This is a genomic window from Bacillus altitudinis 41KF2b, from assembly GCF_000691145.1.
GTDB lineage: Bacteria > Bacillota > Bacilli > Bacillales > Bacillaceae > Bacillus > Bacillus altitudinis.
In genome coordinates, this window is sequence record NZ_ASJC01000003.1 from 228650 (window position 1) to 414784 (window position 186135).

At 41.4% G+C, this 186135-nt stretch carries 188 protein-coding genes, 1 riboswitch and 3 other annotated features (1 of these 192 running past the window's edge); of the genes, 60 read left to right on the forward strand and 128 right to left on the reverse strand.

Translation table 11 applies throughout. The annotated features are described in order from the left end of the window. The 19 genes from thrS to BA79_RS07515 all read right to left on the reverse strand — a co-directional run. Nucleotides 1–1139, reverse strand: partial view of a threonine--tRNA ligase gene (gene thrS, locus BA79_RS07425; protein WP_007501674.1) — the 5' portion only. The gene continues 802 nt to the left of window position 1, outside the view; 1139 of the gene's 1941 nt are visible here — the first part of the coding sequence; it begins with the start codon at nt 1137–1139; the stop codon falls past the left edge of the window. 45 nt (nt 1140–1184) lie between these two features. Further along, nucleotides 1185–1432, reverse strand: a binding site (T-box leader). A gap of 43 nt (nt 1433–1475) precedes the next feature. Further along, nucleotides 1476–2345 (reverse strand): putative sporulation protein YtxC, encoded by an 870-nt coding sequence (ytxC, locus tag BA79_RS07430; protein ID WP_008346029.1) that lies wholly within the window; start codon nt 2343–2345, stop codon nt 1476–1478. Between the two features lie 60 nt (nt 2346–2405). Then, entirely contained in the window at nt 2406–3044 is a 639-nt protein-coding gene (locus BA79_RS07435) for a TVP38/TMEM64 family protein (RefSeq protein ID WP_008346032.1), read from the reverse strand. A gap of 32 nt (nt 3045–3076) precedes the next feature. Then, on the reverse strand, nt 3077–4006 hold the full coding sequence (gene dnaI, locus BA79_RS07440; RefSeq protein ID WP_008346034.1) for a primosomal protein DnaI: 930 nt from the start codon (nt 4004–4006) through the stop codon (nt 3077–3079). Between the two features lie 17 nt (nt 4007–4023). Beyond that, nucleotides 4024–5445 (reverse strand): replicative helicase loading/DNA remodeling protein DnaB, encoded by a 1422-nt coding sequence (dnaB, locus tag BA79_RS07445; protein WP_035701964.1) that lies wholly within the window; start codon nt 5443–5445, stop codon nt 4024–4026. 99 nt (nt 5446–5544) lie between these two features. After that, on the reverse strand, nt 5545–6003 hold the full coding sequence (gene nrdR, locus BA79_RS07450; protein WP_003216720.1) for a transcriptional regulator NrdR: 459 nt from the start codon (nt 6001–6003) through the stop codon (nt 5545–5547). 4 nt (nt 6004–6007) lie between these two features. After that, nucleotides 6008–6394, reverse strand: coding sequence for a hypothetical protein (locus BA79_RS07455; RefSeq protein ID WP_008346039.1), 387 nt, complete (start codon nt 6392–6394; stop codon nt 6008–6010). A 185-nt stretch (nt 6395–6579) separates the two neighbouring features. Continuing rightward, entirely contained in the window at nt 6580–6960 is a 381-nt protein-coding gene (gene speD / locus BA79_RS07460; protein ID WP_003216492.1) for an adenosylmethionine decarboxylase, read from the reverse strand. Nucleotides 6961–7195: 235 nt separating this feature from the next. Next, nucleotides 7196–8218 carry a glyceraldehyde-3-phosphate dehydrogenase gene (locus BA79_RS07465; protein ID WP_008346043.1) on the reverse strand — a complete coding sequence of 341 codons (1023 nt, stop codon included), beginning with the start codon at nt 8216–8218 and terminating at the stop codon, nt 7196–7198. A 172-nt stretch (nt 8219–8390) separates the two neighbouring features. After that, on the reverse strand, nt 8391–8996 hold the full coding sequence (gene coaE / locus BA79_RS07470) for a dephospho-CoA kinase (RefSeq protein ID WP_035701967.1): 606 nt from the start codon (nt 8994–8996) through the stop codon (nt 8391–8393). 13 nt (nt 8997–9009) lie between these two features. Next, nucleotides 9010–9642 carry a sporulation membrane protein YtaF gene (gene ytaF, locus BA79_RS07475; RefSeq protein WP_007501684.1) on the reverse strand — a complete coding sequence of 211 codons (633 nt, stop codon included), beginning with the start codon at nt 9640–9642 and terminating at the stop codon, nt 9010–9012. Between the two features lie 174 nt (nt 9643–9816). After that, nucleotides 9817–10650 carry a DNA-formamidopyrimidine glycosylase gene (gene mutM / locus BA79_RS07480; RefSeq protein ID WP_035701969.1) on the reverse strand — a complete coding sequence of 278 codons (834 nt, stop codon included), beginning with the start codon at nt 10648–10650 and terminating at the stop codon, nt 9817–9819. A 25-nt stretch (nt 10651–10675) separates the two neighbouring features. Continuing rightward, nucleotides 10676–13315 (reverse strand): DNA polymerase I, encoded by a 2640-nt coding sequence (gene polA, locus BA79_RS07485; protein ID WP_035701972.1) that lies wholly within the window; start codon nt 13313–13315, stop codon nt 10676–10678. Nucleotides 13316–13569: 254 nt separating this feature from the next. Continuing rightward, entirely contained in the window at nt 13570–15312 is a 1743-nt protein-coding gene (gene pnpS / locus BA79_RS07490; RefSeq protein ID WP_035701975.1) for a two-component system histidine kinase PnpS, read from the reverse strand. After that, nucleotides 15305–16033, reverse strand: coding sequence for a response regulator transcription factor (locus BA79_RS07495; RefSeq protein WP_007501691.1), 729 nt, complete (start codon nt 16031–16033; stop codon nt 15305–15307). The genes pnpS and BA79_RS07495 overlap by 8 nt, the downstream gene beginning before the upstream one ends. A 187-nt stretch (nt 16034–16220) precedes the next feature. Then, nucleotides 16221–17159, reverse strand: coding sequence for a malate dehydrogenase (gene mdh / locus BA79_RS07500; RefSeq protein WP_007501693.1), 939 nt, complete (start codon nt 17157–17159; stop codon nt 16221–16223). A 34-nt stretch (nt 17160–17193) separates the two neighbouring features. Then, nucleotides 17194–18465, reverse strand: coding sequence for an NADP-dependent isocitrate dehydrogenase (gene icd, locus BA79_RS07505; RefSeq protein WP_008346060.1), 1272 nt, complete (start codon nt 18463–18465; stop codon nt 17194–17196). 146 nt (nt 18466–18611) lie between these two features. Next, nucleotides 18612–19730 carry a citrate synthase gene (gene citZ / locus BA79_RS07510; RefSeq protein ID WP_008346063.1) on the reverse strand — a complete coding sequence of 373 codons (1119 nt, stop codon included), beginning with the start codon at nt 19728–19730 and terminating at the stop codon, nt 18612–18614. Between the two features lie 375 nt (nt 19731–20105). After that, a complete protein-coding gene (locus tag BA79_RS07515) occupies nt 20106–20570 on the reverse strand; it encodes a DUF441 domain-containing protein (protein ID WP_017367832.1) in 465 nt (154 codons plus the stop codon). 100 nt (nt 20571–20670) lie between these two features. On the opposite strand from BA79_RS07515, the gene ytvI reads away from it, so the two are divergent. Next, complete coding sequence (ytvI, locus tag BA79_RS07520; RefSeq protein WP_008346068.1) at nt 20671–21789, forward strand: sporulation integral membrane protein YtvI; 1119 nt, start codon at nt 20671–20673, stop codon at nt 21787–21789. A gap of 24 nt (nt 21790–21813) precedes the next feature. Here the strand turns inward: ytvI and BA79_RS07525 are convergent, their stop codons facing one another. The 7 genes from BA79_RS07525 to dnaE form a co-directional block, all read right to left on the reverse strand. Then, nucleotides 21814–22203, reverse strand: coding sequence for an FxsA family protein (locus BA79_RS07525; RefSeq protein ID WP_007501703.1), 390 nt, complete (start codon nt 22201–22203; stop codon nt 21814–21816). A gap of 100 nt (nt 22204–22303) precedes the next feature. Next, entirely contained in the window at nt 22304–24064 is a 1761-nt protein-coding gene (gene pyk, locus BA79_RS07530) for a pyruvate kinase (protein ID WP_035701978.1), read from the reverse strand. A gap of 27 nt (nt 24065–24091) precedes the next feature. Beyond that, nucleotides 24092–25051, reverse strand: coding sequence for a 6-phosphofructokinase (gene pfkA / locus BA79_RS07535; protein WP_017358271.1), 960 nt, complete (start codon nt 25049–25051; stop codon nt 24092–24094). Nucleotides 25052–25390: 339 nt separating this feature from the next. After that, nucleotides 25391–26368, reverse strand: coding sequence for an acetyl-CoA carboxylase carboxyl transferase subunit alpha (accA, locus tag BA79_RS07540; protein ID WP_017358272.1), 978 nt, complete (start codon nt 26366–26368; stop codon nt 25391–25393). After that, nucleotides 26353–27228 (reverse strand): acetyl-CoA carboxylase, carboxyltransferase subunit beta, encoded by an 876-nt coding sequence (accD, locus tag BA79_RS07545; RefSeq protein WP_008346077.1) that lies wholly within the window; start codon nt 27226–27228, stop codon nt 26353–26355. The genes accA and accD overlap by 16 nt, the downstream gene beginning before the upstream one ends. A gap of 305 nt (nt 27229–27533) precedes the next feature. Then, on the reverse strand, nt 27534–28766 hold the full coding sequence (ystJ, locus tag BA79_RS07550) for an NADP-dependent malic enzyme (protein ID WP_007501712.1): 1233 nt from the start codon (nt 28764–28766) through the stop codon (nt 27534–27536). Nucleotides 28767–28907: 141 nt separating this feature from the next. Beyond that, nucleotides 28908–32243, reverse strand: coding sequence for a DNA polymerase III subunit alpha (gene dnaE / locus BA79_RS07555; protein ID WP_035701982.1), 3336 nt, complete (start codon nt 32241–32243; stop codon nt 28908–28910). Between the two features lie 137 nt (nt 32244–32380). On the opposite strand from dnaE, the gene ytrH reads away from it, so the two are divergent. The 3 genes from ytrH (at nt 32381) to BA79_RS07570 (ending at nt 33517) form a co-directional block, all read left to right on the forward strand. Next, a complete protein-coding gene (gene ytrH / locus BA79_RS07560) occupies nt 32381–32722 on the forward strand; it encodes a sporulation membrane protein YtrH (RefSeq protein ID WP_007501717.1) in 342 nt (113 codons plus the stop codon). Further along, nucleotides 32719–33222: a sporulation membrane protein YtrI gene (gene ytrI / locus BA79_RS07565; protein ID WP_007501718.1), complete on the forward strand. Its 504-nt coding sequence runs from the start codon at nt 32719–32721 to the stop codon at nt 33220–33222. Before ytrH ends, ytrI begins: the two co-directional genes overlap by 4 nt. A 109-nt stretch (nt 33223–33331) precedes the next feature. After that, nucleotides 33332–33517: a YtzJ family protein gene (locus BA79_RS07570; protein ID WP_008346082.1), complete on the forward strand. Its 186-nt coding sequence runs from the start codon at nt 33332–33334 to the stop codon at nt 33515–33517. Between the two features lie 49 nt (nt 33518–33566). Here BA79_RS07570 and BA79_RS07575 read toward each other — a convergent pair whose 3' ends face one another. Next, on the reverse strand, nt 33567–34508 hold the full coding sequence (locus BA79_RS07575; RefSeq protein ID WP_035701985.1) for a DHH family phosphoesterase: 942 nt from the start codon (nt 34506–34508) through the stop codon (nt 33567–33569). A gap of 147 nt (nt 34509–34655) precedes the next feature. On the opposite strand from BA79_RS07575, the gene BA79_RS07580 reads away from it, so the two are divergent. Further along, entirely contained in the window at nt 34656–34958 is a 303-nt protein-coding gene (locus tag BA79_RS07580; RefSeq protein ID WP_008343164.1) for a YtpI family protein, read from the forward strand. Between the two features lie 200 nt (nt 34959–35158). On the opposite strand, the gene BA79_RS07585 is transcribed toward BA79_RS07580, so the two are convergent. The 14 genes from BA79_RS07585 to sppA form a co-directional block, all read right to left on the reverse strand. After that, nucleotides 35159–36481, reverse strand: coding sequence for a CBS domain-containing protein (locus BA79_RS07585; protein ID WP_017358275.1), 1323 nt, complete (start codon nt 36479–36481; stop codon nt 35159–35161). Between the two features lie 144 nt (nt 36482–36625). Next, nucleotides 36626–37309 carry a metal-dependent hydrolase gene (locus BA79_RS07590; RefSeq protein WP_017358276.1) on the reverse strand — a complete coding sequence of 228 codons (684 nt, stop codon included), beginning with the start codon at nt 37307–37309 and terminating at the stop codon, nt 36626–36628. A 66-nt stretch (nt 37310–37375) separates the two neighbouring features. Further along, complete coding sequence (locus BA79_RS07595; RefSeq protein WP_008343153.1) at nt 37376–38131, reverse strand: SDR family oxidoreductase; 756 nt, start codon at nt 38129–38131, stop codon at nt 37376–37378. A 95-nt stretch (nt 38132–38226) separates the two neighbouring features. Next, complete coding sequence (locus BA79_RS07600; protein WP_035701988.1) at nt 38227–39132, reverse strand: phosphotransferase; 906 nt, start codon at nt 39130–39132, stop codon at nt 38227–38229. Between the two features lie 118 nt (nt 39133–39250). Then, a complete protein-coding gene (gene argH / locus BA79_RS07605) occupies nt 39251–40624 on the reverse strand; it encodes an argininosuccinate lyase (protein WP_008343150.1) in 1374 nt (457 codons plus the stop codon). Continuing rightward, nucleotides 40621–41832, reverse strand: coding sequence for an argininosuccinate synthase (locus BA79_RS07610; RefSeq protein WP_008343148.1), 1212 nt, complete (start codon nt 41830–41832; stop codon nt 40621–40623). The genes argH and BA79_RS07610 overlap by 4 nt, the downstream gene beginning before the upstream one ends. Nucleotides 41833–42005: 173 nt before the next feature. Beyond that, nucleotides 42006–42521 carry a MogA/MoaB family molybdenum cofactor biosynthesis protein gene (locus tag BA79_RS07615; RefSeq protein ID WP_035701991.1) on the reverse strand — a complete coding sequence of 172 codons (516 nt, stop codon included), beginning with the start codon at nt 42519–42521 and terminating at the stop codon, nt 42006–42008. Nucleotides 42522–42620: 99 nt separating this feature from the next. Beyond that, nucleotides 42621–43805: an acetate kinase gene (locus BA79_RS07620; protein ID WP_007501728.1), complete on the reverse strand. Its 1185-nt coding sequence runs from the start codon at nt 43803–43805 to the stop codon at nt 42621–42623. A gap of 229 nt (nt 43806–44034) precedes the next feature. Continuing rightward, a complete protein-coding gene (locus BA79_RS07625) occupies nt 44035–45009 on the reverse strand; it encodes a class I SAM-dependent methyltransferase (protein WP_035701994.1) in 975 nt (324 codons plus the stop codon). An 88-nt stretch (nt 45010–45097) separates the two neighbouring features. Beyond that, a complete protein-coding gene (tpx, locus tag BA79_RS07630; RefSeq protein WP_007501731.1) occupies nt 45098–45598 on the reverse strand; it encodes a thiol peroxidase in 501 nt (166 codons plus the stop codon). Nucleotides 45599–45710: 112 nt separating this feature from the next. Further along, entirely contained in the window at nt 45711–46163 is a 453-nt protein-coding gene (gene ytfJ / locus BA79_RS07635; protein WP_007501733.1) for a GerW family sporulation protein, read from the reverse strand. A gap of 14 nt (nt 46164–46177) precedes the next feature. Continuing rightward, the gene (locus tag BA79_RS07640; protein ID WP_008343138.1) at nt 46178–46885 is read right to left on the reverse strand and encodes a DUF2953 domain-containing protein; all 708 of its coding nucleotides are present in this window, start codon (nt 46883–46885) and stop codon (nt 46178–46180) included. A 100-nt stretch (nt 46886–46985) separates the two neighbouring features. After that, the gene (locus tag BA79_RS07645; RefSeq protein WP_007501737.1) at nt 46986–47510 is read right to left on the reverse strand and encodes an RDD family protein; all 525 of its coding nucleotides are present in this window, start codon (nt 47508–47510) and stop codon (nt 46986–46988) included. A 14-nt stretch (nt 47511–47524) separates the two neighbouring features. After that, a complete protein-coding gene (gene sppA, locus BA79_RS07650; RefSeq protein ID WP_008343134.1) occupies nt 47525–48526 on the reverse strand; it encodes a signal peptide peptidase SppA in 1002 nt (333 codons plus the stop codon). 447 nt (nt 48527–48973) lie between these two features. On the opposite strand from sppA, the gene BA79_RS07655 reads away from it, so the two are divergent. The 8 genes from BA79_RS07655 (at nt 48974) to BA79_RS07690 (ending at nt 57345) form a co-directional block, all read left to right on the forward strand. After that, nucleotides 48974–49777, forward strand: a complete 804-nt coding sequence (locus BA79_RS07655) for an NAD kinase (RefSeq protein WP_035701998.1) — start codon at nt 48974–48976, stop codon at nt 49775–49777. A 116-nt stretch (nt 49778–49893) separates the two neighbouring features. After that, nucleotides 49894–51336, forward strand: a complete 1443-nt coding sequence (locus BA79_RS07660) for a DEAD/DEAH box helicase (RefSeq protein ID WP_017358282.1) — start codon at nt 49894–49896, stop codon at nt 51334–51336. A gap of 189 nt (nt 51337–51525) precedes the next feature. Continuing rightward, complete coding sequence (desA, locus tag BA79_RS07665; RefSeq protein ID WP_035702000.1) at nt 51526–52581, forward strand: Delta(5) desaturase DesA; 1056 nt, start codon at nt 51526–51528, stop codon at nt 52579–52581. A 114-nt stretch (nt 52582–52695) separates the two neighbouring features. Further along, nucleotides 52696–53832 carry a sensor histidine kinase gene (locus tag BA79_RS07670; RefSeq protein WP_035702002.1) on the forward strand — a complete coding sequence of 379 codons (1137 nt, stop codon included), beginning with the start codon at nt 52696–52698 and terminating at the stop codon, nt 53830–53832. Then, nucleotides 53829–54428, forward strand: a complete 600-nt coding sequence (locus BA79_RS07675; protein WP_035702005.1) for a response regulator transcription factor — start codon at nt 53829–53831, stop codon at nt 54426–54428. The genes BA79_RS07670 and BA79_RS07675 overlap by 4 nt, the downstream gene beginning before the upstream one ends. Before the next feature lie 190 nt (nt 54429–54618). Further along, nucleotides 54619–55542, forward strand: a complete 924-nt coding sequence (locus BA79_RS07680) for an iron-hydroxamate ABC transporter substrate-binding protein (protein ID WP_035702008.1) — start codon at nt 54619–54621, stop codon at nt 55540–55542. Nucleotides 55543–55651: 109 nt separating this feature from the next. After that, nucleotides 55652–56341, forward strand: a complete 690-nt coding sequence (locus tag BA79_RS07685; protein WP_017367847.1) for a response regulator transcription factor — start codon at nt 55652–55654, stop codon at nt 56339–56341. Continuing rightward, nucleotides 56341–57345, forward strand: coding sequence for a sensor histidine kinase (locus BA79_RS07690; RefSeq protein ID WP_035702011.1), 1005 nt, complete (start codon nt 56341–56343; stop codon nt 57343–57345). Before BA79_RS07685 ends, BA79_RS07690 begins: the two co-directional genes overlap by 1 nt. Nucleotides 57346–57419: 74 nt before the next feature. On the opposite strand, the gene BA79_RS07695 is transcribed toward BA79_RS07690, so the two are convergent. Together BA79_RS07695 and BA79_RS07700 are read right to left on the reverse strand one after the other, a co-directional pair. After that, a complete protein-coding gene (locus BA79_RS07695; protein WP_017358289.1) occupies nt 57420–58664 on the reverse strand; it encodes an FtsW/RodA/SpoVE family cell cycle protein in 1245 nt (414 codons plus the stop codon). Further along, nucleotides 58655–58999, reverse strand: a complete 345-nt coding sequence (locus BA79_RS07700; protein WP_007501757.1) for a PadR family transcriptional regulator — start codon at nt 58997–58999, stop codon at nt 58655–58657. The genes BA79_RS07695 and BA79_RS07700 overlap by 10 nt, the downstream gene beginning before the upstream one ends. A 298-nt stretch (nt 59000–59297) precedes the next feature. On the opposite strand from BA79_RS07700, the gene BA79_RS07705 reads away from it, so the two are divergent. Beyond that, the gene (locus BA79_RS07705) at nt 59298–60059 is read left to right on the forward strand and encodes an ABC transporter ATP-binding protein (RefSeq protein ID WP_007501759.1); all 762 of its coding nucleotides are present in this window, start codon (nt 59298–59300) and stop codon (nt 60057–60059) included. Next, nucleotides 60049–61986, forward strand: coding sequence for an ABC transporter permease (locus BA79_RS07710; protein ID WP_035702015.1), 1938 nt, complete (start codon nt 60049–60051; stop codon nt 61984–61986). Before BA79_RS07705 ends, BA79_RS07710 begins: the two co-directional genes overlap by 11 nt. A gap of 39 nt (nt 61987–62025) precedes the next feature. Here the strand turns inward: BA79_RS07710 and BA79_RS07715 are convergent, their stop codons facing one another. Together BA79_RS07715 and BA79_RS07720 are read right to left on the reverse strand one after the other, a co-directional pair. Then, a complete protein-coding gene (locus tag BA79_RS07715; protein ID WP_035702018.1) occupies nt 62026–63378 on the reverse strand; it encodes an amidohydrolase family protein in 1353 nt (450 codons plus the stop codon). 105 nt (nt 63379–63483) lie between these two features. Next, nucleotides 63484–64071, reverse strand: coding sequence for an NAD(P)H-dependent oxidoreductase (locus tag BA79_RS07720; protein ID WP_008343104.1), 588 nt, complete (start codon nt 64069–64071; stop codon nt 63484–63486). A 116-nt stretch (nt 64072–64187) separates the two neighbouring features. On the opposite strand from BA79_RS07720, the gene BA79_RS07725 reads away from it, so the two are divergent. Further along, nucleotides 64188–64622 carry a MarR family winged helix-turn-helix transcriptional regulator gene (locus BA79_RS07725; RefSeq protein ID WP_248596531.1) on the forward strand — a complete coding sequence of 145 codons (435 nt, stop codon included), beginning with the start codon at nt 64188–64190 and terminating at the stop codon, nt 64620–64622. A gap of 445 nt (nt 64623–65067) precedes the next feature. Here BA79_RS07725 and BA79_RS07735 read toward each other — a convergent pair whose 3' ends face one another. The 5 genes from BA79_RS07735 to BA79_RS07755 all read right to left on the reverse strand — a co-directional run bounded on the left by BA79_RS07735 (nt 65068) and on the right by BA79_RS07755 (nt 70274). Further along, a complete protein-coding gene (locus BA79_RS07735; RefSeq protein WP_035702024.1) occupies nt 65068–65682 on the reverse strand; it encodes a LysE/ArgO family amino acid transporter in 615 nt (204 codons plus the stop codon). A 136-nt stretch (nt 65683–65818) separates the two neighbouring features. Then, the gene (mbcS, locus tag BA79_RS07740) at nt 65819–67399 is read right to left on the reverse strand and encodes an acyl-CoA synthetase MbcS (RefSeq protein ID WP_008343095.1); all 1581 of its coding nucleotides are present in this window, start codon (nt 67397–67399) and stop codon (nt 65819–65821) included. A 220-nt stretch (nt 67400–67619) separates the two neighbouring features. Beyond that, nucleotides 67620–67832 (reverse strand): alpha/beta-type small acid-soluble spore protein, encoded by a 213-nt coding sequence (locus tag BA79_RS07745; protein WP_003216385.1) that lies wholly within the window; start codon nt 67830–67832, stop codon nt 67620–67622. An 89-nt stretch (nt 67833–67921) separates the two neighbouring features. Then, nucleotides 67922–69127 carry a tRNA uracil 4-sulfurtransferase ThiI gene (thiI, locus tag BA79_RS07750; RefSeq protein ID WP_007501769.1) on the reverse strand — a complete coding sequence of 402 codons (1206 nt, stop codon included), beginning with the start codon at nt 69125–69127 and terminating at the stop codon, nt 67922–67924. A 4-nt stretch (nt 69128–69131) separates the two neighbouring features. Continuing rightward, nucleotides 69132–70274: a cysteine desulfurase family protein gene (locus BA79_RS07755; protein ID WP_035702028.1), complete on the reverse strand. Its 1143-nt coding sequence runs from the start codon at nt 70272–70274 to the stop codon at nt 69132–69134. A gap of 202 nt (nt 70275–70476) precedes the next feature. Between BA79_RS07755 and brnQ (BA79_RS07760) the strand changes: the two genes are divergently transcribed. After that, complete coding sequence (gene brnQ, locus BA79_RS07760; protein ID WP_035702031.1) at nt 70477–71820, forward strand: branched-chain amino acid transport system II carrier protein; 1344 nt, start codon at nt 70477–70479, stop codon at nt 71818–71820. Nucleotides 71821–72034: 214 nt separating this feature from the next. Then, nucleotides 72035–73378 (forward strand): branched-chain amino acid transport system II carrier protein, encoded by a 1344-nt coding sequence (brnQ, locus tag BA79_RS07765; RefSeq protein WP_035702034.1) that lies wholly within the window; start codon nt 72035–72037, stop codon nt 73376–73378. Between the two features lie 40 nt (nt 73379–73418). Here the strand turns inward: brnQ (BA79_RS07765) and ezrA are convergent, their stop codons facing one another. Further along, a complete protein-coding gene (gene ezrA, locus BA79_RS07770; protein ID WP_007501773.1) occupies nt 73419–75122 on the reverse strand; it encodes a septation ring formation regulator EzrA in 1704 nt (567 codons plus the stop codon). Between the two features lie 336 nt (nt 75123–75458). Between ezrA and hisJ the strand changes: the two genes are divergently transcribed. Beyond that, a complete protein-coding gene (hisJ, locus tag BA79_RS07775) occupies nt 75459–76274 on the forward strand; it encodes a histidinol-phosphatase HisJ (protein WP_035702037.1) in 816 nt (271 codons plus the stop codon). On the opposite strand, the gene refZ is transcribed toward hisJ, so the two are convergent. Continuing rightward, a complete protein-coding gene (gene refZ / locus BA79_RS07780) occupies nt 76244–76909 on the reverse strand; it encodes a forespore capture DNA-binding protein RefZ (protein ID WP_017358301.1) in 666 nt (221 codons plus the stop codon). The genes hisJ and refZ overlap by 31 nt on opposite strands. A 126-nt stretch (nt 76910–77035) precedes the next feature. On the opposite strand from refZ, the gene BA79_RS07785 reads away from it, so the two are divergent. The 3 genes from BA79_RS07785 (at nt 77036) to BA79_RS07795 (ending at nt 79246) form a co-directional block, all read left to right on the forward strand. Further along, nucleotides 77036–77536 (forward strand): GAF domain-containing protein, encoded by a 501-nt coding sequence (locus BA79_RS07785; RefSeq protein ID WP_008343079.1) that lies wholly within the window; start codon nt 77036–77038, stop codon nt 77534–77536. A 310-nt stretch (nt 77537–77846) separates the two neighbouring features. Then, nucleotides 77847–78449 (forward strand): 30S ribosomal protein S4, encoded by a 603-nt coding sequence (gene rpsD / locus BA79_RS07790; protein WP_007501777.1) that lies wholly within the window; start codon nt 77847–77849, stop codon nt 78447–78449. 236 nt (nt 78450–78685) lie between these two features. After that, nucleotides 78686–79246: a hypothetical protein gene (locus BA79_RS07795; RefSeq protein ID WP_035702040.1), complete on the forward strand. Its 561-nt coding sequence runs from the start codon at nt 78686–78688 to the stop codon at nt 79244–79246. Between the two features lie 8 nt (nt 79247–79254). On the opposite strand, the gene BA79_RS07800 is transcribed toward BA79_RS07795, so the two are convergent. The 3 genes from BA79_RS07800 to BA79_RS07810 form a co-directional block, all read right to left on the reverse strand. Beyond that, nucleotides 79255–79854: a cysteine hydrolase family protein gene (locus BA79_RS07800; protein WP_135226564.1), complete on the reverse strand. Its 600-nt coding sequence runs from the start codon at nt 79852–79854 to the stop codon at nt 79255–79257. 49 nt (nt 79855–79903) lie between these two features. Beyond that, on the reverse strand, nt 79904–80116 hold the full coding sequence (locus BA79_RS07805; protein ID WP_035702043.1) for a hypothetical protein: 213 nt from the start codon (nt 80114–80116) through the stop codon (nt 79904–79906). 95 nt (nt 80117–80211) lie between these two features. Then, the gene (locus BA79_RS07810) at nt 80212–80790 is read right to left on the reverse strand and encodes an esterase/lipase family protein (protein WP_373368006.1); all 579 of its coding nucleotides are present in this window, start codon (nt 80788–80790) and stop codon (nt 80212–80214) included. A 272-nt stretch (nt 80791–81062) separates the two neighbouring features. On the opposite strand from BA79_RS07810, the gene BA79_RS07815 reads away from it, so the two are divergent. Beyond that, nucleotides 81063–81404 (forward strand): antibiotic biosynthesis monooxygenase family protein, encoded by a 342-nt coding sequence (locus tag BA79_RS07815; RefSeq protein WP_035702046.1) that lies wholly within the window; start codon nt 81063–81065, stop codon nt 81402–81404. A 128-nt stretch (nt 81405–81532) separates the two neighbouring features. On the opposite strand, the gene tyrS is transcribed toward BA79_RS07815, so the two are convergent. Both tyrS and acsA read right to left on the reverse strand, forming a co-directional pair. Next, nucleotides 81533–82801 (reverse strand): tyrosine--tRNA ligase, encoded by a 1269-nt coding sequence (tyrS, locus tag BA79_RS07820; RefSeq protein ID WP_035702047.1) that lies wholly within the window; start codon nt 82799–82801, stop codon nt 81533–81535. Nucleotides 82802–82854: 53 nt separating this feature from the next. Continuing rightward, nucleotides 82855–83090 (reverse strand) — a binding site (T-box leader). 59 nt (nt 83091–83149) lie between these two features. Beyond that, nucleotides 83150–84874, reverse strand: coding sequence for an acetate--CoA ligase (acsA, locus tag BA79_RS07825; RefSeq protein ID WP_017367863.1), 1725 nt, complete (start codon nt 84872–84874; stop codon nt 83150–83152). A gap of 155 nt (nt 84875–85029) precedes the next feature. Here acsA and BA79_RS07830 point away from each other — a divergent pair, with 155 nt between their 5' ends. From BA79_RS07830 to BA79_RS07840, 3 genes are read left to right on the forward strand one after another with little or no spacing between them, the layout of a single operon-like run. Beyond that, entirely contained in the window at nt 85030–85662 is a 633-nt protein-coding gene (locus BA79_RS07830; protein ID WP_008343062.1) for a GNAT family N-acetyltransferase, read from the forward strand. 38 nt (nt 85663–85700) lie between these two features. Further along, nucleotides 85701–86342, forward strand: a complete 642-nt coding sequence (locus tag BA79_RS07835) for a CBS and ACT domain-containing protein (RefSeq protein WP_035702050.1) — start codon at nt 85701–85703, stop codon at nt 86340–86342. Beyond that, on the forward strand, nt 86339–87499 hold the full coding sequence (locus BA79_RS07840; protein ID WP_035702053.1) for an acetoin utilization protein AcuC: 1161 nt from the start codon (nt 86339–86341) through the stop codon (nt 87497–87499). Before BA79_RS07835 ends, BA79_RS07840 begins: the two co-directional genes overlap by 4 nt. Nucleotides 87500–87542: 43 nt before the next feature. On the opposite strand, the gene ccpA is transcribed toward BA79_RS07840, so the two are convergent. The 11 genes from ccpA to BA79_RS07895 form a co-directional block, all read right to left on the reverse strand. Further along, the gene (gene ccpA / locus BA79_RS07845) at nt 87543–88544 is read right to left on the reverse strand and encodes a catabolite control protein A (RefSeq protein WP_035702055.1); all 1002 of its coding nucleotides are present in this window, start codon (nt 88542–88544) and stop codon (nt 87543–87545) included. 450 nt (nt 88545–88994) lie between these two features. Beyond that, a complete protein-coding gene (locus BA79_RS07850; protein ID WP_017358315.1) occupies nt 88995–90071 on the reverse strand; it encodes a bifunctional 3-deoxy-7-phosphoheptulonate synthase/chorismate mutase in 1077 nt (358 codons plus the stop codon). A 214-nt stretch (nt 90072–90285) separates the two neighbouring features. Then, on the reverse strand, nt 90286–90609 hold the full coding sequence (gene ytxJ, locus BA79_RS07855; protein WP_007501805.1) for a bacillithiol system redox-active protein YtxJ: 324 nt from the start codon (nt 90607–90609) through the stop codon (nt 90286–90288). Nucleotides 90610–90639: 30 nt separating this feature from the next. Continuing rightward, nucleotides 90640–91110, reverse strand: coding sequence for a YtxH domain-containing protein (locus tag BA79_RS07860; protein ID WP_007501807.1), 471 nt, complete (start codon nt 91108–91110; stop codon nt 90640–90642). A gap of 29 nt (nt 91111–91139) precedes the next feature. Continuing rightward, nucleotides 91140–91556 (reverse strand): DUF948 domain-containing protein, encoded by a 417-nt coding sequence (locus tag BA79_RS07865; protein ID WP_017367864.1) that lies wholly within the window; start codon nt 91554–91556, stop codon nt 91140–91142. 223 nt (nt 91557–91779) lie between these two features. After that, nucleotides 91780–93078, reverse strand: a complete 1299-nt coding sequence (murC, locus tag BA79_RS07870; protein ID WP_008343047.1) for a UDP-N-acetylmuramate--L-alanine ligase — start codon at nt 93076–93078, stop codon at nt 91780–91782. Nucleotides 93079–93385: 307 nt separating this feature from the next. Next, on the reverse strand, nt 93386–96142 hold the full coding sequence (locus tag BA79_RS07875) for a DNA translocase FtsK (RefSeq protein ID WP_051626184.1): 2757 nt from the start codon (nt 96140–96142) through the stop codon (nt 93386–93388). 196 nt (nt 96143–96338) lie between these two features. Next, nucleotides 96339–96944 (reverse strand): YtpR family tRNA-binding protein, encoded by a 606-nt coding sequence (gene ytpR, locus BA79_RS07880; RefSeq protein ID WP_035702057.1) that lies wholly within the window; start codon nt 96942–96944, stop codon nt 96339–96341. A gap of 16 nt (nt 96945–96960) precedes the next feature. Further along, nucleotides 96961–97773, reverse strand: a complete 813-nt coding sequence (locus BA79_RS07885; RefSeq protein ID WP_008343044.1) for a DUF1444 domain-containing protein — start codon at nt 97771–97773, stop codon at nt 96961–96963. A gap of 18 nt (nt 97774–97791) precedes the next feature. After that, entirely contained in the window at nt 97792–98112 is a 321-nt protein-coding gene (locus tag BA79_RS07890) for a thioredoxin family protein (protein WP_003217665.1), read from the reverse strand. Beyond that, a complete protein-coding gene (locus BA79_RS07895; RefSeq protein WP_017367866.1) occupies nt 98099–99127 on the reverse strand; it encodes a PTS sugar transporter subunit IIC in 1029 nt (342 codons plus the stop codon). Before BA79_RS07895 ends, BA79_RS07890 begins: the two co-directional genes overlap by 14 nt. Nucleotides 99128–99327: 200 nt before the next feature. Between BA79_RS07895 and BA79_RS07900 the strand changes: the two genes are divergently transcribed. Beyond that, complete coding sequence (locus BA79_RS07900) at nt 99328–99774, forward strand: YtoQ family protein (protein ID WP_007501817.1); 447 nt, start codon at nt 99328–99330, stop codon at nt 99772–99774. Nucleotides 99775–99818: 44 nt separating this feature from the next. Here the strand turns inward: BA79_RS07900 and BA79_RS07905 are convergent, their stop codons facing one another. After that, nucleotides 99819–100892, reverse strand: coding sequence for a M42 family metallopeptidase (locus BA79_RS07905; protein ID WP_008343043.1), 1074 nt, complete (start codon nt 100890–100892; stop codon nt 99819–99821). Between the two features lie 199 nt (nt 100893–101091). Between BA79_RS07905 and BA79_RS07910 the strand changes: the two genes are divergently transcribed. Continuing rightward, a complete protein-coding gene (locus tag BA79_RS07910; RefSeq protein ID WP_003217759.1) occupies nt 101092–101406 on the forward strand; it encodes a PepSY domain-containing protein in 315 nt (104 codons plus the stop codon). 40 nt (nt 101407–101446) lie between these two features. Here the strand turns inward: BA79_RS07910 and BA79_RS07915 are convergent, their stop codons facing one another. From BA79_RS07915 to trmB, 3 genes are all read right to left on the reverse strand, one after another. Further along, the gene (locus BA79_RS07915) at nt 101447–103144 is read right to left on the reverse strand and encodes an NAD-dependent malic enzyme (RefSeq protein ID WP_035391093.1); all 1698 of its coding nucleotides are present in this window, start codon (nt 103142–103144) and stop codon (nt 101447–101449) included. A gap of 73 nt (nt 103145–103217) precedes the next feature. After that, a complete protein-coding gene (locus BA79_RS07920; RefSeq protein WP_035702058.1) occupies nt 103218–104066 on the reverse strand; it encodes a YtnP family quorum-quenching lactonase in 849 nt (282 codons plus the stop codon). Nucleotides 104067–104182: 116 nt separating this feature from the next. Further along, a complete protein-coding gene (trmB, locus tag BA79_RS07925; RefSeq protein ID WP_025207815.1) occupies nt 104183–104824 on the reverse strand; it encodes a tRNA (guanosine(46)-N7)-methyltransferase TrmB in 642 nt (213 codons plus the stop codon). A 189-nt stretch (nt 104825–105013) separates the two neighbouring features. Between trmB and BA79_RS07930 the strand changes: the two genes are divergently transcribed. Beyond that, on the forward strand, nt 105014–105289 hold the full coding sequence (locus tag BA79_RS07930) for a YtzH-like family protein (RefSeq protein WP_017358323.1): 276 nt from the start codon (nt 105014–105016) through the stop codon (nt 105287–105289). Here the strand turns inward: BA79_RS07930 and BA79_RS07935 are convergent. The 4 genes from BA79_RS07935 to thpR all read right to left on the reverse strand — a co-directional run bounded on the left by BA79_RS07935 (nt 105286) and on the right by thpR (nt 108860). Beyond that, on the reverse strand, nt 105286–106086 hold the full coding sequence (locus BA79_RS07935; protein WP_025207816.1) for a phosphotransferase family protein: 801 nt from the start codon (nt 106084–106086) through the stop codon (nt 105286–105288). The genes BA79_RS07930 and BA79_RS07935 overlap by 4 nt on opposite strands. Before the next feature lie 284 nt (nt 106087–106370). Continuing rightward, entirely contained in the window at nt 106371–107300 is a 930-nt protein-coding gene (locus BA79_RS07940; protein WP_035702060.1) for a YegS/Rv2252/BmrU family lipid kinase, read from the reverse strand. Between the two features lie 47 nt (nt 107301–107347). Then, entirely contained in the window at nt 107348–108283 is a 936-nt protein-coding gene (locus BA79_RS07945; RefSeq protein ID WP_017367870.1) for a hypothetical protein, read from the reverse strand. A gap of 25 nt (nt 108284–108308) precedes the next feature. After that, on the reverse strand, nt 108309–108860 hold the full coding sequence (gene thpR, locus BA79_RS07950) for an RNA 2',3'-cyclic phosphodiesterase (RefSeq protein ID WP_035702194.1): 552 nt from the start codon (nt 108858–108860) through the stop codon (nt 108309–108311). 93 nt (nt 108861–108953) lie between these two features. Between thpR and cysK the strand changes: the two genes are divergently transcribed. Beyond that, nucleotides 108954–109883, forward strand: coding sequence for a cysteine synthase A (gene cysK / locus BA79_RS07955; protein WP_035702063.1), 930 nt, complete (start codon nt 108954–108956; stop codon nt 109881–109883). Nucleotides 109884–110100: 217 nt separating this feature from the next. On the opposite strand, the gene BA79_RS07960 is transcribed toward cysK, so the two are convergent. Beyond that, on the reverse strand, nt 110101–110718 hold the full coding sequence (locus BA79_RS07960) for a Type 1 glutamine amidotransferase-like domain-containing protein (protein WP_035702066.1): 618 nt from the start codon (nt 110716–110718) through the stop codon (nt 110101–110103). A gap of 27 nt (nt 110719–110745) precedes the next feature. Then, nucleotides 110746–112146 (reverse strand): dipeptidase PepV, encoded by a 1401-nt coding sequence (pepV, locus tag BA79_RS07965; protein ID WP_035702069.1) that lies wholly within the window; start codon nt 112144–112146, stop codon nt 110746–110748. A gap of 94 nt (nt 112147–112240) precedes the next feature. On the opposite strand from pepV, the gene BA79_RS07970 reads away from it, so the two are divergent. After that, nucleotides 112241–113539, forward strand: coding sequence for an NCS2 family permease (locus BA79_RS07970; RefSeq protein ID WP_035702071.1), 1299 nt, complete (start codon nt 112241–112243; stop codon nt 113537–113539). 369 nt (nt 113540–113908) lie between these two features. Further along, nucleotides 113909–114130 (forward strand): DeoR family transcriptional regulator, encoded by a 222-nt coding sequence (locus BA79_RS07975; protein WP_008356419.1) that lies wholly within the window; start codon nt 113909–113911, stop codon nt 114128–114130. A gap of 67 nt (nt 114131–114197) precedes the next feature. Here BA79_RS07975 and BA79_RS07980 read toward each other — a convergent pair whose 3' ends face one another. Together BA79_RS07980 and BA79_RS07985 are read right to left on the reverse strand one after the other, a co-directional pair. After that, nucleotides 114198–114914, reverse strand: coding sequence for a pseudouridine synthase (locus BA79_RS07980; protein ID WP_025207823.1), 717 nt, complete (start codon nt 114912–114914; stop codon nt 114198–114200). A gap of 16 nt (nt 114915–114930) precedes the next feature. Then, complete coding sequence (locus BA79_RS07985; protein WP_019743707.1) at nt 114931–116553, reverse strand: putative polysaccharide biosynthesis protein; 1623 nt, start codon at nt 116551–116553, stop codon at nt 114931–114933. 175 nt (nt 116554–116728) lie between these two features. Between BA79_RS07985 and BA79_RS07990 the strand changes: the two genes are divergently transcribed. The 4 genes from BA79_RS07990 to BA79_RS08005 all read left to right on the forward strand — a co-directional run bounded on the left by BA79_RS07990 (nt 116729) and on the right by BA79_RS08005 (nt 120525). Beyond that, nucleotides 116729–118000, forward strand: coding sequence for a BaiN/RdsA family NAD(P)/FAD-dependent oxidoreductase (locus tag BA79_RS07990; RefSeq protein ID WP_035702074.1), 1272 nt, complete (start codon nt 116729–116731; stop codon nt 117998–118000). Then, complete coding sequence (locus BA79_RS07995; protein ID WP_008343027.1) at nt 117997–118194, forward strand: hypothetical protein; 198 nt, start codon at nt 117997–117999, stop codon at nt 118192–118194. The genes BA79_RS07990 and BA79_RS07995 overlap by 4 nt, the downstream gene beginning before the upstream one ends. Before the next feature lie 140 nt (nt 118195–118334). After that, nucleotides 118335–119867 carry a glycine betaine transporter OpuD gene (gene opuD, locus BA79_RS08000; RefSeq protein ID WP_035702077.1) on the forward strand — a complete coding sequence of 511 codons (1533 nt, stop codon included), beginning with the start codon at nt 118335–118337 and terminating at the stop codon, nt 119865–119867. Nucleotides 119868–120000: 133 nt separating this feature from the next. After that, nucleotides 120001–120525: a CbrC family protein gene (locus BA79_RS08005; protein ID WP_035702081.1), complete on the forward strand. Its 525-nt coding sequence runs from the start codon at nt 120001–120003 to the stop codon at nt 120523–120525. 31 nt (nt 120526–120556) lie between these two features. Here the strand turns inward: BA79_RS08005 and BA79_RS08010 are convergent, their stop codons facing one another. From BA79_RS08010 to BA79_RS08040, 7 genes are all read right to left on the reverse strand, one after another. Then, entirely contained in the window at nt 120557–120739 is a 183-nt protein-coding gene (locus tag BA79_RS08010; RefSeq protein WP_003217582.1) for a sporulation protein Cse60, read from the reverse strand. 101 nt (nt 120740–120840) lie between these two features. Then, complete coding sequence (locus BA79_RS08015) at nt 120841–121152, reverse strand: rhodanese-like domain-containing protein (protein WP_008343023.1); 312 nt, start codon at nt 121150–121152, stop codon at nt 120841–120843. Between the two features lie 54 nt (nt 121153–121206). After that, complete coding sequence (locus BA79_RS08020; RefSeq protein ID WP_035702083.1) at nt 121207–121890, reverse strand: YesL family protein; 684 nt, start codon at nt 121888–121890, stop codon at nt 121207–121209. A 24-nt stretch (nt 121891–121914) separates the two neighbouring features. Beyond that, the gene (locus BA79_RS08025) at nt 121915–123204 is read right to left on the reverse strand and encodes a Gfo/Idh/MocA family protein (RefSeq protein WP_035702086.1); all 1290 of its coding nucleotides are present in this window, start codon (nt 123202–123204) and stop codon (nt 121915–121917) included. Nucleotides 123205–123222: 18 nt separating this feature from the next. Further along, nucleotides 123223–123747: a hypothetical protein gene (locus BA79_RS08030; RefSeq protein WP_025207829.1), complete on the reverse strand. Its 525-nt coding sequence runs from the start codon at nt 123745–123747 to the stop codon at nt 123223–123225. Beyond that, a complete protein-coding gene (locus BA79_RS08035; protein WP_035702088.1) occupies nt 123744–124856 on the reverse strand; it encodes a glycoside hydrolase family 88/105 protein in 1113 nt (370 codons plus the stop codon). The genes BA79_RS08030 and BA79_RS08035 overlap by 4 nt, the downstream gene beginning before the upstream one ends. Nucleotides 124857–124874: 18 nt before the next feature. Next, complete coding sequence (locus BA79_RS08040; protein ID WP_008343019.1) at nt 124875–125840, reverse strand: ABC transporter permease; 966 nt, start codon at nt 125838–125840, stop codon at nt 124875–124877. Nucleotides 125841–126071: 231 nt separating this feature from the next. On the opposite strand from BA79_RS08040, the gene BA79_RS08045 reads away from it, so the two are divergent. Then, a complete protein-coding gene (locus BA79_RS08045; protein WP_008343018.1) occupies nt 126072–128372 on the forward strand; it encodes a helix-turn-helix domain-containing protein in 2301 nt (766 codons plus the stop codon). 35 nt (nt 128373–128407) lie between these two features. Here the strand turns inward: BA79_RS08045 and BA79_RS08050 are convergent, their stop codons facing one another. Further along, nucleotides 128408–128779, reverse strand: a complete 372-nt coding sequence (locus BA79_RS08050; protein ID WP_008343017.1) for a winged helix-turn-helix transcriptional regulator — start codon at nt 128777–128779, stop codon at nt 128408–128410. A gap of 154 nt (nt 128780–128933) precedes the next feature. Here BA79_RS08050 and BA79_RS08055 point away from each other — a divergent pair, with 154 nt between their 5' ends. Further along, nucleotides 128934–130121, forward strand: coding sequence for an MFS transporter (locus BA79_RS08055; protein ID WP_035702090.1), 1188 nt, complete (start codon nt 128934–128936; stop codon nt 130119–130121). Nucleotides 130122–130134: 13 nt separating this feature from the next. After that, nucleotides 130135–130974: an aldo/keto reductase gene (locus tag BA79_RS08060; protein ID WP_035702093.1), complete on the forward strand. Its 840-nt coding sequence runs from the start codon at nt 130135–130137 to the stop codon at nt 130972–130974. Between the two features lie 44 nt (nt 130975–131018). Here BA79_RS08060 and BA79_RS08065 read toward each other — a convergent pair whose 3' ends face one another. The 6 genes from BA79_RS08065 to BA79_RS08090 all read right to left on the reverse strand — a co-directional run bounded on the left by BA79_RS08065 (nt 131019) and on the right by BA79_RS08090 (nt 138626). Next, nucleotides 131019–132518, reverse strand: coding sequence for an extracellular solute-binding protein (locus BA79_RS08065; RefSeq protein WP_008343015.1), 1500 nt, complete (start codon nt 132516–132518; stop codon nt 131019–131021). Between the two features lie 25 nt (nt 132519–132543). Then, complete coding sequence (locus BA79_RS08070) at nt 132544–133404, reverse strand: carbohydrate ABC transporter permease (protein ID WP_098680761.1); 861 nt, start codon at nt 133402–133404, stop codon at nt 132544–132546. A gap of 218 nt (nt 133405–133622) precedes the next feature. Next, complete coding sequence (locus BA79_RS08075) at nt 133623–134375, reverse strand: NAD-dependent epimerase/dehydratase family protein (RefSeq protein ID WP_035702096.1); 753 nt, start codon at nt 134373–134375, stop codon at nt 133623–133625. Nucleotides 134376–134427: 52 nt separating this feature from the next. After that, nucleotides 134428–135330, reverse strand: a complete 903-nt coding sequence (locus tag BA79_RS08080) for a dienelactone hydrolase family protein (RefSeq protein ID WP_035702098.1) — start codon at nt 135328–135330, stop codon at nt 134428–134430. 130 nt (nt 135331–135460) lie between these two features. After that, entirely contained in the window at nt 135461–137875 is a 2415-nt protein-coding gene (leuS, locus tag BA79_RS08085) for a leucine--tRNA ligase (protein ID WP_035702100.1), read from the reverse strand. A 97-nt stretch (nt 137876–137972) separates the two neighbouring features. Further along, nucleotides 137973–138194, reverse strand: a binding site (T-box leader). A gap of 102 nt (nt 138195–138296) precedes the next feature. Continuing rightward, entirely contained in the window at nt 138297–138626 is a 330-nt protein-coding gene (locus BA79_RS08090) for a DUF4257 domain-containing protein (protein WP_008343006.1), read from the reverse strand. A gap of 425 nt (nt 138627–139051) precedes the next feature. On the opposite strand from BA79_RS08090, the gene ytvA reads away from it, so the two are divergent. After that, nucleotides 139052–139855, forward strand: a complete 804-nt coding sequence (ytvA, locus tag BA79_RS08095) for a YtvA family blue-light photoreceptor (RefSeq protein ID WP_007501884.1) — start codon at nt 139052–139054, stop codon at nt 139853–139855. Nucleotides 139856–139939: 84 nt separating this feature from the next. Continuing rightward, nucleotides 139940–140638 carry a sunset domain-containing protein gene (locus BA79_RS08100; RefSeq protein WP_035702104.1) on the forward strand — a complete coding sequence of 233 codons (699 nt, stop codon included), beginning with the start codon at nt 139940–139942 and terminating at the stop codon, nt 140636–140638. A 60-nt stretch (nt 140639–140698) separates the two neighbouring features. On the opposite strand, the gene BA79_RS08105 is transcribed toward BA79_RS08100, so the two are convergent. From BA79_RS08105 to BA79_RS08140, 8 genes are all read right to left on the reverse strand, one after another. Beyond that, nucleotides 140699–142009, reverse strand: a complete 1311-nt coding sequence (locus BA79_RS08105) for an ABC transporter permease (protein ID WP_024719310.1) — start codon at nt 142007–142009, stop codon at nt 140699–140701. Next, entirely contained in the window at nt 141999–142697 is a 699-nt protein-coding gene (locus tag BA79_RS08110; RefSeq protein WP_007501890.1) for an ABC transporter ATP-binding protein, read from the reverse strand. Before BA79_RS08110 ends, BA79_RS08105 begins: the two co-directional genes overlap by 11 nt. Nucleotides 142698–142718: 21 nt before the next feature. Then, on the reverse strand, nt 142719–143714 hold the full coding sequence (locus BA79_RS08115; protein ID WP_017358352.1) for an ABC-2 transporter permease: 996 nt from the start codon (nt 143712–143714) through the stop codon (nt 142719–142721). Continuing rightward, nucleotides 143708–144586: an ATP-binding cassette domain-containing protein gene (locus tag BA79_RS08120; RefSeq protein WP_007501894.1), complete on the reverse strand. Its 879-nt coding sequence runs from the start codon at nt 144584–144586 to the stop codon at nt 143708–143710. The genes BA79_RS08115 and BA79_RS08120 overlap by 7 nt, the downstream gene beginning before the upstream one ends. Beyond that, nucleotides 144579–144971 carry a GntR family transcriptional regulator gene (locus BA79_RS08125; RefSeq protein WP_017358353.1) on the reverse strand — a complete coding sequence of 131 codons (393 nt, stop codon included), beginning with the start codon at nt 144969–144971 and terminating at the stop codon, nt 144579–144581. Before BA79_RS08125 ends, BA79_RS08120 begins: the two co-directional genes overlap by 8 nt. A gap of 17 nt (nt 144972–144988) precedes the next feature. Further along, the gene (locus BA79_RS08130; RefSeq protein ID WP_008342991.1) at nt 144989–145168 is read right to left on the reverse strand and encodes a hypothetical protein; all 180 of its coding nucleotides are present in this window, start codon (nt 145166–145168) and stop codon (nt 144989–144991) included. Nucleotides 145169–145435: 267 nt separating this feature from the next. Then, the gene (locus BA79_RS08135; protein ID WP_035702107.1) at nt 145436–145768 is read right to left on the reverse strand and encodes a hypothetical protein; all 333 of its coding nucleotides are present in this window, start codon (nt 145766–145768) and stop codon (nt 145436–145438) included. A gap of 149 nt (nt 145769–145917) precedes the next feature. Continuing rightward, nucleotides 145918–146193 carry a YtzC family protein gene (locus tag BA79_RS08140; RefSeq protein ID WP_008342989.1) on the reverse strand — a complete coding sequence of 92 codons (276 nt, stop codon included), beginning with the start codon at nt 146191–146193 and terminating at the stop codon, nt 145918–145920. A 152-nt stretch (nt 146194–146345) separates the two neighbouring features. On the opposite strand from BA79_RS08140, the gene mnmL reads away from it, so the two are divergent. Next, complete coding sequence (gene mnmL, locus BA79_RS08145) at nt 146346–147311, forward strand: tRNA modification radical SAM protein MnmL/YtqA (protein ID WP_017358356.1); 966 nt, start codon at nt 146346–146348, stop codon at nt 147309–147311. Beyond that, nucleotides 147308–147886, forward strand: coding sequence for a tRNA 5-(aminomethyl)-2-thiouridylate-methyltransferase MnmM (gene mnmM / locus BA79_RS08150; protein ID WP_035702110.1), 579 nt, complete (start codon nt 147308–147310; stop codon nt 147884–147886). Before mnmL ends, mnmM begins: the two co-directional genes overlap by 4 nt. Before the next feature lie 19 nt (nt 147887–147905). On the opposite strand, the gene BA79_RS08155 is transcribed toward mnmM, so the two are convergent. From BA79_RS08155 to BA79_RS08165, 3 genes are all read right to left on the reverse strand, one after another. Beyond that, a complete protein-coding gene (locus BA79_RS08155; RefSeq protein ID WP_035702113.1) occupies nt 147906–148682 on the reverse strand; it encodes a sporulation protein in 777 nt (258 codons plus the stop codon). Nucleotides 148683–148947: 265 nt separating this feature from the next. Then, on the reverse strand, nt 148948–150027 hold the full coding sequence (locus tag BA79_RS08160; protein WP_035702116.1) for a tetraprenyl-beta-curcumene synthase family protein: 1080 nt from the start codon (nt 150025–150027) through the stop codon (nt 148948–148950). A 29-nt stretch (nt 150028–150056) separates the two neighbouring features. After that, entirely contained in the window at nt 150057–150836 is a 780-nt protein-coding gene (locus BA79_RS08165) for an alpha/beta hydrolase (protein ID WP_007501904.1), read from the reverse strand. Between the two features lie 45 nt (nt 150837–150881). Here BA79_RS08165 and BA79_RS08170 point away from each other — a divergent pair, with 45 nt between their 5' ends. Then, nucleotides 150882–151397, forward strand: coding sequence for a gamma carbonic anhydrase (locus BA79_RS08170; protein ID WP_008342977.1), 516 nt, complete (start codon nt 150882–150884; stop codon nt 151395–151397). Nucleotides 151398–151538: 141 nt separating this feature from the next. Here the strand turns inward: BA79_RS08170 and asnB are convergent, their stop codons facing one another. After that, on the reverse strand, nt 151539–153437 hold the full coding sequence (asnB, locus tag BA79_RS08175) for an asparagine synthase (glutamine-hydrolyzing) (RefSeq protein WP_017358361.1): 1899 nt from the start codon (nt 153435–153437) through the stop codon (nt 151539–151541). Between the two features lie 148 nt (nt 153438–153585). Beyond that, complete coding sequence (gene metK / locus BA79_RS08180) at nt 153586–154788, reverse strand: methionine adenosyltransferase (RefSeq protein WP_007501907.1); 1203 nt, start codon at nt 154786–154788, stop codon at nt 153586–153588. 195 nt (nt 154789–154983) lie between these two features. Continuing rightward, nucleotides 154984–155117, reverse strand: a riboswitch (SAM riboswitch). A gap of 227 nt (nt 155118–155344) precedes the next feature. Here metK and pckA point away from each other — a divergent pair. Continuing rightward, complete coding sequence (pckA, locus tag BA79_RS08185) at nt 155345–156931, forward strand: phosphoenolpyruvate carboxykinase (ATP) (protein WP_019743681.1); 1587 nt, start codon at nt 155345–155347, stop codon at nt 156929–156931. A 40-nt stretch (nt 156932–156971) separates the two neighbouring features. On the opposite strand, the gene BA79_RS08190 is transcribed toward pckA, so the two are convergent. Genes BA79_RS08190 through BA79_RS08215 form a run of 6 tightly spaced genes read right to left on the reverse strand, consistent with a single transcriptional unit; the run spans nt 156972 to nt 162108 of the window. Further along, entirely contained in the window at nt 156972–157214 is a 243-nt protein-coding gene (locus BA79_RS08190; RefSeq protein WP_017358362.1) for a DUF2584 domain-containing protein, read from the reverse strand. A gap of 39 nt (nt 157215–157253) precedes the next feature. Beyond that, a complete protein-coding gene (locus BA79_RS08195) occupies nt 157254–158048 on the reverse strand; it encodes an alpha/beta hydrolase family protein (RefSeq protein ID WP_035702120.1) in 795 nt (264 codons plus the stop codon). A 26-nt stretch (nt 158049–158074) separates the two neighbouring features. Next, on the reverse strand, nt 158075–159556 hold the full coding sequence (locus BA79_RS08200) for a phytoene desaturase family protein (protein ID WP_035702122.1): 1482 nt from the start codon (nt 159554–159556) through the stop codon (nt 158075–158077). Beyond that, complete coding sequence (locus tag BA79_RS08205) at nt 159553–160680, reverse strand: glycosyltransferase family 2 protein (RefSeq protein WP_035702124.1); 1128 nt, start codon at nt 160678–160680, stop codon at nt 159553–159555. Before BA79_RS08205 ends, BA79_RS08200 begins: the two co-directional genes overlap by 4 nt. Then, nucleotides 160665–161411 (reverse strand): lysophospholipid acyltransferase family protein, encoded by a 747-nt coding sequence (locus tag BA79_RS08210; protein WP_035702126.1) that lies wholly within the window; start codon nt 161409–161411, stop codon nt 160665–160667. The genes BA79_RS08205 and BA79_RS08210 overlap by 16 nt, the downstream gene beginning before the upstream one ends. Beyond that, nucleotides 161380–162108: a carotenoid biosynthesis protein gene (locus BA79_RS08215; RefSeq protein ID WP_017358367.1), complete on the reverse strand. Its 729-nt coding sequence runs from the start codon at nt 162106–162108 to the stop codon at nt 161380–161382. Before BA79_RS08215 ends, BA79_RS08210 begins: the two co-directional genes overlap by 32 nt. Before the next feature lie 174 nt (nt 162109–162282). Here BA79_RS08215 and BA79_RS08220 point away from each other — a divergent pair, with 174 nt between their 5' ends. The 3 genes from BA79_RS08220 to BA79_RS08230 are packed head-to-tail and all read left to right on the forward strand — an operon-like array spanning nt 162283 to nt 164851. Next, nucleotides 162283–163284 carry an ABC transporter substrate-binding protein gene (locus BA79_RS08220; RefSeq protein ID WP_035702129.1) on the forward strand — a complete coding sequence of 334 codons (1002 nt, stop codon included), beginning with the start codon at nt 162283–162285 and terminating at the stop codon, nt 163282–163284. 15 nt (nt 163285–163299) lie between these two features. Continuing rightward, nucleotides 163300–164070: an ABC transporter ATP-binding protein gene (locus tag BA79_RS08225; protein WP_035702132.1), complete on the forward strand. Its 771-nt coding sequence runs from the start codon at nt 163300–163302 to the stop codon at nt 164068–164070. A 34-nt stretch (nt 164071–164104) separates the two neighbouring features. Further along, nucleotides 164105–164851, forward strand: coding sequence for an ABC transporter permease (locus tag BA79_RS08230; RefSeq protein WP_370529235.1), 747 nt, complete (start codon nt 164105–164107; stop codon nt 164849–164851). Nucleotides 164852–164881: 30 nt separating this feature from the next. Here BA79_RS08230 and ytkD read toward each other — a convergent pair whose 3' ends face one another. Next, nucleotides 164882–165358: an RNA deprotection pyrophosphohydrolase gene (gene ytkD, locus BA79_RS08235; protein ID WP_008342951.1), complete on the reverse strand. Its 477-nt coding sequence runs from the start codon at nt 165356–165358 to the stop codon at nt 164882–164884. Nucleotides 165359–165604: 246 nt separating this feature from the next. Between ytkD and BA79_RS08240 the strand changes: the two genes are divergently transcribed. Continuing rightward, a complete protein-coding gene (locus BA79_RS08240) occupies nt 165605–166258 on the forward strand; it encodes a TerD family protein (protein WP_035702135.1) in 654 nt (217 codons plus the stop codon). Between the two features lie 22 nt (nt 166259–166280). Beyond that, nucleotides 166281–167063, forward strand: a complete 783-nt coding sequence (locus tag BA79_RS08245; protein ID WP_008342947.1) for an AIM24 family protein — start codon at nt 166281–166283, stop codon at nt 167061–167063. A 231-nt stretch (nt 167064–167294) separates the two neighbouring features. Here the strand turns inward: BA79_RS08245 and BA79_RS08250 are convergent, their stop codons facing one another. The 4 genes from BA79_RS08250 to BA79_RS08265 form a co-directional block, all read right to left on the reverse strand. Beyond that, nucleotides 167295–167603, reverse strand: a complete 309-nt coding sequence (locus tag BA79_RS08250) for a hypothetical protein (protein WP_035702138.1) — start codon at nt 167601–167603, stop codon at nt 167295–167297. A 43-nt stretch (nt 167604–167646) separates the two neighbouring features. Further along, nucleotides 167647–168051, reverse strand: a complete 405-nt coding sequence (locus BA79_RS08255) for a phage holin family protein (protein WP_035702140.1) — start codon at nt 168049–168051, stop codon at nt 167647–167649. 157 nt (nt 168052–168208) lie between these two features. Continuing rightward, nucleotides 168209–168400 (reverse strand): hypothetical protein, encoded by a 192-nt coding sequence (locus BA79_RS08260; RefSeq protein ID WP_008342942.1) that lies wholly within the window; start codon nt 168398–168400, stop codon nt 168209–168211. 124 nt (nt 168401–168524) lie between these two features. Then, nucleotides 168525–168962, reverse strand: coding sequence for a Dps family protein (locus BA79_RS08265; protein ID WP_007501934.1), 438 nt, complete (start codon nt 168960–168962; stop codon nt 168525–168527). A 131-nt stretch (nt 168963–169093) separates the two neighbouring features. On the opposite strand from BA79_RS08265, the gene ytzI reads away from it, so the two are divergent. Continuing rightward, nucleotides 169094–169240, forward strand: coding sequence for a YtzI protein (gene ytzI / locus BA79_RS08270; protein ID WP_017358370.1), 147 nt, complete (start codon nt 169094–169096; stop codon nt 169238–169240). 8 nt (nt 169241–169248) lie between these two features. Here the strand turns inward: ytzI and BA79_RS08275 are convergent, their stop codons facing one another. After that, on the reverse strand, nt 169249–169686 hold the full coding sequence (locus BA79_RS08275) for a FixH family protein (RefSeq protein WP_017358371.1): 438 nt from the start codon (nt 169684–169686) through the stop codon (nt 169249–169251). Between the two features lie 122 nt (nt 169687–169808). Next, nucleotides 169809–170282 (reverse strand): S-ribosylhomocysteine lyase, encoded by a 474-nt coding sequence (locus BA79_RS08280; RefSeq protein WP_008342935.1) that lies wholly within the window; start codon nt 170280–170282, stop codon nt 169809–169811. Between the two features lie 128 nt (nt 170283–170410). Between BA79_RS08280 and yidD the strand changes: the two genes are divergently transcribed. Continuing rightward, on the forward strand, nt 170411–170635 hold the full coding sequence (gene yidD, locus BA79_RS08285) for a membrane protein insertion efficiency factor YidD (protein WP_008342933.1): 225 nt from the start codon (nt 170411–170413) through the stop codon (nt 170633–170635). 1 nt (nt 170636) lies between these two features. On the opposite strand, the gene BA79_RS08290 is transcribed toward yidD, so the two are convergent. After that, nucleotides 170637–171203: a beta-class carbonic anhydrase gene (locus tag BA79_RS08290; protein WP_035702198.1), complete on the reverse strand. Its 567-nt coding sequence runs from the start codon at nt 171201–171203 to the stop codon at nt 170637–170639. Between the two features lie 213 nt (nt 171204–171416). Here BA79_RS08290 and BA79_RS08295 point away from each other — a divergent pair, with 213 nt between their 5' ends. Then, a complete protein-coding gene (locus BA79_RS08295; RefSeq protein ID WP_025207846.1) occupies nt 171417–172409 on the forward strand; it encodes a metal ABC transporter solute-binding protein, Zn/Mn family in 993 nt (330 codons plus the stop codon). 77 nt (nt 172410–172486) lie between these two features. Here BA79_RS08295 and BA79_RS08300 read toward each other — a convergent pair whose 3' ends face one another. Further along, nucleotides 172487–172729 carry a type B 50S ribosomal protein L31 gene (locus BA79_RS08300; protein ID WP_017358374.1) on the reverse strand — a complete coding sequence of 81 codons (243 nt, stop codon included), beginning with the start codon at nt 172727–172729 and terminating at the stop codon, nt 172487–172489. A 175-nt stretch (nt 172730–172904) separates the two neighbouring features. Between BA79_RS08300 and BA79_RS08305 the strand changes: the two genes are divergently transcribed. The 4 genes from BA79_RS08305 (at nt 172905) to BA79_RS08315 (ending at nt 175749) form a co-directional block, all read left to right on the forward strand. Then, nucleotides 172905–174236 (forward strand): cytochrome ubiquinol oxidase subunit I, encoded by a 1332-nt coding sequence (locus BA79_RS08305; RefSeq protein WP_035702143.1) that lies wholly within the window; start codon nt 172905–172907, stop codon nt 174234–174236. A gap of 22 nt (nt 174237–174258) precedes the next feature. Then, nucleotides 174259–175305, forward strand: coding sequence for a cytochrome d ubiquinol oxidase subunit II (locus BA79_RS08310; RefSeq protein ID WP_169476099.1), 1047 nt, complete (start codon nt 174259–174261; stop codon nt 175303–175305). A gap of 68 nt (nt 175306–175373) precedes the next feature. After that, a complete protein-coding gene (locus BA79_RS19015) occupies nt 175374–175532 on the forward strand; it encodes a DUF1540 domain-containing protein (RefSeq protein ID WP_008360682.1) in 159 nt (52 codons plus the stop codon). Nucleotides 175533–175557: 25 nt separating this feature from the next. Then, entirely contained in the window at nt 175558–175749 is a 192-nt protein-coding gene (locus BA79_RS08315) for a hypothetical protein (protein WP_017358376.1), read from the forward strand. Between the two features lie 105 nt (nt 175750–175854). Here BA79_RS08315 and menC read toward each other — a convergent pair whose 3' ends face one another. The 6 genes from menC to BA79_RS08345 all read right to left on the reverse strand — a co-directional run bounded on the left by menC (nt 175855) and on the right by BA79_RS08345 (nt 183298). Further along, nucleotides 175855–176979 carry an o-succinylbenzoate synthase gene (gene menC, locus BA79_RS08320; protein ID WP_035702147.1) on the reverse strand — a complete coding sequence of 375 codons (1125 nt, stop codon included), beginning with the start codon at nt 176977–176979 and terminating at the stop codon, nt 175855–175857. Further along, a complete protein-coding gene (locus BA79_RS08325) occupies nt 176966–178426 on the reverse strand; it encodes an o-succinylbenzoate--CoA ligase (RefSeq protein WP_035702150.1) in 1461 nt (486 codons plus the stop codon). Before BA79_RS08325 ends, menC begins: the two co-directional genes overlap by 14 nt. Nucleotides 178427–178496: 70 nt before the next feature. Continuing rightward, nucleotides 178497–179315: a 1,4-dihydroxy-2-naphthoyl-CoA synthase gene (gene menB / locus BA79_RS08330; RefSeq protein ID WP_008342913.1), complete on the reverse strand. Its 819-nt coding sequence runs from the start codon at nt 179313–179315 to the stop codon at nt 178497–178499. 14 nt (nt 179316–179329) lie between these two features. Beyond that, nucleotides 179330–180160, reverse strand: a complete 831-nt coding sequence (gene menH / locus BA79_RS08335; RefSeq protein ID WP_035702153.1) for a 2-succinyl-6-hydroxy-2,4-cyclohexadiene-1-carboxylate synthase — start codon at nt 180158–180160, stop codon at nt 179330–179332. Beyond that, entirely contained in the window at nt 180145–181887 is a 1743-nt protein-coding gene (menD, locus tag BA79_RS08340; protein ID WP_035702155.1) for a 2-succinyl-5-enolpyruvyl-6-hydroxy-3-cyclohexene-1-carboxylic-acid synthase, read from the reverse strand. The genes menH and menD overlap by 16 nt, the downstream gene beginning before the upstream one ends. After that, the gene (locus BA79_RS08345) at nt 181880–183298 is read right to left on the reverse strand and encodes an isochorismate synthase (protein WP_017358381.1); all 1419 of its coding nucleotides are present in this window, start codon (nt 183296–183298) and stop codon (nt 181880–181882) included. Before BA79_RS08345 ends, menD begins: the two co-directional genes overlap by 8 nt. 383 nt (nt 183299–183681) lie before the next feature. On the opposite strand from BA79_RS08345, the gene BA79_RS08350 reads away from it, so the two are divergent. From BA79_RS08350 to BA79_RS08360, 3 genes are all read left to right on the forward strand, one after another. Next, nucleotides 183682–184620 (forward strand): 1,4-dihydroxy-2-naphthoate polyprenyltransferase, encoded by a 939-nt coding sequence (locus BA79_RS08350; protein WP_017358382.1) that lies wholly within the window; start codon nt 183682–183684, stop codon nt 184618–184620. Between the two features lie 117 nt (nt 184621–184737). Then, a complete protein-coding gene (locus BA79_RS08355; protein ID WP_035702158.1) occupies nt 184738–185472 on the forward strand; it encodes a TraR/DksA C4-type zinc finger protein in 735 nt (244 codons plus the stop codon). Between the two features lie 88 nt (nt 185473–185560). Further along, nucleotides 185561–186037, forward strand: coding sequence for a TspO/MBR family protein (locus tag BA79_RS08360; protein WP_035702161.1), 477 nt, complete (start codon nt 185561–185563; stop codon nt 186035–186037). Nucleotides 186038–186135 lie beyond the last annotated feature (98 nt).

The following is a 186135-nucleotide window of genomic DNA, read 5'->3' on the forward strand; positions in this document are numbered from 1 at the left end:
AGGCCGGATAAAGCGCCTGACATTTCATAGCGGTGCATTGTTCCAAGCTCTGCAATCCGAATTGGCAGTTCACGATAGCTATGAGGTTCATTTTTATAAATCATCATATGGTGCGGGCAGTTCATTGGACGAAGGACAAGATCTTCGTTGTCCATTTCCATGACCGGGAACATATCTTCTTGATAATGCGCCCAGTGGCCTGATGTTTTATACAATTCCACACTCGCAAGAACGGGTGTATACACATGCTCATAACCAAGGCGTACTTCTTTATCAACAATATAACGCTCAATGACGCGGCGGATTGTTGCCCCTTTTGGCAGCCAGAGCGGAAGACCTTGGCCCACCTTTTGAGAGTTCGCAAACAGTTTCAATTCTTTTCCTAGTTTACGGTGATCGCGCTCTTTTGCTTCTTCAAGCAGACGTAAATGCTCGTTTAATTCTTCTTTACTGAAGAAAGCTGTTCCGTAAATACGCTGAAGCATTTGGTTGTTACTGTCGCCTCTCCAGTAAGCACCTGCAAGGCTTAACAGCTTGAATTCTTTGATTTTCCCTGTAGACGGCAAGTGAATGCCGCGGCATAGATCGAAGAATTCACCCTGCTCATAAATTGTGACAGCTTCGCCTTCCGGGATTGCCTCTAACAACTCGAGCTTCAATTCATCGCCAATTGCTTCAAAGCGTGCTTTCGCTTCTTCTCTTGAAACTTCAATGCGCTCAATCGGCAAATTGCTGTTAATGATTTTTTTCATTTCTTTTTCAATCTTTGGTAAATCTTCAGGTGTAATCGCTACATCGATGTCGACATCATAGTAAAAGCCATTTTCGATGACAGGGCCTACGCCAAACTGGACGTGATGCTCTTTTCCATAAATGCGTTTGATTGCCTGTGCTAGTAAATGCGCTGTGCTGTGGCGCATAATATCGAGCGCTTCTTCACTCTTATCTGTGATGATCTCGATTGTTCCACTTTCTAACAGCGGCGTACGCAGATCTATTTCTTTGCCGTTCAATTTACCGGCAAGCGCTTTTTTCTTTAGGCCTGGGCTGATTGATGCCGCGATGTCTTCTGTTGTAGCTGTTTTGTCAAACTCCTTGACTGCTCCATCGGGAAATGTAAGTTGAATTTGTTCTGACATCTCTAGTCACTCCTTTTTTTGGCAATATAAAAACCCCGCCCCCTGGAAAGGGACGAGGTTGAATAAACGGAATCGTGGTTCCACCCTTTTTCCCGTATTTGCAGCTTGCTTTGTCAAAAGCAAATACGGCTTGTGGTTCAATAACGGGAATTCCCGTCAGCTATTACTAAACAGTTCACAGCTGATGTTCAAAGGTGGTAAAGCAAATGGTCCTCTGCTAGGAAGCTTTCAGCCGCGGCTTCCCTCTCTTTAAGCGGGTGTTCATTTGTTCATGTCCTTATCAATACGGTCTCTGTATGAAGTTACACCGTATTATAAAACGTTTTTTCGTGAAAATCAAGAAAGCTTTTCACTTTTCTTTTCCAAATGGCTAGGAACAAATTGTACATGCTGTTCTTGAAACGAATGAGGCGGGAATACCTCGACTCTTTCTTGAAAAATATTTTGAATGGTTTGCACCATCGAGTGACCTGTATCATCTGTAAATAGGTCAATTTTTTGTGGCGCAATGGATACTAGCGGTGCAATCAACTGCGAATCAATATACATTGGATGCTCTCTTACAAACTGTCTGTCTATGTATTGTTTTTGATCACGCTCAGAAGCGTACCGAAATTCCCAAATCATCAGGCGGTCCTGATGCACAACATGTACTTTTTCAAGCTTAGGTTCTCTTGACATCACATAGTCTCGAAGGGATTGAATAAAGTTTTGATATTCTTGTTCCATTTTATATTCTTCGATGGATACTTCAACATAGTTCTTCAGCCTTCTGTCATACGCTGAGAGCCTAAATGTCATAAATGAACCAATGGAAAAAACACCTTTCTGTAAAGAAATCGTCTCAAGCTCTTTTTTTAACAGATCCTCCCTCGGCGGGTCTTGATGAATTCCAGGGATATCATCTAGATCCCCTTTCATGATGCTATGGGCGATTGAAAGAATTTGGTGCTGCTCTTCTGGATCTTTAAATAAGTATGTGTTTTCAAGGATGCTGCGCATGCGTTCATTTTCTTTGCATTCCAAAAAAAAGTGAATCAGCAATGTCCGCACAATGTGCTCTATGGCTTCTCCTGATTTCTTCGCTTCTATGAGAAGCCGGTCTTTCCCTTGTTGAATCGAAATGTGATGCCGACTGTCCAAGTGTTCAGCAAGATGTAAAAAAGCGGCGGTATCATATTCATCTTCAAAGATTATTTCAAGCATGTTTGTCCCCCCTAACGACATCTGTTACATATATATGGGGGGAACATAAAAAATAGACGCCTAAAATAAATCAGGCATCTTTCTTTTTAAAATCAGTGGCACTGAGATAAAGATCAAATAAATCAAACAAACAATCGCTAAGGCGGCATAATTTCCGCTCACAAAGCTTGATCCAAGGACATTTAACGCCACAGTACCAGGTATTAATCCTAAAAAAGTCGCTGCCGCAAATGCACGGTAATTCGCACGTGAAGCTGCTGCGGCATAACTGACAAAATCAAAGTGAATGGGTGCAATGCGTAATAAGAGGATATAAAGAAATCCATGTTCTTGAATACGGGACGTCACCGCTTTTAGCTTCCGATTGCTTGATTCAGTTTCTTGCTTGTTTGAACGGAAGGTTGAGGCAAGCAGGAAAGATCCTGTTGCACCTGCTGTCGCACCAGCTAAGGCATAAATGGTCCCAAGGACACTGCCGAATGCCAAACCCGCTGCTAGCGAAAAGACGGTGAGAGGGACAAGCACAAATGGACGAAAAAGTGATAAGAAAAGAAAGACAAAGGGAGCCAGCATCCCAAATTGAAGAATCCAATTCTTCACATCTTTCGGCGACAGTTGAAGATGCTGTTTGTTGAGCCACCATAGCACAGCAGCTAGAATGCCAATCACGAGAAAAAGCAGCCATTTTCTTTTGTTCATCTCATCCGCTCCCCTTCACGTGACCTATCTTTTTATAAATGACGGCGATTTTCCCCTTCAAGCAGAACTGGTTCAGCTAGGTAGAGAATACGTTCCATTAATCGAGCTGCCTTCACCTCTTCTTTTTCCCCGCGCTGTGAGTACGTAAAGTGATGCTTTAACTCATTCGGTGAGAAATTAGAAGAGAAAAAAGTCGGCAGCTGCTCTGCCATGCGGTATTGCAAGATTGTTCCTAAAAGTTCATCTCGTACCCAGCTTGTCATCGACTCTGCTCCAATATCATCAAGCATTAAAATTGGTGTTGATTTGACCATATTCAGCTTCTCTTCGAGTGTATGATCGGCTAATGAATTTTTTAATTCTCTCACAAATTCAGGCACGTATACAAGGAGAGATGGATACTCTTTTACCGCTAGCTGCTGCGCAATTGCTGCCAGAATAAATGTTTTTCCGACCCCAAACTTTCCATGTAAATAGAGGCCTTTGCCCTTACCTGTTTCATCATAACTTTGCAGGAATTGACCTACTTTTTGAATGACTTCTTGTCTTCCAACCACATTTAAATCAGCAAACGTCGCTTGAAGAACATTCTGCGGAATGTACATGCTTTTCATGAGTTCTTGCTGTTTTTTCTGTCTATCAAGCCGCAGTTTGACAGGACAAGGGGAATATTCAATATCAATGCTCTGACCTTTGATCACAAGCTTCGGGTGATACCCGTCTAAAATGACATTTACATTCTCTTCCTCTAAGCAGTAAGAACAGCCCTTTGATTGTTGTACATATTCAAAGAGCCTGTTCAAGCTGCGATTGATCATGTCTTCTTGGATGTCCTCTTGATGCTCCTTTAAGAAAGCTTTTACATCTTCATCAGCTAGGACACTTTCTTTAATCTGATTGTATCTCACGCGAAAATCTACCCGCCCTTTTAGCTGATCAAATGAACGACCGATCGGTTTCATCTCCATCTCACCTCACATTAATGTGCATTGTACTTTTTCATATTATTAAACTGATCTAACAATTTTTCTTTTTCTCGTTCGAGGTCCTCTGTAGACAAGTTATCTGTCTGTTCTTTTGGCTGTTCTTTCGTTTCAGCTTCTTTCATCCAGTCAGGCAGCTTCTCCTCGCGGATCACTTTTCCTGATCCATATGATTGACGCTTATTTTTTTGCTGCGCCCATTCTGTCATTTGCCTATTCTCTTCTTTGGCAATTTTCATAGCAGCTGCCACGGTTTTAATTTTCTTTCGCACCCAGTGGGCGGCAATTTTCTGCATATATGTTTTGGACAGCTTCATATCCGTTTTTAGCAGTGTATAGTAGATCAAGACATTCATGACCCCAGGCTCTAGCTGCTGCTCAAGCATAATATCTTCAACAATTCTTAAGTCTGCATACGTCGGCTCAATGCCATCTGCCATATCTTTTAGAAGCTCTCTAGGCGAAATATGATCAAGCTTTTCAATCAATTTCGCATCAGGCGCATCTGCACCTGGCTGTTGCGTGGCATCGTGACGTAAATGCCTTGGCTGTTTTTGATCAATCAGCTTCGGCTGTTCGCCTCTGTATTCAATTTGATACCAGTCTCTCGCTGCTTTTCGCAGATCCTCAGTTGATATCATCTGATCTGAGCCACAGGCACCTGCGACAATATTTTGCATTTGCAGCGGGGTGATGCCATAGACGACCGCTAACTTCTTAATTGTCTCTTTCACTTGCTTTGTCAAAGCTTTTCTCGGAATCATCATGTCCGACATGCCTGCTAACAGGAGATCAAAATCAAAAGATTCATCTGAAAGCGGTGCAGGCTGACTTGAGCCAACTGTCACATATTCGTAGCCCTCGTCAAGCGATGACGCCTGATTAATTTCCTCTGTCATCTTGCGCTCTCCTGGCTGCAAGACGTGAAACACTTCTTCAAACGATCGGGAGATGTTCTTTGCATCAGCAGGAACTCCTGGATAAGAAAAATAATCACGAAGCTGCATATATTTTGCTTTCTCTACCCGATGATACAAAAGGACATTCAGCATACCGTCTTGGAAAAATTCATCCGGTCTCAGCGGCGGCACGAGCTCATATGTAAACAGTCTGCCTTCTTCCGTTTCCTGTTCATATGTGCGGAGTAATCCGATCGCTTCAAGCTTTAAGCGCTCCTCAAAAATATCATTTAAATTCGTTTGCAGCATCACCATCAGCTGACGGTGAGGTGCGGGTTTCCCCCACATTCGATTTTGTTCCAGCTCTCCCCACAGCGTCATGTATAAACTGAAAGCGGACATGCCAATAAGCGGCTGATATAAAAGAGTAATAAGCTGTCTATCGATGTCACCGAGCAATGAAGCGCTTTTGACGACATACGGATCGACGGCTAGCACTTCCTTCCAATGCTCTGTCATATGCTGATCCTCCCTTAATACGGTTGTCTTCATTGTACACTCTTTTTGCGTTTTACGCTTTACGCAGGAAAAAGAGCATGAAGAATCTTCAGCTCTTTTTTAGCGTTCTTTCTTTAATAAATCTTTTAATTCATCAATAAATACATTGATATCTTTAAATTGACGGTATACCGAAGCAAACCTGACGTAAGACACTTCATCAATTTTCGCCAGCTCGTCCATCACCATTTCCCCTACAAGCTCGCTTTTCACCTCTGACATGCCTTGGTTACGCAATTCCTTCTCGATGTTAAAGCAGACATCCTCAAGCTGTTTTAAAGCGACAGGACGTTTTTCACACGCTTTGATGAGGCCTCTCAGCATCTTTTCCCGGCTGAATTCTTCTCGAATTCCTTCTTTTTTCACCACAATCAATGGCAATTCTTCTAATTTTTCAAACGTCGTGAAGCGATATTGACAGCTTTCACACTCTCTTCTCCGACGAATGGATTTTCCTTCATCTACTGGTCTTGAATCAAGCACCCTTGTGCCAAGGTGCTGACATGTGGGACATTTCATTTCATCAGCTCCGATCTCTTCTTGGAAGTTGTTTGTCTAGTTCTTTATAAAGGGACAAAACAGCCTTTTGACTGTAGCCAAAGTCTGTTGGCAGTGCTGTTTCTGTTGTCACATTAAAATCGACAGCTGTTTCAAAAGGACGAATTGAAATGACAGTCGCCACGAGAAAAGCTTTTTTCGGCGTTCGTATGTTTGCGCTGATTTCACCTCGTTCTGCTGAAACAGATGTCACTTGATAGGAATCGTTTCTTGAAAGAACAGCTTCTACCGCTTGAAAAGCTTGAGTTTGTGTCGATTTGTAGTAATGGCTTTTCAGCTCTGACACTGGATGATGGTCAGATGTTTCTGTATGATTTGAAATGAATCGTTTGAGCTTTTGTCCTAAAGTCATACACGTATCCCCTTTGTCATAAACCCTCTTCTTTATTTTATAAAAAAAACCTTTGTTTTCCTAGAACAAAAGTATAGACAGGTTGGATCATGCTGGATGCCCGTGTATGGAACAAATATAAAAAGGAGCATAACACAAAGGCATTTAATGCTTTTGGCCAGCTCCCATTGCAATCTTTTTTATGTTTACAGTGCTTTGGCTTGCGCCTGTTTCACTTGTACAGGTCCCATGCCTCGAGGAATTTCGATGTTTTCTCTTGTTTCAGCACCTAGTTCATCTCCGATATGATCTGCTGCAATATTCGGATCTAGATCGCCGCAAGTATAAACATCTATGCTCGCATAACCATGTTCAGGAAAGCTGTGAATTGTCAGATGAGATTCAGAAATAATGACAACTCCACTTACTCCTTGAGGTGCAAATTTGTGAAAAGCAACCTCTCTTACTTCAGCTCCTGATTTCAAAGCTGCATTTACAAACGTTTTTTCAATAAAATCCATGTCGTTCAGTTTATCACAGTCGCATCCCCATAACTCGGAGATAACGTGACGTCCGATTGTTTCCATCATGGACCCCCCTTAAACAAGAATGAAAGAGTGAAGTTCTAAGCAGCCGGACCGGACATATACCACGGGGGAAAGTTAGTCCAAAGAGGTCCTAACCCTTTAAGTATACCCGAATGAGTCTGCGAACAAGAAGTTCACGAAAAATAGTATACTTTGTTTAGACCCATTTTGCAAGCTGTGTTTTTAGTGGGATTTTCTCTCATTTCTTGAAAAGGGACGTTCAGTCTTCTTCATTTCAAACAGCTGAAAGCTCTTTCATCTGGGAACCAACAAACTTTACAAGATCAACCACTCTGCAAGAATAGCCCCATTCATTGTCATACCATGCAAGAACTTTTACTTTTCTGCCTTCCATCACCATCGTTGTAAGTCCATCAACGACAGCAGAATAAGGGTTTGTGTTAAAGTCTGTGGAGACAAGTGGTTCATCGGTGTAATCTAATATGCCAGCAAGAGATGTTTTTGAAGCCGTTGCAAAGGCAGCATTGACCTCTTCTGCTGTGACATCTTTTTTCAAGTCGACCACAAGATCAACCATCGACACATTTGAAACCGGTACGCGAAGTGCAAGTCCATGTAATTTCCCTTTCATGTGCGGCAGCACTAAAGAAAGCGCTTTAGCGGCACCCGTCGTCGTTGGAATGATGGACTGGGCACATGCTCTTGCCCGGCGCAAATCCTTGTGGGGGTTGTCGATATTTTTTTGATCATTTGTATAAGCATGAACCGTTGTCATTAAGCCGTTGTCGATGCCAAATTCATCATCTAACAGCTTGACAACTGGCGCTAAACAGTTTGTTGTACAAGATGCGTTTGAAATAACGACGTGCTTTTCAGGATCAAGATCATCCTCATTGACACCCATTACAATTGTAACGTCTTCATTTTTACCTGGAGCTGTAAGTACGACCTTTTTCGCTCCGGCATCTATATGGCCCATCGCTTGATCTTTTGAATTAAATTTCCCTGTTGCTTCGATCACGATATCAATCCCAAGCTCTCCCCATGGAAGCTGCTTTGGGTCTCTATTATTAAGCAAAAGCACTCTTTTTCCATTGACAATCAACGCGTCATCTTCTGCTGTCACATCGCATTCGTAACGTCCATGATTTGTGTCATATTTAATTAAATGTGCTAGCGTTTCGGCAGGATAGCTTGCGTTCACCGCTACAATTTGAATTTGATCATCAAGCATTGCTTTTCTGAAGACCATGCGTCCAATTCTGCCAAACCCATTGATCGCTGCTTTTACCTTCATGAACAGGTCACTCCTCTATTATGTGTTATACTCAATAAATTTATTTATGAAATTAGTATATCACATTAGAATGTAATTGCCAGTATATAAACGTATATTTTCAAAAAAGGGCTGTTCTTTGCAATGAAATTGACGAAAAAAGCATAAAAAAAGAAGAGTACTGTATGTACTCTTACTTATCTGTATGTTCCCATTCGTTTAATATGTTCTCTAATTGCTTTCTAATAAAAGCAAGATCTTTTGTGTTTTCTATCACACGGTCTGCTTTTTGGCATTTCTCCTCAAGAGGCTGCTGGGAGTGAATGCGATTCAGCGCTTCTTCCTCGCTCAGGTCGTTTCGATTCATGAGCCGCGACAGCTGCAAATCAGGCGTCGTGTACACAACGATGATACGGTCGACTAGCCCTTCCAGCTTGCTCTCAAATAGGAGCGGAATATCAAGCACAACAAAAGTTTCTTGGTTGCTGACCCCTTCATCACGCTGCTTGAGCATTTCCTTTCTGACTTCAGGATGAACGATGGCATTGAGCTTTTTTCTTTTCTCTTCATCAGAAAAAATGATCGCTCCAAGCTGCTGCCGGTTCAGTTCACCATTTGGCAGAAGAACCTCTTCACCAAAAGTTTGAACGATTTGATGAAGGGCAGGCGCTCCTTTAGAAACCGCTTCTTTTGCAATGATATCTGCATCCACCACCCGAATGCCTTTCTCTTTTATCATCTGCGAGACTGTGCTTTTTCCGCTAGCAATCCCGCCTGTTAATCCAATGACGAGCGTCAATTCGTTTCCTCCTTTACAGCTTCCACACCCCAATTAAAATGAGCAGCAGCCCTGGTAAGCATGCGAGTTTATCGATCCAGCGCCAATTGGCCAAATAATGACCTGCACGCAGTCCGATGCATACAAAAAGAGAACTCATCACAGCGACCGTGATGCTCATGACAATTGGAGAAAAACCAAGAATCGCTGCACCAATCCCTGCACCAAATGCATCGATGGATAAAGCAATTCCAAGAAGCACCGCTTCCATTCCATTAATGGTGCCAGAGCGGTCAATATCTGCACTTGTAGGCTTTCGCAAAATATGAATGACAAGCCCAAGAGACTGCACTTCTACATTGAGAAGTGTTTTTTCATGAAGGAGCAAATCACGCTCTTTCGCTGGTTTATAAAATTGATACAGAACCCAAAGTCCGATAGCAATTAAAATGCCTCCACCCAGTTTATCTGTCACTGAGACAGGGAGGAATGTCGTGAGCAGGCTGCCAATCAGCATGGAAATGAGCAACACAATTCCTGAACAGCAAGCAATAATAACGATGGCTTTAAATGGAATCCTCATCTTGCGAAGACCATACGTAAAACCTACAGAAAAGCTGTCAATGCTGACGGCAATAGCTAAAAACAGAAGCGAAAACGAAATCATACCTGTACTCTTCCTTTCTGTTCATGCAACGATGATCAAGAGTCTCTAGGCGTCCTTAGACTCTTCTTCACTATATGAAGAGCAGGTGGGCTGTGTGTCAGTCTACACCTTGCTGAAAAAAGAATGTTTTTTATCGTATGCATGGCAAAAAGGAAGCATGCTGACGGCTTACTTTTATGAAGGGCGTTTTTGGCAGGTCACACAAAAATGAGTGCCGCGCCCTCCAACCACTGTTTTTTCTATGATACTTCCGCACGTCTGGCAAGGTTCTCCCCGCCGGTCATATACAAGAAGCTGTAATTGAAAAGTCCCAATATCACCTTGTGAATTGATGTAGGAACGAATGGTGCTACCTCCTGCATCAACAGCCACTTGAAGCGTATCAATAATATGTTTGTGGAGCACCTTGCAAGATGCAAGACTTAGCTGATTCGCTTTTGTTTCTGGATGAATGCCTGATTTAAACAGCACTTCATCTACATAAATATTACCAAGGCCAACCACAATCTTTTGATCAAGTAAAGCCGTTTTGATCACGCGGGAGGTTTTCTTTAATTGCTCCCATAAATATTCTGGTGTAAATGAGTCTGAAAAAGGTTCATACCCCAGCTGTGATAGCGGAAGTTCTTTTTCTTCTTCGCCTGGCTGAAATAGATGCATCGTCCCAAATTTACGGACATCATGGTACCGAAGTTCGGTACCATCTGTGAACGTAAAGACGACGTGTACATGTTTATCATAAGGCTCACCAGTTTCATGTACACGGTATTTCCCTTCCATTCTTAAATGGGAGACCATCACATAGTGGTCTAAATGAAAGAGTAGAAACTTCCCTCTTCTTTCAATGGTTTGAATGGTTTCTCCTACCATCCTTCTAGCGAACTCTTCCGGTTCCCCAGGACGTTTGATGATATTTGGCCATTTGATATCGACCGTTTCAATCGTTTTTCCTTTGACTAACCGCTGAAGAGTGCGCCGGACGGTCTCAACCTCTGGTAATTCCGGCATGCTCCTCGCTCCTTTTTCTCTCTCTTTATTTTGCGTCGTACCAAGATGGACCTGAAGCGAAATCGACTTTTAGCGGCACATCGAGCTGAAGTGCATTTTCCATGACTTCAGGGACGATTTTTTCTAATATGGCGATTTCTTCTTTTGGCGCTTCAAAGATCAATTCATCGTGCACTTGCAATAACAGATTTGTCTGCAGGTTCTCTTCTTTTAACTTTCGTGCCATATCAATCATCGCTTTTTTGATGATATCGGCGGCACTGCCTTGGATCGGTGTGTTCATTGCCGTTCTTTCCGCAAAGCTTTTCACATTAAAATTGCGACTTGTAATATCTGGAATATATCGTCTACGTTTAAGAAGCGTGGTCACATACCCTTTTTGTTTTGCTTCCTGCACGATGTCCTCCATATAGGTTTTCACGCCTTTAAAGCTTGTTAAATAACGTTCAATGAAGGCCGCTGCTTCTTTTCTTGTGATCCCAAGGTTTTGAGACAGTCCATAATCACTAATTCCATACACGATTCCGAAGTTGACAGCTTTGGCCTGTCTTCTCATAGAGGAAGTCACTTCTTCTTCTGACACATGGAACACATCCATGGCTGTTTTCGTGTGAATATCCATATCTTGCGTAAAGGCTTCAATCAAGTTCTCATCTTGAGAAATGTGCGCGAGTACACGCAGCTCAATTTGAGAATAATCAGCCGCAAACATGAGCCAGCCTTCTTTTGACGGGACGAACGCTTGACGAATCTTTCGGCCTTCTTCTAAACGAATCGGGATGTTTTGAAGGTTTGGATCTGTTGAGCTTAGTCTTCCTGTTTGTGTAAGTGCCTGATTAAATCTTGTGTGCACTTTATGCGTATCTTTGCGCGTCACTTTCATTAAGCCTTCCACATAAGTGGATTGCAGCTTTCCTATTTGACGGTAATGCAGAATGGACCGAATAATTTCGTGCTTGTCTTCAAGCTTTTCAAGGACATCCGCAGACGTAGAGTAGCCTGTTTTGGTCTTTTTGATAATGGGCAGTCCTAATTTTTCAAATAAAATCACACCAAGTTGCTTCGGTGAATTGATGTTAAATGTTTCTCCTGCTAACCGATGAATGGTTTCTTCATATTCCTTCAGCTTCTTCGTGAGTTCTTCACCCATTTTCTGAAGGCGTTCAACATCCACTTTTACCCCAAGAGATTCCATTTCACCTAAGATGAGGGCAAGTGGCAACTCTAAATCTTCATACAGCTCATGCTGATCATTTTTTTCTAACGCTTCAAGGGTCAAATCATGCAGCGCTGAGATCGCTGCTGCTTTTCTTCCAAGATGGTCTTTTAGCTCTTCTTCAGGTGGAATTGCCTGTTTCGCTCCTTTTCCGTATACTTTTTCATCGGAAAGGGCTATGTTCAGGCCATATTCCTTCGCCACACTTGCAACGTCCTCATAGGATTTCTGCGGATTGACCACATAGGAAGCGAGCAGGACATCGTTATCGACACCTTTAAGATCAACATCATGCCATCTGAGCGCAACAACCGCTCTTTTGGAATCAAAGACCCATTTCTTCTTCGTTTCATCCTGTACCCATTGTTTAAACGCTTCAGATTGCAGAGCATCTTCTTTTGTCATAAAAAATGCACCATTCTCATTATGGATCGCAAACCCTATCAAATCGGCTTCGTGATAATTGTCTCCTAGCTGTTCTACCACAAGTGCAGCGTGATCTGTCAGCATGTCCTCCGTGACATCTGTCATTTTCTTCACGTCTAGTTCGTCTATTTCTACTGGTTCATCTGATTCTGGCGCTTCTCCTAAACGCTCTAGCAGTGTTTGAAAGCCCAGTTCTTTATAAAGCGAGATGACCTGCTCCATGTGAGGACCTTCATAGGCGAGCTCTTTGCTTGATACATCTATTGGTGCTTCTACGAGAATCGTCGCCAGCTTTTTACTCATCACCGCTTGTTCTTTATATTCTTCAAGCTTTTCTTTTAGCTTTTTCCCGCTGACTTCGTCAATATGATCAAGCAGATTTTCAACCGTTTCAAACTGCTTTAGTAATTTGATCGCTGTTTTTTCACCGACACCAGGCACGCCCGGGATATTGTCTGATGAGTCTCCCATCAGCCCTTTCATGTCGATGATTTGATCTGGCCTGAGTCCGTATTTCTCTTCAATATGTGCCGGTGTGTAATATTCTACTTCTGTGATCCCTTTTTTCGTAATGGCTACTGTTGTATGGTCTGTTGAAAGCTGCGTTAAGTCTTTATCTCCTGAGAAGATTTTGACCTCAAAGCCGTCCTTTTCTGCCTCTACAGCCAGTGTGCCGATAATGTCATCTGCCTCGTATTGCGGAAGCTCGTACCTTTTCACTTGATAAGCATCTAATAGCTCACGGATGAACGGCATTTGTTCTGATAGTTCTGGCGGAGTTTTTTGTCTTCCGCCTTTATATTCCTTAAAGGTCTCGTGACGGAAGGTGGTTTTACCCGCATCAAATGCTACGAGCATATGAGTCGGCTTCTCGTCTTCCAGCATCTTCATTAAGATCATCGCAAAGCCATAAATGGCATTTGTATGTACGCCTTTATCATTTGATAATAGCGGTAAAGCAAAAAAAGCTCGATAAGCGAGACTGTTTCCATCCACAAGTACTAATTTCTTTTGATCTGTCATCTTTTAATCCTCCATCGACTGAGCCGGCTCAGCCGTCTCTTTCGCACATTGTATGTTCATTTTATCAAAGTTTATTTTGAAAAGAAAATAGACGAGCCTGCATAAAAAAGGGACGAAAACAACAAGTGTTTTCGTCCTTCCAAAATTGGCTCCTTGGATGAAGGGGTTCCTATTCATCCTACCAATGATTGATTAACAAAACATGAATTCATTGTAAAGATCATGTAAATTTTAACGCCACTTTCCATTCTTCTCTATTTTGACTTTAAACTCACGGTAAACGTCGTTCCTTTGCCTTGTTTGCTATGAACAGAAATCGTTCCTTCATGTGCTTCGACAAGGTGTTTGACAATGGCAAGACCAAGCCCTGTACCGCCTGAGTTTCTACTTCTATCTTTATCAATTCGATAAAATCTCTCGAATATTCTTGGAATTTCACTCTTTTTCATACCGATCCCTGTATCTGTTACATCAAATTCATAGCTGTCTTTCCTCTGTCTTGCTGTGATCGTGACACTTCCTCCCTCTGGTGTATAGGTGAGGGCATTATTGATCAGGTTGAGGAAAATTTGTTTTAATCTCAGCGGATCTGCCATGACATAGACCGGCTCTTTCGGGACACGCACTTGTAGGTCAATGCCTTTTTCAGCAGCCTTTTGTTTTAGCAGCACTTCAATCTCTTGAATGATTTCTGTCGCATTGGCTTCTTGAATATTCAGCTTAAAATGCTGCTGTTCAATTTTCGAGAGATCAAGTAAGTCTTGGATGAGCGTTTCTAAACGAATACTCTCTTTTAGGATGATGGACAAAAATTGTGTCAGCGCTTCTTTGTCGTCAATGGCACCATCCAGAAGTGTTTCAGAAAAGCCTTTAATTGACGTGATCGGTGTCTTTAATTCGTGTGACACGTTAGCGACAAAGTCTTTTCGCATCTGTTCTAGCTGCTTTGTTTCTGTCACATCATGAAAGACAAGAACAATTCCTTTCCATTCATCGTCTGTACTTAAGATCGGAACACCATCGACTTGAAAATAACGGCGCTCGATGTCAACAGCGAGACGTAAAAACTTTCGGACCTTGGTTTCTGTCATGAAAATTTCGTCTATTAACTCAATAATCTCTTCATGGGTAAAGGCTTCATGATACAGCTTGTGCATGTAAATATGTTTTTGCACTTTGAATTGCTTGCGGAATGTTCGATTGACTAAGTGAATATAGCCCATTTTATCAATCAAAATAATCCCCGCTCCAATGTTTTCAATGACTGTTTGCAGACGATCTCGCTGCATTTCGCCAGCGCTTGTCATGTCTTGAAGACTTTCTGCCAGACGCTTCATTGATGTATTGAGTTCACTTGTTTCAATGATCAGCTCTTCATAGTTATTTGTATCATAGTTCCCTCGTTCAAGCTGTTTGGCCACCTTTGTGGCATAATCAATCGGCTTTACATACTTCATCGACATGCGATAGCCAAAGAAGACGATGATAATGATGGCTGAACCAAGACAAAAGGCTAATGCAAGCCAGAGCTGACCATCAATCTCATTCAAAGGCTGGAATGAAGCATGAAGAAATAAATATCCCGCCGGTTCGTTTTGTTTCATCATTGGAACTGCATAATGAAACAGCGCATCTTTCTCATCCTCAATGAACATTCCTTTTGTTTGGAGCTGCTCATTTTCCAGCGTGTTTAAAATGACGGCTCTTTGTTCTGCTTGACCCGTTGTATGTATGATATTCCCCTTCACGTCCACAATCGACGCATTCATATCGAGATGCTGCTTTGCTTGATTGAGAATCTTCTTGTTTTGCTCCGCGTTCAAATCTTCAACATTCATTGAAGAAAGGAGAAAACTCGATTCCTTTTCCATTCGTTCGGTTAATTTTGTTTCATAGAAAATATGAAACATATGATCCAAGAAAAGACCAAGCGCAACAAACACAATAAACAGGAGAAAAATGAGCCCAGAAAAAAGGCGGGTTCTCACTTTACTCATTTGGCTTTGGCTCCTCCAATTTGTAGCCTAAGCCTCGAATGGTTTTAATATATGTTGGTTTTTTCGTGTTCTTTTCAATTTTGTCCCGCAAGTGGCTGATATGCACATCCACAATACGAGTATCACCTGCAAAGTCATAATTCCAAACCGCACTTAACAATAGATCACGCGTAAGAACACGGCCTTTATGCTTAGCCAAATAAAGAAGCAGTTCAAATTCCTTTGGCGTGAGCTCTAGACGTTCTTCTTGGAAATAGACTTCGTAATGTTCAGGTAAAATGCGCAGGTCTCCAATTTTGATTTGGTCTGCAATGATCTCTTCCTTCTCTTCTTGCACGGGAGCCGGCTGAGATTGCTGTGCTCTTCTCAAAATGGCTTTTACCCGAGCACCCACTTCTCTAGGACTGAAAGGTTTTGTCATGTAATCATCGGCTCCAAGTTCAAGACCGAGCACCTTATCAAATTCATCGTCCTTTGCTGTCAGCATTAAAATAGGGAACATCATTTTTTGAATTCTCAGTTGTTTGCACACTTCAATGCCGTCCATTTTCGGAAGCATTAAATCAAGCACAATCAGATCAGGCTGTTCACTTGCTGCTTTTTCAAGCGCTTCTTCTCCGTCTCTTGCTGTGACGACATCGTAGCCCGCCCTTTCAAGGTTATAGCTTAGAAGTGTTACAATTGATTCTTCATCATCCACAACTAATATTTTTTTATTCATGTTGTGCCTCCAATTAGTGATTTCCCCTGCATCCGGTTTTTTGTATCTTATGTGAAAAGCGAGAAGTCATGCTTTCTCTTTCATTTTAACGAAAGCTTAACAAGAGAACAATTTAAAATTTCGACAAGATTGGTTTTGTAAACAAAAAGAAGACTCCTCATACGAGAAGCCTTCTTTTTTATTCATATTAAGACAATACTTTCATGACGTTCTTTACAGATTCAACAGAACGGTCAAGCTGACTTCTTTCTTCTTCTGTCAGCTCAAGCTCGATGATCTGCTCAAGGCCGTTTCCACCTACGATTGTTGGAACGCCAAGGTAAATGCCTTCGTAGCCATATTCACCTTCAAGGTATGCAATCGTCGGCATGACGCGGCGTTGATCTTTTAAGATCGCCTCAACCATTTCAACGAGTGAAGCAGCAGGTGCATAATACGCACTACCGTTACCTAATAGGTTAACGATTTCACCGCCGCCTTTTCTTGTTCTTTCAACAATTGCATCAATTCGCTCTTTAGGAATTAATGTTTCCAGCGGGATACCGCCTGCATAAGAGTAACGTACAAGAGGAACCATGTCGTCCCCATGTCCGCCAAGAACAAAGCCCGTCACATCTTTCACAGATAGGTTTAATTCTTGAGCAACGAACGTACGGAAACGTGCTGTATCAAGAATTCCTGATTGTCCGATGACTTTTTCTTTTGGTAATCCTGATTCTTTATAAACTGCATATGTCATTGCATCAACAGGGTTTGTTAACACAACAATGATCGCTTCTGGAGAATATTTAACGATTTCACGTGTCACACTGCGCATGATTTTTTCATTTGTTGACACGAGGTCGTCACGGCTCATTCCCGGCTTTCTTGCAATTCCTGCCGTAATGACCACGACATCAGAACCGGCTGTATCTTCGTAGTTAGAAGTTCCTGTAATATTCGCATCGAAGCCTTGAACAGGGCTTGCTTCCAGCATGTCAAGTGCTTTCCCTTTTGTCGGGTTCTCAAGCTGAGGGATATCCACTAATACGACATCCGCTAATTCTTTTTGAGCTGTTAGAAATGCTGTAGTTGCTCCAGTAAAGCCTGCTCCGATGACAGATACTTTTTTACGCTTGTTTGCCATTTCCTTTTTCCCCTTTAACTTTAAAGTTTAAGAATCAAGACAAGTTTTTGATGAGCTCGTCAGCAAACTCAGAACATTTCACTTCTGTTGCACCGTCCATTAATCTAGCAAAATCGTACGTGACGACTTTAGATGCAATTGTTTTTTCAACAGATTGAATCACTAGATCAGCAGCTTCTTGCCATCCAAGGTGCTCAAGTAAAAGCACGCCTGATAGAAGAACAGAAGATGGATTCACTTTATCAAGACCAGCATATTTCGGTGCTGTTCCGTGAGTCGCTTCAAAAATAGCGTGTCCTGTTTCGTAGTTGATGTTTGCACCAGGTGCGATACCAATTCCACCAACTTGTGCTGCAAGTGCGTCAGAGATGTAGTCTCCGTTTAAGTTCATTGTTGCGACAACATCGAACTCAGCTGGACGAGTTAAAATTTGTTGAAGGAAAATATCTGCAATGCTGTCTTTGACAATGATTTTGCCAGCAGCTTCTGCTTCACTTTGCGCTTTGTTTGCCGCATCTTTTCCATCTTGTTCTACAATACGATCATATTGTGCCCATGTAAAGACTTTGTCGCCGAACTCTTTTTCAGCCACTTCGTAGCCCCAGTTTTTGAAGGCTCCTTCTGTAAATTTCATGATGTTTCCTTTGTGAACAAGTGTCACAGATTTACGGCCTTGGTCAATCGCATATTGGATCGCTGCTCTGACAAGACGAGATGTTCCTTCTTCAGAAACTGGTTTGATTCCGATACCTGATGTTTCTGGGAAACGGATTTTATTCACACCTAATTCGTTTTTCAAGAAGTCGATTAACTTCTTCACTTCGTCTGATCCTTTTGCATACTCGATTCCTGCATAGATATCTTCAGTGTTTTCACGGAAGATGACCATGTCTGTGTCTTCTGGACGTTTCACAGGAGATGGTACGCCTTGGAACCAGCGAACTGGACGTAAGCATGTGAATAAATCAAGCTCTTGTCTTAGTGCCACGTTCAATGAACGGATTCCTCCGCCAATTGGTGTTGTCAGTGGTCCTTTGATCGCGATTAAATATTCACGAATGTCTTCAAGTGTTTGCTCTGGAAGCCACTCGCCCGTTTTATTGTAAGCTTTTTCACCTGCATATACTTCTTTCCAAGTGATTTGCTTTTCACCTTTATATGCTTTTTCTACAGCTGCTTCAAGAACTCTTGATGCTGCTTTCCAAATGTCAGGACCGATTCCGTCCCCTTCGATAAACGGGATAATTGGATTATTTGGTACATTCAATACGCCGCCAGTAACTGTAATTTTTTCGCCTTGTGACAATGATATTACCTCCCAGGTTATGTAGTGAATATTTGAAACTTCCAAGCTTGATGTCTGCAAGCCAAGAAGTTTTTCACGTGATTCGTTTTTTGTTGATATGGAGGCTGATTGGTTTAGATGGATCAGCCTCCGCTATTCTATAAACATTAGTCTCTTTCACTGATCGGAACAAACGTTTGAAGATCAGGTCCAATATAGTCAGCTCTTGGACGGATCAGACGGTTGTTGTCATATTGCTCTAAAATGTGAGCAATCCATCCAGAGAATCGGCTGATCACGAAAATTGGTGTAAACAAGTCATGATCAATCCCAAGACTGTGATAGACAGAAGCAGAATAAAAATCAACATTTGGTGGAAGATTTTTCTCTGATGTCACGATTTCCTCTGCGCGTACAGACATTTCATACCATTTTGGCTCGCCTGTCAGATTTGTTAAGCGCTGGCTCATTTCTTTTAAATGTTTTGCACGCGGGTCACCCTGGCGGTAAACGCGGTGGCCAAAGCCCATAATTTTCTCTTTCTTCTCTAGCTTACCATGAATATAGGAATCTACGTTTTCAACTTCGCCAATTTCTGACAGCATCTTCATTACGCCTTCATTTGCGCCGCCATGAAGTGGTCCTTTCAATGCGCCGATAGCTGCTGTTACACCAGAGTAGATATCTGATAGTGTAGCAACACATACACGTGCTGTAAATGTCGATGCGTTTAATTCGTGATCCGCATGTAGAATGAGCGCTTTATCAATCGCTTCAATTTCTACTGGTGAAGGCTCTTCGCCGTTTAGCATATATAAGAAGTTTGCAGCATAGCTGTATTCTTCTTTTGGCTGTACAGGCTCAAGTCCCTTTCGAATACGTGAGAATGCAGCGACAAGTCCAGAAATTTTCGCTTGTAAGCGAATGGCTTTTCTGTAATTCGCTTCTTTGTCCATAATCTCTGATTCGTCATCAAGTAAACCTAATAAGGATACCGCTGTACGAATCGCAGACATTGGATGAACCCCATCCAGCGAATAAGATTTAAAGTGCTCAATGATCTCTTGCGGAATATGAGCATTTTCATTGAGCTGCTGCTTTAACTCGCTTAGCTCCTGCTCATTCGGCAGCTTTAAGTGCCATAACAGGTAGACAATTTCTTCGAAAGTCGCTTTTTCAGTTAAATCATCGATATTGTACCCTACATAAGTAAGAGTATCATCAATAATTGAGCTTACGGATGAAGTTGTTGCCACGATACCTTCAAGACCTCTTGTTGCTGTCATGTTCAATCTCCCCTTTTTAAAAAGATTCCCCTTCGTTGCAAAATTCTCGCTTTTTGAAAGCGCTATCCAACCAAAATAGGCTGGCAGGTTTAGAAAAGAAAATGCTTACATTTACCTATACGGTTAGAGCGCTTTTAGCCTCATATCTCGTGTTTGATCAATGAGTTCAAAATTAAGCCTATTCCCATTATAAACAATAATCAGACATTTGTTAAATGTTTAACTATAATTTTTTTTGATATTTTTTTTTCCAGCCTTCCGGTTCGGGCATGGAATAAAGGGATTTTGCTTCTTTTAATATATTTAATTATGTTTTTTTGCAAAAGCTCACGTCAGAAAAAATATCAAAAGAAAGTGGCATGAGCCACTCTCTTTTTAACCGCTGAAAAATTTCACTGCTTGCATCGCTAAATAGGCAATTCCAGCACCAATCAGCGGGCCAACAGCCACACCTTTGAATAAGCTGACTGCCAAAATCGTACCGAATACAAGTGCTGCGGTGATATGCGGATCGTTTTCGAGTAGCACAATGCCGTTTTTTGCAATTAATGCTACTAATATACCCGCTCCGAGTGCAATCCAAGCATAAGAGGATTTCATTGCTTCTCCAAGCTGTTTAAATCCAATGTCCCCTGTTGCGATCGGTACAAGCACTGCGATCGTGATGACCGTCACACCCCAATTGATACCTTTTGATTGCAGAACCGGGAAAATTTTTTGATCTAATCCAATGAGTTTAATCGCAATCAGCACAGAAACCGCTAAAATTAACGAATTGTTCTTCGCTATGAGTGCAATGACGAGTAAAAGAATTAAAAATAAATTGGCTTGAGTGAACATACGCCGCTCCTTTCTTTCTTTTTATTGCGACCTTTTCATATTACTAATCTTTTTGAATAAAATGAAGTATCGGACATGCTTGTTTTTTGGAGGGGATTGTGTGAATCACACGTATGTGGCCATTTTTTTGCGAAGTTTGATGATTTTCAGCATCGCCGTTTGTGCGGTTGTTTTTTTATATCAGTCTTTTCCGTTTTTATATCCATTTTGGATTGCATTTGCCGTGTCGTGTTTGATTCATCCAGCCGTATGTAAAATCGAAAACATGACCGGGATGCCAAGAGGTTTTGTTGTCATCATTGTGCTATTACTCTTTTTAGTGGTAGCAGCCGGATTCATGACACTTTTAGTAGCGGAAATCATTTCAGGAAGTGCTTATTTAGCAAAGGTACTTCCAGGTCATCTTGACCAAATGATTGGGATCGTGGAACGTTTTTTCACAGATCAGATTTTGCCTTTATATCATGATTTGACTGCTCAATTTAATACTCTTCAAGCAGGTCAAAAGGAATCGATTTTAGGACAAATCCAAGCACTTGGTGACGAAGCAGCGGCAAAAATCGGGACTTTCCTTTCAAAAACTCTTGAATTCATTCCAGCTTTTTTAGGTCTTTTGCCTGATGCAGCAGCGACGCTTTTATTTTCCGCACTAGCGACTTTTTTTATCACAAAAGATTGGTTTACGTTAAAAAAATATGGTTCTCGTATCTTTCCCGCCAAATGGATGCTTCATACACGTGCCATTTTATCTGAAATCAAAAAAGCCATTTCTGGCTTTATGAAAGCCCAGCTTCTCCTTGTTGCCATGACCATTGGTATCGTGCTGATTGGACTTTTCATCTTAAAGGTCGAGCATGCGATTGTGATCGCTCTATGTATTGGTCTAGTTGATTTACTTCCTTACATCGGCAGTGGCACGGTTTTTCTTCCGTGGATCATTTACTCCGCCATGACAGGAAATCTTTCACTCGCCATTGGACTGGGCATTTTGTATATTGTGGTGCTCATTCAAAGACAAATATCAGAGCCAAAAGTCTTAAGTAAATCAATCGGTCTTAATCCTTTAGCAACACTCGTGGCACTGTTTGTCGGGTTAAAATGCTTTGGTTTTCTTGGACTTGCACTCGGTCCCGCTTCTCTTGTCGTTTGGCAGGCGTTTCGTAATGCAGGGGTTTTCAGAGACCTTTATCAGTACATTCGGTATGGTGCGCAAAAGTAAAAGAGACCTGATGCGAAGGTCTCTTTAGCGTATAATCGTATAGCGTTTGCGATTGGACATGTTTCTAAGCCAGCGCTCAAAGAGCGGTTTGATCCGTTTTCTTGTCATGGGAATGAGCAGAACAGCCCCAATCAGATCAGAAAGGAATCCAGGTATGAGCAGCAGCAAACCACCGATCAGAATGCAGAAGCCATCGACAATGGTGGCCCCTGGCATTTTGCCATATTGTAAATCTCGCTGCACTTTCTGAAATGCTTCTATTCCTTGTTTTCTTGCAAAGTAAGCACCTAGTGCACTTGTCAGCACAATGACTAGCATCGTTGGTAAAATACCAATGATGTTACTTGAGATTAAAAATAAACTAATTTCAACTGCTGGGAACAGAATCAATAATAGTAGAAAATATTTTTTCAAGCCATATCACCTCATGGGGTCTCTTTCATCGAAAGCTGTTTACTTTTTTTAGTGTAACATAAAAAAAGAGAGGAGTCAGATAACTCCCCTCGTGTGTGATTTAAAGGACGCTTGCACGGCCTTTGTAGATCGCTCCGCGTGCTGGATCTACTGTAATCTCTTCGCCTTCTTTTAGAAGTGTTGTGGCACTGTCGAGACCAACAATGACTGGAATGCCAAGACTGAGCCCAACGACTGCTGCATGGCTTGTTAAACCGCCTTCTTCCGTGATAAGGGCAGACGCTTTTTCTAAAGCACCCATCATATCACGATCTGTGCAGTTTGCGACAAGAATCGCACCATCGTACATTTTTTCCTCTGCTTCTTTTCCGCTCTGTGCAATAACAACCGGTCCAAATGCAGATTTGCGGCCAATTCCTTGACCCTTCGCAATGATGTCACCGACAACATACACTTTCATTAAGTTGGTTGTACCTGTTTCACCAACTGGCACACCAGCTGTAATCACGATTAAATCACCATGTCTTACATAGCCTGTTTCAATTGACTTTTCTACTGCATTCTCAAGCATTTCATCAGTAGATGTCGTTTTTGAACCGCTCTTTGCAAATACACCGAATACGAGTGAAAGTTTTCTTGCCACTGATTCGTTTGCTGTGACTGCTACGATTGGTGCTTTTGGTCTATATTTTGAAATCATTCTTGCAGTATGACCACTCTCAGTAGGTGTCACAATCGCTGCCACATCAAGCTTCATAGCTGTGTGCGCAACAGATTGACCGATCGCATCTGTAATGCTGACCTCTACTTCTTCGCTTCTGCGAGAAAGGATTGCTTTATAGTTAAGTGCTTCCTCTGAACGTGAGGCAATGTTGTGCATTGTTTGCACAGCTTCAACTGGATATGTTCCTGCTGCTGTTTCACCAGATAGCATGATCGCATCTGTACCGTCAAAAATAGCATTTGCCACATCACTTGCTTCTGCACGAGTTGGACGCGGGTTACGCTGCATGCTATCCAGCATTTGAGTTGCTGTGATGACAGGCTTGCCTAAACGGTTGCATTTTTTGATCAGCATTTTTTGAACAAGCGGTACTTCTTCTGCCGGAATCTCAACACCAAGATCTCCACGAGCGACCATCAATCCATCTGATACCTCAAGGATTTCATCGATGTTATCAACGCCCTCTTGGTTTTCAATCTTAGGAATAATTTGAATGTCAGCTGCGTTGTTCTTTTCAAGCAGCTCACGAATTTCAAGAACATCAGAAGCTCGTCTTACAAAAGAAGCTGCGATGAAATCGACACCTTGTTCAATTCCGAACAGAATATCATTGGCATCCTTTTCTGTAATACCCGGCAAGTTCACACTCACACCCGGTACGTTGACACCTTTTTTGTTTTTCAGTGTACCTGTATTCATCACTTTTGTGACGATTTCTTTTCGGTCCATATTTAATTCTTTTACTTCTAGACCAATCAGACCATCATCTAATAAGATGGTTGAGCCCACTCCTACATCATGAATTAAATCTTCGTACGTCACACTGATTTTTTCAGTGTTTCCCACAATGTCTTCCATACTCACGATAAGATCAGCACCAGCAACTAACTCAATTGAGCCGTTTTCAACTGTGCGTGTACGGATCTCTGGACCTTTTGTATCAAGAAGGATCGCAATGTCCTTGCCTAAAGTTTTACCTGCTTTGCGAATGTTTTCAATACGTGCACCATGCTCTTCAAAATCTCCATGAGAGAAGTTTAGTCTGGCTACATTCATTCCTGCTTCAATCAATTCAGTCAGCTTTTCAATGCTTTCACTTGCTGGACCGATTGTACAAACGATTTTTGTCTTTCTCATTACTGTTCCTCCTAAGGTCTTCTCGTTTTATATAGAGAGCTCTTGTGAAAGTCGGTACATATTTTGATCGACTGTATGCTTTTTATCTAAGATGTCTAAAATATCGTGATGAACGAGTTCGTTGCTTTGAATGCCTACACAGCGTCCGCCTCTTCCTTCAAGAAGAAGTTCTACTGCATACGCTCCTAAGCGACTTGCGAGCACTCGGTCAAACGCACTTGGAGAACCTCCACGCTGAATATGTCCTAAGACAGATACACGCGTTTCAAGGCTTGTCTCCTCTTCAATTCTCTTACCAAATTCGACACCGCTGCCTACGCCTTCTGCGACGATGATGATACTGTGTTTCTTGCCGCGCTCATGTCCTCTTCTCAATCTGGCAATAATTTCGTCCATGTCATAGTCTGCTTCAGGAATCAAAATCGATTCAGCTCCGCCTGCAAGACCTGACCAAAGGGCAATATCCCCTGCATGTCTTCCCATTACTTCCACTACGTATGTACGTTCATGAGATGTGGCTGTATCACGAATTTTATCAATGGCATCAATGACTGTATTTAGTGCTGTATCAAAGCCAATAGTGAAATCAGTACCAGGAATGTCATTGTCAATCGTGCCAGGGACACCTACACATGGAAAACCGAGCTCTGTTAATTTCTTCGCTCCCATGAATGAGCCATCTCCACCGATGACAACAAGTCCTTCAATACCGAATTTTTTTAAGTTCTCAATCCCTTTTTCACGACCTTCAACTGTCTTGAATTCAGGACATCTTGCCGTGTAAAGTTTTGTTCCTCCACGATGAATGATATCGCCTACTGAACCTATTTCGAGTTTCTCAATTTTACCGTTAATTAGACCTGAATATCCATTATAAATACCGTAAACTTCTACATTATGGTAAATTGCTTTCCTTACAACTGCGCGCACAGCTGCATTCATTCCTGGGGAATCCCCACCGCTCGTTAAAACTCCTATACGCTTCATCTTTTTCACCTCAGAGACCATATATGAATTAAACATACCATTTCCACTGCTTGAAAACAATCATGAGCAAAACCGGATGTTTTCAATACGAATTTCTAAAACCGTACTTATTATACAATTAAATAAAATGTTTTTAAACAAAAGTTAAGAAAGTCATGAAAGCACTTTGTTCAAAAAACAGTTGATTCAAGTGCTCTAAACCTTGTCAAATCAACGTTTTCAGACGTTTCAAATTTTATGAAAACAAAAGAAAATTATTTTCAAATAGCGCTTACATCAGATCGTTTTGATGAAAAAAGACGAAAAAAATAAACGCCAGCCAAAAGGCTGTACGTTTATTTAGTTTACCCCAATATATTGATTTTCAATCGATACTTTGCCGATTGCTTTGTATTTTTGATATCTTTGTTCGACTAATTCTTCAGGCGATTGTTTGAGCAAAGATGTAAGTGACTGTTTTAATGTTTTTTCAATGTAGGCTGCTTGTTGTTTCACGTCTCGGTGTGCTCCACCTTGCACTTCTTTAATAACATCATCTATAATATCTAATTCTTTTAGGTCTGGAGCGGTAATTTTCATTGATTCTGCAGCTTTTTTTGCAAGTGATGAGTCCTTCCAGAGCAGTGCTGCTGCACCTTCAGGTGAAATCACTGAATATGTTGAGTTCTCTAGCATAAATAGGTGGTTTCCTACGCCTAAGCCTAGTGCTCCGCCACTTCCGCCTTCTCCAATGACAATACAGACAACCGGTACACGAAGTCCTGCCATTTCGAAAAGGTTTTTCGCAATTGCTTCACTTTGCCCGCGTTCTTCAGCTGCTTTACCAGGATAAGCTCCTTTTGTATCAATAAAGCAAATGATTGGACGATTAAATTTATCTGCTTGTTTCATCAAGCGCAATGCTTTACGGTAACCTTCTGGATGCGGCATCCCGAAATTACGGCGCAAGTTTTCTTTTGTGTCTTTTCCGCGCTGATGACCAATGACTGTGACAGGAAGTCCTTTAAACGTGGCAATTCCTCCAACGATGGCTTCATCGTCGCCATAAAAACGGTCACCGTGACATTCGAAAAAGTGATCAAACAGCTCTTGAATGTAATCGAGAGTTGTTGGGCGCATCGCATGACGAGCAATTTGTACTCTGTCCCACGGCTTTAAATTTGTATAAATGTCTGTTTCAAGCTTACTCAGACGCGTTTCAAGGCGCTCAATTTCCGCACTTAAATCCATCTCTGAGTTTTGTGTGAACTTTTTCAATTCATCAATTTTCGCTCGAAGTTCAATGACAGGTTTTTCAAATTCTAGTTCTCCAGCCACTCTCGTTCACCTCCTGTGCTGTGTAATGCTAAGATTTGGCCTAATGTTTCTTTCATTTCTGCACGGTGAATCACAGCATCTAGCTGACCATGCTTCATTAAAAATTCAGCCGTTTGGAAGTCCTCTGGTAGGTCTTCACGAATGGTTTGTTCAATGATTCTGCGACCAGCAAAACCAATTAATGCACCAGGCTCTGCAAAGTTGTAATCACCGAGAGACGCAAAACTAGCTGATACACCGCCAGTTGTCGGATTGGTCATCACAGAGATAATCAGACCTTGATCCTCGCTGAACAGCTTTAATGCTGAACTTGTTTTTGCCATCTGCATTAGACTAAGAATCCCCTCTTGCATTCTTGCTCCTCCAGATGCAGTGAAGATGATAAATGGCACCTTGTCCGCTTTTGCTTTCTCAATAGCTAATGTAATCTTTTCACCAACAACTGAGCCCATGCTGCCCATACGGAACGTGGCATCCATGACAGCAATGACAGCACTTTGACCTTTAATTTCACCTTTTCCTGTTACGATGGCTTCATTCAAAGATGTTTTTTCTCTGTCTTTCTGAAGCTTTTCTTCGTAGCCTGGGAAACCGAGCGGGTTCTCAGAAATGAGGTGACCATTAAATTCTTCAAATGTGCCTTCGTCTACAAGGCTTTCAATACGTTGTTTTGCATTCATTTGCAAATGTCTGCCGCAATTCATGCAAACACGTAAATTTTTATCTAGTTCTTTGGTGAGCATTATTTTTTTACATTGCGGACATTTGGTCATGATGCCTTCAGGCACATCTTGACTTGCCTGTTCAGAGGGTACAGATGCATATTTTTTCTTTTTACTGAAAATATTCTTGATTGACAAATGACTACCTCCCTTTTTGAAGGGTTTTTTCTTTACACGCACATCCACTATTATAGGACATGTCATAACTGTACCGAAACTATTGTACTTTTTTTGTCAAACGCTGTCATCCTTCATTCAATTTTTTCAGTGGGGAATTGATGAGAAATGAGTATAGGTTTGGGGCGCTGAGTAGTTGGTATATGTGAATTGTGAACGTCTACAAAAAAATCTCATTTAGGATGAAAAAAATTTCGTGAAAGAGAGGAAATGGTGCACGTTTTTCCTCCAAATTCAGAAAAAACGTGCACACTTTTCCAATTCGATTACTCGCCGATAATCGTTAATTTTCTTGTTTTTTCTGCAACAGCTTCTGGGTCTACTTTGATTCTTGAAACGCCCGTTTCCATTGCTGCTTTTGCCACTGCTTTGGCTACCGCTGGCGCTACTCGTGCATCAAATGGTGCAGGGATAACGTATTCCGCTGACAATTCTTCATCTGATACAAGGGAAGCAATCGCTTCAACAGCTGCAATTTTCATTTCTTCGTTAATGTGTGTCGCACGTACATCAAGCGCCCCGCGGAAAATACCAGGGAATGCAAGGACGTTGTTCACTTGGTTCGGGAAGTCAGAACGGCCAGTTCCTACAACACTTGCACCTGCTGCATGTGCATCTTCTGGCATGATCTCTGGGTTTGGATTCGCCATTGCGAAGATGACAGGATCTTTTGCCATTTTCCCAACCATTTCTTTAGTTAAAGCACCTGCTACTGAAACGCCGATAAAGACATCTGCGCCTTCAATCACTTCTTCTAAAGAACCTTCTTTACGATCTTGGTTCGTGAATTTAGCTACTTCATTTTTCACTGCATTCATACCATTCGGACGGCCTTCATAAATAGCGCCTTTTGTATCACACATGATGATATCACGTACACCGAAATGATAAAGAAGTTTGATAATCGCAATTCCTGCTGCTCCAGCGCCGTTTGCAACCACTTTAATTGAAGACATTGATTTTCCAGATAGCTTCAGTGCATTCACAAGTCCTGCCACTGTTACAATTGCTGTCCCGTGCTGATCATCGTGGAAAACAGGAATGTTTGTCTCTTTTTTCAAACGCTCTTCAATGATAAAGCAGTTTGGTGCTGCAATATCTTCAAGGTTCACGCCGCCAAATGTCGGCTCAAGAAGCTTCACTGTTTCAACGATTTTGTCTACATCGTTTGTTGCAAGTGCGATTGGGAATGCATCAACACCTGCAAAGCTTTTGAATAAGACAGCTTTTCCTTCCATTACTGGAAGAGATGCTTCTGCCCCAATGTTTCCAAGCCCTAACACAGCACTTCCGTCTGTGACAACAGCGACCATATTGCCTTTCATTGTATAATCATACACTTTGCTTGTGTCGTCATAAATATCTTTACATGGCTCTGCCACACCTGGTGAGTAAGCCAAGCTCAAGTCTTTCGCATTTTTCACTTGTACCTTTGATTTTGATTCGAGTTTGCCTTGATTCTCTTTGTGCATATGTAATGCTTCTTCTCTTAATGACATGTGATGAACACTCCTTCAAGTGGAAAATGATTTAATGAATTGCTAAGTTGATAAGCACATACTTGGCAGTTTAAATACACAGAATCTTTAAAATGATAACACAATAGGTGAAATTGTAAAACATATTCAGACGATTTGTCATCATTTAATCACAACGTTTTGTTCACCGAGCAGCTCTTTTAACTGGAAAATGACCGCATGATCTGCATGAACTTTGTATGCATCTGGAAGTCTCATCGTCTTTTTTTGCTTTTCATAATACAAATAGACATCTGCTTCTCCCCTGTGCATGGAGATCACTCGTTTCACTTGTTCTAGCAGCTCCTGCGTATGGTTCTCTTCTTTGACTCGAATGTAGACAGATTCTTTTCTTTTAGAGCCCATCTCTTCCAGTAGAACAGCTTCTTGTACGATGATTTGACTGCTCTCATTTCTGACATCTATTCTGCCTTCAACATAAAGCATTGCGCCCTCCTCAAGTAAGGGGGACAGCTTTCTAAATTGCTCTGGAAAGACGACACCTTCCATTTCTCCCGTTTCATCCCCGAATGTGACAAATGCCATCGATTGTCCATTTTTTGTCCGAATCGATTTCAACTTTGTCAAAAGACCACCCATTGAGATCTTTCGCTTTATATAGGAAGAAAGTCTGATGATTTCCACTGCACCATTCTCTCTCAAACGATCTCGATACGCTTGTACAGGGTGATTTGATAAATATAACCCGAGTGCCTCTTTTTCAAATTGCAGGAGATCAACAAGCGGCAGTTCGTCTATCTCCGCATATTTTGGCTTAATGGAGAACGTTGTATCCCCAAGAAAGTCCAATTGATCCTCAGGTGTTAAAAATGACACATGGTCTAACGCAATATCTATCGATGCTAATAACGAAGCACGATTTGGATGAAGCTCATCCATTGCCCCTGAGAAAATGAGGGCTTCAATCGTTTTTCGGTTGACACTCTTTGTTGATACCCTTGCGCAAAAATCAAATAAATCTTCAAATGGCTTTTCCTGTCTTGCTCTGTATATATCCTTTACAGCTGACACTCCGACATTTTTGATCGCTCTTAAGCTGTAGCGGATCTCCCCTTTTTCAACCGTGAATGGAAATTCGCTCTTATTAATAGAAGGCTTCAACACCGATATCCCTTTTTCCTTTGCCTCATAGAAATATTGAGCCACTTTGTCTTCATTTCCAATCACACTCGTTAAAAGACCGCACATAAAATATAACGGATAATGCGCTTTTAAATAAGCAAGCTGAAAGCCGATCATGCTATATGCAACAGCATGGCTTCTATTAAAACCATAGTTTGCAAATTTGACGATTAGGTCATAAACGTCATTTGCAATGTTAACAGGATACTCCTTTTTTAGGCATCCTTCAACAAAATGGCTTCGCTCTTCATCAAGCACCTTTTTATCCTTCTTTGAAACGGCTCTTCTTAGTAAATCAGCCTCGCCCAGCTTAAAGCCTGCCATCTTTGCTGCAATCAGCATGATTTGCTCCTGATAGACGATGACCCCATATGTATCCTTTAAGATGTCATACAAATCTGGATGCGGGTAGGAGACTTTCACTCTGCCATGCTTTCGGTCGATAAAGAGCGGGATATTCTCCATCGGCCCCGGGCGGTATAAGGCATTGACAGCCACGATATCTTCTAGACTAGAAGGTTTCAGTCGTCTCAGCACCTGACGCATACCTTGTGACTCCAGCTGGAAAATCCCCGTTGTATCTCCCGCTGATAACAAATCAAACGTTTTCTGATCTTCATATGAAATGTCACTAAAGTTAATGTGGACGTTTTCCTGTCTTTCAATCTGGTTTTTAATGGATTCAATTAATGTTAAGTTTCTCAAACCTAAAAAATCCATTTTTAAAAGACCGAGATCTTCTAAATAATTCATCGCATATTGCGTCAAATACACTCCATCATGGCCTTCTTGAATAGGCACGACTTGTGTGAGCGGCTCCTCACTTAGAACAACGCCGGCTGCATGTGTTGACGTATGTCTTGGTAATCCTTCTACCTTTAAAGCGGTTTGAAACACTCTTTGCAGCTCTTCAGATTGCTGGAGCAGTGTTTTTAATTCTGAGGAGACTGTCACCGCTTCTTTCAGTGTCGTCCCTGGCTTTGATGGGATGAGCTTTGCAAGGCGGTCTGCTGCTTTTGAATCAATTCCCATCACACGTCCGACATCTCTTAAAGCTGCCTTTGCGGCAAGTGTTCCAAACGTGACAATTTGCGCCACATGCATATCCCCATATTTGTCTTTTACATATGAAATGATTTCATCTCTTCTCGTGTCAGGGAAATCGATATCTATATCCGGCATGCTGATTCGTTCAGGATTTAAAAAACGCTCAAATAAAAGCCCGTGACGAATCGGATCGACATCTGTAATAAACAGAACATACGCAACTAAAGAGCCTGCTGCTGATCCCCGGCCAGGACCTGTGACAATGCCATGATCATGAGCATACTTCATAAAATCCCACACAATGAGGAAATAATCACTGAAATTCATTTTTTGAATGATGCTCAGCTCATACTCAAGCCTTTTGATATATGTGTCATTTGAAGCAATCTGTCTTCGTTTCATGCCTTCTTGGCACACTCTTCGTAAAAACTGATCAGCTGTTGATTGATCAGGCGTCGGATAAGTTGGCAGTTTCGTCTGACCAAGATTTAAATCGACCTCACAGCGGTTTGCAATCTCAACCGTTCTTGCCAGCAATTCTGGATCATCACCAAACCACTTCATCATTTCTTCGGTCGATCTGAAATGCTTGTCTCCTTGGTCTTCCTCTATTTCTGATAACTGCTGGCCTGCTTTAATGGCCTTTAAACATGTATATGCGGTTTTGTCCTCTTGATGGATATAGTGGACGTCACCTGTTGCCACAAGCGGGATGTTCGCCCTTTTTGAGAGTTCCCGCAGCTTATGAGACAGCTCTTCGTCCTGCTGAAACGGCTGAACGGCTAAATACACATGTTCCTCACCAAAAAGATCTTTTAAATGGCTCGCTGCATCCCTTGCTTCATCTAGCTGATCATGTTGCAGCAGCGTTTCAATATAGCCGGATACGCCTGGTGTGATGGCAATAAGGCCATGATGATAGGCTTTCAGCCATTTCTCTTTCAGGCCGGTTTTTGACTTTGATTTCAAGACACTGCTAATTTTGATCAAGTTTTGATAGCCTTCATTGTTTTTGGCAAGGAGGATCAAAGGATAAGCCTCTGTCTCTTGTTCATCTATGAAGACAGAAGCTGTTAAACCGATAATCGGCTTGATGCCATGTGTTTTACATTCCTTATAAAATTCAACCGTTCCATACATCACATGGTCATCCGTAAGAGCGAGCGCTTGATAGCCAAGTTCTTTCGCCTTTAATACGAGCTCCTTGACCTTCGCTGCACTGCTCAACAAGCTGTATCCACTGTGGACCTGAAGATGAACATAGGACATGCTTAATCCACTCCTTTCGTCTAAATTCATTCTTTCATTATAAAACGCGATGCGGTGAGAAACAAATGTTCTTTCTTTTCCGCTCGTTCATACTTGTCCAGCACACGCCATATATTGAATAGAGTGAGGTGGGAAAAATGGATGTGAAGGAAGCCTTTATTCCAAACTTTATTAGCTGTTATTTTATCGCACTGGGGGTTATTTTGGGCGGTGCCATTATCGGCGGGGTAGGTGCATATTTATCTGGTCAGCCACCGCTATCAATTATTTCAAGTCTTGCCAACCGCTTAAAAATTTGGGCACTTGTTGCGGCAATCGGTGGAACTTTTGATGCGGTCTATAGTTTTGAAAGAGGGATTTTCGAAGGGAACACACGTGATATTTTCAAGCAGATCTTGTTAATTATCTCTGCTATGGGCGGTGCGCAAACGGGGTATCTCCTGATTACGTGGCTCACTCAGGAGCATGTGTCATCATGAGGGTGCCTGAGCTGTATAAACGTCCAGGCTGGCAGCGTTTTTTTGCTGGGATGATGTTCGGCGCAATTATCAGCTGGCTGATTTTTCTCTTTACGTATGGCACCTTTCAAGAGAAGCAAGTGACACTGCTCAGAAGCCAGCAGCACCATATGGACAGTCTGAAAGAACAAATCACACTCTATCGGGAAGATTTGCATAAATTAAATGAAGACAATAAGCAGCGTCTGCTTATTCAGAGCGTAGACGTTCACCTCGTCAACCGTGAGCAGTACAAAATCCCGGAGCCAGATACCTTGAAATTTGAAGATCAGGTGAAAGAGGATATCTCAGAGGTGATCACAAAGGATATTGAAAGTGTCTATAAAACAAAAGAGCTCTTAAAACGGACCGTGGAAAATAAAGAATATACGATTAGAGAAAAGGCATACCGCGCCAAAGTCACTGAGCTGACCATTTATACAAAGCTATCGCTTGAAGTGCGTATTTCCTTTGCTGAATAATAGATGATGTGGAATTTTTATGAATTTCTGCACTCAATGATCGCTTTTCACTTGTTATTTTTATACACTAAAAGAAGAACGAGATGATTATAAGAAAGAGGTGAGAACAATGGAGGTTTACAGCTATCGTCAAATGGCACGAGACAAAGCAAGCCGGATTAAAGACGGCATGTGTGCTTATGCTGAGACAGAAATGATGGCCCATTTAATTAAAAAAGAATTAAAGCATCAAAATCTCCAAGCCTATGAAGATTCAACTGACATCGGCTGCTGGTTTATCCCTGTATCCAAGTAACCCTTTTCTCAAAGCTCAAAAAAGAGAGGGGGGACTTGAAGCCCCTCTCTCACGATGATGATTTACATACTTCTTCTAAATCACGCAAAATCTCATCTGCAACTGCCCAATCATATATGGACGCACCGGCTGCAAGCGGGTGACCTCCGCCATGATATTTTTTAGCAATGGTGTTAATGACGACGCCTTTTGAGCGGAATCTCACACGAATCTGATCGTTCTCTTCCACAAAAAAGACCCATGCCTTAATCCCTGCAATATTTCCAAGTGTTCCAACAAGCTGTGAGGCTTGCTGCGCTGTTGTTTGGAATGACTCCAAAATGTCACGTTTAATAAAAACAGAAGCTACGCCATTCTCTGATAAGGAGATATGTTGAAAAATATAGCCATTTAATTTCACGACATTCAAATCTGTCTCATACAATTGATTGAAAAGGTCTGATGATGAAAACGGATATTCGATGAGTTCACCCGCATATTTGAGTGTCTTTTTCGTTGTGTTTGGGAAAAGGAAACGGCCTGTGTCTCCTACAATGCCGGCATAAATGAGTTCTGCCGCCTTTGTATTCAGCTGATATCCTTCTTCTTTCCCCTCTAAATACAGCTCATAAATCATTTCACTAACAGAGCTTGCTTCTGTATCAACCCAAAGCAAATCACCATACGGATCTTCATTCGGATGATGATCAATTTTCATCAGCTTATCGCCCATTGAATAACGCTGATCATCAATTCTTGCTTGATTCGCAGTGTCACAGACAATGACAAGGGCACCTTTGTACACTTCATCTGGCACCTCATCTAATTCATATAAAAATGAAAGGGATGGCTCAGGGGTTCCTGTCGCATAAATATTTTTTTCTGGATAGGTGGCACGCAAGATTTCCGTAAGGCCGCACTGCGATCCATATGCGTCTGGATCAGGTCTTACATGTCTATGAATGATGATGTTGTCATATAATGATATGGTTCTAATCAGTTCTTTTTTCATAAATACTCCTTCTTATGCGATACTCTTTTTATTATTAAATCATAATCTACCCAGACAGAAAAGTGAGGAATAGACAATTTATTCTAGTAAGCAAGCCTATTTACGTTTAAAATAGGGTTGTAACCACTTACAATGGAGGCTTGGCACATGCTTGTTTTGATTGTGTTTATTATTTGTTCTGCCATGTTTTATTTATACTACAAAGCAAAGAATGTCCGTACGAACCGGCCGGTCGAAAAGAAATTCTGGTCTGCCAAATCAAGTATGGCACTTGGCTGCTTTGTCCTGCTCTTCGGTGTGAATCAATTATTTTTAAACCGCTCGTCACTCGCATTTGTCATTGGGTTTGTTTTTGTTGCAGTTGGTATCGGCAGTACATGGGCCGGATATAAAGCCTATAAGCACTATCTTCCGCTCTTTTTAAAGGAAGGCGAAAAAGACCACGCATAATAGAGAAAGGGCTAAAATGAACTTGATTTTAGCCCTTTCTCTTCTTTTCACCGTGTTAGAAAACCTTTGCAGTCTAGGAAGGACAGCTACTTTTACGGAGCAAATTTGTCATTCGTGAGCATCAGCACGCAGGACTGATAAAGAATACGAGGGTTTGTTACACGCTGAAAGGGCGCATTCATGCCGCCCTTTTTTGCCATTTATCCTCTCTCCATCAGCTGCACCATCAACATCGCTTTGCCTACAATATTTGACTGATGGTAAACTTCCACTTCCAGCTTTCCAAACTTGCGCCCAACTTCTAAAATATTCGGTTTGATCTGTATCGTGGATTCCATTTGAACTGGTTTTAAGAAATAGACAGAAAGACTTTCTACAATTAGTTCGCCTTTTTTATGAGACTTTAAGAAGCGGTTGGCTGATTCGATTAAAATTTGTGTAAACACACCATACGAAATATTACCGAGTTGATTTGTCATTTGTGGTGAGACTTCATATTGGTACACCGCATCTGTTTTTGGTTTTTCTGTCTCAGTCTCCTTAAATCCTCGTGACACGACATCATCCAGCTTTTCACCGACCTGCGGCTGCTTTTGAATCATTTGCAGCGCCTTCAGCACGTCCTGACGACTAATCATCCCAATCAGCTTCGCATGATCATTTACAACTGGCAGCACCTCAATACCTTCCCACACCATCATTTGTGCAGCTGAAGCGACAGATGTTTTGCCAATAACGGTCAACGGATTTTTTGTCATCACCTTTTCAATCGGTGTAGAACGGTCATGGCCGGCAATATCCTTTGAGGTCAAAATGCCGTGAATTTTCATTTGATCGTCTGCTACCGGGAACCGGCCGTGCCCGGTTTCATAATTCTTTTCATACCATTTCTCAAGTTTGTCTTCTGGCGATAAATAGACGGTCCGTTCTATCGGCGTTAAAATATCCTCCACAAGCACAATTTCTTTTTTAATCAACTGGTCATAAATGGCCCGGTTAATGAGAGCCGCTACGGTAAATGTATCGTAGCTTGTTGATAAAATGGGCAGCTCAAGCTCATCTGCGAGCTGAATAATTTCATCATCTGTTGAGAATCCGCCCGTGACCAACACAGCCGCTCCCGCCTCTAATGCTTGCCGGTGAGCATTGATTCGGTTTCCGACGATTAACAGGTTGCCTGCTGCTGTGTATCGCATCATCGCATCCAGTTCCATTGCACCGATGACAAATTTATTTAACGTTTTATGTAAGCCGGCTCGTCCGCCAAGCACCTGACCATCAATGACATTGACTACTTCCGCATATGTCAGCTTTTCAATATTTTCTTTTTTCTTCTGTTCAATTCGAATGGTACCGACTCGTTCAATGGTGCTCACGAACCCTTTATTTTCAGCATCCTTAATAGCCCGGTAAGCCGTGCCTTCACTGACTTTCATTTCTTTCGCTATACGCCGGACAGAAATTTTCTCTCCGACATCCAATGAATCAATATACGATAAAATTTGCTCATGCTTTGTCGCCAATCCCGTTCACCCTTTTTGTTTTCAGCGTTTTCATCTATATTTCATTATAAAGGCAGGAGGCTTTTAATAGCAATTTGTCTTTTACACGAGCACGATACAGGCAAATAAAAAAAGCCGGTTGGATGCCGGCTTTTCTTCCTATTATTAAATATCGATGGATTCTCCGCTGTTTAATACGTGACCCACGCCGCCATGCAAGCTGTCTGCAAAGGCATGAGGATCTTGCTCAATCGGCGGGAATGTACTGTAATGAATCGGTACGACTTGTTTCGCACGAAGCCACTCTGCTGCGATTCTCGCATCGTCTGGTCCCATCGTGAAGTTATCACCTATTGGCAGGAAGGCGAGCTCAATATGATTCAGCTCCCCAATGAGTTTCATATCCGAGAAGAGAGCCGTGTCTCCAGCATGATAAATTGTTTTGCCTTCAGCAGTAAATAAAATACCGGATGGCATCCCTGTATACGTAATCGTTTTGGATTCTTCATCAATGACCGCTGAGCCATGGAACGCTTGCGTCAGCTTGACTTTACCAAATTCAAATTCACGTCCGCCGCCAATAGAAAGCGGGTGTGTTTTCACCCCTTGCCAGCCTAAATAAGTGGCAAGTTCGAATGGCGCAATCACGAGTGCGTCATTGTTTTTAGCGATTTCAACCGTGTCTCCGACGTGATCTCCATGCCCGTGCGTGAGCAAAATCACATCTGCTTTCACATCTTGCGGTTTGATATCCGTGTGCTTATTTCCATTTAAAAATGGATCAATCCAAATATGGTATCCGTTTGTTTCAATGTGTACGACTGAATGTCCATGATATGTAGCTTTCATGTAAATATATCCACCTTTCGAATTTGATCTCATTTTGTCTATTCCCTCTATAAAAAGCTGAAAAACTTAGTGCCTGTGAATCACATTAAGACCACCTGTTGCTTCAATGACGGTTCCTGTAATGAGGTCTGAACGGTCATCACATAGAAATGAAATGATACGACCGATATCCTCACCTGTCCCAGACCGACCAATCGGTGTTTCATCGTCTTTTATCTGACGTGCTTCCTCTATCGTTGATTCTTTCATGTCTCCAACGATTTTGCCTGGACACACCATATTAGCGGTGATGCCGTTTTCGGCTTCTTCAATCGCAATGGTTTTCGTCAATGACGCAAGGCCCACTTTTGCCGCTCCGAAGGCTGATCTATGCATCCATCCTGGCGCATGGTCTGCACCTTGGAAGCCATATGTGATAATCCGGCCAAAGCCTTGTTTTCTCATCATAGGGATCACCATTCGGAACAAATGGAACACTGCGGATAGGTTGCCTTCCATCATTTGATACCATTCGTCTTCAGAGTAATCCGCGAGTTTTTTTCGTTCAAAAATATAAGGTCCAGCATTATTGATCAAGGCATCAATCCGCCCAAATCGCTCTGCTGCCAGCTCGACCATGTTTTTTAAATCTTCTTTGTTTGTCACATCGCCTTGGACAAATTGAAGCTTTTCTTCGTATTCTTGCAGTTCTTCTTTCATCTGCCGGACAGCTTCATCATCACTTCGATAATTCACTGTCACAGAATACCCCATATTCAGTAAAGACTCGGTGACTTTCCTGCCAAGTCCTTTAGAACCCGCTGTTATTAATGCGTGTCGCACACAATCTCCTCCTAAAGCAAAGGTTGCAAGTTCATGTGTTTCTTTTGTTATCTTTACTTTACTATAAACCGGCTCCCTTCGCACTTTTGAACCCTTTAACAATGAGGGGAAAACCGTATAGGGTGATTCATCCACTTTTTCATATCCCATGAACCATGGATATCGAGAAGCAGCGAAACAAACCGATAGCATTCTCTCACCTCATGAAGCTGGCGAGGAAGCGGGCAAATCTCTTCATATCCTAATTGAACCGCTTGTGCAGCTTCTTTCGTCAAAAGGTATTCGAGTGCAATCAAATCAAACGCAGCTGGTCCAAATACGACATATTCCGTATCAACTAGACTCGCCACTTGATCATCGTCTTCAATATATTGCGATGGGTCTAAATCAATTAAAATGAGACTGGCTGAATCAGGAGGACTTAGCGTTTCAAGCTTTTGCTGCACCTTTTCTGCATAATCCTGATATTCAGGCTGATCAGCGTAATAGCGGCTGATAAGTTTGGAAACTGCCTTTTTTAACAGCGCATGGAATTCTCTCAAATGTCTCTTTTCTCCCACGTATACTGGTCCGAAAAAGGTTGTTTGATATGAATGAAGATGCGCTAGTTTCCTCCCGTAATCCCTATAGAATTGTGCTGAACGGCCCTCAAAAGATGTTAAAGGGATTCCTTCTACTTTTTCCATGACATAAAAGTGTTTCCCCGCCTTCTTCACTTTACGAACAACTTTCGGAATATGAAAGGAATTCGTATGAGCCAGCTTTTCATTGATTTCATCAAGATGCTCTTGTACAGTACGGGCATCTACTCCATAAATCATGTTGGTCCCATACACAAATTCACTTTCTTCTCTTGCAGTTTTTGGAGATTTCACTACATATTCCGTTTGGTCTTGTAAGGAAATCAGCCACACATCATTAGCCCTGCCGTCGTATGGTTCTCCTAACGTTTTCACTGATACGATAGGCTGATCAAACAAAGCCTGCAGCGTTTTCTTCATGAACTGTTGTCACTCCTTATTCAGCTTGACACTGGTATGCTTTCATTTTCTCCAGTGAAGATCAATCTCCTTTTTCCCATGAAAAAAACCATCCGTATAAACGAATGGTTTTGGCGAATTATGCTAGGCAGGCTTTTGCTTTTTCTAAAGCGAGCTGAATTTGTTTAAATCCAGTTCCACCTGCACTTGTTCTTTTTTCAACAGCAACATACGGATCAAGAACAGTGTAAATGTCTTGTTCAAAGAGGCCGCTTGCTTCTGTAAATGTTTCAAATGGAAGGTCACTTAAGTAGATGCCTTTTTGAATGCATGTATACACAAGCTTTCCAACGATTTCGTGTGCTTCACGGAATGGCATGCCTTTTTTCGCAAGGTAGTCTGCCACTTCGGTCGCATTTGAGAAATCTTCTTTTGTTGCTTTTTTCATGACATCTTCGTTCACTGTCATTGTTTGAATCATGCCTGTGAAGATTTGCAGGCTGCCAGCGATCGTTTTCACCGTATCAAACATGCCTTCTTTATCTTCTTGCAAATCTTTGTTATACGTAAGCGGCAAGCCTTTCATAATCGTGAGCAGCCCCATCAGGTTGCCATATACCCGCCCTGTTTTTCCGCGGATCAATTCAGCCATATCCGGGTTTTTCTTTTGCGGCATCATGCTGCTGCCTGTTGCGTACGTGTCATCGAGCTCAATGAATTTGAATTCTTGAGAACACCATAAAATGATTTCCTCACAAAGACGTGAGAGATGCATCATCACAAGGCTGCTATTGGACAAGAACTCTAAAATGAAATCACGATCACTCACGCCATCAAGGCTGTTCTCGTAAATATGGTCAAAGCCAAGAAGCTCTGCTGTATATTCACGATCAATTGGGAATGTCGTTCCTGCTAACGCCCCGCATCCAAGTGGTGACACATTAATCCGCTTCAATGAATCTTGAAAACGCGCTTTGTCCCGCTCAAGCATCCAAAAGTAGGCAAGCATATGATGGGCAAAGGAAATAGGCTGTGCACGCTGTAAGTGCGTATATCCTGGAAAAATTGTTTCAACGTGCTGTTCAGCTTTTTCTACAAGCACTGTTTGAAAAGAAGAGATCAGCTCAATGATATGCTCTACTTGGTTATTCAAATATAAATGCATATCGGTTGCGACCTGATCATTCCGGCTTCTCGCTGTGTGCAATTTGCCGCCAAGCGGACCAATCTCATCAATGAGCATTTTTTCAAGGTTTAAATGAATGTCCTCATAATCTACTGAGAAATCGAGTTCATCCGCCTCTGCCTTTTTCATGAGCGTATTCAGTCCGTCTTTGATTGCAGCGGCCTCCTCATCGCCGATGATACCGCATTTATTCAGCATACTTGCATGGGCAAGGGAGCCGGTCAGATCTTCTTTGACTAATTGTTTGTCGAAATGAATGGATGCACCAAACTCATCGACCCATTTTTCTGGTGTTTTTTGAAATCGGCCTCCCCAAAGCTTTTTCATGCTTTAACCTGCTCCTTTTTATTCACGATGCTGTTTACTTTTGTTGGTAAACCCCAAAGGTTAATAAATCCTACAGCTGCATCATGATCGAATTCATCTGCTTTTGTGTAAGTTGCTAGATTTTCATCATAAAGTGAATATGGTGATTTACGTCCTTCTACAATGGCATGACCTTTAAATAGTTTCACACGTACAACACCTGTTACGTTCTTTTGCGTTTCTTGTAAGAATGCATCTAGCGCTGATTTAAGTGGTGAGAACCATAAGCCGTTGTATATTAATTCAGCCATTTTTTGTTCAACGATTGGCTTAAAGTGTGCTACTTCTTTAACAAGCGTTAAGTCTTCAAGTTCTTTGTGTGCTTTTAATAGGGTAACTGCACCTGGGCACTCATATACTTCACGAGATTTGATTCCAACAAGACGGTTTTCAACATGATCGATTCTGCCTACACCATGCTGGCCAGCAACTTCATTTAAATGAAGGATCAGATCAGATAATGAATACTGGATTCCGTCAATCGCTGTTGGTTTTCCTTTTTCAAACGTGATTTCAATGATTTCAGGTGTGTCAGGTGTTTTTTCAAGTGGATTTGTCAGATCATAAGCACCTTCTGGCGGCGCTGCCCAAGGATCTTCTAAAATACCACATTCGTTACTTCTGCCCCAAAGGTTTTGGTCGATTGAATATGGGCTATCTAAGTTAATCGGAATTGGAATACCGTGCTTTTGTGCATAATCGATTTCTTCATCACGAGACCATTTCCATTCACGCACTGGTGCAAGAACTTCTAGGTCTGGATTCAATGCTTTGATTGATACTTCAAAACGAACTTGGTCGTTTCCTTTCCCTGTACATCCGTGTGCAACGGCTACGGCATTTTCTTTCTCTGCGACTTCCACTAATTTTTTGGCAATGAGCGGACGAGATAGTGCAGACACGAGTGGGTATTTTCCTTCATACATCGTGTGTGCTTGCAGTGCAGCAAGTGCAAATTCTTCAGCAAACTCTTCTTTTGCGTCGATCATGTAAGATTGAACAGCTCCGACTTGAAGTGCTTTTTGTTGAACGAATGCTAAATCTTTTCCTTCACCTACGTCCAGGCAGCAAGCAACAACTTCGTAACCTTGCTCCTGTAACCATTTAACTGCAACAGAGGTATCAAGACCTCCGGAATATGCTAATACGACTTTTTTATTTTGTGACATGTTTGAAAAGCTCCTCTCGCTTGTTTTGATTCTGTGAATGTTTTTTGCATAAAAATAAGTTTTAATTTATAAACATGCATTTAGTATGTATACACTGTAACAAGGAAAAATTGTTTTTTCAACCCCTTTATGAAAAAAACTCTGCCAAATTTTCTTGGCAGAGTCATTTTGGGCTATTTTTGATCTTTTTCAAGCTCTCGCAAGACATGAGGAAGCTCTGGAATAATGAGTTTGGTCATGGCTAACCGAACTGCTCCGGTAGAGCCTGGTGTGGCAAAAACGGCTTTTTGGTTAATCACCCCTGCCGACGCTCTAGATAAGATAGCGGCTGATCCAATATCTTCTGTATAGCTCAGCATGCGAAAAATTTCTCCAAAGCCCGGCAGCTCTTTTGAGAAAAGAGGGGTAATGGATTCAATCGTGACGTCCCTTGCTGCAATACCAGTTCCCCCGTTTAACAAGACAGCATCAATCTTCGCTTCACTTGTTCCTTCTAAAACGGCGTCTTGAATCGCTCCAATGTGATCTTTCACAATATCGTATGCAAGAATAAGATGCCCTTGTTCTTTGAGCAAATCAATCATCAGACGGCCGCTTTTATCTGTTTCTTTTGTCCTTGTATCACTGACGGTAATGACTTTTACATGAAGCCTCGTTCTCGCTTCGCGTTTATGTTCTTGGGCGCTCATCTCTTCACACCGCTCCTTTCATATTGCCTCACATTATAGCATGCTGATTTCAATAGAAAAAAGCCCTTTTCCGCTGAGGAAAAGAGCTTTAAAAGGATGTTACGCTAAACGCATAACGTCTCTTGCAATCATGACTTCTTCGTTCGTTGGAATCACGATGACTTTTACAGGAGAGTGAGGGTAGCTGATGAATGCTTCTTCGCCTCTCATGTTGTTAAGAGATGGATCCCAGTATACGCCCATGAATTCTAGACCACGAAGTACACGTGCTCTCACTTCTGAGCTGTTTTCACCGATTCCAGCTGTGAAGATGATGGCATCTACACCATTCATTCTCGCTGCATAAGAACCGATGTATTTATGAATACGGCTTGCAAAAATATCTAGTGCTACTTCTGCACGGTCGTTTCCTTCTTCTGTCGCTTCTTCGATATCACGAAGATCACTTGAAAGACCAGACACACCTAAAAGACCACTCTTCTTATTCAAAGTAGAAAGTACTTCTTCCGCTGTATGTCCTGTTTTCTCCATAATAAATGGAATAAGGGCAGGGTCAATGTTACCTGAACGTGTTCCCATTGCAACACCCGCAAGTGGTGTGAAGCCCATTGACGTATCGATTGATTTTCCGCCTTCAACTGCTGCGATACTTGCACCATTTCCAAGGTGGCAAGAAATCAAACGAAGCTCTTCAAGAGGACGGCCTAATAGCTCTGCTGCACGCTCTGTTACGAACTTATGGCTTGTCCCGTGGAATCCGTATTTACGAATACCAAAGTTTTTGTAGTAGTCGTACGGAAGGCTGTATAGGTAAGACTGCTCTGGCATTGTTTGGTGGAACGCTGTATCGAACACAGCAATCGCTGGTACGTCAGGCAGAATTTGTTTAAATGCTTTGATTCCTACAACGTTTGCAGGGTTGTGAAGTGGTGCAAGCTCTGAAAGCTGATCAATGTCATTAATGACTTCATCTGTTAATACAACAGAATCGCTGAATTTTTCTCCGCCGTGAACGACGCGGTGTCCTACGCCATCAATTTCATTAAAGTCTTTGATGATGTTAAATTCAATTAGTTTTTCAAGCAGCATTTTAACCGCTACTGCATGATCTGGAATATCTGTGACTTCTGTTTTCTTTTCTCCATCTACAGAAATCGTGAAGATACTGTTGTCCATTCCGATTCTTTCAACAAGACCTTTTGTTAAAACGGTTTCTTCTGGCATGTCGAACAATTGGAATTTAAGAGATGAGCTTCCTGCGTTGATTGCAATAATTTTGGACATTACTGTCGCTCCTTTTACTCAGTTGTTATATAAGGTTTCACGTTTTTTCGGTGCTATATTCAACCTGTTTGAACGGGTCTTTTATAGTTTAACGATAAGTCCGAAAAATATCTGACTTTTTCATTTAAACATTGAAAACTTTGCATTTCAAGTACACCTTCGAACTGTTACCGCTTACATCAATAAGTCGTTATTTTCTGAATAATAAAATAGCCAGACATCACTCTGGCTATTCTTTCGTTTCTTTTTCTTCTATAAACCATTGGTCTAATTTTCTCATGACGCCAACCATTGCTTCCTTCTGTGAGAAAGATGGCAGATTGGCAAATAGCATACGTTTCGGTGCTTCGAGCCCCTCTTTTTTCTTTTGCATCACAAATAAGCTTTTGGCATGCTTTTTGTCTTTGAACATAGAGACTGGCAGCTGAATTAACGCATTCATATATGCATGTTCTTTGATGAAATCCTTTAATTGTACGCTTTCTTTTCCTTCAAACAAATCGTTTGGAATGATGAAGAATAAGAAGCCTCCTTCTTTCGTGTAACGAAGACTTTGCTCAATGAATAAATAATGCGCAAAGGAATGACCTTCTTTTGCCTTTAATTCATAGTCTTTAGCGCGCTCATCATTTGGATAATACCCGACAGGAAGACTGCATACAGCAACATCTGCAGGTGAGATAAGAAGCGGCTCAAGGCTGTCCTGGTGGAAAAGCTCTACTTCTTTTTCTTCTAAGTTCGCTTGTGCCCACGCAATTTTAATGAGCACGTCATCAATTTCAGAGGCATAACCGCGTGTTGTTTCTGCTGTTACATTGTTGAGGACCGCAAGCAGTAAATTCCCTGTTCCTGCTGCTGGATCAAAGACAACCAGCTCTTTTTGTCCTTCTAAAAATTTATTGACCAAATAGCTGACAAACAGACCAATTGTATCAGGTGTCATCTGCCGGTTTGGATGTGAAATATCTTTTTGTCCTTTCAGTACGGCGAGCTGAAACGCTTTACGAATCTGCTCATGATCATAAGAGGCGAAATCTGCTTTCTCTATTAAATCTTTTAGTAAACCGTTTCGATCATTTGACTGGAAAAAGGCTTCTCCTGCTTCTGCCAATGCTTCAATATAGGAAATGTTCTGTTCCTTTTTTAAACGAATTGAAGCTGTATCGAGCAGCTCAAAAATCGTACTCACTTGATCTTTCTGCAATGCTTTTCTCTCCTCGCTTTGTTAAAAGCTATATGTTCTCATTGAAAAGAGCCCCAGTATGAAGCCGGAGCTCTTGTCGATGCTGCTTTTATAACAGTGATTTCGCAGCCTCAATGGCTTTTTCATAATTTGGATGATTGGTTGCTTCGCTTACATACTCAGTGTAAACCACTTTTCCGCTTGGGTCTAATACGAAGACCGCACGCGCCAATAAACGCAATTCTTTCATATATAAACCAAACGCTTCACCAAATGACATATCTCTATGATCAGATAATGTTTCGACATTTTCAATTCCGTTTGCTCCGCACCAGCGTGCTTGTGCAAATGGTAGGTCTGCACTAATGGTATAAATATTGACCGGACCTAAGCCGGCTGCCTCTTCATTGAAACGTCTTGTTTGTGCGTCACACACACCTGTATCAATAGAAGGAATCACTGAGATAATCGTCACTTTTCCTGTTAAATCAGAAAGTGAAACTTCCCCTAGTGAGTTCGTTAATACCGTGAAATCTGGAGCCTGCTCGCCTACTTTCACTTCATTTCCTACAAGCGTTACTGGGCTCCCTTTAAATGTGATCGATGCCAAAACAATTCCTCCCTTATCAAATGTATGGTTCTATCATAGTAGAGAAAGCAAAAAACTGCAAAGCCTAATCGTCCATTTTGAAAAAAAAGTTAACTGCAGGGCAGCTAACTTTTTAAAGGTCTATGTCATCTAGTTTTCGTTCTTTGTGACGATGCTCCCGTTCATCCTTCTTAAACATGTGCTGAAGACGTTCAATTGCTTGAGGAGCAGAATCCAATATTTTATCGAGCAGATGTGTGTGTTCATCCAAATGAAGCATTCTAACGCCATTTGTTCCCACAATTAAAAAGGCGATTGGTGTAATCGATACTCCCCCGCCGCTTCCGCCTCCAAATGGGAGTCTCGGTTCTTTTCGTTCTTGTTCATCAGACCGTTTTTCTTTCTTTTGGTTACCGTTGAATTCACTGCCGCCGGCTGCAAATCCAAAACCAACCTTTGACACAGTGAGAATGACACTGCCGTCAGGGGTTTCGACTGGATCGCCGATGATCGTGTTCACATCAATCATTTCTTTTAAGTTTTCCATCGCTGTCTTCATCAGACCTTGGATTGGATGATCTGCCATTTTCGGGTTCCTCCTTAAACAGATGATTCATTCTTCGTTGCTTGAAGAGAGGCATTTTTTCTCGCCTTTCTCCCTTTTAACCAATGGACAAGTAATCGAATGGCTGCAAGCATAGCATGTCCAATCCGAAAATAAGCTATACATGCAAAGTGTGTCTGTGATACATTGTGCTGAAAAGCGGGAATCACTTCATAGACGGGTTTGTGCTTAAAGGTGAGATGCTCCTGCATAAAGGCAAGAAGTGCTCCTTTGACTGACCACACACCGCCGGCTGCTACACCTGTTAAAGCTGCGTCATGAAAACCAATCCATGTGGACCAGTGAAATGAGACGATTTTTATATGAATGAAGAACTTTCGCATGATCCGGTTTAGATCGACAATCTCTTTTGTAATACGCTCCATTTGATGAAGGATTTCTTTCACATCACGTTTTCCCACTTTTTTATGCATGGTTTCTTTTTCTTGATTAGGCGTTTTGGTGCTGGCCATTTTCTTTTCACGAATATCAATCGTTTGATCTTCCGTATTCACTTTCACCATCGGAATGTCTTTCTTCAGTCTGACGATTCCATATAAGGTGATGATCTTCACCGCAATATGGTCATTGTCATTTGCATGTGAATAGTCCAGTGAAATGGTCACTTTCATAAAGATCAATAAGATCACAAGGAACAAAAAAGCTGCGATCCAAACGTACAGCACTGTGCTCACTTCCTCCATAACAAATGATGCTTCCTCTACGATTATGGCTCTCCTTCTGGATTTTATACCCAATCACCCAAAAAAGAGTTTGACCGGTACCCGGCCAAACTCTCTTTGGTTATGCGTTTGATTCTGTTTTTTCATATAAATGTTCATGAACAACCACCGTATCTGCAAAGTAGTCATGAACCCCTTGCTTTTTCGGCGTGAACCCAACCACAGCATAGAGAACAAAAAGCGTATTAATATATCGCCCCACAATTTCTCTAAAGAAAATGACATCCCATGACAGCTTCTTCTCCGGCTGAAGTGAGACGACTTTGATTCCAAACACCATCTTTCCAAGTGTTTGTTGGAAAATCTTCGTCATGATCGCAAAATAAAGCAGAAAGACAATTGTGGTTGTGACGGAAAATGGGGAAAACCAGCCTCCCCCTTTTGACCAGCCAAAGAGACTAAAGATTGGAGAAACCGTCAAATGGTTAACACCCCATACGACGAGCCAATCTAGGATAAATGCCCAAAATCTAATCCAGAAACCTGCAAAGGCCTGCGCTTCAATTGAAGTGCGCTTCGCAAGAGTCGGCCTTGATTCTCCCTCTTGGCTGCGACTTTCCGTTACTTCATCGAATGTAGAATCCATCTATGATCCCTCCTTTATTTTGAATAGAGATACATCGGTTTAGACCCATTTGAGCCAGCCAGTGTTTCTTTTAAGTTCAGAAAATCAATTTCGCTTTTAAAGAGCTTGCTTGCACTCATATTGAAAAGAGAGTTCCAGCCAAAGCTTTGTGAATAGCTGATAACCTTTGCTCCTTTTAGGCCTTTTTCATTTTTCTTCATTGCTTTTAGTGCATCTTCATAGTACCCAAGCTCATCCACTAATCCGTTCGATTTCGCCTGTGTTCCGTCATAGACCCGGCCGTCAGCAATTTTCTTGACGTCCTGCTTAGACATGCCGCGTCCTTCAGAAATGACTTTCACAAAGCCTTCATAAGAGTTGTCAACCATGCTTTGCATGATAGCACGCTCATCTTTTGTCATATCACGATTTGGAGACATGATGTCTTTGAATTTTCCACTTTTAATGGTTTCATATTTGATGCCTAAATTATCTGCCAGCTTTGCATAATTCAAACTTTGCATGATGACCCCTAGAGAGCCTGTTAACGTTTCAGGTGAAGCAAAGATTTTTTTCGCTGGAGTGGATACATAATAGCCGCCAGAAGCCGCCATTGAACCCATGGAAACATAAATTGGCTTCTTCGCTTTCTTTACTTCTTCTAATTTTTTATGTATTTCAGCACTTTCATAGACACCGCCGCCAGGAGAGTTGACACGCAGCAAGACACCTTTCACAGACGCATCGTCTTTTGCTTTATCTAATTCTTTTAAGAACGCACGATGATCATATGCTTCCCCGCCTAAAAGGCTGGATGCACCACCGTTATCTTGAATCGTACCATTAATCTCAAGTACAGCAATTTTACTCGCTCCGCTGCCATCCTCTAGTACCTTTTCTTCGATTTCGTCCCCGAATTGATAGCTCATCTTATTATCATTGAAGCTTTCATACAAGGCCGTCGTGATACTAATCACAATCGAAAAGCCAAAAACACCAAGTGCAATGATTAAGGCTACCCATCTTTTCGCATTCATTTCTTTCTCCTCCTTTTTGTCTCACTTCGTTCATACGAATACACACATGAAATGTTTCACAGGAACTGTGGTTTTTTTACATTTCATTTCAACATATGATAGCACCGATGTGAAATGACGATCAACTTTACATCTTCTATCATTTGCTCATCATGACGAAAAATTGGTTATTTTATCCTCTCCCTATATCTAATAGCTCAGACCATCTTCACAACGAAACGCCCAGACCTCTCTTTCTTCCAAAATGAGCTATTAAATTATGCTCAAAGTCAGCGTCGTCTAATCACTTACAATGACTCATTTCTTAAATGGAAGCCTCTATCATGATGAAGCGTCTTTCTAATATTTTTACTTTCATATGAAAAAAGTGTAAAATGTGAACAAGGGTTTTTATGTAAGCCCTTTACTACTCGAAATCTATTTTTGACAACAAAGGGGAGAACGTCAATGACAGACAATCGTCGCAATGTATTTTTCTTTTACAAAAAAGATCATGAATTGGATGGACACATTTCTTCTCTGGAGAAGCTCGCTACCGATCAAGGCTTTCACGTCGTAAAGCGTGCAGAAGATGCCCATATCATTGCTTCAATTGGTGGAGATGGTACATTTCTTCAAGCGGTTCGCAAAACGAACTTCCGGGATGACTGCTTGTATGTAGGGGTATCAAAAACAGAGAATTCGCACCTATACTGCGATTTTTCGTTAGAACATTTTGATCAAATGATTGATGCCATGAATACTGAACAAATTGAAGTGAGAAAATATCCGATCATCGATGTAAGCGTTGACAGTATAAACCAGTTCCATTGCTTAAACGAACTGTCGATCCGCTCTAGCATCATTAAAACATTTGTCATCGATGTGTATATAGATGATTTCCATTTTGAAACCTTTAGAGGCGACGGGATGATTATTTCCACTCCGACCGGTTCAACGGCCTACAATAAATCTGTAAACGGCGCCGTGGTGGATCCGATGCTTCCGTGTATGCAAGTAACCGAGCTGGCATCGCTGAATAACAACTCATACCGTACACTTGGAGCTCCTTTCATTTTAAGCAGTGACCGCAAGCTGACACTAAAGGTTGTTCAGGACGGTAACGACCACCCAATTATCGGTCTTGATAACGAAGCGTTAGGTACAAAACATGTCAAACAAATTGACATTGGCCTTTCTGGTAAAGTGATCAAAACAGTCAAATTAAAAGATAATTCCTATTGGGAAAAAGTGAAACGCAGATTCCTTTAATTATTGAAAAGCTCCTTTATGGGGCTTTTTTTCATGCCTTTTCATTCAAGGTCATGGTGTCTTTGAAAAGATATGGTATGATGTCACAAGTATACATGTACGAAAAGGAGAACACGATGCCATTACAACATTTTGATCAATATCCATTAAGCGATGAATTGAAACAAGCGCTAGAAGCGCTTCATTTCCATACACCTACACCCGTCCAGCACGAGACATTATCCGTTGCTTTTTCAAAGCAGGACCTCATTGTCAAATCTCAGACAGGCAGTGGCAAAACAGCAGCCTACGGTCTGCCAATTTGTGAAATGGTGGATTGGGCTGAGAATAAACCTCAAGCCCTCATCCTCGTCCCAACAAGAGAACTTGCCATGCAGGTCAAACAGGATCTGACCAGCCTCGGACGATTTAAACGAATCAAAGCGGCCGCCATTTATGGAAAAGCTCCATTTCAAGCACAAAAAATAGAGCTTGCACAAAAGAACCACATTGTGTGCGGAACGCCAGGACGAATATTGGATCACCTCGAAAAAGGGACACTTTCTTTAGACAATCTGTCATTTTTCGTGTTAGATGAAGCAGACGAAATGCTGAACATGGGATTTATTGATCAAGTCTCTTCTATTATTCAGCATCTGCCGCCAAAGCGGATGTCGATGTTATTTTCAGCGACGATGTCTGATGAAATGAAGGATTTGAGTGAGCAGTTTTTACAATCGCCAAAAGTGATAGAGATTGCTCGGGAGGAAACGACGAAGCAGCAAATCACCCACACGTTGATTGAAACCGAGGAAGAAGGCAAGTATTCATTACTTCAACGAACGATTGTCATTGAAAATCCAGATAGCTGTATCATTTTTTGCAATACGCAGGAGCGAGTGAATGAGCTGACGATGAAGCTGGATGAGTGGGATGTTCCTTGCGATAAGATTCATGGCGGGATGAGGCAGGAAGACCGCTTTGCTGTCATGGATGAATTCAAAAACGGAGAATTCCGTTATTTGATCGCAACAGATATTGCAGCCCGAGGAATTGATGTCAGTGATATGACACATGTCATTCATTACGACTTGCCATATGAAAAAGAACGCTATATTCACCGGACCGGAAGAACTGGCAGAGCGGGTAAAAGCGGAAAAACGATTGCGTTTATGACAAGGCACGGGCAGCCGCTTATTGAAGAATTAAAAGAGGAAGCTGGTATTCATTTTCAAATTCAGCCTTACCCTACAAAAGAAGAAGCAGAACAGCATGTGGCAAGCTTTGAAGAAAAAATTGAAACACCGATTCAAAAGGAAAATAAGCAGGCCGGCATAGAAAAAGATATTATGAAGCTATATTTTAACGGCGGGAAGAAAAAGAAACTCCGGGCAGTTGATTTCGTTGGAACGATCGCCAAAATAGACGGCGTTGCGTTTGATGACATTGGGATTATTACCATTCAGGAAACGAAAACATATGTAGATATCTTAAATGGCAAAGGCCCTCTTGTGCTAAATGCCATGCGCCACACAACGATTAAAGGCAAGCAGTTAAAAGTACATGAAGCACGTGCATAAAAAGTGAAGGCTAAGCGCCTTTACTTTTTTTATTTAAAATAAAATAAGCTTACAACCCTTGAACCATCAGCCTTTCCCGCGTCCAACATGACAAATGTCATATTGAATACATGATGGGTGCTACTATGAGCATGACACCTTTCCTTCTATACTTTGAAGTAGAAAGAAACGGAAAGGACTTGAACGTTCATGACGACTTCAACAAACACACAGCAGCAAGCCACTTTAAGAAAACAAGTTGGCCAATTCTCTGGTGCTAATTCAAAAAAAAGTATCATTCAACTCTTTAATACATTCATTCCATTTTTGGGGCTTTGGTTTCTTGCCTATTATAGCCTGAACATCTCCTACCTTTTAACCCTCTTCTTTGCGGTTATTTCAGCTGGTTTTTTAGTACGTGTCTTTATTATTTTTCACGACTGCTGCCATCAATCCTTTTTTAAACAAAAGCCGCTGAATCACCTGTTCGGTTTTGTAACGGGCGTACTCACCCTTTTCCCTTATCTTCAATGGCAAAGAGATCATTCAATTCACCATGCCACAAGCAGTAATCTAGACAAACGAGGTACTGGCGACATTTGGCTCCTGACAGTCAAAGAATATCAAGAAGCATCAGCTTGGACGAAATTTCGCTACAGATTTTACCGTAATCCTTTTGTGATGTTTATTTTAGGACCGATCTTTGTTTTTCTCTTAAAAAACCGTTTCAACGTCAAAAATGCTCGTAAAAAAGAGCGCTGGAACACGTATTTCACAAACGTGAGCATCATTGCGCTAGCAACTGCAACGTGTCTTCTTTTTGGCTGGCAGGAGTTCCTGCTTGTCCAAGGTCCAATCTTCCTGATCTCAGGATCAATCGGCGTATGGTTGTTTTATGTGCAGCATACATTTGAAGATTCTTACTTTGAAGCAGATGAACATTGGAATTATGTGCAGGCAGCTGTAGAAGGCAGTTCTTTTTACAAATTGCCAAAGCTTCTTCAATGGTTAACAGGCAATATTGGTTACCACCATGTCCATCATTTAAGCCCGAGGGTACCGAATTATCATTTAGAACATGCCCATGAGCACAGTGAGCCGCTTCAAAATGTTCCAACCATCACGTTAAAAACAAGTATCGAATCAATGAAATTTAGACTTTGGGATGAAGAAACGAAAGCATTCGTTACCTTTAAAGAAGCACGGCAATCTAAGAAGATGCCCGCACCTGTCATTAAAGGAGACATTCTGAAGAAGAATGCATAATTGGCGCAAGCTCTTTCTTACTCTAGAAGGAGCTTGTTGCCATTTACAGGATGCAACCGTAAGTTGAATTTGATAAAGTAAGGAAAGAACGCAAACGGAAAAGGTGGCACACGGATGAAAAAACAGTTTAAAATTCAAAAATTGCATGGGATTTCCCCCTATATATGGGCCATTTTTTTCATCCTGCCCTTCTATTTTATCTTAAAGACGCCTACGACTTTAGGTATTGTCATTGGCATTATTTTGAACGTGGTTTTTTTCGGAGTGTATCGTTTTGCCTTTGTCGCAAAAGGCTGGTCTTTATATGTCTTCGGTCTTTTATTGATTGCGATTTCTACAGGCTATGTGATGCTCTACAGCTATATTTATTTCGCTTTTTGCATCGCCTATTTCAATGGGCACATTAAAAGAAAAGTCCCTTTTTATATCTTATACTATATTCATCTAGGGAGCGCCGCCGTAGCAGTGAACTTTAGCTTGATTTTAAAAAAGGGATGGTTTCTCACACAAATTCCTTTTGTTGTGATCACACTCATTAGTGCCATTCTGCTCCCTCTTAGCATTCGAAGCCGTAAAGAACGTGAACGCCTTGAAGAGAAATTAGAAAATGCTAATGAACGGATCGCCGATCTTGTCAAACTTGAAGAAAGACAGCGCATTGCTCGTGACCTGCATGATACACTTGGACAAAAACTCTCTCTTATTGGTTTAAAGAGTGACCTTGCCCGTAAGCTCGTGTATAAAGATCCTGAACAGGCTCGTGCAGAACTAAAGAGTGTTCAGCAGACAGCTAGAACGTCTCTAAATGAAGTGCGGAAAATTGTTTCTTCCATGAAAGGTATTCGGATCAAAGATGAGATATTGAACATCAAGCAAATCCTTGAAGCCGCCGATATTGACATGATTTATGATGAAAAGGAAGCGCCGAAACAAATCTCTCTTCTGAACGAAAACATTGTGAGCATGTGCATCAAAGAAGCCGTAACGAATGTCGTCAAACACAGCGATGCCACTGTCTGTCAAATCACCATTCATCAAAAGTCAAAGGAAGTTGTCATTACAGTTGAGGATAACGGCACATTTAAAGGCGGTGATCCATCCTCTCAAACAAAGGGACATGGCCTTTTAGGGATTAGAGAAAGATTGGAATTTGCAAATGGACGCCTGCACATTGAAACAAAAGACGGGACGAAGCTGATCATGAGTATTCCAAATGATTCAGCAGCGAAAGATAAGGAGGAAATAAAATGATTAACATCTTTATCGCAGAGGATCAGCAAATGCTGCTTGGTGCTCTTGGGTCGCTTCTTGATTTAGAAGACGATATGACGGTTGTTGGAAAAGGCACAAACGGCCAGGACGCCATTGATTTTGCTCAAAAACATCCGGTCGACATTTGTTTAATGGATATCGAAATGCCAGGAAAATCTGGGCTCGATGCCGCTGAAGAACTCAAAAAGTCTGATGTGAAGATCATCATTTTAACAACCTTTGCCCGTTCTGGCTATTTTCAAAGAGCACTGAAAGCTGGCGTTAGCGGCTACATGCTGAAAGACAGCCCAAGCGAAGATTTGGCAAGTGCCATCCGCAGCGTGATGAAAGGGAAAAAGGTGTACGCCCCTGAATTAATGGAAGACTTGTATAGCGACGAAAATCCTTTAACTGAACGAGAAAAGTCTGTTCTAGAACTCGTCGCAGACGGAAAAAACACAAAAGAAATCGCCAAGGAACTCAGCATTAAAAGCGGCACTGTGCGAAACTACATCTCCATTATTTTAGATAAACTAGAAGTCAAAAACCGAATTGAAGCCATCACTCGTTCCAAAGAAAAAGGCTGGTTTAAATAAGAAAAAAGATCAGGTCAGACACTGCCTTGATCTTTTTTTCTTTTTATCAGAATTCCTCTATCCACTGCTAAAATATCATTGACAACAAACCTCACTTCTATGGTATGATATCTTAGTGATAATAATTATCATTATCACTCATACAACCAAATACACGGCTGATGTGCCGATTTCAAAGGAGTCTACATTCATGAAGAAAATATTGTTCCCTCTGATGCTCATCTTCGTACTTGCGTTGAGCGCATGTGGCAATAGCAGCAACTCTTCCTCAAATAAAGGAAAAAATCAATCAACGTCATCAGACACGATTACATATCAATCTGAAAATGGACCTGTGAAGCTGCCAGCAAATCCAAAACGTGTTGTTGTTCTCGCCTCTTATACAGGAAATGTCTTGTCACTTGGTGTGAACCTTGTGGGTGTTGACTCTTGGTCAAAAAAGAATCCACGTTTCCAAAAGAAATTAAAAAATGTGGAAGAAGTATCCGATGAAAATGTAGAAAAAATCATGAAGTTAAAGCCTGATGTCATCATCGGTTTAAGCGGTGCAAAAAATGTAGAAAAACTGAAAAAAATCGCCCCTACCGTTTTATTCACGTATAACAAAGTCGATTACCTTCAGCAGCATATTGAAATTGGAAAAGTCTTAAACAAAGAAAAAGAAGCAGAAGCATGGGTCAAGGATTTCAAACAGCGCGCAGCTGAAGCTGGCAAAGAAATCAAAGCAAAAATCGGTGAAGATGCAACCGTATCTGTCTTTGAAAGCGGCACAAAAGATCTTTACGTCTTTGGAGATGCATGGGGACGCGGAACAGAAATCCTCTACCAAGCAATGAAACTAAAAATGCCGGAAAAAGTAAAAGAAAAAGCATTAAAAGCTGGTTATTATGCGGTATCACAAGAGGTCATCCCTGAATTTGCCGGAGACTATATGATCATTAGCAAAAACAGCGAAATGGACAATTCCTATCAAAACAGTGAAATCTATAAGTCCATTCCTGCTGTGAAAAAACATCGTGTGTATGAAGCAAATGCGGAAGAGTTTTACTTTAATGACCCGCTCACACTTGAATATCAATTATCATTCTTTAAAAAGCACTTTTTAGGTAAATAAACCGAAGCAAGGGATCTCTTCCCTTGCTTTTTTACTGTCTGCTTCTAGCGGGAGTGCCTGTTTTCCGCTACAATGATGTACAAGTAATTCAAAAAGTGTGGTGCTCGTTTTGTTTAAAATTTTGCTGATTGAGGATGATACAACCCTCTTCCAAGAAATCAAAGAACGTTTAGTCAACTGGTCTTATGATGTGTATGGGATCAACAATTTTCAACAGGTCATGCAGGAGTTCACTTCCATCCAGCCTGATTTAGTCATTATTGATATTCAGCTACCAAAGTACGATGGCTTTCATTGGTGCCGGATGATTCGGCATCATTCTAATGTGCCCATCATCTTTCTTTCCTCTCGTGATCATCCTGCTGATATGGTCATGTCGATGCAGCTTGGAGCTGATGATTTTGTACAAAAGCCCTTTCACTTTGACGTTCTCATCGCCAAAGTAAGTGCTGTTCTTCGCCGAGTCCATGATTATAATGCGGAACCAGCCAACTTAAAAGTCTGGTGCGGCGCTACCCTTGATCTCGAAAATAATACAGTGACAAATGAAAACGGTGAGATTGAATTAACAAAAAATGAGTTTTTTATTCTCAAAGAATTGATTCAGCATAAAAATCATATCGTCAAAAGGGAATCTCTCATCCAAGCATTATGGGAGGATGAACGATTCGTGAGTGACAATACACTCACTGTAAACGTCAACCGCCTTAGAAAAAAACTAGACGAAATCTCCCTTGGCACCTTCATTGAAACAAAGGTGGGTCAAGGTTATCTTGCAAAAGAAAAGGATGATCAATAATGCTGCAAGCATTTCTAAAAGAACGAAGAAGCTGGATCTTGTTCTTTCTTAGTTTGCAGCTTCTCATTCTCTTTGTTGCTTATTTGGATACAACGATTCCACTCGCTTCTCTTTTTTATATCGTGCTTTTGTCTACATTACTCTTCATTGTCTTTCTTTTTTTTCGTTACCGGAAAGAAACTGCTTATTATGAACAACTGAAAGAATGGGACGAAAATATAGACCATCAAATGCGTCTCAAACCCTCTTCCCCTTTTGAACAAATTGTACAGGAGGCAGCGTCAGAGCAAATCGACCGATACCGCCAGATGACGGCTAAACAAAAGACTGCGCTGGAAGAAGAAAAAGATGAACTGCTCTCATGGATACATGAGGTGAAAACGCCGCTCACGGCGATGCACTTAATGATTGACCGCATAACAGAACAGCCGCTCAAATCAAATATGACCTATGAATGGCTTAGAATACATTTACTCCTTGATGCACAGCTGCATCAGAGCAGGATCCAACATATTGAAAATGATTTATTTATTGAAAAACTGGATCTCCAAAACATGCTAACGAAAGAAATCAAAGCGCTCCAATCGTGGTGTATGCAAAAAGGAATTGGCTTTGACCTTTTATTAGAAGAGCGAGATGTATTAAGTGATACAAAATGGTTATCCTTTATGATCAGACAAGTGCTGACAAACGCCGTCAAGTACAGCCAATCATCTGACATTATCATCGAAAGCAAACAAATGAACGAACAAGTGGTGCTCACCATCACAGATCAAGGCAGAGGAATTGACCCAAGAGACGTGTCCCGTATTTTTGAAAAAGGCTTTACCTCCACAAGACATCACAATGACACGGCCTCCACAGGCATGGGGCTCTATTTAACAAAAAAGGGAGCTGACGCTCTTCATATCACGATCAAGGTCAACTCCACATTAGATCAAGGGACAACTTTCACCTTTATTTTTCCGAAAAAGAATGATTTTGTGCATATTGCGAGCATGTGAACATGCAGTTCAAGAAACCCAATCTCTTCATCCAACGATGCATTGAAGAGATTGGGTGATTTTATACAGCCATATCACGCTACTTCACGGCACATTTCTCCTAGCTGTTTCCTTCTATAAATACTCATTAGCAGCCCGACTGACATCATTTCTAGAAGAATATGAGATCCCCCATAGCTCATAAAAGGCATGGAAACTCCTGATATAGGCAATAATCCAAAGTTTGTGAAAATACTTAAGATAAATTTTGCTGCAAATGTGGTTGCCAAACCAATCATTAATATTTTGCCATAAGCAGATTGAACTCGTTTCGCTGTATGAACTACTCTATAAATCAAAGTCACAAACAAAATAAAAACGGCCAATCCTGCGAACCATCCGAATGAATAAATGATATACGTCAACATCCAATCAGTGTGAACATCATACAATGCGTACGGATTTATTTGAAAACCATTTGAGCTAAATTCATGAAGTGAATATTGGTAAAAGTGGGCCATATCAGCTTGATAAAGAGAAAATAATTGAACAATGAGATAGACAATACCTGCTGCTGTGAATGGAATAAGCTGTCTCATCCTTGCATGAGATACATACATCATCGTTATGCATATGACCACAAAGGTGATGGTTGCAGAAAGAGATCCGACTATATGTAATAAAATAATGGGTAAAGTGACAATCGCTAACCCTAGCCAGGACTTGAAACCATTCTTCCAATTCCAAGATTGATAAATGCCAGCTAACGAAATAATCATCAGAAATGGGAAAATTTCAGTCAGATTGATCGATCCATTATTTAAGCTTAAAAAGAGAATACCGTTCACTCTTGTCCCAATCATCATTGTAACAATTAGCATTCCAATCGTTCCTATATATAAATGCCATGAATAGGGTAAAAAGCGCCGATAATCAAAAGCAAACAGCCCAAGCATCAACGCAAGACCAAATACATAGTAAATGAGACTTTTATAAAAGATATTCGTGTCTTGAAAATGAAGTAAATGAGAATGAAACTGAAAATAATACATTACAAACAACCCAAATAAACAAGTAGCTAATACAAGAAGTATCGTTTTAAAGTCCACTTGAGTTTTGTGTGTTTCATGGAGCTGCATTCCGAGTATGGCTGCATCTCCAATTTGATCGAGCGCTTGATCTACCGCCTCTTCTTCTGACATGCCCGCACTGACCGCTTCCTCTTTCAGTGTGTATAAATGGTCACGAAGCTCAAGCTTTATACTTGCATGTACGTCTTTATTTTTGATTCGTTTACACACATTTTTGATATATTGTTCAAATTTTTTCTCTAATCCCATACGACTTTCTCCCCGTTCAAAACGCCATCTACTGCATCTTTGAAGACATTCCATTCTTCTTTCTTTTCCTTCATAAACGCTTTGCCTTGTTCATTAATCCGATAATACTTCCTTTTTCGATTGCCATTCCCTTCACCCCAGTAAGACACAATGAATCCCTTCCCCTCCAAAGTGTGCAAAATAGGATAAATCGTTCCTTCTTTAAAGCTAAAAATTCCTTCGGATTTCGACTCCAATTGCTTAATCATTTCATAACCATACATTGGCTTTTCATTTAGTAAGCTTAAAATAAGGGTAGCTGTACTCCCCTTTAGAAGCTCTTTACTCACTTTCATCCATGGTCACCCCTAATACATAGATTTAATATGCATATATTTGATATGCATATCTTACATGAAATCAAATACTCTGTAAAGGTTCATCAGAAAAAAACAAGAAATTTGATACATCATAGCGAAAAACAGATAAAATAATTGAATAACAATCTGAATTCTACATAAGGCTTTGACATATGAAACAAGCATGTGACAACAATGTCACATGCTCGTCTGTTTTGTTCGCCAAATCGCAGGAAGTCTGATCGGCTTCTTTTTATACTAGAGATATCAATTAAATAAAAAAGGGGTTCGACAGATGAACATTTTAGAAGCTCGCAAGTTATATAAAAGCTATGGAAATAAATTCAATAAACAAGAGGTGCTGAAAGGCATTGATTTGACGATAGAAGCTGGAGAATTTGTCAGCATCATGGGGCCATCAGGCTCGGGGAAAACGACCCTTTTGAACGTATTGTCATCGATTGATCATGTGTCCAGCGGATCGATTCGGATTGCAGATGCAGAAATGACGCAAATGAAAGATCAGCAGCTCGCTGAATTTAGAAAGAAACAGCTTGGCTTTGTTTTTCAGGATTACAACTTACTTGATACACTCACGGTTAAAGAGAACATCCTCTTGCCATTATCCATCTCCAAAACGCCTAAAAAAGAAGCTTTTGAACGCTTTCAACAGCTTGCAGAGGATATGGGGATTTATGAACTAAGAGACAAATATCCAAATGAACTATCTGGTGGACAAAAGCAACGGACATCTGCGGTGCGTGCCTTTATTCATGAACCAAGCCTTATTTTTGCTGATGAACCAACTGGAGCACTTGATTCCAAATCTGCTTCTGACTTACTGAACAAGCTGCAAGAATTCAATCACAAGCGCAAAGCAACCATTGTCATGGTGACGCATGACCCTGTTGCAGCCAGTTATTCAAGACGAGTGATTTTTATCAAAGATGGACAGATCTATACACAATTGAATAAAGGCGCATTAGAGAGAAAGATGTTTTTCGAGGATATTATGAAAACGCAAGGTGTTTTAGGCGGTGTGAAGCATGAACATTAATCAGCTCGTCTTCCGCAATCTGAAGAAAAACTTAAAAAATTACTATTTATACGTGTTTGCACTTGTATTTAGTGTGGCGCTCTATTTTTCCTTTGTCACCTTGCAGTACTCACCAGCACTTGATGATGTAAAGGGGTCCATTAAGGGCGGTGCATCGATTAAAGCCGCTTCAGTACTACTCATTGCCATTGTTGGAATCTTCCTGTTATATGCGAACAGCATTTTTATTAAACGAAGAGGGAGAGAAATAGGTCTCCTGCAGCTCATTGGCATGACGAAACAAAAAATTGCCAAACTACTCAATGCAGAAAACTTTATCCTATACGTGGTCTCCATGGCTATTGGTATCATAGCTGGATTTATCGGTTCAAAACTCATGCTGATGGTGCTATTTAAAGTAACCGGCGTGAACGCCATCGCCAACCTGCATTTTTCAGGCATGGCCCTTTTGCAGACACTGATCGTCTTTTTCGTCATCTATGGATTAATTATGTTAAGAAATCGATGGTTTATTAATAGACAGACGATTTTATCTTTATTTAGAACCACGTCTTCTACAGAACAGCGTGTGAAAAAAATCTCTGTGTTTGAAATCATCATTGGGGTTCTAGGCATTGCATTCATTAGCTCAGGCTATTATATTTCTTCTCAGCTTTTTACCGGCACATATACGTCCATGCTTGCGTTACTTTTAGCGATGATTTATATTCTAGCCTCTGTCATTATCGGTACCTTTCTTTTCTATAAAGGCTCTGTTTCATTCATTGCCAATATCGTACGTAAACGAAAAAATGGCTATCTCGCCATTCATGAAGTCCTGTCTCTGTCATCTATTATGTTCCGGTTAAAATCAAACGCACTGCTTTTAACGATTATTACAACGGTATCTGCGCTTGCCATCGGGTTGTTATCTTTAAGCTATATTTCCTATTACTCAGCAGAAAAAACCGCTGAACAACAGATCCCATCCCATTTCGTTATGGGTTCTAAGAATGATGCCGATACCTTCACTCGTGCACTTTCTGACAAACATATTGCGTATGAAACAAAGCAGTTCAAGGTCATTCAAGCGAAGTTTGACGCAAAAAAGATCATGGATTCAGAGATTAAAAATATGAATAATGATCCAGGTGTCTTAACTCTACCTGTGATCAGTGAAAAAAACGCACCAAATATTCATGTGAAAAGCAACGAAGTCATCTTAAGCGGCTACAGTGATTTATTGAAGAAATTCATGCCGATTCAAAGTTCAGGTGATGTGAAACTACTTATTAAGAAACCCCTTGATTTAAAGGTCATTGATATGAAGAAAGATTACCTCATTTCTTACAACTTCACGTTTGGTGGTCTACCTGTTGCTGTCATCAGTCAAAGTGTCTTTGAGCAGCTTGACCAGCAGAAAGATCCTAAACTTCAGATTGAGAATAATCAATATCACGCAGTCAATATAAAAGATGATCAAAACCTTGAACAAGCGAATGATGTGTTTACCTCTTTAAAACTAGGTGACAACAGCATGTCTCAATTGGCTACCACTCAGCAACAAAAACAAACCATCGGACTGATGATGTTTATAGTCGGATTTTTAGGTCTCAGCTTCCTTGTCACATCAGGCTGTATTTTATACTTTAAGCAGATGAATGAAAGTGAAGAAGAACAAAGCTCTTACACGATCTTGCGTAAGCTTGGTTTTACTGAGAAGGATCTATTAAAAGGTATTCGGCTCAAACAGCTATTTAACTTTGGGATTCCGCTCGTTGTCGGGTTGCTTCACAGCTACTTTGCAGTACAGTCAGGCTGGTTTTTATTCGGCGGCGAACTGTGGACACCAATGCTCATCGTCATGTCGATTTATACGGTGCTATATTCTATCTTCGGATTCCTATCTGTCCAGTATTACAAAAAAGTCATTAAAGAATCCTTGTAATCTCATCCCCATAGGCAGCTGCCTATGGGGATTGTTTGTTTATGATGGCGTTGATTCAAACTTGTGTGATAAGATATGGTCTCTTGCCGCATAAGCTTTTTGTTTGATCTCTTCTAAGTTCACTCCAACTAGCTTCCCATTTTGTTTCACTGCTTTTCCAGCCACATAGACAGAATCAACATTTGAAGGGTGTGCCGTTTGCACAACTGCCCCAGCTGGATCTGTCATCGGAAGAAGATTCATGCTTGTCCGATCGATCAAGATAAAATCAGCTTCTTTTCTAGGTGTGAGCGAGCCGATTTTGTCATCAAGCTTCAAGGCACGAGCCCCGTTTATTGTGGCTGCTTCAAGCATTTGCTGTGCAGACAATCCAAGTTCAGGCCCTGGCATCGTCCCTTCCATCAATAAAGATTGATTTTGAATCGCCCGCTCCGCCTGTAGTCCGAATTTCATTTGGGTAAATAAATCTCCGCCTGTCGCTGTCACCACATCTACACCAAGCGTTGGCAGAACGCCATTTTCAATGGCGAGCCCTGTGACAGGATATCCGTGTCCCATCATCATTTCAATCTCAGGTGTAATCGAGATGGAGCTTCCGCTGTCAGCTAACATCTTCATTTGATCTGCATCAATTGCATTGATATGCACCATATTCAAATCAGGCCCGAGCAGCCCTGCTTGATGAAGCCGCTCAATCGATCGATCCGCCGCTCCCCAATTTCCAAAGCCAATGTGCATACTGCATAATGCATCTAGTGATCTCGCTGTTTCAATTTCAAAGACGGTCGTCTCCCATGAAGAAAATTCAGGTCCACGAATGGCAAGTCCCATCGTCAACAGCTGATCCGATGATTGAAAATGTTTTTGTTTCACGCGGGCTGCGTCTTCCATATTCGTGAGCGTACTCTCTCTGTCCCAATACGCTGCATCTCCAGAGGTACCAAAACCAAAGACCGCTCGAATACCCGCATCTTTTAAACCTCCAATGAGTTCTTCTGTATGATCCATAGAATTGATCATCGTCCAGTCGAAAAACGTGGTCACTCCTGCATCTAATGCCTCTAATGCGCCTAAATAATTAGCAATTCGATCATCTGATGGACGTCTCATCGCCCCATAGTTGCCATAATAAATTTTGCTCAAATACGTTTGCAAAGACCAATCTGTTCCGATTCCCCGTATGACAGACTGCCACACATGACGATGGGTATCCACAAGCCCTGGCATGATGACCATGTCAGACGCATCCACAACATCGGCACCACTTGCTTCAATAGAAGGTCCGACTTCTACAATATGTGCCCCTTCAATTAATAGATCTCCCTTCTCCAGAAAACCTACAGATGGATCAAGTGTGATAAGAGCCGCATCTTTAAACAATGTTTTCTTCATCCATATCCCCCTTTTCAAATAAAGAGAATGAGTCACTCACTCTCTCTGTCATTTTAAGACATAACAGGTTCAAATTAGAAGAAAAGTGACTCAAGGAATATGGTTTTATGAGCTGATATTCCGAAAATAATTGTATATTCGTTTTAATTTCACGTCATGCTTCCCTTTCGGACTTTCCATCATGCCAAATTCAAAGAACTTCACCGGTTTAATCCCGACATATTGTAAAAGAGCTCGTTTCATTAAGATTTTGTGGGCATTTTGCAAAAAGAAGAAAGGATAGTGGGTCGGTCCTTGCATTGTCGAAACACATACAGCCCTCTTTCCTTTTAACAAGCCTTCTGGAAGCAGCCCGCCTGTTTGACGATAAGCAAAATTCGCTGCAAACATTCGATCAATAAAGCCAAGCAGCATGGCTGGCGGCCGCCCCCACCAAATCGGATAAACAAACACGATGTTGTCTGCCCATTTGATTTTCTCTTGATATTCTTGAATCTCAGGGTCCTTATGCATATCACGTCTTTTTTTCTCTTCATTAAAAATAAGTACAGGATCAAATTTGTCTTGGTATAAATCGATGATTCTCACTTCTTGAACGTTTGGATTTTCTTCACTGCCCTTTAGGATTTCTTTAAAAAAAGCACCATTTAAACTATTGTGATGAGGGTGAGTATAAATAATGAGTACATTCATGGCTCGGCTCCTTTAGTTATCATTTGATAACCAAAAGCATACACCTCTCTTTTTTAGTTGTCAAATGATAATTGTTTTTTGATAATAAATTTGGTATGGTACGTAGGAGGTGAAACATGATGAAAAACCCACATTTTTTCAAAGAGTTTGTCACATTTGCTTCTACTTTTTCTGAGCTGAAGCACGCCCTGACGAGCAAAGTCAAACCAGCTAACCTAACAACCTTACAATACTTAATACTAGAGCAACTAGCTGTCAGCGAGCGACTTACGCCAAGTGAAATTGCCGACTGTCAGCACATGTCTCTTCCGAATGTCAGCAGAGAACTGAAAAAACTGCACGAGAAACAATTCATTGATAGAGAAGAAGACCGTGATGACAAACGAAAACATGTCATTATGCTGTCTAAAAAAGGCCGTGCGTGTATGGACAAAGCATTTCAACAAATTGAATCCATGCTCATGGACAGCCTTTCTTCCTCTGACCGAAATCAAATGGATGATATCGTACAAGCTCTCCGTCTATTAAATCAAACCATCTTCAAAAAATGATCGAATGAAAAAAGCATGAGCGTATCGCTCATGCAAATGATTTTTGAACACATTAGTAAAGAGATGCTAAAAGATACGTGATGAAACCTACTATCTTTTATTCGTATTCTTATATAAATTCCACAGCAAAACTGGTACACCAAACGTCAATGTATCCAAGACAGCAAGCACTGCCCCTTTACGCTGTTCTTTATGAGCCATTTTGAAAACCTCCACATCCAATAAAATACATTTATTATAGTGTAGCATAGATCCTATTTTGATCATTTCCTCCAGGTAATTGAATCGTCAGCATGTCTGATAAAAATGAACAGGATGTAACTGAAGCTTCTCCCGAAATAGTAGTCAACAAAAAAGCGCCAGATGTTTTCCATCCAACGCTTTTTCCCATGACATGTTCAGCGCTCATTTTCATGCATCACGTCTCTTTTGCTCTATGTATCCTTTATCCAATAAGCTGATAGGCGATATATAATGCAACCAGCCAGATCATGACGGCTGATGCTTTATTGATACGGTTCATCCACTTGCCGTTTGTATCTAGCTTTCCTAACATTTTCCCGAGAAGGGCAAGACCCATAAACCATAACCACGAGACGATGATACAGGCTGCGGTAAATGCCACCTTTTCCGCCCCATGATATTGAAGAGAGTTCGTTCCTATTACTCCTATCGTATCGAGAATCGCGTGAGGATTTAATAGGGAAACGGAACAGGCAAATACGATTTGTTTTCTCACAGGCATCAAGTCCATCTTTTCTTGATTACCTGTTGCGGAGCTCGTGTTCCAAACTGACCACCCCATATAAAGTAAAAAGAAAAATCCAATGATAAAAAGAGCTATTTGCAAGATCGGAATGGTGAGTACAACAACCGAAACCCCAATGACAGCTAAAGTAATTAAAAGTGTGTCGCAGAGAGCAGCTGTAATGACCACAGGCAGTACGCGATATAATCGAGGCTGAAGGGCTCCTTGCTGAAATACAAATACATTTTGTGCGCCCAAAGGTAAAATAAGACCAAAAGCAAGCACAATCCCATGAATTATCGCAATCGACATTTTCAGAACATTCTCCTTTTCAAGTCATCCTTACACATTTTAACATAAAACATCATGAACGAATTTTACATATTTGATTTGTCCAATAAAAAAAGCGCTGGATGATTTTCCATCCAGACGCTTATTGTTTCTACTGTTATGATGATTTTCGTGCAAGCTCTCTTTCTCTCAGCTCGACACGTCGAATTTTCGCTGACGGAGTTTTTGGTAGCTCGTCAATGAATTCGATTTCTCTTGGATATTTGTACGGTGCTGTTGTATTTTTCACGTGTGTTTGCAGTTCTTTAATCAGCTCATCGCTTTGTGTAGATGCATCACGCAGGACGACATATGCTTTCACGATTGATCCTCTGATTTCATCTGGACTTGCCACGACCGCACATTCTTTCACTGCTGGGTGTTTAATCAGTGCATCTTCAACTTCAAATGGACCAATTGTATAACCTGAGCTGACAATGATGTCATCCCTGCGGCTTTCAAACCAAAAATACCCGTCTTCATCTTTTTTCGCACGGTCACCGGTGATAAAGTAATCCCCGCGGCGCTGCGCCTTTGTACGCTCTGCATCTTTATAGTATTCCTTGAATAAAGCCGGCGTTTCAAGATGAACGGCAATGTCACCTATTTCTCCTGGAGCACAGATCTGGCCATTCTCATCAATGATCTCTACTTCATTGCCAGGTGTTGGTTTGCCCATGCTGCCTGGCTTGATGTCCATTCCTTTCAGCACCCCGACTAGCAGCGTGCTTTCTGTTTGCCCGTAACCATCTCGCACTTCGATATCGAAATGTTTTTTGAACGTATCGATAACTTCACGGTTAAGCGGCTCTCCCGCAGAAACAGCACTATGCAATTTCGGCAGCTCGTACTGACTGAGGTCATCTACTTTTGCCATAAACCGATATTCCGTTGGTGTACAACATAAAACATTGATTTCATTTTTTTGAAGCAGCTCTAAGTACGTATCCGGATTAAACTTTCCTCCATAAACAAAACCTTCTGCTCCACTTCCTAAAACAGATAAGAGAGGACTCCACACCCATTTTTGCCAGCCTGGTCCTGCTGTTGCCCATACTTTATCCCCTTCATTAATGGAGAGCCATGCTTTGGCCGCAGTACGTAAATGTGCATACGCCCAGCCGTGTGTATGAACAACCCCTTTTGGGTTACCTGTTGTGCCTGATGTATAAGATAGAAACGCCATGTCCGTACGTGTTGTGTCTGCCAATTTCAACTCGCTTGACTGCTCTTCCTTTTGCGCAACAATGTTTGTCCAGCCATGATCATTCTCACCAATCGAGAATGTTTTGAAATCTTTTGGCTGGTTGGTTCCTTCAAACGATTGAATGAATGATGCGTAAACAATCGCTCCTTTTGCTTCTGCATGCTCAATTCGGTAATCTATATCTTTAGCGCGAAGCATTTCTGAACAAGGAATTACAACCATTCCTGTTTTTAAAATGGCTAAATAAATGCTGTATGCCTCTAGCATACGAGGCACCATCACAATGATTTTATCGCCTTTTTTAAAGCCTGCATTTAATAGAACATGACCAATTTTATTCGCCTCTTCTACTAATGCTGCATATGTCACATGCGCTTCATGGCCATTCCCGTCCTGCCAGTGCAGGGCGATTTTCTCCTGGTCATGACTGAACGCTTCAATCTCACTGACTAAGTTATATTGTTCTGGTGCAATTAAGTCTTCTCTTTTCATGGTACAGCTCCTTTTAGCCTCTTTCTATGAAACGAATCATGTTTCAATTTACCTATTCTAACACTCATAACTGAAAAATGCTTGAATTAGGACCTACTCCTAGTATTATGCCATAATTTTTTCATTTCGTCTTCTTTTTTAAAAATATTCTAACAATTTATGTACAAAAAAAGAGCGGGAATAAACCCGCTCATAAGCCATAGCTTTTTAATTGTGTGTCTTAGAAAGATCCTCCACCCATATGTTGTTGAGCGTAAGATACAAGACGCTTAGTGATTTCTCCACCAACTGATCCGTTAGCGCGAGCTGTTGTTTCTGGTCCAAGGTTTACGCCAAATTCTGAAGCGATTTCGTACTTCATTTGGTCGATCGCTTGTGCAGCGCCTGGAACGACTAATTGATTAGAACTGCTTTGTCTGTTTTGTTGAGCCATGTGTTCTCACCTCCTTGTGAATATAGAATGTGTAGAAACACATGACTTCATGCGATTGATTTTATGGTAATTATTATGAAATTTTTTATTTAGAATAAATCAGCGAATTTGTCAGCTGCTTTCTTTTCATTTGTGACAACGATTGTTTCGATCTGCTCCACTGCCTCATCAAGCATTGGCTCGAATTCAGCAAAGCTTTCGTAGCGTTCTACTTTTTCAAGTTTTGGTTTTGTTTTTGGAGATGGCGGCGTAAAGATCGTGCAGCAATCCTCAAATGGCTGAATGCTTGTCTCATATGTGCCAATTCGTCTCGCTTCTTCGATAATGTCATTCTTATCCACGGCAATCAGCGGGCGAATGATCGGTGTGTTTGTGACATGATTAATGGCATACATGCTTTCAAGTGTCTGACTTGCCACTTGACCAAGGCTTTCACCTGTAATAATGGCAAGCGCATCACGCTTGGCTCTTATTTTATCTGCAATTTTGAGCATCATTCTTCTCGTTGAAGTCATCGTATAGTTTTCTGGTACTTGTTTGTGAATGAGCTCTTGGATTTTCGTAAAAGGAACGATGTGAAGCTTGACTTCGCCTCCATAAGCAGCTAAGCATTCCGCTAGATCAATGACCTTTTGCTTAGCACGTTCACTTGTATAAGGTGGGCTAAAGAAATGAACAGCTTCAATTTGAATGCCTCGTTTCATTGCCTGATAGCCGGCCACTGGGCTGTCAAAGCCGCCAGAGAGCATCAGCATCGCTCTTCCGCTTGAACCAACTGGCAGTCCGCCTGCACCTTTTACATCTTTAAATGTAATGTACGTCGCGTGTTCTCTTATTTCAATTCGCAAGTGAACATCTGGCTGTTTCACATTAACGGTTAAGTTGTCTGTATTCCTTAAAACATGTCCACCAATTTCTCGGTTCATTTCATTTGAATCAAGCTCAAATTGTTTATAAGAGCGTTTCGTTGAGACCTTAAATGTATTTCCTTGTTCATACACTTCCTGAACCGCTGAGAGTGCCGCTTCTTTGATGGCATCAAGATTTGTCTCACATTTTACAGCCAGGCTAAAGCTTTGAATGCCAAATACACCTTTAAGCTGTTCTGAAATCGGTTCAGGGTCTTCTCCGTTTAGCATGATCGTAATGCGGTCTCTATCAGATGCATACTTTAATGCTTCAAAGTCTTTTAATACAAACCGGATATGCTGTCTTAGTTTTTCGATAAATTTCTTTCTATTTTTCCCTTTTGTTGAAATCTCACCAAAACGGACTAAAATATGGTCATACTTCATGTTGTTATCTCATTCCTTTTAATTTTTTCACACTTTGTGCGATCGATGTGATGATTTGCGGCGCTAGCTCTGGTCCTTGTCCATATGTCAAACTGATTCTCATGCTGCTTTTGGCTGCTTCTTCTGATTTCCCCATCGCCAGCAGGACACGGCTTGGTTCCTTTTTCTTAGCAGAACAAGCAGACGTTGTCGAAACGTAAATGCCTTCTTTTTCGAGCATATGCAGAAGGACTTCGATTTGAATACCTGGCACTGAAAAATTCACAATGTGCGGTGCGCTATGCGTCAGCGGTGTGTTTATGACGACGCCTTCTATCTTTCCAAGCTGCTGCTCTAGCTCCGTTTTTAAAGCGATCATCTCGTCATGATGCTTGTTTAAATGTTCAAATGATTGCTTGATGGCTTTTGCTAAGCTGACAGCTCCAGCAGGATTCTCAGTCCCTGAGCGAAGGCCAAGTTCTTGCTCTCCTCCTGTGATAAAAGGCGCAAGCACGATCTCTTTCTTTAAAAAGAGGGCACCTGTTCCCTTCAAGCCGTGAATCTTGTGGCCTGACATCGTTAAAAGATCAATATCCATCTCTTTAGGCAGCGGAACCTTGCCAATTCCTTGTACGCCGTCGACATGAAAAATCGCCTCTTTGGCATACGTCCGAATGATGCTTGCCGCTTCCTCTATCGGCTGAATCGCGCCTGTTTCATTGTTTACATGCATGAGACTGACAAGCACTGTATCAGGGCGAAGCACTTCTTTTAAATGCGTCATATCTGCACGGCCATGCTCATTTACTTGAATATAGGAAATATCAAAGCCAAATAATGTTTTCAGCTGTTCAAACGATTCGATGACAGATGGATGCTCAATCGCTGTTGTGACAATATGTCTGCCTCGGTTCATCTTGGCAAGAGCAGCCCCTTTGATGGCTATGTTATTTGCTTCTGTTGCACCTGAAGTAAAAATAATCTCATATTGTGTAAAGCCTGTATAGTGAAGGATTTGTTTTCGCGTTTCACTTAATAGACGGCTCGCATCAATTCCAAGTTGATGCAGCGAAGACGGATTCCCAAAAAAACGCTCACTCACTTGCTGATGTACTTGTAAAACCTCTGGATAAGGCTTTGTTGTGGCACTATTATCAAGATAAATCATATCTTAAACTCCTTACAAAAAAACTTTAAAAATAAATGCATTTATATGTTACCATAATGAAGTCAGACAGAGAATTTTCTGAAAATGGCAGTTGACAACTTTTCATTTTCACTATATCATCCATAGTGCAATTGTCATATAAACACCTAAATTGTCAGAATATTTAAATTTGACACAATACACTGATTGAGGAGGGACTATTTTGAAAAATAGTTTAAGTATAAAAGAAACATTGGCTATTGGACTAATGCTTTTTGCATTATTCTTTGGCGCAGGAAATATGATTTTCCCGCCTGTTCTTGGACAATATGCTGGTGAAAACGTATGGCTTGCCATCGGCGGATTCCTACTTACAGGCGTAGGTCTTCCACTATTAGGGGTTATTGCTGTCGCCCTTACAGGTACCGGTGCCAAAGGTCTTGCCGATAAAGCACACCCTAAATTCGGGACTATATTCACCGTGATTTTGTATTTATCCATTGGACCATTTTTCGCCATTCCGCGAACTGGTACGGTTTCGTATGAGATAGGATTAGCTCCATTTCTCTCAGGTGCCCAATCCACTTCATGGGTACCACTATTCATCTTTACCGTAGTGTTTTTCACTATTTCATACTTGCTTGCGTTAAATCCTTCAAAGCTGGTTGATCGTATTGGTAAAATTTTGACACCGATCTTATTAACTGTTATTACTATTATTGTCATTAAAGCCATTGCTACGCCAATGGGAATGATCGGTGCTCCAGATAAAACATATGAGGCAAATCCGCTTTTCACTGGGTTTTTAGAAGGCTATAAAACAATGGATGCACTTGCTTCTATCGTATTTGGAATCGTCGTAGTGACAGCTGTTAAGGACAGAGGCATCACAGAGCGAAAATCTCTTGCAGCAGCTTGTATTAAGGCAGGACTCGTAGCAGCTGTTGGACTGGCACTCGTGTACATTTCACTCGCTTATGTGGGTGCTTCAAGCCCTAATGCCACGGGAATGGTTGGAGCAAATGAAGGAGGAAAACTACTTTCACTTTCTGCCAACTTTTTATTCGGTTCTGCTGGTAACATTGTTCTTGGCGCAGCCATTTTATTCGCTTGTTTAACGACTAGTGTTGGACTTATTTCATCTTGTGGAGAATATTTTTCAAAGCTCTTCCCAGCACTTTCTTATCGTACCGTCATTCTAATTGTTTCTTTGTTTAGCACATTCGTTGCAAACCTCGGACTCGCACAAATCATTTCTCTGTCGGTGCCTGTACTCGTAGCGATCTATCCACTGGCCATTGTCATTATTTTATTATCGTTCCTTGACCGCTGGATTAACGGCAGAAGAATCATTTATATTACTTCTCTCATCTTTACTGGTTTCTTTGCCATCATTGATGGATTATTAGCTGCCGAAGTGAATCTAGGCGGATTGCCTGGCATCTTGAAATCAATTGTTCCGTTTTACGATTTAGGCATTGGCTGGATCATACCAGCTATTATCGGTGCTTTGATTGGTGTACTTATTTCCATGTTTACCAGCCCACCAAAGCAACTTGCCTCATAATCATCGCAAATCAAAACATCCCCTTCCAAAGAAGAAGGGGATGTTTTTTTATTGTTCTTCATATACTAAAATAGAAAAATTCATGACTTTTGTACGAAAACACATGTTGACATCAGGCGTACATCCTTTATAATTAGTGATTGTTAATGATGAACGGTTACCTAGCAACTAATTAACAGAATATTTCAACATAATAATGGAGGCTTTAAATGCAATGAAGGCAACTTTGTCGACGAAAGATACGGTTATCATAGGTTTTATGCTGTTTGCTCTATTCTTCGGCGCCGGTAATATGATTTATCCACCAGAGCTTGGGCAATATGCTGGGCAAAATGTGTGGAAAGCAATGGGCGGATTTTTATTAACAGGTGTCGGTTTACCTCTTCTAGGGATTATTGCAATCGCTTTGACAGGTCGAGATGCGAAAGGATTAGCTGATAAAGCTCACCCAGCTTTTGGAACAGCGTTTACCGTTATTTTATATTTATCTATCGGGCCACTTTTCGCTATTCCTCGTACAGGAACGGTTTCATATGAAATTGGTGCACTACCCTTTTTAGCTGGTGTACCAGCTTGGCTCTCACTTTTTTTATTTACACTGGCCTTTTTTGGTATTACCTATTATCTTGCGCTAAATCCAACGAAAATTGTGGATCGTGTAGGGAAAGTGTTAACACCGATTAAATTTACGATCATTTTGATTATTATCGTCAAAGCCATTTTGACACCGATGGGCGTCATTGGCACACCTGATGTGTCCTATAGCAATGGATCATTTTTCAAAGGGTTTTTAGAAGGCTATAAAACCATGGACGCTCTTGCATCTATTGTGTTTGGGGTTGTTGTCATCAACGCCATTAAAGGACGTGGTGTAACAAGTAAAAAGGCACTCACTTCTGCTTGTATCAAAGCAGGTCTAATTGCAGCTTGCGGATTAACATTTGTTTATCTATCACTTGCTTATTTAGGTGCTTCAAGTACACACGCCATTGGTTTTGTTGGAGATGGTAGTAAAATCTTGGCTCAGTCTTCACAATTTCTTTTTGGCAGTTTAGGTAATATTGTGTTAGGCGCGGCGATTACGGTTGCCTGTTTAACTACAAGTATCGGTCTCGTGACATCGTGCGGAGAGTATTTCTCAAATTTATTACCTAAACTTTCTTATAAAATGGTCGTTACACTCGTCACATTATTCAGTTTTATCATTTCAAATTTTGGACTTGCTCATATTATCGCTTTTTCAGTACCTGTGTTAACTGCGATTTACCCGTTAGCAATTGTGATTATCGTTTTATCACTTGCTGACAAATGGCTTGGTCATAGAAGACCTGTGTATGTCCTTACTTTGATTTTAACTGGCTGCGTCAGTCTGTTTGACGGCTTAGCAGCGGCGAAACTGCCGATTGGTCCTGTGAAAGATCTCTTTCAAACGATCTTGCCGCTATATGACCTTGGCATTGGCTGGATTATGCCTGCCATACTCGGAGTCGTGATTGGATTTGTCATCTCTCTTTTCACTTCTTCTGCTTCAGAAGAACGCCAAAAACAAGTTTCATAACATGGAAAAAGCTGAAGTCCATTTTAGGACTTCAGCTTTTTTATTGATGCTGATATTCTTTTTCTTGCTGAGTTAAAAGCTTCTGGACGGCTCCAGGTGATGCTTTTTCGACAGCTGCTGCTGCCACTTCAAATGAATCGTTATAATCATAGGCATAAAATCTTCGTTCTGCCTCTTTTAATTGCTCTGAAAGAATGTGGTTTTGACTTCTAAACCGGTTGCCATATTGTATAATCCGTTCAATTTGATCCACTTTACGAAGCATGTCATGTGTTTCATCAACCACATGTCTGACTGTTTCAGAGGCTTCTTTTAATTGCTGGTTCACTGCTGGCATATTCAGCGGCAAATTCTCTAGCTGCTCCTGCACTTGCTGAATCATCTCCTGCGCTTTTTCAGCACGATCTTTGATGTCAGCAGGTACACCTGGAATGTTGCTTTTGTGCAGCTGGCGCACTGTATCTGTCAACATGGTTTTAAGTTCAGCCAATGTTTCTCTTGCCTGTAATTCTTCTTTTCGTAACGATTGAAGGTGATCTTTAAACGCTTCATGAAGTGTTTTGGCATCCTCAATAAAGGTCTCAAGCTGATTGATTTCATCCATTAATAATGTGTATGCGACATGGTCACGATCAAGCTTCTCTCGTATTTGCTTCATAAGCTTTTCAATTTCTTCTAATCGTTTTTCGAATGCTTTCTGCTGATCCAGCTCTCCTGCTGTCAGCTTGTAGCTTTCTTTCACAAGAGCCGTTTCTGCCTTTGTCTGCGTGTGGTCTTGTTCAAGTTTTTCAAATGCTTCGGTCAGCTCAGGCATTTTGCTCTTGATTTCCTGACCTGCTTCTACTTCTGCTTCTAGCTGATCATACAGCGTCTGAATCGCATCATCAATCATTTGCAGAATGCTTGATGCTTCATCTAAGTTGAGTTCATCAATCAGCAGCTTCTCCGCACGGGTCAGCTGTTTATTCAAGTTCTCCAGCTCTTTTGTGATCTGGATGTGCTCTAGCTTGTAGCCTTTGTCTGTCATTTCTTTATAACCGTCTTTCAGTTTCGTCAGCTGACCTGGCACAGTTTGTTTACAATCTGCGATGAGCTTCGGTACATCATTGATATATAATTGCAGCTGATCGAGTCTGCGGTCTTGCTCAAGCAAAATTTTCCTTGCTGTCATGTAGTTTCCGTTTTCTGTCTCTTCTTCATACTGCTTGATCCCTTCCCAGGCCTCATCTAAGTCCTGCTCCATTTTGTCATAAAGGGTGCCGTATAAATGGCTGTAAGCAAGTAGATTTTTTCGTACCGTTTGATATTGCTCTTTGACCTTCTCGATGTCTTTTCGGTTTTGCTCTTCACTTGTGACAAGGTCTGCAATCTCTTTTAAAATGTCTTCGATGTTTGAATCAGCAGCGGTGAGCAGATCTCCTATATGTGCAAGAACTTGCTTTGCTTTGGAGAATCGATATTTATCAGAATACTCCTCTGCATCATATAATAGCTCCTCTACCTTTGGAAGATGGGCTGTGACGATATCGTCCCACTCTGCACGCCATCTTTCAAAAAACTGCTCTGTTTCTCCGGTCATTTTTAAATGTTTGATTTTTGAAATTTCTTCTACAATTGATCTGTTTAAAATTTCGATTTTCCATGCTTCCAATCGGTCAATCTCTTTATATATATTTTTTCTGAGGAAATAACCGACTGAAAACAAAGCAAGCAAAATGACAATTAAACCGATGATAAACTCCATAATGAGCCCCCTTGTTGTGATCTAAGTGATGTCAGGGTAGTGTCCCGAGTAGACCTGAGAACCCTTTCGTGTCCGCTTTGCATTTGTTTTTTATAAGCAGGATTGTATTTTTGCCAATACGATCCATTCACGGTTTTATGTATGTTTTTTCAAGAAAGTCATTCAGGCTTTCTATCATTTGATCACATGTATTGATGTGACCTGTTTTTATGTATGCGGAAGCTGTCGTTTTCATTGTTATTATGATACCATGTAACCAGCATTTTTGGTCATGATTTTTCATTATTTTCGCTGATAAACATGACGTTTTTCAAAATATCGACAAGAGGTGACGACATGTTGAAACAAGATGCACATTTACATACGCCATTTTGCCCGCACGGTACGCTTGATCCTTTTCATTCTTATATTGAAAAAGCAATGAAAAAGGGATTTGATTCCATCACCTTTACCGAGCATGCCCCGCTGCCTCCTTCGTTTCGAGATCCAACGCCTGAGCAGGATAGTGCCATGAAGCTTCAAGACCTTGAAGCGTATTTGACGAAGCTGGATCAGCTGAAACAGGAATACAAAGGACAGTTAATAGTAAAAACTGGGCTTGAGGTCGACTATATCAAAGAGTATGAAGAGGAAACAAGTGCCTTTTTAGACTGCTACGGCCCTGAACTAGACGATAGCATTTTATCTGTTCACTTTCTTCCTGCTGGCAATGATTATATTTGTCTTGATTTTGATGAGCACGCCTTCAAGCAGCTGATCAGTATCTATGGCAGCACCGAACACGTCTATCAAAGCTACTATGACCAAATTCATTCTTCTATTCTATCATCTTTAGGTCCATATAAGCCAAAGAGAATCGGTCATATCACCCTTGTCCAGAAATTCAAACAACTTTTCCCATACGAAATGTCGCCAAAACTATGTCAAAGGGTGACCCTTTGTCTTGAAGAAACGGCAAAAAAAGGCATGTCCTTAGATTTTAATACATCAGGTCTTCGTAAAACATATGCCAGAAGTATCTATTTAGATCAATGGATGATCGATCTTGCAAAACAGAAAAAAATTCCGCTCATATTCGGGTCTGATGCCCATCAAGCGGAAGATCTCGGGTATGCGTATGATCAATTTGAAGACATCATGAGTTTCAGGTGAGGATCAAGTGCGGGTTCATTTGGTTCTAACAGATGATGAAGCGACCGGCTCAGTTCCTTATAGTACGTTTGATAAAAGTAAGGCTCGCTTGGGTTGATATAAAGCACCTCTGTTAAATATTGCGGCTGCAGATATGGCATCATCAGAAGTGATTTTAGCTGGATCATAAATGATGAGAGTGACAGCTGCTTACAAATCACATGGGTGCTTTTTCCTTTTTCAATGATGAGCTGAAACAAGTATTTTTCCTTTGTTAAATAGGTGGACATGATTTCCCTGATCAGCGTTGAATCAATGGTCACTTCTCGATAAACGAAACGGGTTAATTGACGATTTTCATGCTGATAAGATAAAATATCAAAAACCACATGAAGTAAACATTCTTTTGCATGACGGGTTTCCATGTGCTGGATGTGCGATTCAATCATCTGAATGTACCCTTCATAAAAATCGGATACGAGCTGCTCGAGCAGCCCTCCTTTTCCTTGAAAGTAATAAGATATATGGGCAACGTTGACGTTTGCTTCCTTCGCAATCTCACGGACAGAGGTTCCAGAAAATCCTTTTTGGTTAAAAAGTCTGATGGCAGCTTCAATAATACGGTCTTTTGTTTGCACGGTTGTTGATGTTTTCATCCGCTCACCCCTCTTCATGTGTACATACTTCAAGGTGAAGGCGGAAGTTCCTTTAATCATTGCTCGACAAATCCCACATGCGAAGCGCAAGTTATGTATTTTTGAGATAGAAAGTAGGAGATTTTCATGTTTCATGTCGAAAAACAGTCTGGCGATCCATCGAAAGACTATCAATTACTCATCAAGCAAGTAGAAGCGATTACGGATGGTGAACCTGATCTCATTGCCAACCTAGCCAATGCTGCGGCGCTGCTTTATCACTCGCTTCCTGAAGTCAATTGGGCTGGATTTTATTTAGCAAAAGACGGAGAGCTTGTGCTTGGTCCATTCAACGGACTGCCCGCATGTGTACGCATTCCTTCTGGAAAAGGGGTTTGCGGTACAGCATTTGCGACAGGTGATGTACAGCGTATCGCTGATGTGCATGCATTCCCTGGTCATATTGCATGTGATGCAGCATCGCAATCTGAAATTGTGATCCCACTTAAAGTAAATGGACAAATCATTGGGGTACTCGATATTGACAGTCCAGTGAAAGATCGTTTCAATGCAATAGATGAAACGTACTTAGTTCAATTTACAGAGGTTGTCCAAAATGCGTTATCAGCATCTACTGATGTGTCATGATACTTGAAAAGCAGACAATGCGTCTGCTTTTTTGTTTTGCTTTCTTCCCGAATGAATGCCGACCACGTTTGACCTTCTCCTCTTTAAATAGGTTGACTTCTCCTATCTGGCGTCATATAATAGAGTTTGTGTGAAATATGGCAGCCTTTTTGTTCGGCTTTTTTGTATCATTTTGTTCCTTCTATATGGAGGTGCATCTTGTAACTCCCTGCTGCTGGAGCGAGGATGCATGAAAACATAATGACGGAAAAGACAAAGAACAGACGGTTTTTATTTTTCACAAATAAAAACAATAAGGAGGAGTCACATTATGGCTCGCTATACAGGTCCAAGTTGGAAGATTTCCCGCCGTTTAGGCATTTCATTAAGCGGAACAGGTAAGGAACTTGAAAAACGCCCTTACGCTCCAGGCCCACATGGTCCAGGACAACGCAAAAAACTATCTGAATACGGTTTACAATTACAAGAGAAGCAAAAGCTTCGTCACATGTACGGTGTCAACGAACGTCAATTCCGTACTCTTTTTGACAGAGCTGCTAAACTTCCTGGTAAACAAGGTGAAAACTTCATGATCCTTCTTGAAACTCGCCTTGACAACCTAGTATACCGTCTTGGCCTTGCTCGTACGCGCCGCCAAGCTCGTCAGCTAGTAAACCATGGTCACATCCTTGTTGATGGAAGCCGTGTAGACATCCCATCTTTCTCTGTGAAACCAGGTCAAACGATTGCTCTTCGTGAGAAATCTCAAAACCTTGCAGTTGTGAAAGAATCAGTTGAAGTGAACAACTTCGTACCTGAATACCTTACTTTCGATGCTGAAAAGCTTGAAGGAACTTTCACTCGTCTTCCAGAGCGTTCTGAATTAGCGCCTGAAATCAGCGAACAACTAATCGTTGAGTTCTACTCTCGTTAATTTCATGACTCTCTCAGAGAGTGATCAAACAAACCCTAGAGACCTTGATTGTTCAAGGATTTCTAGGGTTTTTTGTTTGGTCTTTTGTACGATACTCTCTAGCTACAAATTTACACACAAGAAAATTAGAACACCGATTACTCTTTACTCTTTTTCGTTTTCCTCTTACAATTACATTTACTGGATAACTCACAACTTAAAACAATAATGTAAAGAACGTTAAGGAGGAAAGCAATTTGTCGATTATTTCATTTATGTTAGCACTTATGCTCATTTCAATTGTTATCTATGCGATTTTGAGAAAGACAAAAGTTGTCGATGAAGCGCCTGGAGCTATCGCTGAAATTCTCCTCATTTTACTCATCTTTTTTTCGATTAGTTTTGTCATCATCATTCCAAGTTCTGTACTTTATGTTGTTTCATTAGGAGTGAATTTTCTTTTTGGAGAATATATTACCTATGCATCATTTCTTTCATTATTGACCTTCTGTCTATTCGTCAGTGGGATTGTTCTTTTTTGGTCGATCTTTTTAGTATTCATTGGTAAAGGAATTTCCTCTTTGCTAAGATTTCCTCAATGGTTCACGTTTATCTTTGAATTTTTACTCTCATGGATCGTTGTGCATTTCTCAATTAAGTTTGTCCTTAATATGAACATAGTCAATGTCTCCATTTGGGAGCACGGCACACTCATTTTATCTTTCTTTGTCAGCTTCTTATTTATTGGAATTGATCTCATCTACTCAAGTATTGAACAACGAAAACAGCCGCTGGATGAACAAGCAAAAAGCTCCTAGAGATGATTCTAGGAGCTTTTGCTTGCCCAATTTGTGATCAGCTGCTCAGTTGTCAGGATAGTCGCAAATTCGTCATGCAGTGTTGCAAGTGAAAGGCGATGGATCGTTTCTGGATCATAGTATGTACCGGTTTGATCTGCGAGTCCAAAGGCGGCTGTTGCATCCGACATGAGGTATGTCTCAAAGCCTAGGTTTCCACTCATTCTTGTTGTGGTAGATACGCAGTGCGGTGTTGTAAGTCCAGCAATCACAACAGTGTCGATCTCGTTTGATCTTAGTTGTTCCTCTAAGTTTGTACCTATAAAGCTACTGTTGACTTTCTTTTGTATGACCGTTTCTTCATCTAGCGGTTTGGCGATCTCTTTGAAGGAGTGCCCTTCATTTGCTGGATGAAATAAGGAGTGCGGCTGATCCGATGTATGCTGAATATGAATGACTGTCCAGCCTTTTTCTCTCCAAAACGTCAATAGACGACTGATATTCTTCTCTGCATCTAGGTTATTCCGTTCTCCCCATTTTTCGTGCTCGAATGCTTTCTGTACATCAACCATAATCAAAGCCTTTTGATGTTGTTGCACAAATCCCCACCTCCAAAGAATCTGAATCATTACTTGTAGTGTAAGGAATGGTGGTTGATTTGTACATGTTTTTATTTGGCTATGTACGATGTTTTGTCTGTTTTTGCAGTAAAAAGACAAACCACACACTGGCTATTAAGTAATAGATACCAATGATGGATGTACAATTAGATATGACTTCTGCCCATTGCACTGATTTGACGATTGCCATCCAGATCATATAGATAATCAGAAATGAACATGGGAAATAGAGAAAGTAGCCTAAGAAATATTGTTTGAGTTTTTGCGTCATCTTTTATCCTCCTAAAAACCTTCTGCAACACCTAGTAGACCCTATATAACCATGACATCAAAAAAGACAGCACAAATCGCTGTCTTTTTCATTTTTTAATTCGTATTCTGTCCTCCGCCATTCAATCCTTCTTTCACATAGCCCTTGACTTGGCTTGAGGTTAATAGACCGATATGTCCAACGCCGTGGATGAGGACGTTTCTCGCGCCAATTAAGCGTGAGAGGCTGTTGACGACAATGAGATCGGCTGAGCTATAGACAGATGTGTAAAGAATTTTTTGATTTGGATCGGTGCCTGGTAATGCTCTGAGTGATACGAGTCCATTCGCTCCACCAAGTGTGACGACGTTTTCAATTTTATCTCCGCCGTCTAGGTTTTTAATATAGTATAACGTGTTCGCACCACCCATACTATGAGCCACAATATCTACTTTTTTGGCGCCCGTTTTGGCTAGTACATCTTTGACGAATCTAGAGAGCCTCGGGCCATTGTTCAGGTTATTACCTGTTTTGTCTATGAAATCGATTGCAAAAAGTTGGTTTTGATCCCATCCCTGTGATACCAAGTATCGTTTGATCGAAGCAAAGTTATAAGACGCACCGCCCATACCATGCACCATCACAACCGGATTATGCGCAGCCGCTTTGGCTTCTTTCGGCTGGATGAAGGCCATTGAACCTAGCACTAAGGCAAGGGCAACAAGAATTTGCAAACTCTTTTTCTTAAATCGAATCACTTTCATTCCCCCTTATTCATCTTATTCGACTCTATTTTATACAAGAAAAATATGTCAGAAAAGTGAACAAGGTAATGTTTTATGAGATGATTTTACAGCACAATACCTAATGAAAAAGCACCATGGTCTTTTTGAAATTAAAACAAAAAGACTACGAGCCTCTCTATCTTTCATATATAATGTGAATAGACAAAAGGAGGTTCTACTAGATGCTATTTACTCAAACACCTGCACCACCTTACTATGCAGTCATTTTCACATCAAAACGAACGAAGGTTGAGCAGAAAGAATACGCTGCTGCTGCTCAAAAAATGGAACAATTAGCGAAAGAACTAGACGGGTTTCTTGGAATAGAAAGTGCACGAGATGAACATGGTGTTGGAATCACTGTCTCTTACTGGGATTCATTAGCAGCCATCAAAGAATGGAAAGCACATACAGCACATCAGCGTGTTCAAAAAAAAGGAAAAAAAGATTGGTATGAATCCTATACAACCCGAATTTGTAAGGTAGAACATGCTTATACAAACGAAGATTCACTTCTTGAATAAGAAACAGACAAATGAGAGAAAACCGCTCTGTAAAAGCTTAATTCCTACTTCTGAATAAAAAAGAAAAACACCTCAATGTATATGAACATTTGAGGTGCTTTTCATGGTACTTACTGTTTCATAAGGATTTATTTATACGTTACAAGGAAGTATTTCTTTTTCCCTCTTCTTAAGACGGTAAATTGGTTTTCAATTCGGTCTTCAGCTGAAAGGACATAGTCTTTGTCGGTTTGTCTCTCTCCGTTGATGTAGACGGCACCGTTTGTAATATCTTCACGTGCTTGACGTTTTGATGGAGACAGTTTTGATTCGACAAGAACATCAACAAGTGTTAATTCTTCTGCACTGTCTTTCTCCATTGATGGCACATCTTTAAAGCCTACTTTCACTTCTTCTGCTGTAAGAAATTTGATCTCGCCTTTAAATAGCGCATTTGAGATGTTGACAGCCTGTTCTAGTGATTCACGGCCATGCACAAGTGTTGTGACTTCTTCTGCCAAACGGCGCTGTGCTTCACGTTTTTCAGGGGCTGTTTGCACTTTTTCTTCATACGATGCGATCTCTTCTTTTGATAAGAACGTAAAGTATTTTAAGTATTTCACGACATCACGGTCATCTGTGTTAATCCAGAATTGGTAGAATTCATATGGTGATGTTTTTTCTTTATCTAACCAGATGGCACCGCCTTCTGTTTTCCCAAACTTCGTGCCGTCTGCTTTTGTGACAAGCGGCATGGTGAGACCGAATGCTTTAGCCCCTTCTGCTTCTGACTTACGGATCAACTCAAGTCCAGATGTGATATTTCCCCACTGGTCACTTCCGCCGATTTGCAGCTTACAGTTTTCATTTCTGTAAAGGTTCAAAAAGTCTAATGATTGCAGAATCACGTAGCTGAATTCTGTGTACGAAATCCCTGTTTCAATACGGGAGCTGACGATATCTTTTGCGAGCATGAAGTTGACACCGAAGTTCTTTCCAATATCACGAAGGAACGTGATGACATTCATTTGACTGATCCAGTCATAGTTATTGACGATAACAGCTGGGTTGTCACCTGCTTCAAAATCAAGGAATTGAGAGAGCTGTCCTTTGATTTTCTCTGACCACTGTTCGACGATTTCTGCTGGGTTTAGTGAACGTTCTGCTTTTTTGAAACTTGGGTCACCAATCAGTCCAGTTGCGCCGCCAACAAGTGCAATCGGATGATGACCTGCTTCTTGGAATCTGCGCAATGTTAAAATTGGGAGTAAGTGACCAATGTGCAAGCTGTCAGCTGTTGGATCAAAGCCGGAGTATAGCTTGATTTTTTCTTCTGCTAATAATTTTGTTAAACCTTCTTCATCTGTTTGCTGCTGAATTAATCCTCTGAACGATAAATCTTCCATCAATTGACTCATATCCAAATCTCCTTTTTTTACAATTCAACATAAAAAACGCCCCTTCGAATGAACGAAGGGACGATATATATCGCGGTACCACCCTGCTTAAAAGACAAAACAACACGTCTTTTCACTTACACTGATAACGGACAGATCCGTTCTTTCACTAATCAGATAGCATATGCTCCTTTTCGTAAAAGCGGTTCGTGAGGGTAATTCGAATATCTCTTTGTACTGACTCGCACCAGCCGTCAGCTCTCTTGGACAGGGAAAGATGATTCTACTGAATCTCAGTCAAAACCTTTTCATATTCAACTAAAGTCATTTTTAACATACTTTTGATATCAAGTCAACTGACGGAAGTGATTAATCTTCCATTGTCGAGAGATCGCCAGCAGGTAAATTCAGTTCCCACGCTTTTAGCACACGTCTCATAATTTTACCGCTGCGTGTTTTTGGCAGTTTGTCTTTAAACTCAATTTCTCTCGGTGCTGCATGTGCAGCGAGTCCTTTTTTCACAAACGTACGAATCTCTTCTTTTAGCTCATCTGTCGGTTCGTATCCGCTTCTAAGCGCTATAAATGCTTTAATAATTTCACCGCGCACAGGATCTGGTTTTCCGATGACACCAGCCTCTGCAATGGCCGGATGTTCCACCAGTTTACTTTCTACCTCAAATGGACCGACCCGCTCTCCTGACGTCATAATGACATCGTCGACACGTCCCTGGAACCAGAAGTATCCGTCTTCATCCATATAAGCTGAATCTCCTGAAACATACCAATCTCCCGGCATAAAGTAAGATTCATATTTTTCAGGATTGTTCCAGATCGTATGCATCATAGACGGCCAACCTTTTTTGATGGCAAGGTTCCCCATCCGGTATGGCGGAAGTTCATTTCCGGCATTATCTACAATCGCAGCTTCAACGCCTGGAATTGGTTTCCCCATTGACCCTGGTTTGATATCCATGCATGGATAGTTACAAATCAGCTGTGCACCTGTTTCTGTCATCCACCAAGTATCATGAATTCGTTTACCGAATACAGCGTCTCCCCAGCGGATCACTTCTGGATTAAGTGGCTCTCCTACACTTAACACATGACGGAGTGAGCTGAGATCATATTTTTGAATGAGATCGTCTCCTGCTCCCATCAACATTCTGAAGGCTGTCGGTGCACTGTACCAAACGGTCACACCAAGCGATTCAATGGTTTCGTACCACGTATCAGGGTTGAACCTGCCGCCTAAAATGACATTCGTCGCTCCATTCAGCCACGGAGAAAAAATACCGTACACCGTCCCTGTTACCCAGCCTGGATCAGCTGTACACCAGTAGACATCTTCTTCTTTCAAATCAAGTACCCATTTACCCGTCTGGCCTTGCTGCACCATTGCCCCATGAACATGGAGCACACCTTTTGGCGTACCAGTGGACCCTGACGTGTAATGAAGCAGGTATCCATCTTTTTCATCCATCCACTCAATTTCAAGTTCCTTCGCTGCCTGCTCAAATGCTTCTTCAAAGTGAATTGTCCGCACACCATCTGCATCCTCTTTTTCACCACCGACAATGATGACGGATTCAAGCTTTGGAAGTTCTGCAAACGGAATCCGCTCAAGCAGATCAGGCGTTGTCACAATCACTTTTGCCTCACTATTTTCTAAACGATCTTTGACGGCACCTTCCATAAATGCCTCAAATAACGGACCGACGATCGCACCAATTTTGACAGCACCAAGCAGTAGAAAATAGAGCTCAGGTGATCTTGGCATAAAGATAAACACGCGATCCCCTTTTTGCACATGTGCCTGTTCTCTTAATAGATTTCCTGCTTTGTTTGTCTTGATTTTCATATCCCTGAACGTATACTTTTCATCCCGCTGTGAATCTTTGTAGTGAAGCGCCACCTTGTTTTTACGAAACGAGTCCGCATGTCTGTCAATCGCTTCATAAGCTGCATTTACTTTTCCTGTTTCATACCAAGAGAAATTTTTTCTCGCTTCCTCCCATGAAAATTCTTTGTATGCTTGCTCATAATCATTTAAATGATAGTCCCCTTTTACTGATGGTAGCGTTTCCACTTTCATCAAACAGTCCCCCTTTGCATACGTTTACAATGACCATTATAGTATAGATGACTTTTTTTCTCAATTTTTAAAAAACTTCTGATGAAACCGTTTTAATTATTGTCAGATTTAAGATAAAATAGAGACGACTCACTAGAATTTGAGGCGGTGGATACGTGGAGCATCCTAAAACTTATTATTCAAAAACAATTACGAGAGAAACAGGCACCATCCTGATTGAAGGACCGGTACCTGCATCAGAGCTTGCGAACTATACGTTTCATGAAGGACTAACGGCATTTCGCACGCCTGAGGAACAGAAACAAGCACTTGTTGAAATAGCAGATCTTCCTGAAGGACGTATTATCATTGCTAGGGTGGATGAGCTTGTCGTAGGCTATGTCACGTATTTGTACCCTGATCCGCTTGAACGCTGGTCAGAAGGCAACATGGACAATTTAATTGAGCTCGGTGCCATTGAAGTCGCTCCTCCATTCAGAGGCTGTTCACTTGGCAAGCATTTACTGGATGTGAGCATGATGGATGAGCAAATGGAGAATTACATTATCATTACAACTGAATATTACTGGCATTGGGATTTAAAGGGGACAAAGAAAAACGTGTGGGAGTACCGCAAAATGATGGAGAAAATGATGAACGCAGGCGGTCTTGTCTGGTTTGCAACAGACGAGCCAGAGATCAGCTCACATCCAGCCAATTGTTTAATGGCACGGATCGGAAAAAATGTAAGTCCTGATTCGATCGAGCGTTTCGATCGTCTTCGCTTCCATCAGCGCTTTATGTATTAACGTTCAATTCGTTTTTTTGGCAAAGGGGATTGGTAAACATGATGATTGAACAAATTATGGAGCGTGATGTGATCACGCTTCGCAAAACCGATACGATTGAAGAGGCCATTCAAAAAATGAGTGCACATCACATTCGGCATATTCCCATCGTATCTGAGCAGGGATCTGTCATTGGGATGGTGACAGATCGGGATATTAAAAATGCCAGTCCAAGTATTTTTGAAACAGAGAAAAGGCAGCTTTTTATTCAGCGGCCGGTTGAAGACATCATGGTGCTAGAGACGATTACCGCTCATCCGCTTGATTTCGTTGAGGAGATTTCAAGTGTCTTTTTTGAACACGGAATTGGCTGTCTTCCCGTTGTGAGACGCGGCAAGCTTGTAGGGATCATCACAAAAACAGATTTACTTCGTACGTTTGTAAGACTAACAGGTGCAGATCAGCCTGGATCACATTTAGAGGTTGAAGTAGCGCAAGTGACAGAGGGTCTTGCAGACATTACGGCCATTTTAAAAGAGCAGCATATTCAAATGCTGAGTGTACTCGTGTACCCACATGCCAATGAATCCTCTAAAGTGCTCGTCTTCCGCCTTCAAACGATGCATGCTGATCATGTGACGAAGCTAATTCGTGCAAAAGGCTATAAGGTGCTATGGCCTATGGAGCAGACGATCAAATGAAGGAAGCGACCTTTGTTTTTTCACCATCTTTTCAAACGTACCAGTTTCACCAAGATCATCCCTTCAATCAGCTTCGCGTCTACTTAACTTATGATCTTCTTCAAAAAATGAAGGCGTTAACGGATGATGAGATTGTCGCACCTCGTATGGCGACGCTGGAGGAGTTAAAGCTTGTCCATACAGCAGACTACATTCAAGCAGTACAGCGGGCAAGTGAAGGAAAACTGTCCACCGCAGAGGGGGAACGTTATGGTCTTGGCACTGAGGACACCCCGATGTTTGCAGGGATGCACGAGGCAGCTTCTCTCCTAGTTGGCGGGACATTAACAGCGGTTGATCAAGTGATGCTTGGACATTCGCAGCATGCGCTCAATCTTGGCGGCGGGCTTCATCATGGATTTAAAGGACGTGCCTCTGGCTTTTGTATTTATAATGACAGCTCGGTGGCCATTCAGTATATTCAAAAGACATATGGCGCTAGAATTTTATATATTGATACAGATGCTCATCATGGCGATGGTGTACAATTTAGCTTCTATGATGATCCAGAGGTATGTACTGTTTCCATTCATGAAACAGGGCGCTATTTGTTCCCTGGAACTGGACAAGTACAGGAAAGGGGTCATGATAAAGGCTATGGCTATGCATATAATATCCCGCTTGACGCATTTACAGAAGACGAATCATTTTTAGAAGCCTATCGAACAGCAGTGACAGAGATTGCTGCTTTTTTTAAACCAGATGTCATTTTGACGCAAAATGGAGCAGATGCCCACTATTATGACCCTTTGACACATTTATCTGCTACCATGAAAATATATGAGGAAATTCCTAGAATTGCCCATGAGCTGGCGCATCAATATTGTGATGGAAAATGGATCGCTGTGGGCGGAGGCGGCTATGATATTTGGCGTGTCGTCCCAAGAGCATGGAGCCGCATTTGGCTTGAGATGAAAGGCATTACACCACCAGATGCGCTTCCTCTGGAATGGATTCGGGCATGGGAAAAACAATCGCCTGTTCCGCTTCCATCCACATGGCTAGATCCTGACGATTTATATCCACCGATTCCAAGAAGAGCAGAAATTACAGAAAAAAATGCACAAACGGTAGAAAAAGCACTCATGCCTGTTCGACGAGAAAAGAAAAAGGCATAAAAAAAAGCAGGCGTCCACTGATCAAGTGAGCCTGCTTTCTTTTTTATTTCGTCGATTGTCTTTCTTCGATTCTATGTGGCAATTCAACAATTTGATCTTCTACTTGTTCTTTGTTCATGAGCTTTGTCAAAAGTCTCATCGCAACAGCGCCAATATCGTAAGTCGGCTGAACAACTGTTGTCAATTGAGGGCGCACCATGAGGGATAGTCTTGTGTTATCAAAGCCAATCACTTCTAAATCTTCAGGAATTGATACGCCTCTGTCCTGCGCTCCATGAATGACACCTAGCGCCATTTCGTCAGTCGCTGCAATCACAGCCGTCGGCTTGTCAGATTGATCAAGCAGATTAGCCAGCGCTTCAATACCAGAGTCATATGAGTAGTCTCCTTCAGCAACAAGCGCTTCGTCAAATACGATACCAGCTTCTTCAAGCGCACGCTTATAACCAGCAAGCTTTCTCATAGAGTTAATTGGTTCTGACATTGGTCCAGATACAAACGCAATTCGTTTATGTCCTTTTTCAACTAATAGCTGAACTGAATCATAAATGGCTTGTTCATAGTTAATGTTGACTGATGGTGTTTGTGCCTGCTCTTCAACAGATGCTGCAAGTACAATTGGTACAGGAGAGCGCTTAAATTCTTCCACATGCACATCTGTAATGTTTCCGCCCATAAAAACGATTCCATCTACTTGTTTGCCAAGCATTGTGTTTAACAAATGAAGTTCTTTATCAGTATTTTGGTCTGAGTTGCTCAAAATAATGTTGTACTTGTACATCGTCGCAATATCTTCAATTCCTCGTGCAAGCTCTGAATAGAAGATACTTGAAATATCAGGGATGATGACCCCAACTGTTGTGGTCTTTTTACTTGCAAGGCCTCGTGCGACTGCGTTCGGACGGTAGCCGAGACGATCAATTGCTTCAAGCACCTTTTTTCTTGTTGTTGGTTTTACGTTTGGATTACCATTAACAACGCGTGATACCGTTGCCATACTTACGTTTGCTTCTCTTGCTACATCATATATTGTAACATTATTCACATAAATCACTCCTTCAAATACACTTCATATCTATAGCATTCACCAATTGGATAGAGACATGTCAGATACGAGGAAAATAATATCCTATTTGTCATTAAAACGATGAAAAGAGACACATAATTTTTCAATCTACATCAAAATGACCTTCTTTTATGAAATTATACACGTTTTTTCATCATATGAAAACGTTCCCTTTCTTTTTATAACTAAATTAAACAAACTTTAATGAGCTTGTTACCTGTAAATTGAATCATATTTCACCAAAAGTCGTCGTGAACGTCAGCTATGACAATGATCTTAGCAGATTCTATCAAATTTTAAAAATGAAAACATTGTGAACAAGCGTGTTTTAAGCTTGCAATGTGTTTTCTTCCTTTCATTGCCAGTCTTATCGTATTTTTTCATGAAAAAAACCGCCGGGCTGTCATCCGGCGGCTTTTCTATTTATGATTATGCGTGAATGTTGACAAGTGGTCTTAACGCATCTAACCATTTTTCGAATTGTGGAATGTCCATTTGCTGCGCTGAATCAGATAGGGCAACAGATGGGTCTGGATGCACTTCTGCCATCACACCGTCTGCTCCAATCGCAAGAGCTGCTTTAGCCGTTGGAAGAAGTAGATCTCTACGTCCTGTTGAGTGTGTCACGTCAACAAAGACTGGTAAATGTGTCTCTTGTTTCAAGATTGGCACAGCCGAGATATCTAGTGTATTTCTTGTGGCTGTTTCGTAAGTGCGGATGCCTCGCTCGCAAAGGATGATTTGGTCATTTCCTTGTGCGATGATGTATTCAGCTGCATTGATGAATTCTGAAATCGTTGCTGCTAGACCGCGTTTTAAAAGAACTGGTTTGTTCACAGATCCAGCTTCTTTTAAAAGCTCGAAGTTTTGCATGTTACGTGCTCCAATTTGGATGACATCGATATGCTCAATCGCTTCTTCAATATGAGCAGGGTTCACGATTTCACTAATAACAGCAAGACCGTATTCATCCGCTACACGCTTTAGAATCTTTAGACCGTCTACGCCAAGTCCTTGGAAGTCGTATGGACTTGTGCGAGGCTTAAATGCGCCGCCACGAAGAAGTTTTAGTCCCTGCTGTTTCGCTGCTGCCGCTACTTCTGCAACTTGCTCGTAGCTTTCAACGGCACATGGTCCAACGATGAAACGTTGTTTTCCGTCACCGATCGCTTCTCCATTGATATTTACAATTGTATTTTCAGGTTTTTTCTTACGAGAAACAAGAAGTGCTTTGCTGTGGTCATCTTCTTGAAGCTCTAAGCCTGCTTTGAAAATTTCTTTGAAAATATGTTGAATCGTTGAATTTTCAAATGGGCCATCATTTTCTTCAAGAATTTGATTTAGCATTGTGCGCTCTCTGACAGGGTCATAACGGTTGACACCTTGCGCTTCTTTTGCCTTTCCAATTTCTTTTACAATGTTTCCTCTTTCATTGATCAGTTTTAAGATTTGAAGATTTAGTTCATCTGCTTGCTGTCTCAATTGTTCCAATTCATTGTTGCTCATTTTTGTCATCCTTTCCTCTGCCCGCTCTCGCTTTTTATTTTTGATCTCTTATAATAGGGTTTATTATAAACAAAGATTTCGGAATTGTCACGAAAAAATTCTTTATTACCCAAACGCTTTTAAGCGATAAAGTATTATGTGTAAGATTATAGCATACTTTTGATACAAGTAAACCTTTTTTATAAAAAAAACGTCAGCAATCGCTGACGTTTTTCTACATGTTATGTTCAAGCGCTTCTTTTGTAATGCTTGAGTGAGAAGCATGCCACTTTACTTTGCCACCGCTAAAGATGAGTGCCTGCGGGCTTTCGTGCTTGATCCCTGACTTTTCAGTCACATAGGATGAAAGCTCTCTTGTGTTTTGAATTTGCAAGAAATAAGCAGGAACATCCTCATGTTCTGACGCAAACGCTTCAAACTCTTGAAAAGCAGCTTGGCTGATTGGACATGTCAAACTGTGCTTAAAAAAGACAAAGGTTCCGTCTTGATTCGTTAGTTGATCAAACTGTTCTTCTGTTTCTATGAGTTGTTTAGACATGATGTGCTCCTTCCTAACTTAAGCAGCGAGTTAGCCTTTCGTAGATTGTTCTACTTTTTCTTTGACATCTTTGATGCCGTCTTCAATGTCTGCTTTTGCTTCTTGTGCTCTTACTTTTGCTTCATCTGCTACATCTGAAGCTTCATTTGCAATATTTGCTGCAGCATCTTCTGCTTCGCTTTTTACTTGTTTAGCTTTTCCAGCTGTACGATCTTTTATGTCTTTTACTTTGTCTAAAATCTGGTTTGACTGCTCTGCTACGAGCTGAGACAATTCAGATGTTTTGTCTTTCGCAATCGTCACATATTCAGTGCCTTTTTCCTTTGCATCTGTTGTAAGACGATCTGTTTTTTCTTTTAGGGCATTCGCTTGGGTGTTCAAATCATCGCGAAGCTCTTTCCCTGACTTTGGTGCTAAAAATAATGCCGTTGTTGCACCGATAATGCCACCGATAAGTGTTCCGATCAAAAAGTCTTTGCTATTGATTCCGTCTTTGCTCATGATTATTCCTCCTATGCGAAAATGGTTGTTTATTGTTGTTTACGCTGTTTCCATTTTTTATAGATTTCAAGTGCTGCGTTACTCCAGCTTACCACATCCGTGACTTTCTCTTGATTTCGTTCAACGGATGAAGAAACCGCACCAGCTGCCTGCTTTATGCTTGTATTAAATTGGTTGATCGAGCCACCAATTCCCTGCACCGCATCCACAACTGTGTTAAGTTTTGCCGATTTGTCTTGAATATCTTCAGCAAGCTGATTGGTCTTATGTAGCAACTGTGCTGTCTCTGTGGTGATGCCTTGCATCTGTCCTTCAAGACCTTCTAAAGTTGATGCGACATTCTTTAATGTCAGCTGTAAGGATTTCAATGTTTTGGACAAGTAGATGACAAGAATGAGGAAAGCGATTGCGATGAGTGCAACGCTTAAATAGAGAATAATAATCATCTGATACCTCCTTTGCTGCGGGCATATTCAATTCAATACCCTCTCGTTGTATCATTCAAACATCGCCTAGAATGACCGATTGAATAATAATTCTACACTTATTCGCCAATTCCTGTCCACAGCGAACGAAAAAAAGCGGCACATCTTGTCACATTTAGCCCCTTTGTCACATTTTATTCAAAATAAAAAAGCGCCGATTGAATCGGCACTTTTTGATAGGCACTTATACTGCGACTTTCTCATAAGCACGAAGATACTTTTGAATATCTCCTGCTCCCATAAAGACCAAGATCGCATTTTCATGTGCTTTCAGCACAGATGTCTCTTCTTCTTCAATCAATTGGGCTTGCGGAATTTTTTCCCGCAAATCTTCAATGCTTAGTTTCCCAATGTTTTCACGAGCTGAGCCGAAAATATCACAGAGGTATACATAGTCTGCTTTTTTCAGACTGTCCGCAAATTCACTTAAAAATTGCTGTGTACGAGTGAAAGTGTGCGGCTGGAAGACTGCTACAATATCACGGTCTGGATACTTTTGGCGAGCTGCTTCGATCGTGACTTCAATTTCAGTCGGATGGTGCGCATAATCGTCAATTAAGACTTGTTCACCGACTACTTTTTCATTAAAGCGTCGTTTCACACCACCAAATGTCGTTAAAGCACCTTTGATGAGCTCTACATCAATGGCCTCATAGTGGCATAATGCAATGACCGCTAATGAGTTAAGGACATTGTGGTTTCCGTAAGCAGGGATGTAGAAGGTATCATAAAACGTATTACGTACAAATACATCAAATGTCGTGCCTTCTGTGTTTTTCACAACATTTCGTGCTTGGAAATCATTTTCTTCATTGAATCCGTAGTACACAACAGGTACTTTTGCTTGGATCTTGAGAAGATGCTCGTCATCACCGCAGGCGATGATGGCTTTTTTCACTTGAAGTGCCATGTTTTGAAACGCATCGAACACGTCATCAATATCCGTGAAATAATCAGGGTGATCAAAATCAATATTGGTCATGATCGCATAGTCTGGATGGTAGCTGAGGAAATGTCTGCGGTATTCGCACGCTTCAAATACAAAATACTCGCTGTTTTCTTTCCCCATTCCAGATCCATCACCGATTAAGTAGGAAGTTGGTTTTGCCGCTTGCATCACATGTGCAAGCAGACCTGTTGTCGATGTTTTACCATGAGCACCCGTAATTGCAACGTTTGTAAATGAATCCATGTATTCTCCAAGAAATTTATGATAACGAATGACAGGAATCCCTTCAGAAAGAGCACGCTCAATCTCAGGGTGTGTATCTGGGAATGCATTTCCTGCAATCACCGTCATCCCTGGCTGAATATTATCTGGGTCAAATGGAAGAATTTTAATATTTCGTTCTTCTAATGCTTTCTGTGTAAAGATATGTTTTTCGATATCCGATCCTTGGACAGTATACCCAGTATCATGAAGAATTTGGGCCAGTGGACTCATACCTGTCCCTTTTATTCCAACAAAATGATAAACAGTCATAATTGTACCTCCAACAAACGTCTATCTGACTTACAGTATATGACGCTCATTTCAATTTGCAACTTGTGATTTTTGTCTCTAGCTTAGCTGATCACAAATCGCAGCTCCAAATAAAGATTTTTTTCCGATCTTCCTATTCTAATCAATATTAACTATGATTAGTATCCGACAACTTTCCCATTTCTAACACCTGCTTTCGCTCATTTTCGTTAAAAAGCGTTCAGACAGGCATGCGAAAAGCGTCCAATTCAAAAATTGCACCTATGTGCTATCATACCATGTTTATCAAAAAAATGAAGTGGTTTGTTTAGATCAATTGTTCTAAATCACTCAGTGTCATGAGGACCTCTCTTGGCTTACTGCCTTTTGCACCAGAGATCATTCCTTCACGTTCCATCATATCAATCAATCTCGCTGCTCGATTGTAGCCAATTCTAAATCTTCTTTGCAAACTGGATGTACTTGCACTATTTTGCTCGATGGCGAATCGGCATGCGTCCATAAACAATTCATCTTCGTCTGTAATGGCAGAGCCTTGGAGCATCAATTCTTCCTGTTCAAAAAGGAACACAGGTTTGCGCTGTTTTCTCACATGCGCTACCACTTCATCAATCTCTCGATCTGATACAAAGTTCCCTTGCAGCCTTGTCGGTTTGCCAGAGCCATTTTCTAAGAACAGCATGTCTCCTTTTCCGAGAAGCTTTTCAGCACCTGCCATATCAATAATGGTTCTTGAATCCACTTGGCTTGAAACAGAGAAAGCAATTCTTGTTGGGATGTTTGCTTTAATGAGACCTGTAATGACATCAACAGAAGGTCTTTGCGTCGCAATGAGTAAGTGAATCCCGCATGCTCTTGCTTTTTGGGCAATTCGGCAAATGCTTTCTTCGACTTCATTTGGTGCGACCATCATTAAATCAGCCAGCTCATCAATGACAACGACAAGATATGGCAGTTTTTCACCCATTTGTTTTTCTTTCACCAGTTCGTTAAATCGTTTGATTTCTCTCACACCAGAGTGTGCAAACAATTCGTAGCGTCTTTCCATTTCATCTACTACCCATTTCAGGGCAGCTGTTGCTGTCTTGGCATCAGTAATAACTGGGCTCACAAGATGCGGAATGTGATTATACGGCGCCAGTTCGACCATTTTAGGGTCGATTAACAGCATTTTCACTTCATCAGGTGAGGCTTTAAACATCAGGCTTACGAGAATGGTATTAATACAGACACTTTTCCCTGAACCTGTTGCTCCGGCAATTAAGCCGTGCGGCATTTTTTGCAAATCAACCACAACGGGCTGACCGGAAATATCCAATCCGAGCGCCGCTGTTAATGGAGATGGATTGTCTCTAAAGGCACTGCTTCTGATCATTTCTCTCAAGAAAACCATTTTACTGTGAAGGTTCGGCACTTCGATTCCAATCGTGTTCTTCCCAGGAATTGGCGCTTCGATTCGAATATCTTTTGCAGACAAACTGAGTTTGATATCATCTGACAGGTTTGTAATTTTGTTCACTTTCACGCCTGGTTCAGGATGTACTTCAAATCTTGTAACAGAAGGACCTTGCGTCACATGAACAACACTTGCTCTGACATTGAAGTTTTTCAGTGTGGCATTGAGCAGTTCTGCCCGTTCTTTCACCCATGTTCCGTCCTCTTCTTTTTGTGCTGGCGGAACGTCTAGAAGAGCTAAACTCGGAAATACATATCCTTGTGCATCTGCCGTTTTCTTCTGTCCTTGCACGCGCTGATCACTTTTTAACATCATGACGTTAAAAGGAACGGTGGAGGTTTGACCGCTTGAGCGCTTTGGCTGTGGAGAAGACGGTTTTGGTTCTTCACGATTCGGTGCTTCTCGTTTTACTTCGGGCGTTTCTTCATGCTGCTCTGCCATATCCGCGGCGATCTCTGCTTGTCCAGAGTCAGCAAATTCATCTGATGCTTCTTCAACTGGCATGACTTCATCATCTGTTAATTTTTCTTCCGGCAGGGAATCATCATCTTGCAAATCTTGTATGATCACCGGTTCTTCTTGTTCAAATGCTGCCGCTGACACGTCTGCTTGACTTTCTTCTATCCATGCAGCCTCTGTTGTTTTTTCCATAGCCTCTACTTCATTCTCTTCCAGCATCGCAGTTTCTTCTACTGGGCTTTCTATCTCCATGTCGAGTGCTGGTGATGGGCTTTCAGCTGTTTCAAATGTAAAGCTCTCTTTTTTCTGAGCATCATCTTCAAGCGGAATCATCGGCTCTTCTTGTTCAATGGTGACTGTCTGTTCTTCCTCCATCTCTAGAGGCTCGTTAGATGCTTCAGCTTGCTCCATATGTAAGAATGCTTCCCGATCGTCTTTGGTCTGTGACAAAGCTTGATCTTGATCCTCTGTCTCACTGAAAGGCTCGTCATATAAACGTTCCATCGTTGATTGAACGTGATCTTGATAAGCGAGTTCCTCTTGCAAAGTAAGCGGGGTCGTGACAGGTTGCTTCTCTACTTGTTCTGCTGTTTGGGCTGACATCATGTCTTCCATACGTTGTTCTTTTCGTATAGACGGGATGTTCATTTGCTGTCTTACATTCCGTTCACGCTCTGCTTCTTCTGATAACAGTGTGACACGCTGTGACGTTTCTTCTGCCGATTTCATTTTGACAGAAGATGTGTCTTCTTTGGCTGCTGCATGTTTTGGACGCATATCCTGGTGGTAGCCATAGATCGGTGAAGGGATTTGCTCTGGTTTAAAAGGCTTTTTATTGAGATCAGGCTGCACCGTTTGTTTTGGCTGATAGGTCGTCTGCTTTGCCTTTGGCTGACTTGGCCGCGTGCGCCTTCTTTCTTGCTGCTTTGCTGCCTCACGTGCAGGTTCATCTGGAACGAGAGGAAAGCGGAAATTGCCTTTTGGATATTCATAATACACTTTCGTATCTTCAACTTTTTTATATTCTTTATGCTGTTCAACAGCTGGCTGCTTTGGTGCAATCGGACCTGTTTCAGGCCTCTCAGCTTTTTCTTCTTTTTTTTCTTCTCCTAAAAATACACTAAAAAATTTATCTAACCAACTCATCATTTATCACTCACTTTAACTCCCCTTACGTTTTCTTGGGCGATTTTTAGTATACCATTGCTTTTTCATGCAGAAAAGCGAGAAAAGTGCTACGCTTTGCTGTTCATGCTGTCTGTAGATGAAAAAAAGTCACTAAGTACGTACTTAGTGACTTTTGGTATAACACATTCTTCGCTCATTTGTACCCGTTTATGGGAGGTTACGCTTCAAATGGTTCGCCAGCTTGGTGACTTCCTTCTAGAACAAGGATTCCTTTTTCAGCAGGCGCATTCGGAAGATCTAATTCTTTTGCAGAACAAATCATTCCGCTTGAAGGAACACCTCTTAGTTCAGCATCTTTGATCACCAAACCGCTCGGCATCACAGCACCGACCTTTGCAACCACAACATATTGACCTTGATCAACGTTTGGTGCACCGCACACGATTTGTAAGGTTTCATCGCCAACATCTACTTGGCAAATGTTCAGTTTATCTGCATTCGGATGTTTTTCTTTTTCCTTCACATAACCGACCACAAACTTAGGTGATAGATCAACTGTTAATGTTTCACTGACACCGTTGCGGTTCAAAATTTCATTGATATCTTGAACAAGCGTTTCAGAAAGCGGTACAGATCCGTTTTCTTCAATTTTCATGTAAGTAGATGCATTGAAAATATTAAAACCTGTTGTTTCTTTTGTGTCTTGATTGAAGATTCTTACGACATCTCCAAACGTTTCATGACCTACTTCTTCTCTTGTTACATCTTTTAATGAAATAAGGAGTGTGTCGCCGACACCTTCTGCATTATAAAAAACGTTCATTCTTCAAAATTCCCTTCTACTGCTGTTTTGGTCTACTTTTTGCAAGAATAAAGATCGGTTCAAGCTTGCCTTCGTCATATAAAAATGACAAGGCCGTAATCGGAACCGTGCCGCTGGCGAAGAAGCTCATCGACATTTGCCCTAAAATATCATAGCCTGATTCATTGCGTACATCTGCAATGATGAACACATCTTGATGGGGAACGGAAATAGCCATTTGCCCCTCTACTTTTTGCGCGTATTCTTGTAAAATCGATTCATTTAATATTCTGCTTGCATCGTACCCGTCGTTTGCACGGAAGAAATAAAAACGGTTGCCCGCCACTTCATCCATTTTCACGACAGTCTTTAGTGACCGGACGTTAAAACTTGCGGTTTCTCTGATTCGTTCTTTAGTCCAGTTTTCCTTTTGCAGCATCTTCTCGTCAATTAATCTGTAGGTGCTTCCAAGGTCAAGTGCATAGTAGATTCTTGTCTCTGCTGTATGCTCATCAAAAACGAGTGGAATCTCATCACTTGATGTTTCTGGAAAGGACGTTGAACGAATGACCGGATAAATGTGCTTCTCTTTACCTGAGATGTGCTGCGCTTCACCTTTCATAGCACTGAGCGCTTCTTTCACATAATAAACGATCTCATCCAGTGTTTCATCAGGCTTTACTTCCCACTTTGCAATAATCGGCGGGAGCTCAAGCGTGATGCCCTTTCCTGTATGTTTATCTTCCACACGAAGCGTATCTTTTTCCCTGTCAAACTGGTGGGTCCAGCTGTCGTTCGTCAGACGGCTTTTCAATTGATTGGCAAGCTGTCTTGATGTCATTTTCGCCATAATAAGACTCTCCTTTCGTTATTTAGAAAGAGAATCTGTTAAAAATGCTTCAATCTCTTCCTTTGTCTTACGATCTTTGCTGACAAAACGGTTGATCTCTTGTCCGTTTTTAAAGACTAAAAAGCTTGGAATTCCGTAAATTTCCCACTCTGCACAAGTGTCGATGAACTGATCTCTATCCACATAGAAGTATTCAAATTCTGGATAGTTTGCTTCAAGCTCTGGCAAAAACGGCTCAATAAATGTGCAGTCCGGGCACCAGTCAGCTGAAAATAGTAATACGGTTAAGTCTTCTTGAATCACTTTTTGTAATTCTTCGTTTGATTCAATTTTTTTCATGTTTGATTCCTCCAGTTTGTATACTTAAATCTCCGAATTGTATATAGCCTTTCTTTCTCATCCATTCTGATACTACCAAACTAATCACTGCCGGGCCAACGATATGCAAGAGAGCAATTGCGAGGAAAACGGAAGGATGAAATCCCATGACTGTGAGAGTCATGAGCTGGCCGACAAGTCCGCTCGTTCCCATACCCGCTCCTGCCGCATTATTGACCATCCCAAAGCCAATGATACCAATTGGCGCAAGAATCAGTCCTGCAATCGTCGGCGGAATGAGAATGAGTGGATTTTTCACAATGTTCGGCAGCTGTAGTTTTGATGTTCCAATGCCTACCGCAGCAAGACCGCCAAAACGATTTTCTCTAAATCCTGCAGCAGCAAAGCCGACCATCTGCGCACAGCAGCCAATCGTTGCCGCACCAGCAGCAAGACCGCTTAAATCAAGCATCAGCGCAAGCGCAGCGCTTGAAATCGGTGAGCTAAGAGAAAGTCCAACAATGGTTGCAACCAGCATGCCCATGATGAGTGGACTTTGATCAGTCCCCCATACGATCAGTCTGCCGAGCCCTGTCATCACCGCCTGAATCCCAGGGCCGATGAAAGCAGCGGTGAGAAAACCTGTGATAATGGTCACAAGCGGCGTTAAAATAATATCAATTCTTGTCTCACCACTGATCAGTTTGCCTAATTCCACACCAATGAGAGCAGCCACGAAGCTTCCAGCAGGTCCCCCAAGCTCTGCTCCAGCGGCACCTGAAACAACACTTGCGAAAATAATTAAAGGAGAAGCGTTTAAGCGATAAGCAACCGCTACGCCAATTGCTGGTCCCATTAGCCCCATAGCGAGCGTTCCCATTTCCACGATGAGAGGAAATGATAACAGGCCGCCTGCTGTTTTTAAAATCAGCCCTACCACTAATGTAGCAAATAGACCTAAAGCCATATAAGAGAGTGCATCAATAAAATACACCTTTGGCGAAAGGGAAATACCCTTTCTTTTTAAATAAGTCATCAACGTCGTCTTCCTGCTTTCTCATAGGAAAGACGAAGAGGCCTGTCCTTCCCATTATATGTAGTCTTCTTACGATGAAAAATAGTCTCTACCATGAATATCATAATCATATTTTTTTTGCTTTATCAAGCACTTCTTGTGTAACATGAAAAGAAACAGGGCAAACCTTTACTAAGTTTGTGCACAAGGAGGAGATTGTTATGCAATTAACGGTTTATTTAGCTGGAGAAATTCATAGCCAGTGGCGCGATGAAATTAAGGAAAAAAGCCAGTCGTTGAAACTACCAGTGACGTTTGTTGGTCCAATGGAGAATCATGACCGATCAGATAACATCGGAGAAGATATTTTAGGCGGGCAGCCAAATGCCATCTTGAAAGACGATGCGGCTTCTGATTTGAACAATTTCCGCACCGAACTATTATTAAATAAGGCAGACGTTGTCATCGCCCGCTTTGGTGAGAAATATAAACAGTGGAACACGGCAATGGATGCTTCTTCTGCCATCGCCAAAGGAAAACCCCTTATTTTGATTCGTCCTAAAGAATTACATCATCCCCTAAAGGAATTATCAAACAAAGCAAATATCACTGTCGAAACAGTGAATCAAGCGATTAAGGCGTTGTCATACGTGTTTGAACAGGAATAAGAAAAAGGCTGTGCTCTTAAAAGAGGCAGCCTTTTTCTGATCGTTTACACTTGTTGATAAATCGAATCCACCGTGCTTTGATCACAATTTTTCACAAGACGAACAATTAATTCTTTTGCCGCTGCATAATCGTCCACATGCAAGACAGAGTGACTTGTATGAATGTAACGCGCACATACACCAATAACAGCAGATGGTACACCTTGATTTGAGATATGAACACGTCCAGCATCCGTACCGCCCGGCGATACGAAATATTGATATGGAATATTGTTTGTTTCGGCTGTATCGAGGACAAATTCTCTCATGCCTCGGTGCGTAATCATCGTGCGATCATAAATACGAAGAAGTGCACCTTTTCCAAGCTGGCCAAATTGTGATTTGTCTCCCGTCACATCATTTGCAGGACTCGCATCTAGAGCAAAGAACAGATCCGGCTGAATCATATTCGCAGCTACCTCAGCCCCTCTGAGCCCTACTTCCTCTTGTACGGTTGCACCTGAATACAATTGACATGAGAGGGTTTCGTCTTTTAATTCTTTCAATAATTCAATGGCAAGTCCGCACCCATAGCGGTTATCCCAAGCTTTGGCTAAAATCTTTTTCGGATTGGCCATTGGGGTAAAGACCGTTGCAGGAACGATTTGCTGCCCTGGGCGAACGCCAAGCTCTTTCGCTTCTTCTTCACTGTCTGCACCAATATCAATCAGCATATCTGACGGTTTTACTGGTTTGCTTTTTTGTTCTGGTGTCAGAAGGTGAGGAGGTGTGCTCGATACAACGCCCGGAATTGGCCCGTGATCCGTATGAACATCCACGCGCTGCGCAAGCATCACTTGACTCCACCAGCCGCCAAGTGTTTGAAAACGAATCATTCCGTTTTTCGTAATGGATGACACCATAAAGCCGACTTCATCCATATGACCAGCCACCATAATCTTCGGCGCGTTCTCTGGACCTTTGCGGACACCAAACACTCCGCCAAGACGATCCTGTATGAGTTCATCGGAATATTTCTCAAGTTCCTTTTTCATAAAAGCACGCACATGGTGCTCATTACCTGGAGTTCCCTGTAGTTCTGTTAAATTTCGGAAAAGCGACATTGTTTCTTCGTTCATTTGACAGTTACCCTCATTTCTATGTAATGACCATATAAATTCCTATAAAAATAACACTCACTTTATACTATAAGAATTCTTTCGGTTTTCCAAGTATCTCTCCAGAAATTTTGAATATGCTTTCAAGTATTCGGATTTCTTAACATCGCTGGACAAGTTTTGTATAATGGAAAAAACAGCAATACGGAGGTGCAGCACGTTGAAGTTAAAACATGTTCTGATTGGTGCGAGTATAGGCGTAGCCGCTGCAATTGTTGCAAAGAAAGTCTTTTTCCCTACGTATATCTCGTCTGAAAAAGCGTTAAAAATTGTGAAATCTGCTTTTAAACAGCGCGGCCCGATTGATGGCTCTTGGATTTATACTGTACCAGAACCGTATACCGTAAATGGTGAAACGATTGATGTGTACAAATCTGGCATTACACGCTCCGCCTTTGGCGAGCTGGAACAGTATGAAGTCATGATTGATGCAAAAACAGGCATGATCGTTGATGTCATTGATTCTGTTGCTTAATAAGAAAGCTTCGCAAAGACAAGTCCTTGCGAAGCTTTTTTTAGATGGCTTTGATTTTTTTGTATACAGGGTGCCACATGGCGTCTTGCACAGCCTGAATGAGATCATCAGGGGTTTCTTCCGCAATTCCTTCGTCAATCGCTGCTTGTGCCACACGGACAGCCACTGTCGCTGAAACTGTTCTGAGCTGATCAACACTTGGAAGCATCGCAGCACCCGGTTTTCCGACATTGACCATGCTCGCAATCGCTTCAGCACTCGCAACAAACATGCTGTCTGTCATGAGGCGGGCTTTACACACAATCGTTCCAAGACCAAGCCCTGGAAACACAAGAGCATTATTTGCCTGCCCAATTTCATATGTCACACCACCATATTCAACCGGATCAAACGGGCTTCCCGTTGTGACAAGCGCACGTCCTTCTGTCCATTCAATGAGATCTTCCGGCTTTGCCTCTGAAAGAGGTGTCGGGTTTGACATCGGTAAAATCGCTGGCCGCTCTACATGTGACGCCATTTCTTTCACAATTTCCTCTGTAAATGCCCCACCTACAGTTGAGGTACCAATTAAGATCGTAGGTTTCGCCTGCTTCACGACCTCTAACAAATCAATTGAATGCTTTGGACCATTACGTGCATAATCCTTCACTTCATCAGAACGTCTTGCATACGGCTTTTGAAATGGCTGAATGTCGGGTGAATCATCTGTGAGCAATCCCGTTTTATCAATACACCAGAAATGATCATATGATTCCTCTTCTTTGACACCGTCTCGCACGATCGCATCACGAATTTGCTCGGCTATACCAATCCCTGCTGTACCTGCTCCAAAGATCACGATTCGGTGATCTTTCAGCGGAACCTTCGATGCTTTTGCACAAGCCAGAACGGCAGCAAGTGAGACGGCTCCAGTTCCTTGAATATCATCATTAAATGTACAAATACGGTCCTTATATTTTTCCAAAATGGCGCGCGCATTTTTTGTACCGAAGTCTTCCCAGTGAAGAAGTGCATTTGGAAAAGTCGCACGGGCAAGCTCAACATATTGATCAATAAACTGATCATAGCGCTCTCCTCGAACGCGGGAGTGCTGATTTCCCACATAAAGCGGATCATTTAAAAGGCTTTCCTGGTTGGTCCCAGCATCAAGCACCACTGCCAGCACACGGCTAGGATCAATCCCTGCTGCGGCTGTATAAACAGCCAGCTTCCCGACTGAAATGGCAATTCCGCCAACACCCCAGTCGCCGATGCCTAAAATTCCTTCTGCATCTGTTGCGACAATGAGATCAATTGATTCATCCACTCCGTAAGATGCAAAAATTTCTTCCATTCCTTCTAGGTCATCAATGGATAAATAAATTCCTCTTGGCTTTCTATACTCGTGGCTGTAACGCTGAATCGCTGTTCCTACGGTCGGTGTGTAAACAATCGGCAGCATTTCTGCCAAATGCTCATTTAATAATTTATAAAAGAGCACTTCATTTCTGTCATGAAGCGCAGTTAAATAGACATTTTTCCCAAGTGCGTCTGGCTGTGCTTTGAACTGCTCATATGCACGCTTTGCTTGATCCTCTAGTGTTAACACCTTCGGCGGCAGAAATCCCTTTAACCCAAGCTCTTCCCGCTCTTCCTTTGTAAATGCGACCCCTTTGTTTAAATAAGGGACAGACATGACCTCGATCCCTCTTAACGGTGTCTCGATGACATCACCATGTACACGATAAAATTGATTCACCTGCACTCTTCCTTTCACAAGTTCATTTTGTCGTTATTTTGTGTGAAAGGCGAAAAAACATACAGATGATCTTTTATCTTCCGGTTTCTCTTTTGACCTCATGGGTCATTGCCCCGTCTTCATCCCACTTTACAGCACGGTAGATGGCATCATGATAAAACAAGTACCATGCATTGTTTTCTTCGGCGAATGCCTGCCATTTTTGCTTCGCCGGGATCGAGATCATTGGATAATCATCGTATGCCAACACCCAAAGCGGGTTTTTATGAGCGTGTGTCGGCATGATATCCGCTAAATGAATAGCCGTTTCTCCCTGACTTGTGAGCGTTAAGATGCTATGCCCATCGCTATGTCCACCTGTATGATGCAGGCGAATGCCTTCTGTTACTTCAATGCTATCTTCAAATGTCATGACTTGATCGGCAACAGGCTCCCAGTTTTCTTTCCAATATGTATTTCTTGAGCGGATGTTCGGTGCTCTCATTTCGTCCCATTCAATTTTGGACGTGATGATTTTTGCCTGTTGAAAAACAGACACGAGCTTATCGTCTTCACGTTTTGTCAGCCCGCTTGCATGATCAAAATGCAAATGAGTCATTAAGACGTAATCTATATCAGATGGGCGCAAACCGAGAGCCGCAAGTGATTCTTCTATTTTTGTTTCCTCTGTGACGCCATAATTGCGTTTTTGTTTCTCTGTCAGCTTCCCTGACCCGATTCCGGAATCTACTAACAGATGAAGACCGTTCCACCGTATGAGCATTGGATCACACCGTAATTCAATTTGATTTCGATCATTCACAGGGTATTTTTTTGACCATAATGGCTTTGGCACCACGCCAAACATGGCACCGCCATCCATGTGTGTATCTCCCCCATTTAACCAGAACAGTTCCATTTCGCCTATTTTCATTGTCTCCATTGCTGTCATCCCTCCTTTTTCTATCGTAGCAAATACAAAGGAAAATCGCATGTGCTAATCTTTTTATCAAAAAAAGCTGACCGCAATCGTTCGTTGCAGCCAGCTTTGTTCACTTGTTATTCAGGGAATTTTACTTCTGATCGATAGATCGGTTGTCCCATGGAAGAGAATTTCTCTTCATATTCTGTCATGACATTTCCTTCGAGACCATCCTCATGTAAATCAAGGCTCACATACGTTAAAAGGAGTCCGTAAGACGAAAAGCTTTTCAAGGAATATTCAAATAGTCCGCGGTTATCGGTTTTGAAATGTAATTCACCGCCTGGACGGAGGATCTGTTCATATCGCTTTAAAAAGGCTTTAAACGTCAACCTACGTTTTTCATGCCTTGATTTTGGCCACGGATCAGAGAAGTTTAAATACACCCGGTCAATCTCATTTTCCGCAAAGACATCTGTCAGTGTCTCTGCGTTGATATTTAGAAGCTTTACGTTTTCTACATCTGTTTCTTTGATTTTATCGACTGCCGTCACAATGACACTTTTAAATAATTCAATGCCGATATAGTTTATCTCAGGATGAAGCTTGCCCATTCCGGCAATAAAGCTCCCTTTTCCTGTACCGACTTCGATATGGATTGGATGATCATTTCCAAACAGCTCATGCCATTTCCCTTTGTATTGTTCAGGGTTGGCTAAAGCAATATGAGCATTTTCAGCTAAATAATCATCCGCCCACGGTTTATGTCGCATTCTCAATTTGATACACCTCTATTTTCTTTACATTTTATCAAGATACCATGAAACATAAAGAGCCGCAAGACAGCATCTTATCCGCACATATGAAAAAGACCAGCTGCTAATTGGGCTGGTCTGCTTCATGTATAAAATCAAAGCTGAATGCACAGTTTAACCACATAAATGACACGCCTTGAAAGGAGCATACGTATGGGATTAAACCGCCAACATCAGCTTCAATTAATCAAAGATATTTTAACTGATCACCAGCTGGATTGCTGCGGGACTGTTGCAGAATATGAACAGGTGGGACGCGTGATTCAATTAATGCTGGCAAAAGAAGATTTGGATGCTGACGTTCGTCAGCTACTAACAGATATTTATGATTACAGCCAAAAAGGCACCTCTGTCAGTTCAATTGATGCACATATCGAAGCGCATCAATCGCATCTATCTAACTGGGTCGAGAACATTCCACTGTCTTAATGGATGTTTAACCGTTTTAAAAGTGCATGTAGCTCGGCTTGCACTTCTTTTTGCGCCTTTTCATTTCCTTTTCTTTTATGCCAAACGACAAACGATACGGTTTCAGCCAGCACATACCATGCCATGCGTTTTCGCAAGTTGTCGGTCAGCGGAGCACCATACATAGAGAGCCAGCTTTCCCAGTTCTCTTCTTCAACATAATGGTATAAGAGCGGTCCAAGATCAATCGCTGGATCCGCAATCATTGCCCCGTCCCAATCAATTAAATAGAGCTGGTTTTCATCTGTCAGCAGCCAATTATTATGGTTGAGGTCACAATGGCATACGACCTTATCCTCGAAATGAACTGCCTCCACATGTTTCTCTAAATACTGGATGGCGCGCGTGATATCATGTGAGTCAATCTGCTCTTTTAAGATCGATGCCTTGAGATGCATCAAGATCGATGCCGGGTCAAGCGAGTGCTTTTCTAATCGTTTCAGCATATCGAGCAGCTCTTTTGATGTATGAATTTTTCTTAGCTGCTCCGCTACAGGACGGTCATTCATGTCCTTTGGCTTCAGCTCTCTGCCGCTCAGCCAGTGCTGTGCAGTGATGACATCCCCATTTTCCATTCGTTTTGTCCAGACAAGCTTCGGCACAATGCCTTCAGCTGACAAAACCGCAAGAAACGGTGACGTATTGCGTTTTAAAAATAGCTTTTGGTCATTGTGTGTTGCGAAGTACGCATCTCCCGTAGCGCCTCCAGCAGGAGAGATGTGCCATTCGCTACCTAATATTTGTCCCAACCAGTTCATATCAATTTTCAACCCATCATTTCTTAAAATATTTTAAATCATGCTTTTTTAGTCGACAAAATTCAGCCGATTGAGATCAATTGGCTGTTTATTTTTTATTTATATGATCATAAAAACAAAAAGGACAGCTATTGAGAATGAGATGCTAAACAATAGCCGTCCTATAGATTTTATCGCTACCTTCTTATACTCGTCAAGCAAAACTAGAAAAACAGGACAAGAACCTTATGAAAAGGGAAGTCTTTTTTCATGTTTCTTTTGCTCGTGCGCACACTGGCTGCTTCTTAGCCACGTAATTTTAACAATCGCTCACTAGCCTTAACAAACACTGGAGTGGCGCCAATCACTTCTCCATCGGCATGAAATAGGATTTTTTCATCTGCCTCCAAGTAGGCTTCTTCATGCTGAAAAAGGGTGACTCCCTCCATTACAAGGTGCTTTTTAAAAACCATTGCACTTAAAAATAAGAGGACTTTCAATGGATTCAAATCAGTGACAACGATTGTTTGAAATCCTGATTGCCTCGCACTTGCTTCCGGCGCTGCTTCCAGCCCGCCTCCATAATATGGGTGATTACATACGATCACAAACCACACTTGGCGAAAAACTTTTCTCTCATTTTCAATAAAAAGAGCAAGGTCAAACGGTTTGAATGACCATAACGAATGTAGAAAAGACAGCGGGTAGATGATAAACCCGAGTTTGAGTCGATTGAGCCACTTTTTCCCTCTAAAATGGACCGTTCTCTTCAAAACATGCGCATCAAACCCTACACCAATATGATTGAGAAAAAGAACAGATTGCGGACTTTCTGCATGATCTTGAAAGGAGCCGAGAGAAAATGTTTTCGTCAACATCCTCTTTTGTTTTCTCACTTCTTTGATCACATCATGACGCTGGATGCCCAGCCCCTTCGCAGCATCATTCCAATGACCTGCTGGGACAAAGCTTAGCTGCACATGATCAATTTCTTTTAAACCATTCAGTACTTCATGAAATGTGCCGTCACCGCCAATGACGATCAGCCGTTTCAATCTGTCGTCTTGCATAGCGCTAATCTGTCTCGCCAAAACTTCGGCATGTCCTTCATGCTGGGTAAGAAACGATCTGTAGGAGATCTCTACCTTTTGTAATTCTTTCTCTATGCTTCTCCAAGTGCGGAGTCCTTTTCCTTGTCCTGCTGCTGGATTGACGATAAAGTACCATTCATTCATATATTAGCTCCACTCAGGTCTCATTTTTTGGTGACCTTGATATGCCTTTAATCGAGCCATTCCTGCCTTCTTTTGCTGTCTGATTCACCATAAGCAAGCAATGCCTTTGTCGCTTTGAATTGCTGGTGCTTTGTCGGCGCGGTGTTTTTCCGTTGCTTGTCAAACCAATCCTCCGCTTTCTTCTTATCGACAACCTCCATCCCGAATGGAACTTCGGGCAAATCAATATACGAGGTGCGGCTGATGAGGATTTTTTTCACAGGAAGTTCTACACCACTTTGCTGTAAAATTTTTGACACAACAGTTCCAGAGCGCAGAAGGCTTGCACAAGGGTTTAAAACGGATTGAACAGCTTTTCCCGTCGCCCGCTTTTCCCAAAAACGTTCCTTCGATCCAATATATACGCTGTCTGGCTCTGCTTCTAAGAATGATAAACAGATGACTTCAAGCGGCGTAATGAGCACTGGACACAATTCCATCTCAGCTTTTTGAATGAGCAGCACCGGCTTGTACATCACAAAATAAGAATCTGGCAGCTGCCTTGCAAGCATCCGCAGCTTTTCATCATAGCGAATGTGATGGGAGACAGTTGAAATATGAGAGATCGTCGAGCTGGCCCATTTTAACTGAACATCGTAAAGATGATCCTTAAAAAAGTGAATCAGCTTCGTTTCATCGGTAGGAACGTTTGTAAAAACACCTTGTTCTATATCTGTTGGCTCGTTAAAAAGACTCAGGTCACGTTCCTTTTTCATATCGGCTTCTTTTTGCTTTCTTTTTAAGGAGAATTTCTTTCTCTTTTCTTCCTCTTGCTCAGGTGCTTGCTCCGTGGCTTGGTCAGCCTGCTTTTGCACCTGCTCTTTGGAAGCCTTTTTTAACTCGTCCCATCTTTGTTTTTTCAACCGAATAAACTGATTGATGTAATGATGCGGGTCTTGTTCATATCGTGATATATAATCTTGGATTTTAATAATTTGCGCCATCTGCTGCTCACTCCAACCTCTAGAATCATTTATGTAGTGTAAATTGTTTGATCGCGTGATAACGTGGGGTTTCTTTTAGACGAATTTCAAATAAAGCGATACTAGAAACCTCCATCGAATATGGTTCTTTCCGTAAGGGCGCTTGTTCTATATAGGACTGTTCTCTATTCCATTTGCGCGCAATCGTCATATGTGGATGAAAGGGTCTCTTTTCGACAGGATGACCTGCTGTCAAAACGGCTGCTTTCACCTTTTCTCTTAGATCCATCAAAGGCTTACTTTCACTAGGCTTTGCAAAAAAGACTCTCGGGCGCTCCTTTTGACCAAATACCCCTACTTCATTCAGCTTCAGCGGGAAAGCAGACACCTCATGAGACAGCTGTGCAAGTAGCTCAGAAATCTTATTTAAACGGTCTTCTGGAATCGCGCCTAAAAACACAAGGGTGACATGATAATCAATGGGTGCTGTCCATTTTTGAAAGGACAGTTCGCTCCTCTTGTCTATATCCGCTTTCATTTGATACGCGAGTTGTTCAGGGATTGGAATCCCAATAAAATAATGACGGCTTTCAGTCATATCTTCACCTGTCCTTTTTAACAAACTTTACGAATCCCCATTGATGATAGTATAACTAAAGTAATGCGGAATGAGAAGAAAGGGTGTCACATGATGAAGGTTGCACAAAATATAGCTGAATTAATAGGTCATACACCACTTGTAAAATTACAGCGCCTTCAGCCAGAACATGGCGCTGATATTTATTTAAAACTGGAATCATTTAATCCTAGCGGAAGTGTAAAAGATCGGGCTGCTTACAATATGATCCTTGAGGCAGAAAAACAAGGAAAGCTCACAAAAGGGGCAACGATTATTGAACCAACAAGCGGGAATACAGGAATTGGCTTAGCGATGAACGCTGCTGCAAGAGGCTACAAAGCCATTCTGATCATGCCTGATACGATGACCCAAGAAAGAATCAATATTTTAAAGGCATACGGCGCACAGGTCGTCTTAACCCCGGGGGAGGAAAAAATGCCAGGCTGTATTCGCAAGGCAGAAGAATTAGCTGCTCAAATTCCTAACAGCTTTATTCCCATGCAATTTGACAATGGTGCGAACCCCGATGCTCATAGAGGGACAACGGCTGTAGAAATTATGGATGCAGTGCAACAGATTGGGCAGCCGCTTGCCGCTTTTGTCGCCACTGCTGGAACTGGCGGAACCATTACAGGCACTGGAGAGGAACTCAAAAAAGCATTCCCGGAATTGACGATACATGTGGCAGAGCCAAAGGGGTCTCCTGTTTTATCAGGCGGGAAACCTGGCAAACATAAGCTTGTTGGCACAAGTCCAGGATTTATCCCACATATTTTAAACGAACAGGTGTATGATGAGATTGTGCAAGTGAGTGATGAAGATGCTTACGACATCACACGAAAGCTCGCCCGTCTTGAAGGTATTTTAGTCGGTCCATCATCTGGTGCGGCATGCTATGCAGCCATTGAAGCAGCCAAGCAAATGCCAAAGGATCACATTGTCATTTGTATGACAGCAGACACGGGTGAACGGTATTTATCAAGTGATGTGTTTCAAGATTAAAAAAGGAACAGGGCGTATGCTCCTGTTCCTTTCAGATTGTTGACAAAGGGCTAAAATGAACTTGATTTTAGCCCTTTGTTTTTTTCAGCGTGAAAGAAAACCTTTGCAGCCCTAGGAAGGACGAGTACTGGAGCGGAGCGAATTTGACATTCGTGAGCACCAGCACGCAGGACTGACAAAGAATGCGAGGGTTTGTCTACACGCTGAAAGGAACAACTCAGACCGTCTTGACCTCAGTCTGTTCGCCTGTCACAAGTAGAACTTGTTCATCAGTGAGCGGGCATAAAGAGAGCGTATTTTGATCTTTCTCTATGATATGCTGTGCGGCTTCACCTAAATAAGGATTGTTTATATGTGGTACCGGATAGCTGCTAATCTCATTGAATCCTTCAAAGGAAGATAATTCTAGCGCTTTCTCCTGATCATCCATCAGTGAGATGTATTCGATGCTTGGCGCCATGATAATACTCCCCGCAGATTCTCCGATATACAGCTTGCCTTTGCCGATCTCTTCTTTCAATACACGATCGAGCCCGTGCTTTCTTAATTCTTGCAGCAAATAAAAGGTATTGCCGCCAGATACATACATGACATCATTCTTCCTAATGATCTGTGTGATCTCTTGAACCGTTTGCCCGGTCAGCTGAACAGTCTCTACACGCATTTCTAATTGATGAAAGGCTTCTTTTGCTGCATCGACATAGTGCGTGACTTCTTCCACTTCACTGGCTACCGGAATGAATGTCACACTTTTTCCTTTTAAGGTGTCGCCTGCAAAGCCAGACAAGAGAGAATAGCTGTCTTTGAATGAAGAGCATAAGAACATTTTTTTCACGGTGAATCCCCTCTTCTCTTTCCTTTTTTATTTCGCCAATTCATACATGGCTTGTGCATATAGAGCAGTTGCTCGTAGTAAATCATCGATTTCGATATATTCATCCTTTTGGTGTGCGCAATCAGGTCTTCCAGGGAATAGAGGGCCAAAGGCAACACCTGCTTCTAATGACCTTGCATACGTTCCTCCCCCAATCGCAATAAGATGGGCAGGATCTCCTGTTTGTTCTTCGTAGACACGCTGTAATGTTTTCACAAGTGGATGGTCTTTTGAGACGTGATGAGGAGGACTGTCATCAAATTTCTCAATCATTGCCCCTTTTATTCGTTCAATCCCTTTTTTGACTTCCTCACCGTCCGCTGTTACGGGATAACGGACATTCAGCCCAAGCTTCGCTTCTTCGTTTTGCGAATAGCGGATTGTGCCAACATTCAAGGTCAAGTCACCACTAATATCATCCTTACAAGCGATGCCGAGTTTTTGTCCTCTTGTGTCTTGATCAAATAAAGCATTTATTTGTGATGTAAAAGCGAGCCCTCTTTCATCTAATTCATGCGCACATAAGAAATTCGCCATATGAATGCCCGCATTTGTGCCATTCGCCGGCTCCATTGCATGAACTGATACACCTTTTAATGTGAATGTCAGTCCATCTGCTGTATGGTTTGTCTCACCGGTTAACTGATTTTCCGCAAGATAGGCTGCAAAAGCCGTTTTTAAGGCTTCAGCATCGTGATCATTTGCTGCTGCCACAATCGCTCGAGCATCATCTGGGACCATATTGAGACGCATGCCTGATGTGAATTGCTTGAGGATGTAACGCTTGTTTTCTTCTGATTGTTCGTATGTAAAGGATACGATGGCATCTATGATCCCTTTTTCAGCATGAATAATTGGAAAATCAGCATCTGGCGCAAAGCCAATTTGTGGCATCGCCTCATGCTTGAAATAGTGATCGACGCATCTCCAATCGCTTTCTTCATCTGTGCCAATGATGATTCGAATCTTTTTCGACAGCGGCAGACCGGCATCTTTTAACATTTTCAATGCGTAAAACGCCGCCATGGTCGGCCCTTTATCATCAATGGCTCCTCTTGCAAAGATTTTATTTTCTCTTATGTCCGCTGAAAATGGCGGGGTTGTCCAGTCGTCTCCCGCAGGCACGACATCCACATGACATAGCACACCGACGATATCTTCGCCTTCTCCATATTCAATATGACCAGCATAACCATCAACATTTTTCACTTTGAAGCCCTCGTCCTGCCCTTTTTTGAGCATATACTGAAGAGCCTCATCCACTTTTTCACCGAACGGTTTTCCTTCTGTGCCGCCTTCTTCATCCAAGACACTTTCAATTTGTAAAAAAGATTGTGTATCCTGAATCAAATTGTCTTTTTTTCGTATGACTTCTGCTTCCCAATTCATTTTTCCATTCCTCCTTGAAAAAAGGTTGCAATCCACCCTTAAAACGAATATTATATTAAGTGTTTTGTAATAATGTTCGTAAATGGAGGATTTTATGTTTCAGTTAAAAGAGAACCAAACCAATATAAAGAAAGAATTACTCGCTGGTATGACGACATTCTTTACGATGGTATATATTGTAGCCGTCAATCCAGGAATCCTTTCAGATGCAGGCATTCCTTTTGACCAAGTCTTTACTGCAACCATTATCGCTGCTGTTGTCGGTACCCTCTGGATGGCACTCTTTGCAAACTATCCGATTGCCATTGCACCAGGTATGGGGCTGAATGTCTATTTCACCGTCACTGTTGTCGGTGGTGGGGGTCTCAGCTATCAAACAGCATTTAGTGCGGTATTTGTTGCTGGAATACTCTTTATCATTTTATCGTTAACATCCCTTAGAAAACAACTCATTGAGGCGATTCCAGATAATTTAAAGTACGGGATTACAGCAGGTATCGGACTATTTATTGCATTCATTGGGCTAAGACAGTCTGGGATCATCATTGCTGATCCACAAAACCTTGTGAAGCTTGGTAATTTAAGCTCACCTGTTGTCATTTTGACACTCGTTGGTTTAATGATTTCTGTCATATTAATGGTTCTTCAAGTGAACGGAGCGCTGTTTATCGGCATGTTAGCAACCACGTTAATTGCACTTGCAACAGGCCAGCTTCATTTTCCTAAAGTGTTAGTGGATACCCCAGCACTGCCTGAAGGAATGCTGATTACAAATCCATTCGCTGCGTTTGGCGATGTGTTTTCCCATCACTTGTATGCTGTTGTCTTCTCCTTTTTACTTGTAACGATTTTTGATACAACAGGAACAATGATCGGGGTTGCGGAACAAGCAGGTTTAATGAAAAATGGTCAGCTCCCAAAAGTACGCAGAGCCTTACTTGCTGACTCTGCTGCAACGACAATTGGCTCAATGTTTGGAACAAGCCCAACCACAGCTTACATTGAATCCTCATCAGGAGTTGCTGCTGGCGGAAGAACTGGACTGACCTCTTTAACCGTTGCTGCATTGTTTATTGTGGCTTTGTTTTTTGGTCCACTCGTTCAAGCCATTTCGTCTTTGCCGTCCATCACTTCACCTGTCTTAATCATTGTCGGCTGTTTGATGATGAATTCAGTGTCACGTATTCGCTGGAATGAGCTTGACGAAGCATTTCCTGCTTTTCTTGTGATTCTTTCCATGCCGCTGACATCTAGCATCTCTACTGGGATTTCACTAGGATTTATTTCATATCCACTTGTGAAGCTGGCAAAAGGAAAATGGAAAGAAGTGCATATTCTTGTGCTCATTTTTGCCGTCTTATTTTTCGTGCAGCTCTTTTTCTTAGAAGGATAACCAAAATAAAAAGACACATTTCTCATTTGAATGTGTCTTTTTTGTATGAATGATTTTTTATTTTGTAAATTTTCTGTGTTTATTTTTTGATCTTTCTTAAGTGGCAATTTTCTTTATACGCCTTGTGTTTATTGGGTTGTAACCGGATTCAAATCATGATATATACCATAATTTCATTCATGAAGACAAGTTTAAAAACACGTAAAGTTGACTTTTTGGTGGAACTAGATGCATAATAACGTGTATAATAGAATAAAACATTAAGAAACACGAACATTTACCATTGTTGCATGTCCTTATGTCGCAGTTTTAGTGTAGTAAGTTGTGGTTAGTCAAGTCCATCCGATCTTATTGATAGGGAGTGGTTTTTTGAAACCTTCAACAAACCGTATGATGACTCGAATAAAATCAGTTTATATGTTCATTCAAGAGAAAGGTCTTGTGACGACACAAGAGCTGGTTGATGAATTCGGGATCACACCTAGAACCATCCAAAGAGACTTAAACGTGCTTGCCTATAACGATCTTGTTCATAGTCCAAGCAGAGGCAAATGGGAAACAACGAGAAAAAAAGTAAAAATATCATCATAAGCGAATAATGAACTTCCATATAACAAAAAGAACCGGCGATATGCCGGTTCTTTTCATTTTCTCTATATTAATCACGATTGATTAAGCTGTCTAACTCTTCCTCCGTCAATTCACGGTATTCTCCTGGCGCCAAATCTTCGTCTAATGAAACAGCCCCCATCGAGAGCCGTTTTAAAAAGATCACTTCATTGCCCACTGCTTGTGCCATCAGCTTCACTTGATGGTATTTCCCTTCAGTAATCGTTAAACGGATCCGTGTATCTGCCTCTTGATTGGCATCTACTTCAACCTTCGCCGGCTTCGTCCGGTAGTCGTCTAAAATCACAACTCCCTCTTCAAGACGAGTGATGTCTTGATCTCCAAGCGGGTATTTTAGATGAACTTCATACGTTTTCGGGACATGCTTTTTCGGAGATAGCAATTGATGAGCAAGCTGGCCGTCATTTGTAAGGAGGAGGAGACCGACTGTATCCTTATCCAGTCTCCCTACAGGGAATGGCTCCCTTGCCATATCCTCTGGCTCTAGTAGATCAACAACCGTCTCATCTCGCAGATCCTCCGTTGCTGAAATGACACCGTCTGGCTTGTTCATCATGAGATAAATGAATTCTTTATACTCTACACGCTCTCCATGCACGAGCACTTCATCATTTGTTGGATCGACATGATCTTTCACCTGCTTCGCCACTTCTCCATTCACTGTGACGGCCCGGGCCTTGACCAGCTTCTTTACATCTTTCCTTGAACCAAAGCCGGTATTGGCCAGCAATTTATCAAGCCTCATGCTTCTCCACCTCTTCTTAACTCTTTTTTCTTAAAAATGACGGCATCCGGCTGCCAAGTACACGCTCTAACAATCCAACTTTATAAGATAAGAACATATACACACCGCCGCCAGTAATCATTGAAATCAAAATAACAATACCAGCTTGTACGATTCCACCTTCATATGAAATGACTTGACTCACAAGCTGACATGTCACATAAGCCACTACAGCCATGATTGCCGTTAAAATACCAATTAAAATAAACCGTTTGAAAATCCTGCGGAACGAATAGCCTGCATGGCGCTTGATCATGATGAACATATACAAAATCGAGGCACTGTAGCCTAATGCCGTTGCAAGAACAGAACCGTTTCCTTGCAGCCAGCTAATCAGCGGGATATTGAGAACCGTTTTAATGATGATCCCTAATAAAAGACTGACGATCGCAAATTTTTGTTTGTTAATCCCTTGTAAAATGGCTGCATTAATGGTGAATAAAGAAAACAGTAACGCAACAGGTGCATACCAAAACAAAATAGAAGTCCCAATCTCAGGATGCACAGACGGATAGAAAAACCAATAAACTGGTCCAGCCAATGCCGAAATACCAAATGAAGCAGGCAGAACGAAGAATAAAATGACCTGCATCGTTTGATCAATTTGTCGATTCAGCAGCTTGTAATTTCGCGCTGTAAAGGATTCCGTTATGGTAGGAATCAATGTTAAACCAAATGCAGTTGCAAGTGACACAGGAATCATGACAAGCTTCGGTAAATATAACGTCACAATAGACAGAACCGCTGTACTAATATCCTGATGTCCTGATGCAATCATCGCTCTGTTAATTGTATTTGTATCAATATAAGAATAAATTGGAATGGCAAGGCCAACAAACACATAGGGTGCTGCATAACTGAACAGCTCTGTAAACATTTGCTTATAAGATAATCCAGAATAGTCCCCTGTATTCGGCTGCATTGCCAAAAGCCGATCTTTCCGCTTCAGCCAATATAAATAAAGCGTAAATAGACCGCCAAACGCACCAATGAGTGCGGCAAATGTGGCATAACCAACCGCAATAACAAGACCGCCGTCAAGCACTTTTAAAATGATAAACGTCGCTGTTAATAGGAAGATGATTCTGACAAGTTGTTCGATGACTTGGGAAACAGCTGTCGGGCCCATCATCGAATGCCCTTGGAAAAACCCTCGCACAAGACTCATAATGGGTACAACCAATAGACCCAAACTGACCATCCGAATCACATAAACCACTTGATCGACCGTCAAACCGCCCGTTTCATTCGATCCTCCAAGCTGAATCTTGGCAAAGATCGGTGCGGTCAAATATAAAATAGAAAAGGCGATAATACCGGTGACAAGCATGACCGACATACCCGCCCTGAACATTTTTCTTGTTGTCTCATAATCGCCAATTGCATTATATTTAGAGACGAATTTCGATACCGCTGTTGGAAAGCCGAGCGTAGCAATACTTAAAAAGATCGTATACTGATTGTATCCATATTGGAATAGCGCACCACCAGTCGCTCCGACCATTGCGCTAAATGGAATTAAGTAAATCATACCAAGAATACGAGAGAGATAAGTCCCTATCGTTAAAACCAACGTACCACGAAGCAGTTTATTAGACATGCGCTTAACCACCATTTTTCTAATGAATATTCAACTTAACTATTTTAACACATCATTTCATCGCACAGGTAACAAATCCAATACAGAAGTCACAAAACCAATCAATTCATATTTCAGCCTTCCCCAATCTTCGTTATAATAGAGAAATGACTGAAAGTAGAAAGAGGAATGTAACATGAAACATTATGATGTCATTGTCATTGGCGGTGGACCTTCTGGACTGATGGCCGCGATTGCATCGGCAGAACACGGTGCATCGGTTCTGTTAATTGACAAAGGAAACAAACTTGGCAGAAAGCTCGCCATTTCTGGCGGTGGACGATGCAATGTGACCAATCGCCTTCCAGTAGAAGAAATTATCAAGCATATTCCCGGAAACGGCCGTTTTCTATATAGTGCATTTTCTGAGTTCAATAACGAGGATATTATTTCGTTCTTTGAAAATCTAGGTATTGAACTAAAAGAAGAAGACCATGGACGTATGTTCCCTGTCTCAAACAAAGCACAATCTGTTGTGGATGCCCTATTAGATAGGCTCCGCGTGCTCAATGTGACCATTCGAACGAATGAAAAGATTAAAACCGTTCTGTATCAAGACGGACAAACAGCTGGAATTGTTACAAATAATGATGAAAAAATTTCAAGTCATGCCGTTGTCATTGCTGTTGGCGGGAAAAGTGTGCCGCATACAGGCTCTACTGGCGATGGCTATGCATGGGCAGAAGCCGCTGGTCATACCATTACAGAGCTCTTCCCAACAGAAGTACCCGTCACGTCAGACGAGCGTTTTATTAAGGACAAAGTGCTACAAGGTCTTTCATTAAGAAGTGTGGCTGTGAGTGTTTTAAATAAAAAAGGAAAACCCGTCGTCACTCATGTCATGGATATGATCTTTACACACTTTGGCTTATCAGGTCCTGCCGTTCTGAGATGCAGCGGATTTGTTGTGAAGGAACTGAAAAAGCAACCGGCCGTCCGTCTTCAAATTGACTTATACCCAAAGATCAATGACGAGGAACTATTCCAAAAGCTTCATCGCGATCTAAAAGATGAACCAAAAAAAGCCATTAAAAATGTCCTGAAATCTTGGATGCAAGAGCGCTATTTATTGTTCCTTTTAGAACGAAATGGCATTGATCCGCAGGAGACATTTTCTGGTCTTGCTAAAGATAAACTGCGCGCTTTTGCTCATGATTGTAAACATTTCATCGTCCATGCAAATGGGACGCTTTCTTTAGATAAAGCCTTTGTTACAGGAGGCGGCGTTTCTGTCAAAGAAATTGAACCGAAGAAAATGGCATCCAAAAAAATGGCCGGTCTTTATTTCTGCGGAGAAATTTTAGATATTCACGGTTACACAGGCGGTTACAATATTACGTCAGCACTTGTGACAGGCAGGTTAGCTGGCATGAATGCCGCACTAGAAGTAAAGGAGAGATTCCAATGATTAGACGTGCACTTCCGATTGTCCTTGCAGTTGTCATTAGTTTGACAGCCGCTTTCTTTATGAAGCTGTCCATTACCCCGTTAAAAATCGCCATTATTTTAGCGTTTACGATTTTCGCTGTTTGTTTAAAAGAATATGTCTACCGTCTGCGCAAACGAATTGAAGAAAAGTCATCTTCACATATCGATGGTTGATAAATGGAAGCAAAACATGTTACGGTAAAATAGAGGTCGAGTGAGAAACTCGCCTCTTTTTGTTTGAAAATAGTTGAGACAGGGGATATTAAATTAAATCCTCTGCTTAAACGTGTAGAACAACAGGAGAGTGAGATGGTGTGAAAAACGTATCAAGTGTATTTTGGATTGTGATTGCTATCACATTTATTGCCGTTCTATGGGGAGCCCTTTCTCCAGATACGCTGCAAAATGTGACAGATCAAATTCAAACATACATTACAAATGACTTTGGCTGGTATTATTTATTAGTCGTATCGCTGCTAGTCGGCTTTTGTCTATTCTTTATCTTTAGCCCTATCGGAAAAATTACGTTAGGAAAGCCAGGTGAAGAGCCTGAATTTGGTCTTTTTTCTTGGTTCGCCATGCTATTTAGTGCTGGAATGGGCATTGGGCTTGTTTTTTACGGAGCCGCTGAACCGATCAGCCACTTTGCCATTCAATCCCCAACAGGCGAGACGGAAAATGCACAAGCCTTCCGTGATTCCCTTCGTTATACCTTTTTCCACTGGGGACTTCATGCATGGGCCATTTATGCAATTGTCGCCCTTTGCATTGCATACTTTAAATTTAGAAAAGATGCACCTGGATTAATCAGTTCCACCTTATACCCAGTATTCGGAAACAGAATTCATGGATGGATTGGAAAAACCATTGATTGCATCGCAGTATTTGCAACGGTGGTCGGTGTAGCCACTAGTTTAGGACTAGGTGCCGCACAAATTAATGGCGGATTAAACTATTTATTTGGTATTCCAAATAACTTCCTAACTCAGCTCATCATTATTGCAATCGTCACGGTCCTGTTCCTTCTCTCTGCTTGGAGCGGTATTGGTAAAGGGATTAAATATTTAAGTAATTCAAATATGATCTTTGCTGCTTTGCTTATGATCTTTTTACTCATTGTTGGACCAACTGTGTATATTTTAAATTCATTTACTGATTCAATCGGTCAATACTTATCAAATATTGTACAAATGAGCTTTAGATTATCACCAAATGATCCTGAAAAGAGAGAATGGATTAATGGATGGACCATCTTCTATTGGGCATGGTGGATCTCTTGGTCGCCATTTGTCGGTATTTTTATTGCAAGGGTTTCACGCGGGAGAACCATTCGAGAATTTTTAATTGGTGTCTTAGTGGCTCCTTCCATCCTCGTGTTCCTTTGGTTCTCAATCTTTGGCGTATCTGCAATGGACTTACAACAGAACAATATCGTCGATGTTGCAAACATGTCTACTGAAACGATGCTGTTTGGTGTTTTAAATGAATACCCACTCGCCATGATTACATCCATTCTGGCACTGATTTTAATTGCGGTATTCTTTATCACATCAGCAGACTCAGCTACATTCGTTCTCGGAATGCAGACAACCTATGGATCATTAAATCCAGCGAATAGTGTAAAGATCAGCTGGGGGATTATCCAGTCAGCAGTAGCGGCAGTGCTCTTATTTTCAGGCGGTCTTCAGGCCTTGCAAAACACAGCCAAACTTGCTGCTTTACCGTTCTCTGTTGTCATCATTTTAATGATTGTATCCCTGTACAAATCATTAAATGAAGAACGAAGAGCAATTAAACAAGCAAATAAGTACAATAAACCAAGAAGTCCAAGAGTAAAAAAAGCATAATCATCACAAGAGAAAAGTCGTTCCTCATCCGAACGGCTTTTTTTCTCGTTGAAATAATTGAAGATTGTCATGACATGGCGTATTCCGATAAAATAGTGTTGAATCATCACTTTTCTACATAATGGAGGTTTATATGACGTTACCTACGTTCAAGTACAACCCAGACCCAGTTTCATTACATGTGATTAAAAAAGAGCAGACGATATGCCCCGTTTGTGAGAAAGAACGAGATTATGTATATCATGGTCCTTTTTATTCTGTTGAAGACGTTTCTGGCATTTGTCCTTGGTGCATTAAAGATGGATCAGCTGCTCAAACATATAATGGAATGTTTCAAGACGATGTGAGTTGTGATGACGTCGATCATGAAGAATATATAGATGAACTGATCTTCAGAACGCCGGGTTACCGAGGATGGCAGCAGGAATATTGGTTAAGCCATTGCGGGGATTTTTGCGCGATTGTGCAGAATGTTGGATGGAAAGAGATTGAGCATTTAGAAGAAGAACTCTCAGAGGATATTGAAGAGATTTGCAGCGGTGGACATTTCACAAAAGAGAACCTGAAACAATGGCTCGTGAACGGAGGAGACTTGCAAGGCTATCTCTTTCAATGCGTTCACTGCAAAAAGCATCGTTTACATATTGATGCTAGTTGATCATGGCAAAAGGACCCTTCAGCAGGTCCTTTTATTTTTTATATAAAATGAGCGCTGAAAAACAGTAGAGCTGCTCTCCTCCTTGCTCACAGATCACCGCCACATTGTATTTAATGTCAATAATTTGGTCGTCGTCCATTCCTTTTAAAAAAAGATTGATTTCGCTTTGCAAATCTTTCTCGTGTTCTTCATCAAATACAGCTACCTTCAGCACATATGCCACTCTCCCTTCTCTTGCTACTCTATTTTTATGCAAATAGAGACGGACATATGAACAAAAAAAGCCTTCCATCTTGTCGATGAAAGGACTTCTTTTTACAGCTTCGGTTTTGTTTCTCCTGTCCATGCAAGCATGCCGCCAACGACATTGGTTGCTTGATAGCCTTGGTCTTCTAAGAAATAGCAGACATTCTCACTGCGTTTACCAGAACGGCAAATAATATAATACTCTTGCGTCTTATCAAACGCATCTAGCTTCTCAGGAATATCCCCCATTCGAATATGGACAGCCTCTGGAATCATGCCTTCTGCTACCTCTTCATCCTCACGCACATCGACGAGCTGAATGGCTTCTTCTTGCGCTAGCTTTTGCTTTAATTCTTCTATTGAAATTTCTTTTACAGACACGACTCTCATCTCTCCTTTTAATCACGGTGACACCATTATAGCAAATCATACACGTCACTGCGTATTCACCCGCTTGGATTGAAGGAAAGACGGGAATCGTTTCTTCACATCAACTGCCGGCTGTTCGCTTTCAAACTCTATCTTTTTAAACACTTGATAGGCTAGCCACATGTGGCCATATGCGAGAATGCTGATGCTAAAAAACGGCACGATCCCTGGCAAATAAGCAAATAGGATAAAGAGAATAGCCGAGAAAACGAGCATAGAGAGCGTATATTGCAAATACGAGATGCCAAGCAGAAGGGAAAATTTCAAATAAAGACGCTTTTTCCAATCATAATGAGCCAGCAGCGGAAAGATATAAAACAAGCTGACAATAAACAGAAAACCAAAGATATAGATCGCAAAGCGAAGCACGTGTAAAAACCAGCTCGTTGGATAAATATAAGCAAGGTCTACATAAATAATTGTCCCGATGATGACCAGCACCACTCCAATGACATTAGAGCGTACAAATTCTTCGCGGTATACTTTCCAAAAGGTTTGAAAGACGCTGACTTGCTCATGCCCTTGTATCCACTTTCTCATCACAGAAAATAACGCTGTTGTTGCAGGCATGAAGCCAAAGATTCCAAGCCCAAGTAAAGTGAACAAAAGCCATAACAAATTCGTATAGGCAAGTCTCATCACCCACTCACACATGCGCAACATTCTGCTCATTGATCCATCATGATCCATCTCTCTTCCCTCCTCTCTTTCTCGTTACACCGTCTCTTTTTGAAACAATTCTTCTATTTCAATCGGACGTTTTTCTGCAACTGAGCGCCACATGCCTTCGCCAAGTGCAATGGAATAAGCACCCGCCTCTGCTCCTGCCGAAATGTCATAAGGAATGAGCGGATCTTTTCTTAAAAATAAATCTGCTATTAATAGCGGATCTCCGCCTCCATGACCACCTGATTGCTTCACAACTTCAATCGTTTCTTTTCCACCAAACATCGGGTAGTATGCAATTGTCTGTTCAGGGAATTGAAAAGGGATTCTCGATGGCACATGAAACTCATTTGTTTCAATCCGTCCCTTCGTCCCGTTAATCGCAAGCCGGTAGCCTTCATATGGCGCTGAAAATTGAATCGAGTAACTTAACAAAGCCCCCTGATCATAAGCCACTGACGCCACATATGTATCCTCAATATCAATTTCTTGATCAAAAATACAGGCATCTGGGCGATAATTCGAGTATTGCTTTGACTGCTGCTCACCTGATTCAATATGGTCATCCTCCACCTTTGTGCGCTCTACCCGCGGATTCCACCTTGCTTCATAATGACAGGTATCTCTTACATGACAGGTTCCACAATATCGATTCTCTTCACCCTGCAAAGGATTCCAAGGACTTTCATTCCCATAATAATTCAGTGCACCATAGGCAAATACTTGCTTCGGCTTTTGATCAATCCACCAGTTGACCAAGTCAAAGTGATGGGTCGATTTATGAATAGACAGTCCGCCAGAATATTGACGCGAGCGGTTCCACCTTTTGAAATAACTCGCTCCATGATACGTATCAATGAGCCAGCTTAACTCAACAGACGTGACCCTTCCAATCTTTCCATCTAAAATGAGCTCTTTTATCTTTCTGTGGAATGGATTGTAGCGATAATTAAAGGTGACGGTGACCTCCCCTTTGCTTTCTGCCTCTTTTTCCATCACCTGTTTGGCGTCTTTTGCTGTTGTGACCATCGGCTTTTCCGTTATGACATCCAGATCATGATCCAGTGCCTGCAGGATATATGTGACATGTGTATCATCTCGCCCCGCCACAATGACGATATCTGGTCTTGCTTCCTTCACCATCTGATCAAATGCATCCTCATGAAAAAATGAGACGCCCCTTAGTGATGGAAAACGCTCCTGACACAGTGTATACCGCTTCTCATCTACATCTAAGAGCCCTGTAATCCTGTAATGCTCATTGAAATCCTCGGTGAGCGGTTTGATAAACATATTGAAAGCACGGTGACTGAGCCCGCAAACGGCGACCTTTTTCACATTCCCCCACCCCTTTTTCTATTGGTTTTCACGAAGCTGCTTCATGAGAGACAGTGCCTCTTTAGATTTCTCCGCATACACAGGTATGAAGGCGACCATATCTCGGTGTAATCGAAAGGTATAGCCATTTAGCTGCTTTGTTCCTTTCTTGATTTGGACCGCATAATCGACTGTATTTCCCGTCTTTGCATCTTCTACCGTATATGGTCCTGCCCCTTCGCCATCTACCCGCATCTCTTCAAGCAGCTGAAAGCTTTCAGGATCATCATATGTTCTAAACATTTCTTCCGGGACAAACATCACGTCCCCCTCTTTTGCAGTAATTTCAACAAGAAGTTTTTCAGGAATTGCAGGGAAGATGTGAACGTCGTATGTCTCCTGATTTGGTTGAAAAGCTTTCTCCACTAATTGGTCTTTCATTGCTTTTGACATGTCAGAAAAAATAAGGACATCAATCCCCTCTGTTTTCCCCTGACAGGCGGACAAATAAAAGGCAGCGATGAAGCTGAGGAGCCATGCCGCAGCCCTTTGATGCCGCCTCATACCTTTTGAAACACAGACAGCTTTTCTAGTTCAGTTAACGCCATAATAAAAGCGCCTGCTCCATGCAAATCATTCGTGCTCCGCTCTCTGCCAACGTAATAGTCATAAAATCCCGCAGATGTTCCAATACAAATGTCGTTCACTGTAAAATCGCCGTTGTCTTTTTCCTCCGTTTTATACTCAATCAACCCTTGATACGCTTTGACCACATGATCAACATATCGAAGACTGACATATCCTTCATTCATGGCTTTTGCCATCGCATATATGAATAGACATGACCCTGAGCTTTCAAGCCAATTGTCACTATGACTTCCTTTATCAAGGATTTGATGCCATAGACCCGTTTCGTCGTCCTGATACTTTGCTACACTTTCCAGCATATCTGTCAGTGTGTCCTTCCACAATTTTCGTCCTTCATGACCTTCTGGCAAATCTTCGATCATATCGGCTAACGCAAGTACATACCAGCCAAAGGATCTTGCCCAAAATTCTGGGGAACAGCCCGTCTGTTGATCAGCCCATGGCATCACTTTCCGTTCATCCCATGCGTGATAGTAAAGGCCCGTTTTTTCATCTTTGGTATGCTTTCTCATGAGATGCTCTTGATGGATGACCATGTCCACCAGCTCCGATTCTCCTGTCAACTGGGCATACTTTAAAGCAAAAGGCCCACCCATATAAAGACCATCTAGCCACATTTGATAAGCATAATTGTCTTTATGCCAAAATCCGCCCTCAGACGTGCGATTCAGCGTCCGGTAAAGCCCCCGAAGCTTTTCTGCTGCCTTCACATACCGCTTTTCTCCCGTTCTTTCAATCAGCGGGAATAAAATGAGCCCCGCTTGAATCGCATCAAGCTCGTCTCTGCGGAATAACAGATTCCCATGGTCATCAATGAGTGAGTCTGCATAATTTTTCACATAATCAAAGTACGCCTCGTTTTCTGTTGCTTCGTAAAGCTTCATCACTCCGCAAAGGAAAACCCCTTGATGATAGTGCCACCTTCCAGCTGGCGGAAGTTCAATCGGTGTATACGCTTTCATTATTGTTTGTGCTAATTTCTCTGCATGCTCAAGCGGTGATCCCTTTTCAATCGATAATGTCATTGGTCTTCATCTCCCCTTTTAATAAATCCCTTCTTCTCCAAACTTCTTCGCTAAACGGTTTGCCATCATGACCAAAATAAGTCCAACGGCTGCTTTAAATAAACCAACAGCGGTACTATAGCTGAATTGTCCTTGCTTCAGACCAGCTGTATACACATACGTATCAAAAATCTCTGCGACTTCCCTGTTGGTCGCATTGAGTAATAAATAGACATGTTCAAATCCAAGCTCTAACGTATCACCGATTTTTAAAATGAGCAGTACAACAATGACACTTTTAATCGCAGGAAGGGTGATGTGCCACATTTGTCTAAGTCTGCCGGCTCCATCCATTTTTGCTGCTTCATATAGCTGCGGATCTACAGCTGTAATCGCTGCAAGATAAATAATGGTTGACCAACCCGCTTCTCTCCAGATTACCTGCAAAATGTACATGGGTCTAAACCATTCTTGACTAAGAAGGAAGTTAATCTTTTCTCCTCCGAAGAAAGCAATCAATTCATTGATCAACCCGCCATCTACCGTTAACAAAACAAAAGATAAGGACACGACAATCACCCATGACATGAAGTGAGGAATATAAATCATTGTCTGAACAAATTTCTTAAACAGTGCCAATCTGACCTCGTTTAAAAGAAGAGCTAATAAGATTGGAATCGGAAAGAAAATCACGACATTCATGGCAAATAAAATGAGCGTATTTTTTAATAAGATGAAAAATGTTGGTTCTGTAAATAAGCGAATAAAGTGTTTGAAGCCAACCCACTCACTGCCAAGAATTCCGAGAAACGGCTGGTAATCTTGAAAGGCAATGATCAGCCCCCACATTGGGACATATTTAAAGACAAGAAAATAAAGGAGCCCTGGCAAAATCATTAAATACAGAAATTTTTGACTAAGTAATTGGTTAAGTAAGCGCTTTCTCTTTTCTTTTTTCAAAGCTGCCGCAGGCACACCCTTGGCAGTGACATCCTGTGTTTTCACAGATAAAGCCTCCCCTCATGCTGATGCATGTGTTAACTGTATCTTAAGGATGAAAAATCCGTCTACAATCATATCATCAGATCATATTTACTCAGGGGAAGCTACTCAAAACGTTACATAAAACATAAGAAAATGATCCTAATCTCAGAAAATGATTATTGACAAACCTACCAGATTTTTGGATTAATAAACTAAGGGGAAAAGATTGTTTCGTTTGAAATGGGGGGTTTTATGAAAAGAAAGCAGTATAAATTTTATTACAAGCTGGTGACGTTTTTTTTCGTGCTTAGTACGATTCCTGTTATTATTGTCGGTATTTTTTCTTATCAGCATTCGCAAAAAACTGCACTCGAAAATATTTCAAATGAAAAGCTGGACAGCGTCAAACAAACGCAATCCAATATTGAGCATATTCTAAAGACAGTAGATCATTCTCTCACTCACTATGTCAGTTCGCCGCCTCTCCTTCAAACACTGGCAGAACCTTTAAATCCAGACCAATTCCAACTTTATAATCAAGTCCAGCAAGAACTGAATTACCTGCAAACCTTCGACACTGATCTCTCCAATATTACACTTGTTAGTAAAATGGAAGATTGGTATATGAACAATTCTGGTCTTTATCATGTCTCAAACGGAGATCAAGAGAAAGCGTTAACCTCTTACCTCAATATTCCGAGTCATTCCAGCTGGGCACTTGAAGAAAATAATCCACTTGTCTCAACAAAAGAAGGAAAGACATCCTTTTGCAAATACAATGTGAATTTAATCAAGCAGCTTCCGATGAATAGTGTCCAAAAGAAGGGGATCGCCGTCGCCAGCATTCCAAGCTGCGTGATTGCTGACAACATGCCTGACTTCTCACAATCTGATAGTATGTTTGTCATTGATACAAACGGAAAAGTGCTGCTACATAATCGAAAAGAACAAATTGGTGACTCGTTAAAAAATCAAGATTTCGTCAAACATGTCCTGTCACTTGAAGAACGATCCGGACAATTTGATATGAAAATCGATGAACTAAACTATCAAGTTACGTTTCAAAAATCAGATTATAACGAATGGACATACTTATCCTTTGTCTCCATTCCCGAACTAAAGCAACAAACGAAATCAATCGGGTGGATCACCTTTATTATTTGCTTTATTTTGTTAGCGCTTTCATTATTATTTTCATGGTTTGGCTCTAGACACTTTTATAAACCGATTCGCTTATTATACGAATCCTTTGCACGTAATGAGTCGTTTTTGCATAAACAGCCTTTCCAAAATGAATTTGAGCTCATCGAATCGAGCATTAAACAAATGAAAGATCAAAACAATGATCTAGAGGAACGAATTGAACAGCAAGTGACACACTTACAGCAATACTTTATGGTGCGGCTGCTGCTTGGCAAGCTGACGGAAGAAGAGATTCACAACCGATTTCAAAGTCTAGGCTTTCCTCGTGACTGGTCCCATTTGTCCATGCTTGTGACCCAAATCGATACACTAAAAGGAACGCCGTATGAAAAAAAGGATGCAGACTTGCTTTTATTTGCGATAAATGGACTGATTGAGCAGATTATTCCGCTAGAGGAGCACCTTCAGCCGACCGTTGTCAATCAGCATCAAACGACGATTGTCCTCAATCAATCGAAGTCAGAAGAGGAATTTACTGAATATTTAAATCAATTAGCCGAAACAATTCAGCAGCGGATTGAGGAAGAGCTGGGCTTGTCGATCAGCATCGGGATCAGTCGCTCATTTAAAGAGCTCTCTATGGCCAAACATGCTTATATTGAGGGAAAAGAAGCCTTAAAATATAGGCTCAAAGCAGAGAAAAAATCCATTCTTTTATACGAGCATATTCAGCAAGGAAAGACGTTTAAGACTCATTTCCCAAAACAACTGCAGCATGATTTATTTGATGCCATTAAAGCAGGCGATCAAGGCAAGGCAGATCACTATTTACATGTCCTTCTGCAATCCATTTTTTCTAAAAATGCGGGACCACATGAGTACCAGATTGCTCTCGCTCGTTTTTTAAACAATCTCATCGAGCTGATGCATTTGCTAGGCATTGAATTGTTTGAAGTCGAAGATAATAAAATGCTCTATGATACGATCTTTGAGTTTAAAACGTTTGAAGATACAGAAGCGTGGCTGAAACATGAGATCATTCGACCCATCATTGATCAGCTCGGCGCACGTGAAGACTCTCAATATAAAAATATCTCAGAGAAAATCATTCATATCATTCATCAAGAATTTGACTCAGATCTGACCTTGGACGAAATCGCTACACGCCTGCACTATAATCCAAATTATTTAAGTAGTATTTTTAGAAAAGAAATGGATATCTCCTTTAGTGAATATCTCTCGTCTTACAGACATCATGTCGCCAAAAACTGGTTGGTAGAGACGGATATGTCGGTGAAAGAAATTTCGGAAAAGCTAAAATACAAAAATCCGCAAAATTTCATCCGCTCCTTCAAAAAGCTGGAAGGCACGACACCTGGGAAATACCGTGATCAGAAAAAAGGCACATAAAGCAAAGTCCCGCTCTCACAAGAAGCGGGACTTTTTTATTTAAACTGTTCATTTAGGATACTGTCTTCCAGCACTGAAAGCGGCTCGCCATACACTCGTTCAATATGGGCTGCCCCCCAATCACATAACGCATTCAAAATTCGCTCAAGTGACTGTCCGTATTCACTTAATTCATACTCCACTTTAGGCGGCACTTGTTCATACACAATGCGGTTAATCACACCGTCATTTTCAAGCTCTCGCAGCTGCTGTGTGAGCATTTTTTGCGTGATATTTGGCATGAGGCGCTTCAGTTCACTCGTCCGCTTTTTCCCATGTGTTAAATGACATAAAATGACACACTTCCATTTCCCGCCGATCACTTCAAGCGTTGCTTCCACAGAGATATTATATTTCTTCTTTTCCAACGTCTCTTCACTCCTTTTGATGCTGAACAGGCACTTTTTAGTACCTATATTACAAAAAAGTACGTACTTTTTTTTCTGTCATCTATGTTAGATAATAACTCTTGCCGATCGGCTTCGTCTATCAAAATGTCATGAAAGAAGGATGTGAATCACGATGCAAAACAAACAAAATCACTTTGCCCTTCTCGCACTAGCGATTAGTGCATTTGCTATAGGTACAACTGAATTTATCTCTGTAGGTCTCCTGCCGATGATCTCAGAAGACTTTGGCGTGAGTGTCAGTCAGGCCGGATGGACCGTTTCTTTATATGCGCTCGGTGTTACCTTTGGCGCACCAATTCTAACCTCACTTACGTCAACGATGAAAAAAAAGACATTGCTTCTGCTCATTATGCTCGTCTTTTTGATCGGAAATACACTCGCCACGATTGCCCCGACTTTTTCTGTACTCTTAATCGGACGAGTGATTTCAGCCCTATCACATGGCGTATTTATGTCGATTGGCTCGACCATTGCCGCAAGCCTTGTGGTGAAAGAAAAGCGGGCAAGCGCTATTGCCTTTATGTTCACTGGTTTAACAGTCGCTACTGTGACCGGTGTGCCATTCGGTACGTTTCTTGGTCATGAGCTCGGCTGGCGGACGTCATTTGGTGTGATTGTTATGATTGGCGTAATCGCACTGATTTCTAACTATTTCCTTGTTCCGTCTCAATTGAAACAGGGCGTGAAAACAACGTTTAAGGATCAAGCAGCCTTATTAAAGTCGAAAAGAATATTGCTTTTATTTGTCATTACTGCTACAGGGTATGGAGGAACTTTTGTCGTCTTCACCTATTTATCCCCTCTCTTGCAGCATGTGACAGGTCTTGCGCCTGGAACAGTTGCATTGATCCTGCTGTTATACGGGATGACCATCGCCGCTGGGAATGTCATTGGCGGAAAAGCAGCGAATAAACAGCCAATGAAGGCACTGATTTATATGTTTATCATTCAAAGTCTCATCTTGTTTATCCTTAGCTTTACTGCTGGATTTATGACACTCGGGATTGGAACTGTGATGCTGATGGGACTGTTTGCTTTCATGAATGTCCCCGGCCTTCAAGTTGCCGTCGTTGATTTTGCAGAAAGGTATACACCTGGAGCTGTCGACGTTGCTTCCGCTCTGAATATCGCTGCCTTTAATGCAGGTATCGCCATTGGTTCATTTTTAGGCGGCATCGTGACAGATACCCTTGGGCTTGTGCATACCGGCTGGGTTGGCGGCATCATGGTGCTCATGGCGGCCATACTCACGATGGTGAGTCATCAAATCGAACAAAAAGAATACAAACAAACCATGTAAAGGAGTCTTTCATATGAACGATTTACAAAGTACAAAAACATTAAACAACGGCGTCCGCATGCCAGGATTTGGTCTTGGGGTCTTTCAGGTTGAAGAGGGAACGGAATTAATTGAAGCTGTTAAAACAGCCATTCAATTAGGATATCGCAGTATTGATACAGCTTCTATTTACGGCAATGAAGAAGGTGTTGGACGAGGCATACAACTTGGTCTAGCAGAAACAGGCCTTCGCCGCGAAGACATCTTTGTGACATCCAAAGTGTGGAATGCCGATTTAGGATATGAAGCGACACTAAAAGCATACGAAGACAGCCTGAAAAAACTTCAGCTTGATTATCTTGATCTGTATTTAATTCACTGGCCAGTTGAAGGGAAATACAAGGAAGCATGGCGCGCGCTTGAAACGCTGTACCGTGAAGGAAAAGTCAGAGCCATCGGTGTGAGTAACTTTCAGCCGCATCATCTAGACGAATTATTGACAGATGCGGACATCATTCCAGCAATTAATCAAGTCGAGTTTCATCCAAAACTCACGCAGGAAACGCTGTTTACGTATTTGAAAACACATGGCATCCAAATGGAAGCCTGGTCACCACTTATGCAGGGAGAGCTGCTGCACCACCCGCTGATCACGGAGCTTGCGGGCACATACAGCAAAACACCTGCTCAAATTATTTTGCGCTGGGATGTGCAAAAAGGCGTCATTACGATTCCTAAATCAACGAAAGCCCATCGTTTAAAAGAAAATGCCGATATTTTTGATTTTGTCCTATCTGATGAGGATATGAAGCGCCTGTCTGACTTAAATGAAAATAAACGAATTGGTCCTGATCCAGACAACTTCGATTTTTAATGAAAACACCCCCGCTTTTTACTAAGCGGGGGTCTTCATGTTCATCATTTTGATTTTTTAAAGGAAGCTTCATATTCTTCTATGATTTTATTTCCACCATTTGATTTCCACTTCTCTACATCTTTCTTAAATTGTTCTTCGTTGATATCACCAAGAATGAACTTATAGGTCGCATCATCGATGATTTTCTTCAATTCATTTCCTCGCTCTGATGCTGTTTCTGAATACAGGCTTTCAGCAGGGTTAGCGACAATGATGTTTTTATTGTCTTCTTCCAGCTCTTCATATTTTGTACGAACTGCATCGCCTTTATTTTTCAAGTAACGTTTATCAATCCCTACGAGGCTGACAAGCGGCTGTACATCTGTCTGCCAGCTTTTCACTTGGCTTTCTTCCCTCACAAATGTATTTCCATCTTGTTTGTTATAATGCTTTCCATCAATCCCGTATGTCATGAGACCATACACGTCTTCTTCTGCAATGCGGTCAAAGAAAGCCAAAATTCTCTTTAACTCTGCTTCTGATTTGACGCTTGTTTTCGGGAAGGCGAAGATGCCATTATGGCCGCCTGATGCCCATACACGTTCTTTGCCATCTGGGCCTTTGATTCGGTTGATAATATCCACTTCCATGTTTTTATCTGTTGCATCATCTCTTAAGTTCACTGCATCTACCATATTTCCAACATAGATACCCGCTTTTCCTTGTGAAAACAATTCTTGCTGCTGCGTTTTGCTTGTGACTGGGAAGTCTTTGTTTATATAACCATTGTCACGCAGCTTTTTCATATATTTCATTGTATTCATATACTCATCTGTCATAAAGTCTGGCGTAAATTTGCCATTTTCTTCTTTCCAATCTGTTGGCATTCCTTCATAAGAACCAAGCGTTTTAAATGCACCGTAAATCAAATCATTACGGTCTGTAAAACCAATTGTATCGTCCTTACCATTTTTGTTCGGATCTTTTTCAGTAAATGCCTTGGCTACTTCATAAAGGTCATCCAGCGTTTTTGGTGTATCCAAATTTAAATTTTCAAGCCAATCCTTTCGAATGACAATCCCTTGTCTTGAAAGTGGTCTCTCTCTATAAATGCCATAAAGCTTCCCATCGATAGAGGCATTTTTATTAATCAGTTCGTTCATCTTACTTAAATTTGGATAATCCTTTAAGTATGGACCGATTTCCCAGAACATGCCTGATCTAAACGCATTGATAGCAGATGAATTCTTAATGTCTTGAATCGTCACAATTTGCGGGAGGTTCCCTGCGGCAAGTGCTGAATTTAAACGGTCTTCTTTCACCGCATCAGGCACCCACGTAATATCAAGCTCTGTATTTGTGAGCTTCTCAATCTCTTCTAACACTGAATCTTTCGGCGGCTGCTGATGATACAAAATCGCCATCCATGTCAGCTTCACCTTTTTGTCTAAATCAACCTTTTCATCTGATGAGCTTGCCCCTTTACTTGAACAAGCTGACAGAATACCGCTTGCGGCAAATAACAAAACAAAGGCAATCAGCCATAATTTCTTTCTCCCCATAAGATCCCTCCGTTATTCCATCTTTTTAACCCTTTACAGAACCTAGTAATGCCCCTTTGTTGAAATGCTTTTGAATAAATGGATAGACAAGCAGAACGGGAATGGTCGCCACGACGATGACCGCCATTTTAATGGTTTGGTCTGGCGGCGGTGTTGATGAGCCCATATCTGACATATCTCCCTGCATACCGCTTGATACAATGACGATTTGTCTTAACAGGACCTGAATCGGCCATTTCACTGAATCGTTTAAATATAAAATGGCTGTCATGTACGTATTCCAATACGTCACGGCATAAAAAAGTGAAATCGTCGCAATAGCTGGCAAAGAAAGTGGCAGCACAATTTTAAAGAAGATCCCTAAGTCGTTACAGCCGTCCATCTTCGCTGATTCTTCAAGGCTTGCCGGAATGTTTTGAAAGAAGTTTTTCAAAATGATCAAATTGAATGCATTGATGGCCACTGGCAGAATGAGTGACCAGTAAGTATCAAGCAGCCCAAGTGTTTTCACGACAATAAACGTCGGAATCATCCCTCCGCTAAACAGCATCGTGAAGACAACGAGAAACATGAGGGTTCTTCGGCCCTTTAGCTCCTGACGAGACAGCCCATACGCCATAAGTGAGGACAAAAACATGCTGACCGCTGTTCCAACGAGTGTCACAAGAATGGATACAATCAGGCTGCGATACACAATATCTGTAGAAAAGATATAGCGATAGGCCTCTAGAGAAAACGTCGTTGGAAACAAAATAAACTTCTTTGAGATGACCTCTTCTACTGTCGCAAAAGAGGCGGCAATGACATGGATGAACGGGAGCACACATATTAATGCGAACATGAGTAGAAAAGAGTAATTAAATACATTGAACAATCGGCCTTTAATAGAACGATCTATGTTCATCACGCCCTTTCTTTGTAAGCGTTATCATTTCGTCTGAACATAAGCTGCAGCCTTTGACGATATCGTGATTAAAATGTAACAAACGGGGAAAGAAAGCGTCTATAATCATCATGACAGACCACAGAGATGATCATGCCATTCGTGCTTTTAGCCTCATCAATGAAAAGAAAAAGATCATGAGCTAATGTCATGATTATGCCCTATGCCTGATCGTTTTCTTTCAGAATTTCTGCCGTATTGACATCTGGCCTGTAGCCTAACTCCAGCTTCGTTTTCTCAGTAGACCAAGGTTTTCCTTCGTTTTCTGATACGGCATAATAAGTCCCGAATGGAACGTCCGTTTCGATGGCAGCCTTGATCATGCCGAAAAGGTCTTCATGTGAAAGAAGCGTTCGTTTCGTTCTTTTTTTGGTGTGCAATCCTTCCATCTCATCTGTCACGACGGTTCCAATTCTCAAATTGATGACAGACATACCTGTTTGATCGTGAAACAAACGCCCAAGCTGTTCGGAAGCAAATTTTAAAATGCCATACACATTTTTCGTTGCTGGTACATCATCAGTCGTAATTTCTCGCCCTAGTAAGGAGTGACCATCTTTTTCATATCGATCTGTCACATGATTACTGCTTGCAAAAATGACTTTTGGAATGCTTAACCGGGCCGCTGAACGAAACATATCATACGTGCTTTTCCAAAACACATCATTCATTTTTGCAAACTCCTTTTCATTCATCACATCATGCGTCATGTCCACGTTTAAAAGATGAATGATCACATCTGTATCTCTTGGGATGACTTGAAACAAATTCTCTTCAATTGCCGCATCTGCCATGATGACTTCTTCTACACACCTTGTTTGATCAATGATGGTCACGTCATACTCCGAAGAGAGCTCTTTAGTTAATAAACGTCCGATGACACCACATCCGCCAATCATGGTGATTTTTTTCATCTGTTTCCTCCTTCATCTTCTATCGGAGTAGTATGTCCATGCCGTCTATTGATTACAGCCACTTTTTCAAAAAACGTGTAGCCTCGTGGCGCATAGCAGCCGTTTCAAAATGACCTGCATGTAGACCTACAAGCTGATAACGTTCCTTTAAGGAAGCAGCTTGATAGGCTTGACTTAATGTCTGTTGAATTCGTCCAACACCTTCAGCAGGTGTAAGCTGATCATGTTTTCCAACTAAGCTTAAATGCGGTCTCGGGAAAATCATTTCTTGGATGTCAGCTGCTGTAAAGTACTTAGCTAAGCTTGGTACATAATAGTAAAAACCGTGTCTATCTAAATGATTCGTTTCAATCAATGTGTGATGATCAACCTGTGCGCAAAGATCCACACACACACTGACCCTCTCATCAAGTGCTGCCGTCCACCATGAAAGAAGACCGCCCATTGACATCCCAAAAACAGCTAAACGCTCTGGGAGCACATCAGAGCGGGAAAACAAATAATCAATTGCACACATGCTCTCATACAGCATCATGCCCCACATCACTTTTCCTGTTAACAGCATTTCTTTGAAAATTTCACTTTCTGTTCTGCCCCTTCTTTCACCAAATCCCGCGTGGTCAATCGCCAACACACTATAACCTTTTGAAGTGAATTCTTTTGCGTATGAAGGCGCTTGCAAATAATGAGCCCCCTTCAATAACTCTTCTTTCCCATCCACATAATTCCCACCATGAGAATGCTGGAACAAGACAACAGGCCTTTTTTTCACTGTATCTTTCGGCTTCACAAAATAAGCCGGAACTTCCTCCACCCCATGAATAGAGAGAATGAGAGTTTCTACTAAGTACGATTCACGTTCCTCAATCTTTAACGTATACGCCTCCACACGATGGCGCTCTGGCATTTCCCCTAATAAACTGAGCAGTTGTTCACGTTTGCTTTCCTTTTCCATTGACGTCACTCCTCATTTTCTTGATCAACTTGTTAAATACGAGATTGATGGGGGAATCACCTTGTTTTCGACAAAATTATGTCCCGGGAAATAAACAACACCCATCGGTATCAACCGATGGGTGCGTTCATTAGTTCGCGACAATATTGACAAGTTTTCCAGGAACCGCAATCACTTTACGGATTGTTTTCCCTTCAAGCTGTTCTTTTACCCGTGCATCATTTTTCGCAAGCTCTTCTAGCTGCTCTTTTGTTGCATCAGCAGGAACCGTTAATTTTGCTTTCACTTTTCCATTTAGCTGTACGACAATTTCCACTTCATCATCGACAAGTTTTGACTCATCATATTGCGGCCATGCTTCATAAGAAATAGACCCTTCATGACCAAGTTTGTTCCAAAGCTCTTCCGCTACATGCGGTGCAATTGGAGAAAGAAGTTTCACAAAGCCTTCTGCATATTCTTTCGGCAGTGTGTCAGCCTTGTATGCATCGTTGATGAACACCATTAATTGTGAAATCCCAGTATTGAAACGTAAGCCTTCATAATGATCTGTTACCTTCATGACGGTTTCATGGTAGCTTCGCTCTAATGGCCCGCCAGATTGCTCTGTCACTTTATCACTGATGGAGCCATCTTCATTTGTAAACAGACGCCATACACGATCTAGGAAACGACGAGCACCATCAAGACCTGTTTCAGACCAAGCAATTGACGCATCTAAAGGCCCCATGAACATTTCATACAGTCTTAATGTATCTGCACCATGAGATTCTACGATATCATCTGGGTTGACAACATTCCCTTTTGATTTACTCATTTTTTCATTATTTTCACCAAGAATCATTCCTTGGTTGAACAATTTCATGAACGGTTCTTTTGTTGGAACAACACCAATATCATACAAGAATTTATGCCAGAATCGTGCATATAGCAGATGAAGCACAGCATGTTCTGCTCCACCAATATACACATCAACCGGAAGCCATTTCTTCAGCTTTTCAGGCGATGCAAGTTCTTCTGTGTTATGTGGATCAATATAACGTAAGAAGTACCAGCAGCTACCTGCCCATTGTGGCATCGTATTCGTTTCACGGCGGCCTTTCTTACCTGTTACAGGATCTACAACCTCAACCCAGTCTTTAATATTGGCTAAAGGTGATTCACCTGTTCCGCTTGGCTTAATCTCAGTCGTCTTAGGCAAAATCAGTGGAAGCTCTTCCTCTGAAACAGCTGAAGATGTTCCGTCCTCCCAATGAATAATTGGAATTGGCTCTCCCCAGTAACGCTGACGGCTGAACAGCCAGTCTCTTAAACGATAAGTGACTTTCTTTTCACCTTTTTGATGTTCTTCCAGCCATGCAATCGCTTTTTCAATTGCTTCTTCTTTCCCTAAGCCGTTTAAGAAATCAGAGTTGATGTGCTTTCCATCACCTGTGTAAGCTTCTTTGTCAATGTCTCCACCTTCGACAACCTCTTTGATTGGAAGATCGAATGTTTTGGCGAATTCATAATCACGCTCATCATGAGCAGGAACTGCCATGATCGCTCCAGTGCCATATGTGGCTAACACATAATCTGCAATCCAGATCGGCATCTTTTCCCCATTCAATGGATTGATGGCATAAGCACCTGTGAAAATGCCCGTTTTCGTTTTAGCAAGATCTGTTCGCTCTAAGTCACTCTTAGACTGAATTTCTTTGATATATGCTTCAACTGCTTCTTTTTGAGCAGCTGTTGTAATTTTTTCAACTAGTGCATGCTCTGGTGCAAGAACGGCATATGTTGCACCAAATAGTGTATCAGGACGTGTTGTAAACACAGTAAACTGTTCGTCATGTCCTTCTACTTCGAAGTGAACATGTGCACCTTCAGAACGTCCAATCCAGTTGCGCTGCATGTCTTTGATGCTTTCAGGCCAATCAATGTCTTCTAAATCTTCTAACAGCCTGTCCGCATATGCTGTAATTTTTAGCATCCATTGCTTCATTGGACGTCTTTCAACAGGATGCCCTCCGCGCTCACTTTTCCCATCAATGACTTCTTCATTTGCAAGGACTGTACCGAGTGCTGGGCACCAGTTTACAGGTACTTCATCAATATACGCCAATCCTTTTTCGTACAATTTCAAGAAAATCCACTGGGTCCATTTATAATAATTCGGATCTGTCGTGTTAATTTCTCGATCCCAATCATACGAGAAGCCCAATGATTGAATTTGGCGGCGGAAATTATTAATGTTCTCTTCTGTAAATTCAGCTGGATCATTTCCTGTATCCAGCGCATATTGTTCCGCTGGAAGACCAAATGCGTCCCATCCCATTGGATGAAGAACATCGTATCCCTGCATACGTTTCATACGTGATAAAATATCCGTTGCTGTGTATCCTTCAGGATGCCCTACATGAAGCCCTGCTCCTGATGGATAAGGAAACATATCTAGCGCATAAAACTTTGGCTTATCTTCCGAGTCAGATGTGGCGAATGTTTTATGTGTCAGCCAATAATCCTGCCACTTTTTTTCAATTTCCCGATGCTGAAAACTCAATGTGAAAACCTCCTTTAATATGTACGGCTTTATCTGCTCAGATGACCACTGCAAGAATTCAGATTTTTCTAAAATCAACAAAAAACCCTCATCCCTGGAAAGGGACGAGAGATTTTTTGGTTCCCGCGGTACCACCCTTGTTAGCGTCATGAACTGTTCATACGCTCACTTAATATCTTTAACGCAGACATGCGACAGAAGCTTTAACGCAACTGCAACTCTGAGGCGAGTTCAGAAGCAGATTTGATTGACTTTCACCAGCCGTCAATTCTCTAAAGACAAATACTGCTTTCCTACTACTCCTCTTCACTGTTCTTATCGTAACCGTCATCTAAGTAGTATTTTATAGAATTATGATCATAAGTGCAAGCAGGTTTGTATACAATGGGAATGTACCCTAGACTAGGGTAAAGTGAGGATATTATTCGTGTGGAGATCGGTTATGACGGTTGGAGCCTGCATCCTGTGAACGTTCTTCTCTCACAAAATCGAAGCTTCGCAGAACTGCTTCTCCTCCGTAACCTGAAATAATGGATAAGATGATCAAGTGCAGACTAGATTCGGGATTTGAGGATAAGACAAGCAGTGTAGCAGCAATCATCCCAACGAGCCAATCTTCAATAAACCCTAGATAAATAAACTTCTTTGTCATTCTGGGCTTCTCTAGCCTGCCTTTTTTCTTTACGTGACCGAGAATGCCCATGACCCCTCCAATGGCGCAAGCAATAATGACTTGTTGCAGCATTTTCATCACCTTCCTAAAGCCCTTAGAATAGTAAAGCGACTTCAGGCTGTCCAGCCCCCTGTAATGCCATTCTGCTGTTCCGTCATAATCCATGTAAAAGGTCTATTCTCTCTAACGAAGAAAAAAAGCTTGTTTCTTCCATTATATGTGAATGACCCAAAAACAATCTTGATGCATTGGAATCATTTTCACCTAATCCATATTAACTATTTTTGTCATTTTATGAATTATCCTCAAATGATCCCTTCTTTTTCTAATGAAAAGTCTCCTTACTTACTCTATTCTAATGGAGGACAAACTATGATGACAAATTTAACAAAGCGATTGCAATCATTGAAACAGAACATATGTTATGTTACGTTTAAAAAGAATTCATTTGGTTTCAAAAAAACCATCTTAAATGTCTAATAGTAGCAGCAAAGGAGGGTAATATGGTCAGCTCGAACATCTTCGGATTGCAAAAACAGCTTGAACTCATAAAAAAAGCGCTGGATCATGCGCGGATTGGTGTTGTCATTACAGACCCTTCTTTAGAGGATAACCCTATCGTTTATGTGAATCATGGCTTTACACAAATGACTGGATACAAACCAGATGAGATTCTTGGACGTAATTGTCGATTCCTCCAAGGAAAAGACACAAATCAAGAGCAACTTGCCTTAATACGTCACGGAATTCAAAACAAAACACCTATTACCACACAGCTCAAAAATTATAAAAAAGACGGTACTTTTTTTTGGAATGAACTCAATATAGATCCTCTATACATTGAACAAGATGACAAAACATTTTTTATTGGCTTTCAAAAGGACATTACAAAGCAGAAAGAATATGAACAACTCCTAGAAGATTCCTTACAGGAAGTCACCTCTCTGTCGACGCCAATTGTCCCAATCAAAAATGGTGTTTCCGCTCTTCCACTCATCGGAAAATTATCAGAAGAACGCTTTGATGCCATCGTCGCGAAGTTAACTTGTATATTAGAAGATTCAAAGGATGATTATTTAATTGTCGATCTTTCTGGTTTAATTGATGTCGATGATTCCGTTGCAGCGCGAATTTTCAAACTGCATCACCTGCTGAACTTAACTGGAACTGAACTCATCATCACTGGGATCAAACCACAGCTTGCGATGAAAATGAAAGACTTAGATACAGACTTCCAGAATACGATCACTTATTTAACGGTAAAAGAAGCAATCAAAGGATTGCCATTAGCTGAAAACCCTGTATAAACAGGGTTTTTTTAATTGAACCGCTCCCCAAAATGGAAAAATGAGGTATGATAGGTATAAATAGCGATATAGGGGGGCTGCCAGATGATGATGTTACTCATCATAGGTCTTTTATGTATTTGTTTCGCCATAGGATATGCCGTCAATTTCTTATTACTTAAACACCAAAATCAACAAATCTTTTCAAAAAAACTCTTCTATCCTTTTTTGACCATTGGTCTTGTTTTTTCTATTATGTCATTACCGTTTGCCGGCACAGGTGCTCCGAAAGCACAAGCAGATCCATCTTCTGAACAGCTGCTGAAAGAGCAAAAACAATTAGCATCTGACCTTTCTCGTCTAAAGGAAGACAAAGAAACGCTGACGGCCTCTTTAGAAGACGTGACCAAAGAAAAAGAAAAGCTATCCAAGAAATTAGAAACCATCACCTCCGAAAAGAAGACAGTCAAACAGCAAGAAAAAACCATCCATGAGCTTGAAGAGAAAATAGACAAGCTCACCTCTACAAACGAAACACTCAAAAAAGAACACCAGAAAGTAAACAAAGACACCACGTCATCGGCCCAGCGATCTGCTCCTAAAGATGATGGGGCCAATACTAGCGGTCATGAGTCACAAAAAGAAACAAAAAAAGAATCTGCCGCCTGTAATATTAAAGGAAGTGTCAACGGCATATATCACACACCGAGCAGCAGATACTACTCACGGACAAAAAACGTGACCAAAATGTTCTGCTCCGTAGAAGAAGCTGAGCGTGCAGGGTACCGGGCACCAAAGCAATAGACATCTTTTGACGATAAAAAAACCTCCTGTCAGCCCAATATAGGTACAGGAGGTTCTTCTTTAAATTTCTCTTCTTAATGCTGTTAATACATTCGTTTTTGTCGCCTTACGTGCTGGATTGAGTCCAGAAATAATGGCGACTCCTGCACTAATCACTGTTGCTGTGACCACAAGGCTTAGCGGAATATAGGAGAAGGTGATCGAGAATTGATCACTGGATCCCCCTTCAGACATAGAAGACAAAATTGCTGGAATGATTAAATTCACTGCAAAACTAACGATGTACGAGATGATAATCCCGATGATCGATCCAATTACCCCAATATAAGCACTTTCCATGAGGAACATTCGCTTAATAATAGAAGGATTCGCACCGATGGCTTTCATGATCCCAATCTCTTGTGTCCGCTCTGTTACGGCCATTGTCATCGTATTGAAAATGCCGATCGCCGAAATAATGACCGCAATACATCCAACAAAGATGAGTCCAATTTTAAAGACTGTAAAGAACATATCCATTCCTTCAAGCTGATTCGTCACAGAGATGACTTGATAGCCGTCATCTGTCAGCTTATCTGTGAGCGTACCGACATTGTCGAACTTATCAGCATAGACAGACGTCATTTTTTCGACATTTCCTGCATCAGGAGACAGATCGAGCACTTGACTAAATTCTTTTTCATAAGCATTCGGAATAAGAATTTTATGATCCTGCTGCCACTCCAAATTCGGTTTCTTCAATACACCGACGACACGGAAATCGAACGTCTTTTCTTTCACCACTTCATTTTCTTCATTCAGTTTCGGCACCTTGATTTGAATGACTTTGTTTAAAATTTCCTTCGTATAGCCTTTTGGCTCTTCCGGTGTCTCTTCACCATTTGATGTCTGATTCATTTCTTTTTCATAGTCTTTTCGTTCTTTTTCCGTCCAAAGTTGTTCTGCCATTTGATACCCAACTACAATTTCATTCGCCGATGTTGGGACTTTTCCACGGTCTAGTTCAAGGCCTGCCTCTTTTTCTTCTTTCATATCTGTCAGTACAGCCTGCGTATCACTTGAGCGATTATCGAGCTCGACGTGAACCGATGGAATGATTGACGTTCTTGCAACGACAGATTTCGCATGATCATATTTCTTTAAATCGTCAACCTTGACGTCACCTTTTTCTTTGCCTAACACTTTAATTTCTGTGATGATTTGTTGTTTCATGATTTCATCTTGAGCCGATTTTTGCAGACCAAAACCAACTGACGCTAGAACGATTAAGAAAGAGCATGCCATTGTCGTTGCAAGTATGGTCATAAACACACGCAATCTATTTTTCTTCATATTTCTTCTGATGAATTTGACCTGATCTCTAAATTTCAATGGACTGATCCCCTTTCTTTAATACACCATCATGAAGCTGGAACGTTGTGTCTGCGATTGAAGCGACTTCATCGTCATGTGTAATGATGACAAATGTAATTCCTTTTTCACGATTAAGCTGCTGGATAAAGGCTAGAATTTCTCCTTCAGTTTCTGAATCCAGACTACCTGTTGGCTCATCCGCTAAAATAATAGACGGATTAAGGATCAAGGCTCTTGCAATACTCACACGCTGCTGCTGTCCACCTGACAGTTCATTAGGATAATGTCCTGCGTGATGTTCAAGACCAACTCGTTTCAGCATTTCCTTTACTTTCACTTTTCGCTCAGACGGCTTCACACCTTTTAAAGTGAGCGGAAGTTCAACGTTCTCATATGTTGTTAAACTCCCGATCAATTGAAAGCTTTGAAAGATAAAGCCAAAATGATCTAACCGAAAGTCTGCCCATTCCTTCTCATTAAAGCCGGTCACATTGGTGCCATCAACCATAATTTGTCCGCTTGTTGGCGTAATATATCCCGATATTAAATTCAGTAAAGTTGATTTCCCCGAACCGCTTCGTCCGACGATACATGCAATTTCGCCTCTTTTAATAGACAAGTCAATGTCTTTGAGCACAGGAATCTCGTTCTCCCTGCCCTTTTTCCCAATTTTAAACACATGATCTAACGATTGAATTTGAATCATCTCTACTCCCCTGCTCTCTGTTTATCTTTTTCGATAGATTAAGAAATAACTCGTCAGCGCGCCTACAGCTCCACCGATTAACATGCCAGCGATATAACCAAAAATGGAATTGTCTGAAGAAAATCCAACCCAGCCAAATCCTAGAACACCGAAGGCAATGACCAATATCTGAATGGGCCTATCCATTTTAGGGTAAACAAAGAATCGTCCATTTCGTTCAACTGGATGTTTAATAAAACTAAACAAACCAATGAGATAAAATACGATTAGCATCACAATTGGCACGATGAATTCTACACCTGTAAACCAAATTGGATTTTCAACTAAATTTCGAAATTGAAAACGGTCTGTTATATAAGTAATTGGAGCTATGGGCATAATAAAGTAGTCATAACTGATATCAACCCAACTTCTATCCGTTTTTAATAAATAGTCTAAATGAAACATCGGTAGCCAAATTAATAAATAAGGTAAAATTGATGTACTGAATGTAACAATGGCTTGACTAATTGCGCTTCCTGTTAAAGCACCTGCTGCAAGACACAAACTATAAAACATTAAGGTGGACACAAGTGCAATCAAATAACCACTGTTAAACGCAATCGTATATTGTGGTTGAATGCATAAAATGAGTATATAAGTAAAGACATATGACAATACATGAACAAGCGTGATAATTCCGGCACCTAGGAAAAACTTTGTGTGATAAATGGTCGTTCTGCTAAACGGCAAAGATAAAGTAAAATCAATTTGCCCTTTATTTCTTTCAAAACCCAACTGGGTAATTGCAAAAATTAAACTCATCGTCCATGAAAAGGTGATAAACATATCAGAACCGAAATCATAATAAAAGTAATTATCGAGTGGTGTACAAGTCGGATCGTTTAAACAAGTTTGAAAGGATGAGTATCCCATTAAAAAGGATAATGGCGTCGCAAAGACCGCAACAAGCATCACTAAAATGAATGTCAGCTCAGACTGCTTCCATTCCTTATATAACAATTGCCGCTTTACCATCTGCGTTTCCCTCCAAACTTTGCAATGAATACTTCTTCTAAATTTACAGGCAGTTCATGCCAGACTTTTGGTTCAAGCGATTTCAAATACTCTTTTGCTTCTTCATCTGTTTTGAGTACAAGTGCTGTATAGAACACACCCGCTTGATCTAAGATGGCAACGCCTTTTTTTCTAATACTTAAGTTCATATCCTCTTCAAATGCCATCTGGATTTTGACGTAGTCATTCTTTAATTCATCTAAATCCATAACACTTGTGAGCTGATTTCCTTCCAAAAACCCGATTCGGTTACACATACGCTCAATATCCTCTAAACGGTGCGATGTAATTAAAATCGTTGTTTGTCGTTCTGCCACCTCGTCAATCATCAGCTGAAGAACGTCATTTCTTGTGACTGCATCAATCCCGTCTGTCGGCTCATCTAACAAAATGACTGCTGGTTTGATGGCAAAACTTAAAATGAGAGACAGCTGTTTCTTTAAACCTGTCGACAATTCACGGTATTTCACTTTTTCCGGAATCTCATACCGGTTCACAAGCTCATTGGCATATGTCACGTCAAACTTTGGATACAGTTGTTTTAACAGCTTTACAAGCTGTCCATAATTGTACCGGTCAAAGTAGGGATTTACGACTGGCATATACACAATATTTTGCTTCACTAACGGGTGGTCTTTTACGAGTACATCTTTAAAATAAATCTCTCCTTCATCTGGAAGAAGGATTTGCTGAATCAAGCGAAGAAGTGTTGTTTTACCAGAGCCATTCCGGCCAAGCAGACCAAAGATCTCTCCTTCGCCTATCTTGAAGGAAACGTTGCTGAGTACTTCACGTCCATTTAATTTCTTTGATACATTTCTGACCTCAATCAACTTGGTTTCCTCCTTTTAGACTTGAGCCGATCTCCTCCAACCACTCTTTGAGTTGATGAATATCAATACCGGCATAATGAGCTTCAATAATGAGTTGCCTTAATTGCTCCTTCATCTCTAACACCTTCCCTTCATTCAGCTTTAACTGTGCACCTTCTGTCACATACGTTCCACGGCCTCTTAATGTTTCAATAATTCCTTCCCGTTCAAGCTCTTTATACGCTTTGCTGACGGTGTTTGGATTCGCAATAATAATGGTGGCAAGCTCTCTCACAGAGGGCAGTTTGTCACCTGGTTTCATCACGCCTTTTAAGCACAAAATTTTTAACTGCTCAATGATTTGTTCATATATTGGTGCAGCGCTTCTTGGATCTATTTGAATCATGATGGCTCCCTCTTTTCTCATTCATGCTTTTGCAGTCCTATCGCTTGATCATGTCCTTGCATTAAAGGGACCGAATTTGGAATAAAATCTTTTTGAACTTCAAAACCAATGAAAACGAGAACGAAAAAAAATGTACATGCTAACGCAACAGCCAGCACCATCCACTTTAAATTGATTGGTTTTTTTTCTTTTTTCATGGTTAAACACCTTTCTTCACGTTTAAGTGTCTATAGTGTATTAGTTGATGTAGTACACTTAATACAATATAGACACTTGATTGAAAAGTCAAGGGACTCTAGAAAAAAATAGGCAGACGAACCAGATAAAATTTACGAAACTACTCAAAAGCATTCGTGAAGTCAGGTTTGCTTCTGGTTTAGGGTGTTCAACACGTTCATCACTTTCATAATCGCCTGAAAAGTGCATAAATAAAAGACCCCGAATATTGAGGTCTCTACAATGTTTTAATTAGATACTATTACTTTGTTTTTGGACTTGCTTTTGAACAGGATTAGCACCCACCATACTAATAAAAATATATAGCCTATAACTGTAAAGATAGACCAAACTGCCCCCTGTCGCAATTGACTAAATAAGTGTTCAAATTCATTCATTCCTTCTACTCTACCAATGCTATTTATCAGGCTAATCATCGGAATTGTAACAGTAAATACAATGGTTAGAATGGACAATCCCCTATGTTTATTTTTCACGACACTGAATATTGCGGTTCCTAATGTTGTTAAGAAAAACAAATAATATAATGCCCAAAACCAATTAGGAAGAGTCTCCCACATTTCTTCTACCCCCTTGAAGATATTTGCAATTTCTATATATAACATACTTTAACAGAATAAAAACCTATGACAAATATATATCCAAAAACAACAATCTTTGCGAAAACAGCCAAAAAATAAAACAGACCCTTAAAAGAAGGATCTGTTCATCATTCGTTATCGTATGAAATACCCAAAATCATTTGGTTTTGAAGACTTTGAATTTGTACACGCGTTCTGTCTAAACGTTCTCTTTGCTGATCATTGGCGACATCTTTTAACTTTTCTAATTCATTCACCGCATCCTCAAGCATGAGCTGCGCTTTTGAAAATTCTTCTACGTTATAATGTTCTTGGCGAGAGCTCAAATCAAACTGTTCGCTTGCAAACTCAAGAGTCTCAGTGCTTTTTTGGACAAATTCATCGATTGATTTTCTTGTTGCCATCTTGCCATTCCTCCATTTCATCATTGCTCTCGCCTATTTTGCCCACGTAAAGCTTTTTCACTAAAGAAAATGTTGGACAGATTCAATTGTCCTCTTTCGTGATTTTTGTTAAACTTTAAGGATGCCTATTATTATGCAAGGAGGTTACTGACTTGGATCAGCATAACCCTTTTTTATATTCAAACAGCGAAAAACGTTATCACACATGGAATTATCATTTGCGTGAGCACTTTGGTCATAAAGTATTTAAAGTCGCATTAGACGGTGGCTTTGATTGTCCAAACCGTGATGGTACTGTCGCACATGGAGGTTGCACATTTTGCAGCGCAGCAGGATCTGGTGATTTTGCAGGGAACCGTGCGGATGATCTCATCACTCAATTTAATGAAATCAAGGACCGGATGCATACAAAATGGAAAGACGGAAAATACATGGCGTATTTCCAAGCTTACACAAATACACATGCGCCGCTGCCTGTTTTAAAAGAAAAATACGAAACCGTTATGAATCTGGATGGAGTGGTTGGTTTATCGATTGCCACAAGACCTGATTGTCTGCCAGATGACGTCGTGGAATATTTAGCTGAGTTAAATGAGCGGACGTATCTATGGGTTGAACTTGGTCTACAAACTGTACATGAGCGGACAGCGATGCTCATCAACCGTGCTCATGATTATGAATGCTACGTAGAAGGTGTAGAAAAACTGCGAAAACATGGCATTCGAGTCTGTTCACATATCATCAACGGTCTTCCTCTTGAAAACCGAGATATGATGATGGAAACAGCAAAAGCTGTCGCTGATTTAGATGTGCAAGGAATTAAAATTCATCTACTTCACCTGTTAAAAGGAACACCGATGGTGAAGCAATATGAGAAAGGCAAACTAGAATTTCTCAGCCAAGAGGAATATGTCCAGCTTGTCTGTGATCAGCTGGAGATCCTGCCCCCAGAAATGATTATTCATCGTATTACAGGCGATGGTCCCATTGAATTAATGGTAGGTCCAATGTGGAGTGTGAATAAATGGGAAGTGCTCAATGCCATTAATGCTGAGCTTGAAAGACGTAACAGCTACCAAGGCAAACGCTTCGTCAGATTGGAAGAAGCGGCAAAATGATTTTAAAACGGATGCTCCCTTTTAGTAAAGAGCTGTTAGAACGTACTTGTCAAAAAGGCGATATTGTCATTGATGCAACGATGGGAAATGGCCATGATACACGCTATTTAGCTGACCTTGTCGGGAAGGATGGACAAGTTTTCGCATTCGATGTACAGAAGGAAGCCATTGAGCAAACAAGCAAAAGACTTGGTGAGCACTACCCTTACGTTCACCTGATCCATGACGGACATGAACAACTTGCTGAGCATCTGCCAGCCGAAGCTTATGGTCACATATCTGGTGCAGTGTTCAATCTTGGGTACTTACCAGGAGGCGATAAAACCGTCACGACTCAGGCCCATACGACCATTGAAGCGATCAAACAGCTCATGGATTGGCTTAAGCCTGGAGGTCTGATCGTTCTTGTGATTTACCACGGTCATCCCGAAGGAAAAAAAGAGAAGGACATCCTTCTTGATTATTGCAAAACACTCCATCACGAAGAAGTACAGGTGATCTCTTATCAATACATGAATATTCAAAACGATCCGCCCTTCGTGGTAGCCATCGAAAAAAAACTCAAATCCTCTTAATGGATTTGAGTTTTTTTATTTAATAAGCGTATTGGTCAATGATTTCTTCAAGTACTACTTCCAGCTCTTCTACATCTGCAAGCTCTGATTGAGTAAAGCGGACACGTACAAGCTGTTCTCCGTCATTATACATTTCTTCCAGCCAGCCACGCAGCCCTCTTGCTCTACGGTCGACTTCAAAAATGATATCTAACCCCTCTTCATCAATGAAGAAAATCACCTCTAACTCATCAAGCATTTGACGATAATAGTCGGAAGTCGGTATGAACTCAAATTCTTGAACAAAGGGAAGGCGGCGCCTAAAATAAGGTGCTTCTTCGCAGTCTGCTTCATGAAGGTGAAAGCCTAAGTTTCCAACAGCTTCAAGCACACGATTCACCCAAGGGTGTGCGTTTACAAAAATGCGGTCATGATCAAATTTATCAATACCACCTTGAATATCAAGGTCTGTCACAACAGCAACCTCTACTTTACCTACAGTCATTGGTGTATCAAGAGGAAGGTGAAACGAGAATGTAAACTGCTGAGCTTCCCCAGGCTGAATCGTGAATGATTCAGTCACTCGGACAGAATGGATGGTTGTGTGTTTTCGTTGCTCTTCATCATCTTTTACAATGGTGTACCATGTTTTCAACTTTAAATCAATATAGCGGATATCTTGAGGCACTTTTCCGCCCTTCACATGGACTGTTCCCTTTACTTCTTCTCCCGGTTCATACGCATCTTTCTCCAAAATTGTATCCACTTTTGCTGCACCGATTCCTACACTTGCTGCAAACTTTTTAAAAAATGACATATTCGACCTTCCCCTTTTTTAAGTTTTTCAACAAATATACGTCATAAGGAGTAGATACGATTCATTCAATCCATACTTTTCTCCTATTTTTCGTACACTAAGAATATTATCGGCAGCAAATAAGAGGATTGTAATGAAAAAAGAGGATACGTCTGATCATGGTTCGCCTTAAAAAGGGTACATCGCCCAAGCAAAACCGTTCAAAACAAAAAAGCTTGTAGAAAACCATTTTGTTTTCTACAAGCTGATGAGCTTACTTTATCCTTTATGAAGATTTCATCCAAGGCATTTTCTGATAGGTGCGATAGGCTCTGCCATTGATATAGAAAAAGAACGATGTTTTCCCGCTTGATTTGATCAACCGCTTTGCCAGCTTGTTCATCTCTTTTTGGGCTGTCACTTTTTCATCAGACAAATAGACCGCAAGTAACCCTCTATTGATTAGTTTGTGAAAATTCTCGTGTGGAATGCCTTTCAGCTGTTCATCCGCTTTTTCAATAAAATGCTGTAGTCTATCCATCATCTCATGATGAGAGTTGTAGTACGAGCAAAAATTCAAATCGCCTTCCAGCCTGTCCTCTTCTTGGTCGATTAAATAGTCCAGTAAGATATGCAGACCTTGGATATAAGGGAAATAGCTTTCGTAAATTTGCTTCGCCTGCTTCTCTGTAAAATCAGGCTGCAGTGCATAAGCCACAAGACAGAAAATACCCAGCGTTGATCCTGCACATGCGGAAAACTCATACCACTCCATCTTCGGTAAATCCTTTTCATACTGGCGGAACCATGACTCTAATCGAGGTTCACGCTCATGAGGAACCACATGCTTATGTACTTGTAAATCACTATAATAATCACACAGCGTATGTAAATAGGGCTGAACGATCGGATAATGCGCTAGACGTGACAGCACATCTTGGCACGTCCTGACTAGCGCATGCAGGTAACCATGATCCTCTTGATCATCACGGAATTGATAATACGGCTTAAGCTCCGCATGAATATCGAGTGCATCTCTCATTGCCTGATGCAGCATATGAAAATCCTTTGGATCAAGTGATGAACTGCGGTCACACAAATTATCTAAGTAATCGCTAATCGTTTGGTACGCCACAATGAATTCAATACACGTTTCCTTCGCTTCACCTGCAAGCAGAGATAAAATTCCCCCGCCTTCACAGTGAAAGGTTTTACTGGATATGCTCGCTAGTGCCTGCGTTCTCAGTTCTTCATTTTCAATCATTTCTGCATGCGCCCGCCACTTTTTTAGCTCCTGATGAACTAGCGGAAAAATATCTTTATACACCTTCGTCATCAGTGCAAAAGGACGTTCTGGTACTGACAAATCAATCCACCCCCAACTTAAACTCACAATCAAATATATTGATCAGTAAAGGCTCTTGCCGCCTTAAACACTTCTTCTCGCTCGGGCTCATTAAAAATTTCATGATAAAGCCCTTCCCATTCACGGTATGATTTATTGGTTGATTCAATGCCATTGAACCATTTCATCACTCTTGTTTTATCTACAATCTTGTCATCGCCTGCCTGCATGAGCAGGAGTGGAATCGACCGAAAAACATTCGTAGGCTGCATCGCCGCATCAATATTTTTGACCAGTTCTCGATACCAGCGAACCGACACCTTCGTCACATAAAGCGAATCATTCGAATCTGCCTCTATCACATCTTGATTCCGCGTGGCAAGTTCAATCGACAGCCCAGATTCGACTTTAAAAGACGGTGCCAGCACATTTAGCCCTTTTGACGCAAAATCCATCAGCTTCTTCGGTTTAAATTGCAGACCTAAACAAGGTGATGATAAAATAAGGCCATCAATCTTCGTATGGGTATACTGCTTGAACCATTCAATCGAAATCAGTCCCCCCATACTATGTCCAAGTAAAAATGTCGGAAGTCTGAACGACTTCGCATGTTCAATCCATTCATCCACTGTATCAATGTATTCTTGAAAAGAACGAATGTGGCCTCTCGCACGTGTCGATGTCCCTTGCCCAGGCAGGTCACCCATGACGACGTGATAGCCTGCATTTCGCCACATTTCGATCAGCCATTTATATCGGCCATGATATTCACTAGCACCATGTACAATGACAATTGTACCAACCGGTCTTTCAGCATGCCAAGTCCACAAAGTAAACACCTCACAAATGTTGTATTAAGAAAGGAAGTCGAAAAAGTGATTTATCCATATCATCAGTTTACACCTGAGATTCATGAATCGGTCTTTGTTGCAGAAAACGCCACCATTACAGGTGATGTCACAATAGGAGAATATTCAAGCGTTTGGTTCCAAACGGTCATTAGAGGCGATGTAGCTCCTGTCAGAATTGGAAAAAACGTCAACATTCAAGACTTATCCTGCCTGCATCAAAGTCCTGGAAAAACACTTCTTATTGAAGATGGTGCTACCATTGGACACCAAGTCACATTACATAGCTCTATCATTCGAAAAAATGCACTCATTGGCATGGGATCCATCATTCTCGATGGTGCGGAAATTGGCGAAGGAGCCTTTATTGGTGCAGGTAGCCTTGTCCCGCAAGGAAAAGTCATCCCAAAAGGCTCACTCGCTTTTGGCCGTCCAGCCAAAGTCGTTCGCCAGTTAACAGATGAAGATATCCAAGACATGGATCGTATCCGCAGAGAATATGTAGAAAAAGGACAATACTATCGTTCCCTTTTATCGCGTTAACATCATACATGTATCTTCACTTTATCATGTTTTTTTCAGGATATTAAGCAATAACTGTGTACCGCTTGTTATTTTACCCTTTTCCACTACTTTCTATCATGACAAAAAAGGTTTTCAGCACAAAGCTGAAAACCTTTTTCATTAGCTAAAAATAACTTCTTTCGGCTGGTGATTCAACTGCTCTGGATCAATGCTGCGCTCTACATAGATGCTATGCCAGATCATAAAGATCAGGACAGTCCAAATCTTACGGCTATGATCTGCTTTTCCAGCACAATGATCATTTAATAAATCAAGAACATATGCCTTGTTAATGTATTCATCTGTCTGACTGTTTTTAATGATATCTTTCGCCCAAGCGTTCATCTCATTTTTCAGCCAATGACGAATTGGCACAGGGAAACCTAGTTTTTTACGGTTTAACACATGGTCCGGCACAATGCCTTCTGCTGCTTTACGCAATAAATATTTCGTTGTGCCGTCTTTCGTTTTCAGCTCTTCTGGAATTTTAGAAGCTGCTTCAAATACGACCTTATCAAGGAATGGAACACGAAGCTCAAGAGAATTCGCCATTGTCATCTTATCTGCTTTCAGCAGGATATCCCCGCGCATCCACGTATGAATATCAACATATTGCATTTTGTTAATATCACTATAGCCTGCACTTTCCTCGAAGTATGTTTTTGTCACGTCACGATACGTGATGTTCGGATCATACTGCTTTAAGAGGTTTTTCTTCACTGGCTCTTCAAAGATTTTCGCATTGCCGATATAACGTTCCTCTAATGGCGTACAGCCGCGAACGATAAAGCTTTTCCCTTTCATTCCTTCTGGCATTAAACGAGCCAGACGAAGAAGAAGCTTTTTCAGCATGGATGGTACAGATTCAAAAGGCTTTAGAGATAGCGGCTCACGGTAAATATTATATCCACCGAATAGCTCGTCTGCTCCCTCACCTGAAAGAACAACTGTGACTTGTTTTTTCGCTTCTTTTGCTACGAAATACAATGGAATCGCCGCTGGATCAGCCAAAGGATCATCTAAATGCCAGACGATCTTCGGAAGCTCATTCATATATTCCTCAGGAGAAATCACAGCACTAAAGTTTTGCAATCCCAGCTTATCAGCTGTTTCTTTTGCTACATCCACTTCACTGAATCCATCCTGCTGGAAACCAACAGAGAATGTCTTCAGTTCAGGGTGAAATTCCTTTGCGACCGACACGATGAAAGAAGAATCGATCCCGCCTGATAGGAATGAACCAACAGGCACATCACTTCTCATGTGGACTTTTACAGAATCATAGATAGCATCACGTACTTCTTCTACTAATTTCTGCTCTTGTGTTTGTTCAGGTTTGAATTGAACTTTCCAGTAAGTCTTAAATGCAATGTCTTGGCCTGGACGCAGTGTAAACTGATGACCTGGCTCGACTTTGTGCACTTTTTGATCAAGTGTATTTGGCTCAGGAACGAACTGAAAAGACATGTATTGCTGCAAAGCAGTCTCATCAAATAAAATGTTCTCATTCACAGCCATTAAGCTTTTGCGTTCAGAAGCAAAGTACACTTGGTCATCTATTTGTGTAAAATAGAGCGGTTTAATGCCGAAAGGATCTCTTGCGCCATATAATAACTGCGCTTCTTTATCCCAAATTAAAAAGGCAAACATGCCGCGAAGCTTCGATGCCGCTTCTTCTTTATAGTGGCGATATGTGGCAAGAAGGACTTCCGTATCAGAATCTGTGCTGAACGTATAGCCTTTTTTCACAAGCTCTTCTTTCAGCTCCACATAGTTATAAATTTCTCCGTTGAAAATAATCCAATATTTTTCATCTTCATAAGAAAGCGGCTGCTTTCCGTGTTCAACATCTATAATACTTAAACGTCTAAATCCAAATCCTACATGCTCATCATGAAAGTACCCCTCATCATCCGGACCTCGATGAACGATGAGACGATTCATTTGCTTAATTAACTCTTCCTGCTCAGTAGTTTCGGACAATGGACGGTGATTAAATACACCAACAAACCCACACATATTATTGCCTCCACGTTATGTTATTTCTTAAAAGTAGACCTATAATTAGACAGTATTTTGTCCAATTTTGTTTCACATTTTTACGCTTTTTGTAGAATTTTTTTTAATCAAAAGGAAAACCGCTTAAAATAAGCGGTTTTGTATGTTGTTATTGTCCTAATGCTTCCTTGCGAAGCGTGTCGGCTTTATCCGTTTTTTCCCATGGAAGATCCAAGTCATGACGGCCAAAGTGTCCGTATGCAGCGGTTTGTTTATAGATCGGACGACGTAAGTCAAGCATTTTAATAATGCCGGCTGGACGAAGATCAAAGTTTGCACGTACCACTTCAATTAATTTCTCTTCAGAGGCTTTTCCTGTTCCAAATGTATCAATTGAAATGGAGACAGGCTGTGCAACACCAATTGCATAAGCAAGCTGTACTTCACATGAATCTGCAAGACCAGCTGCTACGATGTTTTTCGCTACATAGCGAGCCGCATATGCTGCAGAACGGTCAACCTTCGTTGCATCCTTACCAGAGAAAGCACCGCCACCGTGACGAGCATACCCGCCATAAGTGTCAACGATGATTTTACGTCCAGTTAAACCAGCATCCCCTTGAGGTCCACCGATAACAAAGCGGCCTGTTGGGTTGATGAAGTATTTTGTTTCTTCATCGATCAGTTCACTTGGAACGACAGGGCGGATGACATGCTCTTTTAAGTCGCTTTGAATTTGTTCAAGCGTCACTTCTGGTGCATGCTGTGTAGAAATAACCACCGTATCAATACGAACTGGTTTGTTTTGTTCATCATATTCAACTGTTACTTGAGTTTTTCCGTCTGGACGAAGGTATGCAAGTGTTTCATTCTTGCGTACTTCTGTTAAACGGCGAGATAATTTATGTGCAAGAGAAATCGGCAGTGGCATAAGCTCTTCAGTTTCGTTGTTTGCAAAACCAAACATAAGACCTTGGTCACCTGCACCGATCGCATCAATTTCTTCTTCAGTCATTGTTCCTTCACGTGCTTCAAGCGCTTTGTCTACACCTTGCGCAATGTCAGCAGACTGTTCATCAATTGATGTAAGAACCGCACATGTTTCCGCATCAAAACCATATTTCGCACGTGTGTAGCCAATTTCCTTAATCGTGTCACGCACCGTCTTTGGAATGTCGACATAAGTAGACGTTGTAATCTCACCGCTTACTAATACGAGACCGGTTGTTACAGAAGTTTCACAGGCAACACGTGCATTTGGATCTTTCTTTAAAATTTCATCCAAAATGCTGTCTGAAATTTGATCACAGATTTTATCTGGATGTCCTTCGGTCACTGATTCTGAAGTAAATAAACGACGATTTTGACTCATAATGGCTATTTCCTCCTGTACAAGACCACATCATCCCAAGATGAGGCCTCCAATATGATACGGAACTCGTTCCCTCTTATATTTCAACATGTTTATATTAGAGATGTTATTGGCAATTTGTTCATATGATATCCCAAAAATAAAAAAACCATTTCCTTCATTGCGAGGAAAGGGTCTGAGATCGCATGCCTTTCACTCTTATCGCTCAAGGTGTTCTTGTACCTTGCATCAGGTTAGCACCTTGGTTTCTCAGCATGTTCATGCCTTTTCATAAGAAACCGGTTGCTGGGCTTCATCGGGCCTGTCCCTCCACCAACTCGGGATAAGAGTATCCGTTCAATAAGATATCTTATCTTAAACCCTTGCGTCATGTCAATGGTTCATAGGAATTATCTCCCCTCTTTTTTCACCTCATCATTAGCATCACCAAAAAGCATATTTTCATAGCAGAAATGAAAAAACACACACAAAAATGTTTAAATAGTATAGACTATTATTATCAATGTGTTATACTAATCAAAACAAACAAATTCAACGGTAAAGGAAGGGTTTTTTTATGAACTCAGTGGATTTAAAAGAAGATTTGCAGTCATTGCTCTCATTAGAAAATACGCACCAAAATTTATCTGTTCCGAAACTTGTTGAAAAGATTTTGGCACGTAATGAAGGCGTTTTAACTTCAACTGGTGCTGTCCGCGCCACAACGGGTGCCTACACTGGACGTTCGCCTAAAGATAAATTCATCGTAAAAGAAGAAAACTCTGAACATAAAATTGATTGGGGTCAAGTCAATCAGCCGATCTCGAAAGAGGCATTTGATCGTTTATATACAAAGGTTGTGTCATACTTAAAAGAACGTGATGAACTATTTGTCTTTGATGGTTTTGCCGGTGCTGACGAAAAATACCGTATGCCCATTACAGTTGTAAATGAATTCGCTTGGCACAATCTTTTTGCAAAGCAGCTATTCATCAGACCTGATGGATCAACACCATCATCAAACGAAAAACCTTTCACCATCTTATCTGCACCTCACTTTAAAGCAGATCCTGAAACAGATGGCACAAACTCTGAAACGTTTATTATCGTTTCTTTTGAAAAACGGACGATTCTGATCGGTGGAACAGAATATGCAGGAGAGATGAAAAAATCCATTTTCTCTGTTATGAACTACCTGCTTCCTGAACAAGATATTTTATCAATGCACTGCTCTGCTAACGTCGGTCAAGAAGGCGATGTTGCTTTATTTTTCGGCCTTTCAGGTACTGGAAAAACGACGCTTTCTGCAAGTGCAAGCCGCAAGCTGATTGGAGACGATGAGCACGGCTGGTCTAACACAGGTGTGTTCAATATTGAAGGCGGATGCTATGCAAAATGCGTGAACTTAAGTGAAGAAAAAGAACCCCAAATTTACAAAGCCATCAGCTTCGGATCAGTGCTTGAAAATGTAGTACTTGATGAAGAAACACGTGAAGCAGATTATGATGACACATTCTTTACTGAAAATACACGTGCGGCTTACCCAATCGAAATGATTGATAACATCGTGAAACCAAGTATTGCAGGTCACCCATCTGCCATCGTCTTTTTAACAGCTGATGCATTCGGCGTTTTACCTCCAATCAGCCGTTTAACGAAAGAACAGGCGATGTACCACTTCTTGAGTGGTTACACAAGTAAATTAGCTGGAACTGAGCGTGGTGTAACGTCACCAGAAACAACGTTCTCAACTTGCTTTGGTTCACCATTCTTGCCACTTCCTGCTCATGTCTATGCTGAAATGCTTGGTAAAAAAATCGATGAGCACGGCGCAAAAGTATTCCTTGTGAATACAGGCTGGACTGGCGGCGGCTACGGTACGGGCAAACGAATGAATCTTGCTCATACAAGAGCAATGGTGCAGGCAGCGATCGAAGGTGATCTTGATAACGCTGAAATGATCACTGACGACATCTTCGGATTACACATCCCGCTTCATATTCCAGGAGTGCCAGATGAAGTGCTTCAGCCTGCTAAAACATGGGACGATCAAGAGGCTTACAAAGAAAAAGCACACTTCCTTGCAAATGAATTTAAAAAGAACTTCAAAAAATTCAGCCATGCAGCAAGTGATATTGAAGCAAAAGGCGGACCACTCGTCTAATCAAAAGGAAAAAGCTGAGGGAATGAATCCCTCAGCTTTTTTAGTTCGTTGAATGCAATGACACAAGACGATACGTCACCTTCGTGATATTGTCTGTGAGCTCCAGCTTTTCAACATGTGCTGTTCCTGTTTTTTCTCCGTCTTTCGTTTTACGCACCTCAAGCGGAATATTTAATGGATAAATGCGGTACCCTTCCTTCATGAGCTCAAACACATTTTCTTCAATTCTTGTCTCTTTTCCTTTTGTGACAATCATTGTATTAAATTCAACAGGCATTCCCATAATGAAAATCCCCCTACTTTCTATATTTCTTTCTACCGTTTATTTTACCACATTTCCGCCTTTTCGGCTGTGCATCCATGTCGTCAGCCGTCTGACAATCTCCCGGTTATGCTGTGGCGGGAAATAATGATGATATCCGTGAAAATACCATGTTTCCACAGACTTGCCATGCTGACGCAGTGCATCTTCTAATAAATACGCATGCTCAATGGATACATTCTCATCCAGCTCCCCATGAATGATTAAGACAGGTGCTTCAATTTGGTGCACATCATTCAAAGGCGTTCTAGCCTCATATGCTTCTGGTACCTTATGCGGAGGACCTCCTATCACACGCTTCATCATTCTTCTCATATCCACACGTTCTTGATAGGTGAGCTTCATATCACTTACGCCTCCCCATGTCACAAAGGAAGCGGCCTCATGCTTCATTTCAACAGCGGTCCATATGCCCATAATTCCGCCACGGGAAAAACCAAAGATATGAATGCGCTCCTGCTTCACCTTTTGATGATGTTTCAACAGCTGAAATGCAGCAAATGCATCTTTCCGGTCTTCTCCGGCAAAATCCTCGTTCCCTTCGCCTCCTTGATTCCCTCGGTAGAAGGGCGCAAAGACGACAAACCCTTGCGCAGCAAATTGCACAATTCGGCCAGGTCTAACCATTCCCACATTTTTAATGCCGCCGCGTAAATATAAAAAACCGTCATAGAGACCTTCTCCGGCCGGTTCAGCGAGCAGCCCCTTCATTCGAAGTCCATCGGCCTCATATGTCACTGTATATAAGTGAATATGCGGATGTGGCGACGGGAACCTTCTCTTTTCCACAATCACTTGAATTCTCTCCTTTTCATTCGGTGTTACGTTAAATGCTTGATAATGGCCTCTGCGACGAGCTGTCCTGATTTTGTCACCATCGGAGTGCCGCCGCCTGGATGACTTGTGCCACCAACAAACCAAAGTCCTTCAATATCCTTTGATTGATTATTGATGCGAAAAAATGCCTGCTTGAATGAGTTTGACGACATGCCATAAATGGCCCCATGATACGCTCCCGTTTTTTGCTGCAAATCAAGCGGGGTTTGTACCGCTTCAAATTCTACAAGCTGGTCAAGATCAAAGAGACCCTTTTCCTTTAGTTTTGTTTTCATATGCTGACCATATGTCTCCTTTAGCATGTCCCAATTTTGCTCTTTTGTCACATATGGCGCATTGGCTAATACAAACAAGTTACTTCTTCCTGGTCCTCCGCTTAAAGCTGGCTCTGAATGACCTGAATAACAGATGTAAAGCGTCGGATCATGAGGAAGCTGTTTTTTCTGAAAAATATCCTTGAATTCTTGTTCATAATTCTCTGGAAAAAACACGTTGTGATGAGACAGTTGTTCATAGACTTTAGGGACGCCCAACAAAAGAACAAAACCTGATAACGATGGCTCAATGTTTGCCAGTTTTTGATTTCCAAAACTCGGGCGGTCTTCTTCATCAATTAATTGGCGATAAACAGTCAGTGCATCTGCCCCCACAATGACTTGATCTGCCTCATATAACTGTTGATCCGTTTCAACTCCTTGGATTCGCTTATTCTTTACATGAATCTTTTTGGCTGATTCATTGAGATGAATTTGGACACCCAATTCCTTTGCCAGTGTCTCAAATGCCTCAACTAAACGATACGTACCGCCCTTAATACCATAAATGCCTTTTTCTCCTTCTAAATAAGCCATCATATTAAAAATAGCAGGTGCCTCGTATGGCGAAGAGCCAATGTAAGTCGCATACCGGCCAAACATCGCCAATGTATGAGGATGACGAAAATATTGACGTAGCAAGCGCTGAACGGATGTAAAAGGTTTGACAGCAAGAAGGGCTTTCATTAGCTTGACATCCGCTTTATCCTTCCAAGTCAATAATAAACGATTTAAAAACTGATCCTCTGCCATTTGAAAAAGCTTCTTCGATTCCTGTAAAAATGCCCGGTATTGCTGTGCATCCTCTGGACTAAAAACTGCAATTTGTGATTCCATTTGCTCAATATCTGGCGTAAACTCGACCGTATGTCCATCTGCAAAAACGTTTTTAGTAAGGGGAGAAATCGGATAAAACGTCACATAATCCTCCATTCGTCTATGACAGGAGGTAAATACTTCTTCAAAATACGCCTTCATTGTAATGGTACTCGGTCCTAAATCAAAAGAGTAGCCAGACGCTTGATGGCGTTGTAATTTCCCGCCTAAAGAAGCTTCTTTTTCTAAAATGGTGACCTGGAAACCGCGTGACTGTAAGCGAATCGCAGCCGATAACCCGCCAAGTCCGCCGCCAATAATGATCACTTTTCTCATTCGTACCTTCTTCCTTTCCATTCATAGCCTTCTTTTTTCAGCCCAATTTTCATAGAAGCAAAACCAATGGCCATCAGGCTTATGATACTGACAGGCAATAAAAAGGCCATCGTAGATGTTCTTCCATTTTCGATATCAATGACCGCTTTAATGGATACACCCAGCCCGTAGCAAAGAAGGGCTAAACAGAGATTGACCACATCAAAATGAATCAGTGCGATCATAAAGCAAATAACAGGAACTACATAAAGGACGGAGTATAAACAAAAGACACTGCTTAACAAAGCAATGTTTCGATTCACTCCCGGGAACAAATTTTTCCGATATCCTTCCCATACTTCCTGTCCACTCTCATACATTCTCATGTAGACAAAAGAATGAATACTTGCCAGTGTGAACGGAAAGCCCTTCGCTTTCACTCGTTTAGCCAAAGCCATATCATCCACAAGAGAATCCTTGATCGCTTCATGACCACCTATTTCTTGATAACAGTTCTTTTCAATGGCAATAAAACCGCCATGTGCTGCGGCAAAAGCAGGATGTTGAGATGTTCTGACCCACTTCACTGGCAGATGACAGCCAATCGTAAACATCATCATAGGAACGACAAGATGCTCAAAAGGCGTTCCCGTTTTTTGCTCTGGGAAACCTGAGAGCATGCCCGTTTTTTGTATGCATAACTGCTTGTACACCGCTTCAATAGCTCCTTGTTTTAAGCGGACATCTGCATCTAAAAATAACAGCCAATCAGAAGATGCTGCCTCAGCAAGCTGGGAACAAGCATATGATTTTCCAAGCCAGCCGCGCTTCAATACTTGACCTGACTGCACACGAATCCATGGATATGTCTCTGCGAAGCCCTCTGCAATCATTCTCGTCTGATCTGTCGAGTGATCATCCAGCACGATCAACTCTTTCGGATGGAGACGCTGATCAACAATCGACTGAAGGCAGGCTTCCAGCCGTTTTTCTTCATTTCTCGCTGGAATGAGGATCGATAATGAAATGGGTTCATCAGGTGAAAGAGATGCCGGCTTGAGTACAGGAAATTGCTTCATATTCCAAATCGTAAACATCAATTGGCAGATCAGCAAAACGCTGATGACAATTAAGAAGACCGCCATGTTTTCACCCACTTTTTAAAGGAATCAAACGCATCACTAGTTGACCGGCTTGTCCTTGTCACCTGCCTAAATTGTTCGTTTGTTGAAAAATCTGGATCAGCAATAACCTGTGCTTGATGTGTGTTTAACTGTGTTTCAAGCAGGTCTCCGAGTAAACTTGTTACTTCCTTACTGCGAAGTGATTCGCCAGCTACTAGGACATCTTCTCCAAACTCAACCGATACCGTCGGTTTTTGAAATTGATTAAATGTATAATGCAGCGTCACAGGTTTGATGACGACCTGCTCAAATTGCCTGACTAAAAAAGAAGCTCCGCCTTCCAGTTCAAGCGGCCGTGTGTCTTGGTGCATAATTTTCCCCTGCGGGAAGAGCCACACAGCCCCGCCAGCCTCCATCTTCTCCTTTGCAGTCATTAATGCCTGCTTGACACTTTTCAGCTTCTCTTTATGAACTGGAAATGCACCAATTTTTTGAAAAAAAGCATATTGCTTCAACTGCTTCTCTTCCATCATCATGGCATGATCCAGCTCAGACATTTGTTCTATTAAAAGAAAAATGATCAGTCCATCCCACCATGAACTGTGATTGGCAAGATAAAGAACAGGATGTTTCTCCTTTGGATCAACCGTACCTTTCATCATGACACAGCGAAAATGTTTGTTCAGTAAATATCGTTCAAGATAAAAATAAAAGAGTCGTCTAAACGATCGGTTTTTGTCGCTTTCTTTCAAATCGAACCCTTCCTTCACACAAGATGACAATGATCAGTGCTAAATAAAAAATGACATCCAGCCCGCCCTTTAATGCTAAAAGACCAAAGAAGAACACCATGGCCTGATAAATACGCCCATTCCAGCGCAATGCCTGCTGATCAATGGAGACGAGCGGGAACAGAAATGAAAGTCCTGCTCCAATGATACCCCAGCTGACAAAATTCTCAAAAGGGATACCAAAGAAACCTCCGCCGTCATACCACACCCAAAACTTTCGTTCAGCTGCTACCGGATCTAATATGAGATCAAGCAGCACAATCCATATACCCGTTTCGACGGCTCGTTTCCACTTCGATTGTTGTCTTGATAAAAAAAGACTATTTAAAAACACACCAACCCATGCAAAAGCGATCGTCAAAGGTACTCCCGCCACAAGAAATCCAAGCGTCGGATAATAATCATAGGCCCCAAATGGAAAATCAGTTGTGATCCCCACCCATTCAACCGTAAACGTCAACACACCCACAATGGCTGCTCTTACGATCACAAAGCTCCATGCCCCGTAAATATTTCGGCCAATCTCAATGACGCAGCAGGCGTAAAGCACAAGAAAGATACCATTCGCAAACTGAAGCCATGCCGGCACTTCAAAAAAGACCATTAAAATAAGACCCACTACATACCATCCAACAAATACCCAACTCAATCTATACACGAAACCGCTCCTTTATTTCTACCAAATTCAAGAAAGCATTCATGCTTCTAGTATAGAAAAAAAGACACGTTCTATAAATAAACAATGCGCTTCTTATTTTCATCTAGGCACTCACCAAAAATCCCTTTTGACATACTTTAATTAGTGATCTAGAACAAAGGAGGCGAATTACTCTTGAATCGTTCCATTAAAGTCAGACTGGCATTCATATTCGTTGTCCTGCTCTTTATTCCATTTGTCGCCTGTAAAAAAGACCAAGAGCAGACCGTACAAGTAGCCGAGGTGACCCATTCGGTCTTTTATGCACCGCTTTATGTCGCCCTATCCGAAGGATTTTTCAAAGATGAAGGCTTAGAGGTTGAATTAAAAACCACTTGGGGCGGCGATAAAACAATGACAGCTCTCTTATCCGGCGGCGCTGATATCGCTCTGACCGGATCTGAATCTTCTATTTATGTGGAAGCACAAGACACGAAAGACTCTGTCATGAACTTTGCACAGCTGACACAAACAGACGGTACATTTCTTGTTTCAAGGGAAAAAATCAATCAATTCTCTTGGGATCAATTGAAAGGAAAGGACTTTCTCGGACAACGGAAAGGCGGCATGCCGCAAATGGTCGGTGAATATGTCCTGAAAAAAGAAGGCATTGATTTGAAACAGGATCTTCGCATGATTCAAAATATTGACTTTGCCAACATTTCAGGTGCTTTTTCCTCTGGAACTGGCGATTTTGTGCAGTTATTCGAACCGACAGCTTCCTTAATTGAAAAAGAAGGCAAAGGGTACATTACCGCCTCCTTTGGTGAGGCTTCCGGCAAGGTGCCTTATACCACCTTTATGGCAAAGAAGAGTTACTTAGAGGAAAACAAAGAGACAGCTGAAGCCTTTACTCGTGCCATTTACAAAGCGCAAAAATGGGTCAAAGCAAAGAACCCAGAGGAGATTGCCGAGACAATTCAATCTCAATTTCCTGATACAGACCTTGATGTCTTATCAACAGCCATTAAACGCTACAAGCAGCAGAACTCCTACGCAACAGATCCCCTTCTAAATGAAGAGGAATGGAACAAATTACAGGAAATCATGAAGGCAAGTGGTGAACTGCCGGAATTTATCCCGTACAAACAACTTGTCAATTCATCCATTGCCAAGAAGGTCACAGATCACAAATAGAACAGGAGGTAGCACATGTCTTTCCTTCAAATTGACCATGTGACCCACACGTACTTCTCTTTAAAAGAAAAAACAACGGCCATCAAGCACATCAATATGGAGATCACTCAAGGTGAATTTATCTCATTTATTGGTCCCAGCGGCTGCGGGAAAACAACCTTGCTGTCCATCATCGCAGGCATTACGCCACCCTCTGAAGGTCGAATTTTAATCGAAGGAAAAGAACCGAATCAACAGGAGCATCAAATCGGTTATATGCTCCAGCAAGATTATTTGTTCCCCTGGAAAACGATCAAGGAAAATGTCATTCTCGGGTTAAAAATTGCAAAACAAGATTCACATGAAGCCACCTCAGCTGCCCTTAGCTTACTGCCAAAGCTTGGACTCAATGATGTCGAAGATAAATACCCGAAGGAGCTGTCAGGCGGGATGAGGCAGCGTGCGGCTCTCGCCCGAACGCTTGCAGTTGATCCCGGACTGCTTCTGCTAGATGAGCCATTTTCAGCACTAGATTACCAGACGAAACTGACATTAGAAGACCTCGTCTTTCACACATTAAAAAACTACCAAAAAACGGCTGTTCTTGTCACGCATGACATCGGCGAAGCCATTGCGATGAGTGATCGCATTTTCTTATTCTCAAAGCATCCCGGCTCTATCCAGCGAATGTTTACGGTTCCAGATGATCTGAGGACGCTCTCTCCTTTTGAAGCGAGACAGACAGCAAGTTTCCAAGAGCTCTTTCAAACGATTTGGAAGGAGCTGAAGACAGTTGAAACACAGTGACCTTTTACATGAAGCCTATCGAAAAAAAGTTCGAATGGAAAAACGCATGACGCGAGTCTACCAGTTGATCATTTTCGCCAGTTTCTTTTCGCTTTGGGAGCTTGCGAGCCATTTCAGACTGATTGACCCGCTCATTTTCAGTTCACCATCTGCCGTCTGCCAATTGTTTGTACAAAAATTATCAGATGGTTCATTAATCAATCATATGAGCATTACGCTGTTTGAAACAGTGCTCGGCTTTCTACTTGGTACTTTTTGCGGCATTTTATTAGCCGCCGCCTTATGGTGGTCCACCCGTCTTGCAAATGTTCTTGATCCTTATTTGGTTATTTTAAATGCGATGCCGAAAGTTGCTCTCGCCCCCATTTTAATTGTTGCCCTTGGACCAGGCATGATCAGCATTGTCGCGATGGGTGCCATTATCAGTGTGATCATTACCACCATCGTCATTTATACAGCCTTTCAAGAAGTCGATGAGAATTATTTAAAGGTCATGAAAACCTTTGGCGCGAAAAAAAGAACGGTCTTCCGTGAGGTCATTTTGCCAGCAAGTATTCCAACGATGATCTCTGCCATTAAGGTCAATGTTGGTCTTTCTTGGGTTGGGGTCATTGTGGGGGAATTCCTTGTTTCCTCAAAAGGACTCGGCTATATGATCATCTATGGCTTTCAAGTCTTCAACTTTACACTCGTGTTCTTAAGTCTTTTCATTATCGCCGTCTTCGCCACCATCATGTATCAGCTTGTTGAATGGCTGGAACGCCGTTTTCTGCAAAAATAAAAAGCGCAGGGTCATGTCCCTGCGCTTTTTTTAACGAATCAAACCGTTCTTTTCTAAATAAGCAAGACTTTGTCTCAAGACATCATCTTTCATAATAAAACTGAAATTTTTATTTTTTGCGATGGATCTTGGTAAGTCTGCGAAAAGAACGGGTCCTTTCGTTTCAAAATACGTGTCCTGCTTGACGAGCCTTTCAATATCAGCGAAATAAATATTTTTGACAATGACTTTCTCTCTGCCAAGCACCTGATATTGACCAATATACGTTAATTCACGAACAACAGCACCCGTCTCTTCGTGAATCTCTCGTATAGCGGCTTGATCTGCTTCTTCATTTGGCTCTACTTTCCCTCCTGGAAACTCGTAGCCTCGATCCTCATGTTCAGTAAGTAGCCATTTTCCTTGATAGCGGCAAATAGCCCAAACATGCTTAGGATGACTTGAAAAAGGCTGCTCTTCAAAAGAGAGCTTGACCGTATTATGATAATAGTCTTTAAATACATGCATGTGAAATCCCTCATATCCTGTCCTTGCTTCTTGTAAAACATCATACCACAGATCACATTTCTCTGAAGAATTTTTATGAAAAGTGAAACAAACGAGTACTTCTATCTCGTCTGTATGTAAAATAAGTATTCTTGCTAAAACCTTTTTATCATCTCCATCCTCATCCCATTTTAATCATGAAACCTTTTGCCCATGATGACGTAAATCAATAAGTGTTTGTCCTACACAGACGAGGAGGAAACCAGCATGAGCATCACAAATGGATCAAAACAAGAAAATAACAAAGCATGGCCAATGAGGCAACATGAGAAAGAAGACGCTTCTCTTGAGAAAGTGAAGAAACACCTCATGAAAGGACAAAAGTTAGATTTAACAAAAGACAATCCAAACGTAGATCAAATTCATATCGGACTTGGCTGGGACTTATCTGGTCAGCCAATTGATTTAGATACGCAAGTGTTTCTCTTAAATGAAGAGGACAAGCTTCTGTCTCCAAAACACCTGATCTATTATCATCAGCAGCAAAGCTTAGATGGAGCTGTTCGCCATCTAGGTGATCATCAGGTCGGTGGAGGCCATCGGGACAATGAGATCATCATTATGCAACTGAGCAGAGTCTCACCCGATATTCAGAAAATCGTCGTAACAGCCACGATACATGATGCACACGAGCGGGCACATCATTTTGGACAGGTGACCAATGCCTACTTGCGCCTTTCAGATCAAATCACACAACAGGAGATTTGTACCTTTCAATTAACAGAGGATTATTCATTTTGTACATCCATCATTTGTGCTGAACTAACGAGAGTTGAGAACGAATGGAAAATCACCGCAACCGGACAAGGTACGACCCTTGATTTAAACGACCTATGCCGCATCTACGGATTCACATCTTGACAAAGGAAAGGAGCTGGCACAAATGGGATTTCATTTCAACACGATCGAAGAACTGACCTTACAAGCAGAAGGCAACGGGATCTTTTTTGCTAAAAAAGGCGCTATGATTGCCGATCAAGGTACATTTCAATACCGTAAACGATTACTTGGGACGAATAAAGGAAATATGGTCAGCCAAGTATTTAATCATATTAGCAGAAAATTAACAGGTGAAAACCTTGAGATGATGGAAGTGAGTGGACAAGGCACTTGCTACTTGGCTGATTCTAGCGAGCATGTGACCGTCATCAATCTTGAGCCGAACGGTCCTTGGCAACATGTTAGCGTGGAAAGTGAAGATTTACTTGCCTTTACTGAAGAATGTCACTATGGCGTGACACCAGTAGGCGTTGGGATTTTATCACAGAAAGGGCTATTTACTTCAAAGCTCTCGTATCAAGGTCACGGGGCGCAGGTTGCCATCAAAACAAATGGAAACCCGCTGATTTTAAAAGCACCTTGCCGTGTAGATCCTGACGCCATTGTCGCTTGGACGGGCAAAGCACCGAAAGTCAAATTAGATGTGAACTGGAAAACGTTCATTGGACAAACATCAGGCGAATCCTACTTGTTTGAATTTCATGAACAGGACCAAATTGTGATTATCCAGCCATCTGAACGAACATCTGGAATGCGGGTCGGGATAGATGATAACCGGTACAAACCCCAGAGTCAGAGTACCTCACACGAAATCACCAACTCACAGCAGGAAAATAGAGGCGGAATCAGTGATCTAATCGGCGGTATCTTACAGCCTCGAAAATAAAAGCATGTAGAATGTCTCTACATACTTTCAGATCGTTGACAAAAGGCTAAAATGAACTTTCTTTTAGCCTTTTGTCTTCTTTTCAGCGTGATAGAAAACCTTTGCAGTTTAGGAAGGACGAGTACTGGCGCAGAGCGAATTTGACATTCGTGAGCACCGGCACGCAGGACTGACAAAGAATGCGAGGGTTTGTCTACACGCTGAGCATGTAGAATGTCTCTACATGCTTTTTCAATTCATCAGTCCATTGGTCTCAATAAAGTTCTTTGTCTCTTCGTTACCGAGATCATGAATCATGGAATAAATTTCTTTTCTTTTCCTATCCATTTCGTCGTTTGGACTATCATAATGATATTCAAGAAATGGAACATGCGCCCGAAAGAAACCTTTCCAATCTGTCATATACTGTTCATCAAAATATTCTCTTAGCTGCAAGATTTGGTCATCATCTGCTTCTATCTGAAATTGCCAAGCAGCCACGTCTCTGTGCTGTGAGATTGATCCGTCTTGAACGGATACATAGTATGTGTGTCTCGCCATCTGATTCATCCTTTTTCCTTTAGTATGACCAGATATGAAGAAATTACGGCTTTTTGCGCAATTTATTTTTAATGATGTCTAACACATCAATAAACAACTGTGGAATAGGAATTCCGAGAGCTCTGGCTGTTGAGACAATCTGGTACGATTCATAAATAATATAAAAGATGAGCGCTAAATCCTTAATTGTCCCCCCAGTCTTCAGCATGACATCGAAGAAGTGTGCCATGGATATTAAAGAAATCGTCACAACCTTTCGAACAAGCCTGGTCAAAAAACGCTTCATCGTAAGTTGTCCAGTCACAGATTCTCTTAGGCTTGAACAAATTAATTCTATAGCCATGAGTGTCACTAATATCATGAGTAAATATCCTGCTCCACCAAACAGAAAGCCCATTGCCGACAAACTGACTGTAAACAACGAAAAGATGCCTAAATCCTTGCTCACTTGGCATCAACATCCTTTCATAGTGGAACTTCTTACCTCAATAGTATATGCCGCATTTGATGAATAGCTTGGACGACAAAAAATAAAGGCATGGTTAGCTGTGCAAAAAATTCGTGAAGCGCATAAAAAGAGCCGCCTGTGACGGCGGCTTTCTTGGTTAAACTCTGACATCAATAAACGTAGCATCTGAATCTTTGGGCTGAACAGCTTGAGGCTGCTGCTGCACTTGATCGAGCATCACCATAGCTTGTGCTGTGTTCGTGGCAAGCTGTGAATTCAATAAACTGATATTAAGTGTTTTTTGAATACTCGCCACTTGCTGGCTCATCATTCCTGCAATTGAGGACATTTTCTCCCCTCCCTTCCCTTTTCTCTTCGGCTGAAAGCCCCATCAATTCAATGGGCTGTCTGTCACAAATCCATAAAAAAAGAATGCCGATCTGTTTAATGATCGACATTCCTTTCACATTCGCTTATCCTAAGTATGCTTTAAGCATCCAGTTGTGTTTTTCAATGGATTGATGAATCGCAAGCAGCATATCACCTGTTGTTTCATCGCCAACTTCTGCAGCCAGCTCCATGCCTCGCTTAAGTTCTTCTGCAATATTAGAGAAATCATCATACAGATTTTTCACCATTTGCTCGGCTGATTCATTGCCTTCCGCTTCTTGAATGCTAGAAATTTCTAAGCACTCTTTCATTGTCGCAACAGGTTGTCCATTTAATGCGAGCATACGCTCAGCCAAATCATCGATATAAGTGGCTGTTTCTGTATATAATTCCTCGAATTTTTCATGGAGTGTAAAGAAATCTTTTCCCTTTACATACCAGTGATAGTTATGTAATTTTACGTAAAGCACAGTCCAATCTGCTACTTGTTTATTGACGACGTTTAATAATTTTTCAGACATGTTGATTCCTCCTTATGTAGTTGCGTTTAGTATGGGATTACCCTTTTTTTATTATACTGAAACCTGCCATCATTTTCTTCTATTTTGACCGCATGAAATATATGTTAATATGGAAATAAGGAGGGAGTTAGATGCTGTTACTTGGGATTATCAGCTTTATCATTATCTCAATCGTTGTCTTTTTATCACTGTGGACGACATCAAAGGCTTATGATTACAAGCATAAAGTCGATTCACCACAGGATGCTGAACCAAACCAACGTCCTAACCCAAAATAAAACCGCTTTCAATGATGTGAGGTATCTTCTTCTTCAGTAGATGAACTCTCTTTTTTCACATCACCTACATGGATGTTTGTCTTCGGCATATTATGCTGCTGTTTAGCTGTCACATGGACTTGTATGATATAAAGGCCATCTTGTTTGAAAGCTGTATGCAATTCATATACACCTTTCTCCTTTTTCTTTGGCTGAATCATCTTGCTGTTATCCTTGTCGCCATCTTTCCACACTTCAAATTGAACATCATCTGCATCATCAACAGGCGTATCACCATATGTGACAGCTGCTTTTACGATAACGTTTTCATTTTTCTCCACTTGCTCCGGCCCTGTTAGTTTGACTTCTAATAGCTCAGGCACTTCTCCCTTGTCATTGCTCGCTGCCGAGTTTCCACATGCACTAAGTAATGCGAGCATCAAAATGATTCCTACCATTTTCCGCATTCGTGTATCCCCCTTTTTTACTGACATGTCCATTTTAACAAATATCCCCTATTTTAACAGCTCTCGTTTCATTTCATATAAAAAACCGGACATTCAATATGTCCGGTTCATCATCTTACTGATTATCCAAATACTTTTAATAGCTCTTCTTGATCCTGAGACAGCCAGAAACGCATTAAACGTTTTGCTCCTTCAAGATCATGAAGCTTCGCTTGACCGCACTGCTCTTCATTTGCAGCAGGAATTTCTGTTACTTCCACTGCATCTTTGAATGTTGCATCAAGCAGTTCAACGATCTCTCTTGGTGTCGGTGCACCGCTGACAACTAAATAGTAGCCAGTCTGGCAGCCCATCGGAGAAATATCAATGATATCAAAATGATCGTATTTCTCTGAGTGTGTTCTAATATTAAACGCAAGTAAATGCTCTAATGTATGAATCGTATCAGGTTTCATTGCCTGCTTGTTTGGCTGACAAAAACGGATATCAAATTTGTTCACTTCTCCATCTGATCCCACTTTATGAACGCCGCAATGACGAACGTAAGGTGCTTTTACAGCATTATGGTCAAGTTCAAAGCTTTCAACTGAAGGCATTAATCACCACTCCTATAATTGCAATTTCCTATATTATAACATATTGTTCCGACCAGTTTAGTTTATAAAACTTCCCTTCCTTGTCCTTTTTTCTTATACTGTGAAAAGACAGACAAGGAGGAACCTCTATGAAACAAATTTTTATCGGCATCATTCGCTTTTATCAAAAATGCATTTCCCCTCTAACACCGCCGAGCTGCAGGTTTTACCCCACTTGCTCAAACTACGGGCTAGAGGCGATCAAAACGCACGGCGCTTTAAAAGGCGGATGGCTCACGATTAAGCGAATTTTAAAATGTCACCCGCTGCATCCTGGAGGCATGGATCCAGTCCCACCTAAAAAGGAAAAATAACTTACTTTTCTTCATAACCATTGACAACTAAGTCAAGCTTACCTGTCCCAGGATCAATCACTAGACCATGCACAGGCACATCAGATGGAAGAAGCGGATGATTTTTAACGACAGACACACTGTCCTTCACGCTATCTTCAACTGAGCTAAAGCTTTTGAGCCACTGTTGAAAATCGATCCCTGAGTATTCCAGTACTTCAATTCGTTTTTCGGGAATACCGCGCTCAACGGCTTTATTTAAGAGGGTTTGGCTGTCTATTTTACTCATACCACAATCGTGATGCCCAATGACGTACACCTCGTCAGCATTCAATTCATAAACAGCCACTAAAATGCTTCGCATAATACTTCCAAATGGGTGAGAAACAAGAGCGCCAGCACTTTTGACAATTTTAATATCGCCATTTTTCATGTTCATGGCGCGCGGAAGCAGTTCAACAAGTCTTGTATCCATACATGATAGAATGACAGCTTTTTTCTGTGGAAACTTCGTTGTTGTAAACTCTTCATATCGCTTCTCTTCAATAAATTGTTGGTTATATTCGATGATTTCGTCTAAAAGTTTCATAAGTTTGTCCATTCCTTTTTCTTTTTTTAAAAATAAATATAGCACAATGTTTTAAATTTCGTCACGTTTTGACGTCTATTTTTTTAGAGGAAACATCTTCTGATGAAAATTTTTTAATTTCCTCTTTTCAAATCGTAATTATTACGATACAATAACTCAGGACATTAAATCGTAATCATTTCTATCTAATAGGTTGAGAGGAGACATTCTTAGATGAAAAAAATCTTTTTTATTTTAACAGCTGCTTTATTAGCGGTCGGTCTTGCCGCTTGCTCAAGCAGTGCGGGGACAAATGCTTCAAAAGGAAAAGCAGACGGGAAATTAACCATTTACACGACGATCTTCCCTATTCAAGATTTCACTGAAAAAATTGGCGGCTCTCACGTGAACGCTCAAAGTGTGTACCCTGCCAATGCAGATGCACACAGCTTTGAACCAAGTTCAAAAACGATGGTTGAAATGGCTGAAGGAGATGCCTTTATTTACAGCGGAACAGGCGCTGAAGCATTTGCTGATAAAACGGCTTCTACGTTAAAAGACCAAGGCGTGAAAACAGTGAAAGCAGCTGAAGGCATCAAGCTATTATCAACACAAGAAGAACATGCTCATGAAGAAGGTGAGGACCATGATCACGATCATGAAGGTGAAGATCATGACCATGATGGACACGACCACGGAGATAAAGATCCCCATGCATGGCTAGACCCTGTTTATGCACAGCAAATGGCAAAAAACATTAAAGACACACTTGTTTCACTAGATCCAGATCATAAAGACGAATACACAAAAAACTATGAATCACTAAAAAAAGAATTACAATCGTTAGATCAGGAATTCAAAACAACGTTATCTAAAGCAAAACATAAAGAAATTCTTGTTTCTCACGCAGCATACGGCTACTGGGAAAAGCGCTATGGCATTGAGCAAATCAGTGTACTAGGACTCTCTGCTTCTGAAGAGCCTTCCCAAAAACAGCTTGAAAATATCGTACAACAGGCAGAAAAGCATCACATCAAGTATGTCATTTTTGAAAATAACGTCAGCAGTAAAGTATCAGATACGATTCGCAGTGAAATTGGGGCAAAAAGCCTTACACTGAAAAATCTAGAATCCATTACAGAAGATGATGCTAAAAATGGCGAAAGCTATGTCAGCTTAATGAAACAAAATTTAAACACATTAAAAACAGCTTTAAATGTTGAATGAATTCATGAACCCCGAGCGATCAGCCGGGGTTTTTTACTGCACAAAAAAACACACCATGATCAGGTGTGTTTCTTTGTTTACATTTGATATTTTTTCTTAAACTGCTCCGCTCTGCCGCCTTTTTCTCCGAATTTCTGGCGTCCTGTATAAAATGGATGCGTATCAGAGCTTGTCTCTACTTTAATGACAGGATAAGTCTTCCCATCTTCCCACTCTACGGTCTCATGTGATGTCTTTGTTGATCTACTTAAGAAGCGGTAACCGCTGTTTACGTCCATAAATACAACTTCATGTGAGGTTGGATGAATATCTCTTTTCAATGTCAAAACTCCCTTCATCATTAAAACGTAACGATTACGTTTTATAATTATATTCTACTCCCTCTTTTACAACTTGTCAAAAAACAAGCTTTCTTAGTCAGGAAGAATAATCTAAAAATGGTGGAGAATAATAAACACCATCAAAAGAGATGCGATAAGAAAGGCGGAGAAAAAATTGACTGATCTCGTTTTAGCTAGAAGTCTGTTCGGCACAACAATGGGCTTCCATATTATTTATGCCTCGCTTGGCGTAGGCATCCCGCTAATGATTTTGTTAGCTGAACTCATCTTTCAAAAAACGAAGGACCCGCATTATGCCATCATGGCCAAACGATGGACAAAAGCGCAGGCTGTTCTGTTAGGGGTCGCCATTCCAACCGGTACCATTGCTGGTACGCAGCTTGCCCTTCTATGGCCTGGTTTTATGGAGGTCATCGGAAAAGTCATGTCACTGCCATTTCAAATAGAAATTTATGCTTTCTTTATTGAAGCATTATTTATGTCTATTTATGTGTACGCAGCAGATCGTCTATCACCAGCCATGCGCATCATTACCGTTATTTTCGTTGTCATTGGTGCAGCAGCTTCAGCGATTCTCATTACAAACGTACATGCTTTTGAAGGAACACCCGCTGGCTTTCAAATGGTCAATGGAGAAATAACGAATATCGAACCTTGGAAGGCATTTTTCAATCCAAGTTTTGTTGTCACTGCTACACATGTAGTACTGTCTGCTTTTACAACAGGCGCTTTTGTCATTGCTTCTGTCGCTGCATTTAAAATGTTGAAAACAAGAAAAAACGAAAAGCTCTATACCTTTCATCGAAAAGCCCTTTTTCTTGGACTGATTGTTGGTGGACTTTTCTCTTTTCTCACAGCCTTAAACGGTCACGAATCAGCTCAGCTTCTGTATGAATATCAGCCTGAAAAATTAGCGGGTGCTGAAGGTTTATTTGAAACGCAATCACATGCGCCTCTGGCTATTGGCGGTTTTACTGATGCCAATACGCAAGAAATCAAAGGAGCTATCGAAATCCCTTGGGCGCTTAGTTTTCTTGCAGGAAATAGCTTTGATACTGTGGTTAAAGGGTTAAATGATTTTCCTAGGGACGAGTGGCCGCCTTTATTTATTCACACATTATTTAACGGAATGGTCATTATCGGCTCATTGCTCATTTTCTTTGCTGTGTTAGCACTGTTTTACCGCAAAATTTTAAAACGCGCTCATTATCCAAAATGGCTGCTTGTCCTTTATTTATTTGGCGGGCCTCTTAGTCTTTTGGCGATTGAATTTGGCTGGATCTTTGCCTGTACAGGCCGTCAGCCATGGGTGATTTATCGAATGCTCAAAACCTCTGAAGTCGTCACATCATCAGGATCTATCGGTACACTTTTCATCCTTTTTGCCATTGTCTATCTCATTTTAGGCATCGCAACTGTGATTGTACTGACGTACTACTTTAGAAAACATTCAATTGAAGAAGACTTACGGTTAACAGAATCTTAAAAAGGGAGCGATCTTGATGCAAATGGATGTAACAACTGATGCACTCATTGCAATCACCATCTTATGGGGATTCGTGTTTATCTATGCAGTGATGGCATCAATGGATTTCGGTGCAGGATTTTGGTCAATGATTTACATGAACAAAGAGCAGACAAAGGCCGCAAATATCGCAAATAAGTATCTTTCTCCAACTTGGGAAGTAACAAACGTCTTCATTGTGGCCATCGTCGTTGCCTTGTTTAGCCTGTTTCCAGGTGCAACATTTGTGCTAGGCACTGTTCTATTAATACCCGGCAGCATTATTTTGTTGCTTCTTGCACTGCGAAGCGGATTTCTCGTCTTCTCTCATTCACTACCTAAAAAATATAGAAAAGCCGTGACATATATTTCAGGAATTAGCGGCTTTATTATTCCGTCCATCCTCATCATGGTTCTCCCCATTACACATGGTGGATTCATCTTTCAGGAGAATAATGTCTACTCATTAGATTTAGGATTGGTCTTTACAAGCGCAAATGTCTATTCTTTCGTAGGTTTTGCGATTTTCAGTACCCTTTTCCTCTCATCTTTGCTTTTAGCTGATTTTTCTAATGTTGCAAACGAAGATGAGGCTTATAACATTTATAGAAGAGGAGCACTGATTACGGGTCCGCTTTCTCTCATGATGGCTTTCTTTATCATGCTCACACTGAGAAGTGAGGCCAATTGGCTGTTCACAAAAATGATGCAGAACATCCCGATCCTTCTTGTTTCTCTACTCATGTTTTTGCTTGCAGGTTTGGCTCTATTTTTACCAAACAGCCGCTTTAAACATCGGAAAGGGAGACCACGTTTAGCGGTTATCGCCATTACAATTCAATATTTCTTAGCAAGCTATGTGTATGGACATGCGCATTTGCCCTATATGGCCTATCCTGATATTACCATCATGTCTGGGTTTACAGATCCCGTAACATTTAGGGCATTATTTATTACGTATATTGTAGGGTTTATCATCCTATTCCCTGGGTTCTACTTCTTCTGGAAATTGTTTATGAAAGATAAGCGTTATATTCGTCAGGAAGATTAACATGAATGAACGCCCCTTACTTCGGTTACATTATAGATGAAAGACATACTCAAAAGGAGGTCATCTGTATGAGTCAAAAAATCCTTTGTGAAGTAAACAACTGTTCCTACTGGAATGCTGGAAATCGTTGTGGTGCAGATGCAATTTATGTCGTCAGCCATACAGGAAATACGGCTGAGAAAAGTGAAGAAACTGACTGTAAAACATTTAAACCTCAAGACCTTTAAGTCTCATTAAAGGAGGCGCTTCGCTTTGAAAAACGATCGGCTTGCTCAAACGTTTCTTGAAGAAATTCAGGACGCGGACGAGGCTGCATTTTATCAAGCAGCTCACTCCTTTTTAAATCTTTGGGATTATGAATACGGACATGTTTCCGACATGCCCAATGACATGCATCAGTATATTGGCCAGCTTGCTTACGACAGCGGGCTTGTAGAAGAGTAAGAAAGAGCGGATGACCGCTCTTTCTTTTTGTTCAGACAGGAAGGAAAAACTTTCCTCAACTATACAGTGGTTCTATGGATGGTGCAAATGGCGATTCATTCGTTTTCATTTCACAAAATCATGTTTTGTAAACACATCAATTTTATCTGAGAAAGAACGAAGCGCTTGATAATCAACTTCTACACCCATACCTGGAGAACGCGGTACTTCAATAAACCCATTTTCAACTTTAATTTCAGGAAAAATGATATCCTGCTCCCAATATTTCGACGATGCTGAAATATCCCCAGGAATCGTAAATTGCGGAAGTGATGCAAGTGCCACGTTTTGCGCGCGAGAAATGCCTGTTTCAATCATTCCCCCGCACCATAACGGAATCTGCTGCTCCTTGCAGAACGCATGAATCTTAAGTGCTTCAGTCAGCCCTCCAACTCGTGAAGGCTTCACATTAATAATCTGACAGCTTCCAAGTTCTACAGCTTTTCTCGCATCATCTAAAGAACAAATACTTTCATCCAAACAGATTGGTGTTTTTAAATGCTTTTGCAAATGCCGATGATCGACAATGTCATCTGCAGCTAAAGGCTGTTCAATCATTAATAAACGAATATCGTCGAGCTGCTTCAGTTTGCTAATATCTTTTAATTCATAAGCAGAGTTTGCGTCCGCCATTAACGGAAGGTGAGGGAAAGACTCTCTTAACTTTTGTAGAAGTCCAATATCTTGTCCCGGCTTAATCTTCACTTTCACACGCTGATAGCCTTGATCAACAAATTGCTCGATTTGCTGAATCATATCATCTATTGGTCCTAACCCCGCAACGACACCAGATGGAATTCTATCTCTAGTACCGCCTAAGACGTCACGTAAGGACTTATTTTCTCGCTTCGCATAAATATCCCACACAGCTGCCTCAATTCCCGCTTTGGCCATTCTATTGCCTTTAAAATGGTACAAGCTGTCTGGTATGTCCGAAGGATGTGTAAAAGATCGGGTCAGCACGTTCGGGATAAAGAAAGCCCTGAGCATGTGATAGCAGGTCTCGATGGTTTCTTCTGTATACCACGGAGAAGAGAAGGCAGATACCTCTCCCCATCCAGTTAATCCTGTTTGATCTTTGACCTCGACAATAATAAACTCACGCTCTGAAATGGTCCCAAGGCTCGTTGTAAACGGCTGTTTGAGTTTCATCGTGACATGATATAAGATCACACGTTCAATTTGAATCATCTAAAAACCCCTTTGATTTGAGTCTGTGCCTCTGCAATTTATTCGACGCATTCCTTGGCAGCTCATCCACAAAGTGAAAAGCGGCGGGCCATTTATACTTGGCTAATTGCGACTGACACAAAGCATAGAGCTCATTCTCCGGAATCTGCTCATCTGTCACAAGGAAGGCAGTAGGTACCTCTCCCCATTTTTTATCATACATACCTGTCACTCCGGCTTCCTTTACATTTGGATGTGTTAAAAGAACTGCTTCAATTTCTGCTGGATAAATATTTTCTCCACCAGAAATAATTAAGTCTGACCGGCGATCAAGCACAAATAAGAATCCGTCCTCATCTACATAGCCAATATCACCCGTTTTCAGCCAGCCCTGCTCAAATGCAGCAGCTGTTGCCTCTTGACGATAAAGGTAGCCTTTCATGACATTTGCACCTTTTACCATGATTTCACCATGCTCAAAAGGACGACACGGACGGTTCTCATCTTGAATCTTTAATTCACACCCAAAAAGGGGCTTTCCCGCTGATCCAAGCTTTTCCACACTAAATTCAGGCGCAAGCGTCACAATTTGCGAGCAGGTCTCCGTCATACCGTACGATTGAAACACAGGAAATCCTTTCTCCTTACTCTCTTGAAGCATCGCATAAGGTGCAGGACCTCCCCCTAACAGCAGGCAGCGCAAAGAAGACGGACATTCTTCAAGTCCACTTAATAAACGGGACAGCATGGTTTGAACAACTGACAACATCGTCACTCGATGCTGTTCAATAGCATTCTTGACTTCATCGACATCAAACTTTTGATGAAGCACGACAGTCATACCGTATATGACAGATTTAAATATAGCGGATAAACCGCTTATATGAAAAAGAGGCAAGGCAATGAGCCAGCGGTCGTCCTCCCTGATCCCTAAATTCAATGCCGAGGAAATAGCACTATGAAAATGATTGCCAAACGTTTGCTCCACCCCTTTAGGGCGTCCTGTCGTTCCAGATGTATACATAATCGTCGCCGTCTCATTTAAATCAATATCATGTACGACCTTCTTTTCCATATCATGATCTGCATCAGGTAAAGTCTCTATTGTATAAACAGGTAAATCACCATGATGCTCATTTGCATATGCAGGCTCTGTTAATAAAGCCATGACTTTCGCATCTTCCAACTGAAAACGTCTCTCTGCTTTTGTTAACTTATTGTTCAATAACACAATCTTGAAGCCTAATAAAAAACAAGCGTGAACAAGCATGACCATGTGAGGATGGTTGTTCATTAAAATCGCAACCGTATCCCCTTTTTTAAAAGATGCACGTGTCAGTCGATTCGCAAGTTGGTCTACATCATTGGCTAAATCACGAAATGTCCACTCTTTGTCTTGATAAATGAGTGCGACCCGGTCTGGCGTTAAATACGCACGGTGCAGCAGCCAATTGGGTTGCTTCATCATGACACCTCCTTTTCATAAAAGAAAACAGCTCAGTCTGATGCACTAAGCTGTTTTCATCCGTATCATTGAATCAAGGGAAACGAGGGAACTGACCGAAGTCTGGCTTCCGTTTTTCCTTAAAGGAATCGCGTCCTTCTTTTGCTTCATCTGTTGTGTAATAAAGAAGGGTCGCATCTCCTGCAAATTGCTGAATACCAGCTAATCCATCTGTGTCCGCATTAAATGCAGCTTTCAAGAATCGTAAAGCAGTCGGGCTCTTTTCTAGCATGTCCTCACACCACTTCACTGTTTCTTCTTCCAGCTGCTCTAATGGTACAACTGTGTTGACAAGTCCCATATCAAGCGCTTCTTGTGCATTGTATTGACGGCATAAGTACCAGATCTCTCTTGCTTTCTTATGACCCACAATACGTGCAAGATAGCCAGATCCATAACCAGCATCAAAGCTGCCCACTTTTGGTCCTGTTTGTCCAAAAATCGCATTGTCTGCTGCAATCGTGAGGTCACACACGACATGAAGCACATGCCCGCCGCCAATCGCATAGCCCGCAACCATCGCAATAACTGGTTTTGGAATGACACGAATTAAACGCTGTAAGTCTAGGACGTTTAGACGTGGAATTTGATCGTCTCCTACATAGCCGCCATGCCCGCGTACTTTTTGGTCTCCACCTGAACAGAATGCTTTTCCTCCAGCACCTGCAAGGACAATGACACCAACATCTGAATTATCACGAGCACGTGAGAATGCATCAATTAATTCACTTACAGTCTTTGGTGTAAATGCATTATGTACATGCGGACGGTTAATGGTAATTTTTGCAATCCCATTATATGTTTCATATAAAATTTCGTCATACTGACGCTCAGTTTGCCATTCAATAGCCATCAATATTTCCTCCTCTAATCTTGCGATAAAATAAACTCACTTACTATTTTACCAAAAAAATGTGGTTGTTCCACATGAACTGTATGCCCGGCATGCTCTACTACTGTGAATTGACTGTATTCAAGCGCCTGCTGCATACGTTTGGCGATGTGACAGAACTTTTTATCAAGTGTTCCGCAAATGAGTAAAACAGGCTGTTTTATCTGCTTTAATGCTTCCCACATAGACGGCTGTGAGCCCGTTCCTATACCTTCTAAGCTGCGAGCCAGCCCGTTAGGATCGGCTTTTAGCCTTCCCTCTCTCAGTTGCGTTAGCCTGTCCGCTGGCAAGGATTTCTGCGAAGCAAACAGCGGAATGTTCTCCCAAAAATCCACAAATTGCGCTAATCCTTCATGTCTGATCTTTTGAGCTAGCTGATGATCATGATTCAGCCTCTCCATCCGCTCTTTAAAAGAGTTCAGCCCTGGAGATGTACTCTCAAGAATCAACTTGTTTACTCGTTCTGGATAACGGGAGGCAAATGATAAAGCAATACGCCCTCCCATAGAATATCCGAGAATGTTCACTTTATGAAGCTTTAATTGATCTAAAATCTCAGCAAGATCTGCCAGCTGCTGGGACATTGCATATCTTCTTATACTCTTTGGTGAGTCTGTGCGGCCATGTCCAAGCAAGCTGACCTGAATCAATCTCGTATGTTTTTCTGTATAAGTATTCAAAAAAGCCCAAGAAGCTGTACTCCCTGTAAAGCCATGTAAACATAACGTGGCATTTTCAGCAGATGGGTTATGGTCTATCACCTCATACGCCACACCATCGTGCATTCGTATTATGAGTGAAGGCATTCTTTTTTCACTTCCCTCAATATCTCGTCCATCATTTGGCGATGTTTGCCCACGCGAGAATGCCGGTCAGTTTCAATCTCAATTAAATGAAGCCCTGGTTCTTGGATATGCGCCAAGTACACATCTTTTAACTCTTCTTTCGTTGTCGGCTTCGAATAGGTTCCCCCATATAGCTTTGATGCATACTCAAAATTCAACCCAGTCGGCGTACCAAAGAGCTTTTCATAATACGGTTCATCGGATGCCTGCGGAAGGAAAGAAAAGATTCCTCCTCCATCATTGTTTAACAACACAACCGTGAGCGGAATGTCCATTAGCTTAGCTGCAAGAAGACCGTTCATATCATGGTAAAAAGACAAATCGCCGATGACTAAAGTGATGGGTTGTTTCAAGGCTGCATATGTTCCAAGAGCTGTGGACACAACACCATCAATGCCATTTGCTCCGCGATTCGCCATCATCCGAAACGGTTTTGACTGCGTTTCAAAAAAGGTATCGACATCTCGAATAGGCATACTATTTCCGATAAAGAGCACACTCTCTTTTGGCAAAATGTGCTGCAGCTGACGATACACATTTCCCTCAAATGTCAGGTCCTCATCATTGTATTGATTTGCATGCATTCTAAAAGAAGAATTGACACTCTGCCAGCGTCGTAAATAAGATGTATCCTGACGCTTTTCCGCTCTCATCAAGACTTCTTCTACAAAAGAGGCTGCATGACTTTCAATCATGTATGATGCGCTTAAACCAGGATCTCGATAACCACCCGCAGCATCGACGACAATCTGCTTCACTTCCGCATGCTTTTCCAGCCACTTAAATAAAGGCTTAGACACAGGCATCGGTCCAAAACGAATGACCATTTCAGGCAAGAGATGCTGCTGCAATGCCTCATCTTTTAACAAAGAATCGTATGCATCTATAATGTATTCTTCACTTTCATGTCCATTTCGCAAAAGAGAAAGCGGGTCAGCTAAAATTGGCAGATGCAAAGCTTTTGCAAGACGTAACACTGACGCCTGCTCTTCCGCCGAGTAAAGTTCACCAGCAACAATGATTCCTTTTGCCGCTTTGTTCATGATAGACACTAATTCTGACATAACCCGATCATCCGGACGAGCTTGACCTGTTGCTAAAACTTTGTTCGCAGCTACTTCTTCTCTATCAAAAGGATCAATAGACAAGTCAGGTAGCAATGGTTCTCTCAGCGGCACATTCACCTGAACTGGTCCCTTTGGCTCCTGCATTGACACGTGACTTGCCCTAGCAGCAGCAGTTTGGACATACCGCAGCATCGTTTGGCTTTCTTCTGGCAAGGCTAAGTCTGTGAACCATTTAACAAACTTACCGAATAAGAATTGCTGATCAATCGCTTGAGGTGCCCCAACCTCCCTCAATTCGTGCGGCCGATCAGCAGTTAAAACAATCAGTGGTACCCGGGAATAATGTGCCTCGACAACAGCTGGGTAAAAGTTAGCTGCTGCCGTACCTGATGTACAAATGAGTAGCACTGGTGTTTGGCTCGCTTTCGCAAGACCCAGTGCATAAAAAGCAGCAGACCGTTCATCCACTAACACATGGACATTGATTTCTTGATGAGCAAGAGCGAGCATCGCAAGCGGTGTTGAACGGGAGCCAGGACAAACAACTGCCTCCTTCACACCACTTTGCACAAATTCATCCATTAATCTGCCAATATATCTTGTCATGATTTGATTATTCAATAGGACGACCTCCAAGAGCAGACAGCATTGGTCTTAATTTCACTTGCGTTTCTTCATACTCTTGTTTTGCAAGGGAATCCTCTACAATTCCACATCCAGCAAACAAACGAACTTGGTCTTCCTCAATAAGACCTGATCGAATGGCGACAGCAAATTCTCCATTGTCCTTAGAATCAATCCATCCCACTGGCGCCGCATACCAACCGCGTTTCAACGGTTCGATTTCACGAATCACCTCTACCGCTTTTTCCTTAGGATATCCTCCAAGCGCTGGTGTTGGATGAAGCTGTTCAATTAATGAAAAGAGTGAACAGCTGCTTTTGATTTCTCCCACAATGGGTGTAAATAAATGCTGAATGTTTTTCGTTTTATAAAGACTTGGTTGATTTGGCTTATGCACATGATGGCAGTTTGCTTCAAATGCCTGCTCAATCATATTCACGACAATTTGATGTTCAATCAAATTTTTCTCATCATGAAGCAGTTCCTCACCTAGTGCCTGATCTTCTACTTCATCTTGACCACGTACAATAGAACCTGCCAAACAAGATGAAAAGACTTCACCACCGCTTTTTTTCACTAAACGTTCAGGAGTCGCCCCGACAAATGCTTGTCTTCCCTGCTCTATAGCAAATACATAACTCGTTGTTTGATGTTTTAGTAATTCTGCTAATAGTGGAGCGAGTTCTATTTGATTTTTATAGTGAAGCAAGACTTCTCTTGCTAAAACAACCTTTTCATATTCGTTCACACGAATGTGTTCTGTCGCTTCATGGATTGCTTTCATCCATTCCTGGACATCTAACTCTTCCATATGAACAAGCTCAGCTTGTCCATGATTTCTGACAGGCAATGCATCAAAATTAGAAGCTTTCTGTTCTAACTCTTGAATGAGCTGATGAACATTCCCGTCCACCTCGTTCCATTCATTGATCGTTAGAAACGTGCCTTCTTTTGAAACAGTCAGCATCATCGATGGCACAAAAAAATGAGCCTCGCCAAATGCTTCCCAGTGACGCGCCTTTTCTTCGTATGGATCAAATGAAAATCCTCCAAATAAAAGCGGACCAACTGCCGCTTGCTTTAACTCCTTCTCATCATGAAAATGGAACATATGCTGTTTCAGCTGCTCCCATTCTTGATGGACGATATTGAATCGTTCTTTGCCTTGCTCTGATGATTTAATCACGGCCGCTCTGCCAAGTCCAGAAAATATCATTTGGCTTTCTGGATCAGACCAAAAAAACCGCTCGCCTAAAAAATCCGCTTCGCCGCTTTGGAAAAAGGCAAGAGGATCCAGATCGTCAACTCTTCTGGAGTAGCTTATCAAAACAGCATGGTTGACGTTATTCGCTTCTTCTAATGTCGCAAGCGCTTCCTGCCGGAAAGTACTTTGCACTGTTGTCACCATGATACATTCCTCCAAAATCCATGAAATAACATATAAAAATAAAACCATCATGTAAAAAAATACATGAACATTCGAGTATGTCGAATGACCTGCTTTTCTATTATAAACCTTAACAGATGAACTTAGTAAAGAAAACAGCTTTTAAAACCTCGAATCCTTATTATATCACGCTTTCAAGATTTTTTCGCTCCCGCTTATTGAAATGAGAACATCCCTTAAAAAATGGTAAGACCTGTTCGAAGATCAAGCTTTCTCTCTAGATGGGAACGATTAGCAAACATCTTTTTCTTGTTTCATCGCATCAATATATTGACACCTTTTTGAACTTTGCTAAACTGGAATTTGGACGTGTACGTATTTTTTTATTTAAAGGAGTATATTTTATGCAGCATCAATCGATATCAGATCAGCTTTCACCAATTAAGCCTGATAAAAACTGGCGGATTTGGTGGAATTTACTACGACCGCATACATTAACAGCGGCATTTATTCCCGTTACTTTAGGAACTGTCCTAGCACTTCCGAGTGGTCAAATACATGTTGGGCTATTTTTAGCTATGCTATTTGCATCGATGTTTATCCAAATTGCAACGAACATGTTTAATGAGTACTTTGATTATGTTCGCGGATTGGACAATGAGAAATCTGTCGGTATCGGCGGAGCGATCGTGAGAAACGGTGTAAAACCAAAAACAGTTTTAGGCCTCGCTTATGCCTTATTTGCGCTTTCTTTATTACTTGGGATCTATATTTGCATGATGTCTAGCTGGTGGATTGCACTCATAGGACTAATTTGTATGGCAGCAGGCTATTTTTATACCGGTGGCCCTGTACCAATTGCTTATACACCATTTGGAGAACTTGTATCAGGTGCTTTTATGGGACTAGGCATCATTTTAATTAGTTTCTATATCCAAACAGGAACATTGACATCAAAAGCTGTGCTCATTTCATTACCTATCTCTATTTTAGTTGGTGCCATCTTACTGTCGAACAACATCCGTGATTTAGACGGTGATAAAGAGAATGGACGAAAGACACTTGCTATCCTAGCTGGACGTAAAGCGGCAGTCAACATCCTACTTTCCATGTTTGTGATCTCATATGTACTCATTTTTGTTTATATCTTTATGGATATCGTGGGTCTTTGGAGTCTTCTTGTCTTACTCAGTGTGCCAAAAGCTTATACAGCCATTAAAGAATTTAAGCAAAAAGAAAAACCAATTGAATTAATGAATGCCATGAAGTCGACAGCACAAACCAATACGTTTTTTGGTTTCCTGTTAACGATCGCATTGATCTTACAATATTATCTCGCATAACACGAAACGCCTGCAGCCGCAGGCGTTTTTTATTGAAGAATTGCTTCAAATTGGCACAAGTCTTACATAAAAATTTGCTCATACTAACAATATGTTTGATATGAAAGGGTGATCGCTTTGTTGTCTAAAAACGAATTACATCAGTTGAAGCAGCGACTTCTCGATGAAAAACAAGAAATTGAAGCCAAAAGCCATGATGATGAACAGAAAGTATCATTTCCTTATGATTCAGTGGGCGAACTGTCAGCCTATGATAACCACCCTGGCGACCAAGGGACAGAACTATTCGAACGCGGAAAAGACATTGCCTTAAACAGTTTGGAACATGAGCATCTTTCCGATATCAATGAAGCACTCCAAGCAATGGCAGACGGCTCTTATGGTTTGTGTAAAGTGTGTAAAGCCCCTATTCCTAAAGAACGCTTAGAAGCCCTTCCCATCGCCGTCACATGCACAGAGCATTCAAAAGAACAGACCGTTTCACAAAACCGTCCCATTGAAGAAGATTTATTAAGTCCACCATCAGGGAAATTTGAAAATGAAGAAAGTGCTGCATATGATGGAGAAGATGCCTACCAAGACGTAGAACGCTATGGGAACTCTGATACCCCGTCCGATATGGAATTTCCTCCATTGACATACGATGATGTGTATACACAATCAGAAGATGAAGATTATGTGGAAGACTATGAAGGGTTTGCAGCTGCTGATATTGAAGGAAAAGCAAGTAAGGTCTATCCAAATAAAGCACACGAAGCTTATGAAGAAGCATTAGATGAAGAAGGCGTCATGACGGTGTTTGGTGACTTGAAGCCTTACGAAGAAGATCCTTATACTAAAAAAAATCATTAGTCCCCACATATTGGGGGCTTGATGTTTATATCATGTAATAATTGGGAAATAAGTTGAAGAGTGAATTTGATTGGGAGGAGATTTCTGGATGGCTAAAAAAAGTATCATTTGGGCGGTTATCGTCTTCTTTATTACATACGCATTATTTTCTATTGCAGGGTTCCTGTTCCCTATCGACAGAGAATGGTATGACGCACTAAATAAACCTGAATGGACACCTAGTGGTGGTGTCATTGGTACGGTCTGGGCTATCTTATTCGCCCTCATTTCGTTATCTGCCGCCATCATTTATGCAAAGTACGGTTTTCAAAAAATCACATTACCATTTTGGATTCTGTTTCTTTTAAATTATGTATTCAATCAAGCCTTTAGCTTTTTTCAATTTACACAAAAAGATTTATTTGCAGCTACGATCGACTGCCTGCTTGTAGCACTGACAGCACTCGCACTTGTCATCGTCTCACGTAAACTAAGCAATGTTGTCCCAATTTTATTGATTCCTTATGTTTTATGGGGATTCTTTGCGACATACTTGTCTTATACGATCTATTCCATGAATATGTAAGAAAAGACCGCTATGATGGCGGTCTTTCGTTTTGTGGAAAATAAAAAAGAGGTCTTTATTAGACCTCCAGGCTGTCGAGAAAATCTCGACAGCTTTAT

Bases quoted from the DNA above. Each gene is read 5' to 3' on its own strand.
- ytpR (WP_035702057.1), bottom strand. From the start codon at position 96,944: ATGAACGTTTTTTATAATGCAGAAGGTGTCGGCGACACACTCCTTATT.
- BA79_RS08350 (WP_017358382.1), top strand. From the start codon at position 183,682: ATGCAGCATCAATCGATATCAGATCAGCTTTCACCAATTAAGCCTGAT.
- BA79_RS07580 (WP_008343164.1), top strand. From the start codon at position 34,656: ATGCTTGTTTTGATTGTGTTTATTATTTGTTCTGCCATGTTTTATTTA.
- BA79_RS07655 (WP_035701998.1), top strand. From the start codon at position 48,974: ATGACAGACAATCGTCGCAATGTATTTTTCTTTTACAAAAAAGATCAT.
- citZ (WP_008346063.1), bottom strand. From the start codon at position 19,730: ATGACAGCAACAAGAGGTCTTGAAGGTATCGTGGCAACAACTTCATCC.
- metK (WP_007501907.1), bottom strand. From the start codon at position 154,788: ATGAGTCAAAATCGTCGTTTATTTACTTCAGAATCAGTGACCGAAGGA.
- argH (WP_008343150.1), bottom strand. From the start codon at position 40,624: ATGAAAAAGCTTTGGGGAGGCCGATTTCAAAAAACACCAGAAAAATGG.
- BA79_RS07860 (WP_007501807.1), bottom strand. From the start codon at position 91,110: ATGAGCAAAGACGGAATCAATAGCAAAGACTTTTTGATCGGAACACTT.
- brnQ (WP_035702034.1), top strand. From the start codon at position 72,035: ATGAAGGCAACTTTGTCGACGAAAGATACGGTTATCATAGGTTTTATG.
- BA79_RS08130 (WP_008342991.1), bottom strand. From the start codon at position 145,168: ATGAAAAAAGAAAAAAAACCAATCAATTTAAAGTGGATGGTGCTGGCT.
- BA79_RS08290 (WP_035702198.1), bottom strand. From the start codon at position 171,203: ATGAAACTTTTAGACGAAATCATCGAATATAACCAACAATTTATTGAA.
- BA79_RS08280 (WP_008342935.1), bottom strand. From the start codon at position 170,282: ATGCCTTCAGTTGAAAGCTTTGAACTTGACCATAATGCTGTAAAAGCA.
- BA79_RS08110 (WP_007501890.1), bottom strand. From the start codon at position 142,697: ATGATTCAAATTCAATCGTTAGATCATGTGTTTAAAATTGGGAAAAAG.
- speD (WP_003216492.1), bottom strand. From the start codon at position 6,960: ATGGAAACAATCGGACGTCACGTTATCTCCGAGTTATGGGGATGCGAC.
- BA79_RS07980 (WP_025207823.1), bottom strand. From the start codon at position 114,914: ATGAGGCTTGATAAATTGCTGGCCAATACCGGCTTTGGTTCAAGGAAA.
- BA79_RS08230 (WP_370529235.1), top strand. From the start codon at position 164,105: ATGGAAAAACGCATGACGCGAGTCTACCAGTTGATCATTTTCGCCAGT.
- BA79_RS08090 (WP_008343006.1), bottom strand. From the start codon at position 138,626: ATGAAAATGCTGCAACAAGTCATTATTGCTTGCGCCATTGGAGGGGTC.
- BA79_RS07575 (WP_035701985.1), bottom strand. From the start codon at position 34,508: ATGAAAAAAGAACTGATTAGAACCATATCATTATATGACAACATCATC.
- BA79_RS07455 (WP_008346039.1), bottom strand. From the start codon at position 6,394: ATGACTTTAGGACAAAAGCTCAAACGATTCATTTCAAATCATACAGAA.
- desA (WP_035702000.1), top strand. From the start codon at position 51,526: ATGACGACTTCAACAAACACACAGCAGCAAGCCACTTTAAGAAAACAA.
- BA79_RS08205 (WP_035702124.1), bottom strand. From the start codon at position 160,680: ATGGCGGTCTTCTTAATTGTCATCAGCGTTTTGCTGATCTGCCAATTG.
- BA79_RS08325 (WP_035702150.1), bottom strand. From the start codon at position 178,426: ATGATGAAGCAACCCAATTGGCTGCTGCACCGTGCGTATTTAACGCCA.
- BA79_RS08225 (WP_035702132.1), top strand. From the start codon at position 163,300: ATGTCTTTCCTTCAAATTGACCATGTGACCCACACGTACTTCTCTTTA.
- rpsD (WP_007501777.1), top strand. From the start codon at position 77,847: ATGGCTCGCTATACAGGTCCAAGTTGGAAGATTTCCCGCCGTTTAGGC.
- mdh (WP_007501693.1), bottom strand. From the start codon at position 17,159: ATGGCAAACAAGCGTAAAAAAGTATCTGTCATCGGAGCAGGCTTTACT.
- sppA (WP_008343134.1), bottom strand. From the start codon at position 48,526: ATGAATGCGAAAAGATGGGTAGCCTTAATCATTGCACTTGGTGTTTTT.
- BA79_RS07865 (WP_017367864.1), bottom strand. From the start codon at position 91,556: ATGATTATTATTCTCTATTTAAGCGTTGCACTCATCGCAATCGCTTTC.
- ytrI (WP_007501718.1), top strand. From the start codon at position 32,719: ATGAGGGTGCCTGAGCTGTATAAACGTCCAGGCTGGCAGCGTTTTTTT.
- BA79_RS08190 (WP_017358362.1), bottom strand. From the start codon at position 157,214: ATGGGAATGCCTGTTGAATTTAATACAATGATTGTCACAAAAGGAAAA.
- BA79_RS07645 (WP_007501737.1), bottom strand. From the start codon at position 47,510: ATGGATTCTACATTCGATGAAGTAACGGAAAGTCGCAGCCAAGAGGGA.
- BA79_RS07600 (WP_035701988.1), bottom strand. From the start codon at position 39,132: ATGAAGAAAACGCTGCAGGCTTTGTTTGATCAGCCTATCGTATCAGTG.
- BA79_RS07840 (WP_035702053.1), top strand. From the start codon at position 86,339: ATGAAGGAAGCGACCTTTGTTTTTTCACCATCTTTTCAAACGTACCAG.
- BA79_RS08200 (WP_035702122.1), bottom strand. From the start codon at position 159,556: ATGAGAAAAGTGATCATTATTGGCGGCGGACTTGGCGGGTTATCGGCT.
- BA79_RS07755 (WP_035702028.1), bottom strand. From the start codon at position 70,274: ATGATTTATCTTGATAATAGTGCCACAACAAAGCCTTATCCAGAGGTT.
- BA79_RS07945 (WP_017367870.1), bottom strand. From the start codon at position 108,283: ATGGCGCAAATTATTAAAATCCAAGATTATATATCACGATATGAACAA.
- pfkA (WP_017358271.1), bottom strand. From the start codon at position 25,051: ATGAAGCGTATAGGAGTTTTAACGAGCGGTGGGGATTCCCCAGGAATG.
- thpR (WP_035702194.1), bottom strand. From the start codon at position 108,860: ATGACTGAAAGCCGTCATTATTTTATTGGGATTCCAATCCCTGAACAA.
- BA79_RS07620 (WP_007501728.1), bottom strand. From the start codon at position 43,805: ATGTCCAAAATTATTGCAATCAACGCAGGAAGCTCATCTCTTAAATTC.
- pepV (WP_035702069.1), bottom strand. From the start codon at position 112,146: ATGAATTGGGAAGCAGAAGTCATACGAAAAAAAGACAATTTGATTCAG.
- hisJ (WP_035702037.1), top strand. From the start codon at position 75,459: ATGTTGAAACAAGATGCACATTTACATACGCCATTTTGCCCGCACGGT.
- BA79_RS08250 (WP_035702138.1), bottom strand. From the start codon at position 167,603: ATGGCGAGACACACATACTATGTATCCGTTCAAGACGGATCAATCTCA.
- BA79_RS08035 (WP_035702088.1), bottom strand. From the start codon at position 124,856: ATGACATTATCGATTGAAAAGGGATCACCGCTTGAGCATGCAGAGAAA.
- BA79_RS08295 (WP_025207846.1), top strand. From the start codon at position 171,417: ATGAAAAAAATCTTTTTTATTTTAACAGCTGCTTTATTAGCGGTCGGT.
- BA79_RS07890 (WP_003217665.1), bottom strand. From the start codon at position 98,112: ATGAAAAAAATTGAATCAAACGAAGAATTACAAAAAGTGATTCAAGAA.
- menB (WP_008342913.1), bottom strand. From the start codon at position 179,315: ATGGCTATTGAATGGCAAACTGAGCGTCAGTATGACGAAATTTTATAT.
- BA79_RS08080 (WP_035702098.1), bottom strand. From the start codon at position 135,330: ATGGAAAAGGAAAGCAAACGTGAACAACTGCTCAGTTTATTAGGGGAA.
- BA79_RS07515 (WP_017367832.1), bottom strand. From the start codon at position 20,570: ATGTTCACTCAAGCCAATTTATTTTTAATTCTTTTACTCGTCATTGCA.
- murC (WP_008343047.1), bottom strand. From the start codon at position 93,078: ATGACTGTTTATCATTTTGTTGGAATAAAAGGGACAGGTATGAGTCCA.
- BA79_RS08065 (WP_008343015.1), bottom strand. From the start codon at position 132,518: ATGGGGAGAAAGAAATTATGGCTGATTGCCTTTGTTTTGTTATTTGCC.
- BA79_RS07745 (WP_003216385.1), bottom strand. From the start codon at position 67,832: ATGGCTCAACAAAACAGACAAAGCAGTTCTAATCAATTAGTCGTTCCA.
- BA79_RS08360 (WP_035702161.1), top strand. From the start codon at position 185,561: ATGGCTAAAAAAAGTATCATTTGGGCGGTTATCGTCTTCTTTATTACA.
- BA79_RS08275 (WP_017358371.1), bottom strand. From the start codon at position 169,686: ATGCGGAAAATGGTAGGAATCATTTTGATGCTCGCATTACTTAGTGCA.
- BA79_RS07690 (WP_035702011.1), top strand. From the start codon at position 56,341: ATGCTGCAAGCATTTCTAAAAGAACGAAGAAGCTGGATCTTGTTCTTT.
- BA79_RS08055 (WP_035702090.1), top strand. From the start codon at position 128,934: ATGCAAAACAAACAAAATCACTTTGCCCTTCTCGCACTAGCGATTAGT.
- BA79_RS07800 (WP_135226564.1), bottom strand. From the start codon at position 79,854: ATGATTCAGATTCTTTGGAGGTGGGGATTTGTGCAACAACATCAAAAG.
- acsA (WP_017367863.1), bottom strand. From the start codon at position 84,874: ATGAAAGTGGAAACGCTACCATCAGTAAAAGGGGACTATCATTTAAAT.
- BA79_RS07735 (WP_035702024.1), bottom strand. From the start codon at position 65,682: ATGTCGATTGCGATAATTCATGGGATTGTGCTTGCTTTTGGTCTTATT.
- tyrS (WP_035702047.1), bottom strand. From the start codon at position 82,801: ATGAGTCAATTGATGGAAGATTTATCGTTCAGAGGATTAATTCAGCAG.
- BA79_RS08075 (WP_035702096.1), bottom strand. From the start codon at position 134,375: ATGAAAAAAATCACCATGATTGGCGGATGTGGTGTCATCGGACGTTTA.
- ytxC (WP_008346029.1), bottom strand. From the start codon at position 2,345: ATGCTTGAAATAATCTTTGAAGATGAATATGATACCGCCGCTTTTTTA.
- BA79_RS07970 (WP_035702071.1), top strand. From the start codon at position 112,241: ATGTTTCAGTTAAAAGAGAACCAAACCAATATAAAGAAAGAATTACTC.
- BA79_RS08265 (WP_007501934.1), bottom strand. From the start codon at position 168,962: ATGTCTGAAAAATTATTAAACGTCGTCAATAAACAAGTAGCAGATTGG.
- ytrH (WP_007501717.1), top strand. From the start codon at position 32,381: ATGGATGTGAAGGAAGCCTTTATTCCAAACTTTATTAGCTGTTATTTT.
- BA79_RS07615 (WP_035701991.1), bottom strand. From the start codon at position 42,521: ATGAGCGCCCAAGAACATAAACGCGAAGCGAGAACGAGGCTTCATGTA.
- BA79_RS07715 (WP_035702018.1), bottom strand. From the start codon at position 63,378: ATGAAGAAAACATTGTTTAAAGATGCGGCTCTTATCACACTTGATCCA.
- BA79_RS07985 (WP_019743707.1), bottom strand. From the start codon at position 116,553: ATGTCTAATAAACTGCTTCGTGGTACGTTGGTTTTAACGATAGGGACT.
- BA79_RS08345 (WP_017358381.1), bottom strand. From the start codon at position 183,298: ATGGTGACAACAGTGCAAAGTACTTTCCGGCAGGAAGCGCTTGCGACA.
- BA79_RS08140 (WP_008342989.1), bottom strand. From the start codon at position 146,193: ATGGCAACAAGAAAATCAATCGATGAATTTGTCCAAAAAAGCACTGAG.
- pnpS (WP_035701975.1), bottom strand. From the start codon at position 15,312: ATGAGTAAAGTGAGAACCCGCCTTTTTTCTGGGCTCATTTTTCTCCTG.
- mutM (WP_035701969.1), bottom strand. From the start codon at position 10,650: ATGCCGGAATTACCAGAGGTTGAGACCGTCCGGCGCACTCTTCAGCGG.
- BA79_RS07895 (WP_017367866.1), bottom strand. From the start codon at position 99,127: ATGACTTATTTAAAAAGAAAGGGTATTTCCCTTTCGCCAAAGGTGTAT.
- mbcS (WP_008343095.1), bottom strand. From the start codon at position 67,399: ATGAAAAGAGAAGACTTAATTGCACCAGAACAATATAACTTAGTCAGT.
- BA79_RS07930 (WP_017358323.1), top strand. From the start codon at position 105,014: ATGGGATTAAACCGCCAACATCAGCTTCAATTAATCAAAGATATTTTA.
- BA79_RS08020 (WP_035702083.1), bottom strand. From the start codon at position 121,890: ATGGATCATGATGGATCAATGAGCAGAATGTTGCGCATGTGTGAGTGG.
- BA79_RS07835 (WP_035702050.1), top strand. From the start codon at position 85,701: ATGATGATTGAACAAATTATGGAGCGTGATGTGATCACGCTTCGCAAA.
- dnaB (WP_035701964.1), bottom strand. From the start codon at position 5,445: ATGACAGAGCATTGGAAGGAAGTGCTAGCCGTCGATCCGTATGTCGTC.
- BA79_RS08100 (WP_035702104.1), top strand. From the start codon at position 139,940: ATGATGATGTTACTCATCATAGGTCTTTTATGTATTTGTTTCGCCATA.
- BA79_RS07935 (WP_025207816.1), bottom strand. From the start codon at position 106,086: ATGAACTGGTTGGGACAAATATTAGGTAGCGAATGGCACATCTCTCCT.
- ytkD (WP_008342951.1), bottom strand. From the start codon at position 165,358: ATGCATGTATTTAAAGACTATTATCATAATACGGTCAAGCTCTCTTTT.
- BA79_RS08005 (WP_035702081.1), top strand. From the start codon at position 120,001: ATGACGTTACCTACGTTCAAGTACAACCCAGACCCAGTTTCATTACAT.
- ytxJ (WP_007501805.1), bottom strand. From the start codon at position 90,609: ATGTCTAAACAACTCATAGAAACAGAAGAACAGTTTGATCAACTAACG.
- ytzI (WP_017358370.1), top strand. From the start codon at position 169,094: ATGCTGTTACTTGGGATTATCAGCTTTATCATTATCTCAATCGTTGTC.
- BA79_RS08030 (WP_025207829.1), bottom strand. From the start codon at position 123,747: ATGAGGCGGCATCAAAGGGCTGCGGCATGGCTCCTCAGCTTCATCGCT.
- menH (WP_035702153.1), bottom strand. From the start codon at position 180,160: ATGCCTTCACTCATAATACGAATGCACGATGGTGTGGCGTATGAGGTG.
- dnaI (WP_008346034.1), bottom strand. From the start codon at position 4,006: ATGAAACCGATCGGTCGTTCATTTGATCAGCTAAAAGGGCGGGTAGAT.
- BA79_RS07885 (WP_008343044.1), bottom strand. From the start codon at position 97,773: ATGGCGAAAATGACATCAAGACAGCTTGCCAATCAATTGAAAAGCCGT.
- asnB (WP_017358361.1), bottom strand. From the start codon at position 153,437: ATGTGTGGGTTTGTTGGTGTATTTAATCACCGTCCATTGTCCGAAACT.
- dnaE (WP_035701982.1), bottom strand. From the start codon at position 32,243: ATGTCCTATGTTCATCTTCAGGTCCACAGTGGATACAGCTTGTTGAGC.
- BA79_RS08245 (WP_008342947.1), top strand. From the start codon at position 166,281: ATGGGATTTCATTTCAACACGATCGAAGAACTGACCTTACAAGCAGAA.
- BA79_RS08260 (WP_008342942.1), bottom strand. From the start codon at position 168,400: ATGTCCTCAATTGCAGGAATGATGAGCCAGCAAGTGGCGAGTATTCAA.
- BA79_RS07495 (WP_007501691.1), bottom strand. From the start codon at position 16,033: ATGAATAAAAAAATATTAGTTGTGGATGATGAAGAATCAATTGTAACA.
- BA79_RS07675 (WP_035702005.1), top strand. From the start codon at position 53,829: ATGATTAACATCTTTATCGCAGAGGATCAGCAAATGCTGCTTGGTGCT.
- BA79_RS07705 (WP_007501759.1), top strand. From the start codon at position 59,298: ATGAACATTTTAGAAGCTCGCAAGTTATATAAAAGCTATGGAAATAAA.
- BA79_RS07785 (WP_008343079.1), top strand. From the start codon at position 77,036: ATGTTTCATGTCGAAAAACAGTCTGGCGATCCATCGAAAGACTATCAA.
- mnmM (WP_035702110.1), top strand. From the start codon at position 147,308: ATGATTTTAAAACGGATGCTCCCTTTTAGTAAAGAGCTGTTAGAACGT.
- BA79_RS08060 (WP_035702093.1), top strand. From the start codon at position 130,135: ATGAACGATTTACAAAGTACAAAAACATTAAACAACGGCGTCCGCATG.
- BA79_RS07995 (WP_008343027.1), top strand. From the start codon at position 117,997: ATGATTAGACGTGCACTTCCGATTGTCCTTGCAGTTGTCATTAGTTTG.
- ystJ (WP_007501712.1), bottom strand. From the start codon at position 28,766: ATGTCATTAAGAGAAGAAGCATTACATATGCACAAAGAGAATCAAGGC.
- BA79_RS07680 (WP_035702008.1), top strand. From the start codon at position 54,619: ATGAAGAAAATATTGTTCCCTCTGATGCTCATCTTCGTACTTGCGTTG.
- BA79_RS07570 (WP_008346082.1), top strand. From the start codon at position 33,332: ATGGAGGTTTACAGCTATCGTCAAATGGCACGAGACAAAGCAAGCCGG.
- BA79_RS08310 (WP_169476099.1), top strand. From the start codon at position 174,259: ATGGATGTAACAACTGATGCACTCATTGCAATCACCATCTTATGGGGA.
- ytaF (WP_007501684.1), bottom strand. From the start codon at position 9,642: ATGATTTCGTTTTCGCTTCTGTTTTTAGCTATTGCCGTCAGCATTGAC.
- menC (WP_035702147.1), bottom strand. From the start codon at position 176,979: ATGATTCAAATTGAACGTGTGATCTTATATCATGTCACGATGAAACTC.
- BA79_RS07660 (WP_017358282.1), top strand. From the start codon at position 49,894: ATGCCATTACAACATTTTGATCAATATCCATTAAGCGATGAATTGAAA.
- BA79_RS07720 (WP_008343104.1), bottom strand. From the start codon at position 64,071: ATGAATGTACTCATTATTTATACTCACCCTCATCACAATAGTTTAAAT.
- BA79_RS07875 (WP_051626184.1), bottom strand. From the start codon at position 96,142: ATGATGAGTTGGTTAGATAAATTTTTTAGTGTATTTTTAGGAGAAGAA.
- BA79_RS08125 (WP_017358353.1), bottom strand. From the start codon at position 144,971: ATGATTCAAATAGATCCAAGAAGCGCTGCACCAATATATGAACAAATC.
- polA (WP_035701972.1), bottom strand. From the start codon at position 13,315: ATGACAGATCAAAAGAAATTAGTACTTGTGGATGGAAACAGTCTCGCT.
- BA79_RS08115 (WP_017358352.1), bottom strand. From the start codon at position 143,714: ATGGTAAAGCGGCAATTGTTATATAAGGAATGGAAGCAGTCTGAGCTG.
- BA79_RS07990 (WP_035702074.1), top strand. From the start codon at position 116,729: ATGAAACATTATGATGTCATTGTCATTGGCGGTGGACCTTCTGGACTG.
- ezrA (WP_007501773.1), bottom strand. From the start codon at position 75,122: ATGGAGTTTATCATCGGTTTAATTGTCATTTTGCTTGCTTTGTTTTCA.
- BA79_RS07815 (WP_035702046.1), top strand. From the start codon at position 81,063: ATGCTATTTACTCAAACACCTGCACCACCTTACTATGCAGTCATTTTC.
- pckA (WP_019743681.1), top strand. From the start codon at position 155,345: ATGAACTCAGTGGATTTAAAAGAAGATTTGCAGTCATTGCTCTCATTA.
- BA79_RS07590 (WP_017358276.1), bottom strand. From the start codon at position 37,309: ATGAAAGCTACATATCATGGACATTCAGTCGTACACATTGAAACAAAC.
- BA79_RS08240 (WP_035702135.1), top strand. From the start codon at position 165,605: ATGAGCATCACAAATGGATCAAAACAAGAAAATAACAAAGCATGGCCA.
- yidD (WP_008342933.1), top strand. From the start codon at position 170,411: ATGAAACAAATTTTTATCGGCATCATTCGCTTTTATCAAAAATGCATT.
- BA79_RS19015 (WP_008360682.1), top strand. From the start codon at position 175,374: ATGAGTCAAAAAATCCTTTGTGAAGTAAACAACTGTTCCTACTGGAAT.
- BA79_RS08135 (WP_035702107.1), bottom strand. From the start codon at position 145,768: ATGTGGGAGACTCTTCCTAATTGGTTTTGGGCATTATATTATTTGTTT.
- refZ (WP_017358301.1), bottom strand. From the start codon at position 76,909: ATGAAAACATCAACAACCGTGCAAACAAAAGACCGTATTATTGAAGCT.
- BA79_RS07805 (WP_035702043.1), bottom strand. From the start codon at position 80,116: ATGACGCAAAAACTCAAACAATATTTCTTAGGCTACTTTCTCTATTTC.
- BA79_RS07640 (WP_008343138.1), bottom strand. From the start codon at position 46,885: ATGGAGGAAGTGAGCACAGTGCTGTACGTTTGGATCGCAGCTTTTTTG.
- BA79_RS07465 (WP_008346043.1), bottom strand. From the start codon at position 8,218: ATGAAGGTAAAAGCAGCGATCAATGGGTTTGGCAGAATTGGACGCATG.
- BA79_RS07700 (WP_007501757.1), bottom strand. From the start codon at position 58,999: ATGAAAGTGAGTAAAGAGCTTCTAAAGGGGAGTACAGCTACCCTTATT.
- pyk (WP_035701978.1), bottom strand. From the start codon at position 24,064: ATGAGAAAGACAAAAATCGTTTGTACAATCGGTCCAGCAAGTGAAAGC.
- BA79_RS07670 (WP_035702002.1), top strand. From the start codon at position 52,696: ATGAAAAAACAGTTTAAAATTCAAAAATTGCATGGGATTTCCCCCTAT.
- BA79_RS07920 (WP_035702058.1), bottom strand. From the start codon at position 104,066: ATGGAGACAATGAAAATAGGCGAAATGGAACTGTTCTGGTTAAATGGG.
- BA79_RS07940 (WP_035702060.1), bottom strand. From the start codon at position 107,300: ATGAATGAATGGTACTTTATCGTCAATCCAGCAGCAGGACAAGGAAAA.
- BA79_RS07695 (WP_017358289.1), bottom strand. From the start codon at position 58,664: ATGGGATTAGAGAAAAAATTTGAACAATATATCAAAAATGTGTGTAAA.
- BA79_RS08155 (WP_035702113.1), bottom strand. From the start codon at position 148,682: ATGTCATTTTTTAAAAAGTTTGCAGCAAGTGTAGGAATCGGTGCAGCA.
- nrdR (WP_003216720.1), bottom strand. From the start codon at position 6,003: ATGAAATGTCCCACATGTCAGCACCTTGGCACAAGGGTGCTTGATTCA.
- BA79_RS07435 (WP_008346032.1), bottom strand. From the start codon at position 3,044: ATGAACAAAAGAAAATGGCTGCTTTTTCTCGTGATTGGCATTCTAGCT.
- BA79_RS07810 (WP_373368006.1), bottom strand. From the start codon at position 80,790: ATGGCCTTCATCCAGCCGAAAGAAGCCAAAGCGGCTGCGCATAATCCG.
- BA79_RS07725 (WP_248596531.1), top strand. From the start codon at position 64,188: ATGATGAAAAACCCACATTTTTTCAAAGAGTTTGTCACATTTGCTTCT.
- BA79_RS07710 (WP_035702015.1), top strand. From the start codon at position 60,049: ATGAACATTAATCAGCTCGTCTTCCGCAATCTGAAGAAAAACTTAAAA.
- ytfJ (WP_007501733.1), bottom strand. From the start codon at position 46,163: ATGGCAGATCATCCAATCCAAGGTCTGATGAAGACAGCGATGGAAAAC.
- ytvA (WP_007501884.1), top strand. From the start codon at position 139,052: ATGGTCAGCTCGAACATCTTCGGATTGCAAAAACAGCTTGAACTCATA.
- BA79_RS07850 (WP_017358315.1), bottom strand. From the start codon at position 90,071: ATGAGCAACAATGAATTGGAACAATTGAGACAGCAAGCAGATGAACTA.
- BA79_RS07905 (WP_008343043.1), bottom strand. From the start codon at position 100,892: ATGAACGAAGAAACAATGTCGCTTTTCCGAAATTTAACAGAACTACAG.
- BA79_RS07610 (WP_008343148.1), bottom strand. From the start codon at position 41,832: ATGTCACAAAATAAAAAAGTCGTATTAGCATATTCCGGAGGTCTTGAT.
- BA79_RS07900 (WP_007501817.1), top strand. From the start codon at position 99,328: ATGCAATTAACGGTTTATTTAGCTGGAGAAATTCATAGCCAGTGGCGC.
- thiI (WP_007501769.1), bottom strand. From the start codon at position 69,127: ATGAAGTATGACCATATTTTAGTCCGTTTTGGTGAGATTTCAACAAAA.
- BA79_RS08045 (WP_008343018.1), top strand. From the start codon at position 126,072: ATGAAAAGAAAGCAGTATAAATTTTATTACAAGCTGGTGACGTTTTTT.
- cysK (WP_035702063.1), top strand. From the start codon at position 108,954: ATGAAGGTTGCACAAAATATAGCTGAATTAATAGGTCATACACCACTT.